The 227,433-nt window shown below is 73.1% G+C and carries 205 protein-coding genes, 1 tRNA gene, 1 other RNA gene, 7 pseudogenes and 1 riboswitch (2 of these 215 cut by a window edge); of the genes and pseudogenes, 98 read left to right on the top strand and 116 right to left on the bottom strand.

Annotated features, from left to right (window positions below; all coding sequences use genetic code 11):
* The 4 genes from argJ to PV410_RS04140 all read right to left on the bottom strand — a co-directional run.
* Positions 1-347 carry the start of a bifunctional glutamate N-acetyltransferase/amino-acid acetyltransferase ArgJ gene (gene argJ, locus PV410_RS04155; protein ID WP_500322354.1) on the bottom strand. It extends 805 nt beyond the left edge of the window, so only the first 347 of its 1,152 coding nucleotides appear in the window; it begins with the start codon at positions 345-347; the stop codon falls past the left edge of the window.
* Complete coding sequence (locus tag PV410_RS04150; protein WP_499510867.1) at positions 344-532, bottom strand: hypothetical protein; 189 nt, start codon at positions 530-532, stop codon at positions 344-346. Before PV410_RS04150 ends, argJ begins: the two co-directional genes overlap by 4 nt.
* The gene (gene argC / locus PV410_RS04145) at positions 529-1,557 is read right to left on the bottom strand and encodes an N-acetyl-gamma-glutamyl-phosphate reductase (protein ID WP_500322353.1); all 1,029 of its coding nucleotides are present in this window, start codon (positions 1,555-1,557) and stop codon (positions 529-531) included. Before argC ends, PV410_RS04150 begins: the two co-directional genes overlap by 4 nt.
* A gap of 494 nt (positions 1,558-2,051) precedes the next feature.
* A complete protein-coding gene (locus tag PV410_RS04140; RefSeq protein ID WP_500322352.1) occupies positions 2,052-2,657 on the bottom strand; it encodes a class I SAM-dependent methyltransferase in 606 nt (201 codons plus the stop codon).
* A gap of 150 nt (positions 2,658-2,807) precedes the next feature.
* Between PV410_RS04140 and PV410_RS04135 the strand changes: the two are divergent.
* Positions 2,808-3,023 (top strand): annotated as a pseudogene (locus tag PV410_RS04135) (hypothetical protein); the annotation flags it as partial.
* A gap of 239 nt (positions 3,024-3,262) precedes the next feature.
* Here PV410_RS04135 and PV410_RS04130 read toward each other — a convergent pair.
* On the bottom strand, positions 3,263-4,015 hold the full coding sequence (locus PV410_RS04130) for a LysR family transcriptional regulator substrate-binding protein (protein ID WP_500322351.1): 753 nt from the start codon (positions 4,013-4,015) through the stop codon (positions 3,263-3,265).
* Positions 4,016-4,074: 59 nt separating this feature from the next.
* Between PV410_RS04130 and PV410_RS04125 the strand changes: the two genes are divergently transcribed.
* From PV410_RS04125 to PV410_RS04110, 4 genes are all read left to right on the top strand, one after another.
* Positions 4,075-4,470 carry a DUF5997 family protein gene (locus tag PV410_RS04125; protein ID WP_500322350.1) on the top strand — a complete coding sequence of 132 codons (396 nt, stop codon included), beginning with the start codon at positions 4,075-4,077 and terminating at the stop codon, positions 4,468-4,470.
* A 593-nt stretch (positions 4,471-5,063) separates the two neighbouring features.
* Positions 5,064-6,524: an aldehyde dehydrogenase family protein gene (locus PV410_RS04120; protein WP_500322349.1), complete on the top strand. Its 1,461-nt coding sequence runs from the start codon at positions 5,064-5,066 to the stop codon at positions 6,522-6,524.
* 32 nt (positions 6,525-6,556) lie between these two features.
* A complete protein-coding gene (locus PV410_RS04115; RefSeq protein ID WP_500322348.1) occupies positions 6,557-7,300 on the top strand; it encodes a nucleotidyltransferase domain-containing protein in 744 nt (247 codons plus the stop codon).
* A 95-nt stretch (positions 7,301-7,395) separates the two neighbouring features.
* Positions 7,396-7,599 carry a DUF1918 domain-containing protein gene (locus PV410_RS04110; RefSeq protein WP_499510881.1) on the top strand — a complete coding sequence of 68 codons (204 nt, stop codon included), beginning with the start codon at positions 7,396-7,398 and terminating at the stop codon, positions 7,597-7,599.
* Positions 7,600-7,681: 82 nt separating this feature from the next.
* Here PV410_RS04110 and PV410_RS04105 read toward each other — a convergent pair whose 3' ends face one another.
* Positions 7,682-8,995: a glycoside hydrolase family 10-like protein gene (locus PV410_RS04105; RefSeq protein ID WP_500322346.1), complete on the bottom strand. Its 1,314-nt coding sequence runs from the start codon at positions 8,993-8,995 to the stop codon at positions 7,682-7,684.
* Here PV410_RS04105 and sucB point away from each other — a divergent pair.
* From sucB to PV410_RS04090, 3 genes and pseudogenes are all read left to right on the top strand, one after another.
* Positions 8,889-9,824 (top strand): annotated as a pseudogene (sucB, locus tag PV410_RS04100) (2-oxoglutarate dehydrogenase, E2 component, dihydrolipoamide succinyltransferase); the annotation flags it as partial. The gene PV410_RS04105 and the pseudogene sucB sit on opposite strands and share 107 nt — an antisense overlap.
* 401 nt (positions 9,825-10,225) lie before the next feature.
* Entirely contained in the window at positions 10,226-11,197 is a 972-nt protein-coding gene (locus PV410_RS04095) for a helix-turn-helix transcriptional regulator (protein WP_500322345.1), read from the top strand.
* Positions 11,198-11,285: 88 nt separating this feature from the next.
* The gene (locus tag PV410_RS04090; RefSeq protein ID WP_500322344.1) at positions 11,286-11,801 is read left to right on the top strand and encodes a DUF4240 domain-containing protein; all 516 of its coding nucleotides are present in this window, start codon (positions 11,286-11,288) and stop codon (positions 11,799-11,801) included.
* 61 nt (positions 11,802-11,862) lie between these two features.
* On the opposite strand, the gene PV410_RS04085 is transcribed toward PV410_RS04090, so the two are convergent.
* On the bottom strand, positions 11,863-12,348 hold the full coding sequence (locus PV410_RS04085; protein ID WP_500322342.1) for a GNAT family N-acetyltransferase: 486 nt from the start codon (positions 12,346-12,348) through the stop codon (positions 11,863-11,865).
* A 50-nt stretch (positions 12,349-12,398) separates the two neighbouring features.
* Here PV410_RS04085 and PV410_RS04080 point away from each other — a divergent pair, with 50 nt between their 5' ends.
* Both PV410_RS04080 and PV410_RS04075 read left to right on the top strand, forming a co-directional pair.
* Positions 12,399-13,301, top strand: coding sequence for a TIGR01777 family oxidoreductase (locus PV410_RS04080; RefSeq protein ID WP_500322341.1), 903 nt, complete (start codon positions 12,399-12,401; stop codon positions 13,299-13,301).
* A gap of 154 nt (positions 13,302-13,455) precedes the next feature.
* Positions 13,456-14,697, top strand: a complete 1,242-nt coding sequence (locus PV410_RS04075) for an NAD(P)/FAD-dependent oxidoreductase (RefSeq protein WP_500322339.1) — start codon at positions 13,456-13,458, stop codon at positions 14,695-14,697.
* 615 nt (positions 14,698-15,312) lie between these two features.
* Here the strand turns inward: PV410_RS04075 and PV410_RS04070 are convergent.
* The gene (locus PV410_RS04070; RefSeq protein WP_500322338.1) at positions 15,313-16,836 is read right to left on the bottom strand and encodes an NsdA family TPR-like regulatory protein; all 1,524 of its coding nucleotides are present in this window, start codon (positions 16,834-16,836) and stop codon (positions 15,313-15,315) included.
* Positions 16,837-17,199: 363 nt separating this feature from the next.
* On the opposite strand from PV410_RS04070, the gene lipB reads away from it, so the two are divergent.
* The 4 genes from lipB (at position 17,200) to PV410_RS04050 (ending at position 20,252) form a co-directional block, all read left to right on the top strand.
* Positions 17,200-18,006 carry a lipoyl(octanoyl) transferase LipB gene (gene lipB, locus PV410_RS04065; protein WP_500322337.1) on the top strand — a complete coding sequence of 269 codons (807 nt, stop codon included), beginning with the start codon at positions 17,200-17,202 and terminating at the stop codon, positions 18,004-18,006.
* A gap of 39 nt (positions 18,007-18,045) precedes the next feature.
* Complete coding sequence (gene lipA, locus PV410_RS04060; protein WP_500322335.1) at positions 18,046-19,020, top strand: lipoyl synthase; 975 nt, start codon at positions 18,046-18,048, stop codon at positions 19,018-19,020.
* Positions 19,021-19,258: 238 nt separating this feature from the next.
* Positions 19,259-19,492: an SCO2195 family GlnR-regulated protein gene (locus tag PV410_RS04055; RefSeq protein WP_499516811.1), complete on the top strand. Its 234-nt coding sequence runs from the start codon at positions 19,259-19,261 to the stop codon at positions 19,490-19,492.
* Between the two features lie 79 nt (positions 19,493-19,571).
* Complete coding sequence (locus tag PV410_RS04050) at positions 19,572-20,252, top strand: DUF4191 domain-containing protein (protein ID WP_500322334.1); 681 nt, start codon at positions 19,572-19,574, stop codon at positions 20,250-20,252.
* 94 nt (positions 20,253-20,346) lie between these two features.
* On the opposite strand, the gene PV410_RS04045 is transcribed toward PV410_RS04050, so the two are convergent.
* Positions 20,347-20,814 carry an RDD family protein gene (locus PV410_RS04045; RefSeq protein ID WP_500322333.1) on the bottom strand — a complete coding sequence of 156 codons (468 nt, stop codon included), beginning with the start codon at positions 20,812-20,814 and terminating at the stop codon, positions 20,347-20,349.
* Positions 20,815-21,013: 199 nt separating this feature from the next.
* Here PV410_RS04045 and glnA point away from each other — a divergent pair, with 199 nt between their 5' ends.
* Together glnA and PV410_RS04035 are read left to right on the top strand one after the other, a co-directional pair.
* Positions 21,014-22,426: a type I glutamate--ammonia ligase gene (gene glnA, locus PV410_RS04040; RefSeq protein ID WP_499511463.1), complete on the top strand. Its 1,413-nt coding sequence runs from the start codon at positions 21,014-21,016 to the stop codon at positions 22,424-22,426.
* Positions 22,427-23,129: 703 nt separating this feature from the next.
* Positions 23,130-23,588, top strand: coding sequence for an SRPBCC family protein (locus tag PV410_RS04035; protein ID WP_500322332.1), 459 nt, complete (start codon positions 23,130-23,132; stop codon positions 23,586-23,588).
* Between the two features lie 14 nt (positions 23,589-23,602).
* Here the strand turns inward: PV410_RS04035 and PV410_RS04030 are convergent, their stop codons facing one another.
* The 9 genes from PV410_RS04030 to PV410_RS03990 all read right to left on the bottom strand — a co-directional run bounded on the left by PV410_RS04030 (position 23,603) and on the right by PV410_RS03990 (position 32,200).
* Complete coding sequence (locus PV410_RS04030) at positions 23,603-24,394, bottom strand: SAM-dependent methyltransferase (RefSeq protein ID WP_500322403.1); 792 nt, start codon at positions 24,392-24,394, stop codon at positions 23,603-23,605.
* Positions 24,395-24,529: 135 nt separating this feature from the next.
* Positions 24,530-25,228, bottom strand: a complete 699-nt coding sequence (locus tag PV410_RS04025; protein ID WP_500322331.1) for a (2Fe-2S)-binding protein — start codon at positions 25,226-25,228, stop codon at positions 24,530-24,532.
* A complete protein-coding gene (locus PV410_RS04020) occupies positions 25,225-25,896 on the bottom strand; it encodes a GntR family transcriptional regulator (protein WP_500322329.1) in 672 nt (223 codons plus the stop codon). The genes PV410_RS04025 and PV410_RS04020 overlap by 4 nt, the downstream gene beginning before the upstream one ends.
* A gap of 58 nt (positions 25,897-25,954) precedes the next feature.
* On the bottom strand, positions 25,955-26,956 hold the full coding sequence (locus PV410_RS04015) for a proline racemase family protein (RefSeq protein WP_500322327.1): 1,002 nt from the start codon (positions 26,954-26,956) through the stop codon (positions 25,955-25,957).
* A 62-nt stretch (positions 26,957-27,018) separates the two neighbouring features.
* Positions 27,019-27,918 (bottom strand): dihydrodipicolinate synthase family protein, encoded by a 900-nt coding sequence (locus tag PV410_RS04010; protein WP_500322326.1) that lies wholly within the window; start codon positions 27,916-27,918, stop codon positions 27,019-27,021.
* Positions 27,915-29,249 carry an FAD-dependent oxidoreductase gene (locus tag PV410_RS04005; protein ID WP_500322325.1) on the bottom strand — a complete coding sequence of 445 codons (1,335 nt, stop codon included), beginning with the start codon at positions 29,247-29,249 and terminating at the stop codon, positions 27,915-27,917. Before PV410_RS04005 ends, PV410_RS04010 begins: the two co-directional genes overlap by 4 nt.
* A gap of 349 nt (positions 29,250-29,598) precedes the next feature.
* Complete coding sequence (locus tag PV410_RS04000) at positions 29,599-29,907, bottom strand: (2Fe-2S)-binding protein (protein WP_500322324.1); 309 nt, start codon at positions 29,905-29,907, stop codon at positions 29,599-29,601.
* Entirely contained in the window at positions 29,904-31,079 is a 1,176-nt protein-coding gene (locus PV410_RS03995; RefSeq protein ID WP_500322323.1) for an NAD(P)/FAD-dependent oxidoreductase, read from the bottom strand. The genes PV410_RS04000 and PV410_RS03995 overlap by 4 nt, the downstream gene beginning before the upstream one ends.
* Positions 31,080-31,105: 26 nt before the next feature.
* The gene (locus tag PV410_RS03990) at positions 31,106-32,200 is read right to left on the bottom strand and encodes a magnesium and cobalt transport protein CorA (RefSeq protein WP_500322322.1); all 1,095 of its coding nucleotides are present in this window, start codon (positions 32,198-32,200) and stop codon (positions 31,106-31,108) included.
* A gap of 477 nt (positions 32,201-32,677) precedes the next feature.
* Here PV410_RS03990 and PV410_RS03985 point away from each other — a divergent pair, with 477 nt between their 5' ends.
* Positions 32,678-33,514 carry an undecaprenyl-diphosphate phosphatase gene (locus PV410_RS03985; RefSeq protein ID WP_500322321.1) on the top strand — a complete coding sequence of 279 codons (837 nt, stop codon included), beginning with the start codon at positions 32,678-32,680 and terminating at the stop codon, positions 33,512-33,514.
* Here the strand turns inward: PV410_RS03985 and PV410_RS03980 are convergent.
* Both PV410_RS03980 and PV410_RS03975 read right to left on the bottom strand, forming a co-directional pair.
* A complete protein-coding gene (locus PV410_RS03980; RefSeq protein ID WP_500322320.1) occupies positions 33,501-34,088 on the bottom strand; it encodes a TIGR03086 family metal-binding protein in 588 nt (195 codons plus the stop codon). The two genes, PV410_RS03985 and PV410_RS03980, sit on opposite strands and share 14 nt — an antisense overlap.
* 80 nt (positions 34,089-34,168) lie before the next feature.
* Entirely contained in the window at positions 34,169-35,179 is a 1,011-nt protein-coding gene (locus tag PV410_RS03975; protein WP_500322319.1) for an NADPH:quinone reductase, read from the bottom strand.
* 71 nt (positions 35,180-35,250) lie between these two features.
* Here PV410_RS03975 and PV410_RS03970 point away from each other — a divergent pair, with 71 nt between their 5' ends.
* Positions 35,251-35,871 (top strand): hypothetical protein, encoded by a 621-nt coding sequence (locus PV410_RS03970; RefSeq protein ID WP_500322317.1) that lies wholly within the window; start codon positions 35,251-35,253, stop codon positions 35,869-35,871.
* A 6-nt stretch (positions 35,872-35,877) separates the two neighbouring features.
* On the opposite strand, the gene PV410_RS03965 is transcribed toward PV410_RS03970, so the two are convergent.
* The 3 genes from PV410_RS03965 to PV410_RS03955 are packed head-to-tail and all read right to left on the bottom strand — an operon-like array spanning position 35,878 to position 37,584.
* The gene (locus PV410_RS03965; RefSeq protein WP_499511481.1) at positions 35,878-36,279 is read right to left on the bottom strand and encodes a hypothetical protein; all 402 of its coding nucleotides are present in this window, start codon (positions 36,277-36,279) and stop codon (positions 35,878-35,880) included.
* A gap of 58 nt (positions 36,280-36,337) precedes the next feature.
* Positions 36,338-37,207, bottom strand: a complete 870-nt coding sequence (locus tag PV410_RS03960; protein WP_500322316.1) for a Gfo/Idh/MocA family protein — start codon at positions 37,205-37,207, stop codon at positions 36,338-36,340.
* Between the two features lie 2 nt (positions 37,208-37,209).
* Positions 37,210-37,584, bottom strand: coding sequence for a 5-carboxymethyl-2-hydroxymuconate Delta-isomerase (locus PV410_RS03955; protein WP_499511483.1), 375 nt, complete (start codon positions 37,582-37,584; stop codon positions 37,210-37,212).
* 218 nt (positions 37,585-37,802) lie between these two features.
* Between PV410_RS03955 and glnII the strand changes: the two genes are divergently transcribed.
* Complete coding sequence (gene glnII, locus PV410_RS03950; RefSeq protein ID WP_500322314.1) at positions 37,803-38,822, top strand: glutamine synthetase; 1,020 nt, start codon at positions 37,803-37,805, stop codon at positions 38,820-38,822.
* Between the two features lie 66 nt (positions 38,823-38,888).
* Here the strand turns inward: glnII and PV410_RS03945 are convergent, their stop codons facing one another.
* Together PV410_RS03945 and PV410_RS03940 are read right to left on the bottom strand one after the other, a co-directional pair.
* The gene (locus tag PV410_RS03945) at positions 38,889-39,413 is read right to left on the bottom strand and encodes a DUF1203 domain-containing protein (RefSeq protein ID WP_500322313.1); all 525 of its coding nucleotides are present in this window, start codon (positions 39,411-39,413) and stop codon (positions 38,889-38,891) included.
* Positions 39,414-39,436: 23 nt separating this feature from the next.
* Positions 39,437-40,600 (bottom strand): hypothetical protein, encoded by a 1,164-nt coding sequence (locus PV410_RS03940; RefSeq protein WP_500322312.1) that lies wholly within the window; start codon positions 40,598-40,600, stop codon positions 39,437-39,439.
* A 119-nt stretch (positions 40,601-40,719) separates the two neighbouring features.
* On the opposite strand from PV410_RS03940, the gene PV410_RS03935 reads away from it, so the two are divergent.
* Complete coding sequence (locus tag PV410_RS03935; protein ID WP_500322310.1) at positions 40,720-42,690, top strand: hypothetical protein; 1,971 nt, start codon at positions 40,720-40,722, stop codon at positions 42,688-42,690.
* Here PV410_RS03935 and PV410_RS03930 read toward each other — a convergent pair.
* The 3 genes and pseudogenes from PV410_RS03930 to PV410_RS03920 all read right to left on the bottom strand — a co-directional run bounded on the left by PV410_RS03930 (position 42,674) and on the right by PV410_RS03920 (position 43,919).
* Positions 42,674-43,114, bottom strand: a complete 441-nt coding sequence (locus PV410_RS03930; RefSeq protein ID WP_500322308.1) for a DUF6114 domain-containing protein — start codon at positions 43,112-43,114, stop codon at positions 42,674-42,676. The genes PV410_RS03935 and PV410_RS03930 overlap by 17 nt on opposite strands.
* Positions 43,114-43,677: pseudogene (locus tag PV410_RS03925) on the bottom strand (DUF6230 family protein); the annotation flags it as partial. The gene PV410_RS03930 and the pseudogene PV410_RS03925, both read right to left, overlap by 1 nt.
* Entirely contained in the window at positions 43,668-43,919 is a 252-nt protein-coding gene (locus PV410_RS03920; protein ID WP_500322407.1) for a hypothetical protein, read from the bottom strand. The pseudogene PV410_RS03925 and the gene PV410_RS03920, both read right to left, overlap by 10 nt.
* On the opposite strand from PV410_RS03920, the gene PV410_RS03915 reads away from it, so the two are divergent.
* Positions 43,918-44,169, top strand: coding sequence for a hypothetical protein (locus tag PV410_RS03915; RefSeq protein WP_500322406.1), 252 nt, complete (start codon positions 43,918-43,920; stop codon positions 44,167-44,169). The two genes, PV410_RS03920 and PV410_RS03915, sit on opposite strands and share 2 nt — an antisense overlap.
* Positions 44,166-44,672, top strand: a complete 507-nt coding sequence (locus tag PV410_RS03910) for a GNAT family N-acetyltransferase (protein WP_500322307.1) — start codon at positions 44,166-44,168, stop codon at positions 44,670-44,672. Before PV410_RS03915 ends, PV410_RS03910 begins: the two co-directional genes overlap by 4 nt.
* Positions 44,673-44,715: 43 nt before the next feature.
* On the opposite strand, the pseudogene PV410_RS03905 reads toward PV410_RS03910, so the two are convergent.
* Both PV410_RS03905 and pulA read right to left on the bottom strand, forming a co-directional pair.
* Positions 44,716-44,976: pseudogene (locus tag PV410_RS03905) on the bottom strand (TNT domain-containing protein); the annotation flags it as partial.
* A 236-nt stretch (positions 44,977-45,212) separates the two neighbouring features.
* Complete coding sequence (gene pulA / locus PV410_RS03900) at positions 45,213-50,642, bottom strand: pullulanase-type alpha-1,6-glucosidase (protein WP_500322306.1); 5,430 nt, start codon at positions 50,640-50,642, stop codon at positions 45,213-45,215.
* A gap of 327 nt (positions 50,643-50,969) precedes the next feature.
* Between pulA and PV410_RS03895 the strand changes: the two genes are divergently transcribed.
* Positions 50,970-52,427 carry a hypothetical protein gene (locus PV410_RS03895; protein ID WP_500322304.1) on the top strand — a complete coding sequence of 486 codons (1,458 nt, stop codon included), beginning with the start codon at positions 50,970-50,972 and terminating at the stop codon, positions 52,425-52,427.
* Positions 52,428-52,741: 314 nt separating this feature from the next.
* On the opposite strand, the gene PV410_RS03890 is transcribed toward PV410_RS03895, so the two are convergent.
* From PV410_RS03890 to PV410_RS03870, 5 genes are all read right to left on the bottom strand, one after another.
* Positions 52,742-53,779, bottom strand: a complete 1,038-nt coding sequence (locus PV410_RS03890) for a LacI family DNA-binding transcriptional regulator (protein ID WP_500322303.1) — start codon at positions 53,777-53,779, stop codon at positions 52,742-52,744.
* Between the two features lie 31 nt (positions 53,780-53,810).
* The gene (locus PV410_RS03885; protein ID WP_500322302.1) at positions 53,811-55,442 is read right to left on the bottom strand and encodes a glycoside hydrolase family 13 protein; all 1,632 of its coding nucleotides are present in this window, start codon (positions 55,440-55,442) and stop codon (positions 53,811-53,813) included.
* Between the two features lie 92 nt (positions 55,443-55,534).
* Positions 55,535-56,455 (bottom strand): sugar ABC transporter permease, encoded by a 921-nt coding sequence (locus PV410_RS03880; RefSeq protein ID WP_500322301.1) that lies wholly within the window; start codon positions 56,453-56,455, stop codon positions 55,535-55,537.
* 53 nt (positions 56,456-56,508) lie between these two features.
* On the bottom strand, positions 56,509-57,510 hold the full coding sequence (locus PV410_RS03875; protein ID WP_499511501.1) for a carbohydrate ABC transporter permease: 1,002 nt from the start codon (positions 57,508-57,510) through the stop codon (positions 56,509-56,511).
* A gap of 137 nt (positions 57,511-57,647) precedes the next feature.
* The gene (locus tag PV410_RS03870; RefSeq protein WP_500322300.1) at positions 57,648-58,922 is read right to left on the bottom strand and encodes an extracellular solute-binding protein; all 1,275 of its coding nucleotides are present in this window, start codon (positions 58,920-58,922) and stop codon (positions 57,648-57,650) included.
* Between the two features lie 325 nt (positions 58,923-59,247).
* On the opposite strand from PV410_RS03870, the gene PV410_RS03865 reads away from it, so the two are divergent.
* Genes PV410_RS03865 through PV410_RS03855 form a run of 3 tightly spaced genes read left to right on the top strand, consistent with a single transcriptional unit; the run spans position 59,248 to position 62,900 of the window.
* Positions 59,248-60,906 (top strand): glycoside hydrolase family 13 protein, encoded by a 1,659-nt coding sequence (locus PV410_RS03865; RefSeq protein ID WP_500322299.1) that lies wholly within the window; start codon positions 59,248-59,250, stop codon positions 60,904-60,906.
* 25 nt (positions 60,907-60,931) lie between these two features.
* On the top strand, positions 60,932-62,020 hold the full coding sequence (locus PV410_RS03860; protein ID WP_500322298.1) for a LacI family DNA-binding transcriptional regulator: 1,089 nt from the start codon (positions 60,932-60,934) through the stop codon (positions 62,018-62,020).
* Between the two features lie 37 nt (positions 62,021-62,057).
* Positions 62,058-62,900 (top strand): phosphatase PAP2 family protein, encoded by an 843-nt coding sequence (locus PV410_RS03855; protein ID WP_500322296.1) that lies wholly within the window; start codon positions 62,058-62,060, stop codon positions 62,898-62,900.
* An 18-nt stretch (positions 62,901-62,918) separates the two neighbouring features.
* On the opposite strand, the gene PV410_RS03850 is transcribed toward PV410_RS03855, so the two are convergent.
* The gene (locus PV410_RS03850) at positions 62,919-65,879 is read right to left on the bottom strand and encodes a bifunctional [glutamine synthetase] adenylyltransferase/[glutamine synthetase]-adenylyl-L-tyrosine phosphorylase (RefSeq protein ID WP_500322295.1); all 2,961 of its coding nucleotides are present in this window, start codon (positions 65,877-65,879) and stop codon (positions 62,919-62,921) included.
* A gap of 230 nt (positions 65,880-66,109) precedes the next feature.
* On the opposite strand from PV410_RS03850, the gene PV410_RS03845 reads away from it, so the two are divergent.
* From PV410_RS03845 to PV410_RS03830, 4 genes are all read left to right on the top strand, one after another.
* A complete protein-coding gene (locus tag PV410_RS03845) occupies positions 66,110-68,374 on the top strand; it encodes an N-acetylmuramoyl-L-alanine amidase (RefSeq protein WP_500322294.1) in 2,265 nt (754 codons plus the stop codon).
* A gap of 190 nt (positions 68,375-68,564) precedes the next feature.
* Complete coding sequence (locus tag PV410_RS03840) at positions 68,565-69,464, top strand: alkaline phosphatase family protein (protein WP_500322293.1); 900 nt, start codon at positions 68,565-68,567, stop codon at positions 69,462-69,464.
* 5 nt (positions 69,465-69,469) lie between these two features.
* Complete coding sequence (locus PV410_RS03835) at positions 69,470-70,735, top strand: MFS transporter (protein ID WP_500322292.1); 1,266 nt, start codon at positions 69,470-69,472, stop codon at positions 70,733-70,735.
* A gap of 20 nt (positions 70,736-70,755) precedes the next feature.
* Entirely contained in the window at positions 70,756-71,775 is a 1,020-nt protein-coding gene (locus PV410_RS03830) for a TolB family protein (RefSeq protein ID WP_500322290.1), read from the top strand.
* 27 nt (positions 71,776-71,802) lie between these two features.
* Here PV410_RS03830 and PV410_RS03825 read toward each other — a convergent pair whose 3' ends face one another.
* Both PV410_RS03825 and PV410_RS03820 read right to left on the bottom strand, forming a co-directional pair.
* Complete coding sequence (locus PV410_RS03825; protein WP_499511511.1) at positions 71,803-72,225, bottom strand: TOBE domain-containing protein; 423 nt, start codon at positions 72,223-72,225, stop codon at positions 71,803-71,805.
* Positions 72,226-72,319: 94 nt separating this feature from the next.
* Complete coding sequence (locus PV410_RS03820; protein WP_500322289.1) at positions 72,320-72,745, bottom strand: ATP-binding protein; 426 nt, start codon at positions 72,743-72,745, stop codon at positions 72,320-72,322.
* 180 nt (positions 72,746-72,925) lie between these two features.
* On the opposite strand from PV410_RS03820, the gene PV410_RS03815 reads away from it, so the two are divergent.
* Entirely contained in the window at positions 72,926-73,693 is a 768-nt protein-coding gene (locus PV410_RS03815; RefSeq protein ID WP_500322288.1) for an IclR family transcriptional regulator, read from the top strand.
* 71 nt (positions 73,694-73,764) lie between these two features.
* A complete protein-coding gene (gene glpK / locus PV410_RS03810; protein WP_500322286.1) occupies positions 73,765-75,273 on the top strand; it encodes a glycerol kinase GlpK in 1,509 nt (502 codons plus the stop codon).
* Here glpK and PV410_RS03805 read toward each other — a convergent pair.
* Complete coding sequence (locus PV410_RS03805) at positions 75,257-76,138, bottom strand: PhzF family phenazine biosynthesis isomerase (protein WP_500322284.1); 882 nt, start codon at positions 76,136-76,138, stop codon at positions 75,257-75,259. The genes glpK and PV410_RS03805 overlap by 17 nt on opposite strands.
* A gap of 95 nt (positions 76,139-76,233) precedes the next feature.
* On the opposite strand from PV410_RS03805, the gene PV410_RS03800 reads away from it, so the two are divergent.
* A complete protein-coding gene (locus PV410_RS03800; protein WP_500322282.1) occupies positions 76,234-77,148 on the top strand; it encodes a LysR family transcriptional regulator in 915 nt (304 codons plus the stop codon).
* 59 nt (positions 77,149-77,207) lie between these two features.
* On the opposite strand, the gene PV410_RS03795 is transcribed toward PV410_RS03800, so the two are convergent.
* From PV410_RS03795 to PV410_RS03780, 4 genes are all read right to left on the bottom strand, one after another.
* Positions 77,208-77,603, bottom strand: coding sequence for a GNAT family N-acetyltransferase (locus PV410_RS03795; RefSeq protein WP_500322281.1), 396 nt, complete (start codon positions 77,601-77,603; stop codon positions 77,208-77,210).
* Between the two features lie 268 nt (positions 77,604-77,871).
* Positions 77,872-78,117 (bottom strand): hypothetical protein, encoded by a 246-nt coding sequence (locus tag PV410_RS03790; protein WP_499511519.1) that lies wholly within the window; start codon positions 78,115-78,117, stop codon positions 77,872-77,874.
* A gap of 160 nt (positions 78,118-78,277) precedes the next feature.
* Positions 78,278-78,649, bottom strand: a complete 372-nt coding sequence (locus PV410_RS03785) for an ankyrin repeat domain-containing protein (protein WP_500322280.1) — start codon at positions 78,647-78,649, stop codon at positions 78,278-78,280.
* A 274-nt stretch (positions 78,650-78,923) separates the two neighbouring features.
* Complete coding sequence (locus PV410_RS03780; RefSeq protein WP_500322279.1) at positions 78,924-79,205, bottom strand: hypothetical protein; 282 nt, start codon at positions 79,203-79,205, stop codon at positions 78,924-78,926.
* A 214-nt stretch (positions 79,206-79,419) separates the two neighbouring features.
* Here PV410_RS03780 and PV410_RS03775 point away from each other — a divergent pair, with 214 nt between their 5' ends.
* Complete coding sequence (locus tag PV410_RS03775) at positions 79,420-79,803, top strand: hypothetical protein (protein WP_500322278.1); 384 nt, start codon at positions 79,420-79,422, stop codon at positions 79,801-79,803.
* 999 nt (positions 79,804-80,802) lie between these two features.
* On the opposite strand, the gene PV410_RS03770 is transcribed toward PV410_RS03775, so the two are convergent.
* Positions 80,803-81,252 (bottom strand): hypothetical protein, encoded by a 450-nt coding sequence (locus PV410_RS03770; RefSeq protein WP_500322276.1) that lies wholly within the window; start codon positions 81,250-81,252, stop codon positions 80,803-80,805.
* Positions 81,253-82,042: 790 nt separating this feature from the next.
* Here PV410_RS03770 and PV410_RS03765 point away from each other — a divergent pair.
* Positions 82,043-82,399, top strand: a pseudogene (locus PV410_RS03765) (site-specific integrase); the annotation flags it as partial.
* 80 nt (positions 82,400-82,479) lie between these two features.
* On the opposite strand, the gene glnA2 reads toward PV410_RS03765, so the two are convergent.
* Positions 82,480-83,841 carry a gamma-glutamylpolyamine synthetase GlnA2 gene (gene glnA2 / locus PV410_RS03760; RefSeq protein ID WP_500322275.1) on the bottom strand — a complete coding sequence of 454 codons (1,362 nt, stop codon included), beginning with the start codon at positions 83,839-83,841 and terminating at the stop codon, positions 82,480-82,482.
* A gap of 271 nt (positions 83,842-84,112) precedes the next feature.
* Here glnA2 and PV410_RS03755 point away from each other — a divergent pair, with 271 nt between their 5' ends.
* The gene (locus tag PV410_RS03755; RefSeq protein WP_500322274.1) at positions 84,113-85,870 is read left to right on the top strand and encodes an NAD+ synthase; all 1,758 of its coding nucleotides are present in this window, start codon (positions 84,113-84,115) and stop codon (positions 85,868-85,870) included.
* A gap of 208 nt (positions 85,871-86,078) precedes the next feature.
* On the opposite strand, the gene PV410_RS03750 is transcribed toward PV410_RS03755, so the two are convergent.
* The 4 genes from PV410_RS03750 to PV410_RS03735 all read right to left on the bottom strand — a co-directional run bounded on the left by PV410_RS03750 (position 86,079) and on the right by PV410_RS03735 (position 90,828).
* Entirely contained in the window at positions 86,079-87,299 is a 1,221-nt protein-coding gene (locus PV410_RS03750) for an MFS transporter (RefSeq protein WP_500322273.1), read from the bottom strand.
* 94 nt (positions 87,300-87,393) lie between these two features.
* Positions 87,394-88,314, bottom strand: coding sequence for an endonuclease/exonuclease/phosphatase family protein (locus PV410_RS03745; protein ID WP_500322401.1), 921 nt, complete (start codon positions 88,312-88,314; stop codon positions 87,394-87,396).
* A gap of 268 nt (positions 88,315-88,582) precedes the next feature.
* A complete protein-coding gene (locus PV410_RS03740; protein ID WP_500322271.1) occupies positions 88,583-89,227 on the bottom strand; it encodes a TetR/AcrR family transcriptional regulator in 645 nt (214 codons plus the stop codon).
* Positions 89,224-90,828 (bottom strand): DHA2 family efflux MFS transporter permease subunit, encoded by a 1,605-nt coding sequence (locus PV410_RS03735; protein WP_500322270.1) that lies wholly within the window; start codon positions 90,826-90,828, stop codon positions 89,224-89,226. The genes PV410_RS03740 and PV410_RS03735 overlap by 4 nt, the downstream gene beginning before the upstream one ends.
* Positions 90,829-90,998: 170 nt before the next feature.
* Between PV410_RS03735 and panB the strand changes: the two genes are divergently transcribed.
* The 7 genes from panB to PV410_RS03700 all read left to right on the top strand — a co-directional run bounded on the left by panB (position 90,999) and on the right by PV410_RS03700 (position 96,958).
* Positions 90,999-91,880 (top strand): 3-methyl-2-oxobutanoate hydroxymethyltransferase, encoded by an 882-nt coding sequence (gene panB / locus PV410_RS03730; protein ID WP_431961130.1) that lies wholly within the window; start codon positions 90,999-91,001, stop codon positions 91,878-91,880.
* Between the two features lie 201 nt (positions 91,881-92,081).
* Positions 92,082-92,627: a hypothetical protein gene (locus PV410_RS03725; protein WP_500322269.1), complete on the top strand. Its 546-nt coding sequence runs from the start codon at positions 92,082-92,084 to the stop codon at positions 92,625-92,627.
* A complete protein-coding gene (locus PV410_RS03720) occupies positions 92,627-93,220 on the top strand; it encodes a sigma-70 family RNA polymerase sigma factor (protein ID WP_089221762.1) in 594 nt (197 codons plus the stop codon). The genes PV410_RS03725 and PV410_RS03720 overlap by 1 nt, the downstream gene beginning before the upstream one ends.
* Positions 93,217-93,930, top strand: a complete 714-nt coding sequence (locus tag PV410_RS03715; RefSeq protein WP_500322268.1) for an anti-sigma factor family protein — start codon at positions 93,217-93,219, stop codon at positions 93,928-93,930. The genes PV410_RS03720 and PV410_RS03715 overlap by 4 nt, the downstream gene beginning before the upstream one ends.
* 163 nt (positions 93,931-94,093) lie before the next feature.
* Positions 94,094-95,074 (top strand): ATP-binding cassette domain-containing protein, encoded by a 981-nt coding sequence (locus tag PV410_RS03710; RefSeq protein ID WP_500322266.1) that lies wholly within the window; start codon positions 94,094-94,096, stop codon positions 95,072-95,074.
* Positions 95,071-95,892, top strand: coding sequence for an ABC transporter permease (locus tag PV410_RS03705; RefSeq protein ID WP_500322265.1), 822 nt, complete (start codon positions 95,071-95,073; stop codon positions 95,890-95,892). The genes PV410_RS03710 and PV410_RS03705 overlap by 4 nt, the downstream gene beginning before the upstream one ends.
* A 10-nt stretch (positions 95,893-95,902) precedes the next feature.
* Positions 95,903-96,958: a PHP domain-containing protein gene (locus PV410_RS03700; protein WP_500322263.1), complete on the top strand. Its 1,056-nt coding sequence runs from the start codon at positions 95,903-95,905 to the stop codon at positions 96,956-96,958.
* On the opposite strand, the gene PV410_RS03695 is transcribed toward PV410_RS03700, so the two are convergent.
* From PV410_RS03695 to ligD, 3 genes are all read right to left on the bottom strand, one after another.
* Entirely contained in the window at positions 96,949-98,499 is a 1,551-nt protein-coding gene (locus PV410_RS03695; protein ID WP_500322261.1) for a M48 family metallopeptidase, read from the bottom strand. The two genes, PV410_RS03700 and PV410_RS03695, sit on opposite strands and share 10 nt — an antisense overlap.
* Positions 98,500-98,632: 133 nt before the next feature.
* A complete protein-coding gene (locus PV410_RS03690; protein ID WP_500322260.1) occupies positions 98,633-99,508 on the bottom strand; it encodes an ATP-dependent DNA ligase in 876 nt (291 codons plus the stop codon).
* Between the two features lie 13 nt (positions 99,509-99,521).
* On the bottom strand, positions 99,522-100,421 hold the full coding sequence (ligD, locus tag PV410_RS03685) for a non-homologous end-joining DNA ligase (protein WP_500322259.1): 900 nt from the start codon (positions 100,419-100,421) through the stop codon (positions 99,522-99,524).
* A gap of 41 nt (positions 100,422-100,462) precedes the next feature.
* On the opposite strand from ligD, the gene ku reads away from it, so the two are divergent.
* Positions 100,463-101,362 carry a non-homologous end joining protein Ku gene (gene ku, locus PV410_RS03680; RefSeq protein WP_500322258.1) on the top strand — a complete coding sequence of 300 codons (900 nt, stop codon included), beginning with the start codon at positions 100,463-100,465 and terminating at the stop codon, positions 101,360-101,362.
* A 7-nt stretch (positions 101,363-101,369) separates the two neighbouring features.
* On the opposite strand, the gene PV410_RS03675 is transcribed toward ku, so the two are convergent.
* Together PV410_RS03675 and PV410_RS03670 are read right to left on the bottom strand one after the other, a co-directional pair.
* Positions 101,370-104,717, bottom strand: a complete 3,348-nt coding sequence (locus PV410_RS03675) for an ATP-binding protein (protein WP_500322257.1) — start codon at positions 104,715-104,717, stop codon at positions 101,370-101,372.
* Positions 104,718-104,908: 191 nt separating this feature from the next.
* Entirely contained in the window at positions 104,909-105,427 is a 519-nt protein-coding gene (locus PV410_RS03670; protein WP_500322256.1) for a hypothetical protein, read from the bottom strand.
* Positions 105,428-105,695: 268 nt separating this feature from the next.
* Between PV410_RS03670 and PV410_RS03665 the strand changes: the two genes are divergently transcribed.
* Positions 105,696-106,487 carry a site-2 protease family protein gene (locus PV410_RS03665; protein WP_500322255.1) on the top strand — a complete coding sequence of 264 codons (792 nt, stop codon included), beginning with the start codon at positions 105,696-105,698 and terminating at the stop codon, positions 106,485-106,487.
* Here PV410_RS03665 and PV410_RS03660 read toward each other — a convergent pair.
* Both PV410_RS03660 and npdG read right to left on the bottom strand, forming a co-directional pair.
* Positions 106,477-106,671, bottom strand: coding sequence for a hypothetical protein (locus PV410_RS03660; RefSeq protein ID WP_499511543.1), 195 nt, complete (start codon positions 106,669-106,671; stop codon positions 106,477-106,479). The two genes, PV410_RS03665 and PV410_RS03660, sit on opposite strands and share 11 nt — an antisense overlap.
* 62 nt (positions 106,672-106,733) lie before the next feature.
* Positions 106,734-107,450 carry an NADPH-dependent F420 reductase gene (gene npdG / locus PV410_RS03655; protein ID WP_500322253.1) on the bottom strand — a complete coding sequence of 239 codons (717 nt, stop codon included), beginning with the start codon at positions 107,448-107,450 and terminating at the stop codon, positions 106,734-106,736.
* 276 nt (positions 107,451-107,726) lie between these two features.
* On the opposite strand from npdG, the gene PV410_RS03650 reads away from it, so the two are divergent.
* The 4 genes from PV410_RS03650 (at position 107,727) to PV410_RS03635 (ending at position 111,399) form a co-directional block, all read left to right on the top strand.
* A complete protein-coding gene (locus PV410_RS03650; protein ID WP_500322252.1) occupies positions 107,727-108,410 on the top strand; it encodes a FadR/GntR family transcriptional regulator in 684 nt (227 codons plus the stop codon).
* A gap of 66 nt (positions 108,411-108,476) precedes the next feature.
* On the top strand, positions 108,477-109,070 hold the full coding sequence (locus tag PV410_RS03645) for a hypothetical protein (protein ID WP_500322250.1): 594 nt from the start codon (positions 108,477-108,479) through the stop codon (positions 109,068-109,070).
* A gap of 10 nt (positions 109,071-109,080) precedes the next feature.
* Positions 109,081-110,040, top strand: a complete 960-nt coding sequence (locus PV410_RS03640) for a dihydrodipicolinate synthase family protein (protein WP_500322249.1) — start codon at positions 109,081-109,083, stop codon at positions 110,038-110,040.
* A gap of 84 nt (positions 110,041-110,124) precedes the next feature.
* Entirely contained in the window at positions 110,125-111,399 is a 1,275-nt protein-coding gene (locus tag PV410_RS03635; protein ID WP_500322247.1) for an MFS transporter, read from the top strand.
* Positions 111,400-111,420: 21 nt separating this feature from the next.
* Here the strand turns inward: PV410_RS03635 and PV410_RS03630 are convergent, their stop codons facing one another.
* From PV410_RS03630 to PV410_RS03615, 4 genes are all read right to left on the bottom strand, one after another.
* The gene (locus tag PV410_RS03630; protein WP_500322245.1) at positions 111,421-113,118 is read right to left on the bottom strand and encodes a carbohydrate binding domain-containing protein; all 1,698 of its coding nucleotides are present in this window, start codon (positions 113,116-113,118) and stop codon (positions 111,421-111,423) included.
* 170 nt (positions 113,119-113,288) lie between these two features.
* The gene (locus tag PV410_RS03625; protein WP_500322244.1) at positions 113,289-113,939 is read right to left on the bottom strand and encodes an SCO2207 family protein; all 651 of its coding nucleotides are present in this window, start codon (positions 113,937-113,939) and stop codon (positions 113,289-113,291) included.
* A gap of 121 nt (positions 113,940-114,060) precedes the next feature.
* The gene (locus PV410_RS03620) at positions 114,061-115,059 is read right to left on the bottom strand and encodes a CapA family protein (RefSeq protein WP_500322243.1); all 999 of its coding nucleotides are present in this window, start codon (positions 115,057-115,059) and stop codon (positions 114,061-114,063) included.
* A 34-nt stretch (positions 115,060-115,093) separates the two neighbouring features.
* A complete protein-coding gene (locus PV410_RS03615; RefSeq protein WP_499511552.1) occupies positions 115,094-115,327 on the bottom strand; it encodes a hypothetical protein in 234 nt (77 codons plus the stop codon).
* Between the two features lie 64 nt (positions 115,328-115,391).
* Here PV410_RS03615 and map point away from each other — a divergent pair, with 64 nt between their 5' ends.
* The 4 genes from map to efeU all read left to right on the top strand — a co-directional run bounded on the left by map (position 115,392) and on the right by efeU (position 119,641).
* On the top strand, positions 115,392-116,240 hold the full coding sequence (gene map, locus PV410_RS03610) for a type I methionyl aminopeptidase (RefSeq protein WP_500322242.1): 849 nt from the start codon (positions 115,392-115,394) through the stop codon (positions 116,238-116,240).
* A 124-nt stretch (positions 116,241-116,364) separates the two neighbouring features.
* A complete protein-coding gene (gene efeO, locus PV410_RS03605) occupies positions 116,365-117,501 on the top strand; it encodes an iron uptake system protein EfeO (RefSeq protein ID WP_500322241.1) in 1,137 nt (378 codons plus the stop codon).
* Between the two features lie 18 nt (positions 117,502-117,519).
* On the top strand, positions 117,520-118,773 hold the full coding sequence (efeB, locus tag PV410_RS03600) for an iron uptake transporter deferrochelatase/peroxidase subunit (RefSeq protein ID WP_500322240.1): 1,254 nt from the start codon (positions 117,520-117,522) through the stop codon (positions 118,771-118,773).
* A gap of 16 nt (positions 118,774-118,789) precedes the next feature.
* Positions 118,790-119,641, top strand: coding sequence for an iron uptake transporter permease EfeU (gene efeU, locus PV410_RS03595; protein ID WP_500322239.1), 852 nt, complete (start codon positions 118,790-118,792; stop codon positions 119,639-119,641).
* Positions 119,642-119,683: 42 nt separating this feature from the next.
* Here efeU and PV410_RS03590 read toward each other — a convergent pair whose 3' ends face one another.
* Positions 119,684-120,430 (bottom strand): bifunctional DNA primase/polymerase, encoded by a 747-nt coding sequence (locus tag PV410_RS03590; protein ID WP_500322238.1) that lies wholly within the window; start codon positions 120,428-120,430, stop codon positions 119,684-119,686.
* 388 nt (positions 120,431-120,818) lie between these two features.
* Between PV410_RS03590 and PV410_RS03585 the strand changes: the two genes are divergently transcribed.
* Positions 120,819-121,490 carry a biliverdin-producing heme oxygenase gene (locus PV410_RS03585; protein WP_500322237.1) on the top strand — a complete coding sequence of 224 codons (672 nt, stop codon included), beginning with the start codon at positions 120,819-120,821 and terminating at the stop codon, positions 121,488-121,490.
* Between the two features lie 329 nt (positions 121,491-121,819).
* Here the strand turns inward: PV410_RS03585 and PV410_RS03580 are convergent, their stop codons facing one another.
* From PV410_RS03580 to PV410_RS03565, 4 genes are all read right to left on the bottom strand, one after another.
* Positions 121,820-123,202 carry a serine hydrolase domain-containing protein gene (locus PV410_RS03580; protein ID WP_500322236.1) on the bottom strand — a complete coding sequence of 461 codons (1,383 nt, stop codon included), beginning with the start codon at positions 123,200-123,202 and terminating at the stop codon, positions 121,820-121,822.
* A 173-nt stretch (positions 123,203-123,375) separates the two neighbouring features.
* Positions 123,376-124,467, bottom strand: a complete 1,092-nt coding sequence (locus tag PV410_RS03575) for a YeiH family protein (RefSeq protein WP_500322235.1) — start codon at positions 124,465-124,467, stop codon at positions 123,376-123,378.
* Positions 124,468-124,493: 26 nt separating this feature from the next.
* The gene (locus PV410_RS03570) at positions 124,494-125,057 is read right to left on the bottom strand and encodes a cysteine dioxygenase family protein (RefSeq protein WP_500322234.1); all 564 of its coding nucleotides are present in this window, start codon (positions 125,055-125,057) and stop codon (positions 124,494-124,496) included.
* An 86-nt stretch (positions 125,058-125,143) separates the two neighbouring features.
* Positions 125,144-126,049, bottom strand: coding sequence for a LysR family transcriptional regulator (locus PV410_RS03565; protein WP_500322233.1), 906 nt, complete (start codon positions 126,047-126,049; stop codon positions 125,144-125,146).
* Positions 126,050-126,210: 161 nt separating this feature from the next.
* Between PV410_RS03565 and ddaH the strand changes: the two genes are divergently transcribed.
* Together ddaH and PV410_RS03555 are read left to right on the top strand one after the other, a co-directional pair.
* A complete protein-coding gene (gene ddaH, locus PV410_RS03560) occupies positions 126,211-127,026 on the top strand; it encodes a dimethylargininase (RefSeq protein ID WP_500322231.1) in 816 nt (271 codons plus the stop codon).
* A gap of 28 nt (positions 127,027-127,054) precedes the next feature.
* Positions 127,055-128,587, top strand: coding sequence for a phytoene desaturase family protein (locus PV410_RS03555; protein WP_500322400.1), 1,533 nt, complete (start codon positions 127,055-127,057; stop codon positions 128,585-128,587).
* A gap of 80 nt (positions 128,588-128,667) precedes the next feature.
* Here the strand turns inward: PV410_RS03555 and PV410_RS03550 are convergent, their stop codons facing one another.
* Positions 128,668-129,660 (bottom strand): small ribosomal subunit Rsm22 family protein, encoded by a 993-nt coding sequence (locus PV410_RS03550; protein WP_500322229.1) that lies wholly within the window; start codon positions 129,658-129,660, stop codon positions 128,668-128,670.
* Between the two features lie 86 nt (positions 129,661-129,746).
* On the opposite strand from PV410_RS03550, the gene PV410_RS03545 reads away from it, so the two are divergent.
* The 3 genes from PV410_RS03545 to PV410_RS03535 all read left to right on the top strand — a co-directional run bounded on the left by PV410_RS03545 (position 129,747) and on the right by PV410_RS03535 (position 131,601).
* Positions 129,747-129,986 (top strand): hypothetical protein, encoded by a 240-nt coding sequence (locus PV410_RS03545; RefSeq protein ID WP_500322228.1) that lies wholly within the window; start codon positions 129,747-129,749, stop codon positions 129,984-129,986.
* Between the two features lie 66 nt (positions 129,987-130,052).
* Entirely contained in the window at positions 130,053-131,324 is a 1,272-nt protein-coding gene (locus PV410_RS03540) for an MFS transporter (RefSeq protein WP_500322226.1), read from the top strand.
* Positions 131,325-131,382: 58 nt separating this feature from the next.
* Complete coding sequence (locus PV410_RS03535; RefSeq protein ID WP_499511567.1) at positions 131,383-131,601, top strand: TrfB-related DNA-binding protein; 219 nt, start codon at positions 131,383-131,385, stop codon at positions 131,599-131,601.
* Positions 131,602-131,962: 361 nt separating this feature from the next.
* Here PV410_RS03535 and metG read toward each other — a convergent pair whose 3' ends face one another.
* The 5 genes from metG to PV410_RS03510 all read right to left on the bottom strand — a co-directional run bounded on the left by metG (position 131,963) and on the right by PV410_RS03510 (position 138,780).
* Positions 131,963-133,552, bottom strand: coding sequence for a methionine--tRNA ligase (metG, locus tag PV410_RS03530; protein ID WP_500322224.1), 1,590 nt, complete (start codon positions 133,550-133,552; stop codon positions 131,963-131,965).
* Between the two features lie 252 nt (positions 133,553-133,804).
* Positions 133,805-135,952 carry a SpoIIE family protein phosphatase gene (locus PV410_RS03525; RefSeq protein ID WP_500322223.1) on the bottom strand — a complete coding sequence of 716 codons (2,148 nt, stop codon included), beginning with the start codon at positions 135,950-135,952 and terminating at the stop codon, positions 133,805-133,807.
* 245 nt (positions 135,953-136,197) lie between these two features.
* Complete coding sequence (locus PV410_RS03520) at positions 136,198-137,286, bottom strand: serine hydrolase domain-containing protein (protein ID WP_500322222.1); 1,089 nt, start codon at positions 137,284-137,286, stop codon at positions 136,198-136,200.
* On the bottom strand, positions 137,252-137,449 hold the full coding sequence (locus PV410_RS03515; RefSeq protein WP_499511571.1) for a hypothetical protein: 198 nt from the start codon (positions 137,447-137,449) through the stop codon (positions 137,252-137,254). The genes PV410_RS03520 and PV410_RS03515 overlap by 35 nt, the downstream gene beginning before the upstream one ends.
* A gap of 38 nt (positions 137,450-137,487) precedes the next feature.
* Positions 137,488-138,780: a multidrug effflux MFS transporter gene (locus tag PV410_RS03510; protein WP_500322221.1), complete on the bottom strand. Its 1,293-nt coding sequence runs from the start codon at positions 138,778-138,780 to the stop codon at positions 137,488-137,490.
* Between the two features lie 81 nt (positions 138,781-138,861).
* Here PV410_RS03510 and PV410_RS03505 point away from each other — a divergent pair, with 81 nt between their 5' ends.
* Complete coding sequence (locus PV410_RS03505) at positions 138,862-139,872, top strand: Gfo/Idh/MocA family protein (RefSeq protein WP_500322220.1); 1,011 nt, start codon at positions 138,862-138,864, stop codon at positions 139,870-139,872.
* A gap of 5 nt (positions 139,873-139,877) precedes the next feature.
* On the opposite strand, the gene PV410_RS03500 is transcribed toward PV410_RS03505, so the two are convergent.
* Both PV410_RS03500 and PV410_RS03495 read right to left on the bottom strand, forming a co-directional pair.
* Positions 139,878-141,521: an alkaline phosphatase D family protein gene (locus PV410_RS03500; RefSeq protein ID WP_500322218.1), complete on the bottom strand. Its 1,644-nt coding sequence runs from the start codon at positions 141,519-141,521 to the stop codon at positions 139,878-139,880.
* Between the two features lie 637 nt (positions 141,522-142,158).
* Entirely contained in the window at positions 142,159-142,473 is a 315-nt protein-coding gene (locus PV410_RS03495; protein ID WP_500322217.1) for a 4a-hydroxytetrahydrobiopterin dehydratase, read from the bottom strand.
* Positions 142,474-142,507: 34 nt separating this feature from the next.
* On the opposite strand from PV410_RS03495, the gene PV410_RS03490 reads away from it, so the two are divergent.
* From PV410_RS03490 to PV410_RS03475, 4 genes are all read left to right on the top strand, one after another.
* On the top strand, positions 142,508-143,284 hold the full coding sequence (locus PV410_RS03490; RefSeq protein WP_500322216.1) for an SDR family oxidoreductase: 777 nt from the start codon (positions 142,508-142,510) through the stop codon (positions 143,282-143,284).
* Between the two features lie 113 nt (positions 143,285-143,397).
* Positions 143,398-144,051, top strand: coding sequence for a hypothetical protein (locus PV410_RS03485; RefSeq protein ID WP_500322214.1), 654 nt, complete (start codon positions 143,398-143,400; stop codon positions 144,049-144,051).
* Positions 144,048-146,165, top strand: coding sequence for a bifunctional polysaccharide deacetylase/glycosyltransferase family 2 protein (locus tag PV410_RS03480; protein WP_500322213.1), 2,118 nt, complete (start codon positions 144,048-144,050; stop codon positions 146,163-146,165). The genes PV410_RS03485 and PV410_RS03480 overlap by 4 nt, the downstream gene beginning before the upstream one ends.
* Before the next feature lie 29 nt (positions 146,166-146,194).
* Positions 146,195-147,394: an acyltransferase family protein gene (locus PV410_RS03475; protein WP_500322211.1), complete on the top strand. Its 1,200-nt coding sequence runs from the start codon at positions 146,195-146,197 to the stop codon at positions 147,392-147,394.
* A gap of 1 nt (position 147,395) precedes the next feature.
* On the opposite strand, the gene PV410_RS03470 is transcribed toward PV410_RS03475, so the two are convergent.
* The 4 genes from PV410_RS03470 to PV410_RS03455 all read right to left on the bottom strand — a co-directional run bounded on the left by PV410_RS03470 (position 147,396) and on the right by PV410_RS03455 (position 151,338).
* Positions 147,396-147,944, bottom strand: coding sequence for a hypothetical protein (locus PV410_RS03470; protein WP_500322210.1), 549 nt, complete (start codon positions 147,942-147,944; stop codon positions 147,396-147,398).
* Between the two features lie 104 nt (positions 147,945-148,048).
* Positions 148,049-149,278 carry a patatin-like phospholipase family protein gene (locus PV410_RS03465; RefSeq protein WP_500322209.1) on the bottom strand — a complete coding sequence of 410 codons (1,230 nt, stop codon included), beginning with the start codon at positions 149,276-149,278 and terminating at the stop codon, positions 148,049-148,051.
* On the bottom strand, positions 149,271-149,582 hold the full coding sequence (locus tag PV410_RS03460; protein WP_500322208.1) for a hypothetical protein: 312 nt from the start codon (positions 149,580-149,582) through the stop codon (positions 149,271-149,273). The genes PV410_RS03465 and PV410_RS03460 overlap by 8 nt, the downstream gene beginning before the upstream one ends.
* Before the next feature lie 118 nt (positions 149,583-149,700).
* Complete coding sequence (locus PV410_RS03455) at positions 149,701-151,338, bottom strand: Hsp70 family protein (RefSeq protein ID WP_500322207.1); 1,638 nt, start codon at positions 151,336-151,338, stop codon at positions 149,701-149,703.
* Between the two features lie 150 nt (positions 151,339-151,488).
* Between PV410_RS03455 and PV410_RS03450 the strand changes: the two genes are divergently transcribed.
* Entirely contained in the window at positions 151,489-153,312 is a 1,824-nt protein-coding gene (locus PV410_RS03450) for a helix-turn-helix domain-containing protein (RefSeq protein ID WP_500322206.1), read from the top strand.
* Between the two features lie 2 nt (positions 153,313-153,314).
* Here the strand turns inward: PV410_RS03450 and rnpB are convergent.
* Positions 153,315-153,714: RNase P RNA component class A (gene rnpB, locus PV410_RS03445), an RNA gene on the bottom strand.
* Positions 153,715-153,743: 29 nt separating this feature from the next.
* Positions 153,744-155,189, bottom strand: coding sequence for an RNB domain-containing ribonuclease (locus PV410_RS03440; protein ID WP_500322205.1), 1,446 nt, complete (start codon positions 155,187-155,189; stop codon positions 153,744-153,746).
* 65 nt (positions 155,190-155,254) lie between these two features.
* Between PV410_RS03440 and yaaA the strand changes: the two genes are divergently transcribed.
* Together yaaA and eda are read left to right on the top strand one after the other, a co-directional pair.
* Positions 155,255-156,037: a peroxide stress protein YaaA gene (gene yaaA / locus PV410_RS03435; RefSeq protein ID WP_500322203.1), complete on the top strand. Its 783-nt coding sequence runs from the start codon at positions 155,255-155,257 to the stop codon at positions 156,035-156,037.
* 613 nt (positions 156,038-156,650) lie between these two features.
* On the top strand, positions 156,651-157,298 hold the full coding sequence (gene eda, locus PV410_RS03430; protein WP_500322202.1) for a bifunctional 4-hydroxy-2-oxoglutarate aldolase/2-dehydro-3-deoxy-phosphogluconate aldolase: 648 nt from the start codon (positions 156,651-156,653) through the stop codon (positions 157,296-157,298).
* On the opposite strand, the gene PV410_RS03425 is transcribed toward eda, so the two are convergent.
* Genes PV410_RS03425 through PV410_RS03415 form a run of 3 tightly spaced genes read right to left on the bottom strand, consistent with a single transcriptional unit; the run spans position 157,284 to position 160,050 of the window.
* On the bottom strand, positions 157,284-158,447 hold the full coding sequence (locus PV410_RS03425; RefSeq protein ID WP_500322201.1) for a bifunctional RNase H/acid phosphatase: 1,164 nt from the start codon (positions 158,445-158,447) through the stop codon (positions 157,284-157,286). The genes eda and PV410_RS03425 overlap by 15 nt on opposite strands.
* The gene (locus tag PV410_RS03420) at positions 158,447-159,190 is read right to left on the bottom strand and encodes a zinc ribbon domain-containing protein (RefSeq protein ID WP_500322399.1); all 744 of its coding nucleotides are present in this window, start codon (positions 159,188-159,190) and stop codon (positions 158,447-158,449) included. The genes PV410_RS03425 and PV410_RS03420 overlap by 1 nt, the downstream gene beginning before the upstream one ends.
* Entirely contained in the window at positions 159,187-160,050 is an 864-nt protein-coding gene (locus PV410_RS03415; RefSeq protein WP_500322200.1) for a Nif3-like dinuclear metal center hexameric protein, read from the bottom strand. Before PV410_RS03415 ends, PV410_RS03420 begins: the two co-directional genes overlap by 4 nt.
* A gap of 180 nt (positions 160,051-160,230) precedes the next feature.
* On the opposite strand from PV410_RS03415, the gene PV410_RS03410 reads away from it, so the two are divergent.
* Together PV410_RS03410 and PV410_RS03405 are read left to right on the top strand one after the other, a co-directional pair.
* Complete coding sequence (locus tag PV410_RS03410) at positions 160,231-161,361, top strand: hypothetical protein (protein ID WP_500322199.1); 1,131 nt, start codon at positions 160,231-160,233, stop codon at positions 161,359-161,361.
* Between the two features lie 59 nt (positions 161,362-161,420).
* Complete coding sequence (locus PV410_RS03405; RefSeq protein ID WP_500322198.1) at positions 161,421-161,600, top strand: hypothetical protein; 180 nt, start codon at positions 161,421-161,423, stop codon at positions 161,598-161,600.
* A 26-nt stretch (positions 161,601-161,626) separates the two neighbouring features.
* Here the strand turns inward: PV410_RS03405 and PV410_RS03400 are convergent, their stop codons facing one another.
* The 3 genes from PV410_RS03400 to PV410_RS03390 are packed head-to-tail and all read right to left on the bottom strand — an operon-like array spanning position 161,627 to position 164,533.
* A complete protein-coding gene (locus tag PV410_RS03400; RefSeq protein WP_500322197.1) occupies positions 161,627-162,565 on the bottom strand; it encodes a 3-oxoacyl-ACP reductase in 939 nt (312 codons plus the stop codon).
* Positions 162,566-162,584: 19 nt separating this feature from the next.
* Entirely contained in the window at positions 162,585-163,661 is a 1,077-nt protein-coding gene (locus PV410_RS03395) for a Zn-dependent alcohol dehydrogenase (protein ID WP_500322196.1), read from the bottom strand.
* A 26-nt stretch (positions 163,662-163,687) separates the two neighbouring features.
* Positions 163,688-164,533, bottom strand: coding sequence for a MaoC/PaaZ C-terminal domain-containing protein (locus PV410_RS03390; protein ID WP_500322194.1), 846 nt, complete (start codon positions 164,531-164,533; stop codon positions 163,688-163,690).
* 244 nt (positions 164,534-164,777) lie between these two features.
* On the opposite strand from PV410_RS03390, the gene PV410_RS03385 reads away from it, so the two are divergent.
* The 8 genes from PV410_RS03385 (at position 164,778) to PV410_RS03350 (ending at position 172,133) form a co-directional block, all read left to right on the top strand.
* Positions 164,778-165,710 (top strand): ABC transporter ATP-binding protein, encoded by a 933-nt coding sequence (locus tag PV410_RS03385; RefSeq protein WP_500322398.1) that lies wholly within the window; start codon positions 164,778-164,780, stop codon positions 165,708-165,710.
* On the top strand, positions 165,710-166,441 hold the full coding sequence (locus tag PV410_RS03380) for an ABC transporter permease (RefSeq protein WP_500322192.1): 732 nt from the start codon (positions 165,710-165,712) through the stop codon (positions 166,439-166,441). The genes PV410_RS03385 and PV410_RS03380 overlap by 1 nt, the downstream gene beginning before the upstream one ends.
* A 38-nt stretch (positions 166,442-166,479) precedes the next feature.
* The gene (locus PV410_RS03375) at positions 166,480-167,673 is read left to right on the top strand and encodes a sensor histidine kinase (protein WP_500322396.1); all 1,194 of its coding nucleotides are present in this window, start codon (positions 166,480-166,482) and stop codon (positions 167,671-167,673) included.
* Positions 167,670-168,284, top strand: coding sequence for a response regulator (locus PV410_RS03370; RefSeq protein ID WP_500322191.1), 615 nt, complete (start codon positions 167,670-167,672; stop codon positions 168,282-168,284). The genes PV410_RS03375 and PV410_RS03370 overlap by 4 nt, the downstream gene beginning before the upstream one ends.
* 158 nt (positions 168,285-168,442) lie before the next feature.
* Positions 168,443-169,114, top strand: a complete 672-nt coding sequence (locus PV410_RS03365) for a class I SAM-dependent methyltransferase (RefSeq protein WP_500322189.1) — start codon at positions 168,443-168,445, stop codon at positions 169,112-169,114.
* Between the two features lie 22 nt (positions 169,115-169,136).
* On the top strand, positions 169,137-170,015 hold the full coding sequence (locus PV410_RS03360; protein ID WP_500322187.1) for an N-acetylmuramoyl-L-alanine amidase: 879 nt from the start codon (positions 169,137-169,139) through the stop codon (positions 170,013-170,015).
* A 129-nt stretch (positions 170,016-170,144) separates the two neighbouring features.
* Complete coding sequence (locus tag PV410_RS03355) at positions 170,145-170,987, top strand: DUF5336 domain-containing protein (RefSeq protein ID WP_500322185.1); 843 nt, start codon at positions 170,145-170,147, stop codon at positions 170,985-170,987.
* A 132-nt stretch (positions 170,988-171,119) separates the two neighbouring features.
* Positions 171,120-172,133: an LLM class F420-dependent oxidoreductase gene (locus PV410_RS03350; RefSeq protein WP_500322184.1), complete on the top strand. Its 1,014-nt coding sequence runs from the start codon at positions 171,120-171,122 to the stop codon at positions 172,131-172,133.
* On the opposite strand, the gene PV410_RS03345 is transcribed toward PV410_RS03350, so the two are convergent.
* Complete coding sequence (locus tag PV410_RS03345; RefSeq protein ID WP_500322182.1) at positions 172,120-172,656, bottom strand: hypothetical protein; 537 nt, start codon at positions 172,654-172,656, stop codon at positions 172,120-172,122. The two genes, PV410_RS03350 and PV410_RS03345, sit on opposite strands and share 14 nt — an antisense overlap.
* A 143-nt stretch (positions 172,657-172,799) precedes the next feature.
* Between PV410_RS03345 and PV410_RS03340 the strand changes: the two genes are divergently transcribed.
* Positions 172,800-173,087 (top strand): hypothetical protein, encoded by a 288-nt coding sequence (locus tag PV410_RS03340; RefSeq protein WP_499511603.1) that lies wholly within the window; start codon positions 172,800-172,802, stop codon positions 173,085-173,087.
* Positions 173,088-173,094: 7 nt separating this feature from the next.
* Here PV410_RS03340 and PV410_RS03335 read toward each other — a convergent pair whose 3' ends face one another.
* Genes PV410_RS03335 through PV410_RS03325 form a run of 3 tightly spaced genes read right to left on the bottom strand, consistent with a single transcriptional unit; the run spans position 173,095 to position 176,251 of the window.
* Entirely contained in the window at positions 173,095-174,198 is a 1,104-nt protein-coding gene (locus PV410_RS03335) for a prenyltransferase/squalene oxidase repeat-containing protein (RefSeq protein ID WP_500322180.1), read from the bottom strand.
* On the bottom strand, positions 174,195-174,932 hold the full coding sequence (locus PV410_RS03330) for a class I SAM-dependent methyltransferase (protein ID WP_499511605.1): 738 nt from the start codon (positions 174,930-174,932) through the stop codon (positions 174,195-174,197). Before PV410_RS03330 ends, PV410_RS03335 begins: the two co-directional genes overlap by 4 nt.
* Complete coding sequence (locus PV410_RS03325; protein ID WP_500322179.1) at positions 174,926-176,251, bottom strand: glycosyltransferase family 4 protein; 1,326 nt, start codon at positions 176,249-176,251, stop codon at positions 174,926-174,928. The genes PV410_RS03330 and PV410_RS03325 overlap by 7 nt, the downstream gene beginning before the upstream one ends.
* A gap of 344 nt (positions 176,252-176,595) precedes the next feature.
* Here PV410_RS03325 and PV410_RS03320 point away from each other — a divergent pair, with 344 nt between their 5' ends.
* A complete protein-coding gene (locus PV410_RS03320; RefSeq protein WP_500322178.1) occupies positions 176,596-177,219 on the top strand; it encodes a TetR family transcriptional regulator in 624 nt (207 codons plus the stop codon).
* A 14-nt stretch (positions 177,220-177,233) separates the two neighbouring features.
* On the opposite strand, the gene PV410_RS03315 is transcribed toward PV410_RS03320, so the two are convergent.
* Both PV410_RS03315 and PV410_RS03310 read right to left on the bottom strand, forming a co-directional pair.
* Positions 177,234-177,467: a ferredoxin gene (locus PV410_RS03315; protein ID WP_500322177.1), complete on the bottom strand. Its 234-nt coding sequence runs from the start codon at positions 177,465-177,467 to the stop codon at positions 177,234-177,236.
* A 4-nt stretch (positions 177,468-177,471) separates the two neighbouring features.
* Positions 177,472-178,935 carry an aldehyde dehydrogenase gene (locus PV410_RS03310; protein WP_500322176.1) on the bottom strand — a complete coding sequence of 488 codons (1,464 nt, stop codon included), beginning with the start codon at positions 178,933-178,935 and terminating at the stop codon, positions 177,472-177,474.
* 115 nt (positions 178,936-179,050) lie between these two features.
* Here PV410_RS03310 and PV410_RS03305 point away from each other — a divergent pair, with 115 nt between their 5' ends.
* From PV410_RS03305 to PV410_RS03280, 6 genes are all read left to right on the top strand, one after another.
* Positions 179,051-180,055 carry a Strvi_7410 family MBL fold metallo-hydrolase gene (locus PV410_RS03305; RefSeq protein WP_500322175.1) on the top strand — a complete coding sequence of 335 codons (1,005 nt, stop codon included), beginning with the start codon at positions 179,051-179,053 and terminating at the stop codon, positions 180,053-180,055.
* 101 nt (positions 180,056-180,156) lie between these two features.
* A riboswitch (cobalamin riboswitch) is annotated at positions 180,157-180,232 on the top strand.
* Between the two features lie 110 nt (positions 180,233-180,342).
* The gene (locus tag PV410_RS03300) at positions 180,343-181,479 is read left to right on the top strand and encodes an SCO2321 family membrane protein (RefSeq protein WP_500322174.1); all 1,137 of its coding nucleotides are present in this window, start codon (positions 180,343-180,345) and stop codon (positions 181,477-181,479) included.
* Positions 181,476-182,105: an SCO2322 family protein gene (locus PV410_RS03295; RefSeq protein ID WP_500322173.1), complete on the top strand. Its 630-nt coding sequence runs from the start codon at positions 181,476-181,478 to the stop codon at positions 182,103-182,105. Before PV410_RS03300 ends, PV410_RS03295 begins: the two co-directional genes overlap by 4 nt.
* 785 nt (positions 182,106-182,890) lie before the next feature.
* Positions 182,891-184,000, top strand: a complete 1,110-nt coding sequence (locus PV410_RS03290; protein WP_500322395.1) for a CbiQ family ECF transporter T component — start codon at positions 182,891-182,893, stop codon at positions 183,998-184,000.
* On the top strand, positions 183,997-185,610 hold the full coding sequence (locus PV410_RS03285) for an ABC transporter ATP-binding protein (RefSeq protein ID WP_500322172.1): 1,614 nt from the start codon (positions 183,997-183,999) through the stop codon (positions 185,608-185,610). The genes PV410_RS03290 and PV410_RS03285 overlap by 4 nt, the downstream gene beginning before the upstream one ends.
* Positions 185,562-186,482 carry an ECF transporter S component gene (locus PV410_RS03280; protein ID WP_500322394.1) on the top strand — a complete coding sequence of 307 codons (921 nt, stop codon included), beginning with the start codon at positions 185,562-185,564 and terminating at the stop codon, positions 186,480-186,482. Before PV410_RS03285 ends, PV410_RS03280 begins: the two co-directional genes overlap by 49 nt.
* A 285-nt stretch (positions 186,483-186,767) precedes the next feature.
* On the opposite strand, the gene PV410_RS03275 is transcribed toward PV410_RS03280, so the two are convergent.
* A complete protein-coding gene (locus tag PV410_RS03275; protein ID WP_500322171.1) occupies positions 186,768-187,937 on the bottom strand; it encodes a steroid 3-ketoacyl-CoA thiolase in 1,170 nt (389 codons plus the stop codon).
* A 341-nt stretch (positions 187,938-188,278) separates the two neighbouring features.
* On the opposite strand from PV410_RS03275, the gene PV410_RS03270 reads away from it, so the two are divergent.
* Both PV410_RS03270 and PV410_RS03265 read left to right on the top strand, forming a co-directional pair.
* A complete protein-coding gene (locus tag PV410_RS03270) occupies positions 188,279-189,532 on the top strand; it encodes a cytochrome P450 (protein ID WP_500322170.1) in 1,254 nt (417 codons plus the stop codon).
* Between the two features lie 64 nt (positions 189,533-189,596).
* A tRNA-Val gene (locus tag PV410_RS03265) sits at positions 189,597-189,671 on the top strand.
* A 67-nt stretch (positions 189,672-189,738) separates the two neighbouring features.
* Here the strand turns inward: PV410_RS03265 and PV410_RS03260 are convergent.
* The 4 genes and pseudogenes from PV410_RS03260 to PV410_RS03245 all read right to left on the bottom strand — a co-directional run.
* A pseudogene (locus PV410_RS03260) lies at positions 189,739-189,909 on the bottom strand (site-specific integrase); the annotation flags it as partial.
* A gap of 44 nt (positions 189,910-189,953) precedes the next feature.
* Entirely contained in the window at positions 189,954-191,615 is a 1,662-nt protein-coding gene (locus tag PV410_RS03255) for a beta-propeller fold lactonase family protein (RefSeq protein WP_500322169.1), read from the bottom strand.
* Between the two features lie 815 nt (positions 191,616-192,430).
* Positions 192,431-192,832: an HD domain-containing protein gene (locus PV410_RS03250; RefSeq protein WP_500322168.1), complete on the bottom strand. Its 402-nt coding sequence runs from the start codon at positions 192,830-192,832 to the stop codon at positions 192,431-192,433.
* 197 nt (positions 192,833-193,029) lie between these two features.
* A complete protein-coding gene (locus PV410_RS03245; RefSeq protein ID WP_500322167.1) occupies positions 193,030-193,620 on the bottom strand; it encodes an Imm21 family immunity protein in 591 nt (196 codons plus the stop codon).
* A 1,236-nt stretch (positions 193,621-194,856) separates the two neighbouring features.
* Here PV410_RS03245 and PV410_RS03240 point away from each other — a divergent pair.
* Positions 194,857-195,063 (top strand): annotated as a pseudogene (locus PV410_RS03240) (Imm51 family immunity protein); the annotation flags it as partial.
* Positions 195,064-195,288: 225 nt separating this feature from the next.
* Here PV410_RS03240 and PV410_RS03235 read toward each other — a convergent pair.
* The 3 genes from PV410_RS03235 to PV410_RS03225 form a co-directional block, all read right to left on the bottom strand.
* The gene (locus PV410_RS03235; RefSeq protein WP_500322166.1) at positions 195,289-195,762 is read right to left on the bottom strand and encodes a VOC family protein; all 474 of its coding nucleotides are present in this window, start codon (positions 195,760-195,762) and stop codon (positions 195,289-195,291) included.
* Between the two features lie 258 nt (positions 195,763-196,020).
* On the bottom strand, positions 196,021-196,341 hold the full coding sequence (locus tag PV410_RS03230; protein ID WP_500322165.1) for a hypothetical protein: 321 nt from the start codon (positions 196,339-196,341) through the stop codon (positions 196,021-196,023).
* A 258-nt stretch (positions 196,342-196,599) separates the two neighbouring features.
* On the bottom strand, positions 196,600-197,388 hold the full coding sequence (locus tag PV410_RS03225) for an aminoglycoside phosphotransferase (protein ID WP_500322164.1): 789 nt from the start codon (positions 197,386-197,388) through the stop codon (positions 196,600-196,602).
* Positions 197,389-197,693: 305 nt separating this feature from the next.
* On the opposite strand from PV410_RS03225, the gene PV410_RS03220 reads away from it, so the two are divergent.
* Positions 197,694-198,707 (top strand): DUF1259 domain-containing protein, encoded by a 1,014-nt coding sequence (locus PV410_RS03220; RefSeq protein WP_500322163.1) that lies wholly within the window; start codon positions 197,694-197,696, stop codon positions 198,705-198,707.
* A 132-nt stretch (positions 198,708-198,839) separates the two neighbouring features.
* Positions 198,840-199,160 (top strand): hypothetical protein, encoded by a 321-nt coding sequence (locus PV410_RS03215; RefSeq protein ID WP_500322162.1) that lies wholly within the window; start codon positions 198,840-198,842, stop codon positions 199,158-199,160.
* Positions 199,161-199,236: 76 nt separating this feature from the next.
* Here PV410_RS03215 and PV410_RS03210 read toward each other — a convergent pair whose 3' ends face one another.
* From PV410_RS03210 to PV410_RS03190, 5 genes are all read right to left on the bottom strand, one after another.
* On the bottom strand, positions 199,237-200,433 hold the full coding sequence (locus PV410_RS03210; RefSeq protein ID WP_500322160.1) for an NAD(P)/FAD-dependent oxidoreductase: 1,197 nt from the start codon (positions 200,431-200,433) through the stop codon (positions 199,237-199,239).
* Positions 200,434-200,531: 98 nt separating this feature from the next.
* On the bottom strand, positions 200,532-201,485 hold the full coding sequence (gene sigJ / locus PV410_RS03205; protein ID WP_500322159.1) for an RNA polymerase sigma factor SigJ: 954 nt from the start codon (positions 201,483-201,485) through the stop codon (positions 200,532-200,534).
* Between the two features lie 33 nt (positions 201,486-201,518).
* Positions 201,519-201,923: a RidA family protein gene (locus tag PV410_RS03200; RefSeq protein ID WP_500322158.1), complete on the bottom strand. Its 405-nt coding sequence runs from the start codon at positions 201,921-201,923 to the stop codon at positions 201,519-201,521.
* Positions 201,924-202,109: 186 nt separating this feature from the next.
* Positions 202,110-202,397, bottom strand: coding sequence for a hypothetical protein (locus PV410_RS03195; protein WP_500322157.1), 288 nt, complete (start codon positions 202,395-202,397; stop codon positions 202,110-202,112).
* 693 nt (positions 202,398-203,090) lie between these two features.
* A complete protein-coding gene (locus PV410_RS03190; protein WP_500322155.1) occupies positions 203,091-205,265 on the bottom strand; it encodes a phosphocholine-specific phospholipase C in 2,175 nt (724 codons plus the stop codon).
* A gap of 281 nt (positions 205,266-205,546) precedes the next feature.
* Here PV410_RS03190 and PV410_RS03185 point away from each other — a divergent pair, with 281 nt between their 5' ends.
* Complete coding sequence (locus PV410_RS03185; RefSeq protein WP_500322154.1) at positions 205,547-206,062, top strand: VOC family protein; 516 nt, start codon at positions 205,547-205,549, stop codon at positions 206,060-206,062.
* A gap of 163 nt (positions 206,063-206,225) precedes the next feature.
* Here PV410_RS03185 and PV410_RS03180 read toward each other — a convergent pair whose 3' ends face one another.
* The 3 genes from PV410_RS03180 to PV410_RS03170 form a co-directional block, all read right to left on the bottom strand.
* Complete coding sequence (locus PV410_RS03180; RefSeq protein ID WP_500322152.1) at positions 206,226-207,296, bottom strand: COG1470 family protein; 1,071 nt, start codon at positions 207,294-207,296, stop codon at positions 206,226-206,228.
* 71 nt (positions 207,297-207,367) lie between these two features.
* On the bottom strand, positions 207,368-209,293 hold the full coding sequence (locus PV410_RS03175; RefSeq protein WP_500322151.1) for a purple acid phosphatase family protein: 1,926 nt from the start codon (positions 209,291-209,293) through the stop codon (positions 207,368-207,370).
* A gap of 130 nt (positions 209,294-209,423) precedes the next feature.
* Positions 209,424-210,632, bottom strand: a complete 1,209-nt coding sequence (locus tag PV410_RS03170) for a HupE/UreJ family protein (RefSeq protein ID WP_500322149.1) — start codon at positions 210,630-210,632, stop codon at positions 209,424-209,426.
* A gap of 173 nt (positions 210,633-210,805) precedes the next feature.
* Here PV410_RS03170 and PV410_RS03165 point away from each other — a divergent pair, with 173 nt between their 5' ends.
* From PV410_RS03165 to PV410_RS03140, 6 genes are all read left to right on the top strand, one after another.
* Positions 210,806-211,483 carry a type 1 periplasmic-binding domain-containing protein gene (locus tag PV410_RS03165; protein ID WP_500322147.1) on the top strand — a complete coding sequence of 226 codons (678 nt, stop codon included), beginning with the start codon at positions 210,806-210,808 and terminating at the stop codon, positions 211,481-211,483.
* Between the two features lie 8 nt (positions 211,484-211,491).
* Positions 211,492-211,998 carry a hypothetical protein gene (locus PV410_RS03160; RefSeq protein WP_500322145.1) on the top strand — a complete coding sequence of 169 codons (507 nt, stop codon included), beginning with the start codon at positions 211,492-211,494 and terminating at the stop codon, positions 211,996-211,998.
* Between the two features lie 264 nt (positions 211,999-212,262).
* Positions 212,263-212,787: a toxin-antitoxin system HicB family antitoxin gene (locus PV410_RS03155; protein WP_500322143.1), complete on the top strand. Its 525-nt coding sequence runs from the start codon at positions 212,263-212,265 to the stop codon at positions 212,785-212,787.
* 92 nt (positions 212,788-212,879) lie between these two features.
* On the top strand, positions 212,880-213,722 hold the full coding sequence (locus PV410_RS03150) for a DUF4097 family beta strand repeat-containing protein (RefSeq protein WP_499511657.1): 843 nt from the start codon (positions 212,880-212,882) through the stop codon (positions 213,720-213,722).
* A 60-nt stretch (positions 213,723-213,782) separates the two neighbouring features.
* Positions 213,783-214,787 (top strand): ATP-binding cassette domain-containing protein, encoded by a 1,005-nt coding sequence (locus tag PV410_RS03145; protein WP_500322141.1) that lies wholly within the window; start codon positions 213,783-213,785, stop codon positions 214,785-214,787.
* Complete coding sequence (locus PV410_RS03140; protein WP_500322139.1) at positions 214,784-215,578, top strand: ABC transporter permease; 795 nt, start codon at positions 214,784-214,786, stop codon at positions 215,576-215,578. The genes PV410_RS03145 and PV410_RS03140 overlap by 4 nt, the downstream gene beginning before the upstream one ends.
* A gap of 72 nt (positions 215,579-215,650) precedes the next feature.
* On the opposite strand, the gene PV410_RS03135 is transcribed toward PV410_RS03140, so the two are convergent.
* The 9 genes from PV410_RS03135 to PV410_RS03095 all read right to left on the bottom strand — a co-directional run bounded on the left by PV410_RS03135 (position 215,651) and on the right by PV410_RS03095 (position 225,823).
* A complete protein-coding gene (locus tag PV410_RS03135) occupies positions 215,651-217,312 on the bottom strand; it encodes an alkaline phosphatase D family protein (protein WP_500322137.1) in 1,662 nt (553 codons plus the stop codon).
* 113 nt (positions 217,313-217,425) lie between these two features.
* Positions 217,426-218,097: an HNH endonuclease family protein gene (locus tag PV410_RS03130; protein WP_500322135.1), complete on the bottom strand. Its 672-nt coding sequence runs from the start codon at positions 218,095-218,097 to the stop codon at positions 217,426-217,428.
* 182 nt (positions 218,098-218,279) lie between these two features.
* Positions 218,280-218,681: a DUF742 domain-containing protein gene (locus PV410_RS03125; RefSeq protein WP_500322134.1), complete on the bottom strand. Its 402-nt coding sequence runs from the start codon at positions 218,679-218,681 to the stop codon at positions 218,280-218,282.
* On the bottom strand, positions 218,678-219,127 hold the full coding sequence (locus tag PV410_RS03120) for a roadblock/LC7 domain-containing protein (protein ID WP_500322132.1): 450 nt from the start codon (positions 219,125-219,127) through the stop codon (positions 218,678-218,680). The genes PV410_RS03125 and PV410_RS03120 overlap by 4 nt, the downstream gene beginning before the upstream one ends.
* Positions 219,124-221,454 carry a sensor histidine kinase gene (locus tag PV410_RS03115; RefSeq protein ID WP_500322131.1) on the bottom strand — a complete coding sequence of 777 codons (2,331 nt, stop codon included), beginning with the start codon at positions 221,452-221,454 and terminating at the stop codon, positions 219,124-219,126. The genes PV410_RS03120 and PV410_RS03115 overlap by 4 nt, the downstream gene beginning before the upstream one ends.
* Before the next feature lie 248 nt (positions 221,455-221,702).
* Positions 221,703-222,461, bottom strand: a complete 759-nt coding sequence (locus PV410_RS03110; protein ID WP_500322393.1) for a Mut7-C RNAse domain-containing protein — start codon at positions 222,459-222,461, stop codon at positions 221,703-221,705.
* Positions 222,462-223,315: 854 nt separating this feature from the next.
* Positions 223,316-223,978, bottom strand: coding sequence for an HAD-IA family hydrolase (locus PV410_RS03105; RefSeq protein ID WP_500322130.1), 663 nt, complete (start codon positions 223,976-223,978; stop codon positions 223,316-223,318).
* A gap of 178 nt (positions 223,979-224,156) precedes the next feature.
* Positions 224,157-224,780 carry a hypothetical protein gene (locus tag PV410_RS03100; RefSeq protein WP_500322128.1) on the bottom strand — a complete coding sequence of 208 codons (624 nt, stop codon included), beginning with the start codon at positions 224,778-224,780 and terminating at the stop codon, positions 224,157-224,159.
* Positions 224,781-224,839: 59 nt separating this feature from the next.
* Positions 224,840-225,823 (bottom strand): peptidoglycan-binding domain-containing protein, encoded by a 984-nt coding sequence (locus tag PV410_RS03095; protein WP_500322126.1) that lies wholly within the window; start codon positions 225,821-225,823, stop codon positions 224,840-224,842.
* A 187-nt stretch (positions 225,824-226,010) separates the two neighbouring features.
* Between PV410_RS03095 and PV410_RS03090 the strand changes: the two genes are divergently transcribed.
* On the top strand, positions 226,011-227,433 hold the 5' portion of the coding sequence (locus PV410_RS03090; protein WP_500322124.1) for an MDR family MFS transporter. 623 nt of this gene lie beyond the right edge of the window; 1,423 of the gene's 2,046 nt are visible here — the first part of the coding sequence; it begins with the start codon at positions 226,011-226,013; the stop codon falls past the right edge of the window.

The following is a 227,433-nucleotide window of genomic DNA, read 5'->3' as shown; positions in this document are numbered from 1 at the left end:
AGCCGGACGCCGATCAGCCCGGTGGAGCAGACGGCGACCTCCCCCGCGCTCTGCCCGAGGGCGTCGGCGACCGCCTCGGCGGTGGCGTGGGTGTCCTGGAAGCCCAGGGGGCCCGTACAGGCGTTGGCGCCACCGGAGTTGAGGACGACGGCGGAGACCTGACCGCCCTTGAGGACCTGCTCCGACCACAGGACGGGGGCGGCCTTGACGCGGTTGGAGGTGAAGACGCCGGCCGCGGCGAGCCGCGGACCGTTGTTCACCACGAGGGCGAGGTCCGGGTTGCCGTTCTCCTTGATCCCGGCGGCGATACCCGCCGCCGTGAATCCCTGTGCTGCCGTGACGCTCACTGTGTCGTCTCCTTGTCCGCTTCTGGGCCGACGCACCGCAGGGGCGCGGCCTTCGCCGTGATGTCGGTGTACGGCCCGGTCACCGGGGCCGTGCCGGGCGCGTCGGCCCCCGCGCCGCAGGGCGCGGCCCGGGTGAGCAGCTCGGCGACGGCGCGGCGGGCGCGGGCGGCGGGGCGGGGGGTCATGGTGCGACCCCCGCGGTGCTCAGGCCCAGTCCCTCGGGGAGGCCGAGCGCGATGTTCATGCTCTGCACCGCGCCGCCGGCGGTCCCCTTGGTGAGGTTGTCGATGGCGCTGACGACGACGACCCGGCCGGCGGCCTCGTCGTACGCGACCTGGATCAGCGCGGCGTTCGAGCCGTACACGGCGGCGGTGGCGGGCCACTGGCCCTCCGGCAGCAGGTGCGCGAACGGTTCGTCGGCCAGCGCCTTCTCGTAGGCGCCCCGTACGGCGTCGGCGGTGGTGCCGGGCCTGGCCTTGGCGCTGCAGGTGGCGAGGATGCCGCGGGGCATCGGCGCCAGCGTCGGGGTGAAGGAGACGCAGACCCGCTCCCCGGCCACCCCGGAGAGGTTCTGGATCATCTCGGGGGTGTGCCGGTGCGTACCGCCGACGCCGTACGGGGTCATGTTGCCCATGACCTCGCTGCCCAGCAGGTGCGGCTTGGCGGCCTTGCCCGCACCGGAGGTGCCGGACGCGGCGACGACGACGGCCTCGGGCTCCACCAGGCCCGCCGCGTACGCGGGGAAGAGCGCGAGCGTGACCGCGGTGGGGTAGCAACCGGGCACCGCGATGCGCCTGGAGCCCGCCAGCGCGGCGCGCGCACCCGGCAGCTCCGGAAGGCCATACGGCCACGTGCCCGCGTGCGGGGAGCCGTAGAACCGCTCCCAGTCCGCGGCGTCCTCGAGCCGGAAGTCGGCGCCGCAGTCGACGACGAGGGCCGTGTCACCGAGCTGCTCGGCGACGGCGGCCGACTGCCCGTGCGGCAGCGCGAGGAAGACGACGTCGTGTCCGGCCAGCGCCTCCACGTCGGTCGCCTCCAGGACGCGGTCGGCCAGCGGCAGCAGATGCGGCTGCAGGCCGCCGAGGCGCTGCCCGGCGTTGGTGTTCCCGGTGAGCGCGCCGATCTCGATCTCGGGGTGGTTCAGCAACAGGCGCAGGATCTCCCCGCCCGCGTACCCGCTCGCTCCCGCCACCGCTGCCCGGAATGCCATGGACCCTCCTCGTCGATGGCATGACTATACGGCGCCCGGAAGTTTTATGCAAAGCTTTTCGGCCCGTTCCGGCCCCGCCGCCTATGACGAGGCTCTGCGCATGGCCCCTCAGGACGATAGTTGGCCCTCGCTCCGGACTCGCCACTACCACGTGAACATGCCGAGACGACCGGTATGGCTTCGTGCGGCCAAGTCGGGTCGGCGGGACACCGGCCACAGGCGTTCGCCCCAGACCGTGTCCTGTGCGGTGAGGATCAGAGGACCGCCCGCCGCGACCGCTCGGTAAGGCTCGGCCCCGGGTACGCAGACGGTCACCAACCACGGCAAGTCACCCTCCGGACCGGCCACCACCACCGGTGCCGTGAAAGCGCCACTGACCGCCTGGCGCGCTCAGTACGGATGGACGACCTTCAGCGCCACAGCCCGCCCGGCAAGCAAACGGCCCAAGAACACGCGACCCATACCGCCTGCACCAAGACGGCTTCCGGGATCTTTCAGCGCCGGTGGACGCTGACCGCGTAGCCGCCGCCCTCATAAGGGTCGGCGTCCCAGGTGGCGAAGCGGTCGACGAAGGCGAGGCTCGCCGCAGCGCAATAGGTGTCGTACTCCGGCAGCGTGATGCTTGGCGGCACCGGCAGGTGGGCCTCATCCAAGCCGAATCCGGAGACGAACAGACCCCCCGGGCGCAGCACCGCGGCCAGTCGGCTGACGGCCGCCGCCTCGGTACCTGTGGCGAGAAGCGGGAAAATGTTGCCGGCGGCGACCACGAGGTCGAAGCCCGCAGCGGCATGAACATCGGCCGGGGCAAAATCGGTCAGGTCGGCCCGGATCCACGTCAGGTCCGGCGCTTCCCTGCGGGCCACCGCCAGCATGGACTCATCGAGATCCACCCCGACACAGTCGTACCCGAGCTCCGCGAGCCGGATCATGACCCGTCCGGTACCGCACCCGGCGTCCAGCACCCGCGCTCCCACGGGCACGAGCGCGGCGCAGAATCGCGCCTCACCATGCATGTCCTTGCCGCCGTCGGCCACAACCGCCAGACGCGCGGCGTAGTCCTCTCCGGAGCTCCCACCAGTCAGCTCTTCCCAGCGATTCATGACGGCAAGGCTAGTCAAGCGGAACGATCACTCTGCCATCGCCCTCGGATGCCAGGGAAAGCCGGCGCCGAGTTCCCGGCCCGAACCCTGTCCGACCTCTGCGCGCCACGCGCTTGGCCCTGCGTCCGAGGTGACAAGACCTGGGCGAAGTCAACCCAGTCCACCGTCGACGAACATCGCGCCCTCGGCGTCTTCGCTGCCAACCCGGACACGGTGTTGGAGATCGGCCCTGGGTCCGGACGGTACCTGGAGAAGACGCTGAGAGAGTGTTCACCAGGCCGCTACGAGATCTACGAGACGGCAGCTCCCTGGGCCGCCTACCTGGTGGACGCGTTCAGCGTGGTCGCCCAGCCGACCGCAGAATCCCCGCGGCGCACCCCGTACGGGGCCGACCTGGCTCTCGGGGTGGGGCTGGTCGGCGGCCCCGGCACCGGCAACGGCCTCGTCGCATCGCGGCCACTGCTGATGGATGTCAGATCCGCCAACTGTCGTTCGTCGTCACAGCCGCCCTGGGGCCGGTGGGGCGCCCCGGAGTCCGGCGAGTCTCGGCACCCCGGTCGGCGTCCGGACCTCCGGCCGGTGGCGGCCGCGTGCCCTCACCGCGTCTACGAGCGGCGGCGGGGCTTGCCGCGCTTCGCGGGGCGGGGGGTCTTGGCGGACGTACGGCCGGACGACCTGCCCGCCGCCGGCTTGCGGCGCGCCGCCCCCTCCTCGGGGCGCTGCTTCTTCGGCTGCGGCTGGGCCTGGGTGCGGCCGCGGGTGCTGTTGACGGTGCGGCCGCGCACGATGCCGATGAAGTCCTCGACCCGGTCGGTCGTGGTGTCCTCGCGCCACGACAGGGCCACCCGCGACTGCGGGGCGTCGACCACCGTGCGGTAGGTGAGGTCGCGGCGGTGGTGCAGGCGCGCCAGCGACTGCGGCACGACCAGCACCCCCACGCCCGCCGCGACGAGCTCGACGGCGTCCGCGGTCGTGGCCGGGCGCTCGATCGCGGGCCGCCCGGGGGGTTGCTCCCACTCCAGGGTGTCGTCGAGGGGGTGGAACACCACGTCGTCGGCCAGGTCCGCCAGCGACACCTCCTCGGCGGCCGCCACGAGGTGGTCCTTGGGGACGACGACGACCGTCGTCTCCGTGTAGAGGGGGATGGCGCTGAGGTCCGTCCGGTCGATCGGCAGCCGTACGAAGCCCGCGTCCGCGTCGAGGCCGCGGAGCATCCCGGGGACCTCGGCGGCCGTGACCATGACGAGCTCGAGCGGGACGTCCGGCAGCCGTTCCTGCCAGATCCGCACCCATTTGGCGGGGGTCACGCCCGGGACGTAGGCGAGGCGGAACGAGGGGGGAGCTTCCGAGCCGGTCATCCGGCCAGGCTACCCCGGCGCCGGTCGGGGACCGCTCCCGCGATCGATATCCTTGAGGCATGACGTCGCACCAATCCGCCCAGACCATGAAGCCCGCCACGGCGGCGAAGAAGCTGGGTGTGTACCTCGAGGCCACCCCCGCCGAGTTCCGGGAGGGCGTCGTGTCGCGCGACGAGCTGAACGCACTGCAGGCCGACCCGCCCGAGTGGCTCCGGGAGCTGCGCCGCAACGGCCCGCACCCGCGCCCGGTGGTGGCGGCGAAGCTGGGCATCTCCAACTCCGGCCTCGCCCGCGGCGGGGTCACCGAGGCGCTCACCACGGAGCAGATCGAGGCCCTGAAGCAGGAAGAGCCCGAGTGGCTGCAGAAGGAGCGCGCCACCCAGGCCGAGGTCCGCAAGGAGGCCGCACGCCTCAAGGAGCGCGACGCGGAGCGCGCCGGCGGCGCCGACGCCTGACGTCCCCCTCTCGCCTCCGTACGCCGCCCCGCGCCCACCGCGCGGGGCGGCGTCGTTCCGGCTCGCCACCCGGACCCGCCGGCGGCTTGGGCACCGCTGGGGGTACCCGCGCCGTCTGCCAGGCGGCCGACCGGCGCAGCCGCCGGTCGCCCCCGCGCGCGGCTACTTGCCGGCCCCGTTCCCCCTCGTCGTCATCGCCTGGGCGACCGATGATCCCGAGTCCGTCAGCTTCACGGTGCAGCGCCGCTTCGCGCTCTCCCCGGCGCGCCGCGCCGTGAGCGCTCGCCGGGCGGCGGCCACCTCCTCGCAGGTGCCGTCTCTCCCGACGGCGGGTTGACGACGCGCCGAGGACCGATCTTCGGGAGCCGCGGCCCGAGCGCCGTCCCGGCCTTCCGGCGGACCGGGCGCAGGCCACCGTCGCCTCGCGGAGCGAAGGCCGGACCCCGGCGCGGGCTGGCTCCCGCCACCTCCACAAAGCGCGTTCCGGTCCGTTGACAGCGCCGTGGGCGCGTCGCAGACTCGGTGCTCAAACGTTCAATGAACGATAGTTCACTGTGCGAACGAGGGCGTTCGCGTGCCAGACAGGGGCTGCCATGACCATCACCCGCGAACTGCTGATCGGCGGCAAGGACGTCCCGGCCGTCTCCGGACGCACGGCCGAGGACGTGAGCCCCTTCACCGGGGAGGTGTACGCGACCGTGGCCGCCGGGGGTGCGGAGGACATCACCCGGGCGGTGGACGCGGCCGAGGCCGCGTTCCCGGAGTGGGCGGCGCTCAGCCCGTTCGCACGGCGCAAGATCTTCCTGACCGCGGCCGACCTGCTGGAGGCCCGCACCGAGCAGGCCGCCGAGATCATGGCGCACGAGGCCGGCGGCACGCGCCCCTGGGCGTACTTCAACGTCGGGCTGGCCGCCAACATCCTGCGCGAGGTGGCCGCCGCCATCACCGCGCCGCGCGGTGAGGTGCTCAGCGCGCAGGAGGAGGGCGTCCTCGGCATGGCGGTGCGCGAGCCGGTCGGCGTCGTGGGCGCCTTCGCTCCGTGGAACGCCCCGGTCATCCTGGGTGTCCGCGCGGTCGCCGCGCCGCTGGCGGCGGGCAACACGGTGGTGGTGAAGCCGAGCGAGGACGCCCCGGTGGCCTGCGGCCTGTTCGTCGCGGACGTGCTGCGCGAGGCCGGGCTGCCCGACGGCGTGCTGAACGTGGTGACCAACGCCCGTGAGGACGCGGCGGAGGTCGCCGAGGCCCTCATCGCCGACCCGAGGGTCCGCATCGTCAACTTCACCGGGTCGACCGAGGTCGGGCGGATCATCGGCACCCATGCCGCGCGCCACCTCAAGCCCGCCGTGCTGGAGCTCGGCGGCAAGAACGCGATCGTCGTGCTGGACGACGCCGACGTGGACTACGCCGTCGACGCCGCCGTCTTCGGCGTCTTCCTCAACTCCGGGCAGATCTGCATGTCCGGCGACCGGATCCTCGTCCACGAGAGCCTCGCCGAGGAGTTCACGGCCAAGTTCGCCGCCAAGGTCGGCACGCTGCCCTCGGGCGACCCCTCGCACCCGCACACCGTGATCGGCCCGCTGGTGAGCTCCGCCTCCGCGCGGCGCGTCGCGGAGCTGGTGCGGGACGCGGTCGCCAAGGGCGCCACCGTGCTGACCGGCGGCGGTGAGCCGGACGGCGCGGTGCACCCGGCCACCGTGCTGCGGGACGTGCCCAAGGACGCGGAGGTCTACTACGGGGAGGCCTTCGGCCCCGTCGTCACCGTGGCCTCCTTCGCCGACGACGACGAGGCCGTGGCCCTGGCCAACGACACCGACCACGGTCTGACCGCGGGCGTCATCACGGAGAACGGCACCCACGGGCTCGCCGTCGCCCGCCGGCTGCGCACCGGCATCGTGCACGTCAACGACCAGTCCGTGGCGGACGAACCGCAGGCGCCGTTCGGCGGCTTCAAGGCCTCCGGCTACGGCCGCTTCGGCGGCCGCTGGGGCCTGGAGGCGTTCTCCAACACCCGCTGGGTCACCCTGGCCACGCAGCAGGCGCACTACCCGTTCTGAACCCCGTGGTGAGCGGGGCGTAGGGTCCGACCATGGACGATCCGGTCGGCGCGGCCCGCGCCCTGCTCGCAGAACGCTTCCCCGACGCCCTGGCGGGCTTCCTGGGCGGGTCCACGGCCCGCGGTGAGGGGACGGCGACGTCCGACCTGGACGTGGTCGTCGTCCTCGATCCGCCCGCCGGGTGCCACGCGGAATCGTTCACCTGGGGCTCCTGGCCGGTCGAGCTCTTCGTGCACACCACCGAGTCGCTGCCTGCCTTCATGGGGTGGGACCGCGACCGCGGCAGCGGCACGATGGCGTTCATGTGCGCGCGGGGCGTCGTCCTGCTCGACCGCGACGGCACCGTCGCCCGGCTGCGCGACACGGCGGAGCGCATCCTCGCCGCCGGGCCGCCCGCCGTCCCGGACGCCGAGCGCGACCACCGGCGCTACGCCGTCACCGACCTGCGCGACGACCTCCTCGGCGCCCGGGACGAGGAGGAACTCCTCGCCGTGGCCGCTGCCCTGCTGGACCGCGCCGCCGAGCTGCTGCTTGCTACGCGCGGCCACTGGCGCGGTGGCGGCAAGTGGCTGCCGCGCCGGCTGCGCGAGGCCGAGCCCGAGCTCGCGGGGCTCCTGCTCGGCGGTTACCGGGATCTCGTCCGCGGCGGCCCGCGCGAGCCCTTCGCCGCGGCGGTCGACGCGGTGCTGCACGCCTGCGGCGGCCCGCTGTGGGCGGGTTACCGGCGCACCCCCGACCCGCGCATGCTGGCGGAACTCGGCCTGCGGCCGGACTGAGCCCCGGGCGGCGTTCCAGAGGGTGCGGAGCGGACGCCCGAACCTAGACTGGAGGGGCAAGGCTGCGGACCGCCGAGTTCTCAGGAGGTCTACCGATGCACGCGAACAAGGGTGACCGGGTCAGGCAGCACGGGCGGGTAGTCGGCCAGCACGACAAGGTGGCCGAGATCGTCGAGGTCATGGGGCAGGAGGGCGAGCCGCCGTACCGCGTCCGGTACGACGACGGGCACGAGTGCATCCTGTCCCCAGGACCGGACTCGACGGTGGAGCACGGGCGGGGCGCGACCCCGACCCGCTGAACCGTTCCGCACCGGATCGTGCCGGACCGCGGCCGTCGCACCATGCGGCCGCGGTCCCGCTCGACGGCTCCCGCGCCCCCGGTCAGGGGCGGGGCGTGCGGACCCGCGTCGTGTAGTGGTCGGCGACGACCCGGGACATCGCGCCGATGGGGTCGGCGGCGACCTCCTTGGCGGAGAAGAAGACGTTGCCGAGCACCTGGGGATGGTTCCGGTCCAGTTCGAGGTGGCGGGAGAGTTCGGCCGGGTCCTGCCAGGCCTTGGCCTCGCCCGCGGCGCCCGCGCGGTACAGGGCCTCGCCGATGTAGAGCTGGACGCGGGTGCCGTCGACGACCTGGGCCCACCAGGGCACGAGCGTGGCGTAGTCGGCGACGTCGAAGCCGATGTGCCAGTACACCTGCGGGACGATGTAGTCGATCCAGCCCTTGCGGACCCAGCCGCGCGTGTCGGCGTAGAGGTCGTCGTACGTCTGGACCCCGCCGCGGGTGTCGGAGCCGCGCGGGTCCGTGCGGCGGTTGCGCCAGACGGCGAAGGGGCTGACGCCGAAGCGGGTGGCGGGGCGGAGCGCCCGGATGCGGGCGGCGGTCTCGCTGACGAGCAGGTCGATGTTGTCGCGCCGCCAGGACGCGAGGTCGTCGAAGCCCTCCCCGTACCGGGCGAAGGCGTCGTCGTCGTCGAAGTGCCGGCCGGCGACCGGATAGGGGTAGAAGTAGTCGTCCCAGTGCACCCCGTCGACGGGGTAGCGGCGGACGGCATCGAGCATGGCGTCCTGCACGAAGCGCCGCACCTGGGGGATCCCCGGGTTGTAGTAGAGCTTGCCGCCGTAGGCGACGAGCCAGTCGGGGTTGACCCGGGCCGGGTGGTCCGGGGAGAGCCGTTCCGGGTCGTCGTGGGTGGCGACGCGGAACGGGTTGAACCAGGCGTGCAGTTCCAGCCCGCGCGCGTGCGCCTCCGCCACGGCCGTGCCGAGCGGGTCCCAGCCGGGGTCCCGCCCCTGGACACCGGTCAGGAACTCCGACCAGGGCTCGTACGGGGATGGCCACAGCGCGTCGGCGGTCGGCCGGACCTGCATGACGACCGCGTTGAGGCGCCGCTCGACGGCGAGGTCGAGGAAGCCGACGAGTTCGTCGTGCTGCTGACGGGCCGACAGCCCGCGGGCCGAGGGCCAGTCGCGGTTGGCGACCGTCGCCAGCCACATGCCGCGGAACTGCCCCGTCGCGCCGGCTCCGCCCGTCACGGCCCCGGCCGGGCCCGTCGCCGCCGCGGCCGCCCCGGCCGCCCCCTCGGCGACCGCGCCGACCGACGAGGGCGCGTACGTGACCCCGCTGGTGCGCAAGCTCGCCGCCGAGAACGGCGTGGACCTCGCCTCGGTCAAGGGCACCGGTGTCGGTGGCCGCATCCGCAAGCAGGACGTCCTGGCCGCCGCCGAGGCAGCCAAGGCCGCCGCTGCCGCGCCGACCGCCCCGGCCCCGGCCGCGGGCGTCACGGTGCCGGCCGCCGCCGCCGCGCTGCGCGGGCAGACCGTCAAGATGACCCGCATCCGCAAGGTCATCGCCGAGAACATGATGAAGGCCCTGCACAGCCAGGCGCAGCTGTCGACCGTGGTCGAGGTGGACGTCACCAAGATCATGAAGCTGCGGGCCCGGGCCAAGGAGTCCTTCCTGGCCCGCGAGGGCGTCAAGCTCTCGCCGATGCCGTTCTTCGTGAAGGCCGCCGCCGAGGCGCTGAAGGCCCACCCGGTCATCAACGCCAAGATCAACGACGACGGCACCGTCACCTACCACGACGCCGAGAACGTCGGCATCGCGGTGGACTCGGAGCAGGGCCTGATGGTCCCGGTCATCAAGGGCGCCGGCGACCTGAGCCTGGCCGGCATCGCCAAGAAGACCGCCGAGCTGGCCGGCAAGGTCCGCAACAAGAAGATCAGCCCGGACGACCTGTCCGGCGGCACGTTCACGATCAGCAACACCGGCTCGCGCGGTGCGCTGTTCGACACGATCATCGTGAACTACCCGCAGGTCGCCGAGCTCGGCATCGGCGCCACCGTGCGCCGCCCGATCGTGATCAACCACCCGGACCTGGGTGAGACCATCGCGATCCGCGACGTGGCGTACCTGACCCTGTCGTACGACCACCAGCTGGTCGACGGCGCGGACGCCGCCCGCTACCTGAACGACGTCAAGGCCCGTCTCGAGGCCGGCGAGTTCGAGGGCGACCTCGGTCTGTAACCGACCGGAGTCCTCGCGGGACCGTACGACGGCCGAGGCCCCAGCCCCCTCCGGGCTGGGGCCTCGGCCGTTCTCCGGCAACTCCCCCGCCCGTTGAACGGTCCGGGCCCGGCGTACGTACGGAAGGGGGCAGGGCCCGGGGAGCCGGATGCCGCCGAACGCGCCCTGCAGCGACGGCGGATCGGCGAGGCCGACCACCGCCGGGCGGTGACCGCGGGTCACCGTCCCCTGCTCCCGCCGGGGCGCCACCGTCCCCACCGGCCCGGCCGCCCTGGCGGGTTGCACGCTGCGGTGACCTTCCCCCCGCGCTGACGCGCACGCAGCGGGCTCCGGCGGGGCCGGTCCGGACCTCCCGGACCGGCCCCGTCCCGGTGCCCACGGCGACCGCATAGCCTCGGGGCATGCGTGCGGCACGACTGATCCACCTCGTCCTCCTGCTCCAGTCCCGCGAGTCGATGACGGCCACCGAACTCGCCAAGGCCCTGGAGGTGTCCGAGCGCACCGTCGGCCGGGACGTACTGGCCCTGTCGGAGGCGGGGGTGCCGGTCTACGCCGAACGGGGACGCGCCGGCGGCTACCGGCTGGTCGACGGCTACCGCACCCGGCTGACCGGGCTGGCCCGCGCGGAGGCGGAGGCGCTCTTCCTGTCCGGGGTGCCCGCCGCGCTGCGGGCCATGGGCCTGCACGACGCCGGTTCCTCGGCCCGCCTGAAGGTCTCGGCCGCCCTGCTGCCCGAACTGCGGGACGCGCCGCGCGCGGCGGCACAGCGCTTCCACCTGGACGCGCCGGGCTGGTGGCAGGAACCGCAGACGCCGCGGCTGCTGCCGGCGCTCGCCGAGGCGGTGTGGGGGGACCGGCGGCTGCGGGCCCGATACCGGCGCGGGGAGGCGGAGATGGAGGTGGAGCGCGCGCTGGATCCGTACGGCCTCGTGCTCAAGGGGGGCGTCTGGTACGCGGTGGCGCGTTGCGGCGCGGACGTCCGGGTCTACCGGGTGGACCGGTTCACCGCGGCGGAGCCGACGGAGGATCGTTTCAGCAGGGACCCGGACTTCGACCTCCCCGCGTTCTGGGACGCCCGGGCCGCCGAGTTCGCCCGCTCGGTGCTCCGCGACGAGGTCGTCCTGCGCCTGACGCCCGACGGCGCCCGCCGCCTGCCGTACGCCGCCGACCGCACCGCGGCCCGCGAGGCCCTCGCGGCCGCCGCGCCGCCGGACGCACGGGGGCGGGTGACCGTCACGCTCCCCGTCGAGAGCCAGGACGTCGCCTACGAACAACTCCTCTCCCTCGGCCCCGACGCCGAGGTGCTCGGCCCGCCGGCCCTGCGCGAGCGGCTGGCCGACGCGGTCCGCGCCATGGCCGCCGTCTACGCCTGAGGGCCGTGCGGTGCGGCCCGCGACACGGGGCCGCGTCTGCCGTGTTCCGCGTGCGTCGGAGGGCCGCAGCCAGGATGCTGGAGCGGTGATGGACGAGACGGAGTTCTGGGAGATCGTCGACAGCACGCGTGAGGCAGCGGGGGGCGACCCGGAGGAGCACGCCGACCTCCTGGTGGAACGGCTGACCCAGCTCGACCCGGAGTCCGTCGTCGACTTCGCGCGGCACTTCGAGAGCCGTTTCAACCGGGCCTACCGCTGGGACGTGTGGGGCGCCGCCGACCTCATGCTGGGCGGCGCCGGCGACGACGCTTTCGACTTCTTCCGGTGCTGGCTCATCGGCCAGGGCCGGCACGTCTTCGAGGGTGCCGTCCACGACCCCGACAGCCTCGCGGAGATGACCGACTCCTTCGACCCCGAGGTCGACGGCGACGCGGAGGACCTCGGCTACGCGGCGGACGAGGCGTACGAGCAGCTCACCGGGGTCCGGCTGCCGGACCTGGACCTGCCGCCGCAGCCCGCCGAGCCGGAGGGCGTCTACATCGACTTCGAGAACACGGCCGCGGTGGCGGAACGATTCCCCCGGCTCTGGGAACGCTTCGGCTGAGCCGGACCGCGTCGGCCGGGCGCCCGGCGTCCCGCGCCGCCGGGCCGTACCGGGTGACCCGTCAGACCCGGCGCCCCATGCACACGTCGTCCACGTAGACGCCGTCCAGCAGGAACTCCCCCCGCAGGACGCCCTCCACGGTGAACCCGGCCGCCTCGTACAGCCGCCGGGCCGGGGTGTTGTGGCCCAGCACCCGCAGCGTGACGCGCACCGCGCCCTGCCGGCGGGCCTCCGCCACGGCCGCCAGGACGAGTTCCAGCCCCACCCCGCGGCCCCGCGCCCAGGTGTCGACCGCCAGGCCCTGGATCTGGCGCACGTGGGCGTTGGAGGCCAGCGGCGTCGGCGGCGCCACCCCGACGAAGCCGGCGACGCGGCCGTCGGCCTCCGCCACCAGGAACGCGTCCGGGCCCCAGCGCTCGCTGAAGAAGTCCTCGTTCTCCTCCCGGGGCGGCCGCACCGCGTGCAGGGTCGACCAGGTCGCCCGCTCCAGACGGACGAGCGCGGGGTCGTCGGAGAGCTGGGCCGGGCGCACGCGGAGGTCGGACATGCGGGTCACCTTCCCACACCACGGGGGCCGTTCCGCGCGACGATGTCCCCATGCGCATCGCCATCACCGGTTCGTCCGGCCTCATCGGCTCCGCCCTGGTCCGCTCCCTGCGCTCCGACCGGCACGAGGTCGTACGCCTCGTCAGGCGCGAGCCGTCCGGGCCGGACGAAGTGCGCTGGGACCCATGGGAAGGCACGATCGACACCGCGGGACTCGCGGGCGTGGAGGCCGTCGTCCACCTCGCCGGCGCCGGGGTCGGCGACCACCGCTGGACGGACGATTACAAGCGGACCATCCGCGAAAGCCGCGTGCGGGGCACCGACACCCTCGCGCGGGCCCTCGCCTCCCTGGACACCCCACCGCGGGTGCTCGTCAGCGGCTCCGGCATCACCGCGTACGGCGACACCGGCGACCGCCGCGTCGACGAGGGCGCCCCGCTGGGCACCGGTTTCCTCCCCTCCGTCTGCCGCGACTGGGAGGCCGCCGCCGGCCCGGCCCGCGACGCCGGCGTCCGCACGGCGTTCGCCCGCACCGGTCTGGTCGTCTCCGGCAGGGGCGGGGCGTGGGGCCGGCTCTTCCCGCTCTTCAAGGCGGGCCTGGGCGGCCGGCTCGGCGACGGCCGCCAGTACTGGAGCTTCATCTCCCTGCACGACCAGATCGCGGCGCTGCGCCACATCGTCGACACCGGGTCCGTCTCCGGGCCGGTCAACCTGTGCGCGCCCGAAGCGCTGACCAACGCCGAGGTGACCCGGGCGATGGGACGGGTGCTGGGCCGGCCCACGGTGTTCGCGGTCCCCGGACCCGTACTGCGCACGGTCGTCGGGGAGTTCGCCACCGAGATCCTCGGCAGCACCCGTGCGGTGCCGCGGGTGCTGCTCGACTCCGGGTTCACCCACACCCACCCCGGGATCGACGAGGCGATCCGCGCCGCACTGGCCGAAGAAAGGCACTGAATGCCACCCACAGCCATTTTCCGGCATCAGTTGGCGCGTGAGTGGGCATGACGGTTCCAGCGCCAGCTGACGCGAGCGGGGAAACGTGCCGACCTCGGGGAGGGGCATCGTGCTCTCTACAGCACGCTCTACGGGTTCACCTACGGACGTGTGCGTGATCGGAGCCGGCCTCGCCGGGCTCTCCGCGGCACATCACCTCACCGGTGCGGGGCTCACCGTCACCGTGCTGGAGGCCGAGGACCGGGTCGGTGGCCGCATGGCGACCGAGAAGGTCGACGGCTTCCTCCTCGACAGGGGTCCACAACTGCTCAGCACCTCCTACCCGGAGCTGCGCCGCACCGCGGTCCTGCGGGGCCTGCAGCTGCGGCCGCTCTCCCCCGGCGTCCTGGTACGGGCCGCCGGCCGCGGCTACCGCGTCGGCGACCCGCGCGGCGCACTCGCCGCCGCGCGGGCGCCCATCGGCTCGCCCCTGGACAAGGCCCGGCTGCGGGCGGCCCTCAACCGCCTGGCCGACGCCCCCGTCGAGCGCCTCCTGGACCGTCCCGAGACCACGGCCGCCGCCGCCCTCGCCTCGCGCGGCTTCGCACCCCGCACGGTCGACGGGTACCTGCGGCCGCTGCTGTCCGCGCTGCTCTGCGACCCGGACCTCACGACGTCCAGCCGGGTCGCCGACCTGGTCCTGCGCGGCTTCGCGCTCGGCCGTACGTGCCTGCCGGCGGGCGGCGCCGTGACGGTGCCGCAGGCCCTGGTGGCCGCGCTGCCGCCCGGGACGGTCTGCACCGGGGTGCGGGCGGTCGCCGCGGCCACCAACGGCGTCCGCACCGCGGGCGGGGACGAGATCCCGTGCCGGGCCGTGGTCGTCGCCACCGGGGCCCGCGCGGCGGCCGGACTGCTGCCGGGGCTGCGGGTCCCCGCCTTCCACGGCGTCACCGTCCTGCACCACGCCGCGCCCGCGGCACCGCTGAAGCAGCCCGCGCTCGTCCTCGACGCGGACCGGCGCGGGCCGGTCTCCCACACGTTTCCGGCCAGCCTCGTCGACCCCTCCCGCGCCCCCGTGGGCCGCGCCCTGGTCACCTCCGTACTGCTCGGCCGCGCCGCCGCCCCCGTCCCGGACGACATCGCCGTCCGGACCCACCTCGCGGAGCTCTACGGCACGTCCACGGCGGCGTGGGAGCTGCTCGCCGTCCACCACGACGCCGAGGCGCTCCCCGCGATGACGGCCCCGCACGACCTGCGCCGCCCGGTGCGGATCCTGCAGGGCCTCTACGTCTGCGGCGACCACCGGGACACCAGCACCGTCCAGGGCGCCCTGCTCTCCGGCCGCCGCGCGGCCCAGCGCCTCCTCCGCGACGTCGGCCTCCCCCCGGCGCCCCCCGCCGAACCCCTGGCCGCCTGACCGCCACCCGGGGGAGGGCGTGGGTCGGACCGCGCGGTCTGATGGGACGCGCTGCGCGGCCTCAGCCGGGCGCCGAACGGGCGGCATGCCCTGCGCCGCCCGAAGCCGGTCCGACGTGCGCGGCCTGCCCTGACGCCGGCCCGTCAGGGTCGCGGGCACACCGCCGGTCGTGGACGCGCGGACGGGGCGGAGTCGCGGTGGAGCGCCGAGGCGGCAGAGCGGCGGCCGCGCACCGGCGCGGTCCCTCTCGCCACCGTCGCGTACCTGCCGGATCGGCGGCCCGGCACCCCCGGGGGCTCCCTCTCCACACGAGACACCCGGCGCGGCGCAGTGGCGCCCGCCGGCCCCCGGCTCTCCGGCCCCATGGGCGCGCCGCCCTCCGGCCGCGGCGCCGTCCGGTGCACCCGGCAGCCTGGGCCGGGGCACCTGAGGCCAGCGGGCTCCCCCCGCTGGTCCACGGACCGCACCGGGCCGGTACAGGACCCCCTGCGACCGCCGGAGCCTGTACCCCACGCGCCGGCGCGGCACCACGGCGGAACCCTGCGAACCGCGCCGGGGCGGGAACCCGTCAGGGCCGGACCTCGACGGCGGCACCCCCCGCGCCGCCGACCGGTGTCACCCCGCCGGGACGCCCAGCGCGGCGGCGCGGTCGTGGAAGGCGCGGACGGGGGCGGCGTCGCGGTGGGTTTCGAGGCGGCGGCTGAAGTCGCGGACGTACTCGACGGCACGGAGCGAGCGCATCTCGACCGCGGCCTGCATGGCCTCCGCGCCGAGGGCGCAGGCGGCGTCGACCTCGCCGAGGCCGAGGCGCGCGGCGGCCAGCACCGTGCGGCAGAAGACGCGGCTGCGCGCGTACGCGTGGCCGCGCAGTTGCAGCGAGCGTTCGGCATGCTGCGAGGCCGCGCGGTACTGGCCGAGGTCGCGGTGGCAGTGGCCGAACTCGTCCGCGAGCTGGGCCTCGTCGAAGAAGCGCGCCCAGGACGGGACGTCGTCGCCGTTCCTGACCGCCTCCAGGGCGCGTTCGGCCCGCACCAGTGCCGCCGTGCAGGCGCGGACCTCGCCGAGCAGTCCGTGACCGCGTGCCTCGGCGGCGTGGAAGAGCGCCTGTACGACCGGTGGGGCACCGCCGGCGGCGCCCTGCTGGGCGACCCGCGCCAGCTGGACGGCCTCGCGGCCGTGCCCGAGGTAGACCGCTTGGCGGCTCATCGTGACGAGGACGTACCCCCCGTAGACCCGGTCCCCGGCGGCCTGCGCGAGCCGCAGCGCCTGCACGAAGTACCGCTGGGCGAGCCCGTGCGCGCCGATGTCGTACGAGGTCCACCCCGCGAGCCGGGTGAGGTCGGCGACCGCCGCGAACAGGCGGCGCCCCATGGTCTCCCCGTAGGTGCCGCGCAGCATGGGTTCGGCCTCGTGCTCCAGGTAACGGACGAGGGCCTGCCGCGCGTGGCCGCCGCCGTAGGCGTTGTCGAGGGTGCGGAAGAGCTCACCGACGGAGCGCAGGGCGGCGATGTCCCCCACGCCGACCCGCTGACCGGTGCCCCCGAAGACCGCGGGCGCGGCGACCACGACCGGTGCGGGCGCCCCGCGTGACCCGCCCCCCGCGCGCTGGGCCGGCAGCCGCGCCGCCCCCGGACCGCCGCCGTGGCCGGGACCTGGACCGGAGGGGCCGGTGCCCGGCTCGGGGCCGCGCCCCACCCGGTCGTCCGCCCTGCCGATCAGCCAGTCACGGCTGGGGACGACCAGTCCCGCGGGGGTGAACGCGATCTTGCGGAGGTCGGCCTGGTTCCCGGTGTCCTTCCGCCACAGCCCGGAGATGATCTCCACGGCCTCCTCCGGGGAGGAGGCGTACTCCAGTCCCGCGTAGACCGGGGCGACGGCGTCGAGGCCGAGGTCGTGGGCGGACAGCCGCCGGCCGAGCCGCCGGGTGAAGACCTCGGCGATGAGTGCGGGCGTCGTGCCCCGGGGCTGCTGGCCGCGCAGCCACCGGGTGACGGAGGTCTTGTCGTACCGCAGATCCAGACCGTGCTCGATGCCGAGCTGGTCCACCCGACGGGCGAGCCCGGCGTTGGAGAACCCGGCTTCGGCGATCAGGGCGGCCAGTTGACGGTTCGGGGGGCGCTGCGAGGAACGGTCGGACATCAGTGGTGCGGTCCCCTGCCTTCCGGGCGTGCGGGCGTGCGAGTTGCGGAGTTGCGGGTGTCCGGCTGCGCGGGTGCGCGGCGCCGCGGGCGTCCGGAGCGGTGTCCACCGCCCGCGGCCCCCGGAGCCATCCGCAGAACGGCGCGAATGTAACGTTCTGTATCGACTCACTCACCACCCGAGCGCCTCGCATTCGCTGTATCGGGTGAATCTGCACCCACATATCGGCAGAACGCTTCCTTTGCCCTTCGTCGGGTGCTAAGCCCCCGGCCCCGTGCGGGACACCACCTGACCGGACGTACAGTTGCTGGGGCGCTCTTGACTCGTGGAGGGGCGCCGCAAAGGACCACAAAGGGAGCGGCCGTGAGTGACCTGCGCTTCGTCCACCTGGGCTTCGGCGAGGACGCGGTGGAGTACCTGGAGGCGTGGGAGGAGCAGCGGCGCGTGCACGCCGCGCGCTTCGCCGACGAGATCCCCGACACGTGCCTGCTGCTGGAGCACCCGCCCGTCTACACCGCGGGCCGCCGCACCGAGGACAGCGAGCGTCCGCTGGACGGCACCCCCGTGGTGGACGTCGACCGCGGCGGCAAGATCACCTGGCACGGGCCGGGCCAGCTGGTCGGCTACCCCATCCTGAAGCTGCCGCGCCCGGTGGACGTGGTCGCGCACGTGCGCCGCCTGGAGGAGGCGCTGATCAACGCGTGCGCCGAGTTCGGCCTGGAGACCACCCGGGTGGAGGGCCGCAGCGGCGTGTGGGTGCTGGGCGACCCGATCGAGGACCGGCCGCCGGTGATCCCGGGGCTGACCCTGGACTTCGACCCCCGGCTGCAGGACGACGAGTTCGACCCCCGCCTCTCGGGCCCCGAGTACGCCCCGTCCAACGCCGGCCAGCGCCGCGAGGACCGCAAGCTCGCCGCCATCGGCATCCGCGTCGCGAAGGGCGTGACGATGCACGGCTTCGCGATCAACTGCAACCCCGACAACACCTGGTTCGACCGGATCGTGCCGTGCGGCATCCGGGACGCCGGGGTGGCCTCGCTCAGCAACGAGCTGGGTCGCGAGGTCGCCGTCGCCGAGGTCCTCCCGGTGGTCGAGAAGCACCTGCGGCTGGTCCTGGAGTCGGCCGAGCCGCTCCCCCGGGCCGTCCAGGAATCCACAGGCGTACGCTGATGTTCACCAAGGAAATGAAGCCGCGAGAGGGAGTCGGACGTGTCCGCTGTCGCACCTGAAGGCCGCAAGATGCTGCGTCTGGAGGTCCGCAACAGCCAGACCCCCATCGAGCGCAAGCCCGAGTGGATCAAGACCCGGGCCAAGATGGGTCCCGCGTACACCGAGCTGCACGGCCTGGTGAAGCGCGAAGGTCTGCACACGGTGTGCCAGGAGGCGGGCTGCCCCAACATCTTCGAGTGCTGGGAGGACCGCGAGGCCACCTTCCTCATCGGCGGCGACCAGTGCACCCGGCGCTGCGACTTCTGCCAGATCGACACCGGCAAGCCGCAGGCCCTCGACCGTGACGAGCCGCGCCGCGTCGGCGAGTCCGTCGTCACCATGGACCTGAACTACGCCACGATCACCGGCGTCGCCCGCGACGACCTGGAGGACGGCGGCGCCTGGCTGTACGCCGAGACCGTGCGGCAGATCCACGCCATGACCGCCGAGCGGGCCGACGGCCGCACCAAGGTCGAGCTGCTGATCCCCGACTTCAACGCGGTGCCCGAGCAGCTCGCCGAGGTCTTCGGCGCCCGCCCCGAGGTGCTGGCCCACAACGTGGAGACCGTGCCGCGGATCTTCAAGCGCATCCGCCCCGGCTTCCGCTACGAGCGGTCGCTGGAGGTCATCACCAAGGCGCGCGAGGCGGGCCTGGTGACCAAGTCCAACCTCATCCTCGGCATGGGCGAGGAGCGCGCCGAGGTCAGCCAGGCGCTGCAGGACCTGCACGACGCGGGCTGCGAGCTGATCACCATCACCCAGTACCTGCGTCCGAGCCTGCGGCACCACCCGGTGGAGCGCTGGGTGAAGCCCCAGGAGTTCGTGGAGCTGAAGGAGGAGGCCGAGGAGATCGGCTTCGCCGGTGTCATGTCGGGCCCGCTCGTGCGCTCCTCGTACCGGGCCGGCCGGCTCTTCCAGCAGGCCGTCGAGCGCCGCGGCGAGCGCGGCGAGGTCGTCGCCGCACAGGCGGTCTGATCACGCTGCGGTGACCTCCGGATCACCGCCGGAACGTGCGGTTCGTCACGTCAGGGGCTCCCCCGGGGGCCCCTGACGCGTCCCTGACGTGCCGTACGTCCGCGGAGGACGGCGCAAAGCCACCGCCGGGGTTTCACGACGGTTTGACCGACCGGTCACGGACTGGTAACACAATGTGGTGACTCTGGATGAGCGGAACATCCACCCGCGTCTGAGCCGTCCTGAGGGGGACACCACCATGCAGGCCGAGGCCGCACACCTCCACCGCCAGAGCACCACCATCCCCGGCGCCGCCGCCGGCGCGCTGCGCGCCGTGGAGTACTTCCTGTTCCGCGGCGCGGAGGAGACGGCCCGCCGCAACGCCTGGTCCGCCGTCCTGGAGGACCGCAAGCGCGCCAAGGACCGCCGCGACGCCCAGCACGTGATGGACGCCCTGGTCTCCTCGCGCGCCCCGCGCGGCGACGTCCTCTAGACCCCGGCAGAGCCTCCGGGCGAAAACCGGACCCCCTCCGGTGGGGCCCGGGACGCGCGGGCCACGTATCCTGTGCGGCATGGCGAGGGAAACATCCGAGAGCAACCCTGGGCGCCTCAAGCAGATCGCCCAGACCTACAAGATGACCAGGCGGGTCGACTCCAAGGTCGGTCTCGTCCTTGCGGCTGTGGGAATCGTCACCTTCGGTGTCATCCTCGCCATCGGCTTCTTGATCGGTCACGAGATCTACGCGGGCATCCTGGGCTTCCTGCTGGCCCTGCTGGCGATGGCGGTCATCTTCGGGCGGCGTGCCGAGAAGGCCGCGTTCGGCCAGCTCGACGGACAGCCCGGCGCAGCGGCGGCGGTGCTGGACAACGTCGGCCGCGGCTGGTCGGTGACGCCCGCGGTGGCGATGACACGTAGCCAGGACGTCGTGCACCGCGCGGTCGGCAAGGCCGGCATCGTCCTGGTCGGCGAGGGCAACCCGAACCGGGTGAAGGGCCTGCTGGCCTCCGAGAAGAAGAAGATGGCGCGCATCGTCGTCGACGTCCCGGTCACCGACTTCGTCGTGGGCAACGACGAGGGCCAGGTGCCGCTGAAGAAGATCCGCACCACCCTGCTGAAGCTGCCGCGGGTCCTGCCCGGCCCCAAGGTCACCGAGGTCAACGACCGGCTGCGGGCACTGGGCGACCTGATGAGCAACATGCCGGTGCCGAAGGGCCCGCTCCCCAAGGGGATGCGGATGCCGAAGGGCCGCTGATCGCATACGAAACGGAACGCGGAGTGCCCCGGACGAATCGATTCGTCCGGGGCACTTCGCGTGGTGTGCGCCGCGGTCACATCCGCAGCCGCGGTCACATCCGGATCTGGACCGCCTTCACGGCCCGGTCGTGCATGCCGCGGGTGTCGCGGTCCCAGACCACCGCCGGGATGACCAGCAGGAGCAGCAGCGTCCGCAGCGCCGCGGCGCCCATGCCCAGCCGCCCGCCGTCCTGCCGGACCACGCGCAGCCGCAGCAGGCGCTTGCCCGGGGTGGTGCCGATGGTGCCCAGCAGCAGCACGCTCATGAGGCCGAAGACCACCGTGGTCCACGGATTGGCCGCGGCCGCGTCACGGTGCGCGATCAGCCCGTATGCGATCACCGCGCACAGGCCCCAGTCGATGAAGAGGGCCCCGATGCGCCGCCCGACCGGGGCGATCGAGCCGGGGCCCTCCTCGGGCAGCCCGAGGCGCTGCCCGCGGTAGCCGAAGTCGACGCCCATCCGCTCCGCGGCGGCCTTCGGGCCCTCGATCCACGATCCGATGACATCCCTGTTGTCCACGGCTCCACGGTAACCCCCCGCCCCGGGGCGCCCGCGTCCGACCCGGCACCCGTGCGGCGGCTCGGTTAACCTGCAAGAAACAAATGGGTCACGAGAGGGAAATGCCCGATCTCTATGGTCGGCACCAACGTGCGCCACCGCACTGGTCGCACCCATGAGCTGCAATCCGGCCTCCCGGGCCGGGCCAAGGAGGAGTTGGATGTCGTTCCAAAACGCCGACGAGGTGAAGAAGTTCATCTCGGACAACGACGTCAAGTTCGTGGACGTCCGGTTCTGCGACCTGCCCGGTGTGATGCAGCACTTCACGGTCCCGGTCGAGTCCTTCGACCCGGACGAGCAGCTGATGTTCGACGGCTCCTCGATCCGCGGCTTCCAGGCCATCCACGAGTCCGACATGGCGCTGATCGCGGACCTGTCCACGGCCAAGCTGGACCCGTTCCGCAAGGACTCCACGCTCAACGTCAACTTCTTCATCCACGACCCGATCACCGGCGAGCAGTACAGCCGTGACCCGCGGAACGTGGCGAAGAAGGCCGAGGCCTACCTCGCCTCCTCCGGCATCGCCGACACCGCGTACTTCGGCCCCGAGGCCGAGTTCTACGTCTTCGACAGCGCCCGCTTCGAGACCAGCGCGAACCAGTCCTTCTACCACATCGACTCCGAGGCCGGCGCCTGGAACAGCGGTGCGGAGCAGGACAACCGCGGCTACAAGGTCAAGTACAAGGGCGGCTACTTCCCGGTCCCGCCGGTCGACCACTTCGCCGACCTGCGCGCCGAGATCACCCTGGAGCTGATCAAGTCCGGCCTGCAGGTCGAGCGCCAGCACCACGAGGTGGGCACCGCCGGCCAGGCCGAGATCAACTACAAGTTCAACACGCTGCTCGCCGCGGCCGACGACCTGATGCTCTTCAAGTACATCGTGAAGAACGTCGCCTGGCGTGCCGGCAAGACCGCGACCTTCATGCCCAAGCCGATCTTCGGTGACAACGGCTCCGGCATGCACGTCCACCAGTCGCTGTGGACCAACGGCGCCCCGCTGTTCTACGACGAGCAGGGCTACGCGGGCCTGTCCGACACCGCCCGCTACTACATCGGCGGCATCCTCAAGCACGCCCCGGCGCTGCTGGCCTTCACCAACCCCACGGTGAACTCCTACCACCGCCTGGTCCCCGGCTTCGAGGCCCCGGTCAACCTGGTCTACTCGCAGCGCAACCGCTCCGCGGCCATCCGCATCCCGATCACGGGTGCGAACCCCAAGGCCAAGCGCATCGAGTTCCGCGCCCCGGACTCCTCCGGCAACCCGTACCTGGCCTTCTCGGCGCTGCTGCTGGCCGGCCTCGACGGCATCAAGAACAAGATCGAGCCGGCCGAGCCCGTCGACAAGGACCTGTACGAGCTCGCCCCCGAGGAGCACGCGGGCGTCCCGCAGGTCCCGACCTCGCTGTCGGCGGTCCTGGAGTCCCTCGAGGCCGACCACGAGTTCCTCCTCCAGGGCGGGGTGTTCACCTCCGACCTGATCGAGACCTGGATCGACTACAAGCGGACCAACGAGATCGCGCCGATCGCGCTGCGCCCGCACCCGCACGAGTTCGAGCTCTACTTCGACATCTAAGAACGCCGCAGGTCACAGCACCTGCATCCCCTCCGGGGCCGTACCGGGGCCGTCGCCTGCGTCCTTCCTCATCCGGAAGACGCGGTCGACGGCCCCGTGCGTTCGGCGCCGGGCGGTGCCGGATCCCACGGCGCCGGTGAGGTTCGGGGCCGGTTGGTGGCACCGACGCCTGTCGGGTCGGTAGGTGCGTCCGCCGCTCGAATTCCTCGTCGAGCAGCGCGACGATCTGCCGAAGCTCACGGCGGGCACGCAAAGGCAGGGCCTCCAGGATCGCTTCGACGTTGTCCCGGCCGGCCAAGCGCTCATAAGGCACCGGTCAACTGACCGTGCTCTGACCAAAATTGCCTTCGGCCGAGCCTTCCTTGAACACCCTCTTCCTGGTCATGCGAACGGCGACATTCCCTTGCTCTCCAGGTGAGCGAGCACCGCGTCAAGGCATGCATCCGCCGTGGCCATGTCCGCGCGGAAGAACGAGTCCTCGCCGAGCGGTCCACCGCTGACGAGCCTTGAACACGGTCGCGACTCCGCGCTCGGCCAGCCACGCCATCAGTTCGAACATGTCCCTACGCGCCCCTCCGGGAGGATCCTCCCACCCCAGAGCCGGCTGACGGCTTTCCCGTTCCCGGGTGCCGAATGAGGCGCGTACGGGGCTGCGCGGTGGGAGGATCACCGTGCCGCGCGCCGTGTCGAGGAGGGGTCCGGGATGCCGTCCGCCGAACTGAAGCACACCTTCCGGATAGCCGCGCCGCCGGAGGAGGTCTTCGCGCACCTGGCGGAGCCGTCGCACTACATCGGCCTGTCGCCGCTCCTCGTCGACGTCCGCGACGTGCGCCGGAGCGGCGGGACCGTGCGCTACACGGCCGTGGAGCGGTTCCGCTTCCTCGGCCTGCTGCGGCACGACAACGTCATCGACGTCACGCTCGTCGCCGTCCCGGACCGCCTGCCGCACTCCGCCGAGATCTCCGGCGAGGTGCGCAGCCCCGCGCGGGTCCGCATGGGCTACCGCTTCGCCATCGACCGCGACGGGGCCGGCAGCCTCGTCACCGACACCCTGCACCTGCGCACGCCCCCCGGCCTGCTGCGCTTCGCGGCCTCCCAGGCGGGGGCGGTCCAGCAGGCCAGGGCCCGGGTCCTCGCCGCGCGTCTGGACCGGCCCGCCTGAGGGGCGGGGTCCCGCTAGCCGCGGCGGGCCACGCCGCCGTAGAAGCCGATCTCGGCGGAGCGGGGCGGGACCGGGGCGTCGGGGCGCCAGAAGGGGACCTGGACAAGGCCCGGGTCCTCCAGCTGGAGACCGTCGAAGAACCGCTCGACCTCGGAGCGGGAGCGGAGGTTCAAGGTGGCGGTGGCTTTGTTGTAGACCGCCTGGGCGTCGCTGCGGTCGGCGAAGTCGCCGGTGGCGTGCGAGAGCACCACGTAGCTGCCGGCCGGGAGCGCGTCGCGCAGGGTGGCGACGATCTCCGCGGGCTTCTCCGCGTCGGTGAGGAAGTGGAGGACGGCGACGAGGAGCAGGGCGACGGGTTCGTCGAAGTCGATGACCCGGCGGACGTCGGGGTGCTCCAGGACGGCCCGCGGGTCGCGCAGGTCGGCGAGCACGACGCTGGTGGCGCCCGAGCGGCTGAGCAGGGCGTTGGCGTGCGTGTTCACGATCGGGTCGTTGTCGACGTACGCGATGCGGACGTCCGGCGCCACCTCTTGGGCGATCTCGTGCACGTTGGGGGAGGTGGGCAGGCCGGTGCCGATGTCGAGGACCTGGCGGACGCCGCTGCCGACCACGTGCCGGACGGCCCGGCGCATGAAGGCCCGGTTGGCGCGGACGCCGATCCTCACCTCGGGCGCGACGGCGGCGAGCGCGTCGGCGGCCGTGCGGTCCACCTCGTAGTTGTCCTTGCCGCCCAGCAGGTAGTCGTAGATCCGCGCGGGGTGCGGCCTGCCGGTGTCGATCTCCTCGGCGCGGAAGCCGTTCTCCATCACGCTGCGCTCCTCTCGGCGGCCGTCCGGGCCCTGACCCGGCACCGCTGACGACAGCTTTTCACATCATCAACTTCTCTGCCCACGTAGATAGTTCCTGGTCGAGGGGCCGAACGAAGGGCACCCTTCCCGCCCTCAGCGCAGCACGCAGTCCCCGCACAGCCCGCCGCCGGGCACGCGGTAGTACAGGCAGCAGCTGCGGCGTGCGTAGGCGGGCGCGCCGGTCCCGGTGAGCCGAAGGTCGCCGGCGTCGCGCAGCAGCGGGTCCGCCGTCAGTTCCTCCGTCAGCGCGACGGCGCGGGCGGCCGCGTCGGGGCGCGCGCCCTCCCCCAGGCACCAGGAGTGCAGCACCCGCAGGGTGCCGGCGAGGGCCGAGGCGGCGTTGCCCCACAGCAGTCCGGGCGCGACGCCCGACACCGCGTGCACGGCCGCGCAGAGGGGCACGAGGTGGCCGTGGAGGACGTCCTCGCGCAGCCGCCCCGCGGGCACGTCCGGGGCGTCGTCCGGCAGCCACAGCTCGTCCGGCGTGGACCGGCCGGGGTGCCACCACAGGCGTCCGCCGGACAGGTCGGGCATGCGGCCGGTGAGCGCCGCCGGTCCGAGTGCGACGGACCACAGCCGTGCGGCCAGCCCCTGGTGGGCCAGCGAGGCGGCGACGCGCCGCTCGGAGGTGCGCAGGCGCCGCCCGACCTCCGCCACACGGCCGGTGAGCTCGGGCGACGGCCGCCCGGCGTACACCTGCGCCAGCGGCACGAAACCCTCGGCCCGCGGCTCCCCCGGCCCGGTGCGCACGGTGAAGAACGGTCCCGGTCCCACGGCGCCTGCGCCGGTCATCGCGCCCACAGGCCCCTGACGTGCCCGAGGTGCCGGGTCATGACGGCCTGTACGGTCGCGCCGTCGCGGGCCAGAAGGGCGTCCAGCAGCTCCAGGTGCTCCTCGGCGGAGGCCCGCAGCAGGCCGCGCTCGGCGAGCGCCGTGAGGCCGTACAGCCGGGAGCGCTTGCGCAGGTCGCCGACGACCTCGACCAGGTGCTCGTTGCCGGCGAGCGCGAGCAGCCCGAGGTGGAAGCGGCGGTCGGCCTCCACGTAGGCGATGAGGTCGCCGGCCGCGGCGGCGGTGACGATCTCCTCGGCGGCCGGGCGCAGCGCCTCCAGCGCCGTGGCGTCGGCGGTGGAGGCGAGGCCGGTGACGGTCGGGACCTCGATGAGCGAGCGGATGTGGGTGTACTCGTCGAGCTGCCGCTCGGACACCGCGGTCACCCGGAAGCCCTTGTTGGGCACCGGGTCGAGCAGCCCCTCCTTGGCCAGGTCCAGCAGCGCCTCGCGGACGGGCGTGGCGGAGATGCCGAAGCGGGCCGCCAGCGCGGGCACCGAGTGCACCTCGCCGGGGCGGAGCTCCCCCGCGACCAGCGCCGCGCGCAGGGCGTCCGCGACGAGTTCGCGGTAACTGCCGGTGCGCTGCCCGCCGAGGGCGGGCAGGGCGGGCCCGTCGTGCGCTGCCATGCGGTGGCTCCTCCTCGGCGACGTGGCATGTATGCGCCCAGTATCGGTGCCCGGGCGGCTAGAGGACGAATCCGGCGGGGAACGGGTCGGCCGGGTCCAGCAGGTACTGGGCGGTGCCGGTGATCCAGGCGCGGCCCGTGACGGACGGCAGCACGGCGGGCAGACCGGCCACCTCGGCGGTGCCGGTGAGCCGGCCGGTGAAGTGCGTGCCGATGAAGGACTCGTTCACGAAGTCCTGGTGCAGGGGCAGTTCGCCGCGGGCGTGCAGCTGGGCCATGCGCGCGCTCGTGCCGGTGCCGCAGGGTGAACGGTCGAACCAGCCCGGGTGGATGGCCATGGCGTGCCGTGAACGGACGGCCGTGGAGCCGGGCGCCAGCAACTGGACGTGCTTGCAGCCGCGGATGGTGGGGTCCTCCGGGTGGACGGGCGGGTCCTCCGCGTTGATCGCGTCCATCAGCGCGAGGCCCGCGGCGAGGATGTCGTCCTTGCGGGAGCGGTCGAAGGGCAGGCCGAAGGCGTCCAGGGGCAGGATCGCGTAGAAGTTCCCGCCGTAGGCGAGGTCGTACGTGACCGTGCGGCCGTCGGCGAGGACGGCCTTGCGGTCCAGCGCGACGCAGAACGAGGGGACGTTGCGCAGGGTCACGGCGGTCGCCGCACCGCCCTCGACGGCGACCTCCGCGACGACCAGGCCCGCCGGGGTGTCGAGGCGGACCGTGGTGACGGGCTCGGTCACCGGCACGATGCCGGTCTCGACGAGGACGGTCGCCACGCCGATCGTGCCGTGCCCGCACATCGGGAGGTAGCCGGAGACCTCGATGTAGATCACGCCGTAGTCGGCGTCCGGACGGGTCGGCGGCTGCAGGATCGCCCCGCTCATCGCGGCGTGGCCGCGCGGCTCGTCCATCAGCAGGTGCCGTATGTGGTCGAGGTGGTCGCGGAAGTGGAGGCGGCGTTCGTTCATGGTGGCGCCAGGGACGGTGCCGATGCCGCCGGTGACGACGCGGGTGGGCATGCCCTCGGTGTGGGAGTCCACCGCGTGCAGGACGAGTTTGCTGCGCATGGGGGTGTGTCCTCCTCGTGGGTCGGGGGGCCGGAGCCCGGTCAGGCGAGGCCGGAGCCCGGTCAGGCGAGGCCGGCGGCGATCGCGGCCTCGGTGGCGGCCCTGACCTCCTTCTCCTGCTCCGGCAGCAGCGGCGTGCGCGGCGGGCGGCAGGGGCCCCCGTACCGGCCGGTGAGGTCCATCGACACCTTGATGGCCTGGACGAACTCCGTCCGGGAGTCCCAGCGCAGCAGCGGGTGCAGCGCCCGGTAGAGCGGCAGCGCGGTCGCGGTGTCCCCGGCGACCGCGGCGCGGAAGAGCTCGCCGCAGGCGCGGGGCAGCGCGTTGGGGTAGCCCGCCACCCAGCCCTTGGCGCCCGCGGTGGCCAGTTCGAGCAGGACGTCGTCCGCGCCCACCACGAGGTCGAGTTCCGGGGCGAGCTCGGCCAGCTCCCAGGCGCGGCGCACGTCGCCGCTGAACTCCTTCACGGCCTGGATGTGACCCGCGCCGTGCAGCTCCGCGAGCAGGCGCGGGGTCAGGTCGACCTTGGTGTCGTAGGGGTTGTTGTACGCGACGACCGGCAGCCCCGCCCGCGCGACCTCGGCGTAGTGGGCGTGCACGGAACGCTCGTCCGCACGGTAGGCGTTGGGCGGCAGCAGCATCACGGCCGAGCAGCCGGCGTCGGCGGCGTGCTCGGCCCAGTGGCGCGCCTCGCCCGAGCCGTACGCGGCGACGCCCGGTACGACGCGCTCGCCGCCGATCGCGGCGACGGCCGTCTCCACGACCCGCGCGCGCTCGGCGGGGGTCAGGACCTGGTACTCGCCGAGGGAGCCGTTGGGCACGACGCCGTCGCAGCCGTTCGCCACCAGCCAGGCGCAGTGGGCCGCGTAGGCCTCGTGGTCGACGGACAGGTCACCTGCGCGCAGCGGCAGGGCGGTGGCGACGAGCACGCCGCGCCACGGGCGGTCGGGGGTGGTGTTCATGGCCGTTCCCTCTCTTCCTCTTCTTCTGCCCCGCCGGCCAGCAGGCCGAGCGGCACGGGCCGGGCGAGGGACCGCCCGGGGTCGGTGAAGGGGCAACCGGCGACGGCGGCGACACCGGGGCCGCAGACGCGGCCCTGGCACCAGCCCATCCCGGCGCGGGTCAGCAGCTTGACGGTGCGCAGGTCGCCGGCGCCGAGGTCGCGGACGGCCTCGCGGACGGCGGCGGCGGGCACCTCCTCGCAGCGGCACAGCAGGGTGTCGTCGGTGACGGTGGACTCCGCCCAGTCGCCGGGGAGCCGGTAGACGGCGTCGAGCACGGCGGCAAACCTCCGCAGCCGCCCGCGGCGGCGGGCGGCCGCGACCCAGGCGGCGGGGTGGGGCTCGGTGCCGCGCAGCCGGGCGGCGGCGGAACGGCCGGCGATCTCTCCCTCGGCCAGGGCGAGCTCCGCGCCGCCGACGCCGGTCACCTCGCCCGCGGCCCAGACGCCGGGGGTGGGGGTGCGCTGTTCCGCGTCCACCTCGAAGGAGTCCGCCAGGTCGGTGTGCGGCAACAGCCCGTGGCCGACGGCGAGGGCATCGCAGGCGACGCGGCACCGTGTGCCGTCGGGCCCGGCGAGGGTGACCGCCTCGACGCGGTCCTCGCCGTGGGCGGCGACGACCGTGTGCCGCCAGCGCACGCGGATCCCGTGCCGGGCGAGCCGGACGGCGTAGGCGGCACCCTCCACGGCCTTGCCGAGGGGTACGGCGGTGGCGTGCCGCAGCAGGTCACGCGGGTCGGCGGCCTCGGCGAGCGCCGCGACGCGCGCCCCGGCCGCCGCGAGGCCCGCCGCGACCGGCAGCAGCAGCGGCCCCGTCCCGGCGACGACGACCGTACGGCCGGGGAGCACCAGGCCGCCCTTGAGCATGGCCTGCGCGCCGCCCGCCGTGACGACCCCGGGCAGCGTCCAGCCGGGGAACGGCAGCACCTTCTCGTAGCCCCCGGTCGCGAGGACCACCGCGTCCGCCCGGATCGCGCCCGCCTCGAGCGTGTGGAGGGTGAACCCCGGCTCCATGCACCAGACCTGGCGCTGCGGCAGGTGGGTGACGCGGCCCGTGGCGAGGTGGGCCTCCAGTCGCCCGTACAGCCCCCGCCAGGTGCGCCACGCGTGGTGCAGGGCCCGGGTCCTGCGCGCCCGGAGTCCCGGCGCGGGCTGCCGGTAGAACTGCCCGCCCGCCTGGGGCGCGGCGTCGACCAGGGCGACCCGTACGCCCGCGTCCGCAGCCGCCAGCGCCGCCGCGATCCCCGCGGGCCCGGCCCCCACGACGGCCAGCTCGTACCTGTCCCCGGTCACGCCCGCCTCCCCCGCGGGCCCGGTGCGGGGCGCCCCCCGCGGACCACCCCCTGAGGCGCGGACAAGCCCCGCACGGGCCCCGGCCGTCCCCCTCCGTTGGCTCCGGCACCGTCCGGCGAGTCCGGGACGGACGTCCCGGCCGTGGCCGGCGACGTCGCCGCGGTCACCGACGGACCGGGCCGGGCCGCGGCGGGACCCGCCGTCCCTTCCCGCGGATTCCGCTGCCCGCGCGCCTTCGCCGGCGCCCGCCACCGCGCCGAACCGCCGCACCGCGCCGGGCGGGCACCGCCCACGGCAGCTCCCCGTCGCCCGCCCCGGCCACGGCGCACCGCGGCCCCGACGCGGGCGCTCACGGCAGCTCCCCCGTGCCCACCTGCGGGGTGACGACGTCGCCGGGGTGGGCGACGGTGACGCAGGCGCGCTGCCCCGGGCGGCCGTTGACCGTGAGGAGGCAGTCGAAGCAGACGCCGATGCCGCAGAAGACGCCGCGCGGGGCGCCGTCGACGCGGGTGGTGCGCCAGGACAGGACGCCGGCCGACCAGAGGGCGGCGGCGACGGACTGGCCGGGGTGGGCGGGGATGTCGCGCCCCTCGAAGGTGAAGGTGAAGCCCGGGCCCGGTGCGGCGCGGGCCAGGCGCAGGGGGCTGCGACGGCTCACGGGGTGGCCTCCTCGGCGGGGAAGCGGTCGGGGCGGAAGGGGGTGAGGTCGAGCTCGGGGCGGGCCCCGGTGAGGCACTGCGCGATCAAGTGGCCGGTGGCCGGGGCGAGTCCGATGCCGGCGCCCTCGTGGCCGCAGGCGTGGTGGAGCCCGGGGACGCGGGGGTCGGGGCCGATCGCGGGGAGGTGGTCCGGCAGGTAGGGCCGGAAGCCGGTGTAGGCGCGCAGCGTCGCGACGTCCCGGAGCACCGGGAACAGGGCGAGGGCCTGGGCGGCGAGGCGGCGGGCGACGGGCAGGGAGAAGGTGCGGTCGAAGCCGACGCGTTCGCGGCTGGCGCCGATGAGGACGGGGCCGCCGGCGGTGGCCTCGACGACGGCGGAGGTCTGCAGGGCGGCGGAGTCGCTGGCGACGTCGGCGACGTAGTCGGCCGCGTACACCTTGTGGCGGACGGTGCGCGCCGGCAGGGGCTCGGTGACCAGGACGAAGCCCCGTCGCGGCAGTACGGGCAGCCGCACCCCGGCGAGGGCGGCCACCTCGCCGCCCCAGGTGCCCGCGGCGTTGACGACGCCCGGGGCGTGGATGTCGCCCCGGTCGGTACGGACCCCGCGCACGGCGCCGTCCGGCGCGCGGAGCACCGCCGTCACCGTGGTGCCGAGACGCGCCTGCGCCCCAAGGTCGCGGGCGGCGCGGACGAGGCGGGCGGCGGCGAGCGCGGGCTGCACCTGGGCGTCCTGGGGGTAGTGCACACCCCCGGCGAGTCCGTCCGCCAGGTGGGGTTCGAGCTCGCGCAGCCCGTCCGCCGGGACGGGCACCGCCTGGACGCCGCTGCGCCGCTGGGCGGCGGCGAAGTCCTCCAGTGCGCGCAGTCCGTCCGCGCCGGACGCCACGACGAGCCCGCCCTTGGCCTCGTACTCGGCGGTCACGCCCAGGTGGTGACGCTCCGTCAGTTCCTGCCACAGCCGGGCGGAGAGCAGGGCGAGTGCGAGCTCCGGCCCCGGCTCCTTGTCGGAGACCAGCAGATTGCCCTCGCCGGCCCCGGTGGTGCCGCCGGCCACCGGCCCGCGGTCCACGAGGACCGTGCGGAGCCCAGCCGCCGCGGCCTGGAGGGCGCAGGCCGCGCCCACCATCCCGGCGCCGACGACCACGACATCGCAGCTCGTCGGCTTGCTCACGCCGGTAATATGTCACACAGCACTGCTCACAACCAGCCGTTGCGCCGGAATCCGCGGTGGATGACGAAGCAGGCGACGGCCATCACGCCCACGGCGAGCGGATAGCCGTAGGTCCAGCGCAGTTCCGGCATGTGCTCGAAGTTCATGCCGTACAGGCCGCAGATCATGGTGGGGACGGCGAGGATGGCGACCCAGGCGCTGATCTTGCGCATGTCCTCGTTCTGGGCCATGGACACCTGCGCGATGTTGGCCTGGAGGATCGAGTTGAGCAGGTCGTCGAAGGAGGTGACCTGCTCGGTGGCGCGGGCGAGGTGGTCGGCGGCGTCGCGGAAGTAGGTCCGCAGGTCGGCCTCGATGCCGGGCAGGGGCTCCTCTGCGAGCCGCTGGAGGGGGCGGCCGAGCGGTGCCACGGCCCGCTTGAGCTCCAGCAGTTCGCGCTTGAGCTGGTAGATCCGGCCGGCGTCGGTGCCGCGGCCGCGGTGGTCGGAGAAGACGTCGGTCTCGACCTGCTCGATGTCCGCGTGGACCGCGGAGGTGACGGCGAGGTACTGGTCGACGACGTGGTCGGTTATCGCGTGCAGGACGGCGGCCGGCCCCTTGGCGAGCTGGTCGGGGACCGTCTCCAGGCCCTCCCGGAGCGGGCCGAGCGAGCCGTGGCCCCCGTGGCGCACCGTGATGACGAAGTCGGATCCGGTGAAGACCATGACGTCGCCGGTCTCCACCACCTCGCTGGTGGCGGTGAGCCGGTCGTGCTCGACGTAGCGGGCCGTCTTGAGGACGGTGAACAGGGTGTCCCCGTACTGCTCCAGCTTGGGCCGCTGCTGGGCGTGCACGGCGTCCTCGACGGAGAGCGGGTGGAGCCCGAACAGCTCCGCGACACCGGCGAACTCCGCTTCCGACGGCTCGTGGAGCCCGATCCACACGAAGCCCCGGCCGGACTTGCGGACCCGGGCGATCGCCTCGTACGCGGCGCAGTCGTCCTGGCGCAGTCCGTCCATGTAGACCACGCAGTTCACCACCGAACTGCCCAGCGGGGAACGCGCCGGGTGGCTGAGGTCCACACGCCGTTGGCGTACGTGGGTGAGGCGGACGGCTTTGCGGAGATTGCTGATCATCGACATGAAAGGCTCCTACGCAGGCATGCGGCCGCCAGTATTGCCCACGACCGGGCCTGTTCGAGCCCTCCGTCACACCGTCCTTGCACCGCGCGGGCCTTGGGGTGCGGCGGCGCGGACGCCGCTGCCTCCTTCGCATGGCGGGGGTGTCGCGCCGGCCGCCACGTCGCCGGCGATCGCCCCCGCGCCGGGGTCGCATCGCCTTGCGTGCTTCCGCACATTTTCCTGACAGAAATAACCTTCGCCACCATTTCTCACCGGATGCCGCTGATATGACATGCGCGACAGACCGCCGGACCGTGCTCCCGCGCGACCGCCCTGTTCGCGAGGTGGCCGCCTGCCGGGGCGTCCGGTCGGGGGTGCGGTCGGGGGTGCGGTCGGGGCGGACCTGGTTCGCGGGGGGCGCGAGACTTCTCTTACACTCCGTAGGGCTCCGGCCGGTGCAGGCCCGGGCATGCCACGTCCTCCGCAGAGATGGGTCCCATGAGCGCCATCAGTATCGGTCAGGCAGCTGTGCTCGGCGTCGTGGAGGGGGTCACCGAGTTCCTCCCGATCTCGTCCACCGGCCACCTGAAGATCACCGAGGGCCTGATGGGCATCCCGGTGGACGACAAGGCCGTCGTCGCCTTCTCCGCGGTCATCCAGTCCGGCGCCATCGCGGCCGTGCTGGTCTACTTCTTCAAGGACATCGTCCGGATCTGCAAGGCGTGGTTCACCGGCATCGTCAACCGCGAGGAGCGGTACCACCACGACTACAAGTTCGGCTGGTGGGTGATCTTCGCGACGATCCCGATCGTCGTCGTCGGCCTGGCGGCCAAGCACCTCATCGAGGGGCCGCTGGCCTCGCTGTGGGTGGTCGCGGGCTCGCTGATCGTCGGCAGCGGCGTGATGTGGGCGGCCGACCAGATGGGCCGCCACAAGCGCGGCGAGGACGACACCACGTTCAAGGACGCCATGCTCGTCGGCTCCTCGCAGATCCTCGCCCTGCTCTTCCCCGGCTTCTCCCGCTCCGGCGCGACGATGTCCACCGCGCTCATCCTCGACCTGGACCGGGTCGCCGCGACGCGACTCTCCTTCTTCCTGGGCATCCCCGCGCTGACCGGTGCCGGTCTGTACGAACTGAAGGACGCGCTCGGCGCCGGGGTGGACACGGCGCCGCTCGTCGTCGGGACGGCCGTCTCCTTCGTCGTCGCCTACGCGTCGATCGCCTGGCTGCTGAAGTTCGTGGCCAAGCACTCGTTCAACGCGTTCATCATCTACCGGCTCGTGATCGGCGTCCTCCTCTTCGGCCTGCTGGGCACGGGGGTCATCGCCGCGTAGGCGTACGGCCTGACAGGGCCAGGGCCCGCTCGAAGGCGGTGGCCGCGGCGGGGTCGGCCAGCGTGACGGGCGCGGCGAACCCTTCGTACCGGCGGTAGACCTCGGCGTACCGGTCCACGACCGCCAGCACGAACGCGCCGAGGGCCTCGCCGCAGCGGTACTCCTGGCCGGTGGCACGGGCCACGTCCCAGCCGTGGACGGCGAGCTCCTTGACGATCATCGAGGCGACCTCGGCGGCCGGCATCGACCCATGGCCCAGGTCGACCTCCCCCTCCCAGGCCTCCGGCGCCGCCCACGCCGCCACGGCCCGGTCCAGCTGCTCCGCGTACGCCCCGGCCCAGTCGGAGCCGGCGGTGAAGTCGCGGGCCGTGAGCTCCTCGGGCAGCGGCTTGCGCAGCGCGCGGTGCTTCAGGCCGTGCGAGGTGTAGAGGATCCAGTGGTTCAGCAGCGTGCGGGTGTCCCACTCCCCGCAGGGCGTCGGCGCGGAGAGCCGGGCGGGGTCGCCGCCCACCCCGCGGGCGACGCGGGCGGCCTCGCCCGCGGCTTCGATCAGGTACGCGTGCAGTTCGGTCATGCGGCCATGCTGCGCGCAGGGGCCGCGGCCGGTCTTGAACAAACCCGACAGCCCGGGCGGCCGCCCGCCGCCCCCGCGGCCTACACGTCCACGACGACCTTGCCGACGACGCCCTCCTCCACCGCCGCGTGGGCGTCGGCGGTGCGCTCCAGCGGGAAGCGGTGCAGCGGCAGCCCCGACTCCTCGCCGGACCGCAGGGCGCCGTCCCGCAGGGCCTCGGTGACGGCCGCGACCGCCTGGCGCTTCGCGACGTCCGGCATGGTGTAGACGAGCACGCCGTGCCAGCGCAGATTGCGCGCGAAGGTCTCCCTGACGGGCAGCGTGAACTCGGCGCCCCCGTTGTCCGCGTAGTAGGCGACGACGCTGTTCGGCGCCAGCACCGCCAGGTCGAGCCCGCTGTTCACCGCCACGGCGACCTCCACGACGACGTCCACGCCCTCCGGGGCGGCGCGGCGGATCTCCGCGGCCGGGTCGGGGGCCGTGTAGTCCACGACGTGGTGCGCCCCCGCGGCACGGGCGAGCTCCGCCTTGTAGGGGTTGCTGACCGTGGCCACGACGAACGCCCCCGCCCAGCGCGCGAGCTGGATCGCCGCGTGGCCGACCGCGCCCGCACCACCCGCGACCAGGACGTTCCGGCCGCCGAGGACACCCGGGGCGAGCCGGGCCGGGCCGCCTTCCGCCACCGTCAGCGCGCGGTGCGCGGTCATCGCCGGGATCCCGAGGCTCGCGCCGGTGTCGAAGGACGCGGTCGCGGGCAGCGGCACGGCGTGTGCCTCCGGGAGCGTCACGTACTCCTGGGCGGTGCCGTCCGCCCGCTGCCAGGCGGCTTCCCACAGCCACACCCGCTCACCGGTCCGTCCGGGGTCGACGCCGTCCCCGACCGCGTCGACCACCCCGGCGCCGTCCTGGTTCGGCACCTGCTCCGTGACCGTGGCGGGTGGACCGCCGCGCCGCGACTTCCAGTCCGTCGGGTTGACCCCCGACACCTCGACCCGTACCCGTACCTCGCCCGGACCCGGCTGCGGCAGCGGCCGCTCGGTCAGGCGCAGCACTTCGGGGCCGCCGCCTTCCGTGTACACGATGGCCTTCATGATCCGTACAAGGCGGCACCGAGGCGCATTCTTCCCGCCGCACAGGTGTCCGGTCCGGGTAGGGTCCGCCCGTGTCCGCCGCGCCCGCCGATCCGCCGTCCCTGGAGGCGGCGTTCCCAGCCCCGCTCGCGCCGGACGTGCGCGCCGTCGCAGCCCTGCTCCCACCGCCCCCGGCCTACGACCCCCACTGGGAGGTCCACGGCGATGTGCGGCTGCCGGTGCGCCTCCACCGCCGCGAACCGGACCCGGACGTGCCGGCCGTCCTCACCCCCCGGCAGCGCCTCGTCCTGCACTGTCTGTACGCGCTGCACCACGACGGGTACGTACGGCAACGCCACGCGGCGCACGTGGCCGGGGTGGCCGAGCCCTGGGCGGTGCCGTTCGTGGTGCGGCTCACCGGCGAGTACGTGCCGGAGATCGTCGCCGACCTCCACGCACGGCTCACCGGGGCCCTGGCGCCGGGGAGCGAGGCACGCCGGGTGTACGGGCGGTTCGCCGCGGAGCACCCTGAGTTCCTCGCCCTCACCGAGCGCCGCGCGGTGAGCTACTGGAGCGCGTACCACCGGTGGCGGTTCCCCGCGTTCACCGACCATCCCGCCGCCGCCGTGCTCGAGTTGCTGCGGGCCGCGGCCTTGGAGACCACGGGCCACGCGTGGCCACGACGGATGCGGGCGGGGCGGGGCGCGCGCTGAGGGGCGTTACGCGCGCGCCGCCCGTTCGCACAGGACGGCCGCGCCGGACGGTTCCGGCGGCGGATCGGGGAGACCCACCGCGGCCGCGCCCGGCGACCGGTGCGGCGAGCGGGGGACGAAGGCTCCGCTGGTGCCGCCGCGACCGCGGTGGACCAGGACGCCGGAGACCGGATCGGGGACGGCGTCGAGCGCCGCGCGAGTGCCGGGCAGGGCGCGCCATGCGAGCCAGTGCTCCTCTTCTCGGAAGCACAACTCGAAGACGACGCCCCACCCGTACGAGTGCCATTCCCACGCCAGTGCACGGTTGGTGACCGCCGACTCCACGAGCGTCGGCGCATACGCGTCACGCCATGCCGCGGCGGATGTGCTGGCGTTGAGGACTTCGATGGACCACCAGTCCGCTGCCATACCCAAAACGATAGGCACTTCGCAAGTCGCCCGCCAGGGTCCTGCCCCTGACGGCGCGTCACGCAGGGTCGGCCGAGGCCAGCAACTCCGTCACGCGCGCCGCGAAGCGGGCGTCGCAGGGGTGGGGGACGCCGGTGCGCACGGCCGTGAGCAGGGCGTCGATGGCGTTGCCGAAGGCGGGCACGGGACCGTCGGCGCGGCCGGGGAGCGAGACCACCCCGGAGGTGCCGCGCAGCTCGACGGTCATGCCGGCGGCCGCCGGCGGGGCCGTGAGGCTGAGCGCCGCCGTGCTGGAGGCGCCGCTGTCGTGCCGCAGCACCAGGTGCGCGGTGTCGCCGGGCCCCTGGACGGCGGTGAGCGCGGTGACGTCCCCGAGGACCGGGAGGAGCACGGACAGCGCGTGCGGCCCGACGTCCCACAACGCGCCCTTCTCGCGCCGCCAGGGGGATGCGGCGAAGGGGCTGTCGCCGGAGGTGAACACCGAGCCGAACCACTCCGCACGAGCGGTGAACCAGCCGTCCACGGCGGCCTGCTCGTCGATCCAGGCGGAACTCGTGGCGTCGAAGCGGAGGGTGAAGAAGACCACCGACGCGACCCCGGCGGCCTCGGCGGCGTCGGCGACACGGCGGGCGTCGGCGACGGTCGTCGCGACCGGCTTGTCGAGCAGCAGGTGCCGGCCGGCCTCGGCGGCACGCGCGGCCAGCGGGGCCTGCACGTCCGGGGGCAGGGCGATGGCGACCGCGTCCACGTCGCCGATGAGCTCGTCCACGTCGGCGTAGGCACGGGTGCCGAGGGTCGCGGCGAGCGCGGCCGCCGCCTCGGGGCGGCGGCCCCAGATCCCGGTGAACTCGACCTCGGGGTGGGCGACGAGGGCGGGGCCGTGGGCGATCTCCGCCCAGGGGCCGGTGCCGAGCAGTCCGATGCGCATGGTCACCGCTCCCCCGCCGGCTCGGTGTGGCTGCGGTACCAGGTGCGGTCGAGGTCGACGACGTCGACGGCGGTCTGCACGCTCAGCCCCGGCGTCGGCGCGAGGTGCTCCCGCACCAGCTCCAGGACGGCCTCGCTCAGCTGCGTCTTGGCCTCGGGCGTGCGCCCGGACAGGACGGCGGCCTGGACGAGCACCAGCGCGTGCTCGGGGGCGCCGTCGGCGAGGACGTACTCGTCGGACCGGCGGAAGCGGGTCTTGCACGCCTCCACCCTGGTGTCGATGGTCTTGGCGACCAGCGGGTGCAACGCGGTCGCGAAGCCGCGCCGGTCGAAGGCGTCCGCGAGGTTGCCGGTGTAGTCCACGGTGATGTGAGGCATGGCACACACCCTACGTCCCTGGTCACGGCGGTCCACGGGGGCCCGTCCCCAGGGCGGTGGAGGGCCTTCCGCAGGCCCTGCCGGGGTGTCCGGCAGGCGGGACGGCAGCGCGTTCACACCGGGTTAACACACGGGCAATGGATGCGAAATCGCAGGTTGTGAGGCTGCAGCGGCAACACCACCCACCCGCAAGGCCCCCGCCAACAAGGATGACGCCCGTGAGCTACAAGGCCGAGTACATCTGGATCGACGGTACCGAGCCGACCGCGAAGCTGCGCTCGAAGACCAAGATCCTCGCCGACGGCGCGGAGCCCGGTGTCTGGGGCTTCGACGGCTCCAGCACCAACCAGGCCGAGGGCCACAGCTCGGACCGCGTGCTCAAGCCCGTCGCCACGTACCCGGACCCGATCCGCGGCGGCGACGACCTGCTGGTGCTGTGCGAGGTCTTCAACATCGACGACACCCCGCACCCCTCCAACACCCGTGCCCTGCTGCGCCCGGTCGCCGAGCAGTTCGCGGGCCAGGAGTCGCTGTTCGGCATCGAGCAGGAGTACACCTTCTTCCAGGGCTCGCGCCCGCTGGGCTTCCCCGAGGCCGGCTTCCCGGCCCCGCAGGGCGGCTACTACTGCGGCGTCGGCGCCGACGAGATCTTCGGCCGCGAGATCGTCGAGCAGCACCTCGACAACTGCCTCGCCGCGGGCCTGGGCATCTCCGGCATCAACGCCGAGGTCATGCCCGGCCAGTGGGAGTTCCAGGTCGGCCCGCTCAGCCCCCTGGAGGTCGCCGACCAGCTGTGGGTCGCGCGCTGGCTGCTCTACCGCACCGCCGAGGAGTTCGGCGTCTCGGCCACCCTGCACCCCAAGCCGGCCCCGGGCGACTGGAACGGCGCGGGCGCGCACACCAACTTCTCCACCAAGGCCATGCGCGAGGGCTACGACGCGATCATCGAGGCCTGCGAGGCCCTCGGCCGCGACGACAAGCCGATGGAGCACATCAAGAATTACGGCTCCGGCGTCGAGGCCCGCCTGACCGGCGCCCACGAGACCGCCCCCTGGAGCGAGTACAGCTACGGCGTCTCCGACCGCGGCGCCTCGGTCCGCATCCCCTGGCAGGTCGAGGTCGACAAGAAGGGCTACATCGAGGACCGCCGGCCCAACGCCAACGTCGACCCCTACGTCGTCACCCGCCTCATCGTCGACACCTGCTGCTCCGCGCTGGAGAAGGCCGACCTCGTCTGACGCTCCGCACCATCCCCGAGGGCGCCCGTCCACACGCCGGGCGCCCTCGGCGCGTCCACCGCACCGTCACGGCACGCGGACGGCCTCGAAGAGGAAGCAGCCGTACTCCACGGCCCGTACGTGCACCAGGGCGACCCGCGGATCGGCGAACCGGGCCGCCAGGACGGCGTCGGCGGCGCCCGCGGAGACCTCGTCCGCGGTCAGCCGGACCAGCCGACCGCCGAGGATGCGGCCCCGGGCGTCGTAGCACCGGAAGACCCGCCGCTCGGCGTGCAGGGCCGCGGGGTAGCCGGGGGCGTCCGGCGGGCCGGGGCAGTCCTCCGCGGCGGCGTGCACGAAGACCGGGCCGGTCTCGTCGTACGGGCCGGGGTCGGCCCCGGTCGCGGCGGCCCAGCGGCGCAGCGGCGCGTAGGCGGCCAGCGCGATCCGCTCCCCCGGTGCGCTGTGCCGCAGGCAGCAGCGGAGCGGGGCGCCGCCCTCCGGGTCCGGCTCGGGGCGGGGGACGAGACCGGCGTCGTCGCCGTCCCGCAACTCCTCGGCGACGGCCGGGTCGAGGGCCCGGACCTCGTACGCGATGCGATGGGTATCCATGCCCCCAGCGTCGCCCGGTCCGGTCAGGAGGTCCGGCGGGATTCGGACGTCGTGCTCAGGGCACGCCACGCGGCACGGTCGCCGGGCAGCCCGAGCCGGGCGAGGAGGGCACCCCGGTTGCCGCCGCGCGGATCCCACAGGGTGTCGTGCGCGGCCAGGGCCCCGGCGTAGGCACGCTGGGCCGCGGTGGCGCTGTGGGGTGCCGGCCAGCCGTCGGGGAAGAACCGGGGCAGATAGGGGCCGATGTCCGGGTCGGGGTGGCGCCACGGGAGCAGCGGCAGGACGGCGAGGGCCGCGGGCAGCAGCCGCTCGGGGTCGGTGACGCGCCGGCACAGTGCGGCGGCGACGGTGAAGCGGGGCCGGCCGGTGAAGGTGGCGGGCTTGCGGCCGAACGCCGCGTCGAGCGCGGCCGGATCACGCAGGGCGTCCAGCAGCACCGTGTGCGCGTCCTCGTCGCCGCCGAGGGCGGGGGCGAGTGCGGCGCAGACCCGCACGGCCGGTTCGGGGTCGGCGAGCAGGGCCCGGGGCGCCTCGCCCAACTCCCCCAGGTGGACGGCGAGGGCGGCGCGCTCGTCCGTCCCGGCCGTGGCCGCGGCCGCGGTGAGGACCCGGACGACCTCGTCCCTGCGGCCGGCGAGCGCCGGGTGCGCGGCCGTGCGCGCCACGCAGGCGGCCGCGGCGGTCCGCACCTGCGGGTCGGGGTCGGTCAGGTGGACGGCCGCTGCCGCGTGGACGGCGGGCAGGGCGTCGTACACCCCCACGGCCGCACGGACGACCGCCAGGTCGGCCATCTCGTCGTCCCAGAGGGCCTGCTGCTCCTCCTCGTCCGCGTTCGCCCAGGCCTCCTGCCAGGCGTCGGCCGCCGCCCCGTCCGCGGGGAACGCCCGCGCCCGCCACTCCTGCGCCTCCGCCGGGTCGGGCGCCGCCTGCGCCGCGTACCGCAGGAAGGCCAGCAGAGCCTGCCTGGGTGCGGCCGGGCGCTCCCCGGCGAGCAGCTCCGCGACCTGGCGGACGGCCGGCGGTGTGGCGGGCCAGGGTGTGCCCTGGTGCACGATCGCCCCGTTGAGGTGCTCCAGGGCGGCCCGGACGTCCGCCTCCCGGCCGGTGCGCAGGGCGGCCAGATGCCGCGGGGTGTCCGTGGCGGCGCCGTAGGCGTGGAACAGCCGTGCCCAGTCCGTCTCGTGCATGCGGCCATCATGGCGCGGGGCACCGACAACGCCTGCTCGCAGGCCGGTTGGGCGCTCCGGCACCGGGGCGGCGCGCGGTGGCGGGGTGACCATCCCAGGATTCACTCGTTCTACGGAACGTGAACGCCCAGCACGCGACCGCCACCCGTCCCCGGCACGGCGCAGCCGTCATCGTGGACGTCGAGGAGGCGGAGGCCGCACTCGTCGAGAACTACCCGCACCTGGTCCGGCTGGCCTACCTGACGTTGCCGCCGTCGCTCGGCCGGCACCGGAGGGTGCTGACCGCCCACACCCTGACGCAGGGCGTGCTGCCGCGCTCGCCGTGCGAGCCGGACCCCGCCGTGGTGGACGTGCCCGGGCCGCGGGGGACCGTGGACCCGGCGTACGCCCTGGTGCGGCAGGAAGTGCTGGACACGGCACTGGCGTTCGGCCGCGAGCGGGGCTGGCGGGGCCGGCTGCGCAGGACGGTGGTGGGCGGTCCGGCGCCGTACGTCTGGGGCCTGCGGCTGCACACCAAGGCGACCGGGACGGACGAGGCGGAGCTGGACCGGGCGCTGTCCGGGCTGAGCGCGGCCGGGCGGGCGGCCTACGCGCTGCTGGAGCTGGAGCGGCCCCGGCACGCGGACGGCCGCGAGGTGCGCAGGCTGCTGGTGGCCGCCGGCGTGGCCGACCCGCGGGGCGCCCTGAAGGCCGCCAAGGCGGTGCCGGAGGGACTGCTGCTGGGCGGCACCGGGTTCGACCCGTGCACGGTGCAGGCCCGGCCGACGGATCTGCTGCGCAGGCGGCAGCACGTGCGCGTGGGCCTCATCGCGGCGGGCGCGGTCGCCGTGACCGCGACCCTGGTCGCGGTACTGGCCGGCGGGCAGGACCCGTACGCGGCGGGCGGGTCGCCGGGGGGCGCGTACGGGACCGCGGATCTGCTGGACCCGGCGAAACTGGTGCGGGTGCAGGACACCGCGTGGACCCGCGCCTCCCGGGTGGACTTCACGGCCTGGCCGGCCCGCGGCGGGCGCGCCGGCGACCGGGCGCTGCTGGGCCGGGCGATGGCGGTGTGGGCGCACCCCTCCGGCAACGTCGCCGTGTCGGCCACCAAGGGCACCGCCGAGGGACTGCCCGCGCAGCAGCCGCAGTTGCTGTACGCGGGGGACGTGGACGGCGCCACCGTGGTGCTGATGTACGACGGCCTGCGCCTGGTGCGCTACGCCGAGCCGCGCGACGGCGGGGGCTCGGCGGCCCTGGACTTCGCCCGGGTGGACGGCGCGGGCGTGACCACGGCGGCCGTGGTGCTGGGCCGTACGGACGGCAACACCCGGTTCCTGACCGCCCCCTGGGTCACCGAGGCGGCCTCCCGCGACCTGCGGGACCCGGGGCGCGCCCCGGCGAAGCTGGACCGCACGGCGGACGGGGTGACCGAGCCGGTGCGGATGCCCGGCGCGGACAGCCGTCCCGGGGTGTGCGGGGACACCTGGCCCGCGCTGCAGTTCCGGGCCGCCGGCGGCCTCGGCGTGGACCGGCCGTTCCTCCTCACCGACCTCGGCGACCTCGTGCCGGCGCACCTGACGTACCAGCCCGCCGCGGACGCCACGCCGCTGGAGGCGACCGGCCCCACGGGGCTGGCGAACGTGGCCCGGACGGCCTGCAACCTTCCCTCCATGAGCGGCCTGGGCACCCGGTCGGTCAACATCTGGCGGTACGCGACGCAGCGGCTGCCGGAGGGCAACGGGCAGGCGTCGTGGGTCTGCGCCCGCGCCGACACCTGGCGCGGCACGGACGGCCGGGCGCTGGCGCTGTTCCTGCCCCCGGTCTCCGAACCGGGCACCCCGGGCGCACCGGTGGGCCAGAGCGGCCGGGACAGCGGGGCGTGCGGCCGGGCGGTGCCGCAGGTGCTGGCCGGAGCGCTGTGGAAGTCCACCGCCGGCCACTGGTACCTGCTGGCGGCGGGCAGCCGTGACGTGACGCGGATCAAGGCCACGGGCGGCGTGACCGGCGCCTCGAAGGGCCCGACGATGGCGGTGCGCGCCGAACAGGGCGCCCGGGCCGAGCTGTCGGCGGTGCTCGACTCGGGCGCGGCGCTCACGACGCTGCGCTGAGCCCGCCCTCCCCCGCCCCGGTGGCCTGCTCCGCGCCAGGAGCGGCCGCCGGGGCGCCGCGCGGGGAGCGGGCGCGGCGCGGTGCTCCCCCGTCGGGGTGCCAGCCGAAGGCGAGGCAGCTGCCGGCGACGCCGAGCAGCAGGCCGACGAAGAAGCCGCCGAGGTTCGAGGTGATCCAGCTGCCGAGGGCCAGCAGGACACCGACGACCGAGTAGAAGAGCCGCTGGGCCGGGTTGAGCAGGATCAGCAGCCCGCAGATCACCATCAGCCCGGGCAGGAGGTAGCCGGCCAGTCCCTGCGCGCCGATGTGCAGGACGACGGGCAGCGCGGCCTTCTCGGTCACCAGGATCTCGGCGCCGCCGAGGGTCAGCAGGCCCCCTCCCCAGAACGGGCGGCGGCCGCGCCACCGGCGGAAGCCGGCCATCAGCAGCCCTCGCCGCTGAACTTCAGTTTCAGGCCGGGCAGTTTGAACACCGCGGCCGTCGTGGCGTAGTTGGTCTGCCGCAGGTTGTCGATGGTCACGGTGTCGGACTGCTGGCTGAAGACGCCGATCGGGCCCTGGACGCCGGCCTTGTCGAGGGTGCTGGCGTCGTTGCCGATCTCGATGCCGTCGAAGGCGGCGTCGCCGGACAGCTCGGTGGAGTCGGTGGTCAGCCCGCGGGCGGCGACCTTCTCCGCGCCGCCGCCCGCTGTGATGACGAGGTTGGTGCCACCGAGGTCGACGCTCTGGCAGAGGTCGGTGAGCGTCGCCTTCTTGATCGCGGAGACGACGACCAGGACCTGGCCGCCGGTGTCGCCGGTGTTCGGGCTGCCCTCGGCCATCGAGTCGAGGCCGCCGAACTGCGCGAAGCCCTCGCCCTTGAGTTCGGTGGCGGTGACGGTGAAGGGCATCCCGGAGATCGCGAACTGCACGCCGAGCGCGCCCTGCGCGGTGAGGACCATGAGCGTGGCGCCGATCGCGGCGGCGGGTACGGCCATCACAGCTCGGTGGCGGCGACCTCCGGCGGAGCCCCGACGGCACCGGCGGCGCCGTCCGCGGCGGTGAAGAAGCGCCGGAACCGGGCGAGCAGCACATCGCGCTCCTCGCGCCCGGCCTCCCCCACGGCGTCGATCTCGACCACGGCCATGGTCGCGAAGGCGGGCGCCCCGGCGAGGATGCCGAGCAGCGCGCCGAGGGCGTCCCGGATGCCGGCGGACCAGTCGCCGGCGGCCTCGAAGGCGGCCTCCATGGAGGCGATGACCAGGCCGCTGCTCCTGCTGCTGTTCGCCGGCGGCACGGCGGCCGGCTACGCCGCGGTCGGCGCCTTCTCGCTCCTGGCGGTCCTCACCCACCCCGACGCCATGGACTGGGGCTCGGCCTTCGCCTGGCTGTACGTGCTGGGCATGCTCGGGCTCGTCGGCATGGGCCTGGTGGGTCTCGCCCTCGCGGGACCGGCCGAGCGATGGCCCGGAAACGGTTCCCTGACAATGGAGGCATGAACGACCTCTCCTTCCGCCTCGCACTGCCCGACGACGCCGCCCTCCTCGTCCGCCTCCGGGACGACGCGGCCCGCTGGATGCAGGAGCACGGCATCGACCAGTGGAAGCCCGGCGAGATGGACGAGGGCCACTTCCGCACGCGCATGGCGGCGGGCGAGGTCTGGCTCACCGAACGCGAGGGCCGGGTGATCGGCGCCTGGGAGCTGTGGTGGGACGACGAGCACGCCTGGGGGGTGCGCCCGCCGGACGCGGGCTACGTCCACCGCCTCATGGTGGACCGGACGACCGCCCCGCGCGGTACCGGCCGGGCCATGCTCGACCGGGCGGAGCGCCGCATCACCGAGTCCGGCCGCCCGTACGCGCGGCTGGACTGCGTGGCGGCCAACCCGCAGCTGCGGGCGTACTACGAGGGCGCGGGCTACACCGTCGTCGGCGAGCAGCCCCACAAGCGAAGCGGCAAGGGCAGCCCGTACGCGGTGACCCTGCTGGAGAAGAAGCTGTAGGCGCACGGAACGCGGCGGACCGGCCCGCCCGGATGAGTCCGCCGTTGTTGATGTGGTTGAGCACGCTGTCGTTCAGCGGCAGCACGTACTGGAGCCCGTTGCCCGGCTGCCCGTAGAAGGGCGCCACGACTCCCGCGGAGACCGCGAACGGCCTGACCACCTTGTACAGGTGGCAGTTGAAGGGGTAGCCCGGGTCGAAGGTGTTGGGGTTGGACGGCGCGATGGAGCGCTGGGAGTACGGCGGGCCCGCGGGCGCGAGGAACCGTCCGCCCTCGCCGCCGAAGCGGTCGATCTTCTGCCCCACGGCGAGGTTGATGACCGACACGGGGCCGCCCGGGAGGAAGCCGTTGGCGTTCTGCCCGTCGAGGCGCCGATGGCCACCCACTTCGCCCGTACGCAGCACCGCCCGGCCGGGACCCGCGGAGAGCGGGCCGCCGACCGGGCGGTCACGGAACGTGTCGCTACTTCCGGACGAACACCGCGACGGTGCGGCCGCCCGCGGAGAGCGGGCCGCCGACCGGGCGGTCACGGAACGTGTCGCTACTTCCGGACGAACACCGCGACGGTGCGGCCCGGCACGGTGAAGGTGCCGGACGCGACGTCGTAGGAGGCCCGCTTCACCACGGCGTCGGAGCCCGCGGCCTGCACCGGGTGGAGGGCGTAGCCCTTCCCCGACAGGGCGCCGACGCGCTGGTCCTGGGCCTTCGGGGTCGCGTTGAAGACCACCACCAGCCGGCCCAGCTGCAGGGTGATGACGCCGGGGGTCTCCTGCTCGCCCGAGAGCGGGAAGGACAGCTGCTCCTGGACCTGCGCCGCCGTGGTCAGCCCGAAGGCCGGCTCGGTGGAGCGGATCCGCAGCAGGTCCTGGTACGCGGCCGAGGCCGCGGTGGTCTGCGCGCAGCCGACCCGGAGCGTGTCCGCGGTCAGCAGCGGCTTCGCGAAGGACCACTTGGACTCGTTGTCGGCCTTGGGGGGCAGGCCGCGGCCGAAACCGTTGCCCGAGGAGCAGTCCCAGTGGATGGCGTTGAACCAGTCGCCGGAGTCGTACGAGTTGCGGTCCAGGGACTTGGAGCGCAGCAGGTCCGAGCCCGCCTGGTAGAGCGCCGGCCCCTGGGAGAGGGCCGGGACGGCCTCGGCGACGACCTGCATGCGTGCCCGGTCGGCGGGCGAGGTGCCCTGGGGCAGCTTGAAGGCGAGCGCGTCGTACAGGGCCTCGTTGTCGTGGGCGTCGGCGTAGGCGAGGGCGTCGCCGGGGGCGTCCGCGTATCCGGCGGGTGAGCCGTTGTAGTCGACCTCGGCGCCGCTGACCTCCTTGCCACTGCTGTCGGTGAAGGAGAAGGACTTCAGGTTGCCGGTGAGGCCGACCTTGATGAGGTCGTGGTAGTGCAGCAGGCGGGCCCGCTGCTCGGCCTCGCTGCCGTTGGCGGCGGAGCCGTTGGGCTCGTTGAACAGACCCGAGGCGAAGCCCTGGACGCCGGGGTCGGAGTCGAAGGGGCCGCCGCCGCGGACCGCGTCGCGGGCCCGGTCGGAGAAGGTGGCGACTCCGGTGCCGGCCATGTTCTTCTGGGTGGCCTGCACGAAGCGGGCGTCGTCGGCGACCTCGCCGAAGTTCCAGCCCTCGCCGTAGAGGATGATCTTCTTGCCGTCGACGCCGTCCTTCGCGGGGGTCAGCGCGTCCAGCGCCTTGCGGACGGCGAGGATGTTCGCCTTGGGGTGGTGGCCCATCAGGTCGAAGCGGAAGCCGTCGACCTTGTACTCCTTGGCCCAGGTGACGATCGAGTCGACGACCAGCTTGCCCATCATCGCGTTCTCGGTCGCGGTGTTCGAGCAGCAGGTGGAGTTGGCGACGGTGCCGTCGTCCAGCAGGCGCTGGTAGTAGCCGGGGACGATCCGGTCGAGGACGGACTTGTCGTCCTGGCCGCTCGCGGCGGTGTGGTTGTAGACCACGTCCATGACGACCCGCAGGCCCGCCTGGTTGAGCCCCTGCACCATCTTCCGGAACTCGACGGTGCGCTCCGTGCCGTCCGGGTCGGTGGCGTAGGAGCCCTCGGGGACGGTGTAGTGGAAGGGGTCGTAGCCCCAGTTGTAGGCGTCCTTCGCGGCGACCGCGGCCACGCACTCCTGCTGCTTGTCGGAGTCGGCCGGGTAGGCGCCCAGGTCGCAGTCGACGGTGGCCTGGTCGGCGCTCTTCTCCGCGACGGTGGCGAAGTCGAAGGCCGGCAGCAGGTGGACGTAGGAGACCCCGGACTTCGCCAGCGCCTTCAGGTGCGTCATCCCCGCGGAGCCCGTGTCGGTGAAGGCGGTGTACTTGCCCTTGTCCTTCGCGGGGACGGTGGCGTCCGCGACGGAGAAGTCCCGGATGTGCAGTTCCTGGATCTGCGCGTTGTTCAGGCCCACGGCCTTGGGCTTGGCCAGGTGCGACCAGCCGCCCGGAGCGAGCGCCTTGTCGTCGAGGTCGACGACCAGGCTCTGCTTCGAGTCGGCGGTCAGGGCGACCGAGTAGGGGTCGGTCACGGTGTTGGTGACGACCTTCTGGACGCTGGGCGCCCAGACCTTCACGGCGTAGCGGTACGGCTTGCCGGTCCAGCTCCGCTCACCGGTCACGCTCCACACGCCGGTGGAGCCGTCGCGCCGCATCGGGACGGTGCGCCCGTCCAGGTCCAGGGCGACGGACTGGGCGGTCGGGGCCCATACGGAGAGGGTGGGCCTGCCGTGGGAGAAGACCGGGCCGAGCGCGGCCTTGGTCGCCTTCGCGGCGTACAGGTCGTCCAGGACGCCCTGGATCTGGACGCCGGTGGCGGACAGCAAGGCGCCGTTGGCGAGGTACTGGGTTGCGATGATCTGCCCGGTGAGGGCGGTGCGGACCCGGTCGCGGTCGCGCGGGTCGATGGTGAAGGCCGCGTAGTCCTTCAGATGCGGGAAGCGGGCCTTCTGGGCGTCGGTCAGGCCGCCCGCGACGCGCTGCAGGCGCAGCCAGTGGCCCTCGCCGGTCAGAGCGCCGTCCTTGATCGCCAGGCCGCCGTCCGGGGCGTGGACGAGCTGGTGACTGGCGGCGGTGTCGCCGGTCTTCCACGCGACGGTGTCGGCGTCGATCCACTGGGCCTTGGCCGAGGACAGGTCGAGGTCGGCGGAGGAGCCGGACGTGGAGGGCAGGAGGTACTTCTCGGTTCCGTTCAGGAGCCACACCTCGTGTCCGTAGGTGGCGAGGTCGAGCGACTGGTCGGCGGGCAGGTCCTTGGTGTCGCCCTTGTGCAGGATGTAGCTGAGCGACGTGGCGCCCGCGGCGAGCGGCACCTCGAAGACGGCGCCGTAGGCGTCGGTCCGCACCGGCTGCAACGGGGCGGTCCAGTCGGTCGGGTTCGCGGCGCCGGTCCAGGTGTGCAGGCCCCAGCCCGCGTAGTCCCCGTCCGCCCGGTGGTAGTGGAGGACGGCCTTCGTCCTGTCCTGCCCCGGCTCGGTGCCGGACGGGGCCTGGGTGGCGACGGCCTCCTTGCCCTGCTCGACCCAGATCTCGCCGTTCTTGGTGACGTCGATGAACCGGTCGGCGCCGACGTCCTTGTTGCCGTCCTTGTCGATGACGAGGTAACCGACGCTGGACGCGCCCGGCTTGAGCTTCACATAGGCGAAGGCGCCATAGGCGTCGCGGCCGATGAAGTCGTGCCCGGCGGGCCAGGTGGTGCCCTCGCCGTCGGCGATGTCGCCCCAGGCGTACAGGCGCCAGTCGGTGTAATTGTTGTCGGCCCGCTTGTAGTGGACGATCGCGTAGTCGCGGCTGCTCGCCACCGGGGGCTGCGGCGGAACCGGGGTGCCGCTGGTGGTCTCGGCGGTAGCGGCGGCGGTCCGGCCGGCGGAATCGATCACGACGGCCTTGTACCGCAGCGCGGTGCCGGGCGTCACCTCGTCACCGACCGTCTGGGTGACCTTGTACGGCGCGTGGTCCGCGGAGCCGAGGACCTTCCACGGGCCGTTGCCGGTCTGCGCGGCGAAGACCACGCGGTTGAGCTGCCCGCCGTCGACGTCGGCGGAGAGCTCGACGGTGCCGGTGGCACCCGCGGCGGGGGCCTTCAGGGTGAGGGACGGCCGGTCGGCGGGGGCGCCGAGCGGCCTGCCCGCCTTGTAGACCACGGTGGACAGCGCCGGGACGGTCACGCCGATCTTCCGGTCGGCGCCGCTGGTGACGGAGCCCCCGGTGCCGTAGAGGGCGGTGAAGGCGGTGTTCGCGGAGCCCGTGGGGACGTCGGCGGTCCGCGCCTCGGTCGCGTTGTTGACGGCGACGACGTACTCGGTGCGGGTCTTCGCGTCGGTGCGGGAGAAGGCGTAGATCCCGGCGCCGTCGGCGACGTGGCGCTCGGTCTGGACGCCGTCGGCGAGCGCCGGGTGGGCCTTGCGGAGCGCGGCCAGCTTCGCGATCGCCTGGTAGAGGGGTGCGCCGGTGTCGTAGGCGTCGCTCGCGTGGGTGCGGTCGGTGCCCAGCTGGTCGTCGTCGAGGTAGTCGGCGACCTTGGACGCGAACATCGTCTGGCGGGCGTCCTTGTCGCCGCCGGCGCCGGTGAAGCCCTGCTCGTCGCCGTAGTAGACGACCGGGTTGCCGCGCGAAAGGAACATCAGCTCGTTGGCGAGCCGGTCCCGCCGCACGAGTTCGGCGTCGTCGGCCTTCGGGTTGTCCTGCTTCAGGAACGTGCCGATGCGGCCCATGTCGTGGTTGCCGAGGAAGGTGACCTGCTCGTACGCGTTGGCCTTGTCCGTCGTGTACCGGTGGTCGTCACCGAAGACCCCGGCCAGCTTCGCCGCGGAGCCGCCCTGGGAGGCGTACTGACGGGCGGCGTCCTGGAAGGGGAAGTCGAGCGTCGAGTCGAGGCGGCCCTGCGTGACGTACGGGGAGGTGACGGCGGTGTCGGCGGAGTAGACCTCGCCGAACATGAAGAAGTCCTTGCGGCCGTGCTCGGCCGCGTAGGCGTCCAGCGCCGTGGCCCACTGGGTCCAGAACGGCAGGTCGACGTGCTTGACGGTGTCGATGCGGAAGCCGTCGACGGCGAAGTCGCGGACCCACTTCTCGTAGATCTCCTCCATGCCCCTCACGACCTCGGGACGCTCGGTCCACAGGTCGTCCAGACCGGAGAAGTCGCCCTGGTCGGAGCTCTCGCCGGCGAAGGTGGAGTCGCCCCGGTTGTGGTACATCGTCGGGTCGTTCAGCCAGGCCGGGACCTTGCTGTTCGCGGTGACGACGGGGGTGCGGGGGAAGGAGTCGCGGTCGACGGCGGGGAAGCCCTTGCCGCCCTTCGCGTAGTCGGCGTCGTCGAACGGCACGCCGTCCTTCGTCAGGTAGGGGAACGCGCCCTTGGAGAGGTAGCCGTAGGACTTCTCGTCGTAGTCGACGACGTCGGCGGTGTGGTTGGTGATGACGTCGAAGAAGACCTTCATGCCCTTGGCGTGGGCCTTGGATATCAGCGCCTTGAGGTCGGCGTTGCTGCCGAAGTGCGGGTCGACCTGGGTGAAGTCGGTGATCCAGTAGCCGTGGTAGCCGGCCGACGCGTTCTCACCGGTCCCCTGCACGGGCCGGTTCTTGAAGATCGGCGCCATCCATATCGCGGTGGTGCCGAGGCCCTTGATGTAGTCGAGCCGCTGGGTGAGCCCCTTGAGGTCGCCGCCCTGGTAGAAGCCCTTGTCGGTGGGGTCGTAGCCGGTGCTGAGCCGGGTGCCGGTCAGACCGCCCCTGTCGTTGGACGCGTCGCCGTTGGCGAAACGGTCCGGCAGTACGAAGTAGAACTGCTCCCGTGTGAGGTCGTGACGCCCGGGTTGCGCGGCCAGCGCCGCGTCGGAGGGCGGCGGGGGCGGGGCGGCCGCCGAGGCGGCGGGGGCCGATGCGGGGACGGCGAAGGCGGCGGCGAGGGCCGCCACCGCGACGGCTGCGGCTCCGCGTTTGCGCGCGCGTGAACGCGCGGACGCGGGCAGCCCGGTGTGCTGGGCCACGGGGTGTTCTCCTTGCGGAATCCGTGTGCGGACGGTTGTACCTCTGGGAGCCCACGCGCCATGAGCCGTGGCCCGGCGGCAGTGCCGGACCGTGAGCGGGACCGTACCTCTTACGCGCGGCTTACAGCAAGATGTCGCAAGGATTTCCAACGTGACATCCTCCGCGTCGACGGAGTGCGGATGACGCCCCGTCACATCCCGGTCCGCCGCGGCCGGTCGCCGAACACTATGAACGCAAAGGCCACGGCTCTGGACCCCCACCGCCTCCGTCCCCAAGCATCGGGGCCCGCGCAACGAAGCGCCGGACGACGACGGAAGGACGAGACGATGGTCACCGGGCACTCCCCCCACCGCCCCCGGTCCGGATCCGCACGACACCGCATCTCCGTGACGATCGCGGGCGTCGCCGCCCTCCTCGCCACCGCCCTGGCCGGGCCCGTACCGGCGTCCGCGGCCGACGGACCCGCCCCCGCCGACTGCCCGGCGGAGCTGGCGGCGGAGGCCACCTGCTACCGGGGCCAGGACGCGAACGGCGCCTTCTACGCCATGGCGGTCCCGCGCGACTGGAACGGCTCGCTGGTCGTCCACGCCCACGGCGGCCCCGACCTCGGCGACACCTCCGACCCCGAGCGCAGCACCGGGGACCTGGTGCGCTGGTCGGTCATGGTGAAGGAGGGCTATGCCTGGGCGGGTTCGTCCTACCGCCGCGGTGGCTACGGCACGCGGATGGCGGCGAAGGACACCGAGACGGTGCGGCGGCTGTTCGTGGAGCGCTTCGGCGCGCCGCGCCTGACCTTCGTCCACGGCCAGTCCTGGGGCGGCGACGTGGCGGCCAAGGTCGCCGAGGTCTACGGCACCGGCCGGCATGCGCCCTACGACGGCGCCCTGCTGACCAGCGGCGTCCTGGGCGGCGGTTCACGCGGCTACGACTACCGGGTGGACCTGCGCGTGGTCTACCAGTACTACTGCCGCAACCACCCCAGGCCCACCGAGCCCCCGTACCCGCTGTGGATGGGGCTGCGCGCCGACTCGACGATGACCACCACCGGACTGCGCTCGCGCCTGCAGGAGTGCACCGGCTACGCCTCGCCCCCGCAGGAGCGCACCGCCCTGCAGCAGCGCAACCTCGACGACATCCTGGCGGTGACCGGGATCCCGGAGCGGACGCTGGAGTCGCACCTTCGGTTCGCGACCTTCACCTTCCGTGACATCGTGCACAACCGGCTCGGCGGCCGGAACCCGTTCGGCAACGGCACCGTCCGCTACACCGGCTCTCACGACGACGCGGCGCTCAACGCGGGCGTGGAGCGCTTCACCGCCGACCCCACGGCCCGCCGGGACCTGTCCTACGACAGCGACGTCACCGGCGCCGTGTCGATCCCCGTGCTCACCGTCCACGCCATCGACGACCCGACCGCCTTCGTCGAGCACGAGGCGGCCTACCGGGCCTCCCTGGAGGGCGCCCACCGCGGGCGGCTGCTGGTACAGAACTTCACGCGGGAGAGCGAGCACAGCGAGCTGAGCGACGCGGAGTACGCCGCCGCGATGCGGTCACTGGCGACCTGGGCGCGGACCGGCCGCAAGCCCACGCCGGCCTCGGTGGCGGCCTCCTGCCCGGCGTTCGACGCCACCTACGGCACGGGGTGCTCCTTCGAACCGGGGTACGTCCCGCGCCCCTACGCCTCCCGCGTGTACCCCCGCCCGGGGGCACGGCACTGGCCGTCGCTGTCCGCCGCCCAGGAGCGCGCGTGGAGCCGTCTGGACGGCGTGGGCATCGCACCCTGACCCCCTCCCACCTGCGGTCCCGCCCTTCCGAAAGGTCCCTGCAGAATCTTGCAGAAAGTTTCTGCAGGGGCCTTCCGTCCTGGCCGGAGCGGCTGTTACGTTCCTCTTCAGCCCGGTTCGGCCGGCCGGGGGTCCGCCCCTGACGGCGGGTCCCACGCGCCCGGCCGGCTGGACCGGTCGCCCCCGAGACGGAGGCGGGCCCAGGACCGACGAAGCCACCCCGCTGCGCCCCGCCCGGGGCAGGTCCAGGGCCCGCCTCAACACCCGCCGCGCATCAGGAACGGCCGGGGACGATCAGAGACGATGAGGGACGATCAGGAACGCCGGCCGGCGCCGGGCACCTGGCCCGTGGAGCCGCGGACGACCAGCTCCGTCTGGAAGACGAACTCCGCGCGCTGCACCGGGTTGCCGCCGATCTCCTCCAGCAGCGCGTTCACCGCGGCCGCGCCCATCGCCTCGACCGGCTGGCGGACCGTGGTCAGCGGCGGGTCGGTGAAGGCGATCAGCGGCGAGTCGTCGTAGCCGACGACCGACACGTCCCCGGGGACGGTCAGCCCCCGCTCCCGCACCGCGCGCACCGCGCCGAGCGCCATCAGGTCGCTGCCGCAGACGATGCCCGTGCAGCCCTTGTCCAGCAGCGCCCCGGCGGCCGCGTGGCCGCCCTCCACGGAGAAGAGGGTGTGCTGGACGTACTCCGCGGCCTGCTCCTCGCCGAGCCCGAGCAGGCTGCCCAGCGACTCGACGAAGCCCTCGACCTTGCGGTGCACCGGCACGAAGCGGTTGGGCCCGACGGCCAGGCCGATCCGCTGGTGGCCGAGCTCCACCAGGTGCTGGACGGCGATGCGCGCCGAGGCGCGCTCGTCCGGCGAGATGTACGGCCCGGCGATCGCCGGGTTGAAGCCGTTGACCAGCACGTAGGGCACGCCCTGGCCGAGCAGGCGGGCGTAGCGCTCGGGGTCGGCGGTGACGTCCGCGTGCAGCCCGGACAGGAAGACGATGCCGCGCACCCCGCGCTCCACGAGCGCCTCCACCAGTTCGTCCTCGGTGGAGCCGCCGGGGTGCTGGGTGCACAGCACCGCGGTGTAGCCGTAGCCGGTCAGGTTCTGCTCGATGACCTGGGCGAAGGCGGGGAAGATCGGGTTGTTGAGCTCGGGGGTGATCAGCCCGATCTGGCCGGCGCTGCGCTGGCGCAGCCGCACCGGACGCTCGTAGCCGAGCACGTCCAGTGCGGCCAGCACCTTCTGCCGGGTGGCGGGGGCGACCCCCGCCTTCCCGTTCAGCACGCGGCTGGCGGTGGCCTCGCTGACCCCCGCCTGGGCCGCGATGTCGGCAAGTCGAGCGGTGGTGTTCACAGTCCCCGACCCTATGCGACCGCGCCGCACGTCAAACGGCCCACCAGACGGTCGTGTCGGCCGGGAGGACGACCCCGTCCGCCGTGACCTCCACGGGGGAACTGGCCAGCAGCACCTGGCCCGGCGCGGGCAGCGTCACCGGAGTGCCGGTGGTGTTGACGGTGCACGCGAAGCCGGGCCGGCGGAAGGACAGCACGCCCTGCGGGGCGTCCTGCCACTGGACCGACTCGCCCGCGCCGAGGCCGTCCCGCTCGCGGCGCAGCCGCAGGGCGGAGCGGTACAGCTCCAGGGTGGAGTCCGGGTCGCCGGTCTGTACGGCGACGCTGAGCCCCGCCCACTCCGCGGGCTGCGGCAGCCAGCTGCCACCGCTGCCGAAGCCGTGGCTGGGGCCCTCGGCGGTCCACGGGATCGGCACCCGGCAGCCGTCGCGGAAGCCGTCCTGGCCGGCGGCGCGGAAGAACGCCGGGTCCTGACGGGCCTCGTCGGGCAGGTCGGTGACCTCGGGCAGGCCCAGTTCCTCGCCCTGGTAGACGTACGCGGAGCCGGGCAGGGCCAGCATCAGCAGGGAGGCGGCGCGGGCGCGGCGCAGGTCGTAGCCCTTCCCGTCGGGGGACAGCCGGGTCGCGTGGCGGACCACGTCGTGGTTGGACAGGACCCAGGTGGTGGGCGCGGCGACCGGGCGCATGGCGTCGAGCGAGCGGTCGATGACCTCGCGCAGCTCGACGGCGTCCCACTTCGTGCCGAGGTACTGGAAGTTGAAGGCCTGGTGCAGTTCGTCGGCGCGGACGTAGTTGGCGGTGCGCTCGACGGTGGGGGTCCAGGCCTCGGCGACGGCGATGCGCTCGCCGTCGTACTCGTCGAGGATGCGCCGCCACGAGCGGTAGACCTCGTGGACGCCGTCCTGGTCGAAGAAGGGCAGGACATCGTTGCCAAGGAGCTTGAGCTGCTCGTGGGCGCCGATGTCGGGCAGGCCGTCGGCCTTGACCAGGCCGTGCGCGACGTCGATGCGGAAGCCGTCGACGCCCATGTCGAGCCAGAAGCGCAGGATCGAGCGGAACTCGTCCTGGACGGCCGGGTGCTCCCAGTTGAAGTCGGGCTGCTCGGGCGCGAACAGGTGCAGGAACCACTCGCCGTCGGCGGCACGGGTCCAGGCCGGCCCCCCGAAGATGGACTCCCAGTCGTTGGGGGGCAGTTCGCCGTTCTCGCCCTTGCCGGGGCGGAAGTGGTAGCGCGCCCGCAGCGGGGAGCCGGGGCCCTCGCGCAGCGCCTGCTTGAACCACTCGTGCTGGTCGGAGGAGTGGTTGGGCACCAGGTCGACGATGATCCGCAGACCCAGCCGGTGGGCGTCGCGGATCAGGCCGTCGGCGTCGTGGAGGGTGCCGAACATCGGGTCGATGGCCCGGTAGTCGGCGACGTCGTAACCGGCGTCGGCCTGCGGCGAGGCGTAGAAGGGGCTCAGCCAGACGGCGTCGACGCCGAGGTCGCGCAGGTACGGGAGCCGCTCGCGGACGCCGGGGATGTCGCCCATGCCGTCGCCGTTCCCGTCGGCGAAGCTGCGGGGGTAGACCTGGTAGATGACCGCGTCTCTCCACCAGTCCGTGGTGGCCACGGGCTGGTCGCAGGAGTGGGGGTGACGGGTGGAGTCCGCCAGGTACTGGGTCATGGTGATCCCTTGGAAAAGTGGTTGCTCGTGCGGCGAGGGGGCGAGGCCGGGGCACCCGGCCGGTGGGCCGGGTGCCCCGGGTCGGACGACGGTCAGGACTTGGCCGCGCCGGCGGTGAGGCCGGTGACCAGGTGCCGCTGGACGACGTAGAAGAAGGCCGACGCGGGGACGGCGATGAGCACGGACGTGGCGGCCATCAGGTCCCACTGGTTGTCGTGCTCGCTGATGAAGGTGGTCAGCCCGACGGCGAGGGTGTACTTGTCGTCGCCGAGCATGAAGACCGAGGCGTAGGCGACCTCTCCCCACGCCGTGAGGAAGGTGTAGAAGGCCGCCACCGCCAGGCCCGGACGGGCCAGCGGCAGGACCAGCCGGTAGAAGGTGCCGAAGGGGGTGAGGCCGTCGACCCGGCCGGCTTCGTCGATCTCCTGCGGGATGGTGTCGAAGTAGCCCTTGAGCAGCCACGCGCAGTAGGGCACGGCGGTGGTGCAGTAGACCAGGATGAGCGCCCAGTACGTGTCCAGCAGACCCAGGTCGGCCAGGATGTTGTACAGCGGCACCATGAGGATGGCGACCGGGAACATCTGGGTCACCAGGAAGATCCACATCAGCTGCCGGTGGCCGGGGAAGCGCATCCGGGAGACCGCGTAGCCGGAGCTGGCGGCGATGAACACGCCCAGCACGCAGGTGCCGAGGGCGACGATCATGGAGTTCAGGAACCACTGCAGGAAGTTCGTGTCGCCGAGGACCTTGGTGTAGTTCTCGAAGCTGAACTTGCCGGCGATGTCGGCCGGGTGCAGGAAGTCGGTCTTGTCGGGGCCGAAGGAGACCCAGGCGATCCACAGCACGGGGAAAGCCGCGATGAGGCTCGCGGTGATCAGCACGCCGTGGATCAGCACGGACGCGCCCCGGCTGCGCTCGCCGCGGCCGGTGCGCCGGCGTACGGCCGCGCGGGCGGGGGCGGCGGTCGCGCCCTGGCCGGCCCCCGTGGCGGGGAGGTCTGCGGTGGTGCTCATGGGGGTGGCTGCCCTCTCTTGCGTCATGACGATGTCCTGGCCGGGGGCGGCCGTCAGGCGGCCGCGTTCTCGGAGCGGGCGAGCCAGCGCCGGTACACGGAGGCGAAGACGATGAGCATGGACAGGATGATCACGCCGTAGGCGGCGGACCCGGCGTAGTCACGCGGGTCCTGTCCGAAGCCGAGCCGGTAGGCCCAGGTCACCAGGATCTGGGCGTCCTGTCCCGCGCTCGCGCCGAACAGCAGGAAGATGACGACGAACTGGTTGAAGGTCCAGATGATGCCGAGCAGGATCACCGTGCTGCTCACCGAGCGCAGGCCCGGGAGCGTCACGAAGCGGAACCGCTGCCAGGGGGTGGCGCCGTCCATCTCGGCCGCTTCGTACAGCTCGGAGGGGATCGACTGCAGGCCGCCGAGGAGCGAGACCATCATGAAGGGGACGCCGACCCAGGTGTTGACCATGATCGCCGCGGTCTTCTGCCAGAAGGGGTCGCTCAGCCAGGCGGGCGTCGGCAGGTGCAGCGAGTGCAGGACCGTGTTCAGGATGCCGCCGTCGTCGGCGAGGATCAGCCGCCACGAGAAAACGGTGACGAAGGTGGGCACGGCCCAGGGCAGGATCAGGACCAGCCGGTAGAAGGTGCGGCCGCGGATCTTGCGGTTCAGCAGCATGGCGAGGCCGAGGCCGAGGCCGTAGTGCAGGGTGACGCAGACGGCCGTCCACACGATGGTCCAGGTGAAGTGCGGCCAGAACTGGTGGTCCGCCCCGGAGAGGATCTCCGTGTAGTTCTTCAAGCCCACCCAGGAGAAGGAGTCCGGGATGTGGTTGACGCCGATCGTCCGGCCGACGTTCTGGCTGTTGGCGTCGGTCAGCGACAGGTAGATGCCGCGGACCAGGGGGTAGAGCACCAGCAGGCCGATGACGGCGACCACCGGCGCCACCATGGCCCAGGCATACCAGTTGCGGTTGTACGACTGCCGGATGCGGCTGAGCGGACCGGGGCGCGGCGCCTCGCCACGCTTGGTCTTCCGGGTCCCGCCCTGGACGGCGACGGTCATCTTCGGCACCTTTTCGAGAGGTTCGCTAAGGGTGGTACGGCCGCCCCGCACGGCCGGGGGGCATGCGTGCGGACGCGGGCGGGCCGCCCGGTCCGCCCCCCGCTCGGGGGAGGCGGACCGGACGGCTCATGGCTGCCTTACTGGAAGTCCTTGACGAGCTTCTTGTAGGCGTCGGCGGTCGCGTCCAGCCCCTGCTGGGTGCCGGTCTTGCCCTGCAGGACGTTCGTCAGACCGGTGTTGAAGTCGGCGAACAGGGAGCTGTACTCCGGCAGCTCCGGACGCGGGCGGGCGACGTTGGCCAGGATGTCCTGGAACTCGGCGACGCCGGGAGCGGCCTTGACCTCGGCGGTGTAGGCGGAGGTGCGGGTCGGCAGGGTGCCGTTCTTCAGCGCGATCTTGGCCTGGGTCTCACCCGAGGTCATCCAGCCGACGAACTTCTGGGCGGCTTCCTGGTGGGCCTTGTCCGAGCCGGCGTAGACGGCCAGGTTGTGGCCGCCGGTGGGGGCGCCGGCCTTGCCGGTGGAGCCGGCCGGGACGGAGGAGATGCCCAGGTTGGCCTTGTCGGAGAAGGCCGCGCCCTTGTAGATGTTGGTCAGCTCCCAGGGGCCCTGGACGATCATGGCGACCTTGCCGTTGACGAACGCGTCCTGCATGTGGGCGTAGCTGTCGGCGGTCACGTCGAGCTTGTGGACACCCGGGGCGGCGAGCACGGACTTGCTCGTGTCGACGGCCTTGACGGCCTCGGGCGAGTTGATCGTGATCTTCTTCGCCGCGGCGTCGACCATGTCGGTGCCCTCGCCGAAGAGGAAGGGCAGCTCGTAGTAGGAGTCGGCGCGGAGCCAGAAGCCGTCGACCTTGTCCTTGGCCTTGACGGCCTTGGCGACCGCCTTCAGCTCGTCCCAGGTGGCGGGGGCCTTGTCGAAGCCGGCCTTCTTCAGCAGCTCCTTGTTCCACATGAGCGCGAGGGTGTCGGTGACGATCGGGGCACCGTAGGTCTTGCCCTCGTACTGCGCCTGCTTGAGCAGGGACGGGTTGATGTCACCCTGGTCGGCCAGCGCCGGGGTGCCGTCCAGCGGCGCGAGGAACTGGGACTTGGCCCAGGAGGCGGTCCAGCCGACCTCGGCGCGGACGACGTCCGGGGCGCCCTTGCTGCCGGCGGCCGTCTGGAACTTGTTCTGGGCCTGGTCGAACGGCACGTTGACGTAGGTGACCTTGATCTTCGGGTTCGCCTTCTCGAAGTCCGCGATCAGGGCCTTGTAGGTCGGCGCCTCGTTCGTCGCGTTCGAGGTGTCCCACCAGGTGATGGTGACCGGACCGCCGGCCTTGTCACTGCCGCCGTCGTCGCCGCCGCAAGCCGTCGCCGCAAGCCCGAGCGCCGCAACCAGCGCGGTGGCCGCTATGCCACGCCGCATGTGATCTCCTCCAGGATGAAAGCCCGTGATGGTGCGGGGCGCGTCGCCGCGTCCCCCCTGCCGACTGCGCCTTTGCGGCCGCCGGGCTGTCGAGGAACGTAACAGGGATGAAAGCCCGACGAAAGACCTTGCTGCAAAGACTTGCAAGATCTTCCGATCGTTACATCTGCGTGTCCTCACAGTTGCCGATGGGAGACGTGACGTGGGACGCTCGCGCTCCTGGAAGCCGTTACGCGATCTTCCGCAAATTCTTGAAAGGCATTGCCGATCACGCGGTGGATCGGAATCATCGGCAGGGAACGGCGCCGACTCCCGAGGGACCGACATGACCCAAGAGCTCGCCCCCGTCATCCACGACGCGACCGACGAGACCCCGGCCGCCCCCGAGGGGGGCACACCCGGCTGGTGGCGCAGCGCCGTCATCTACCAGGTGTACGTACGTTCCTTCGCCGACGGCGACGGTGACGGCGTGGGCGACCTGCCCGGCATCCGGGCCCGGCTGCCGTACCTGGCGGAACTGGGCGCCGACGCGGTCTGGCTGACCCCCTTCTACGCCTCGCCCCAGGCGGACGGCGGCTACGACGTCGCCGACTACCGCACCGTCGACCCCCTCTTCGGCTCCCTCGCGGATGCCGACGCGCTCCTCCGCACCGCCCACGAGCTGGGCCTGCGGGTGATCGTCGACATCGTCCCGAACCACACCTCCGACCGGCACGCGTGGTTCCGGGCGGCGCTCACGGACCGGCGCGGGGGGCCGGCCCGTGAGCGCTACCACTTCCGCCCCGGCAAGGGCGAGCACGGCGAACTGCCGCCCAACGACTGGGAGTCGGTCTTCGGCGGCCCCGCGTGGACCCGGGTCGCGGACGGCGACTGGTACCTCCACCTCTTCGCGCCCGAGCAGCCCGACCTCAACTGGGAGCACCCCGAGGTCCGCGAGGAGTTCGACGCCATCCTCCGCTTCTGGCTGGACCTGGGCGTGGACGGCTTCCGCATCGACGTCGCCCACGGCATGGTCAAGGCGCCGGGGCTGCCCGACATCGGCCACAAGGAGCAGGTCAAGATGATCGGCTCCCAGGTGCTCCCCTTCTTCGACCAGGACGGGGTGCACGAGATCCACCGCGCCTGGCGCCGGCTGCTCGACTCCTACTCCCCCGGCCCCGGGCCGCAGGAACTGCCGTCCGAGCGCATCGGCGTCGCCGAGGCCTGGGCGCCCGACGCCGGGCGCATGGCGCTGTACGTCCGTCCCGACGAGCTGCACCAGGCCTTCAACTTCCACTTCCTGCAGTGCCCCTGGGAGGCCGGGGCGATGCGCGCGGTGATCGAGGAGTCCCTCGCCGCCACCGTCTCCGTGGGCGCCCCCACCACCTGGGTGCTCTCCAACCACGACGTGGTCCGGCACGTCACCCGCTACGGAGGCGGTGCGGCCGGGCTGCGCCGGGCCCGCGCCGCGGCCCTGCTGATGCTCGCGCTGCCCGGTTCCGTGTACGTCTACCAGGGCGAGGAACTGGGTCTGCCCGAGGTCACCGACCTGCCGGACGAGGTCCGCCAGGACCCCTCCTTCTTCCGGGACAACGGCCAGGACGGGCTGCGCGACGGCTGCCGGGTGCCCATCCCGTGGACCGCCGACGGCCCCAGCCACGGCTTCGGGCCGGCCGGCAGCTGGCTGCCGCAGCCCGCGGGCTGGGGCGGACTGAGCGTCCAGGCGCAGACCGGCGACCCCGACTCCACCCTGGAGCTGTACCGCTCGGCCCTGCGGCTGCGCCGTGAACTGCCCGGCCTCGGCGACGGGCCGATGCGCTGGCTGGACGCTCCCGAGGGGGTGCTGGCCTTCTCCCGTCCCGGCCTGGTGTGCACCGTCAACGCCCGTTCGGCCCCGGTCCAACTCCCCGTGCCGGGGCGGCCGGTGCTCTCCTCCGAGCCCGTGGCGTTCACCGGCGGATCCGTCCGTCTTCCGGCTGATTCGTGCATCTGGTGGGCGATCTGAGATGCGACCGGTACAGTCCAATCCTGTGACCGCAAGGCTTGCCGACATCGCAGCCCAGGCGGGGGTGAGCGAAGCGACCGTCAGCCGTGTCCTCAACGGCAAGCCCGGGGTCTCCGCCGCCACCCGCCAATCCGTGCTGGCCGCCCTCGACCTGCTGGGGTACGAACGGCCGGTGCGGCTGCGGCAGCGCAGCGCGGGCCTCGTCGGGCTCATCACCCCGGAGCTGGAGAACCCGATCTTCCCGGCCTTCGCCCAGGTCATCGGGCAGGCCCTGACCCGGCAGGGGTACACCCCGGTGCTGGCCACCCAGACCCCGGGCGGCTCGACCGAGGACGAACTCGTCGAGATGCTCGTCGAGCGCGGTGTCGCCGGGATCATCTTCGTCTCCGGACTGCACGCCGACTCCACCGCCGACGTGGAGCGCTACGACCGGCTGCACGGCCAGGGCGTACCGTTCGTCCTGATCAACGGCTTCTCCGGCAAGATCAAGGCGCCGTTCGTCTCGCCCGACGACCGCGGTGCCATGCGTCTGGCCGTCACCCATCTGGCGGCGCTCGGCCACGAGCGGATCGGCCTCGCCGTCGGTCCCAAGCGGTTCGTCCCCGTGCAGCGCAAGATAGAGGGCTTCCTGCGCAGCATGGAGGAGGTGCTCGGCATAGCCGCCGACGAGGCGGCCGGGCGCATCCAGCACTCGCTGTTCACCCTCGAGGGTGGTCAAGCTGCCGCCTCCGGCCTGATCGAGTCCGGCTGCACGGCCGTGGTGTGCGCCTCCGACATGATGGCGCTCGGCGCCGTCCGCGCCGCCCGGCAGCAGGGGCTGTCCGTCCCCGGGGACGTCTCCGTCGTCGGCTTCGACGACTCCCCGCTCATCGCCTTCACCGATCCGCCGCTCACGACCATCCGGCAGCCGGTCACGGCCATGGGCCAGGCCGCGGTGCGCGCGCTGCTGGAGGAGGTCGGCGGTACCCCGGCACCGCACAGCGAGTTCGTTTTCCTGCCCGAACTGGTCGTCCGCGGTTCGACGGCATCAGGTCCCAAGGCCGGGGCAGCCGTACCCGTACAGCAGTCGACCGGGAGGCGTACGCGGGATGCACGCAATCCCACCGGGGGTTGATCGGACGGCACCGGACCGCATGGCAGACTATCGCCCCATGGGGGAATCGACCGCGAAGACCATGGCCCACCGCAGTGACGCCGTACCACCGCGCTCCATCGATTCCCGTGACGCCGATGGAGCGACGACGGGCAACAGACTGCTGGCGCCACGCCGGCCCCGGCTGTGGTTCGAGATCCTGCTGATCGCCGTCAGCTACTGGATCTACTCACTGGTGCGCAACGCCGTGCCCGAGCAGCAGGACGACGCCATGCGGAACGCGGGCCACGTCTGGGGCCTGGAACGGTCCCTCGGGCTCGCCTTCGAACACGCGGTCAATCATGCCGTGAACTCGGTAACGTGGCTCATCGTCGCGATGAACTATTACTACGCGACGCTCCACTTCATCGTCACCCTCGCCGTGCTCGTCTGGCTGTTCCGCCGGCACCCCGGGCGCTACGCGCCGACCCGGCTGGTCCTCTTCGTGACGACCGGCATCGCGCTGCTCGGCTACTACTTCTTCCCCCTGGCGCCGCCCCGGCTGATGGAGGGCGGCGGCTTCATCGACACCGTGAAGATCCACCACACCTGGGGGTCGATGGCGTCGGGCGACCTGGCGCACGTCTCCAACCAGTACGCGGCCATGCCGTCGATGCACATCGGCTGGTCGCTGTGGTGCGGCATCACCGTCGCCATGCTCGCGCGGCGGGCCTGGGTGCGGGTGCTGGGCGTGCTCTACCCGGTGGTCACGCTGCTCGTCATCGTCTCCACCGCCAACCACTTCTGGCTCGACGCCGCCGGCGGCACCCTCTGCCTCGGCGTCGGCTTCGCCGCCTCCTGGGCGGTCTACGGCGGCCTCGCCTACCGGTTGCCGCGCCAGGTGCGCGTCGCCACGGCGTAGGCGGGCGGCGGGCGCGGACTACGTGGCGTAGAAGAGGCGCTCGACCACCGCGCGGGCCCGGCGCGTGGCCCGGCGGTACTCCTCGACCATGTCGCCCACGTGCCCCGGCTCGTAGCCGAGGTACCGGCCCACCGCGGCGAGTTCCTTGCCGTCACCGGGGAAGGTGTCCCCGGCCCGGGCCCGGACGAGCATGACGGCGTTGCGCATCCGGCTCGCCAGGATCCAGGCGGCGTCCAGGACTTCCGCGTCCTCGGCGAGGACCAGTCCCGCCGCCGCGGCCGCGGCCAGCGCCGGCCGGGTACGGGTGGTCCGCAGGCCGGGGAACTGCGCGCCGTGCTGGAGCTGCAGCAGCTGCACGGTCCACTCGACGTCGCTGAGCCCGCCCCGCCCCAGCTTGGCGTGGGTCGTCGGGTCGGCGCCGCGCGGCAGCCGCTCGGACTCCATACGGGCCTTGAGCCGGCGGATCTCGCGGACCGCCTCCTCCGGCAGCCCCTCGGCCGGGTAGCGCAGCGGGTCGACGAGGCCGATGAAGCGGGCTCCCAGGTCCTCGTCGCCCGCGACCGGTTCGGCGCGCAGCAGGGCGTGGCTCTCCCAGACCAGCGACCAGCGCCGGTAGTAGGCGGCGTACGAGCCGAGCGTGCGCACCAGCGGTCCGCTCTTGCCCTCGGGGCGCAGGTCGGCGTCGATGAGCAGCGGCGGGTCGGTGGTGGGGATCTGCAGCAGCCTGCGCAGCTCGTTGGCGACCTTGAGCGCGGCCTTGGCGGCCCGGTGCTCGTCGGTGCCCTCGTACGGCTCGTGGACGAACAGGACGTCGGCGTCGGAGCCGTAGCCCAGTTCGTGGCCGCCGAAGCGGCCCATCCCGATGACGGCGAACCGGGTCGGCAGGGGCTCCCCCTCGGCCACCTCGACGGCGTTGACCGCGGCCTGCAGGGCCCCGGTGACGGCGGCGGCGTTGAGGTCGGTGAGGGCGGTGCCGATGGCGTCGGGGTCGTCGCGGTGGACCCCGACGAGGTCCGCGGCCGCGGTGCGGAACAGCTCGCGGCGGCGGACTCCGCGTACCGCGGCGACGGCCTGCTCGGCGGAGTCCGCGCGGTGGACCGCGGCCAGCACCTCCTGGTCCAGCGCACCACGCGTGCGGGGCTGGAGCCCCTCGTCGTCGGCGAGCAGGGCGACCGCCTCGGGGGCCCGCATGAGCAGGTCGGGGGCGAGCCGCCCGGAGGACAGCACGCGCGCGAGGTTGACGGCGGCGGCGCCCTCGTCCCGCAGCAGCCGCAGGTACCAGGGGGTGCGGCCCAGGGCGTCGCTGACCTTGCGGAAATTGAGCAGACCCGCGTCGGGGTCCGCGGAGTCGGCGAACCAGCCGAGCAGCACCGGCAGCAGGGTCCGCTGGATGGCGGCCTTGCGGCTGACCCCCGAGGCCAGCGCCTCCAGGTGGCGCAGGGCCGCGGTGGGGTCGGCGTAGCCGAGCGCCTCCAGACGCTGCTTGGCCGCGTCCGGGGTCAGGCCCACCTCGCCGGGGGCGAGCTGGGCGACCGCGTCGAGCAGCGGCCGGTAGAAGAGCTTCTCGTGGAGGCGGCGCACCTCCCGCGCGTGCCGCCGCCACTCCCGCTGCAGCTCCGCCACCGGGTCCGCCCGGAAGCCCAGGGAGCGGCCGAGCCGCCGCAGGTCGGCCACGTCCTCGGGCACCAGGTGGGTGCGGCGCAGCTTGTGGAGCTGGATGCGGTGCTCCATCGTCCGCAGGAAGCGGTACGAGGTGTCGAGCGCCGCCGCGTCCGCCCGCCCCACGTAGCCGCCGGCGGCGAGCTGGGACAGCGCGGTCAAGGTGGTGCCGCTGCGCAGCGACGGGTCGGTGCGGCCGTGCACGAGCTGGAGCAGCTGCACCGCGAACTCCACGTCCCGCAGGCCGCCGGGGCCCAGCTTCAGCTCCCGGTCGAGGTGCGCGACGGGGATGTTCTCCACGACCCGGCGCCGCATCTCCTGCACGTCCTGGACGAAGTGCTCGCGTTCCGCGGCCTGCCACACCATGGGCGACAGCGCCTCGACGTACTCCTGCCCGAGCGCCGGGTCGCCGGCCACCGGCCGGGCCTTGAGCAGCGCCTGGAACTCCCACGTCTTGGCCCAGCGCTTGTAGTAGGCCAGATGGCTGGACAGGGTGCGCACCAGCGGGCCGCGCCGGCCCTCGGGGCGCAGGTTGGCGTCGACCTGCCAGATGCTGCCCTCGACGGTGGTGTCGGAGCAGATCCGCATCATGCGCGAGGCCAGCCGCGTGGCGGCCTGCAGCGCCTTGGCCTCCTCGGCGTCGGGGCGGGCCTCGGCCACGAAGATGACGTCGACGTCGGAGATGTAGTTGAGCTCGTGGCCGCCGCACTTGCCCATGCCGATCACCGCCAGCCGGCACAGCGCGGCATCGCCCGGCGCCTCCTCCTCGGCCATGGCCAGGGCCGCACGCAGCGTCGCGGTGGCGAGGTCGGCGAGCTCCGCGGCGGTCTGCACCAGGTCGCTGGTGCCGCACACGTCGCGGGCGGCGATGCCCAGCATGCAGCGCCGGTAGGCGACGCGCAGCGACTCGGGGTCGTCGGCCCCGGCCAGCCCCCGTTCGAACTCCGTGGTCCCCGGGTGCAGGTCGGCGTGCTCGTAGGTGACCAGGGCGTGCCAGTCGCGCGGATGCCGGGTGAGGTGGTCGGCCAGGGCCACGGAGGCGCCCAGCACCCCGAGCAGCCGGTCGCGCAGCGGCTTGGCCGTGGTGAGCGTGTCGAGGAGGGTGCGCCGCTCCCCGGGATCGAGGGCCTCGAGGAGCCGTACAAGGGAGGCGAGCGCCTGGTCGGGGTCGGCCGTGGCGCCCAGCGCGTCGAGCAGGACCGGGTCGCTGCGCACCGGGGCGAGCTGCTCGCCGCCCAGCAGCGCCTCGGCGGCCACGGCGTCACTGAAGCCGTGCCGCAGCAGCCGCCCGAACCTGGTGTCCCGTCGCCCTTCCAGCACGCCGCCTGCCTTTCCCGGTGCTCCCGGCTGGGCTGATCCGCCCTAGAGAGAGTATCCGCCCTGCCCCGGCTCTGTTACCTGGCGTTATGGCCGGTTTCGGGGTGATCGTCCGGCGGTGTGAGCGCGGTCTGGTCCTTCTGGTATAAAGCGCTTGCTGTTTCAGAGGTTTAAGAAATCAACCAACGGTACCCACGGCTACCCAGGAGTGGGACGGGGCGGGGATAGAGAACATGCGGCGAATACGTCTGCGCGGGCGTGCGTGGCTCGCGGTCGGGGCGGTCGTACTCGGAGGGGCCGGTGTCATCACCGCCGCGTCCGTGGCCAGCGGTCCGGAGGGGACCGCCCCGTCGGCCGACGCGAAGGGGCCGGTGCACACCAAGGTGGACGCGCTGGCGCTCAAGGGCACCGGCGGTGAGCGGGAGCTGCCGCAGCAACGCACGGGTGCGTTCGGCACGCTCGGCGTGACCTGGGACGATCCGAAGGCGGAGCTGGACGGCACGGTGCAGCTGCGGGTCCGGGCGCAGAAGACCGGTACGTGGTCCGACTGGTTCGGGATCGAGACGCACAACGACGACGCTCCGGACGCCGGCGACGAGTCCGCGGGACGCGGTGGCACCCCTCCGCTGTGGGTGGGGTGGTCCGACGGCGTGCAGGTCCGCGTCCGGTCCGGCAAGGGCGCGGCCGGCATCCCGAAGGGCCTGAAGCTCGCCCTGGTCGGCGAGAGCGACAAGAAGAGCAGCGTCGACGTGGCGATGGCGCCCGCCGCCTTCGCCGCCGACGCCGAGGACTCCGCGTCGCCGACTGCGGACCCCACGGCGACCTCGACGCCGTCCGAGACGACCGCACCGGCCACGACGGAGCCGCCGACCACCGAGCCGAGCGCCACGGAAAGCTCCGCCCCGGCCGGCAGCGCCCCGGCGACCAGCAGCCCGCCCACGACGAGCTCGCCGACGGCCTCCGCGTCCACGCCTCCCACCTCGACGGTGCCCAAGCCGCCCATCGTCACCCGCGCGGGTTGGGGCGCCGACGAGAGCATCCGCGAGCAGACGGAGCCCTCGTACGCGCCGCAGGTGTCAGTCGTCTTCGTGCACCACACGGCTACGTACAACGCGACGAAGCACAGCGGTGACTACAGCTGCAGCGACTCGCCGAGCATCATCCGGCAGATCTACGCGTACCACGTCAGCCAGACCTGGCGGGACATCGGCTACAACTTCCTCGTCGACAAGTGCGGCACGATCTACGAGGGCCGCTACGGCGGCGTGGACCGTGCCGTGGTGGGCGCCCAGACCGAGGGCTACAACACGGGCACGGCGGGCATCGCGGTCATCGGTTACTTCCAGACCGACAAGTACGTCTCCACGGCCACGCCGATGACCTCGCAAATGCTGGGTTCGGTCACCGCGCTCGCCACCTGGAAGCTCGGCCTCGCCGGGATCAACCCCAACCCCGGCACCAAGAGCCAGACCGTCAACGGCAAGGCGTTCTACCCGATCTCGGGTCACCGCGACGGGTTCGCCACCGAGTGCCCCGGCACCAATCTGTACGCCAAGGTGCCCACGATTCGCTCCTACTCCTCCTCCGTCGCCGCGCCGACGCTGAACGGCGTCAGCGGCGCCACGCTCTCCGGGTCCTCGTACTACACCAAGGGCACGGCGACGGTGGCCTGGAAGGAGAGCACGCCGACAGCCGTCCTGAAGCGGTTCGAGGTGCTGGTGGACGGCAAGGTCGCGGCCACCGCCAAGGCCACCGCCACCTCCGCGCCGATCACGGTCGCCGCGGGCAAGCACACCGTGACCGTGCGGGCGGTGCACATGAGCAACAAGACGGCGACGTCGGCGAGCTCGTACAGCGTGGTCGGCGACACGACCAAGCCGACGTTCACCACCGCCCCCTCGGTGAAGATCCGCAACGCCACCGTCTCCAGCACCTCCGTGCCGGTCTCGGTGAGCTGGAAGGCCGCCGACAACGGCGCCCTCAAGAGCGTCGCGGCGACCGCCCCGACCACGGCCACCTTCGGTCCGACCACCACGTCGTGGAGCACCACGGGCAAGGTGAACACCGCGGTCACCTACGGCCTGAAGGCCACCGATGCGGCCGGGAACTACACCACCGCCTCGGTGAGCCGCACGGCGGCGATCCTGCAGGAGACCTCGGCGACGAAGTCCGGGACCTGGTCGGCGAAGAGCAGCACCAGCTACCTCGGCGGGAAGTCCTACACCTCGTCCTCGAAGAACGCCAGCCTGACCTGGACGTTCACCGGCCGCTCGGTCGGCTGGGTGGTCTCTCGCGCCTCGACCTCCGGTCAGGCGTACGTCTACGTCGACGGGGTCAAGGCGGCCACGGTGGACCTGAAGTCCTCCACCACCGCCTACCGGCAGACGATCTGGTCCAAGTCCTGGACGACCAGCGCCAAGCACACGCTGAGGGTCGTCGTCGTCGGTACCTCCGGCCGCCCCGCGATCACCACGGACGGCATCACGTACGTCAAGTGACGTCCTGACAGCAAGGGCCCGGGGAACGCGAGTTGCGTTCCCCGGGCCCTTTTACCTGGGCTTGACCTCAAGATCCAGAACGTACGCACCGTTCCCCGGACCTTCACTTCCGCGGCGCTTCGGACGTCCGCGACCGCCTCCTAACCTGGCGCGGCGCCACTCCCCGTCCCCCCCTTCACGGAGGTCCGCCGTGTCCGGCTGGTCCCTGCCCCGTCCCCGTCGCACCGTCACCGCCCTCGCTTCCACCCTCGGCGTCGCCGCCGCCTCCCTCGGCCTGTGGGCCGGACTCGGCGGCGCCGAGACCGCCCACGCGGCCGGCAGCGTGCCGAACCCCGACCACGTGGTCGTGGTGATGCTCGAGAACCACGCCTACAGCCAGGTCATCGGCAGCTCCAGCGCGCCGTACCTCAACAACACGCTCAAGGCCGGCGGCGCCAGCCTGACGCAGTCGTACGGCGTCACGCACCCGAGCCAGCCCAACTACCTGCAGATCTTCTCGGGCGGCAACCAGGGCCTCACCGACGACGGCTGCTACACCCCCGGCTTCAGCTCCAAGCCCAACCTCGCCTCCGAGCTGATCGCCGCCGGCAAGAGCTGGGCCAGCTACAACGAGACGCTGCCCAGCCAGGGTTCCACCACCTGCAGCAGCGGCGACTACGCCCGCAAGCACAACCCGTGGTTCGCGTTCAGCAACGTCCCGACGTCGACGGCGAAGACCTTCGCCCAGTTCCCGACGGACTTCACCACCCTGCCGAAGGTCTCCTTCGTCACGCCGAACCTGTGCAGCGACATGCACGACTGCTCGGTCTCCACCGGTGACACCTGGCTGAAGAACAAGCTGGGCGCCTACGCGACCTGGGCGAAGACCCACAACAGCCTGCTCGTCGTCACCTTCGACGAGGACAACCGGCTGAGCGGCAACCGCATCCCGACCGTGTTCTACGGCCAGCCGGTCAAGGCCGGTTCGTCGTCCGCCACGACGTACAACCACTACAACGTGCTCCGCACGCTGGAGGACCTGGCGGGTCTCACCACGCACGCGGGCAACGCCGCCTCCGCCTCGGACATCACCGGCATCTGGGCGAGCTGAGGCCGGTGTACGTCGCGGACAGCCGCGGCGGAGCCGGCACCGGGATCCGGGACGCCTCGCGTCCCGGACCCCGGGCCACCGCCGTCGCCCCCACCGTCCTCGTCCTGGGCACCGTCAGCCTCATCACCGACGTCTCGTCGGAGATGGTCACCGCCGTGCTCCCCCTCTACCTGGTCGCCGGACTCGGGCTCTCCCCGCTCGGCTTCGGCCTGCTCGACGGCGTCTACAACGGCTTCAGCGCCCTCGTGCGGCTGGCCGGCGGCCACCTCGCCGACCGGGGCGGCGGCCGGCACAAGGCCGTCGCGGCCGTCGGCTACGGCCTGTCGGCGCTGTGCAAGCCCGCACTGCTCCTCGTCCACAGCCTGCCCCTGATCGGTGCCGTCCTCGCGGTCGACCGCACCGGCAAGGGACTGCGCACCGCACCGCGGGACGCGCTGATCTCGCTGACCTCCACGCCCGGGACGCGCGGGCGGGCCTTCGGCGTGCACCGCGCCATGGACACCGCCGGGGCGCTGCTGGGACCGCTGGTGGCGTTCCTCATCCTGCGGCAGGCCGCCGAGGGGTACGACGCCGTCTTCACGGTGAGCTTCTGCGTGGCCGCCGTGGGGGTGCTGGTGCTGCTGCTCTTCGTGCCGGGCCGCCTCCGCGGCGGGGCCCCGGCCACCACGGCCGCCCCCGCCCCCGCCGAAGCGCCCGCGCCCTCGCTGCGGGCGTCCGTGGCGCTGCTGCGCCGCCGGGACGTGCGGCGGCTCACGGTCTGCGCGACGCTGCTGGGCCTGTCGACGGTGAGCGACTCCTTCGTCTACCTGCTGCTCCAGCACCGGCTCGGGGTCCCCGACCGCTGGTTCGCGCTGCTCCCCCTGGGCACCGCGGCGGCCTTCCTGCTGCTCGCGATGCCGCTGGGCAGGCTGGCCGACCGTGTGGGGCGCTGGCGGATGTTCCTGGCGGGACACCTCGCGCTGCTCGCCGCGTACGGGCTGATGCTCGCGCACGGCCCCGCGTACGCCGTCCTGCTGCTGCACGGCGCCTTCTACGCCGCCACGGACGGTGTGCTGATGGCCGCCGCCTCCACCGCCGTCCCCGACGAGCTGCGCGGCGCCGGGCTCGCCCTCGTCCAGACCGGGCAGGCCATGGCCCGCTTCGTCGCCTCCCTGGCCTTCGGCGCGGCCTGGACCGCCTGGGGCGACCGCACGGCGCTCACCGCCGCCGCGCTGGCGCTGACGGCGTGCGCGGTCTGCGCCGTGTACCTGCGTCCGGCGCCGAGCACGTGACCCCCGAGGAAAGGCCCCTCATGAACACCCGCAGCCGTCTGTTCGTGCTGCTCGCCGCCGTGGCGGCGCTGGCCGCCGTCGCCGCCGTGTCCGTGCTGCGCGCCGCCGACCGGGCGGCGGAGAAGGGCCGCCCGCAGGCGGGCGGCCCCGCGGTCACGGCGGGGGCGGTGACGCTGGCGCCGGACGCGCCCCGCATGGTGTTCCGCAACATGGCGTGGGGCCCGCACCGGGACGAGCTCGCCACAGTCCCGGCCGGCCGCCCCGGGGCCGCGCGCACCGCCTCGGACGTGAAGTGCCTGCGCTTCTACGCGGCCGCGGGCACCGGCATCTGCCTGCAGTCCGTCAAGGGCGCCGTCCAGGACGGCTACCGCGCCGTCGTGCTCGACGCCCGCCTGTACGAGCTGCGCCGCTTCCCCCTCGCGGGCATCCCCACCCGGGCCCGGGTCTCCCCCAGCGGGCGCATGGTCGCCTGGACGGTGTTCGTCGGGGGCGACTCCTACGCGGGCACGAACTTCTCCACCCGTACCTCCGTCCTGGACACCCGTACCTGGAGCCTCGTCGAGAACCTCGAGGACTTCCGGATCACCAGGGAGGGCCGGCCGTACCACGCCGCAGACGTCAACTTCTGGGGCGTGACGTTCTCCGACGACGCCCACTTCTACGCCACCCTGGGCACCGGCGGCCGCACCTACCTCGTCCGCGGCGACGTCGCGGCCCGCTCCGTCCGCACGCTGCGCAGCAACGTCGAGTGCCCCTCGCTCTCGCCCGACGGTACCCGGCTGGTGTTCAAGAAGCGCGTCGAGGGCCTGTCCCCCGACGCGCCCTGGCGGCTGTACGTCCTGGACCTGGCCACCCTGCGCGAGACCCCGCTCGCGGAGCGGCGGAGCGTCGACGACCAGGTCGTCTGGCGGGACGACCACACGGTCGTCTACGCCCTCGCCGGGGACTTCGGCGCGGACCTGTGGACGGTGCCCGCCGACGGCACCGGCACGGCCCGCCGCATGATGACGGCGGCGCTGGCCCCCGCGTACCTCGGCTAGGGCTCGCCGCGGGGCCCCCTCGTCCGCTCAGGTCGCCAGTGACACGTCGGTCGCCTTGACCAGCGCGACGACCGCGGCGCCCTCGGCGACGCCCAGCTCGTCGAGGGCCTCCCGGGTGATCACGGCGGTCAGCTCGCGGCCGCCCGCGAAGCCGATCCGGACGGTCGCCATGGCCTCGCCCGGCGTCACGGCGGTGACGGTCCCGGGGACCCGGTTGCGGATGCTGATGCCCTGCACCGGGGCCGTGGCGAGGGAGACCTCCGTCGCCTTGATCAGCACGGTCACCCCGCCGCCCGGGATGATGCCGAGCTCCCGCACGGCCTCGGCGGTCACGGCCGCCGTGAAGTCCGGTCCCCCGCCGTCGAGGCGCACCGTGACCACGGCCATCACCTCGCCCGGGACCACCGAGGCGACCTTGCCGTCGATCTGGTTGCGAATGCTCAGTGCCATGAGCGGCACCGTAAGCCCGCCCCCGGCGCGCCGCGCGGAACGACCCGCCGCCCGCCCCGGGCCCGGGCGGCGGTCCGGTCCCGCCGGCGGCGGCTCAGGCGGTGACCAGGTCCGCCCAGCGGGTGAAACCGGCGCAGTCGGCACGGATGCCGTGCCGTGTGGAGAGGGCGCCCACGATGCCGAGGCCCCGGCCGTGCTCGTCCGGGTCGGTGGATCCCCCCGGCATGCATGGTCGGGCCGACGGGCCCGAGTCGGTCACCTCGATGTGCAGGGCGCTGCGCCCCTCGACCTCGGTCCAGCAGATGCGCAGGGACGCGGGGCCGTCGGCGTGCACGATCGCGTTCGTGGTCAGCTCCGATATCACCAGCAGCGCGTCCTCGGCCACCTCCGCGCGCAGCTCCCACTCCGCCAGCACGCCCCGTACCCTCCGGCGCACGACGGACAGGGCGCCGGGGATGTGCGACAGCGCGCAGACGTGCACGTCCTCGCGCTGCGGCATCGTCTCGGGCTGTGCCGCCATGGTGTCCTCCTCCCGGGGAGTCCTGCCGGGTGGACTCCCGGACCTGCACGAAAGCTTCCGAGACAGGACATCCCGGGTCAATGAATCGGGGTCGTCATTATCGAACGCTGCCCTCAGAGGCCGAACGACCTGCGGAAACGCGCTGATGCCCATCGTGGTCGCCGGGGATAGCATCGACGTATGGCCGGCCCGCTCCAGTCCATCGAACGGGCGGCGGCGATCCTCAGGCTCCTGGCCGGCGGTCCCCGCCGGCTCGGGCTGGGCGAAGTGGCCGGCTCGCTCGGGCTGGCGAAGGGCACCGCCCACGGCATCCTGCGCACCCTCCAGCACGTGGACTTCGTCGAGCAGGACCCGGCGACCGGGAAGTACCAGCTCGGAGCGGCCCTGCTGCACCTGGGCACCAGCTACCTGGACGTCAACGAACTACGGTCCCGGTCGATCAACTGGGCCGACGCGCTGGCCGCCCGCAGCGGCGAGGCGGTACGCCTCGGCACCCCGCTGGAGGGCCAGGTGCTCGTCGTCCACCACGTCTTCCGGCCCGACGACAGCCTGCAGACGCTCGACGTCGGAGCCCTGCTGCCGCTGCACGCCTCCTCGCTCGGCAAGGTCCTGCTGGCGTACGGGGCGGCACCGCTGGAGCCGCTGCTGAAGGAGGAACTGGAGGCGTACACCCGGCACACCCTGGTGGTCCCGGAGGACCTGACCCGGGCCCTCGCCGACGTCCGCGAGCAGGGCTGGGCGCCGGAGGTGCAGGAGATGTCGATGGGCGAGGCCGGGGTCTCGGCGCCGATCCGCGGGTCGGGCGGCCTCGTCGTGGGCGCGATCGGCCTGTCCGGCCCGGTCGAGCGGATCTGCGACAGCAAGGGCCGCCCGCTGGCGTCCCTGGTCACGCTGCTCCGCGAGGCCGCGCGGGCGATCTCCAGAGACCTGGGCGCCGCCCGCTGGTGAGGCCCGCCCGGGCACCGGACACCCCGAGCACAGCGAACGCGTCGGAAAGCATCGGAAAGCAGGCCCCGATCATGGTTGAACGGTATGTGATGTCCATCGACCAGGGCACCACCTCCACCCGATGCATCCTGTTCGACCACCGGGGGCGCCTGGTGTCGGTGGCCCAGCGCGAGCACCAGCAGCACTTCCCCAGGCCCGGCTGGGTCGAGCACGACGCCCTGGAGATCTGGCGCAACCTCGAGCGCATCGTGCCGCAGGCGTTGTCCTCCGCCGAGATCGCGGCGGAGGAGGTCGCCGCGATCGGCATCGCCAACCAGCGGGAGACGACCGTGCTGTGGGACCGGAGCACGGGCGTACCGCTGGGCCGGGCGATCGTCTGGCAGGACACCCGCACCGCGCCGCTCGTCGAGCGGCTGCGCAAGGACCCCGGCGACGACTTCTTCCTGGAGCGCTGCTGCCTGCCGCCCTCCACCTACTTCTCCGCGCCGCGGATCCGCTGGCTCTTCGACGAGGTGCGCGGGCTGGAGCAGCGCGCCCGCGACGGCGAGGTGCTGTTCGGGACGATGGAGACCTGGCTGATCTGGAACCTGACGGGCGGGGTCGACGGTGGTCTGCACATCACCGACGCCACCAACGCCAGCCGCACCATGCTGATGAACATCCACTCGCTGACCTGGGACCAGGACCTGCTGGACTTCTTCGGCGTCCCCCGCGCGATGCTCCCGGAGATCCACGCCTCCGCCGAGAACTACGGCGCGGCCCGGACGGTCCTGCCCGGGGTCCGCATCACCGCCGCCCTCGGCGACCAGCAGGCCGCGCTCTTCGGCCAGACCTGCTTCTCCCCCGGCGAGGCGAAGTGCACCTACGGGACCGGCAGTTTCCTGCTGCTCAACACCGGGACCACGATGATCAGGTCGCGGCACGGGCTGCTCTCCACCGTCGCGTACAAGATCGACGACCAGCCGACGGTCTACGCCCTGGAGGGCTCGATCGCCGTCACCGGCTCGCTGGTGCAGTGGTTCCGCGACCGCCTCGGGCTGATCAGCAGCGCCCCGGAGATCGAGACCCTCGCCCTCACCGTCGCGGACAACGGCGGCTGCTACATCGTGCCCGCCTTCTCCGGTCTCTTCGCCCCGCACTGGCGCAGCGACGCCCGAGGCGTCATCGTCGGCCTCACCTCGTACATCACCAAGGGGCACCTCGCCCGGGCCGTCCTGGAGGCCACCGGCTGGCAGACCCGCGAGGTCGTCGACGCCATGAACGCCGACTCCTCACTCGGGCTGAAGGAGCTCAAGGTCGACGGCGGCATGACCGCGGACAACCTGCTGATGCAGTTCATCGCCGACGTCCTCGACGTCCCCGTGGTCCGCCCCATGGTCGCCGAGACCGTGTCCCTGGGCGCCGCCTACGCCGCCGGTCTCGCCTCGGGCTACTGGCCGGACCTGAAGGTGCTGCGGAACAACTGGCACCGCGCCGGGCAGTGGCTGCCCGACATGGACCCGGGGCACCGCGACGCCGAGTACGAGAACTGGCAGCGCGCCGTCGAGCGCTCCATCGGGTGGATCAGACAGCCCCCGTGACCGCCGGCGGGCCCAGGCGCACCGCCCGGCCGGTCACCCGGACGCGCGGGTCCCGTGGGTCGACGCCCACGAGCAGCTCGCTCGGGCGGCCCATGTCCTCGCCCTGCCGCACGACCACCCGGGCCGCCTCCGGCACCAGGTCCAGCTCGCGCAGGTAACCGCCGAACGCCGCCGCGGCCGCGCCGGTCGCCGGGTCCTCGACGACCCCGCCCACCGGGAAGGGGTCGCGGGCGTGGAAGCGGTCCGCGGCCTCCCGCCACACCAGGTGCACCGTGGTCCACCCGTGGCGGCGCATCACGCCGGCCAGGGCGTCGAAGTCGTACGCCAGGTCCGCCAGCCGGGCCCGCTCCGCGGCGGCCAGCACCAGGTGGTGGACCCCTCCGAAGGCCACGTGCGGCGGCAGCGCGGGGTCCAGCTCGCCCCGCTCCCAGCCCAGCGCGGCGAGCGCCGCGTCCAGCTCGGCGTCCTCGGCCGGGCGTGAGCGGGTCGGCACGCTGGTGAGCGTGGCGTGCAGCGTCCCCTCGTCACCGGCCGTCAGCACGGGAATCTCCCCAGCCGGGGTGTCGAAGACCAGCTCACCGGGGCCGATGCGCTCCGCCAGCGCGACGGCGGTCGCGACGGTCGCGTGGCCGCGGAAGTCGACCTCGGCGAGGGGGCTGAAGTAGCGCAGGGTGAACCGCCGGCGGGCGGGGTCCGCGGCCGTGACGAACGCCGTCTCGGAGTAGCCGACCTCGGCGGCGAGGGCGAGCATCCGTTCCTCGTCGAGGTCCGACGCGTCGAGGACGACGCCGGCCGGATTGCCGCCCGCAGGGTCGGAACTGAAGGCGGTGTAGCGCAGCACGTCGGTGCGGGTCCCAGGTGTCATGCCGTCCACGCTGTCACACCGGGTTCCATTGACAGAAACGATGGTTCTTCATCACCACGATTGATGGGACCGATCGCAGCGGTTACGGTCGAGCCGTGGACACCCGACTGCTCACCACCTTCCTCACCCTGGCGAGGACGGGGAACTTCACCGGCGCGGCCGCCGAACTGCACCTGTCGCAGTCCACCGTGACGGCGCAGATCAAGTCCCTGGAGAAGGAGCTGGGCGTACGGCTCTTCGACCGCATGCCGCGCGGCGCACAGCTCACCGGGGCCGGACGGCGCCTGATGACGGAGGCCGAGGGCGTCCTCGAAGCGGAGACGCGCCTGCGCGGCACGGCGGCCGGGGACGCCCGGTCGGGCGGGACCGTCGTCCTCGGCGCCGGGGACACGCTCTGCTCGACGCACGTGCCCCGGATCGTCGCCGCCCTGCGGCGCACCCACCCCGGCATCGACGTCCACCTCCACCCGGCGGGCAGCGACGCGGCCGTGGAGGGACTGCGGGCCGGGCGGCTCGACGTCGCCCTGCTGCTGGAGGACCAGGTCGCCCTTGCCGACATGACCGCACGCCCGCTCGCCGCCGAACCGCTGGTCCTCATCGCCGCCCCCGGCCACCCGCTGGCCGCGCTCGACCGGCCCGTCACCTGGGCGGAACTCGCCAGGGAGACCTTCTTCCTCCACGAGGAGGGCTGCTCCTACAGCGACCGCGTCGCGCGCGAACTCCTCGGCGTCCGCGACGCCCGGCCGCGGCTGACCCGGTTCGGCAGCAGCGAGGCCGCCCGCACCTGCGTGGCCGCGGGCCTCGGGCTCGGCGTCCTCCCCCGCGCCACCGTCCGCACCGCCCTGCGCGAGGGCACCCTGACCGCCGTCCCCGGGCCCGGCCTCCCCGACGTGCCCGTCCAGCTCGTCCGCCGGCGCGGCCGCTGGACCTCCCCGGCGGTCCAGGCCGTCCTCGACGCGCTGACGGACCACTTCGCGCGGCACGGAAACGGGGGCTCGGCGGTCGAGTAGGCCACCGCCCCGGCAGCGTGCGGGTACGGCCGTGGTCACGCCCGGGCGGAGCAGTCGTGTCAGCGTTCGAGGTTCCGCTCGAACCAGTGGTGCGCGTACGGCTCGGTGCTGAACGCCTCGACCTCCACGAATCCCGCAGTCTCGTAGAGGCGCCTGGCCTCCGCGAGCGTGCGGTTCGTCTCCAGTCGCAGCGTCCGCATCCCGCGGAGGACCGCCTCGTCGGCGAGACGCCCGAGGATGCGGCGGCCCAAGCCGAGGCCGCGAACGTCCGGGGATGCCCACATCCGCTTCACCTCCGCGATCCGCGTCTCGGGGTGAAGCTTGAGCGCCCCGCACCCCACCGGGGAGCCCTGCGCGCTCGCCACCAGGAGCAATCCGTCCGGCAGCGTCATCTCCTCGTCGCTCGCGGAGAGGCTCTGGGCGGGGTCGAAGCCCGTGTCGAACCGCCGTCCCAACTCCTCGACCGAGCTGGCCTACACGGGCTCCGGCTACGGCATGTTCCGGGCACGCTCGACCTCCGTCGGAGATTGGGAGAAGTTCTTGATCTCCTGACCGACCGACTGGTCATGACCACGGGTCAGGGCCGGGCGAGCTGAGACACGACCGCACGGAAGTCGGGCAGGGGGCGAGGCGTTTCGCCCCCTGCCCGGCTGCGGCGCTCGCGGCACGCCTGTGTCATCAGTGGCCGCCGGTAGCCCGGCGGGCGCCGCCGACGCGCTGTGGTCAGGAACTCTCGACGAAGCGGACGGACCAGGCGTAGCCGCTCAGGCAGTCGTGTGGGACTCGTCGGACTTCTCTGACCTGGCAACCATCGTGGGCGTACTTGCGGGCGAACCGGTCCAGGCGCTGCGCCTCGGTGAGATCCTCCATGGACAGCGGTGCTCCGACGACGAGGTCTTCGTGGATGACCTCTTCCTGCGCGCCACCGTCCGAGCAGGAAGAGCAATGATGCGTTTTGGGTAGGGCCATGGCATCAGTGTCCTCCTCACGCGGCTGCCCCGACGTACACAGCGCGATGGCCGCGCACCGTGCCGTGCGCGGCCCGACCGCGCTACCCCCGTACGGAGCGACGGCGGTGAGCTTCCCGGATGGGTCCCTGCGGATGGGCCAGTGACGGCCCGGGTTACCTCTATGAGATCTCGGATGGCAGTCCAGCGCCGTGGAGCCGCGCCCACGCGCGCAGCAGCCCCTCTGCCAGCCAGTGGCCGTTCATCGAAGCAATGTCCTCGGCCGTGCGGCCCTCCACATCACGAACGGTGAAGTCCACGTCGGCGATGAGCAGGTAAGCGACGCAGTCAACGTATGCCCGACCCCTACGCTCGGACCAGGCCCGTTCGATCTCGGCTGCAACAGCGTGGTGCAGGAGCGTCATACCCCGATGATCGGGGCGATTGCGATCGAAGAGCTTGGTCTCGACACTCGTGCGGAGGCTGTCGAGGTGCCCACGCCGCGCCGCGTCGATGGCCATGCGCCAAATGCGGTCACTTTGTTCGGCGTTCACAGTCCCTCCCAGGTGCGGGCCGCTCGTACTGTACCGAGCGGGCCGTGGGACGACGCCGGGCCGGATCGCATCGTCCTTGGGAGATTCTTGCGGAGCTCGAAGGCCGTGAACCTCGGAGCGGTACTCCTCCCACTCCTGCTTCAGGTCACCTGGCCACGCAGCTCTGTGGCCTGCGGTTAGCGGTCGATGGTGGAGTGGGTTTCCCGGCACCCAACCTGATCCGCGGCCGTTCGTGGCGGTTTGTCGCGCAGTTGGACACTCAGCCCGCATCCCTCTACAGGCCGCGTAGCGCCTCATAGAGATCGCCGTAGGCTGTCCAACAGTCGATGCTGCCGTCGTCGTACAGGCTGCCCATGTACCAGTCGTCATCATCGACAGGCTTCACGATGCACAGGCTGTGGAACCCGAGAACGATCTCCGGGTGCAGCACATCGTGGGCGTCGGAGGCGACCCACTTCACTGCCCGGTGTGGGTCCAGGACAACTGCCTCTTGGTCGCCGGACACGTCGCGGATCCGCTGAAGCGTCCAACCCGGGGGTAGCTGTGCGTCTGCCATCCACGGATGATCTCACGCGCCAGGTGTGCAACAGAGCTGTACGAGCGCTGATGCCCCTCTCGACGGTCGCTGAGGACTGCCAGGCACATCGGATAGTTACTCAAGCCCCATCAAGGATGGCTAGGGTCGTCGTGGTTGCCGTACGTCGCTGCTGTCGCCCCCCGATCTTGCGTACAGCTCATGTTCCCGATACAACCGCCTGGAAGGGGGAGCGATGCTGGGAGATCTACTCGGTGGGCTGCTAGGAGGTCTGGCCGGAGACCGCATCATCAAGAGGCGAGGCGAGCGGCTGGCCAAGGACGGAAAGGTCGAATGCGGCCTCCGCGTCCTGTCCGGCACCCACTACCGGGCGTCAAGCCGTTGGATGCACAGCACCGCGCAGCTGTCACCTGGGCTTATCACCATGGGCGGGATTATCGTCCGGATCACAGAACTCAATGCGATGAACCCAAGGCGGCCCACCGGCAAGGAAGTCTGGTCAGTGAGTCCCCAGACGGCCATCGTGCGTGTGGTCACTCCGACAGGGGCGGTCTTTGAGTGGGCTGTACTGGCCGAGCGACTGCCGTGGGCGCTGGAACAGGTACGCGTCGAGACCTGAGCACAAGCGCCTCCAGCGGGTCAGGATTCGAGCGACGCCGAGACAACACGCTTTCCAACTGTGGTGGTGGGGTCGTGGGGTGTGTACGGAGGCGTTCACCTGCGTTCATGGGCGGCTGGCTGTCGATGTGGAGATGGCTGGAAGTCTCGACTGAACGGCCGTGAACGGGGCTGAATGAGAGGGAAACCGAGCCGGTCGCCATGGTCCTAGAGCTGACCTTCCCACCATGGCACGTCCAGGCTGTCAGCCGGGATGACCTTGGCCCTTGCCAGAATCTTTCTGTCGAGGGCCCGCACGAGGGCACGCAACTCACGCGCACTCTTCCTGGGCAGCGCGTGAAGCACAGTTTCGAGGTGCTCACGGAAGCCGGCGCCGTAACACCCGCACTCATGGACGCCGCAGTCGGGACCTGAGAGGGGGTCTACAAGTTGCCTGAGGGGCCCATCGGCATAAGCCTGCCAGTGCCAGAACGCTTCTTCTGTAGCTTCGGGCCAAAAGCGGGTCCGCTCTAGCCGACGTAGATCAGCTGTGCAAGATCCTGAAAGGCGATCAATGAACGGGTAGCGTCGCCGCCTCCAGCGGCGGATAGGGAGGTCGCCCCGCAGGGCTGACGGGCGCCTACGCGGCATTGCCCCTTCGGTTGTCGGTCATGGGGGCAAGCTACAGAACCACGCGTCAGACGGCCACCGCATATCCGGTGGCCGGAGCCCTGAGCTTGGGAATCACGAGAGGCATCGGATTCCCCCTGACCGGCCCCAACGGGCTGCCTGCGCCGCCGCATCGGCACTTGTCGACGACCTTGATTGACCGCGGTTCACCCGCACTCGAACGTCCAATCTTGCCGTTATCTACCGTCGTTGATGTCAGCGTTGGATGTCAAAGAACCCGCCGAACAATAAGACCCGACCGGGGCTACGGATTCCCCCTCCACCCCTATCCCGGCCTCAAGGTGCGGGTGTGCACCGTCCAGGATGCCGTTCTCGGCGAGCGCCGCGCGGACTACTGACGTATCCAGCAGTACAAGCCGTGTCCCTGAGCGACGGCTCGCTTCGCGAGGGCCGCCAACTGCTGGAGGAAGTCGACAAGATGTTCTGTGTCGGGGGGAGTCGTGAAGCGGGCCGAGCGGGACCAGCCGTAGGCAACGTCGCCTAGAAACGCTTGATCGATGGTTGCGAGTGCGTCACGGAAGGCGTCAGTGAGCGACACGCTGACAACCTCACCGCCCCCCACCGTTGCGACCACGTGGCCGTGCCGAGAGTCGGACTTGATCACGCCTGCGGGTCGTCCTGTGATGACAAACTCGACAGTCAGCAGATCGGTAGTCGGGTCAATGCCCTTCACCACGAGTCCGTCGTACCCGCTACCGCTAGGCTCGCCATCCACACGCACGACCGCTCGGCCCGCATCTTGATCGTCGGCAGCGGTGTAATAACCGAAAAGCGTTCCCATGCACCGGATCATGACACGCGCCGGCAAGAGTTGGACGACGTCACGCCAGTCCAGCAACCATGGCCCGTGGACATCAATCACAAAATGGTGCGCATCGATCTTGAAAACCGTCGTGGCATCGATGTCACCGTGGGTTCAAATCCCACACTCTCCGCAGTAGGCCGACGAAGGCGCTAGACAGAAGGGGTGCCCCGAGACACGGGGGTGCCCCTTCTTCGTGCTCGATGGCACCGCGGTTCCCCGCGGTTTCCCGTGCGATCGGGCACGCCTGGGGCACGGGCTGGGATGGAGTGCACGTCGGCCGCATAGGCTGTTGCCCGATGAGGTCGCCCGCACGGTAAAGGACGGGACCCGGGGTGCGGACAGGGTCGTCTGCCTCATCCATCTATGGTCGCGGTGGACAACCAGTTTGGAACGCTAAGGCTGCGGACCCTGCCTCACCTGGGCGGACGCTGCCTGCAGCAAAGCGACCCCGTCACCGCTGTTCGCCGCGGGTCCCCGTTCGGCACCGCCTCACCTGGCACGGCATTGGCACGCCCGATCCCGGAACGCCGACCAGTCGCCTGGGGGTGGTGATGGTTGGTCGTGGGCGCGGAGGTTGCTGTACATCGCTGCTGTACAGCGTCCGTTTACGGTGACGCGTGCACCGGGGACGCTGAGCTGCGAGGGCATCGAGCTGAGCTTCCCGCCGGATCTGGCGGCAGTCAGTCGGAATCAGAGAGCCAAGGTCGGGCGTCCTCAAGTGCAGCTTCCGTGAGGGCGGGAGACAGTTCTGCGGACGCCCAGACCGCTGTTCTTCTCGCTGCCAGGTGGCGGGGCGGTCCGCCGTACCGACTTCAACACCCGAGCCTGCAAGCCTGCACTCGCCGCTGCCGGGCTGATCCCCAACCCTGTGGACGGCGGCCGGTACGAGTCTGCGCGCGAGCACGGCATGCACGCGCTGCGGCACTTCTACGCCTCCGTGCTCCTGGACGCAGGCGAGAACGTCAAAGCCCTGAGCAGCTACCTGGGTCACACCGAGGCGGGGTTCACGCTTCGCGTCTACACGCACTTGATGCCGAGCAGCAAGGGACGGACACGCCGGGCCGTCGACAGACTCTACGAAGCTGCGCACCCGGCGCCAGACGGCCCACAGACCGCCCAGAGCGAAAGAGACGACTCCGGGCCGGCAGCATCGCGCTGCCGGCCCGGATCAGGTCGTACCGAGAAGACCCCGCTGGCCTGCGGCTACAGGTTCGGGAGGTTCTTGCGGAGCTCGAAGGCCGTGACCTCGGAGCGGTACTCCTCCCACTCCTGCTTCTTGTTGCGCAGGAAGAAGTCGAAGACGTGCTCCCCGAGCGTCTCGGCGACCAGTTCGCTGCGCTCCATGAGGGAGATGGCCTCGCCGAGGTTCTGCGGGAGGGGCTGGATGCCGAGGGCGCGGCGCTCGCCGTCGGAGAGGGCCCATACGTCGTCGTCGGCGCCGGGCGGGAGCTCGTAGCCCTCCTCGATGCCCTTGAGGCCGGCGGCCAGCAGGACGGCGTAGGTGAGGTACGGGTTGGCACCGGAGTCGATGGAGCGGACCTCGACCCGGGTGGAGCCGGTCTTGCCGGGCTTGTACATCGGGACGCGGATGAGCGCGGACCGGTTGTTGTGGCCCCAGCAGATGTACGACGGGGCCTCGCCGCCGGCGCCCGCGGTGCGGTTGGCGCCGCCCCAGATGCGCTTGTACGAGTTGACCCACTGGTTGGTCACCGCGGAGATCTCGTCGGCGTGCCGCAGCAGGCCCGCGATGAAGGAGCGGCCGACCTTCGACAGCTGGTACTCGGCGCCGGACTCGTGGAAGGCGTTGCGGTCGCCCTCGAAGAGGGACAGGTGCGTGTGCATGCCGGAGCCGGGGTGCTGGCTGAAGGGCTTGGGCATGAACGTGGCGTTCACGCCCTGCTCCAGCGCGACCTGCTTCATGACCAGGCGGAAGGTCATGATGTTGTCGGCGGTGGACAGCGCGTCCGCGTAGCGCAGGTCGATCTCCTGCTGGCCGGGGGCACCCTCGTGGTGGGAGAACTCCACCGAGATGCCCATCGACTCCAGCATCGTGATGGCCTGGCGGCGGAAGTCCTGGCCCACGTTCTGCGGGGTGTGGTCGAAGTAGCCGGAGTTGTCGGCGGGCAGCGGCACGCTGCCGTCCAGCGGCAGGTTCTTCAGCAGGAAGAACTCGATCTCGGGGTGCGTGTAGAAGGTGAACCCGAGGTCGGAGGCCTTGGCCAGGGACCGCTTGAGGACGAAGCGGGGGTCGGCGTACGACGGGGAGCCGTCCGGCATGAGGATGTCGCAGAACATCCGGGCGGTGCCGGGCGCCTCGGCGCGCCACGGGAGGATCTGGAAGGTGCCGGGATCGGGCTTGGCGATCATGTCCGACTCGTACACCCGCGCGAAGCCCTCGATCGCCGACCCGTCGAAGCCGATGCCCTCGTCGAAGGCCTGCTCCAGCTCGGCAGGCGCCACGGCGACCGACTTGAGGTAGCCCAGCACGTCGGTGAACCACAGCCGCACGAATCGGATGTCGCGTTCTTCGAGGGTACGGAGCACGAACTCCTGCTGCTTATCCATAGCTATCCAACCTCACAGGTCATGGGGGCCTGTTGTCCGTGCCGGCTCGAGCGAGGGCCAGACCAGTATCACGTCACGGGGTTACCGGTCTGTTTCGGCGGCGGCCGGGACCGCCGGACACCCCTCGCCACCATTGTGATGCACCCTTGCGATCTTGACACAGGGGGCCGACCCCGGAAAGGCCCGTCCGCCACGGCTTCCCGGGCCGAGTGCGCGACCCCACAGGCGTCGCCCACGACATCGCGTCGGTTTGACGATTACACTGGGCGGCGTGCCTCAACTTCGCCTCGCCCTGAATCAGATCGACTCCACCGTCGGCGACCTCGCCGGGAACGCGGAGTCGGTCGTGCGCTGGACCCGGCACGCGGCCGAACAGGGAGCCCACCTCGTGGCCTTCCCGGAGATGGCGCTGACCGGGTACCCCGTGGAGGACCTCGCCCTGCGCTCCTCCTTCGTCGAAGCCAGCCGTGTCGCCCTGGAGGCCCTCGCCGAGCGCCTGGCGGCCGAGGGCTCCGGAGAGCTGCCGGTGGTCCTCGGCTACCTCGACCGCAGCGAGAAGGCCCAGCCCCGCTACGGCCAGCCCGCGGGCTCACCGCGCAACGCCGCCGCCGTGCTGCACGGCGGGAAGGTCGTGCTGAAGTTCGCCAAGCACCACCTGCCGAACTACGGCGTCTTCGACGAGTTCCGCTACTTCGTGCCCGGCGACACCCTCCCGGTGATCCGGGTGCACGGGGTCGACGTCGCCCTCGCCATCTGCGAGGACCTGTGGCAGGACGGCGGCCGGGTGCCCGCCACCCGCACCGCCGGCGCCGGTCTGCTGCTCTCCGTCAACGCCTCCCCCTACGAGGTCGCCAAGGACGACACCCGCCTGGACCTGGTGCGCAAGCGCGCCCAGGAGGCCGGCTGCACCCTCGCCTACCTCGCCATGATCGGCGGGCAGGACGAGCTCGTCTTCGACGGCGACTCGATCGTCGTCTCCGAGGACGGTGAGGTGATCGCACGCGCCCCGCAGTTCGAGGAGGGTTGCGTCCTGGTCGACCTCGACCTGCCCGCCGCGGACGCCACCAAGGTGCCGGGCGGCATCGCCGACGACGGCCTGGAGATCGAGCACATCACCCTCTCCGCCGAGCCGCTCCCCGCGTACGAGCCCGAGGTGCACGGCGGCGAGGCCCCGCGGCTGGGCGACGACGAGGAGGTCTACACCGCGCTGGTCGTCGGCCTGCGGGCGTACGTCGCCAAGAACGGCTTCCGCTCCGTGCTGATCGGCCTCTCCGGCGGCATCGACTCCGCCCTGGTCGCGGCCATCGCCTGCGACGCGGTCGGGGCGGCCAACGTCTACGGCGTCTCCATGCCGTCGCGGTACTCCTCCGACCACTCCAAGGACGACGCCGCCGAACTGGCCCGGCGGACCGGGCTCAACTTCCGCACCGTGCCGATTGCCCCGATGTTCGACGCCTACATGGGCTCCCTGGGGCTGACCGGACTGGCGGAGGAGAACCTGCAGTCCCGGCTGCGCGGCACGATGCTCATGGCCATCTCCAACCAGGAGGGGCACATCGTCCTCGCCCCGGGCAACAAGAGCGAGCTCGCGGTCGGCTACTCCACGCTGTACGGCGACTCGGTCGGCGCGTACGGGCCCATCAAGGACGTCTACAAGACGACCGTCTTCCGCCTCGCGCAGTGGCGCAACCAGGCCGCGGCGGAGCGGGGCCAGACCCCGCCCATCCCCGAGAACTCCATCTCCAAGCCGCCCAGCGCGGAGCTGCGACCGGGCCAGGTCGACACGGACTCCCTGCCGGACTACGACGTCCTGGACCGGGTGCTGGCGATGTACGTCGACCAGGACAAGGGGCGCGATGCGATCGTCGCCGCCGGGTTCGACGGGGAGCTCGTGGCGAAGGTGCTGCGGATGGTGGACACGGCGGAGTACAAGCGGAGGCAGTATCCGCCGGGGACGAAGATCTCCGCGAAGGGGTTCGGGAAGGATCGGAGGCTCCCCATCACGAACCGCTGGCGCGAGCACGCGTAGCGAGTGCCCGGGGGTTGTGGTTGCGGCCCGGTGGTTGTGTGCGGGCGGCTGCGCCGGGCTGCCCGGTGGTTGTGTGCAGGTTGTTTGCGCCTGCGGCGGGCTGTCCCCCGCCCGCCCTCCCTCCCCCGGCCGAAGGCTGGGGGAGGGAGGGCGGGGGAGAAACCCCAACCGCAACCACAACGGCGCCGCACACGAGGCACGGGCCAGGTCAGCGCACGCGCTCCCGCACCGCGGGCGGCTGCCCGGACACGACGACCCGGGACAAAGAGGACCCCGCATCGGAGCCCGCGCGCCGCTCCCACAGGCCCGCGACCGTCGCGATCGCGAGCCCCGTGACCGCCAGCACCGCGCCCGCCACCGCCGGGGCGGTGTAGCCGAGGCCGTGCGCGAGGACGACCCCGCCGAGCCAGGCACCGCCCGCGTTGGCCAGGTTGAACGCGGCCTGGTTCGCGGAGGAGGCCAGCGCGGGGGCGTGCCGGGCCTTCTCCATGACGAGCATCATCATGGGCGACCCCGTCGCGAACGCCGCGATCCCGAGCAGGACGACCGTGAGCGCCGCGCTCCAGCGGGCGTGCGCGGCGACCGTGAACAGCAGCAGGACGACCGCGAGCGCGCCGAGCCCGCCGAGCAGCGCGGGCCGCAGGGCGCGGTCGGCGAGGCGGCCGCCGAGGAGGTTGCCGATCGTCGCGCCGACGCCGAAGAGGGCGAGCACCAGCGTGACGCTGCTCTCCCCGAACCCGGCGACCTGCGTGAGCATCGGCGTGACGTAGCTGTAGACCGCGAAGACCGCGGCGAAACCGAAGATCGTGGTGCCCAGCGCCAGCCAGACCTGCCCGCTGCGGAAGGCCGACAGTTCCCGGCGCAGGCCGCCGCCCGGGGCGAGGGGGATGCGGGGCACGAGAAGGGCGATGCCGGCGATGGCGGCGAGGCCGATGATGCCGACGGCGAGGAAGGTGGCGCGCCAGCCGAGGTGCTGGCCGAGGAGGGTCGCGGCGGGGACGCCGACGATGTTCGCGACGGTGAGCCCGGCGATCATCAGGGAGACGGCGCGGGCCTTGCGCGCGGGGTCGACCATGCCCGCGGCGACGACCGCGCCGACGCCGAAGAAGGCGCCGTGCGGGAGTCCGGACAGCACGCGCCCGGCGAGCAGCCAGCCGAAGCCCGGGGCGAGGGCGGAGAGCGTGTTGCCGACGGTGAACAGGGCCATGAGGGACAGGAGGAGGGCCTTGCGCGGCATCCGCGTGGTGACCGCGGCCAGGAGCGGGGCGCCGATGACGACCCCGAGGGCGTAGCCGGAGACGAGGTAGCCGGCGGTCGGGATGGAGGTCTGCAGGTCGTCCGCGACGTCGGGCAGCAGGCCCATGATCACGAACTCCGTCGTACCGATGCCGAATGCGCTGATCGCCAGTGCGAGCAGGGCGAGAGGCATGACAGGCCTTTCCGGGGCAGGGTCGGGAGCAGTTATTAGTTTAACTGCGGAACAAAGTCTGCCCGGCCCGTTCTTCCCGTGGGCGAAGAACTCGTTACGGGAGTGCTACCTTCGCCGCCACCGGGCGGTGGTCGCTGCCCGTCGCGGGCAGCACCCAGGAGGCGGTCGGCTCCAGGCCCCTGACGAGGATCTGGTCGATGCGGGCGGTCGGGAAGCCGGCCGGCCAGCTGAAGCCGAAGCCGTCGCCCGCGGCGCCCTGCGTGGACCGCATCTGGGAGGTGATGTTGGCGAGCGCGCGGTCGTTCATCGTGCCGTTGAGGTCGCCCATGAGGATGACGTCGGGCAGCTTCTCGTCCGCGACGGCCTCGCCGAGCGCGTCGGCGCTGCGGTCGCGCTCGCCGGCGGTGAAGCCCGCGTTGAACTTGACCCGCACCGAGGGCAGGTGCGCGACGTAGACCGCGACCTTCCCGTGCGGCGTGGTGGCGGTGGCGCGCAGGGCGCGGGTCCAGCCGAGCCGGATGTCCACCGGCCGCACCTGGCCGAGGGGGTACCTGCTCCACAGCCCGACGGTGCCCAGCACGGCGCTGTACGGGTAGCGGGCCTTGAGCCCGGACTTGTAGACGGAGACCTTCCCGGCGGGGATCTCCTCCAGCGCGACGAGGTCGGCACCGGAGCCGATGAGGTCCTGCGCGGTGCGGGCGGGGTCGGGGTTGTCGGCGTTGACGTTGTGGGTCAGCACGGTGAGGTCGCCCCCACCGGCGTCCTTGTCCGTGAGGAGCCCGCCGAAGAAGTGCAGCCACACCACGATCGGCAGCAGGACGGCGATCAGCGCGGTCGCCGAGCGCCGCAGCACGCCGACCACCAGCAGCACCGGGAGCGCGAGCCCGAGCCAGGGCAGGAAGGTCTCCAGCAGGCTGCCCAGGTTGCCGATCCGGTTGGGCACCGCGCCGTGAAAGGCCATCACCACGGCGATGGCGAGGGCCAGTACGGCCGTGACGATCCCCCGCCGCCACATGCGGTCGCCGAAGGACCAGAACCGCCGGAAGCGTCCGAAACGTCCGTTCGCACCCGAACCCTGCGGCCTGGTACCGCCGTCGGTGGTCACGTCCGCGTCGTACGCCTGAGCCATGGGGGGAGTCCTCACTGTCTTGCCAGGTGCTCAGTCGACCATAGGCGATCGACGCCCGGAGGACGGGACTCGCCGGGCGACAGGTTCCCCCGCCGCCCGGCGAAAGGGCACCCTGTGACAGAATCAGGACATTCCCCCTTGTTCCCCCAGGCGTTCAGCGCCCGGCGCGGACGCCCTGCAGCACCGAGTCGACGATCAGCTCCGACAGCCCCTCCGGCAGTGCCGCGTCCGGCCGCAGCATCGAACGCGACAGCATGGGGCCGATGAAGAGGTCCCCGAGGAGTTCCGGGTCGATGTCGTCGCGGAGTTCGCCGCTGCGGATGCCCCGGCCCAGGACCTCGCGGACCTGGGCGCGCCGGGCCGCGATGACGGTGTCGTGGTAGGCGGCCCACAGTTCCGGCTCGTTCTGCACCTGGGCGAGGACGTTGCGCAGCAGGGCGGAGGAGCGCTTGACCAGGGCCCTGCGCCGTATGAATTCGACGCAGGTGACCAGGTCGTCGCGGACCGAGCGGCCGGCGAGCCGCGGGGTCTGCTCGTCGACGGACTTCATGACGTCGAGCATCAGCGCGTTCTTGCCCGCCCAGCGCCGGTAGACGGTGGCCTTGCCGACGCCGGCGGCGCGGGCGATGCGCTCCATCGACAGCTCCCCGATCGTGGCGCCCTCCTCCAGCATGCTGAGGACGGCCTCGATGATCGCGGTGTCGGCGGCGGCGCTGCGCGGACGGCCGCGCGGGAGGCGCCCGGCGGGCCCGGGGACCGTGTCGCCGCCGGGTTCCGTCACCGCCCGGGTGCCGGTCACCGCTCCGCCCCCACCGGGCTGACCTCGCGTTCCTCTCCGCCAGCGGGACGCCCCCCGGCGGTCTTGCCGGGCAGGAAGACCACGACGACGAGCATGCCGAGCAGCGCGACACCGCTCGCGACGTAGGCGGTGACGTGCATGGCGTCGAGGAAGGCGTCGGTGGCCGGGGCGAGCAGCGCCTTGCCCGCGGGACCCATGCTCTCGGCCACGGCGCGCGTGGCCTCGATGGACTCGCCGGCCCGGTGCTGCACGTCGGCGGGGAGGCCCGTCAGGTGGTCCGCGATGCCGTCACGGTAGACCGTCGACATCAGCGAGCCCAGCACCGCAACGCCGAGCGCGCCGCCGACCTGCCGGAAGGTGTTGTTGACGGCGGAGCCGGAGCCGGCCTTCTCGCGCGGCAGGGAGGACATGATGGCGACGGTCGCGGGCGGCATCACGTGGGCCATGGCCGTGCCCATGAGGAAGAACAGCACCTCCAGCTGCCAGATCGGGGTGTCGGCGTCGAGCAGCTGGAAGCCGAGGAAGCTGAGCGCTATCAGCGCGAGCCCGGCGGCGCAGGTGAGGCGGGCGCCGATCCGGTCGACGACCAGCCGGGCACGGGGCGCGAAGACGAGCTGGGCGACGGCGAGCGGGAGCAGCAGCAGGCCGGAGTCCAGGGCGCTGTAGCCGCGCACGCTCTGGGTGTAGAAGACCATGAAGAAGGTCACGCCCATGAGCGCGAAGAAGACCAGGCCGATCGCGGAGACCGAGGCCGAGAAGGTCGGGTTGCGGAAGTAGGAGACGTCGAAGGCGGGGTGGCTGCTGCGGGCCTCGTGCCAGACGAAGGCGCCGAGGACCACGAGGCCGCCGATGATGGCCGCCAGGGGCGTGGGGGCGGTGAAGTCGGCGAGCTGGCCGCCCTTGATGATGCCGTACACCAGCAGCACCAGGCCGACGATGGACAGCAGCACGCCGACGGGGTCGAGGCGGCCCGGCCGTGGGTCGCGGGAGTCGGGGACGATGAGCACCATCGCGACCAGGGCGACGGCGATGATCGGCACGTTCACCAGGAAGACCGAGCCCCACCAGAAGTGGTCGAGGAGCAGTCCGCCGGTGACCGGGCCGATGGCTATCGCCAGGCCCACCGCACCGGTCCAGATGCCGATCGCCTTGGGCTGCTCCTCGCGCTCGAAGACGTTGATGATGATGGCGAGCGTCGCGGGCATCACGAAGGCGCCGCCGAAGCCCATGACCGCGCGGAAGGTGATCAGCTCGCCGGAGGACCCGGCGAAGGCCGAGAGCACCGATCCGACGCCGAAGACGGCCATGCCGAACAGGAGCACCTTCTTGCGGCCGAGGCGGTCGCCGAGCAGGCCCGCGGTGAACAGCAGACCGGCGAAGACCAGTGTGTAGGAGTTGATCGCCCACTCCAGCTGGCTCTGGGTGGCACCCAGGCCGGTCGGGGCGGGCTCGGCGATGGTCTTCATCGCGACGTTGAGGATCGAGTTGTCCAGGACCACCACGAGGAGGCTGAACAGCAGGACGGTCAGGATCCCCCAGCGGCGGCGGTGGACCGCCTCCGGGACGCTGGGGCTCTGCGGCTGGGCTGTGTCGGCGGGCATGCCGTCAACGTAGACCCGATTTCCGATACGGGACCGTCTCGTATTGTAAAACCTCGGCAAAAGGGGCAGTGACGGACGCCCCCCTTTGCGCGGACGGCGGCGCGTGTCAGCATGGAATCGGTCCGGGGACGCCGTCAGGGCGCCTCGAGATGACACAAGGAGCAGTTGCAATGACGCATGCCGTTCCGGCTGCCCAGACGCCCGCCCAGCCCGCTCCCGACAGCAGCAAGGCGCTGTACGGCGGCAAGGGGACACGGCGGATCACCGTCCGGGACATCGCCGCCGCCAAGGAGCGCGGCGAGAAGTGGCCCATGCTCACCGCCTACGACGCCATGACCGCCTCGGTCTTCGACGAGGCCGGCATCCCCGTGCTGCTGGTCGGCGACTCGATGGGCAACTGTCACCTCGGCTACGAGAGCACCGTCCCGGTCACGCTGGACGAGATGACGATGCTGTCCGCGGCCGTGGTGCGCGGCACCAAGCGCGCGATGGTCATCGGCGACCTGCCGTTCGGCTCGTACCAGGAGGGTCCGACGCAGGCGCTGCGCAGCGCGACCCGGCTGGTCAAGGAGGCCGGGGTGGGCGCCGTGAAGCTGGAGGGCGGCGAGCGCTCCGCCCAGCAGATCGACCTGCTCGTCCAGGCCGGCATCCCCGTGATGGCCCACATCGGCCTCACCCCGCAGTCGGTCAACGCCTTCGGTGGCTACCCGGTCCAGGGCCGCGGCGAGGAGGCCGCCCAGCAGCTGCTGCGCGACGCCAAGGCCGTGCAGAACGCCGGCGCCTTCGCAGTCGTGCTGGAGCTGGTCCCGGCCGAGCTGGCCGCGGAGGTCACCCGGATCCTGCACATCCCGACGGTCGGCATCGGCGCGGGCGTGGAGTGCGACGCCCAGGTGCTGGTCTGGACGGACTTCGCCGGGATGACCGGCGGCCGGGTGCCGCGCTTCGTCAAGCAGTACGCGGCGCTGCGCGAGACCCTCGGCGGTGCGGCCAAGGCCTTCGCCGAGGACGTCGTGGGCGGTGCCTACCCGGCTCCGGAGCACAGCTTCCACTGACCCTCGGACGACCTGTCGCGGCGCCACGCGCGACTTCCCCCTGAGGCGGTGCGACCCACCGCCGGCTTCCGCCCCGGGCACCCCCTCCCCGGGGCGGAAGTTTTTTCTGAGGACGTTGAGTACACCGGCCCTCACCCCCGTATGAGTGGGCAACCGCCCACCAGGGGCGGAGCACCGACGAGAAGTGCCGGGGGCCGTGGCATGAACGTTCCGAAGTTGCGCCGATCGGTGGGGGCGGGGGCATTCGCCTCCGCCGCGCTGATCGTCGCCACCGCCTGCAACGCGGGCGTCGACAATGCCAGTCCCCCGGTGGGCGCGATCCAGGCGTCGCAGCCCGCACCGGCGCCCGGCCTCCGGACCGTCGACAACGCCCAGCTCGGCAAGCTGGTCACCGACGAGAAGGGCTGGGTGCTGTACCGCTTCGAGCAGGACAAGCCCAACCCGCCGACCTCGAACTGCACCGGCGAGTGCGCGACCCAGTGGCTGCCGGCCGCCGCGGTCTCGGACACCCAGGTGCAGGGCGTGGACCAGAACCTGGTCGGCAGCGTGAAGCGCCCCGACGGCACGATGCAGCTCACGCTCAACGGAATGCCGCTCTACCACTTCGCGGGCGACAAGAACCCGGGCGACACCAAGGGCCAGGGCGCGAACCGCACCTGGTACGCGGCCACCCCGGACGGCGAGAAGGCCGGGGCGCCCGCGCAGCCGAAGAGCGCCTCCTCCGAGAACGGGTCAGACGGGTACTGATGGGACAGCAGGCATTGAGAGGACTCGACCCCCAGCGATCAGTAGGGCAGGATGCGCTCGTGGCCGACCATCGCTCAGGTGGGGTCCCCGAAGAGGACCTCATGCGGGCGCTCTACCGCGAACACGCGGGTGCGCTCTTCGCATACGTTCTTCGGCTGGTCGGCGGTGACCGCTACCTGGCCGAGGACGTCGTGCAGGAGACCCTGCTGCGCGCGTGGAAGAGCGCGTCCCGGCTCGACCCGGGCGCCCGTTCCCTGCGGCCCTGGTTGGTGACGGTCGCCCGGCGGATCGTGATCGACGGCCACCGCAGCCGTCAGGCACGGCCCCCGGAGGCCTCCCCGGCCGCCCTCGACCAACTCCCGGCCGAGGACGAACTCGAACGCTCCCTGAGGCTGATGACGATCTCCGACGCACTGGATGATCTCACCGAGGCCCACCGCCAGGTGCTGATCGAAACGTACTTCAAGGGCCGGACGGTCAACGAGGCCGCGGCGGCGCTGGGGGTACCGCCCGGCACCGTGCGCTCACGCGTCTTCTACGCCCTCCGCTCCCTGAAAATCGCTCTTGAGGAAAGGGGTGTGACCACCTCGTGACGGTCTACGGTTACGGCTCCGGGGCAGGTACCCCCCACGACCCGCACGTCGACGTCGGGGCGTACGTCCTCGGCGTGCTCGACGACGCCGACATGGCGCGCTTCGAGGAACATCTCGCCATCTGCCACCAGTGCGGACAGCAGCTCGACGAGCTGAGCGGCCTCGTGCCGGTACTCGCCGAACTCGCTCCCGCCGGCGCCGGAGTGCCCCTCCCGCCCAGTGGCGACAAGGTGCTCGGACGTCTGCTCGGCAAGGTGTCGGACGACCGCAAGACCCGCGCCCGGCGCAGGATGTTCGCGCTCGCCGCCTCGGTGGCGCTGATCGTGGCGGGCCCCACCGTCGCGGTGCTCGCCTCCGGCGGCGGCTCCGACGACGCCCAGGCCAGGGTCTACGCGGAGCAGTTCAAGGGCACCGACAACTCCACGGGCGTCAAGGCGACGGTCGGTGTCAACGAGAAGAAGTGGGGCAGCGAGGTCGGCCTCACCCTCGCCGGGGTCCAGGGCCCGCTGACCTGCCGCCTGGTCGTCGTCGGCAAGGACGGCTCCCAGCAGACGGTCGGCACCTGGAGCGTCCCGACGGCCGGCTACGGCACCTCCGACCAGCCCAACCCGCTCACGCTGGACGGGTCGGCGGGGATGCAGCCGGACTCCATCTCACGGTTCGACGTCGTCACGTCCCAGGGGCAGCGGCTGGTGTCGGTCACCACGTAGGCACTGAAGGGCCGATGCCCGAGGGGGGACGCGAGGTGCGCGTCCCCCCTCGGGCGTTCTCCGGTGGCGTCGCGTCGGCGGCCGGGGGCGCGTCGGCACCGTGTCGGTGAGGCTGTCAGCGATATGTCGGCGCCGTGTCGGTGAGGCGCGCGACCGTGGCGGCATGACACAACGAGATGCCAAGAGCGCGGACGCCGCCGTCAGGGTGCGGGGGCTCGTGAAGCGCTACGGGGAGACGAAGGCCCTCGACGGGGTGGACCTGGACGTGCGGCAGGGGACCGTGCTCGGCGTGCTGGGGCCGAACGGCGCCGGGAAGACGACGTTGGTGCGGATCCTGTCCACGCTGATCCGGCCGGACGCCGGCACGGCGATGGTGGCCGGTTACGACGTGGTGGCGCAGCCCCGGCAGCTGCGCCGGGTGATCGGGCTGACCGGGCAGTACGCGTCGGTCGACGAGTCCCTGTCGGGCCGCGAGAACCTCTACATGATCGGCAGGCTGCTGGACCTGTCCCGGCGGGACGCGCGGAGCAGGGCGGACGAGCTGCTGGAGCGGTTCTCGCTGACGGACGCCGCCCGCAAGCCCGCCAAGGAGTACTCCGGCGGCATGCGCCGCCGCCTGGACCTGGCGGCGTCGATGATCGGCCGCCCGGCGGTGCTGTACCTGGACGAGCCGACCACCGGCCTGGACCCCCGCACCCGCAACGAGGTGTGGGACGAGGTGCAGAACATGGTCGCGGACGGCTCGACCGTGCTGCTGACCACGCAGTACATGGAGGAGGCCGAGAAGCTCGCGCACGAGCTGACGGTCATCGACCGCGGCCGGGTGATCGCCGGCGGCCGGGTCGAGGAACTGAAGGCGAAGGTCGGCGGCCGGACCCTGCAGGTGAGGCCGGTGGACCCCGGGGAGCTGGACGCGATGGCGACGGCGCTCGGCACGGGGACGCAGGCCGTGCCGGACCACGCGGGCGGGGTGCTCAACGTGCCCATCCTCAGCGACGAGCAGCTGACGGACGTCGTGGCCGCGCTCGGCGCGCACGGCTTCGCCATCGCCGGCATCGACACCCATCTGCCCAGCCTGGACGAGGTGTTCCTGGCCGTCACGCGCGGCAGCGGCACCCGGGACCGAGAGGAGCTCGCGGCATGACCGCCGTCACCGTCCCCGCGGGGAACACCAAGGCCGCCACCGCCGATCCGCGGATCGGGCTGCGCGCCAACCTCCGGCACATCGGCGCCCTCGTGCGGCGCAACGTCCTGCAGATCCGGCAGGACCCGGAGTCGATGTTCGACGCGCTGCTGATGCCGATCGTCTTCACGCTGCTGTTCGTGTACGTCTTCGGCGGCGCGCTCGAGGGCAGCCAGGAGAAGTACGTCAACTACATGGTGCCCGGCCTGATGGCCATGATGGGCATGAACATCGCCATGGCCGTCGGCACGGGCGTCAACTCGGACTTCAAGACCGGGGTGATGGACCGCTTCCGCACGATGCCCATCGCCCGCTCCTCCGTGCTGATCGCGAAGATCGTGGTGGAGATCGGCCGGGCGCTGGTCGCCACGGTGATCCTCCTCGTGATGGGCTTCATCCTCGGACTGCACGTGGACAACGGTGTGTTCGGGCTGGTGGGCGCGGTGGTGCTGTCGCTGACCTTCGGGGCCTCGCTGATGTGGGTCTTCATCCTCCTGGGTCTGGTCGCCCGGACCCCCCAGTCCGTCCAGGGACTCGCCATGATCGTCGTCCTGCCGCTGCAGTTCGGGAGCTCGATCTTCGCCAAGCCCACGACCATGCCGGGCTGGCTGGAGGCCTTCACCCGCTACAACCCGCTGTCCAACCTCGCCGACGCCTCCCGCAACCTGATCAACGGCGGTGCGGTCGCGCACTCGGCGATGATGACGCTGATGTGGGCCGTGGGCATCACGGTGATCAGTGCGCCGCTGGCGGTGGCGAGGTTCCGCAACAAGACCTGATCCTGGAGGCATGGACCCCGTCGAGGCGCTGGACCGGATCGCCTTCCTGCTGGAGCGGGACGGCGCCCCGACGTACCGGGTCCGTGCCTTCCGCGGGGCCTCCGCCGCGGTCTCCGCGATGCCGCCGGAGGAACTCCGGCGGCGCGCGGAACGGCCGGGTGGCCTGGAGGAGGTCAAGGGGCTCGGCCCGAAGACCGCCGCCGTCGTCCGGGAGGCGCTCGCGGGCCACCGGCCCGCCTACCTGACCCGGCTGGCGGAGGGAGCCGCGGACGCGGTCAACCGGCCGGAGGGCGACGCGGGGCGGCGGATGCGGGCCGCGCTGCGCGGCGACTGCCATCTGCACTCGGACTGGTCCGACGGCGGCAGCCCGATCGAGACGATGGCCCGCACCGCGATGGAGCTGGGCCACGAGTGGGCGGCGCTCACCGACCACTCCCCGCGGCTGACCGTCGCCCGGGGGCTCACCGCCGAGCGGCTGCGCGCCCAGCTGGAGGTGGTGGCCGAGGTCGGCGCCCGTCTCCCCGGCTCCTTCCGGCTGCTGACCGGCATCGAATGCGACATCCTCGCGGACGGCGCCCTCGACCAGAACGCGGAGCTGCTGGACCGGCTGGACGTCGTCGTCGCGTCCGTCCACTCCAAGCTGCGGATGGACCGGGACGAGATGACCCGGCGGATGATCTCCGCGATCAGCAATCCGCTGGTGGACGTGCTGGGGCACTGCACGGGACGGCTGGTGGCCGGCAAGCTGCGCCCGGAGTCGGAGTTCGACGCGGACCTGGTCTTCGCCGCCTGCGAGCGCTTCGGGGTGGCCGTGGAGATCAACAGCCGCCCGGACCGGCTCGACCCGCCGCGGCGGCTGCTGCGCAAGGCCGTGGAGGCCGGGGTCCTCTTCAGCATCGACAGCGATGCCCACGCCCCCGGCCAGCTGGACTGGCAGATCCACGGCTGTGCCCGCGCCGAGGAGTGCGGCGTCCCTCCGCAGCGGGTGGTGAACACCTGGGACGCGGACACCCTGCTGCGCTGGACCCGCACCCGTGAGGTGCCGGCCGCAACGTCTCAGGTCTGAGCCGGTGCCCGGTCCACGGGCAGCCCGAGGAGTTCCCGCAGGCCCGAGCTGTCCGGTTCCGCTCCGTCCTGCGGGGACACGGCCGCGTCCACGGCACGGTCCAGGGCGGCGTGGACGCCCTCGTCGAACTCCAGGTGCCTGCCGCGTTCCCAGTCCAGTTCCCAGCGGGCCCGGCCGTCCTCGACCAGGGCCGCCAGCGCCAGGGAGTACAGCCCGTCCGCGGCATCGGCGCGGGCACGCGCCCGCAGGGAGTCGTCGAGGAGCATGTGGCCCCCGTGGCCGGGGCGCGGCATGCAGTCGACGACCTCCGGCCAGCGCCCGGCGTCGAGGGCGTCCAGCAGCATCCCGAGGTCCGCGGGGGTGCGCAGGACGGCGCGGGCGGCCCGGAGCACCGGCGTCGTCTCGGCGCCGAGCTCCGCCGTCCCCACCTCGGCGGCCAGGTCCCGCCAGGGCAGCTGCCGCAGCCCGGCGGCCCCGGGGAGCGCCAGCACGGTGCGGGCACCGGTTGCCACGGGATCCCCGAGCAGGCCGGCGCCCGCCGGTGACGGCTCGCCGGGGACGGTCCCGGCGGCGTCCTCGGGCAGCGCCTCGATCGCCGCGACCCGCTCGCGCATCGGGGGGTGCGAGTCGTAGGGCGAGGTCTTCTCCCGGGGCGGGTCGGCGATCAGCCGCCGCTCCTCCTCCCGCCAGGTGCCGCTGTCCAGGAACGCGCCGAAGCCGGGGTGCACCTCCTCGGCCGGAGGGAGCAGACCGAGCGCGGTACCGATGCCGGCGTACTCCCGGACGTAGCGGGTGTGCGCGGCGTCGAGCAGGGGGATGCGCCGCAGGGCGGCGGCGGTGGTGTCCCGTCCGGCGATCCGCGCGGCGGCGCGGTCCGCGGCCAGTTCCCCGAGGCGTGCCTGGGCCTGCGTCGTCCGCAGGCAGAAGCGGGCGTAGCCGGCGAACATCGAGCCCATCGCGTGGCCGATGCCGTTGCCGTCCTCGGCGTAGCGCTCCAGGACCCGCATCAGGCCCGCGCGGTTGCGGGCGGCCAGCCCCGCCAGGAGGGTGTCGCGCCGGGCGAAGTGGCCGAGTTCGTGGGCGATGACCGCGTCGATCTGGCGTTCCGTCAGCCCCGTCAGGTACGGGATGCCGAGCACCATCCGCCGGCGCCCGGCGACCAGGCCGAGCACCCAGGAGCTCTGCCAGACGGCCGCCATCGGCTCCGCCACGAGCCAGAGCTCGACGGGGGCCACCGTCTCCATGGCCTCGGCCACCCGGCGCACACGCGCCCACAGCTCCGGTTGCTCGTCCGCGGTCACCCGCACCCCGGCCGGCCGGTGACGGTTGACGCCGCGGACGGAGGCGAACAGGCCCGACACCAGCGGTGAGGCGAAGGCGACGCTGATGCCCAGGAACAGGAAGGTCACGTAGCCCTGTCGCAGCGCGACGTCGGTGAGGACGACGTCCGCGGCGACGATCGACGCGAGCAGGCCGACGGCCATGACGTAGAAGCCGAGCAGCAGCACGAGCAGCCGGACGGCCTGGAGGAACGCACGCATGCCGGAAGGGGTCTCCTGGGAGCCGAAGGGGGAGTCGCCCCGCGACGGCCGAGCGGCGACGCGCCATGGTATTCCCGCACCGACCACTGCTCAACGGCCTTTCCGGGGTGGGGTGGTGCGCTCCTCCCCGCGGTCAGGCGTCGGGCCGCAGGCGGAGCACCGTGGTGAGGGCGTGGCGGCCCTCGCCCTGGAGGATCTCGACGGGGAGCGGTGCGGGGAGGGGGCGGTAGGGGGTGCCGTCGTCGAGGGTCGCGCCGGGCGGGGGCGGCGGGGGGGCGAGGAGCGCGGCGAGCTGGGTGCGGAGGGGGGCGTCCAGGGGCGCGGTGGCGAAGGGGCCGTCGCCGAGGTCGAGGACGAGGGCGCGGGGGGCGCGGGGGGTGCCGGTGAAGCCGATGGCCTCGGCGTCCTGCGGGACGGCGTGGCGGAGCTTGAGCCAGTCGCGGCGGTCGGGGCGGTAGCGCTGACCGCGGCCCTTGACGACGAGGCCCTCGATGCCGGCCGGGGCGAGCGAGGCGTACCAGTGGACGGCCTCGTCGCGGTCGGTCGTCATGGGCACGGCCTGCAGCGGCGGCCCGAGCGGTTCCAGCAGCGCGACGAGGGCCGCGCGGCGTTCGTGGTACGGCCGGCCGCGCAGGTCGGTACCGGCGGTGGCGAGCAGGTCGAAGGCCGCGTAGTTGGCGGGGAGGTCGGTACGGCGGCGCGACCCGCGCAGGGCGCGGCGCTGGAGGGCGCCGAAGTCGACGCGGCCGTCCCGCCAGATGACGACCTCGCCGTCGAGGACGGTGCCGGCTGGCAGGGCCCCGGCGGCTTCCGCGATCTCGGGGAAGGTGGGGGTCACGAGCCGGCCGGAACGGGTCTGCAGGCGTACGGGGTCGGTGAGCACGACCATGCGGTGGCCGTCGAACTTCGGCTCGTAGGCGCAGCCGCCGGGGAGGGCGTCGGCCGCGGGTACGGTGTCGACGCGGCGGGCGAGGGCGACGCGCACGGGGAGCGGGAGGGGATCGGTCACGAGGGGGCGCCCGTCACGGCAGGGTGCCGCGGCCGGCGGGGTCGTCCAGGGCGGCCAGCGGGTCGCCGTGGTCGGCGGTGCGCTGCAGGACCTCCTCCGGGGTGAAGGCGAGGTCCTCCGCCTTCCGGCAGGAGGCGACCTCGTCCCAGGTGAGGGGCGCGGCGACGCCGGGGCGGTCGCGCAGCCGCAGGGTGTAGGGGCAGGCGGTGGTCTTCGCGGAGGCGTTCTGGGACCAGTCGATGAAGACCTTCCCGGCGCGCAGGCTGCGCGTCATGGAGAACACGACGAGGCCGGGGTGCTCGTCGCGCATGCGGGCGGCGAGTGCCTTGGCGTAGCCCGTGGCGGCTGCCTCGGTGGCGGGTCGCAGCGGCGCGTAGAGGTGGAGCCCCTTGCTGCCGGAGGTCACGGGGAAGGAGACGAGCCCGTCGTCCTCCATCATCTGCCGCAGGCGTTCGGCGACCCGGCAGCACAGGACGAGGTCGGCGCCCTCGCCGGGGTCGAGGTCGAGGACGAGGCGGTCGTGGGCGTCGCGTCCGCCCGCCACGGTCCACTGCGGGACGTGCACCTCCCAGGCGCCGAGGTTGGCCATGGTGACCAGGGCCGGGGTGGAGTCGACGACGATGTGCGGCTCGTCGGCCTCCCCGGCGGTGGTCACCCAGTCGGGCGTGCCACTGGGCGGGCGTTTGGCGAACCAGCGCTGGGCGTGCGGGCCCTCGGGGGCGCGGACGAAGGAGGCGAGGCGACCGGCGGCGTGCGGCACCAGCACCGGGGCGACACGGGCGTAGTACTGCAGCAGCTGTGCCTTGGTGTGACCGGTGACCGGGAAGACGACCTTGTCCAGGTGGGTGAGGACCACACGGCGGCCGTCCACCTCGACCGTCTGCCGGTCGGGCGAGGCTGACGGGGCGGGCATAGTCTGGAAAGTCCCCGGAAAGGGACGAAAGTATGCGATCCATGTGGAAAGGTGCGATCGGCTTCGGGCTGGTCTCCATTCCGGTCAAGCTCTACGCGGCCACCGAGGAGCACGGCGTCTCCCTGCACCAGGTGCACGCCGAGGACGGCGGCCGCATCCGCATGAAGCGGTACTGCGAGAAGGAGGGCAAGGAGGTCCCCTACGCGGAGATCGCCAAGGGGTACGAGGACGAGACCGGCCGCACGGTGGTGCTCACCGACGAGGACCTGGCCGCCCTCCCCCTGCCCAGCAAGAAGCTGATCGACGTGCTCGCCTTCGTCGACGCCGACGAGATCGACCCGCTGTCCCTGTCGCGGGCCTACTACGTCGGCGCGGAGACCGCCGCCGCCAAGCCGTACGTCCTGCTCCGCGAGGCCCTGAGCAGCAGCGGCAAGGCCGCCGTCACCAAGATCGCGCTGCGCACCCGCGAGTCCTTGGCGCTGCTGCGCGTCCACCAGGACGTGCTGGTCCTGCACACGATGTACTGGCCCGACGAGCTCCGCGCCGCGGAGGGGCTGGCGCCGCCGGAGAAGGTCACCGTGCGGCCGCAGGAGCTGAAGATGGCGCAGAGCCTGATGGACACCCTTTCCGAGGACTTCGACCTGGAGTCGATGCACGACGAGTACCAGCACGCGCTGGACGAGCTCGTCGCCGCCCGGCTGGAGGGCGAACCCGTCCCCGAGATGGCCGAGGTCGCCGCCGCCCCCGACAACGTGGTGGACCTGATGGCCGCGCTCCAGGCCAGCATCGACGCCCGCGGCGGGGAGAAGGCCGGAGCGAAGAAGACCGCCTCCGGCAAGGCCCCGGCGAAGAAGGCGGCCGCCGGGAAGGCCCCCGCGAAGAAGGCGGCGGCCAAGAAGACCGCGGCGAAGAAGACGACGCCCCGCAAGAAGGCGGGTTGAGGACGCGTCAGACGGGCTCGCGCAGCAGCTCGACCGCCTCGGGGAAGGTGAGCCCCCGGCCCTCGCGGTAGGCCGCCGCGAAGTCCTCCTCGCCCAGGTGCCCGCGCAGCCGCACCGCGTCCTCGTCCATGCTCGTCCGCTCCCACGGGGTGCAGGCGGTCTGCCGCAGCGCGTCGTGCGCGCCCAGCACCACCGCGGCGCGGCGCGCGGGGCCGCGGACGTCGTCGCCGCTGCGCAGCCCGGCGATCCCGGTGAAGAGCGCGACGCCCGGCGGGAAGAGCAGCACGCCCATGCGCGGCCCGATGACCGGGCTGAGCGGATGCCCCTCCATGTAGGCGACGGACTCCGCGAGATGGCGCAGCCCCCCGTACGGGTCGCCCGCCATGCCGGTGAGCCAGCCGCGGATGGCGGCGAGCAGTCCGACGATGAACGAGGGCATGCCGCGCGGCGGGTCGGCCTGCATGGCGTCGAGCAGCGCGAAGGCCTCGTCCAGTTCACCGCGCCGGGCGAGCAGGGCGATGAGCAGCACCCTGCCGTAGTAGCCCGCGTCGTCGCCCACCGGCCGGAAGGACGCGGCCTCGGCGACTCCCGCGCGGATCAGCCGTTCCCCCTCCTCCAGGTCGCCGGCGTTGGCGAGGGCGTCGCCGAGGCGGACCATCATGATCGGCACGTGCTGGTACGCGCCGAGCTTGCGGGCGAGTTCGATGGCCAGGCGGCAGCTGTCCGCGGCACGCGCCCAGTCGCCGGCGTTGGCGCTCGCCTCGGCCTCCGCCGCCAGCGCCTCGGCCATGCCCCAGTCGTCGCCGACCCGGCCGAACAGCTCCCTGGCCTCGCGGATGTCGTCCATGGAGGCGTCGAGCCGGCCCTCCACGTCGTTCATCACCTTGGCGCGGAACTGCAGCGCGAACGCCAGCTCCCACACCCGGCCGTGCAGCCGGCAGCTCTCCACCGTGCCGTCGATGAGCTCGGGCATGCGGTCGAAGCGACCGGTCAGCATCGCGCCGAGCACGCGGAACAGCCCGGGACGCATGCTGGCCTGCGGCAGCTCCGGCGGGTAGGCCTCGATGATCGCCTCGCCCAGCCCGACCAGCCTCGGATCGTTCCACACGTCGTGCTCGCCCATGTACGCCAGCACCTCGCCGGTGCGCACCCAGCGCCGCGCCTCGGTGAGTTGCCGCGGCGTCATCGGCAGCGGGTCCTCCAGCGGCCCGCGGTCCAGCGGCGGGAGCCGCAGCGGCTCGGCGAAGGCGTCCACCGGGCTCATCGCGGCCACCACGGCCGGCCAGTGGCCGATCTCGCTGCGATAGTTGCGCATCTCCCAGAACCAGCTGCAGGCCAGCACCAGGCAGAGCGCCTCCTGCTCGTCCCCGGTGTCCACCGCCCGGCGGATCGCCGCCCGCAGGTTCTCGTGCTCGCGCTCCAGCCGGTCCAGCCAGAGCAGTTGGCGCGGCCCGCGCAGCTCGGGGTCGGCGGTGCGCACGTACTCGCGGAAGTACGTGGTGTGGCGGCGCCCCACGGTGTCGCGCTCACCGGCCTCGTCGAGGCGTTCGGCCGCGTACTCGCCGATCGTCTCCAGCATCCGGTAGCGCGCGCCGTCCTCGGCGAGGTCGGCGACGACCAGCGACTTGTCGACGAGCGAGGCCAGGACGGAGGCGACGTCACGGGCGTCCACGTCGCCGCCGTCCTCGCCGCACACCGCCTCGGCGGCGGCCAGGTCCCAGCCGCCGGCGAACACGGCGAAGCGTCGCAGCACGGTCCGTTCGGCCTCGCTGAGCAGGCCCCAGCTCCAGTCGACGACCGCGCGCAGCGTCTGCTGCCGGGGCAGCACGGTGCGGCTGCCCGCGGTGAGGATGCGGAAGCGGTCGTCGAGCCGGTCCGCGAGCTGGCGGGGCGTCATCATCCGGAGCCGGGCCGCGGCCAGTTCGATGGCGAGCGGCAGTCCGTCGAGCCTGCGGCACAGCTCAGCGCAGGCCTCCGGGTCCTCGTCCGGGGTGAAGCCGGGGCGGGCCGCCGCGCCGCGGTCGGCGAGCAGCCGCAGGGCGGGGGTCTGCGGCAGCGGGTCCAGCGGCCGGATCAGCTCGCCGGGCACGCCGAGCGGTTCGCGGCTGGTGGCCAGCACCGCCACACCGGGGCAGTGCGCGAGCAGCCGCTCCGCGAGCTCCGCGGCGGCGCCGATCACGTGCTCGCAGTTGTCCAGGACCAGCAGCATGCGGCGCTCCGCGCAGTACTCGGTGAGCTGCAGCAGCGGGTCCTTGGCCGCGGCCCCCTTCGCCTCTGCGGCCAGCGCCGCCTCGGTCGCCGAGGCCGCGTGCAGCAGCGTCTCGCGCAGGCCCAGCGCGTTCACCACGGCGACGGCCACGGTGCGCGGGTCCTCCACGGGAGCCAGTTCCGCGAACCAGACGCCGTCCGGCCAGCGCCCGGCGACCAGGTCGCCGGCCTCCTGCGACAGGCGGGTCTTGCCGGTGCCGCCGGGGCCCGTGACGGTGACCAGCCGCGCCACCGCCAGATCCGCGGCGATCGCGGACAGGTCCGCCTCGCGGCCGACGAAACTGGTCAGCCGGGCGCGCGCGTTGCCGAGCCGCGCCGGGCTCCCTGAGGGTGGCGCCGATGCGGCGTCCCTGGCGGGGGCGGGGACGGAAGGATTCAGCAGCTCGGCGTGGAGGGCGCGCAGCTCCGGGCCCGGATCGGTGCCCAGCGTGTCGGCGAGCTCGCGCCGCACCTCCTCGTACGCCACCAGCGCGTCGGCGCCCCGGCCCGCCTCGCGCAGCGCACGCAGCCGCAGCACCTGCACCGCCTCGTTCAGCGGATGGGCCACCGCCAGCTCCACCGCCTCCGGCAGCACCTGCTCGGCGCGGCCGAGCGCCACCTCGGCGGTGATCCGCAGCCGCCGGGCGTCCAGCCGCAACGCGTCGTAGCGGGGCGCGACGGACCCACGGTCCGGAAGGTCGGCGAGCACCGGGCCGCGCCACAGCGCCAACGCGGAGTCCAGCGCCTCGGCGGCCTTGGCGGCGTCGCCGTCGGCGAGCGCCCGGCCGCCGTCCTCCACGAGCCGCTCGAAGCGGTACAGGTCCACGGCGTCCGGCGCGGCGACCAGGCGGTAGCCGCCGTCCACCGAGCCCACGGCCTCATGACCCACGGCCCGGCGCAACCGGGCGACCAGGGCCTGCAACGCCCCGGTCGCGTCGGCGGGTGGTTCGCCCTCCCACACCTCGTCGATCAGCGCCTCGGTGGTCCGCACCCGCCCGGGGCGCAGCGCCAGCGCGGCGAGCAGCGCCCTCAGCCGCGTACCGGCCAGCGGCACGACGGTGCCGTCGCCGCGGTGAGCCTGGGTCGTCCCGAGAATGCCGTAACGCACGCCCCCATTCTGTCCGAGCGGCGACCGAGTCCGCCCCCGGGTTGTGATTGCGGCCCGTTGTCGTGTGCGGGTTGTTTGCGCCTGCGGGCGGCTGCGCCGGGCTGCCCGGCGGTTGTGTGCGGCTTGGTTGCGCCTGCGGCGGGGGAGAAACCCCAACCGCAACCACAACGGCGCCGCAGACGAAGAACCGGTCACATACCTTCGCACGCGTCCGCCCGGAACTCCCCCATCGACGTCGTGGCGTTGCCATCCCCGTCGGTGCCCGGCTCCCCCATGCCCTTGAACCAGCGGACCTGACCGGGCTCGAGCCCGGCGAACTGTGCCGCCGTGAACCTCACGTGCGCCGTCGACCAAGAGGCGTCCCGGGTCCAGCCGTACAGGCTGTACGTACGGTGCGGTGGGAAGGGGGCGGACGCCGGCACCTCTGCGCTCCAGCCCCTGCCGCCGCTCTCCAGCGACCACACCGTGAACCCCGTGGCCGGCTTGCCGCGGCTCCACCTGCCGAGGCGAGCCGAGGCGTCATCCGCGTCGGAGTCGTACAGCGTGGCCCCGTCGATGTGGTCGTGGCAGACCACTATCACACCCAACGGCCTGCCGTCCTCGCTCACGGCGATACCGGTGGTACCCGCCACCGGCACGGTGCACCCGGTCAGCGTGCCGCACACGGCGATGCCGAGCAGCGCCGGCACGGCGAACCTCTTCCACGTCATGGCTCCCCCGTCCTGACCCCGTCCTCGGGCCCCCCGGCCCCGGACGACTTCAGGGTGCGCCCACCGTGACCCCAGCGGCGACGGAGCGGGTGCGATCGATGACGTATCGCAACGCGGTCGCGACCCGGGCGTCGCCGACGGGCCGCAGGAACGTCCGGCGTCGCCGGGGCGTTATCCCGCCGTGGGTGTGCCCGGCGGCGGCCGGATGGCATGATCGGGCGGCCAGCACCACGACCGATGCCGCACCGCCTCCGCAGGAGCCCGCACGATGACCACCGCAGCAACCCGCAGTGAACGGCAGATCAGCCCGATCTTCCTGGGCCTGGCCGCGATCATGGCCGTGTCGGGCTGGGCGGTGTGGACGGACTTCTCCACCAGCACCGGCTTCGCCGTGTTCCTGTTCGTCGTGTCCGGCTGGATCGTCTCCCTGTGCCTGCACGAGTACGCGCACGCCCGTACCGCGCTGCACGGCGGCGACATCTCGATAGGGGCCAAGGGCTACCTGACCCTGAACCCGCTGAAGTACACGCACGCGCTGCTGAGCATCGTGCTGCCGGTGATCTTCGTGATCCTGGGTGGCATCGGCCTGCCCGGCGGCGCCGTCTTCATCGAGCGGGGCAGGATCCGCGGCCGCTGGAAGCACAGCCTCATCTCGGCCGCGGGCCCGCTGACCAACGTGCTGTTCGCGATCGCCCTGATGCTGCCCTTCACCTTCGGCGTCGTCTCTCTGGACCAGGCCCACGCGCCCTTCGCGTCCGCGCTGGCGTTCCTGGCGATGCTGCAGGTCACGGCGGCGATCCTGAACCTGCTGCCGGTGCCGGGCCTGGACGGCTACGGCGTGATCGAGCCCTGGCTGTCGTACCGGACGCGGCGCCAGCTGGAGCCGTTCGGGCAGTTCGGACTGCTGGCCGTCTTCGGTGTGCTGTGGATCCCCGAGGTCAACTCCGCGTTCTTCGGCTTCGTCGACTCGGTGATGGCGCTCTTCGGGATCCCGGACTGGCTGTCGAGCCTGGGCTACGCCTTCTTCCAGTTCTGGAAGGGCGACCCGTTCAGCCAGTGATCCGCTGCTCGGCGGACTCCCGCTCGGCCTTCGCCTTGCGCAGGTAGTACCAGCACATGTTGCTGGTGAGACCCGCGATCAGGATCCAGAAGACACCGAGCCAGCTGCCCTCCACGAAGGACACGACGGCGGCGGCCACGGCGAGCGCGCACAGGACGAGCGCGTAGAGGGCGAGGCGGGGCATGGGGGGCGGCTCCTGTCGGGTCGGTCGCGAACCCGCCCATTGTCCCCCATGCCCCCGCGGGCCTAGACGTCGGTCAGGCGCAGACCGGCGTGGGCCTTGTAGCGGCGGTTGACCGAGATCAGGTTGGCGACCAGCGCCTCCACCTGGTGCGCGTTCCGCAGCCGGCCGGCGAAGACGCCGCGGATGCCGGGGATGCGCGCGGCCAGGGCCTGGACCAGGTCGGTGTCGGCACGGCTGTCGCCCAGCACGAGGACGTCGGTGTCGATCGAGTCGATCTCCGGGTCCTCGAGCGTCACCGCGGACAGGTGGTGGAAGGCGGCGGTGACGCGGGACTCCGGCAGCAGCGCGGCGGCCTGCTCGGCGGCGCTGCCCTCCTCCGGCTTCAGGGCGTAGGCGCCCTGCTTGTCGAAGCCCAGCGGGTTGACGCAGTCGACGACGAGCTTGCCGGCGAGTTCGCCGCGCAGCGCCTGGAGGGTCTCGCCGTGGCCCTCCCACGGCACGGCGACGATGACGACGTCGCTGCGGCGGGCGGTCTCCGCGTTGTCGGCGCCCTGCACCCCGAGGCCGAGCCGGTCGGCCGTGGCCTGGGCGCGGTCCGCGGCGCGCGAGCCGATGACCACCTGCTGGCCGGCCTTGGCGAGCCGGTACGCCAGGCCGCGGCCCTGGGGGCCGGTGCCGCCGAGGACGCCGACGACGAGGCCGGACACGTCCGGCAGCTCCCAGGGGTCCTTCGCCGGGGCCTTGGGGGCGGGGGTCTCATTGCCACTGTCAACAGTCATACCGCGATCCTGCCAGGTGGGGGCGGTGCATGGCCCGCGCAGGCGTTGTGACGCGTCCCGCTCCGCCCCGCGTCGCGGCCGCTCCGCGGTGCGTGAGAGCCCCCGTACACGCCGGTATTGGCTCGGGGGACGACGGATGTGAGGTATGACATCGGTGTTGCCTCCCGATGCGCGGCCGCGGGGTGGACGCTGGACGTCCCTTGTCCCGTGCGGGCCGCACGGGACAGCTGACGGAACGTCAAAAGTGCACGACAGCACAGGGAAAGGCGGCCGCCCGTGACCAGAACCGTCGGCAGGAGCCGCGGCCCGAGGCTCCAGGACCGCATCATCGAGCTGATCCACGAGCAGCGGCTCGCCCCCGGCGCCACCCTGCCGACCGAGCCGCAGTTGATGGACCTGCTCGGTGCGAGCCGCAACAGCGTGCGCGAGGCGGTGCGCGCGCTGCAGGCGCTCGGCATCGTGGAGATCCGGCACGGCACGGGGACGTTCGTCGGAGAGGCGCCGCTGCGGGTGCTGATGCCCTCGCTCACCTTCCACCTGCGGTCCCGGGTGCGCGCCCTCGCCGACCTCGTCGCGGTGCGCGAGCTGCTCGAGGTCGGCCTGATAGGCGAGGTCGCCGGGACGATACCGGCGCAGCGGCTGGACGAACTCGACGCGCTCGCCGGCCGGATGGTCGACGACCCCGACGCGGACCGGGCCTTCCACGCGCTGCTCTACGCCTCCTGCGGCAACGAGCTCGTGCTGCAGCTCGTCGACCTGTTCCGGAGCGCCTACCACGAGGTCGGCGCCGCCCTGGCGCCCGCCGACGACCCGGTCGAGCGCGTCGTCGCCAACCACCGCGCCGTCGTCGGCGCGCTGCGCACCGGGGACGCGGGCGCGGCCAGGGCCGCCATGCGGCGGCACTTCACGGACGTACGGGAGCGGGTGTCCAGGGCCCTGCCCGCGGGCGGCGCGGACTGACCCCGTTCGGGTGAGCACGGCGCGAAGCGGGGCCGGGCCGGTGCGTGGTCCGCGAGGATGCGGTGCATGGATGCCGTACGGGTCGAGGTCGTCCGTGAACTGCTGTCCGGGAGCGAGTGGCCGGAGCTGACCCGGTCCTTCGCCGGCTCCCTGCGCGGGTCCGTCCGCCGGGGGCCCGCGGGCGGGCTGCTGCTGGTCGGCAGCGGGGAGTACGAGCCCTGGCACATGGCGGCCCATCTGGACGACGAGGCCGCCTGGAGCGGGCTGCCGGAGCTGTCGCCGACGCTGGTGCGGCACCGCGTGCCGCCGGGCGCGCCTGCGCACCTCGCGGTCGGGACGGCCCGCCTGGAGGCGGCGCGCAGGGGCGAGACGGTGCTGGTGGTCACCCCCGAGCGGGCCGAGGCCGGGCTGCTGGAGCGCGTGGAGGACGCGCGGCGCTCCGGCGCGACGGTGCTGGCGATGGACGCGGGCGACCCGGAGCTGCGCGGGCTGGCGCACGAGGCGCTGACCGTGCCGCCGGAGCCCTCCGAGGTCGGCATGGACGTGCTGCAGCACCTGGTCAGCGCGGCGGCCGGACGCCGGGTGCGGCTGCGGGACCGGCTGCCCCGACTCGCGCGGCTCGCCGAGCAGTTGGTGTCGCCACCGCCCGCGAGCTGGTAGGAAGCGGTCCATGACCGCAACCGGGACCGATCCGCTCCGCCCGCTGCGCGGGGTCGTACCACCTCTGTGCACCCCGCTCACGGAGACGGGAGACGTGGACACCGAGGGCCTGCGCGCCCTGGTCGGGCATGTGCTCTCCGCCGGAGTGCACGGGGTCTTCGCCCTGGGGTCCAGCGGCGAGACGGCCTTCCTCACCGACGCCCAGCGGCGCACCGCGCTCACCGCGGTCGTGGAGGCCGTCGGGGGCCGGGTGCCCGTGCTCGCCGGCGTCGTCGACATGACCACCCGGCGTGTCCTGGAGCACGCGCGGGCCGCCGTCGCTGCGGGCGCCGACGCCCTGGTGGCGACCGCGCCCTTCTACGCGGCGACGCATCCGGTGGAGATCGCCGACCACTTCCGGCGGGTGCGGGACGGGGCGGGCGGGCTGCCCCTGTTCGCGTACGACATCCCCTCGGCGGTGCACACCAAGCTGCCCGCCGCGACCGTGCTGGCCCTCGCGGAGGAGGGCACCCTGGCCGGCCTGAAGGACAGCAGCGGCGCCGACGGCCCCATGCGCCGGCTGCTCACCGAGTTGCGCCGCCGCGGCCTGGACTCCCACTTCGCGCTGCTCACCGGGTCCGAACTCGCGGTGGACGGCGCCCTCCTGGCGGGCGCGCACGGCGTCGTCCCCGGCCTCGGCAACGTGGATCCGCACGGCTACGTACGGCTCCACGCGCACGCCGTCGCGGGACGCTGGCGCGAGGCCGCGGCGGAGCAGGACCGGCTCGCGCGGCTCTACGCCATCGTGGACACGGGGGCGGACTCCGCCGCGATGGGCGCGAGTTCCTCGGCGCTGGGTGCCTTCAAGGCGGCGCTGCGGCTGCGCGGCGTCATCGGCTGCGCGGCCACGGCGCCCCCGCAGGTCCCGCTGGACGACACCGCCGTCGCGGTGGTCCGGCAGCGGCTGGCGGCCGCGGGGCTGATGCGCTGACCGGGCCGCCGGTGCCCCGCCCGTGCCCGGCGGAGGGAGAAACCCGGTTGCGCCGGGAGGCCAGCGCGCGGAGCATGCGTCCTCGTGTCCAGACTCCTTCCCGACCTCGCACCGTGGCGGACCTCGCGCGACTTCCGCCTGATGTGGTGCGCGGGCCTGATCACGACCTTCGGCAGCTTCCTGACCTTCGTGGCCGTCCCGGTCCAGGTCAAGGAGCTGACCGGCTCCACCCTCGCGGTCGGCGCCCTCGGCGCCGTCGAACTGGTGCCGCTCATCGTCTGCGGCCTCTACGGCGGGGCGCTCGCGGACGCCCTGGACCGGCGCAAGCTCATCCTGTGGACGGAGGCGGCCCTCGGGGTGCTGTCGGCCGTGCTGCTGGTCAACGCCCTGCTGCCGCGGCCGGTGCTCTGGCCGTTGTACGTGGTCGCCGCGCTGACCAGCGCGCTGGGCGGGCTCCAGCGGCCGGCCCTGGACGCGATCGTGCAGCGCATCGTCCCGCACGGGCAACTGACCGCCGCCGCCTCGCTGAACGCGCTGCGCTGGCAGATCGGCGCGATCGCGGCGCCCTCCCTGGCGGGTGTGCTGATCGCGTACGCGGGCCTGCGGTGGGCGTACGCCGTCGACGCCCTCACCTTCGCCCTCTCGGTCGTCCTCGGCCTCGGGCTGCGGCCCTCACCGCCCTCGCACGACGCGAAGCGCCCCTCGCTGCGCTCGATCGCGGAGGGGGCGCGCTACGCCTGGAGCCGTAAGGAACTGCTGGGCACCTACGTGGTGGACATCGCGGCGACCGGTCTGGCGTTCCCGATCGCCGTGTTCCCCTTCATGGCGGACGACCTGGGCGCGCCCTGGTCGCTGGGCCTGATGTACGCGGCCCTGCCGGCGGGTGCGCTGCTGATGAGCCTCACCGGCGGCTGGTCCTCCCGGGTGCACCGGCACGGGCGGGCGATCGTGCTGGCCGCGGCAGGCTTCGGTCTGTGCATGGCGGCGGCGGGCTGGTCCCGCAACGTATGGCTGGTGCTGGCCTTCCTGGCGCTGGCGGGTGCGTTCGACATGGTCAGCGGGGTGTTCCGGGCCACGATCTGGAACCAGACCATCCCCGACGCGCTGCGCGGCCGGCTGGCCGGCATCGAACTGCTCTCCTTCACCATCGGCCCCCAGTTCGGCCAGGTGCGGGCCGGTGGCTCGGCCGCGCTGCTGGGCCTGCGCACCTCGGTGTGGACCGGCGGGCTGGCGTGCGTGGCGGCGGTCGGGGCGCTGGCCGCCTGCCTGCCGACGCTGATGGCGTACGACGCCCGGACCAACGAGCACGCCGTGGGCATGCGGAAGGCGGCGGAGGACACGGTGTCCTCCGCCGCCTGACCCGTGGGGGGCGGGGTCCGATCAGCCGGTGAAGCCGGCGGTGATCGAGGTGAACTGCCAGGTGCTCTGGCTGATGCCGGAGCAGTTGCTGGTCACGCCGCCGCCGGGGCACGGGCGGTCCCGGTTGACGGCCCAGTAGGCGAGCCGGGCGATGTGGTGGGAGTTGGCCCAGTCCCGGATCTGGGTCCAGATGGCCGGGGTGGTGTTCTCCTGCTGGTCGCTCAGCCCGTTCATGCCGGAGATGCCGAGGTGGGCGTAGGCGGTGGCATCGTCCCAGCCGAAGGTGGACTTCAGCTTGGCCTTCAGGCCCTCGGCGGCGTTCACGGTGTTGCCGTACATGTCGGCGCCGCCGCCGAAGTCGAACGGCATGATGGTGAAGACGTCGATGTTGGCGCCGAGCGCGTTGGCCCGCTCGACGAGGCGGTTGCCCCAGTAGCTCGGGCCTGTCGTCGACGTGCCGAAGGTGACGATCGTCCGGATGCCGGGGTTGTTCTGCTTGACGATCTTGAGCGCGTTCAGGACGCGGTCCTGGACGACCTCGCTCTCGAACTCGTCGGTGTTCTCGATGTCGACGTCGATCGCCTTGAGGGCGTAGGCGTCGATCACCTTCTGGTAGGCGCCGGCGAGCGCCTCGGGCGTGGAGCAGTTGGGGCCGAGCTTGTTGCCGCTCCAGCCGCCGATGGACGGGACGATGTCACCGCCCGCGGCGCGGATCGCGTTGATGGTGGACTGGTCGGTGCCGCCGGTCAGCGGCCGGGAGCCGTCCCAGGCGGGGTTGCAGCCGCCGGAGGAGAGGATGAAGGCCATCGTGAACCACTTGATGCCGGTGGCGCTCATCACCGTGGACGGGCTCGGCGGGTCGCCCCAGCCGAGGTAGAGGTAGGGCGCGGCCTGCTTGAAGCCGGTGCCCCCGCCGCCGCCCGCGTTGGTGGTGACGGTCACGGCGTTGGAGGCGGCCGAGGTGTTGCCCGCGGCGTCGCGCGCCTTGACGGTGAAGGTGTACGAGGTGCTCGCGGCCAGGCCGGTGACGGTGGCGGAGGTGCCGGTCACGGTGGTGGCCAGGGTGCTGCCGCGGTAGACGTCGTAGCTGGTGACGCCGGTGTTGTCGGTGGCGGCGTTCCAGGACAGCGAGACGCTGGAGGAGGTCTTGCCGGTGGAGGTCAGGCCGCTGGGCGCGGTGGGCGCCTGGGTGTCACCGCCGCCCCCGCCGCCGGGGCCGTCGAGGCTGATGTCGTCGGCGTTGTAGGTGCCCTGGGCGTACCAGCCGTGCACGTAGATCTGGACGCTGGTCTGCGAGGCGCCGGTGGTGAAGGGGACGGTCAGCTGGGTGTAGGAGGCGGCGGACGGGGTCCAGGTGGACGCGCCGCCGGTCACCCCGAGGTAGACGTACGCGCCGCGCACCCAACCGGTCAGCGAGTACGCGGTGTTGGGCTGTACGGAGACGGTCTGGGTGCACTGGGCGGTGTCGCTGCTGCTGACGGCGCCGGCGAGTGCCTTGGTGCCGCTGTGCACGGGGCTGCCGACGACCGATCCGCCGGAGCAGGACCAGCCGGAGAGGCTGCCGCTCTCGAAGCCCGGGTTGGCGACGAGGTTGGCGGCGTGGGCGGTGCCGGGCAGGGCGATCAGACTGCCCGCGGCGGCGAGGAAGGCGGCGGTGACGCCGGCCAGGATGCGGGATCTGCGCGATCCGGTACGGGGGACATGACGACGGAAGAGCACGTGACCTCCCAGTGGGGGGCGGCGGGGGGCTGCGCTGTGCGAGTGGTCTGGACCGTTGGTCTGGACCTGTCACGCGGATTGAAGCGAAGTGTCGTGCTCCCGTCAAGAGGTCCGGACCACTGCCGCTTCCTGGTACGGCAGTGGCCCGGACCGGCCGCGGGGTCCCCCGGTCAGCCGACGCGTTCGATGCGCGCCTTCCTGATCAGGAACTTGCCGGGCTCCCGGACCTGTTCGAAGGCCGCGTTGTTCAGCAGCGCACAACTCCCCGAGGTCGAGGTCACCGACACCGTGGTCGACTTGTTGTTGTCCAGGTTGGTCACCTTGAGCTTGGTGCCCAGCGGGAACTGGTTGCTGGAGGCGGCGGGCGCGCCGCTCTCGCCGGAGAGGGTGACCGTCGAGCCCGCGCAGACGACCTGGCCGACGGCGCCGCCGGCCGGCGGCGCGGCCTGACCCTGGTTCTGGCCCTGGTTCTGCCCCTGGTTCTGGCCCTGCTGGTTCTGGCCCTGACCCTTTCCGGCCGGGGCGGCGGGCGCCGCGGGCGCCGCCTGCGCGGCACCGCATCCGGAGGCCTCCCGCTGCACGTTGATCTGCTTGATCACCGCCTCGCGGTTGGCGATCCGGGCCGCCGACTGGGAGTCGGGATCGGCGCGTTGGGCCGCGATGAAGCTCTCGTTGTTGCGCAGCGCCTGGTCGAGCCCGTCGCACACCACCGACGCATGACCCATGCTCATGGTCACCACGGCGAAGCCGCCGGCCAGGGTGGCCGCGCCGGTCATGAGCGCGATCTTCTGCTTGGTGCTCATCGTGCGTTTCCTGGACATGGGGGCCCCTTTCCTCCGACCGGCCGTCGGTCGGATCCGGTCCACGTGCCCTTGGAAACGGAGCGTCGTTGGTCTGGACCTCAATCCGTTCGGAATCTCGGACAGGAGGGGGCCGTCTGTGCTACGGGTCGGTAGCTTCGCCGTCCCAGCGGACCACCAGCCGCCCGCCCTCCTCTGTGACCCGGTGCCCGAACCCGGCGCAGGCGCGCCGGAACCGCCGGGCGATCCAGGCCCGTTCACCGCGGTCGGCCAGCCGGGTGAAGCAGAAGTCGAGGGCGATCGGCACCGCCTCCAGCCGGACGGGGCGGTGGCCGGCGGGGTCGAAGGTGACGAGGAAGAACAGGCCGCGGTCGTTGCGCAGCCGCGGATCGGTCGCGTAGTCGTCGACGAAGTCGCCGAGGTCGTAGAGCACCCCGTCCGTCACACCGTGGAAGACGTGCGCGGAACTGCCCGCGACGAGTGTGGCGCCCGCCGTGCGCAGGGCCCCGGCGGCGTCCCGGATGTAGCGGGCCGGGCCGGTGGTCATGTTGGGCCCCCAGTGCGGGGTGGCGAGCACCGCCGCCGTCCGCGCGCCCAGGCTCGCGACGCCGTCGGTGAGCCAGCGCGGGACGCCCTGGCGCAGGTCCGCGTAGGCCACCCCGGGGCGGTCCGGTCCCGCGGCGTACTCCGCCGGATGGTCGGTGACGCCGACGACGCCCAGGCTCGGGCGGCCCGCCGCGCCCCCGGGGCCGCCCAGCACCGCCGGGGCGCGCGCCGCACTCTCGTCCGGTCCGGCCCCGACGGCGGCGATCCCCGCGGCGGCCAGGTGCTCCAGCGTGTCCAGCAACGCCGTCCGGCCGTAGTCCAGGGCGTGGTTGTTGGCCAGGTTGACGCAGCTCACGCCCAGGTGCGTCAGGGCGCGCACGGCGACGGGCGGGGCACGGAAGAAGAAGGGCTTGAAGGGGTCGGGCCAGGGCTCACCGCGGTCGGAGATCGCGCACTCCAGGTTGAGGACGAAGAGGTCCGCCTCCCGCGCGACGGCCACGACCTCCTCGGAGAACAGCGCCTCCGGAGGGGCCTCGGCCAGCCGCGCGGCCACCATGCGGCCGAGCATGGTGTCGCCGGCCAGCCCGAGCTTCACCCTTCCATCGTGCACCCGTCGGCCCCCGGCGGGCTCACTCCTCCCCGCCCTCCCGTGAGCGGTCCTTCCACCGCGGGTCGTTCTCCCACTGCAGGTTCCGCTCGGCGGCCGTCTCCATCGCCCGCTCCGCGTCCGCGCGGCTCGGGTACGGCCCCATCCGGTCCTTGGCGGGGCACTCCGGCCCCTCCTCGACCTTGTGGTGCTCGATGCAGTAGAACCACTCGCCGGGCTTCCCCGCGGGCTTGCGGACTCGCCTGAACAACGCCATCGTCCCTCCTCGTACGACGTCCTGCCGCCATGCTGCCCGACCGGCCGCCGATACACTCGCTGACATGTCTGTCCTGGTTCCCGGCAAGCTCTCCCCCACCCGTCCCGTGCCCGCCTCGATCCCGCGTCCGGAGTACGTGGGCAGGCCCGCGCCGCGGCCGTACGACGGCCCGGAGGTGCAGTCGGCGGAGACGATCGAGAAGATGCGGATCGCCTCGCGGATCGCCGCGCGGGCCATGGAGGAGGCGGCGAAGGCGATCGCGCCGGGTGTCACCACCGACGAACTGGACCGGATCGCGCACGAGTACATGTGCGACCACCAGGCCTACCCCTCGGACCTCGGGTACCGGGGTTTCCCCAAGTCCCTGTGCTCCTCCATCAACGAGGTCATCTGCCACGGCATCCCCGACTCCACGGGGCTGCGCGACGGCGACATCGTCAACCTGGACGTCACCGCCTACATCCACGGAGTGCACGGGGACACCAACGCCACGTATCTCGTCGGCGAAGTCGCCGAGGAATCAAGGCTGTTGGTGGAGCGCACCCGGGAATCCCTGAATCGCGCCATCAAGTCGGTGAAGCCCGGACGGCAGATCAATGTGATCGGCCGGGTCATCGAGTCCTACGCCAAACGGTTCGATTACGGTGTCGTGCGCGACTTCACGGGCCACGGCATCAACACCGCCTTCCACTCCGGCCTGATCGTCCCGCATTACGACGACCCGCGTGCGACCACGACCATGAAGCCGGGCATGACCTTCACCATCGAGCCGATGCTGACCCTGGGCACCCACGAGTACGAGATCTGGGACGACGGCTGGACGGTCGTCACCAAGGACCGCAAGCGCACCGCGCAGTTTGAACACACCCTTGTGGTGACGGACACAGGCGCGGAGATCCTGACGCTGCCTTGACCTCCTCATGGGGATTCCTTTACCGAAATGCGGCCGTGTCGCGATAGGCCTCGGATAGGTTAGGCAAGCCTTTCACAGGAGAGGCTTGCCTAAGTCATAGCTTCCCGAGCCGCCTGGAGACCGCATGTCCGCCGTCCGCATGTCCGCAGTAGCCGCCGCCGGCATAGTGGTCGCCGTCACCGCCGTCACCGGGTGCGCGGAGAAGGCGGACGGCAAGGCGTCCGACGCCGTCACGGTGACCGCGACGGACACCAAGTGCGAGGTCTCCAGGACGACTTTCCCGGCCGGGCACGTGCAGCTGGCCGTCGAGAACAAGGGCTCCAAGGTCACCGAGGTCTACGTCTACACGGCCAGCGACCAGATCGTGACCGAGCGGGAGAACATCGGCCCCGGCACCAAGGCCACCATCACCGCCGAGATCAAGGCCGGTACGTACCAGATCGCCTGCAAGCCCGGCATGAAGGGCGACGGCATCCGCCAGAAGATCACCGTCACCGGCAAGGGCGCCGCCAAGAGCGACCCGCGGCTGGACGCCGCCGTGGCCGCGTACCGCAAGTACGCCCAGGAGCAGGCCGACCAGACGATCCCGGTGGTCCAGCAGTTCGCCGACGCCGTGAAGGCGGGCGACGTGGAGAAGGCCAAGTCGCTCTTCGCGCCCTCCCGGGTCGGCTGGGAGCGCACCGAGCCGGTCGCCGAGTCCTTCGGCGACATCGACCCGCTGACCGACACCCGCGAGGACGGCCTGGAGGACGGCCAGAAGTGGACCGGCTGGCACCGGCTGGAGAAGTCCCTGTGGCAGGACAAGAAGGCCGGGGCCGAGGAGGGCGCCCTCGCCGACCAGCTCGTCACCGACCTGAAGGACTGGCAGACCCGCGTCGGCAAGGCCGACATCACCGCCACCAGCATGGCCAACGGCGCCAAGGAGCTGCTGGACGAGGTCGCCACCGGCAAGATCACCGGTGAGGAGGACCGCTACTCCCACACCGACCTGTCGGACTTCCAGGCCAACGTCGAGGGCGCGATGAAGGCCTACGAACTGCTGAAGCCGGTCGCCGCCGAGAACGACGCGGCGCTCACCGCCGACCTCGACAAGCAGTTCCCGGCCCTGACGGCGCTGCTCGACAAGTACCGCAAGGGCGGCAGCACCACGGAGTTCGTCTCCTACGACACCGTCGGCAAGGACCAGCGCAAGGAGCTCTCGGACGCGGTCAACGCGCTCGCCGAGCCCCTGTCGAAGCTCGCCTCGGCTGTCGCCAAGTAACCCCGGGGGCTGTGGACCATGTCCGATGAGAGTGTCACGTCGCGTCGTAAGGTGCTCGGCTGGACCGGTGCGGGTGTCGTCGTCGCGGCCGCCGCGGCCGGCGGCGCCGTGGCCGCGGTCCGCTCCGGGGACGACGTGCAGCCCGCGGGCGCCGCGGGCAGCGCGATCGCCTTCCACGGGGAGAACCAGGCCGGCATCACGACCCCGGTGCAGGACCGGCTCCACTTCGCGTCCTTCGACGTCAAGACCGAGGACCGCGGGGAACTGGTCGCGCTCCTGAAGGAATGGACCGACGCCGCCCGGAAGATGACGCAGGGCCGGCCGGTCGGCGAGGGCGCGGTCGGAGGCCTCGCCGAGGCCCCGCCGGACGACACCGGTGAGGCGCTGGGCCTGCAGCCCTCCCGGCTCACCCTCACCATCGGCTTCGGCCCCTCACTGTTCACGACGAAGGACGGCGCGGACCGCTTCGGGCTGAAGGCGCACCGCCCCGGGGCGCTGGTGGACCTGCCCAAGTTCCCCGGTGACGCCCTCGACCCGAACCGCAGCGGCGGCGACCTGTGCGTCCAGGCCTGCGCGGACGACCCGCAGGTGGCCGTGCACGCCATCCGCAACCTGGCCCGGATCGGCTTCGGCAAGGTCGCGATGCGCTGGTCGCAACTCGGCTTCGGCAAGACCTCCTCGACCACTCCCGAGGAGCAGACCCCGCGCAACCTGATGGGCTTCAAGGACGGCACGCACAACGTCGCGGGTTCCGACAGGGCCACCCAGGACGAGCACGTGTGGGTGTCCGCCAAGGACGGCCCGTCCTGGATGGCCGGCGGCTCGTACCTCGTCGCCCGCCGCATCCGGATGCACATCGAGACCTGGGACCGCACCCCGCTGCAGGAGCAGGAGCAGATCTTCGGCCGGACGAAGGGCGAGGGCGCTCCGATCGGCAGGCAGCGCGAGCACGACGCCCCGGACTTCAAGGCGATGCTCCCGGACGCGCACGTCCGGCTGGCGCACCCGGACAACAGCGGTCTGACGATCCTGCGCCGCGGCTACTCCTTCACCGACGGCACCGACGGCCTGGGCCGCCTGGACGCCGGGCTGTTCTTCATCGCGTACCAGCGCGACGTCCGGGACGGCTTCGTGCCGCTGCAGATGCGGCTCGCGAAGCTCGACTCCCTCAACGAGTACATCCAGCACGTGGGTTCGGCCGTCTACGCCGTACCGCCGGGCGTCCGGGACAAGGACGACTGGTGGGGCCGCGAGCTCTTCCAGAACGACTGAGAGGAAGTGACCGGCGGTGTTCGCCAACTACCTGATCGGGCTCCGTGAGGGCCTGGAGGCCAGCCTGGTGGTCTGCATCCTGGTCGCGTACCTGGTGAAGACCGACCGCAAGGACAAGCTGCCGCCGGTCTGGCTCGGCGTCGGCACCGCGGTCCTGGTGAGCATGGCCTTCGGCGCCGCCCTGCAGTTCGGCTCCTCCGAGCTGACCTTCGAGGCGCAGGAGGCGCTGGGCGGTTCGCTGTCGATCGTCGCGGTCGGCCTGGTGACCTGGATGGTCTTCTGGATGCGGCGCACCGCGCGGCACCTGAAGGCCGAACTCCACGGCAAGCTGGACGCCGCGATCGCCATGGGCACCGGGGCACTGGTGATCACCTCCTTCCTCGCCGTGGGGCGTGAGGGGCTGGAGACCTCCCTGTTCATCTGGACCGCCGTGCAGGCCACCGACGACGGCGTGCGCCCGCTGGTGGGCGCGGTGCTGGGCCTGCTGACCTCGGTGGTGCTGGGCTGGCTGTTCTACCGGGGCGCGCTGCGCATCAACCTGGCCAAGTTCTTCACCTGGACCGGCGCCATGCTGGTGGTGGTCGCGGCGGGCGTGCTCGCGTACGGCTTCCACGACCTGCAGGAGGCCGGCTGGCTGCCGGGGCTGGGGACCGAGGCCTTCGACGTCAGCGACCAGATCCCGCCGGACTCGTGGTACGGGACGCTGCTCAAGGGCGTGTTCAACTTCCAGCCGGACCCGACCTGGCTGCAGGTGGCGGTCTGGGCGCTGTACCTCGCGCCCACGATGTTCCTCTTCCTGCGCCCCGGCAGGGTCAGCGCGCCGGCCGTCAGGCCGTCCGCAGCGGTTCCGGTCGGTGACGAGGGCTGAGGCCGCCGGGCTCCCGACCGCTTCACGGCCCCCGGGCCGGGGTCAGTGCAGCCAGCCGGCCGTCTCGGGCTCGGGCTCGACCTGGGCGCAGGCGTCGGTCAGCACCCCGAGCAGCGGCAGCGGGTCGGGCAGCACCTGCTCGGGGCCGTGGCCGGCGACCCACGCGACGGTGGCGCCGGAGGGCAGACGCGAGGGCGGGAGCAGCACGTAGCTGGCGCGGTGGTGCCAGCGCAGGCCCGGGTGCTCGTCGAGGGTCTCGGGATGGCAGTCCAGCTCGCACGGCCACCACTCGTCCTCGTCGGCCGTGGCACGGGTGGCGGTGAAGAACAGCATGCGCCCGTCGGAGACCGCGACGGGCCCGGCCGCGGAACCCTCGGCGGCCAGCCGCTCCAGGGCGATCCGGCCCGCCTCGGCGGGTACGTCCAGGACGTCGTGGGCGATGCCGGTGGCGGTGATGAAGTTGGCCAGGGGGTGCGCGCGCAGCCAGCGCCTGACCTGCTCCGCGTCCGTGGTGGCCTGGGTCTGCCAGGCGAAGGAGACGGGGTGCGTGCCCGGGGTGGGGCAGCCGATCCGGTCGCAGGAACAGCGGTAACCGGACACGGGCGACGGGTGGGCGGCCGGCGCCAGCGGCAGGCCGGCGTCCGCGGCTTCCAGGAGGAGCTCGTCCCGGCGCAGGTCGTCCCCGTTCCGGCCACCGGCGGCCGCGCGGACCGCGGCCCCGTCCACTCCGGCACCGCGCTCCCCCGCCTTGCGGCGCAGCCAGTCGGACAACCTGCCCTTGGTGACCATCGAGCCCCTTTCCTCGCCCCGTGAACCCTTGCTCCACCCTACGTAACGAGGGAAAGGCCGTAAGCGGAATCCACGGATGGTGGAAACCATCCTGCTCCCCGTCCGCATTCCGGCCGCGCGCGGGGTCCCCCTGCAGGGCGTCCCCCGTCCCGGGCGGATCCGGGCACGTTTCCCTTGTCCCCGCTTGTCCCCGCTGCCCGCGGCACCCGGGGCGACGACCGGCACCGGCCTCCCCTCCGTGACCACCGTCACCCGCGGGACGACGCGCCGTCCGCCCCGGAGGGCGGATCCGCGCTAACCTGGTTTCCCGACAGGTTGTCGGCAACCCATGGACTTAGGGTCCCCTAAGTTGCGACGATTCCTGCAGGCCCGACGCAGGAGGATTCCCTTGACGCCAGCCCACGGCTCCGCGACCGCACCGTTCTCGGCCGTCATCCGCTCCGCCAGCCACGACCGGCACACCGAGGCCGAGACCTCGACGTTCATCGGCGACCTGCTCGGCGGCCGCCTGGGGGTCGCAGCGTACGCGCGCTACACCGAGCAGCTCTGGTTCGTCTACCGGGCGCTGGAGGACACCGCCGCGCAACTGGCCGGCGACCCCGTGGCCGGGCCCTTCCTGCGTCCGGAGCTGATGCGCGTCGCCGCCCTGGAACGCGACCTGGACCACCTGCTCGCCCCCGGCTGGCGCGACAGCGCCGGCGCGCTGCCCGAGACCCTCGCGTACGCCCGCCGCGTCACCGAGACCGCCCGCGCGTGGCCGGCGGGCTACGTCGCCCACCACTACACCCGCTACCTCGGCGACCTCTCGGGCGGCCAGGTCATCCGCGGCATCGCGGAGAAGACCTGGGGCTTCTCCCGCAAGGGCGACGGCGTGCGCTTCTACGTCTTCGACGCGATCGGCAACCCCGCGGCGTTCAAGCGCGAGTACCGGAGCCTGCTGGACGCCCTGCCGGTCGACGACCTCGAGAAGCAGCGCGTCGTGGAGGAGTGCCGGCGGGCCTTCGCCCACAACTCGGCGGTCTTCGCCGCGCTGGGCCGCGAGTTCCCGCTGACCGCCTGATCCCCTGACCCCCTGACCCGCGACGACCCGGCTGGTCCCCGCCGTTCGGGCACCCGTACCGCGCAGGCCGCGTCGTCAAAGTCCTGCCTGCCCCGCGGCGCTCCCCCAGCTGGCGCTGGGAGGTGCCCCCAGGCACGGCACTCCCCCCAGCCTTCGGCTAGGGGGAGTTGTCGAATCGTCCGAGTAGCCCACTACGAGGGCGACTCTCCGCCTTGCGATGCACCGCACTTGGGGGTACCTCCCAGCGGAGCCGGGGGAGCCGCTGGGCCCGCCCTCCGGGCGGTGGGGCACCCCCAGCGGAGCTGGGGGAGCTCATGTGGGGACGCGGCCTAGCCGAGGGGGGAGGTCCAGCCCGAGGGGTCGACTCCGCCCGGGACCGGGGCCGCCGGGTCGTAGGGGGTGCGGGTGAAGACGAAGGAGCCGAGGTCGAGATGGCCGACGGTGCCGTCGGGGGCGCGCACCGCGCGCAGGGTCTCGCCGTCGTAGTAGCCGTCCAGGCCGGTCCAGGTGCCGTCCGGTTCCGCGCGGAAGCGGGCGCCGCGGGCGGTGCCGGACAGGGCGGTGAGTTCCAGGTCGCGGCCGGTGCGCAGGCGCAGGACGTGCGGGGCGGTGCCCCAGTACCAGGGGCCGGTGAGGGCGAGCAGCTCCGGGTCGGGGTCGGAGTCGGGCCGCCAGGGCTCCGGGATGCGGGGCTCGCGCTCGGCGACGATGCGCAGCAGGTCGGCGGCGATCGTCGTGGTCGGGGCGCCGGTGGTGGAGTTGGCGAGGACGACCGCGCCGAGTCCCTCCTCCGTGTCGCACCACAGCCCGGCCACGAAGCCGGGCATCGATCCGCCGTGCCCCACCAGAACCCGGCCGTCCGGGGTCTTCATCAGCTGCACGCCGAGGCCCTGGTCACCGCCCGGCGCGGCCGGCCGGCGCATCTGCTCCAGCGTCGCGGGCACCAGGACGCGCTCGTCGCCCGCGGCGAGGAAGGCGGCCCAGCGGCACAGGTCGTCGGCGGTCGACCACAGTTCGCCCGCGGGGGCCATCAGGCCGGTGTCCTGCACGGCCTCGGCCATCATCAGCTCGGCGTACGGGTGGACGGCCCAGCCGCCGGCGTGCGGGGCCTGCGGGCGGCGCGTCGTACGGGTCATCCCCAGCGGTTCCAGGACCTCGGCGGTCAGCACCTCGTCCCAGGGCCGGCCGTCGTGGAGCGCCTCGACGACGGCGCCGAGCAGGGCGTACCCGGGGTTGGAGTAGTGGTGGCGTTCGCCGGCGGGGTGCAGCCGCGGCGTCCCGCCGAGGAGGTCGGCCGTCTCCGGCCGCAGCGCGCCGGGCGTGCGCTCCCACCAGGGGCCGGGGGTCTCCGCGGCCAGTCCGGCGGTGTGGGTGAGGAGTTGGCGCACGGTGACCCCGTCGGCGGGGGTGCCGCCGATGTGCTTCTCGACGGGGTCGTCCAGCCCGAGGCGTCCCGCGTCGCGCAGCCGCATCACCAGGACGGCCACGAAGGTCTTGGTGAGGGAGCCGATCCGGTACTGGGTGTCCCCGTCCGGGGCATGCCCGTCCACGCAGGAGCGCGCTCCGGTCCACACGGCCTCGCCGTCCCGGACGACGGCCCCCACGAGGGAGGGGGTGCGGCTGCTGGACTGGGCGACCGCGACGCGGTGCAGCAGGGCCCGGCGGGTGTCCGGGAGCAGGGCGTCGTCGGGGTCGGTCTGCGGTGTCGGCATGCGCTCACCTTAGAGGCGGGCCCGGGCGGGGTGCCGGGCGCATGGCACCGGCTTTGCCGTCGGCGGCCTCATGGCCACCGTCCCTGCCGGGAAGACGGGTGTCGGCTCCGCCCTGGACGGCACCATCCAGCAGGCCGGTACCGCGCTCGTCGTCGGGCCGCCGGCCGGGGTCGTCAACTGGTGAGGAGCACACCGGCGTAGGAGACGGTGGCGATGAGGGTCCAGGAGATCAGGCCGACGGCGGCCACACGCGGCCCGGTTCGCGCCAGGGCGCGCAGGTGCACCATGCTGCCGAGCCCCACCATGGCCATGGCCAGCAGCAGTTGCTGCAGTTGCTGTGCTCCGTCGAGCACGCCGGCCGGCAGGACTCCGGTGCTGCGCACGGCGATCATGACGAGGAAGCCCACGACGAACAGGGGCAGCAGCGGGGTCCGCCGCGCGGAGGCGGCGGCGTCCGGCCCCGCGGCACCCGACATGGCGTGCCGCCGGCGCAGGGCGTAGGCGACGGCTGCGACCAGGGGTGCCAGGAGCGCGACGCGCATCAGCTTGACGAGCACCGCCTCACCGAGTGCCGCCGGGCCCGCGGTCTGGGCCGTCGCGACGACCTGTCCGACGTCGTGCACGCCGGCTCCGGCCCAGCGGCCGAACTGCACGTCGTCCAGGCCGAGCGGGTGGTGCAGCAGCGGCAGCACGCCGATGGCGAGGGTGCCGCAGAGCGTGACCAGGGCGACGGACGCGGCCACGTCCTCCTCGTCACTGCCGCTGACCTGGCTCACCGCGCCGATGGCGGAGGCACCGCAGATGGAGTAGCCGGTGGCGATGAGCAGCGGCTGGTCGCCGCGCAGGCCCATGCGGCGGCCGAGCCAGAGGGTGCCCCAGAAGGTGGCGGCCACGACGCACACCACCATGCCGGCCGTGGCCCAGCCGAGGCCGACCACGTCGTCGAGGCCCAGCTGCAGTCCCAGGATCACGATGCCGATGCGCATCAGCCGTTTCCCGGCGAAGGTGAGCCCCGGCCGGGCCCGGCCGCGCAGGGTCGCGCGCAGGCCCGGCAGGTTCGCGGCGGCGATGCCGAGGAGGACGGCGGTGGTGGGCACCGGCACGGCGGGCAGCAGCCGGTGCAGTGCGGTCGCCAGGACGGCGCCGAGGGCGGTGACCAGCAGGCCGGGCAGCACGGTCGCGACGGCCCGGCGGCGGCCCGCGCCGCCTCCGGCGGGGGACGCGGCGGGGCGGGCGGTCGGCGCCGCCCCACGGGGGACGGGCACGGGGGTGCGCGTCGCGGTGCGGAGGTTCACCGTTCGCCGACCGGCAGCCGGTAGACCCGCCGCACGCTGGAGCCCAGGCGGGAGATGTCGGCACCGTAGATGTGCAGCGAGATGGCCTTGCCGGTCCCGCCATTCCACACCTGGTGGATGTCGCCGGGCGGCGCGAAGCCGCAGACCTCGCCTTGGGCGTTGACGACGTCCTGGGTCGGGACGAGGCGGGAGCCGGTGCCGTCGGGGACCAGCCGGTAGCGGCGCTCGTGCTCCTGGCCCTGGTGCACCCCCGTGACGCACCAGGAGACGTGGTCGTGGATGGACGTCCGTTGCCCCGGCAGCCAGACCAGGGCGACGATCGAGAAGCTGCCGTCCTCCTCGGCGTGCAGGATGTGCTGCCGGTAGCGGTCCGGGTCGCCCTCGCGGTGCCGCTCGGCCAGCAGGTCGGCGGCGCCGAGGTGCGGCGCGAGCCGCTCGCCCACCAGGTGGGCCGTCGGGCCGGGCGGCAGGCCGCGGCCGACCGTCTCGCGCACCTCGTCGACGAGGCGGGCCAGCCGGGCGGTGGGCGCGGAGAGCGCCGGAACGGTCGCGGAGGTCATGTCCGCAGCGTCCGTGCGTACGGGCCCGCGCGTCCACTGACAGTTCCTTCACCCCGCTTTGCCCCTCCTTATGGATGGGGTGCGGGTCAGCAGCCGCTGCGCCGCTCGGCGACCGCCTTGAGCGCGTCGAGCACCAGGGCCGCGGCCGGGATCCGCAGATGGTCGCGCGGCACGTACGCCGCGACCCGGCGGCGGGAGACGGGGTCCAGCGGCCGGCCGGTGACCCGGTCCAGCCGCATGAAGGACAGCACCAGCCCGGGCATCATCGCGACCCCCAGCCCCTCCGCGACCAGCGACTGGACCACGAGGTTGTCGTCGGTGGCGAAGGCGATGTCGGGGGCGAAGCCCAGCTCGGCGCACTCGTGGAGGAAGTTGACCCGGCAGCGCATGCAGCCGGCGATCCAGCGTTCGTCGGCCAGGTCGCCGAGCCTGACCGAGCGGGACCTGGCCAGCCGGTGCCCGGCCGGCATCAGGACCATGAGCTGGTCCTCCAGCAGCGGGATCTCGACCAGGTCGTCCGGCACTGCCTCGTGCAGCCCCGGGTAGGTGAAGGCGAGGGTGATGTCGCACTCGCCGCGGGTGACCCGCTCCAGCGAGTCGGGCGGTTCGTCCCCCAGCAGCTCGACCCGTATCCCGGGGTGCTCGGCCGCGAGCAGGGCCAGCGCCTCGGGGATCAAGGTGGCGTTGGCGCTGGGGAAGGCGCACAGCCTCACCCGGCCGGTCTCCAGCCGGGTCACCGCGCCTATCTGCTCCCAGGCCACGGTGATGCTGTCGAGGATCGTCTCGGCGTGCCGCGCCAGCGCCTCACCCGCCTCGGTCAGCCGCATGCGCCGCCCGACGCGGACGAAGAGCGCGGTGCCCACCGAGCGCTCCAGGGCCTTCATCTGCTGGGTGACCGCGGGCTGGGTGTAGCCCAGCGCCACCGCAGCGGCCGAGTAGGAGCCGGCCGTGACCACGGTGTGGAAGGTCTTGATGTGCCTGGAATCGAACACCCCCGAATCATAAGGGGAACTTTGGACAACCCGGCAGACGGCCTCCTCGTGCTTCTGGGAGGGCTCCGCCGGGGGGTGTTTGCGTCCGCAATCCGGTGCGGGGTGTCCGCTGTGGGTCCACCATGTCACTACGGCCTCAACCACACCGCGAGGAGCCTTCATTGAGCGCAGCGCGCACCGCCTCGTACCGCCGGTATCTGATGTGTCCTCCCACGTACTTCCGCGTCACGTACTCCATCAACCCCTGGATGGACCCCACGAAGCCGGTCGACCCCGCGCTCGCCCTGCTCCAGTGGGAGGACCTCCGTGACCGCTACCGCTCGCTGGGGCACACCGTCGAGATCCTGCAGCCGCTGCCGGGCCTGCCGGACATGGTCTTCGCCGCCAACGGCGCCACCGTGGTCGACGGCCGGGTCTTCGGAGCCCGCTTCGCCAACGCCGAGCGGGCCGCGGAGGCGCCCGCGCACCGCGAGTGGTTCCTGAACCGCGGTTACGGAGAGGTGCACGACCCGCACCACGTCAACGAGGGCGAGGGGGACTTCGCCGTCACCGACAGCTGGCTGCTGGCCGGGAAGGGCTTCCGCAGCAGCCCGCTGTCGCACGCCGAGCTCCAGGAGTTCTTCGGCCGCCCCGTCATCGGCCTGGAGCTCACCGACCCGCACTTCTACCACCTCGACACGGCGCTGTGCGTGCTCGCCGGCGACGAGATCATGTACTACCCGGACGCCTTCTCCCCCGGCAGCCGCGCGGTGCTGCGCCGGCTCTTCCCCGACGCGCTGACCGCCACCCGCCAGGACGCCACGGCCTTCGGGCTCAACTGCGTCAGCGACGGCCTGAACGTCCTGGTCCCTTCCGGGGCCACCGGGCTGCTGCGGCGGCTGCGCGAGCGCGGCTTCGAGCCGGTGCCGGTGGACATGTCCGAACTGCACAAGGCCGGGGGCAGCGTGAAGTGCTGCACCATGGAGCTGCGCGACTGAGCGTGATACGAAAGGGCCCATGTCGCAGCTGCCCCTTCACCCCTCGTACGACGTCGTGATCGTCGGCGGCGGCCACAACGGCCTGGTCGCCGCCGCGTACCTCGCCCGCGCGGGCCGCTCCGTGCTCCTGCTGGAGCGGCTCCCGGGCACCGGCGGCGCCGCCGTCTCCACGCGGGCGTTCACCGGTCTGGACGCACGGCTGTCCCGGTACTCGTACCTGGTGAGCCTGCTGCCCCGGAAGATCGTCGACGACCTGGGGCTGCGCTTCGCCGTCCGGCGCCGCCGCATCTCCTCCTACACCCCGTACGGCGACGGCGGGCTCCTCGTCGACGCCGAGTCGCCGTCCGCGACCCGCGAGAGCTTTGTCCGGCTGACCGGCTCCGACCGCGACTTCGAGGCCTGGCAGCGCTTCTACGGCATGACGCAGCGGGTCGCCGAGCGCGTCTTCCCGACGCTGACCGCGCCGCTGCCGTCCCGGGCCGAGCTGGAGCGGACCGTGGACGACCCGGAGGCCTGGTCGGCGCTGTTCGAGCGGCCGCTGGGCGAGACCGTCGAGGCCGCCTTCGAGGACGACCTGGTGCGCGGCGTGGTGCTGACCGACGCCCTGATCGGCACCTTCACCCACGCGCACGACCCCTCCCTGCTGCAGAACCGCTGCTTCCTCTACCACGTCATCGGCGGCGGCACGGGTGACTGGGACGTGCCCGTCGGCGGCATGGGCGCCCTCACCGACGCCCTGGCGGACGCGGCCCGGTCGGCCGGGGCGGAGATCCTGACCGGCACCGAGGTCACGGCCGTCGCAACCGACGGCACGCGGGCCGAGGTGTCGTTCGAGGGCGGCAGCGTGGGCGCGGGGCACGTGCTGGTCAACGCCTCCCCGTACGCGCTGGCCGGACTGCTGGGCGAGGCGGCCCCGCAGAAGCCCGAAGGCGCGCAGCTCAAGGTGAACATGCTGCTGCGGCGGCTGCCGCGGCTGCGCGACACCGCGGTCGACCCGCGCGACGCCTTCGCCGGCACCTTCCACGTCGCCGAGTCGTACACCCAGCTGGACCGGGCCTACCGCGAGGCGGCCGAGGGCGCGGTGCCCACGGCGCCGCCGTCCGAGATCTACTGCCACTCGCTGACGGACCCGTCGATCCTCGCCCCCGACCTGGCCGCCCAAGGCGTGCACACCCTCACCCTCTTCGGGCTGCACGCCCCGGCGCGGCTCTTCGCCGACGACCCCGCGCAGGCCAAGGAGACCCTCCTCAAGGCGACCTTGGCGCAGCTGGACGCGGTGCTCGCGGAACCGCTGGCGGAGTGCCTGGCGGTGGACGCGGACGGGCGGCCCTGCATCGAGGCGAAGTCCCCGCTCGACCTGGAGCGGGAGGTCGGCCTGCCCGGCGGGCACATCTTCCACCGCGACCTGGCGTTCCCCTACGCGGAGTCGGGCGGCGGCGCCTGGGGCGTGGGGACCGCGCACGCGAACGTGCTGCTGTGCGGGGCGGGCGCGGTGCGCGGCGGCGGGGTCAGCGGCGTCCCGGGCCACAACGCGGCCATGGCGGTGCTGGGCGACCGGTGAGCGCGCGGCAGGGTGCGGCCCTGCGCCCCGCGCGGTGCCGCACGCCGTCGGCGGCAGGCCGTCGCCCCGCGGACCCGGGGCTACTCCGGTTCCGCCGCAGGAGGCGGCCACGCGTCGCCCCAGGCGACGTCGCGGGCGGCACGGTACAGCGCGCCGTGCCGCTTGCTGACGGTGTCGCGGCGCAGGCCGTCCTCGACCGTGCACAGGTCGATGAGGACCTGTCCCTTGCGGATCTGCGGATGCCGCACCACACGGTCCGGTGAGCCGTCGCCCGCCGCGGGGAAGCGGGCGGCCGCGACGTAGCTGAACTTCTCGTCCTCGTACGGCAGGGAGCCCCCCTTGACCTGCCGGTGCAGCGAGGTGCGGGCGACCCGGGCCGCGAAGTGGCACCAGTCCGGGGCCTGCACCGGGCAGGTGCCGTCGTGGGGGCAGGGGGCGAGGACGTGGAAGCCGGCCGCGATGAGCCGCTCGCGCGCCGCGAGGACCCGGGCGTAACCGTCCGGGGTGCCCGGTTCGACGACGAGCACGGCGCCGGCCGCGGCGCGCGCCGCCTCGTCGACGACCGCGTCGCGGTCGGTCTCCGTGAGCTCGCCGATGACGTACGACAACGTGATCAGGTCCGCCTCGGGCAGCCGTGCCCCGGTGCCGAGCGGCGCCTTGTGCCAGCGCGCGTCCCGCACGGCGGTGTGCTCCGCCCCGGCGGCCAGCTCCCGGCCGAGCGAGAGCGCCGCGTCCGACCAGTCGAGGACGGTGCTGGTGTGCGTCCCGTCCTCCCAGGCGTCGGCGACCGCCCAGGTCGCGGCGCCGGTCCCGCCGCCCACGTCCAGGTGGCTCGCCGGGGCCCACTCCCCCGCACGGGCCCGGAACTCCGCCAGCGCCGCGCCGACCGCGGCGTGGGTGGCCGGCATGCGGTACGCCGCGTAGGCGGCGACGTCGGAGCGGTCGCGGAGGATCGGAGTGCTGCTGGGCGTACGCCCCCGGTAGGTGGCGATCAGCCGGTCGACGGCCTGGGTGGCACGGCCGGGCGGGAGCCCGTCGAGGAGACCGGCGAGGGCGGCTTGCAGAGAGGACACAAGGGTCAAGGGTAAGGGTCGCCCGGAGCGGGCCGGCGCGGTCGCCGTCAGGGTGCACCGGTACCCGGTTCGCAGGAGGTCGCGCGGTGTTCGTGGAGATCGTCCTCACGGCCCTACCCCTCGACCGCGACGAGGTCGAGGAGGCGCTCGCAGCCGCGTTCGAGGCCGACGGCGAGATCACGGGCGCCGGGACCGGCATGGGCAGCTGCCACCTCGACCTGGAGGTCGACGACGACGTGGACAGGGACGGCGCTCTGCGCAGGATCCACCGCACCCTCCGGGAACTCGGCGCGAGTGACCACGCCCAGGTGATCGTCCGCGACTGACACCGGCGCTGGGCCGTGTGACGACATGGCCTAGGCTCCGCCGTCATGGCCTCGCCGGATGAGCAAGTGACGGACGCACGACGTGACTTCGGCCGCCTGTGGGGCGCCTACGCGGTGAGCGCGGCGGGGAGCGCGGTCGGCTCCGGGGCCCTGCCGCTGGTGGCCGTCCTGGCGCTGGACGTCACGACCTTCCAGGTCTCCCTCCTCGCGGCGCTGTCGGCGCTCGCGGGCGCCGCCATCACCCTCCCCCTGGGCGGCCGCATCGAACACCGCCGTAAACGGCCGGTCATGATCACCGCAGATCTGCTCCGCTGGCTCGTGCTGCTCAGCGTCCCGGTCGCGGCGGCCCTCGGCGTGCTCACCTTCGCGCAGTTGTGCCTGGTGGGCATCGTCCAGGCGGCCGCGGCCATCGTGTTCGGCGCGGCAAGCACCGCGCACCTCAAGGGCCTCGTCCCGCCGGGGGACCGTCTCCGGGCGGCCTCGCGGCTGGAGACCACCGACTGGCTCAGCCTGAGCGCGGGGCCGCCGGTCGGCGGACTGCTCGTCACCGCCTTCGGGGCGACGATCACCCTGGCCGTGGACGCGGTCTCCTTCCTGCTGTCCGCGCTGGGCGTCCGCCGGATCCGCGGCCCCGAACCGGAGCCCCCGGCCCGGGCCGGGTCGCACGGCCGCGGCCGGGACCTGGTGGCCGGCTGGACCTACGTCCTGGGGCACCGCGGACTGCGGCCGCTCTTCTGGAACGCCATGCTCTTCGGCGGGTCCATCATGATGAGCAACCCGCTGCTGGCCGTCCTGATGCTCCGCGAACTCCACTTCACCCCGTGGCAGTACGGCCTGGCGCTGGGGCTGCCGTGCCTCGGCGGTGTCCTGGGCTCCCGCCTCACCGCCCCGCTGACCGGCAGGCTCGGCCCGCACCGGGTGCTGCTGCTGTTCGGGGTGCTGCGCACCCCCTGGCTCCTGCTGCTCGCCTGGGCGCCGCCCGGTCCCCTCGGGCCCGTCGTCCTGGTCACCGCCGACACCTTCCTGCTGCTGGCCGCCGGGGTCTTCAACCCGTCGTTCATCACGTACCGCATGGCCGCCACGGACGACGGCGTCATGACCCGGGTGGTGACCGCGTGGTCGGTGAGCTCCAAGACGGCCCAGCCCCTGTCCATGCTGGCCGGCGGCGCCATCGCCGCCGTGGGGGGCGTGCGCGTGGCGATCGTCGTCGCGGGCGTGCTGTGCCTGGCCAGCGCCCTGCTCCTGCCCTGGCGTGCCCTGCCGTCCACGGCGACCGGCCCCGGCCGGGCGGACGGACGGGAGGAGTCCGAGCCCTCGGGGAAACCCGCCACGACCTGAACCGGGGGCAGACAACAGGGGGTTGACAGCGACAACCCCGGGTTGTCACCCTGTGGGCATGGCAGACACCAGGGACCTCTCCGCGCACGAGCCTGCCCTCCGCCGCATCAAGGAGGTGCGGGCGCAGGCCATCCACCATGCCCGTCTCGCCCAGCAGTTCGCCGCCGAGCGGCGCGAGTTGATGCAGGACCTGATCGGCCAGGGCGTGTCGCAGGCCGACATCGCACGGGAGCTCGGGGTGACGCGGCAGGCGATCCAGAAGATGCTGGCGGGTTAGGCCGTGGCGTCACATGCCCTCCCCCAACCTGCGGCCGGGGGAGTTGTCGAATCGTCCGAGTAGCCCACTACGAGGACGACTCTCCGCCTTGCGATGCACCGCACCTGGGGGCACCTCCCAGCGGAGCCGGGGGAGCTCATGTGACGACACGACCTAGGCGCGCTTGCCCGGGCCCGGCGTTCACACCCTGGTGCCGCGGCCCGTCCTACGGCGCGCCCCCACGCAGCGAGGGCGCGGCAGCGGCCACCGCATCCGCGGGCGGCGACGGGACGGGCACCACGGGAGCGGCCACCCGCTCCGGAGCCCGGACACGCGCCGCCCACGGCCCGCGAGCCGCCTCCACACCGAAGGCCCTCCGCGGTCAGCCCGTCGCCCGTGCCGCCGGGGCCGCGGCCGGGGCGGCTTTCGCCGTGCCGGACTGGGGGAACAGCGGTGCGGGGGACGGGAGGCGGCCGTCGTCCCCGGCCGTGCAGCGCTGCGCGATCAGGGCCGCGGCACCCGGCAGGAAGGGCTCCAGCTCACCGGCGAGTGCACGGCAGGCTTGCACGAGGGCGGCCAGCACCGCGTCCAGGCGGCGGCCGGCGGAGGCGTTGCGGTGCCGGCGTTCGGCGCGGGCCAGCTCCCAGGGCCGGGTCTCGTCGATGCAGCGGTTGGCCTCGTCGACGATCCGCCAGACGGCGGCCGTGGCACGCCGGAAGTCCACGTCGTGCAGCGCCGCCGCGACGGCGTCGGGCGTTTCCCGACATGCCGTCAGCAAGGCCTCCGTGCCCGGCTCTCCGGGCCCGCCCGCCTCCGGGACGACGCCGTCACGGAACCGGTGGACCATCGTCACCACCCGGTGCACCAGGTTGCCGAGCCCGCCGGCGAGGTCCGCGTCGGCGCGGGCGACCAGCCGTTCGCGCGTGAAGTCGGCGTCTCCGACCCGCGGCACCTCGCGCAGCAGCCACCAGCGCACCGCGTCGGTGCCGTGCTCGGCGGTCAGTTCCTCCGGGTCGACGGTGGTGCCCGCCGACTTGCTGATCTTCCGCCCCTCCACCGTCAGGTAGTCGTGGACGAGGATGTCCGTCGGCAGCGGCAGCCCCGCCGACAGCAGCATCGCGGGCCAGTAGACGGCGTGGAAGCGCAGCACGCCCTTGCCCACCAGGTGCACGCGCCGCCCGTCGCCCGCCCACCACCGGCCGTACGCCGCGTCGCGCTCCCCGTCGGGGCCGCCGTAGCCGAGGCTGGTGACGTAGTTGCCGAGCGCGTCCCACCAGACGTAGATCACCTGCCCGGGGTCGCCGGGCACCGGGATGCCCCAGCCGCGGGCCCGGGTCTGGGACCGGGAGACGGAGAAGTCGCGCAGCCCGCGCGCAAGCAGGGCGAGCACCTCGTTGCGCCGCGCGGCCGGCTCGATGCGCAGCCGCCCGTCCTCGATCAGCCCGCGCAGCTCGTCGGTGTACCGGGACAACCGGAAGAACCAGTTCTCCTCCGCGACCGTCTGCGGCTCGGTGCCGTGCTCGGCGCAGCGGCCGCCCACCAGGTCGTCCGGCGTGTAGAACTGCTCGCAGCCCACGCAGTACAGGCCCTCGTAGTGCTCGCGGTAGAGGTCGCCCGCGTCGGCGCAGCGGCGCCAGAGCCGCTCCACGCCCGTGCGGTGGCGGGGGTCGCGGCTGGTGCGGATGAAGTCGTCCAGGGAGAGCGCGAGCGGGCCGTCCAGGGCCGCGAAGGCGGCCGCGTTGCGGTCCACGAGGTCCTGGACGGGGATGCCCTCGGCCTCGGCGGCCAGCACGTTCTTCAGCGAGTTGTCGTCGGTGCCGCTGAGGTAGCGCACCGGTTCCCCGCGTCGGCGGTGGTGCCGTGCCAGCACGTCCGCCTGCACCAGTTCGAGCGCGAAGCCGAGGTGGGGGCGGGCGTTGACGTACGGGATGGTGGTGGTGACGTAGAAATGGGAAGCCTGGGGCGCGGTCATCGGAACCTCCGGGAAGGACGGTGGCGGGGCTCCGACGCGCAAAAGGATCGAGGCCCCGGTGGGGGCCTCGGAAGACGCGGACGCGTCCGGTGTCAGCGGCCCCGGGCGGGGGCCATCATCTGCCGGTGGTACGGGTTCGCGATCATGCCCCGATGCTAGCAGCCGGGGCGCCCGGTTCGCGGAACCATTTCGCGAGGAAGGCGATGCGCAAGGGCCGCCCGGCGTGGGGCGGGACGACTCCCTGAGGGGTCGTCACACCGCGGGCCCGGCCGGCCGTCCCGTCACGTGGGTGAGCAGCAGGGCGATGTCGTCGTTGCGCGGGCCGGACCGCTGGGCGTGCCCGAGGAGGCTGTCGGCCAGGGCGTCCATCGAGGCGTCCGGGCCGGCCCGGGCGAGGTGCGCCGCGAGGTCGGCGGCGGACACGTCGATGTCGACGCCCGGGGTCTCCACCAGACCGTCGGTGTACAGCGCGAGCACCGCGCCGGGCGGCAGCGCGATCTCCGTCGTCGGGTAGCAGGCGTCGGGGTCGACGCCCAGCAGCGGGCCGGGCGGCAGCGGCAGCACCTCCGTGGTGCCGTCCGGGTGCCGCAGCACCGGCGGCGGGTGTCCGGCGGTGGCCACGCAGGCGGTGTGCCGTTCCAGGTCCAGCTGGGCGTAGAGGCAGCTGGCGAGCAGGCCGGGGTCGAGGTCGACGAGCAGCCGGTTGGAGCGGGCCAGCACCTCGCTGGGGGAGGCGCCCGCGGTGGCGCGGACGGCGGTGCGGACCTCCCCCATGAGCGCGGCGGCGTTCACGTTGTGACCCTGGACGTCGCCGATCGTCACGGCGCAGGTGGTCGTGTCGAGCCGGATCACGTCGTAGAAGTCGCCGCCGATGTCGATGCCGCGGGTGGCCGGCATGTAGCGGGCGGCCACCTCCAGGCCGGGGACGTCCGGCAGGGCGCGGGGCAGCAGCCGTGCCTGCAGGCTGATGGCGAGGTTGTGCTCGGCGTCGTACAGCCGCGCCCGGTCCAGGGCCTGCGCGACCAGGCCGGCGATCGAGATGAGGACGCTGCGCTCGCCGGAGGAGAAGGGGTGCGGGCGGTCGTAGGCCAGGGCCATGGAGCCGACGGGCCGGCCCGAGGTGATCAGGGGCAGGAAGGCCCAGGCGGCCTTGCGGTCCCGGACGACCGTGCCGGGGTAGATCCGCAGGAACTCGTCGACGTTGGCGAAGAAGCTCGGGACCCCGGTCTTGAGGACGCGCACGGCCGGGTTGTCGACGTCCATCGGCTGGGCGTCGACGGACTCCATGAAGTCCTCGTGGTAGCCCCGGTGCCCGATGATCCGCAGTCGTCCCTCCTCGGTGGTCAGCAGGGCCACGGCCTGCACGCCGAAGACGGACAGCATCTGCTCGACGACCAGGTCGATGACGTCCTGCGTGCCGACGGCCTCGGTGAGCGTGGCCGACATGTGCAGCAGGTGGTACAGGGCGATGGCCCGGTCCGGTGTGGGGCCCGCGGGCAGCTGCGCCGCGGGGGTGTCCGCGGCCTCGGGCGTGGGGGCGGGCGTGACGCGGAGGCTCACGCCGGTGCCGTCCGGGTAGAGCTCGAAGGTGAGCCAGCGGTCCGGTGGGCGCAATGCCGTGGCCGAGCCGGGCCGGCGGCTGATCATCGCGCTGCGGAAGCGGTCCTCGAAGACCGGGTCGTCCAGCCAGGACAGCAGCTCCCAGGGCTCGGTGCCCAGGAGGTCGGGCACCTCCGCCCCGAGCAGGGCGGCGGCGGTCTCCGTGACGAAGGTGATCCGGCCGTCCAGGTCCAGGGCCAAGGAGCCCTCCGGGAGCCGTTCCGCGAGGTCGGCGGCGGCCAGGGCCTCGGCCGGGCTGTGGGTGCGGGTGCGGAGCGCGGGCAGCACCCGCGGCTCGGCGGGGGGCAGCACCGGCTCGCCGTCCTCGGCGGCCCTGCGCAGGAGGCGGCCCATGCGGTCGCAGGCCCCGCGGTACGCCTCCCGGGCCCGCCGGGGGATCCGCCCAGGATGCCCGCCCGGCCACACCAGACACAGCGCGCCCCAGATGGTGGAGCCGCTGGTGATCGGGGCCGCGGCGAGCGGGAAGTCGTACGGCAGGACCAGGGCGAGCCGGGGGTACAGCCGGGCGGTGTCCTCGTGGCCGCACAGCAGCACCATGCGTCGTTCGCGCACCGCGTCGGCGATGGGGCTGGAGGCGCCGGACGCCACCCGGCCCCAGATCGTATCGATCTTGCGCGAGACGCCGACGACCACCGCCAGCCGCAGCAGGTCCTGCTCGGGGGTCATCAGGTAGACCAGGCCCATGGAGGCGCCCGTGTCGCGCACCACCTGGCTCAGCGGGGAGTCCAGCAGCGCCGGACCGGTGTCCGCGGCGACGAGACCGGCGAGGTCCGGCGGCATGCCCTCACCGCCCCCCGTCCGGTGCCGGGTCCGGTCGCGTCCTGACCTCGGGGACCATCGACTCCTGCGCCTCCGTTCCGCCGTGGGGGCCGGCCGGCCGACGCGGCGGCCGCCCGGGATCGCCACCCCACGTCAGCTGCCAAACTACCCGATGAACCGCATGCGGCACCTTTCGGGCGGCTGCCCCCGCCGCCCCGCCGTGCCCGGTACGTCCCTGCGGCCCCACGGGACTCACGCCACCGGGCTCACGCCACGCCGAGCGCCTTCGCGAACCGCGTGCCCGCGGCCGCCCGGGGCACGCTGCCGTCCCGCCAGGTACGGCACGGGTGCACGGAGTTGGCGAGCAGCACCAGGAAGCCGTCGGTGGCGGGGTCGATCACCAGGCTGGTGCCGGTGAACCCGGTGTGGCCCGCCGCCCCGCGCCCCGCGAGGGCGCCCATGAACCAGGGCCGGTCCAGCTCGAAGCCGGGGTAGGGGCCGCCGCCGTCCAGCAGCGCACGGCAGAACAGGGCGAGGTCCCAGGCGGTGGAGAACAGCCCCGCGTGGCCGGCCACACCACCCATGACGTGGGCGTTCTCGTCGTGGACCGTCCCGCGGAGCGGGCCGCGGTCCAGCCGCGCCCAGGGCCTGCGCTGGTCCTCGGTGGCGGCGATCCGCGGGGCCCAGGAGGCGGGCGGGTTGTAGCGGGTGTCGTACATCCCGAGCGGGTCGGTCACGTCCTCCCGTACGAGGGCGTCGAGGGCCTCTCCGGTGGTCCGCTCCAGGACGTGCTGCAGTGCGATGAGGTTGAGGTCGGAGTAGATCCGCTCGGTGCCGGGCGCGACGACCGGGGCCTCCTCCCAGAGCAGCTTCGCCCGGGCCTCGGCGTCGGGGTGGTCGTGGAACGGCAGTTCGGGACGGAGTCCGGAGGTGTGGTCGAGGAGTTGTCCCACGGTGATGCGCTGCTTGCCCGCGGCGGCGAACTCGGGCACGTAGGCCGCGACCTCCCGGCCGAGTTCCAGCCGGCCCACCGCGACGACGGCGGTGAAGAGTTTGGTCAGCGAGGCCAGGTCGAAGACCGTGTCCGGCCGCATCGGGACCCATCGCTCGCGGCTCAGCTCCACTCCGCGGTCGGCGCCCTCGTCGTAGGACGCGTAGCGCACCGCCCAGCCCACGGCCTCGTGGAGTGCGACCGTCCCGCCGCGGCCCGCCAGGACCACCGCCCCCGCGCACCACGGGTGCACGGAGGGGGGCACGGGTTCGAGATATGGGGTGATGTCCTCGACGAGCAGACTCAGTTCGTCGCCGCGCAGCTGCGCCTCACGGGAGGTACCTCTCGACAGCTGCGGGGCCATGCTCCTCCAGCAACTTGCGGGCCTTCTCGATGAGGGCCGGCGTCGGCTCACGGCCGGAGGCCATGACCAGGTCCTCCGGATCGATCATGTGTTCGGACCCGGTGTGCAGACAACTGTCCGCAGTCTTCCAGGCCCACCTGCTCTCGTCGATCGGCTCGGACATCGCTGCCTCCTGACTCGGCGCGGCAATGACGGCAGGTGTCACCGTGCATCCACAGTACGCCGCCACGGTCGGCACAGCCCGGCGAAGCAGACCCAGGCCGCCAGGACGCTTCCCAGCTGTACCAGGGCCATCGGCACCGCCGTGTGCTCGCCCGCGATCCCGACGAGCGGCGAGGCGACGGCGCCCACCAGGAAGGAGGTCGTGCCGAGCAGCGCGGAGGCCGAGCCGGCGGCGTGCCGGGTGCGCATCAGCGCGAGCGCGTTGGCGTTGGGCAGGACCAGGCTCATCGCCGCCATCAGCACGAAGAACCCCGCAGCCACCGGCACCAGCCCCACCGGCCCGAGCCACCCCGCGGTCAGCGCCAGCAGCACGGCCGCGGCCACCGTGATCACCGCCAGCCCCACCCCGGTGACCTTGTCCATGCTGACCCGCCCGACCAGGATCTTGCCGTTGACCTGGCCCAGCGCCACCAGGCCGACGGAGTTGAGGCCGAAGAGCAGGCTGTAGGTCTGCGGCGAGGCGCCGTAGATCTCCTGGACGACGAACGAGGACGCCGAGACGTAGGCGAACAGCGCGGCGAAGGTGAAGCCGCCGGTGAGCATGTAGCCGGTGAAGGCCCGGTCGGCCAGCAGCCCGCGCATCGCCCCCAGCGTGGCGCCGAACCCGCCGCCGTGCCGGTCCGCGGGACGCAGCGTCTCGGGCAGGCAGCGCCACACCACGAGGGTGAGCAGCACGCCCACCACGGTCAGCACGACGAAGACCCCGCGCCAGTCGGTGATCCGCAGCACCTGCCCGCCGATGAGCGGCGCGACGATCGGCGCGACCCCGGAGATCAGCATCAGGGTGGAGAAGAAGCGCGCCATCGCGACACCGTCGTACAGGTCGCGGACGATCGCGCGGGCGATCACGATGCCCGCCGCGCCGGTGAGGCCCTGCAGCAGCCGGAAGCCGATCAGCAGTTCCGTGGTGGGCGCGAAGGCGCAGACGGCGGTGGCGAGGACGTAGAGCGCCATTCCGGCCAGCAGCGGGCGGCGGCGCCCCCAGCGGTCGCTCATGGGGCCGACGATCATCTGCCCGAGGGCGAGGCCGAGCAGGCACGCGGTGAGCGTGAGCTGCACCGTGACCGCCGGGCTGCGCAGGTCCTCGGTGACCTGCGGCAGGGCCGGCAGGTACATGTCCATGGAGAGCGCGGGAAGCGCGCTGAGCGCGCCGAGCAGGAACGTCACCATCAGGCTGGTGCGAGCTCCTGGGACGTCTCCGGCGCGTCGTACCGGGATGGACGGCCCCGGTGTGGATATCTGGTCGGGCGGGGTCGCGCCGGCTTCCGGCATGGGTCTCTCTCCGTGGTGTGTGAATCGTTCTCTATGCTCTCAGCAATCACGAGGTGGTCGAGGCCAGGTGGGGGCAGATTCATGACGGAATCGGTCGGTTCCGGTAGGAAAGTGCGCTGGGGCATCCTGGCCACCGGCGGCATCGCAGCGTCCTTCGCCGAGGACCTGCGGGAGATGAAGGACGACGCGGAGATCGTCGCGGTCGGCTCGCGCAGCCTCGCCTCCGCGCGCGCCTTCGCGGACCGCTTCGACATCCCGCGCGCGTACGGCAGCTGGACCGAACTCGCCGACGACGACGGCGTCGACGTGGTGTACGTCGCCACCCCGCACTCGGCGCACCGCGTCGCGGCCGGGCTGTGCCTGCGGGCCGGACGGTCGGTGCTGTGCGAGAAGCCGTTCACCGTCAACGCGGTCGAGGCGCGCGAGCTGGCCGACCTCGCCAAAGCCCGCGGGCTCTTCCTGATGGAGGCCATGTGGACCTACTGCAACCCCGTGGTACGGCGGCTGACCGAACTGGTCGCGGACGGGGCGGTCGGCGAGGTCCGCAGTGTGCACGCGGACTTCGGCCTCGCCGGTCCCTTCGAGCCCGGCCACCGGCTGCTCGACCCGGCCCTCGGCGGCGGCGCCCTGCTGGACCTGGGCGTCTACCCGGTGTCCTTCGCCCACCTGCTGCTCGGTGAGCCCGACGAGGTCCAGGCCTGGGCCCACCTGACCGAGCACGGTGTGGACGACAACACCGGCATGCTGCTCGGGTACGACAGCGGCGCCATGGCGGTGCTCAGCTGCTCCCTCACCGCCGACACCGCCCAGACCGCGGTGGTCACCGGCTCCGCGGGACGGATCGAGGTTCCGGCCGGCTTCTTCCACCCGGACCGCTTCGTGCTGCACCGTGAGGGCCGCGAGCCGCAGGAGTTCGGCGCCCCGGACGACGGACTGCGCGGGCTGCAGCACGAGGCGGCCGAGGTCATGCGCTGCCTGCGCGCGGGCGAGCGGGAGTCCCCGCTCGTACCGCTGGAGGGCAGCCTCGCCGTCATGCGGACGCTCGACACGGTCCGGGACCGCATCGGCGTTCGCTACCCCGGTGAGGACTGAGCCCCTCAGGTCTCCCGCAGACCGGGGTCCCCGGCCTCGGTCACGAAGGACGCCGCGGTGGTCAGGTCGGCGCCAGGGGTGGTCACGGAGTCGACGGTCTTGAAGTCGGCCCGCGCCTCCTCGGCGTCCAGCCGGACGGTCACGTAGCCGCGGCGCCCGTCGTAGAACCGCAGGTGCGGGTTGGCGGCCAGGAGCGACGACCAGTTGGACGGGCGCGGGGAGCCGTTGCGGCCGCTGCTGATCGAGCTGGTGACCAGCTCCGTGCCGACGGTGCGCGAGGTGGGGTCGTCCCAGTCGGCCTTGATGTCCATCGCGTAGTGGACGTGCACGTCGCCGGTGAGCACCAGCAGGTTCTCGATGCCGGCGGCTCCCGCCCCGGCCAGCACGCGGTCCCGGGAGGCCGGGTAGCCGTCCCAGGCGTCCATGCTGAGCGGGGAGGCGGCGGCGGCGTTCCTCCGCCGGGAGAACACCACCTGCTGCGGGATCACGTTCCAGACGGCGTGCGAGCGGGCGAAGCCGTCCAGCAGCCAGCGCTCCTGGGTCGCCCCGGTCATCGTGCGCGCCGGGTCCTGCGACTGCGGCCCGGGGTCGTGCCAGCGGCCCCGGTACGCCTGGTCGGTGCGGTACTGGCGGGTGTCGAGGATGTCGAACTGCGCGAGCCGTCCGTAGTGGAAGCGGCGGTAGAGCGTCATGTCCGGGCCCCGGGGGAACTGCGGGAGGCGCAGCGGCTGGTTCTCCCAGTAGGCCCGGTAGGCGGCGGCGCGGCGGACCAGGAACGCGTCGGCGGAGCCGCCGTGCTCGTCGCTGCCGCCCGCGTAGTTGTTCTCGGTCTCGTGGTCGTCCCAGGTCACGAACCAGGGGAAGGCGGCGTGCGCGGCCTGCAGGTCGGGGTCGGACTTGTAGAGGGCGTAGCGCAGGCGGTAGTCCTCCAGCGTCACCGTCTCCTTGGCGAACCACTCCGGCAGGGTGCGGTCGGTGAGGGCGCGGGCGCCGCCGGTGGCGCTGACGGCGTACTCGTAGAGGTAGTCGCCCAGGTGGAAGACGGCGTCGACGTCCTCGTTCGCGAGGTGACCGAACGCGGTGAAGTACCCGTCGTGGTAGGCCTGGCAGCTCACCGCGGCCAGCCGCATCTCGTACGGGAGGGCGCCCGGCGCGGGGGCGGTGCGGGTACGGCCCGGGGGGCTGATCCAGGGGCCCACGCGGAAGCGGTAGTAGTACACCCGGTCCGGCTGGAGGCCCTGGACGTCGACGTGCACGGTGTGGCCGAACTCCGGGTGCGCCAGGGCGGTACCGCGGCGGACGACCCGCGCGAACCGGTCGTCCCGCGCGATCTCCCACCGGACGGGCACGCGGGCCTCGGGCAGTCCGTCGCCCGGCGCCGGCTCGTACGGGCGCGGCGCGAGCCGGGTCCACAGCACCACGCCCGAAGGCGTGGGGTCGCCCGACGCGACACCCAGCGTGAACGGGTCCCCGGCCAGCGCCCCGGGCGGCGCCTCGGCCCCCTGCGCGGCACCGGCGACGGGCAGGTTCGTGCTGAACGCGAGGGCCGCGGCGGCCCCCGTGACGGTCAGGAAGCGGCGGCGGTCGAGCAGCGCCGCCGCGGCGCGCAGCGTGCGGTCATGGCGGCTGCGGGCCTGCGGGTGCGTCACGTGTCCCTCCCTGGCGGTGGGTTGCGTGGCCCCGGTCGCGCACACGGACTCCCGGAACCCCCCGTTCGGCCCACGGTGCCCCTGTCCGTTGTTGACGCCGCGTCAGCTCCGCGACCCGGAACGGCCACCCTAACCGGGACATCTCGCCCCCGCGACGCGAAGCCCCCCGTCCGGGAAGCTCCCGGACGGCAGAGGGTGTGCAGCCGGGGGCGCCCCGCCCCCGCCCCGGCAGCCCATCAAGATCACCCCGACCGGGGACACGGCACGCACGGGTCGCATCCCCGCCAACGGGGTGACGGCCCGTCAAGGCCTGTGGCTGTCACTAACCGGGCGCACGCGCGCCGATACGGCCCCCTGTCACACCCGGGCCCGGACCCGAGCCGCCCGCCGCCACCGCCCCGCCTCGCGCCGGCAACACCACCCACCGGCCCGCACGCCACGAAGCGTCTGCGCTCGGCTTGACCGGCCGTCATCAGGGCATCCACCAGGACACCACGTGGGCGCACACCCGCCGATACGGCCCCCTGTCACACCCGGGCCCGGGCCCTCGCACCGCCGCCACCGCCCCGCCTCGCGCCGGCAACACCACCCACCGGCCCGCACGCCGCGGGGCGCTCGCGCCCGCGCGGGCCTGCCGCTACGCGGCCCCGTGGGCCGGGGCGATGGCCTCGATGCGTTGGGCCAGACCGAAGTCCCGCTCCGTGAGCCGGCCGCCCGCCGCGTGCGTGGTGACGGAGACGGCGACCGACTGGTAACCCAGCGTCAGGTCGCTGTGGTGGTTCAGCTCGTCCTGGATCTGGGCGATGTGCATCACGAAGACCGCCGCCGGGATGTGCGGCAGCCGGTACGTGCGCAGCAGGCTCGCGCCGTCCTCGGAGAGGGACCAGCCGGGCAGCTCGGCGAGGCGGTCCTCGATCTCCTTGTGCGACAGGGGGTCGGCGTAGGGTGACATGGTTTCATCGTGGCACCGCATACCCTGCGGAGCCATGACTGAGATCGCGGGAAATGGAACGGGCACCGCGCACCGGGTCGCAGTGGTCACCGGGGCCGGGTCGGGCATCGGGCGGGCGGTGGCACGCGAACTGGCGTCCTCGGGCTGGGCCGTGGCCCTGGCCGGCCGGCGGGAGGAGGCGCTGCGCGGGACCGCCGACGGGCTGCCGGACGCGGCGGTGGCGGTCATCCCGACGGACGTCACCCGCCCGGAGGCGGTGGACGCGCTGTTCGCCGCCGTGGGCGCCCGCTTCGGCCGGGTCGACCTGCTGTTCAACAACGCGGGGATGGGGGCGCCCGCCGTGCCGGTGGACGAGCTGACGTTCGAGCAGTGGCGTGCCGTCGTCGACGTCAACCTCACCGGCGCGTTCCTGTGCGCGCAGGCCGCCTTCCGGACGATGCGCGCGCAGCGGCCGCAGGGCGGCCGGATCATCAACAACGGGTCGATCTCCGCGCACGCGCCGCGGCCGCTGAGCGTGGCGTACACGGCGACCAAGCACGCCGTCACCGGGCTGACGAAGTCCCTGGCACTGGACGGCCGTCCGTACCGGATCGCCTGCGGGCAGATCGACATCGGCAACGCGGCCACGGAGATGACGGAGCGGATGGCGGCCGGCACCCTGCAGGCGGACGGGCGGCTGATGACCGAGCCCCGGATGGACGTCGCCGACGTGGCCCGCACCGTCGCGCACATGGCCGCGCTGCCGCTGGAGTCGAACGTGCAGTTCGCGACGGTGATGGCGACGACGATGCCGTACATCGGCCGCGGCTGACGCCGCAGCGGGGGCCACAGCCACCCGCGGCCGAATTCGACCACTTCACCCACGGAAATGGTCAAGTCCGAAATACGTCCCATAGGACTGCTTGCGTCGCGTTACGTTGCGGCATGCTCTCCAAGCACCACCGCGACGTATGGTCAGAAACGCCCGCAGACGATGTCGGGTCCGAGGCCGGGCCCCCCGAGCCGGAGACCGAGCTGATAGCGCTGCCCGGCCCCGTGTTCGTCGATTCCAGCGGGAGACGGGCCCGTGCAGTACGCAGGGCCGGCTGGCTGGTCGGCGCGGCATGCTCCGTCTACACGGCGGCGCTGGCACTCAGCCTCTCCGGCGCGACGCCGATCGCGCCGAAGACGCTGCTGCCGCTGCCGGGGGTGCCGAGCACAGCGCCGGACGACGCGGGCTCCTCGGGGACGGGGGAACTCGACGTACCGGCCGACCAGGCCGCAGCACCCCCGGTGACGGCGGGCTTCCTCCGGGCGGGGGCGGCGGCCGCGCCGTCCCCGTCCGGGACGGCCGGCTCCCCGTCCTCCCCCAGCCCCAGCACCTCCCCGACCAAGCGCCCGGCCAAGGGCGGCGGCGCCCCCGCCACCCCGCGGGCGACGGCGGGCAGCCCGACCACCGGAGCGACCCCGACCACCGGGGCGACGGCGACCGAACCGGCGCCGTCCGGCTCCCCGTCGGGGCAGCCCAGCGGTTCCGCCTCCCCCGCCCCGGGCGCCTCCGACGGCCCCGTCGACCAGCAGCCGCAGGGCGGCCAGTGACCGCCCTGCGCCCCCGCCTCGTCATACCCCTGCTCGCCCTCGTGGTGCTCGTCTGTGTCCTGCTGCTCGGCGGCTACGTACGCGGCGACTTCGAGGCCGACCACCGGGTCCACCCGCCGGTCTCGGCGGACAAGGTGCCGGAGGCGGTGCTGGAGGGCGGCCCGGTCGTCGACACCACCGGTGACAGGCCCCGCTCGTACCGCACCCCGGACCGCACCATCGCCCTCACCTTCGACGACGGACCCGACCCGGTCTGGACGCCGGAGGTGCTGGACGTGCTCAAGCGGCAACACGTACGCGCCACCTTCTTCGTGACCGGCGGCATGGCCGCCCGGCACCCCGCGCTGATCCGGCGGATGGTCGCCGAGGGCCACGAGATCGGCGTGCACACCTTCTCCCACCCCGACCTGGTGTACCAGTCGCCGGGGCGGATCGACCGGGAGCTGTCCCAGACCCAGCTGGCGCTCGCGGGGGCCGCCGGCATCCACGCCTCCCTCTTCCGCCCGCCGTACTCCTCGACCGCCGACGCGCTGGACGACCTGTCCTGGCCGGTCGTCCAGCGGGTCGGCAAGCAGGGCTACGTGGCCGCCTTCATCGACCGCGACGCCGAGGACTGGCGACGGCCCGGTGTGCGGGCGATCGTCGACGCCTCCGTGCCGGCGAAGCCGGGCGAGGGCGCGATCGTGCTCATGCACGACGCCGGCGGCGACCGCTCGCAGACCGTGGCGGCGCTGGACCGGCTGGTCCCGCTGCTCAAGGAGCGCGGCTACCGCTTCGCCACGGTGGGCGAGGCGGTCGGCGCCACGTCCACCAACGACAAGGTCAGCGGCTCGGAGCTGTGGAAGGGACGGGTCTTCGTCGCCGCGGTGGAGGTCTCCGAGGCAGCGGTGCCGGCGCTCGCCGTCCTCCTCGCCGGGGTGGGCCTGCTGGTGCTGGCCCGGTTCGCCGCGATGCTGGTGCTGGCGCGCCGGCACGCGCGGCAGCGCCGGGCGCCCGGCTTCCGCTGGGGGCCGGCGGTCACCGAACCGGTGAGCGTCATCGTCCCCGCGTACAACGAGAAGGAGTGCATCACCCACACGGTGAACTCCCTCGCCACGAGCGACCATCCCGTGGAGATCGTGGTCGTGGACGACGGCTCGACCGACGGCACCGCCGACATCGTCGAGGCCCTTGACCTGCCCGGCGTCACCCTCGTGCGGCAGCCCAACAGCGGCAAGCCCGCGGCGCTCAACAACGGTGTGGCGCACGCCCGGCACGACCTGATCGTGATGATGGACGGCGACACGGTCTTCGAGCCGGCCACCGTCCGCGAACTGGTGCAGCCCTTCGGCGACCCGCGGGTCGGCGCGGTCGCGGGCAACGCCAAGGTCGGCAACCGCACCCGGATGATCGGGCGCTGGCAGCACATCGAGTACGTGATGGGCTTCAACCTCGACCGGCGCATGTACGACCTGCTGCGCTGCATGCCCACCATCCCCGGCGCGTGCGGCGCCTTCCGGCGGGACGCGCTGCGCGACGTCGGCGGCATGAGCGACGAGACCCTCGCCGAGGACACGGACGTCACGATGGCGCTGCACCGGGCCGGCTGGCACGTGGTGTACGCCGAGCGCGCCCGCGCCTGGACCGAGGCGCCGTCCTCGGTACGGCAGTTGTGGAAGCAGCGCTACCGCTGGAGCTACGGCACCATGCAGGCGATGTGGAAGCACCGCGGCGCCGTGCTGGACCGCGGGCACTCCGGCCGCTTCGGCCGGGTCGGGCTGCCGCTCGTCGTCCTCTTCCAGGTGCTCGCCCCGCTGCTGGCCCCGCTCATCGACGTGTTCGCGATCTACGGGCTGGTCTTCATGGACCCGTTTCGCACCGCGCTCGCGTGGGCGGGCGTGCTCGCCGTGCAGGCCGCGTGCGCGGCGTACGCCTTCCGGCTGGACGGCGAACCGCTGCGGGACCTGTGGCCGCTGCCCCTCCAGCAGGTGCTGTACCGGCAGTTGATGTACCTCGTGCTGCTGCAGTCCTGCGTGACGGCCGTCAACGGCGGCCGGCTGGGCTGGCACAAACTGCGGCGCACCGGCGAGGTCGGCGCGCCGACCGTCGGCAGCGGCACCGCCGGCCGCGTCTGAACACCCGTACCCTCCCGAGGAGTTGCCCCATGTCCGATGCACGTGAGGCGGGAGCCCCGGCGGCCCCGCCCCGGCCCGCGGACGGCGCCGGGACGCGCATACCGGGGCCGCGCAGCTCCACCCCCGCCGCCCCCGCCCCCTCCACCGGGGGCGGGGGCGGCGGCCGGGACCGCTACCTCGACCTGCTGCGCGCCCTCGCCCTGGTACGGGTGGTCGTCTACCACACCTTCGGCTGGGCCTGGCTGACCCTGCTCCTCCCGTCCATCGGCATCATGTTCGCCCTGGCCGGGTCGCTGGCCGCGCACTCGCTGCAGCGTCCCGCGCTGTCCGTGGTGCGCGGCCGGCTGCGGCGGCTGCTGGTGCCCTTCTGGCTGTTCGCCGCCGCCGTGACCGTCCTGATGCTGCTCCACGGCTGGCGGCCGCACTCCTGGCACCGGATGCTGCTGTGGATCCTGCCGCTGGCCGACCCGCCCGGCACCGCCTGGGCCGAGCAGATCATCGCCCCGCTCTGGTACATCCGCACCTACCTGTGGCTCGTCCTGCTCTCCCCCTGGCTGCTCAAGGCCTTCCGGGCCGCGCCGCGCTCGTGCCTGGCCGCCTGCGGCGCCCTGGTCGTCCTCGCCCAGTACGACCGGCTGCCGCTCGCCGAGCCGGCCCTCACGCCGGTGGTCGACCTCGTCACCTTCGCCGCCTGCTGGCTGCTCGGGTTCGCGCACCGCGACGGCCTGCTGGACGCCCTGCAGGCCCGCACCGTGGTCGCCTCGGCCGCGTTCTGCCTCGCCGCGGGCGGCTGGTTCGCATACACCCACCCCACCGACGAGGGCATCGACCTCGGTGAGATCCCGCTGGCCCAGGCGCTGTGGTCGGCCGGTTTCGTCCTCCTGCTGCTGCGCTTCCGCCCGCGCCGGACGGGCCGCCTGCCCGTCGCCGACGGCGCCGTCGGACTGCTCAACGCCCGTGCCGTCACCGTCTACCTGTGGCACGAGGTCGCGCTCTTCGCCAGCGTCCCGCTGATCGACCTGATGTGGGACGTGCCCTTCTTCGAGGCCCATCTCCCGCTCGACGCGACCTGGTTCCAGTTCCTCGTCGTCTGGCCGCTCATCGGCGCCGCCGTCCTGCTGGTCGGCTGGACCGAGGACGTCGCCTCACGACGCCGGCCGCGCCTGTGGCCGACGGGCGGTCGCAAGCGCGGCCAGCGGGCCCGCGGCCGCGCCGCCGGGGCCCGCTGAGTCACCGCGGCGCCCGGTCCCGGCGGCCCACCAGCAGGACCCCGCCCGCGATACCGCCGAGCAGCCAGACGAGGAGCATCGGCATCGTCCGGCCGAGCACGAACAGGACCGGGAAGGCGACGAGCACCGCCGTGAGGACGGCCGCCGCCGCCCGCCGGACGGTGCCGCCCTCCGCCCATTCGAGGCGGAGCACGCCGGAGCGCCGCCAGAAGGTCCACAGCCCCACCCCTGCGCCGAGGATGGCGAACACGGCGAAGGGGAAGGGCAGCCGGGGCAGCCGTTCCGGCGCCGCCGGGTCCCGGACCAGCACGAGCAGACCGGTCACCAGGACCACCGGCCCGGCCAGGGCGAACACCCCGGCCACGCAGCGGACGAACCCGATGCCGACGGCCGGTGGCCGGCCCCCGCCAAAGGGCGCGGACCGCGAGGACATCGTGTGGAAGCGACGCGCCGCACCCCGGAAGTCCGTCACGAGGACCCACCCGAAGCCGGTCGCCCCGAGCCCCCAGACCACCGAGAACAACGCGCCGCCGCCTCCGCCGCCCGCCATGTGGGCTCCCCCCTGCCACGCCACTGCCACAGCGAGGGTGGCAGGTCCGCGGGCCCGTGGGCATGGCCCGTTCCCGGCAGTGTGCGCGCGCGAACGGCGCCGCCTCACGGACCGCCGCGGAGCCGGCGGCCCTTGTCGATGACGCGCTGGACCGCGTCGGCCATGAACTCCTCGGCCGCGCGCACCTCGTGCGCCGCGCCGAGCAGGCCGGCGGTCCTGGCGAGCATTCGCTCGGTGTCCTCGTAGCCGCGGGAGCGCAGCCGCTCGAAGGTGGCGGGCGAGAAGTCCAGCAGTCCGCTGGGGGTGCCCAGGGTGCCCTCGGGGGTGAGCGGGCGGGACGGGCGGACGCGCAGCAGGGTCAGCCCGGGGTGCTCGATCTGCCGCACGGTCTCGCCCGGGGCGAGCTGGACGACGATGACGATGTCGCAGTGGTCGAGGTCGGCCAGGGCGCGGATGGGCGTGTTGTCCCGGCCGAGCATGCCGTCGCGGTAGTACTCCCCCGCGACCTGGCGCGGCGCGAACAGGAACGGAAGCGCGGCGCTGCCCAGCACGGCCTCCTTGATCTCCGCGTGCTCCAGGCCGTTGAGGTGGAGGATCCGCGAGCGGCTGCCGAGGAGTCCGGCCAGCCATTCGGCGGCCATCTGTCCGGCCCGCAGGTGCGGCAGCGGGTTCGGGGCCAGGACGGGGTACGCCGCGACCCGCATGGTGACGGCCGCCGGGCGCCGCAGCGCGGCCGCGTCGACGGCGCGGTCGGCGAGCCGCTCAAGGTCGCCGTGCGCGCCGAGGAGGCGGACGACCCGGGGCGCGAGGTTGCCGAACCTCTGCAGCAGGGACTCGGAGACGGCCCCGTCCGCGACGGCCCGGGTGCCGAACGGGGCGTCGCCCATGCGGGAGGTGAAGTCGCGCCACAGCTCCGCCAGGCGCGCCGCCCCCTCCCGCAGGCTCGGCGCACCGGCCAGCGCGACCCCGTTGAGGGCCCCGATGCTGGTCCCGGCGATGGCGGTGATCCGCGCGCCGTGGTGGGCCAGGCACTCGACCGCGCCCACCTGGTAGGCGCCCTTGGCGGCGCCTCCCGCCAGTACCAGCCCGAACCGGTGCGAGGCCGTCCCCTGTGCGGTCTCCCACCGGTCCGGGGCCGGTACCGCCCCCGTGCCCGGGCCCGCCGCCGCGCCGTACTCCGGCAGCGGCCCGGAACCGATGCCCGCGGCACGCCGCCGCAGGTCCCCGAAGCGGTCCGGCACGGGACTGCCCCCGTCGTGGGGCCCGATGCCCGGACCGGGTCCGGCGGGCCCCACGCCCCCCACCCCCCGGACCTCCCCCTGGTGCTCAGGCATCGGGCCCTCCCCCTTCCCCCGTCCCCCGTCGCTTCTCGGTCTCGGTGCGCAGCGCGGCGCGTGCCTGGCGGGCGGCGTCGGCCTGCTCGTGGATGACGCCGCGGACGAACTCCTCGTGGGTCACCGCGGGTACGTGGCCGCAGTCGCGGCGGGCGTCCTCGACGGCCACGCGGGCCGGGTCGTCCGGACGGCGCGCGGGCGGCCGGGTGGACAGGTCCAGCGCGCGGGCGACGGCGTAGCCGATCGGCCGGTGCGGCGGCCGCAGCCGCGCGGACAGGCCGACGCCCGCGACCTCCGCGACCATCCGCCGCTCGTCGGGGTCCGGAATGTCGGCGAGGATCCGCTCCAGCCAAGGGCCGCCCCACGGTCTCCCCGATGTCGACGGCGAGCCGGCCGATCTCCTCGCAGCCGTCCTCGTCCACCTAGCGGGGCTCGGCCTTGACGGTGCGGTAGACCCGCAGCTCGATCTCGGTCTGGTCCTCCCGGGTGGGCAGGATGGTGAACGGGAAGGCGTCCTTCACCCGCACGCTGTCCAGCCGCCGCACGGCCACGGCGAAGCGGCCCACGCAGAGGATGTCGCCGTCGTCGTCGCGGAACATCCGCATCGGCGAGTCGACGCTCTCCTCGAACAGCTTCGAGGTCTCGAAGCCGTAGGTGTACTTGGCCTGCCGGGACAGGAACACCCGCGGGTTGTACGCGAAGTGGGTCGCCCCCTCCAGCACCGCCAGCGCCGGGTCCGGCGGCACCAGGATGCGGTGCCGGGAGCCGAAGTGCCGGTGCATACGCTCCCGCAGCCACTGGGACTTGGCGAACCCGCCGACCAGCACCAGGGTCTCCGACCCCGTGGCGCCCGCGCCCGCGGCCTCCCCGCTGGTGCGGCGGATGGCGGCCAGCTGCTCCTCGACCTTGTCCAGGATCCCCTCGACCACGCTGTCCAGGAGGACCTCCACCTCCTCCGGCGCCAGCACCATCCGCTGCGGGCGGCCGCCCGCCTCCTCCGCCAGCCGGGCCCGGCTGCCCTCGTCCAGCAACTGCCAGACGGTGACGGGCAGGTCGATCCGGACGGTGTCCATGATGTGCGGGGTGCCGTCCTCGTCCCACTCGACCTCCGCGGTGGTCTTGGCCCGCTCCCACTGCTCGGACAGCTCCAGCAGGTCCCCCGAGTGCTCCCGCTCCAGCCGCCTCAGCAGCTCGGGCCCCAGCCGCTTGCCCAGGGCCTGCTCACGGAAGGCCTGGTTGACGTACTCCGAGCCGAGCCGGCCGCCGGTGGCCACGCCGATCTCGCGGAGCGCGATGAGCTCGGCCGCGTCGCTGGAGGTCTCGTACGCCGTGACGTCCACGGTGCCGCCGCCGCAGTCGACCACCATGAAGCGGAAGCCGTCCACGTTGAGCTGCAGCCGGTCGCGCATGCCGGTCCCGTCGGTCAGGTCGGCCATCCGCAGGTAGCAGTAGAGCGCCGCGGCCTCCGGCTCGATGGACGGCAGCAGCCGCTCCGGGTCGTCGGGGAAGCCGGCGTCCACCGCCGCGTGCCGCATCGCGGCCCGGTCCTCGTCGTCCCAGATCGCCGGGACGGTGATGCACCAGCGGATCTCCCGCTCGGCGTAGCCCGCGTCCTTGATCTGGGCGACCGCCAGTTCCCTGATCTCCCGCAGGTAGGCCGTGATCAGCTCGCGCACCCGGCCGCGGTCGCCGAGGTCGACGATGCCGCCGGTGGTCGGCATGTCCACCGGGGCGCCGTCGTCCTTGAGCGCCATCTTGAACGCGTAGGCGTAGCCCAGGCCGTCCGTCCGGCCGCCGTCGGAGGCCTCCGACCACTGCTTGCGCGCCTTGTGGCCCCAGGCCACCGTGGTGCCGTCCGCGTCGACGAGCAGCGCGGTCAGGTTCTTCGGGTAGTCCACGCGGTGCTCGGGGAACCGGCTGTAGAAGGTGATCCGCCGGGACTGCGGATCGTCGTTCAGCGGGGTCACCACGGCCCAGGCGAAGCCGGTGCCGTGCGTGCCGAAGTCGACGGCGGCCACCACCTTCGGCCTGCCCGCCCACGACGTGTCGAAGCCGCTCATCGGTCAACTCCCCCCGGTCTTGGGGCGTCCGTACCCGCCCCGCACCTGACAGGCTGTCCCCATTCCGCAGTTATCCGGAGGGCCCGGGTGTTGCCAGGGCATATTTGGCAACACCCGGGCAGGCACCGGGCGACGGGAACGGAGGGGCCCTTGGAGGCGGAACAGAACGGCTTCGGGCAGGAGTTGCGCCGCAGGCGCCAGGCGGCCGGCAAGTCGCTGGGCGAACTGGCGGAGCGCGTGCCGTGCAGCCGCAGCTTCCTGAGCCGGGTCGAGAACGGCATGCGCCGCCCGACGTACGAACTGGCCGAGAGGTGCGACCACTTCCTCGAGGCCGGGGGCGAACTGCTCAGCCTCGCCCCGCGGCCGCGGCCCGCCCGCGAGCCCCGCGGCGGCAAGGAGCGCGACGGGGTCCGCGGTCCGGTCCGTACGGCGTCCAAGCTGGTCGACCGCGCCGCGCCCGTGCCGCCCGACGCCCCCGCCCTGGCCTCCGGGTACGGCGAGGAGTTCGACCGGCTCGTGCGGCGCGGCGACCTGCGGCACGCCGCGGGCCGCATGCGCGAGGCGGACCGCTGCTACCGGGAGGCGCACCGGCTGGCCGAGGGCCGGCCGCGCGCCCAGGCCCTGGCCGTGGTGCGGATCTGCCGCCGCTGGTCGGACCCGGGCCAGGTCGACCGGGAGCTGCTGCACCTGATCGGCGACAGTCTGGCCGCCCTGCGCGACGACCCCGGTCCCGAGGCCGGCGCGCTGCGCCTGCAGCTCAACGCGCACCGGGCGAAGAAGCTCTCCATGGCGGTCAGCGCGGACACCGCCGTGCCCCAGGCCGGCCCGGACAGCGGCGCGGCCCTGGCCCGGCACACGCTGGGCGGCCTGGAACGCGCGGACGCCGCGGACGCCGCGGAAGCCTCCGGCGTCGGCGAGGAAGTGCGCTGCGAGGTGCTGACCGAGTGCCGCTGGGGCCTGTACGACTTCGCGCCGGCCGCCGCCTCCCTGGCGCTGTCGGAGCGGCTGCGCGACGCCGCCGTACGCCACGGCTCGGCGCACTTCCGGGGCGAGGCGCTGATGGGGCTGGCCGTGGACCAGCTGCGCATGGGCCGGGTGTACCCGGCGCTGTCCACGGCCCAGGAGCACCGCAGGCACGCCGCCGCGAGCCGCAGTGAACTGGCCCGCTGGCAGCAGCGCACCCTCGACACCACGCTCGACCTGTGGCGCGGCCGGTTCGCGGCCGCGGCGGACTGGATCCTGCGGGAGTCCGCCGAGTACGCCGACCGGCTCGCCGCCGACCTGGACGTGCCGGCCGGCAACTTCCGGCAGACCCGGATGGGCCAGGCGTACTGGCTGCTGCGCGAGCAGGGCCGGATGCACGAACTGTTCGCGGGCGGCCTCGCCGACGACGTGCAGGAGCACGGCTACTTCCCGGTCTGGCGGGCGGGGCTCGTCCTCGCCCTGTGCGAGACCGGCGCCCGGGACCAGGCCGCCGACCTGCTGCAGGCCTTCGCCGACGACACCGACGGCTTCCGCGCCCTGCCGCCGCACGGCTGGGCGGTGCCCACGCTCGCCCTGCTCGCCGAGGCCTGCGCCGCGATCGGCGACCAGGCCGAGCTGCGGCCCCTGGTGGCCCGGCTGCGCGAACGGCTGGCCCCGCACAACGGCACCGGCATCGCCCTGGCCGGCTGGCCCACGGTGCTGGTCGCGCCCACGGCCCAGGCGTGCGGTGTGCTCGCCCTGACCGCCGGGGAACCGGACGCCGCCCTCGCGCACTTCCGCCTGGCGGCCACCCCGGCCCGCACCTCCGCCCCGCAGCTCGCCCGGCTCCGCCTGTGGCAGGCCCGAGCCCTGCGCGCCTGCGGCCGCCCGGACGCCGCCGCGGAGGCCCCGCGCCTGCTGCGCTCGGCCCGCGCGGTCGCGGAGGAGTACGGGATGGCACGGCTGGCCGCGGAGTGCGCGGCGCCGCCGGAGGAGGCCGGCGGCGGGTGAGGCAGACGAGTCGAGCTGTACGCCGGGTTCTGTCCCCGGTCGGCCTCGCGGCCGGCCGGGCGACGGCCATCCATCTAGGACCGGCGTTGCCGCCGGCCTCGTGCGGTCTACCCGCGGACTCGGGCGGGCAGCCCTCGATCGTCCGCGCAGGGCCGTCTCACGACGGCCCCTTTTGACCTTGCTCCGGGTGGGGTTTACCTAGCTGCCCAGGTCACCCTGGGCACTGGTGGTCTCTTACACCACCGTTTCACCCTTACCGGGAGCCTTGCGGCCCCGGCGGTCTGTTTTCTGTGGCACTGTCCCGCGGGTCACCCCGGGTGGGCGTTACCCACCACCCTGCCCTGTGGAGCCCGGACGTTCCTCGGCAGGACCAGGTCCTGACGCGGCCGCCCGCTCGGCTCGTCTGCCGTGGCGACCATGCTACCGGCCGATCACGCCGGGGTGAAAAGCACGGTGTGGCGGCCGGGGTCGGCCTGCGTCAGACGGACCGGGAGCGGCTCGCCGAGCGGGAGGGGTGCGGCGCCGCCGCGGACGCGGGCGACGACGGCCGGGGCACGCAGGTGGACCGTGCCGGAGGTCGGGTCGGAGTCCTTGATGTCGATGACGTAGGCGTCGAAAACCTCGCCGACGCGGTCCTTGAGCAGGGCCGCCTCGACGAGGTCGAGGGAGGCGCTCTCGATGGTGGCCGCGAAGTGCGATCCGCCGCGCATGTCGCGGGGCAGGTCCCGGAACGCGGCCGCGACCCACTCCGGCGGCTCCTGGCCGGCCACCGCGGCCAGGCAGAACTCGGCGGCGTAGCGGTCGACGAGGCGCCGCAGGGGCGCGGTGCAGTGCGTGTACGCCTCGGCGACGGCGGCGTGCACGGCCGGCTCGGCGGGGTGGCCGGGCCAGAAGGGCGTGTAGTCGGCGCCGCGGAACAGGCTCGTCGCCTCGTGCAGGAACGCAGCGTGGGTGGTGCGCTCCGGGTCCAGGGTGCGGACGAGTTCGGCGTACGAGGTCATGTGCGGCCAGTCGATGCGCAGCGCCGCGGCCACCCTGCGCAGCCTGGCCACCTCCCCGTGCGGGGCGAGCGGGAGCGTACGAAGGATGCCGGTGCCGGAGCGGAGCATGACGCCGGCGGCGACCATGCCCGTGAGCAGGGAGATCTGGGCGTTCCAGGCGTCGACGGGGCGCGGCGCCCGGTACCGCAGGGCGTAGCCGCCGTCGAGCTCCACGACCTCCTGCTCGGGCACGTTCAGGGAGATGCCGCCGCGGGCCCTCTCCTGCTCCTCGCGCAGCCGGCCGACGGTGCGGAGCAGCGCCACGGGCTCCTCGGCGGTGCCGGCGTCGATCGCGTGCTGCACGCCCGCGTAGTCCAGCCGGGCGCGGCTGCGGACGAGCGCCCGGCGGACGTCGACGTCGGTGACCGCGCCGTCCGTGTCGAGGTCGATCCGCCACAGCACGGCGGGCCGGTCCTGCCCGGCCAGCAGGCTGGCCGCCCCCTCGCCGAGCACCGGCGGGTGCAGGGGCACCCGGACGTCGGGGAAGTACAGGGTCTGCACGCGCCGGTGCGCCTCGGCGTCCAGCGCGCCGCCGGGCGTGACGAAGGCGGCGGCGTCGGCGATCGCGTACGACACCCGGTAGCCGCGGCCGCCCTCGCGCACGGCGAGGTGCATCGCCTGGTCCAGGTCGAGCGACCCGGGCGGGTCGACGGTGAAGAACGGCACGTCGGTGGCGTCGTACGCGGGCAGCCGGGGATCGCGCGCCGCCTCCTCGGCCTCCCCGAGCACGTTCGCCGGGAAGTCCCGCCGCACGTGCAGGTCCGCGCGGAGCGCGTCCAGCGCGGACCTCAACCGGACTCCGTCGGCGGTGGTGACGCGCAGGGGACGACGAGGCATGGAGCGAGCCTAAGTCGGGCGGTCGTAGGCTGCACTGCACCGGGGAAACGTGAAGGAGAACAACAGTGCTCGTCCTGCTACCGCCGTCCGAGGGCAAGGCCACCGACGGCACCGGCCCCGCCGTCGACCTGGGCTCCCTCTCCCTGCCCGGGCTCACCACGGCCCGCGCGACGGTGCTGGACGAGCTCGTCGGGCTCTGCGCGGGCGGCGACGAGGACAAGGCCGCGGACGTGCTCGGGCTCAGCTCCGGACTGCGCGGCGAGATCGCCCGCAACGCGGGGCTGCGCGAGGCGCGGACCCGGCCCGCGGGCGAGATCTACACCGGCGTGCTCTACGACGCCCTCGGCCTGGACACCCTGGACGCCGCCGCCCGGCGCCGGGCCGCCCGCTCGCTGCTGGTCTTCTCCGGGCTGTGGGGCGCGGTCGGCGTCCGGGACGCGATCCCCGCGTATCGCTGCTCGATGGGCGTGAAGCTGCCGGCGCTCGGGTCGCTCGCCACGTACTGGCGCACGCACCTCACCGAGGCCCTCCCGGACGCCGCGGAGGCCGCGGGCGGGGGCCTGCTCCTGGACCTGCGGTCCTCGGCGTACGGGGCGGCGTGGAAACCGGCCCCGCGCAGCGCGCTCGCGGGGCGCACGGCGACGGTGCGGGTGGTGCAGGCCGAGACGCGGAAGGTCGTCAGCCACTTCAACAAGGCGACCAAGGGGCGGATCGTGCGGGCCCTCCTGGAGTCCGGGGCGCGCCCCGGGAACCCCGACGCGCTCGTCGCGGCCCTGCGCGACCTGGGCTTCACGGTGGAAGTGCCTGCGCCCGGCCGCCTCGACGTGTTGGTGACGGACGTCCACTGAGTTCTTGTGCGGGTGGGTTGTGGTTGCGGCTCGCTGTTGTGTGCGGGTCGTTTGCGCCTGCGGCGGGCATCCCCCGCCCTCCCGCCCGATTGCCCGGCGCGGTCAGTGCGGGCCTCGCACCGTGTGCCTGGGTCGGGGCCGCGCCGGCGCACGTCCTCAGCGCTCGCGGTTTACCCCCACATCGTTCGGCGCCGCGCGTACCGCTCGTCGGTTCCGGGCGCACCCCGCCACACCCCCTCCCGTTGTGTGGGCGCATGACGGCCGGTGGGGGTTCAGAAGGGCACTTGTGGCAACCCCGGACCGCCTTCTCACCCCTACCGGCCGTTAGTCGCCTAGACAACCGGAGGGGTGTGGCGGGGTGCGCCCATGGGGGTCCCCCCGACCGAAGGCTGGGGGGCGTGCCCCGGCGCGGCACCGGCCCCACAACGACCGCGCGAGGCGGTCACTGACCGCGCCGGGCAATCGCGCGGGAGGGCGGGGGACGCCCGCCGCAGGCGCAACGGAGCCGCACACAACAACAGGCCGCAACACAACAACAGGCCGCAAGGGGCACCCCGTTGCGCAGGCTGCAACGCGCGTTGCGGGCGCCGCACGGGGGCGGCACGATGCCACGGTGCTGAACCTCGCCCCCGCCGCCCCCGTGATCCCCGTCCTCACGCTGGACGACCCCGCCGACGCGGCCCCGCTCGTCCGGGCGCTGGTCCGCGGGGGGTTGACCGCGGTGGAGTTCACGCTGCGGACGCCCACCGCGCTGGAGGCGATCGCCGCGGCGGCCCGCGAGGTGCCCGAGGCAGTCGTGGGGGCCGGGACCGTGGTGCGGGCGGAGCAGGTGGGGGCGGCGGCGCGGGCCGGGGCGCGGTTCCTGGTGAGCCCGGGGTGGACGCCGGGCCTGCTGGACACGATGACCGCGTCCGGGCTGCCGTTCCTGCCCGGCGTGTCGACCGCCTCCGAGGTGGTCGCCCTGGCCGAACGCGGCGTGACGGAGCTGAAGTTCTTCCCCGCGGAGGCGGCCGGCGGCACGGCGTACCTCAGGGCGCTGGCCGCCCCGCTGCCGGACGTCCGGTTCTGCCCGACCGGCGGCATCGACGCGGAGCGCGCACCGGCGTATCTGGCGCTGCCCAACGTCGCCTGCGTGGGCGGTAGTTGGATGGTCCCGCAGGACGCCCTGCGGGACCGCGACTGGGACCGGGTGGAGCGGCTCGCCCGCGAGGCGGCCGCGCTGCGGGCAACGGCGCGGCCCGCGCCGTCAGCGCAGGTGTGACGTGTCGTTGAGCAGCCGCAGCGACGCGTTCCCGTCCCCGTAGTACGCCACCACCGACAGCGCCGCCGGCGACAGCTCCATCCGGAACAGCGACTCCGGCGGGGCGCCCAGGGCGAGGCGGACCAGGGTCTTGATCGGGGTGACGTGGGTGACCAGCAGGACCGTGCGGCCGGGGTGACGGGCGAGGAGCTTGTCCCGGGAGAGGGAGACCCGGCGGGCGACGGCGGCGAAGCTCTCCCCGCCGGGCGGGGCGGCCTTGGCCGAGCCGAGCCAGGCGTCGAGTTCGTCCGGGTAGCGCTCCTTCGCCTCGGCGAAGGTGAGCCCCTCCCAGGCGCCGAAGTCGGTCTCGCGCAGCCCTTCGTCGACGCGTACGTCGAGGCCGAGCCGGTCCGCGACGGCCTGCGCGGTCTGCCGGCAGCGCGCCAGCGGCGAGGTGACGACGGCCTGGACGGTGCCGCGGGCGGCGAGGGTGTCGGCGGCGCGCCGGGCCTGCCAGAGGCCCTTCTCCGAGAGTTCCGGGTCGTCGCCGCCGCTGCCGGAGAAGCGCTTGTCCGCGGTGAGCGGGGTCTCGCCGTGCCGCAGCAGGACGAAGGTGGTGGGCGTGCCGAGGTCGGCCGCCGCCGCCCAGCCGACGGGCGGGGCCTTGGGTGCCTCGTTCACGGCCTCGTCCACCGGTTCGGGCTCGGTGGCGGCGGTGACCAGCGCGGCGGCGGAGCGGCCGGGCTCCCACTGCTCGCCGCGCTTGCCGGCGTCCATCGCCTCGTTGGCGAGCCGGTCGGCGTGCTTGTTCTTCTCGCGCGGGATCCACTCGTAGCTGACCTGCTCCGCCGGCAGGACGGTCTTCGCCTCGGCGGCCAGCGGCCGCATGTCCGGGTGCTTGATCTTCCAGCGGCCGGACATCTGCTCGACGACCAGCTTGGAGTCCATCCGCACCCGTACCCGGGCCTGCGGGTCGATCGCGCGCGCCGCGCGCAGCCCGGCGATCAGGCCCCGGTACTCGGCGACGTTGTTGGTGTGCCGGCCGATGAACTCGGCGGCCTCGGCGAGCACTTCACCCGTGGCGCCGTCGCAGACGACGGCGCCGTACCCGGCCGGTCCCGGGTTGCCCCGGGACCCACCGTCGGCCTCCACCACCAACGTACGGGCCATTACAGGCCCGACTCGGGGGTGCGGACGAGGATGCGGCGGCAGTTCTCGCAGCGCACGACCTCGTCGGCGGCGGCCGCCCGCACCTCGTTGAGCTCGGTGATGTTCAGCTCCAGCCGGCAGCCCTCACAGCGCTTCTGGTAGAGCCGGGCGGCGCCGACGCCGCCGGACTGGCCGCGCAGCTTGTCGTAGAGCTTCAGCAGGTCGGCGGGGACCGAACCGGCGATGATCTCGCGCTCCTTGGTGACCGTGGAGCCCTCGGCGTCGATCTCCTGCAGCACCACGTTGCGGCGCTCCGTGGACTCGCCGGCCTTGGCCTGCACGGACTCCAGGCGCCCGGTCAGCTCCTGGACCCGCTCCTGCAGGCCCTCGCGGCGCTCCATGACCTCCAGGACGACGTCCTCGAGGTCGCTCTGCCGCTTGGCGAGCGAGGCGATCTCGCGCTGCAGGTTCTCCAGGTCCTTGGGGGAGGAGACCGCGCCGGAGTCCAGCCGCTCCTGGTCGCGGACGGCGCGCTTGCGCACCTGGTCCACGTCCTGCTCGGCCTTGGTCTGCTCGCGGGCGGTGTCGCTCTCCTCGGTCTGGGCGGCGACCAGCAGGTCGCGCAGCTGGGTCACGTCGGAGTTCAGGCGCTCGATCTCCGCGTGCTCGGGAAGGTTGATGCGCTTGTGGTCCAGCTGCGCGAGGCGCGCGTCGAGGGCCTGGACCTCAAGCAGTCGGATCTGGTCTGCGGGCGCGGCTTTCAGCGGGGGGCTCCTGAGGTCGTGGGTTCGTCAAGGGGAAGTGCCGGGGCGTGGGCCGTCCACGGGTCGGTGACGGCGCGCGAAACGGACGTTCGCAGTGCCCAGCCGTGCCGTTCGCAGACCTCGTCGAGCCGGCGCGCGGCCTGCTCGCACCAGGGCCATTCGGTGGCCCAGTGGGCGGCGTCGACGAGCGCGGGCGGACCCGCCTGCTGCGCCTCGGACGCCGGGTGGTGGCGCAGGTCGGCGGTGAGGTAGACGTCCACCCCGGCCCTGCGCACATCGTCGAAGAGGCTGTCGCCGGAGCCGCCGCACACCGCCACGGTGCGGACCTGCCGCTCCGGGTCGCCCGCGACGCGCAGTCCGGTCGCGGTGGCCGGCAGGCCGGCCGCCGCACGGCGCGCGAACTCCGCCAGCGTCATCGACTCGGGCAGTTCGCCGATCCGGCCGAGGCCGCGGCGGCCGGCCAGGTCGGCGGGGTCGGGCACGAGGGGTCCGGTGACCCGCAGGCCGACGGCCTCGGCGAGGGCGTCGGAGACCCCGGGGTCGGCCCGGTCGGCGTTGGTGTGCGCCACGTGCAGCGCGACGTCGTTCTTGATCAGGGTGTGCACGACGCGGCCCTTGAAGCCGGTCGCCGCGACCGTCGTCGTCCCGCGCAGGTAGAGCGGGTGGTGCGTGACCAGCAGGTCGGCGCCGGTGGCGATCGCCTCCTCGACGACCTCCCGGACCGGGTCGACGGCGAACAGGACCCGGCCGACCTCCGCGTCCGGGTCCCCGCAGACGAGACCGACGGCATCCCACTGCTCGGCCCATGCCGGAGGCCAGAGGGCTTCGAGGGCGGCGATGACGTCGGACAGTTTCGGCACGGGTCGAGGTTACCGCGCCGGTGGCGGGCGGCCGGAATCCCGGGCTGGTCATGAGCACACCGAGCATCCGAAGTCCGACGGAACGGGACGAGAGCCACCCTTATGTGTGAAGACCACCAACTCGTGTCGGACGCCCGGGCGTGCGAAAACTAGCGTCGTGGCCCGGAGGTGAGCCACACCATGACAGCCTGCGCCACCGAGACCACCACCGTGCGACGGGCCGGGTTCACGATCGCCGCGGACGGCTCCTACGCCGCCTGCCTGGCCCAGGCACCCGACGGGGGTGACGGCTGGTACCCCGAGCGCTGGACGCTCGGCGGGCCCGAGCCGTACACCGTGCCCCTGCCCGGCAACCAGCCCGAGGAACAGTGCTCCGAGGTCCTGCCGTTGCCCGACGGCCGCGTGCTCATCCGCCGCCGGGTCGCCGACCGGTACGACCTCGCCCTGCTCTACCCGACCGGTCCCGGGACCGGCGAACTGCTCGTCGGCTCGCTGCCGGGCGGGGACGCGGAGGCGCGGCTGCTGCCCCCGGTCGCCTCCGGCGAGGCGTACGCGCTCACCTACGACCCGGTGCGCGAGGTGTCGGCGGTGTGGCTGGTGCACGACGACCGGGACCTGCGGCCGCGCCGGCTGGCGGAGGTCCCGGGCCGCTGCGGGGGCGGCGCGTGGCTGGACCGGGCGGGCCGGCTGCTCGCGCTGGACCGCGAGGCGGAGGGGACGGTCAAGACGGTCGCCGTCGACCTGGAGCGGGCCGGGGCGGTCAGCCCGCTGCTGCAGATCACCGAGGGGAGCAACGACCGGTTGCTGCTCGCGGAGCCGGACAGCGGGCTGCTGATAGTGCGCACCGACGCCACCGGCGAGGACCGCATCGGCTGGGGCGTCCTGGGCAGCCGCCGGCCCCTGCGGTTCGCCGAGTGCCTGCGTGTCCCGGACGCGGTGCTCACCCCGTTCGCGGCGCAGCCCGGCCAGGTGCTGATGCCCGAGGCGTGCGCGGTGGCGCTGCGCGCGGACGGCCCGCACGGCACGTCGCTGGCGGTCTGGCGGCCCGGGGAACGCCGTACCACCTGGCTGTCGGCGCCGGAGGGCTGGCTGCCCGGGGCCGGCCTGTGGTCGGACCGCGGGGTGCTGCGCCTGCCGTACGCCTGCACGCACTGCCCGTGCGGCACGGTGGAGTACCAGGCGCCGCCCGCGGTGCCCGTGCCGCCCCCGCCGGGGAGCGCGGCGGAGGGCGCTCCCGCGGACGTCCCGGAGGCGGCCACGACCAGCCCTGTGCTCCCGTTGCAGAAGGCGCCGCTGGCCACAGGATCTTGAATCGGTAAACTCCTGCGGCGTTCCGCGCACCTTGCACGCTAGTCACGGGGAGTTTCCTCATGTCCGATGCCCGACACGACGCCGCCGCCGAGGCCCGCCTCGAGGACGGTTCCGCCGAGGGCCAGCACGCCGGCCGCCACCGCGGTACGGCTTCCGCCCAAGACGACAGCGCCCAGGTGGTCCAGGCGCCGCACGGCCGCCACCGCCGCCCCTCCGGGCCCCCCGCCATGGAGGTCTGACGGGCCCGGAGCCCGGAAGGCCCGGTTCAGCCCCCGTGGCGCAGGGCCAGGACGTCGGTGGCGGCGAAGGTGTCACCGGGGTCACGGCCCGCCCAGTACGGGGTGAGCAGGTCGTCCAGCTCGTCGTGGGTGAACGCCTCCTTGGCGGTGTCGAACCTCGCCGCGACGCGGGGGCGGTCCATCACCGCCACCATCCCGCCGTGCACGACGAACAGCTGACCGGTGATCCGGTCGGCCGCCGGTGACGCCAAGTAGCCGACGAGCGGGGCGACATGCTCCACCCCCAGCGGGTCCGGCCCGTCCCCGGGCCGCCCGAGGCCCGCGAAGACGTCCTCGGTCATCCGCGTGCGCGCCCGGGGGCAGATGGCGTTGACGCGTACGCCGTACCTGCCGAGGGCGGCGGCCGTCGACGAGGTGAGGCCGACGATGCCGCCCTTGGCTGCCGCGTAGTTGGGCTGGCCGGCCGAGCCGGCGAGGAACGCCTCGGACGAGGTGTTGACGACCCGGCCGTAGACCGGGGTGTCCGTGGTCTTGGCGCGCTCGCGCCAGTGGGCGGCGGCGAACCGGGTGGTGGCGAAGTGGCCCTTGAGGTGGACCCGGACGACGGAGTCCCACTCGTCCTCGGTCATCGAGAAGACCATGCGGTCCCGCAGGATCCCCGCGTTGTTGACCAGGATGTCGAGGGCCCCGTACGTGCCGACCGCCAGCCCGACCAGGTCCTGCGCCTGCCCGAAGTCGGCGACGTCCCCGTGGTGCGGCACCGCGTGGCCGCCGGCGGCGGCGATCTCGGCGACGACCTCGTCCGCGGGGGTCGCCGACGCCGCGCCGGAGCCGTCGCGGCCGGGCTGCCCGTAGTCGTTGACGACCACGTTGGCGCCCAGCCGCGCCAGTTCCAGCGCCTCCGCACGGCCCAGGCCGCGTCCGGCCCCCGTCACGATCGCCGTCCTGCCGTCCAGCACGCCCATGCCTTCTCCAGCCCTGGTGTCAGACCGCGATGCAGGTGCGCAGCGCCTCACCGCTGCGCATCTGGTCGACGGCCTCGTTGATCCGGTCGAGCCGTACGCGGTGGGTGATGAGCCCCTCCAGGTCCACGCGTCCGGCGCGCCAGAGGCGGATGACGCGGTCGTAGGACCGCAGGACGTCGCCGCCGCCGTAGAGGGAGGGCAGGATGCGCTTCTCGTCGAAGAAGAGCTCGAACATGTTGATCTGCAGGAGGTCGTCCATCGCCCCGGCGCCGACGACGCAGAGCGTCCCGCCGCGGCGGGTGGTCTCGTAGGCCGTGCGGGCCGTGGCGCTGCGGCCGACGACCTCGAAGACGTAGTCGAAGCCCTCGCCGCCGGTGATCTTGGCCTTGGCGTCGGCCAGTTCCTCCGGGGCGACCGCGTCGGTGGCGCCGAAGCGCAGGGCCGCGTCGCGGCGGGACTCCACGGGGTCGACGGCGATGATCTCCGAGGCGCCGGAGGCGCGGGCCCCCTGGATGACGCTGATGCCGACGCCGCCGCAGCCGATGACGGCGACGGACGAGCCGGGGGTGACCCGCGCGGTGTTCAGCGCGGCGCCGATGCCGGTCGTGACGCCGCAGCCGATGAGGGCGGCGATCTCGTACGGCAGGTCGTCGGGGATGGGCACGGCGCAGGAGGCGGAGACCACGACCTCCTCGGCGAAGGTGCCGGTGCCCGCGAAGCCGAAGACGTCCCCGGCGGGGCGGCGGAAGTTGGGCGTACCGGCGTTCATGAAGCCGGCCAGGCACAGGTGGGACTGGCCGCGCCGGCAGGCCGGGCAGGCGCCGCAGGCCGGGAGCCAGCAGACCAGGACCCGGTCGCCGGCCGTGAGGCCCTCGACGCCCTCGCCGGTCTCGACGATCTCCCCGGCGCCCTCGTGGCCGGGGACGAAGGGCGCCGGCTGCGGCAGGACGCCGCTCATGGCGGACAGGTCGGAGTGGCACAGCCCGGTCGCCCGCAGCCGGATGCGCACCTTGCCCAGGCCGAAGCCCACCGTCTCGATGTCGTCGACGACCTCGAGCTTGTCCTGGCCGATCTCCTGCAGGAGCGCTGCACGCATGGGTGTTCCCCTCTCCCCTCCGGGGCCTACGAGTACTCGACGACGGTGTCGGCGAGGACCGGCGCGTCGTCCCGTTCGACGGCGGTCGCCGACGCCAGGACGCGGCCCTGTTCGGACCACATCCGGATGCGCAGGGTCTCGCCGGGGAGGAAGACCCCGGCGAAGCGGGTGGAGCAGGACCGTACGCGGCCCGCGTCGTCGCCGAGCAGGGTGTCGACGACGGCCTTGAGCGTGATGCCGTAGGAGCACAGGCCGTGCAGGATGGGCCGGTCGAAGCCGGCGTGCTTGGCGAACTCGGGGTCGGCGTGCAGCGGGTTCCAGTCGCCGGAGAGCCGGTAGAGCAGCGCCTGGTCCTCCCGGGTGGCACGCAGGACGGTGCGGTCGGGGGCCCGTCCGGGCGGCGCGGTGCGGGCGGAGGGGCCGCGGTCGCCGCCGAAGCCGCCCTCGCCGCGGACGAAGATCTGCGCGTCGGAGGTCCACAGCGGCCCCTGCTCGTCGGTGACCTCGCGGCGCAGCACGATGACGGCGGCCTTGCCCTTGTCGTACACGTCGGCGACGCGCGAGGTCTGCAGCGCCCGGCCGCGGACGGGGACCGGGCGGTGCACCTCGATGCGCTGCGCGCCGTGCAGGACGGCGGCGAGGTCGATCTCGATGCCGGGAAGGGACAGCCCGCCCCGGGCGTCCCCGGCGGCGACCGAGCCGCCGGCGACGGTGGCGAAGCTGGGCAGGACCTGCAGGCCGGGGCCCTCGAGGGCGTAGTTGAGGGTGTTCGCGCCGAGGCCCAGGTGGTAGAGGATGACGTCCCTGTGGTCCCAGACGAGTTCGGCGCTGCGGGGTTCGGCCGAGGTGGCGGCGACGACGTCGATCGGCATGTCCGGCGGCTCCTTCGCTGCGCGGTGGGCCCTGGCGCGGCCGTCCGCACCGTCGGCCCCGCCAGGGCGTCTACTAGAACGCGTTCTAGCCAGCCCATGTATAACGCATCGCCCGGCCGCTGGGAATAGCTGACGCGTCGTCAGAACTGCCGCCGGTAGTGACATTTGTCCTGCCCGGGTCCGTACATTCCCCACTGACCCGGCGGGGGGCGGCCGCCCTAGTGTCGGTGACATGACGACGACAGTGAATTTCACCAGGGCCGTCAAGACGTTCGGCGCGGTACGCGCGGTGGACGGCGTCGACCTGGAGATCCGGCGGGGGGAGTCCGTCGCCCTGCTCGGCCGCAACGGCGCGGGCAAGTCCACCACGATCAGCCTGCTGCTCGGGCTCAACGAACCCGACAGCGGCGAGGTCAGGCTCTTCGGCACCACCCCGCACACGGCGGTCCGCGCGGGCCGGATCGGCGCGATGCTGCAGGACGGCCGGCCGATCCCCCGGGTGACCGTACGGGAGCTGCTCACCTTCGTGGCGCGCACCTACCCACGCCCCATGCCCGTGGCCGAGGCCCTGGAGCTGGCCGGCCTCACCGAGGTCGCCGGCCGCCGCGCCGACCGGCTCTCCGGCGGCCAGGCGCAGCGGGTCCGCTTCGCCGTGGCCCTGGCCGGCAACCCCGAGCTCATCGTGCTGGACGAGCCCACCGCCGCCCTCGACGTCGAGGCCCGGCGCGCCTTCTGGGACTCGATGCGGGCGTACGCGGCCCGCGGCAACACCGTGCTGTTCTCCACCCACTACCTGGAGGAGGCGGACGAGAACGCCGACCGCATCGTGGTCATCGACCGCGGCCGTGTCGTCGCCGACGACAGCGGCGAGCGCATCAAGCGGGCCGTCGGCGGCAACCTCGTCTCCTTCGACCTGGCCGGGACCCCCACCGAGGGCCTGCGGCAACTGCCCGGGGTGGTGACCGTGGAGGTCCGCGGCGACCGCGCCCTGCTGCGCTCCGCGGACTCCGACGCCACCGTCGTCGCCCTCGCCGACCGCGGCATGGTCCGCGGCCTGACGGTGACCGCCGCCAGCCTGGAGGACGCGTTCCTCTCCCTGACCTCGCAGTCCTCCGCCGAGGACGCCACCCCCGCCACCGCCACGGACACCGCCGCCCTCACCGAGGAGAAGGTCTGATGCTGCTCGCCTACGTCTCGCTGGAGATCCGCCGCACCCTGCGCGACGCCGGATTCGTGATCTTCGGCGTCGGCATGCCCGTCATGATGTACCTGCTCTTCACCAACCTCGGGGTCAGCGGCTCGGAGGAGGACAAGTCCATCGCGCTGGCCTCCATGATCGGCATGGCCGCGTACGGCGCGCTGGGCTCGGCGGTGTCCACCGGGTCCAGCGTCGCGGAGGACAAGGGCCTCGGCTGGCTGCGCCAGCTGCGGATCACCCCCATGTCCCCGCTGCTGGTCGTCACCGGCCGCTGCATCAGCGGCTCGGTCACCGTGCTGCCCGCCATCCTGGCCGTCCTGCTGGCCGGCGGGCTCGTCAACGGCGTCGAACTGGAGCCCTGGCAGTGGGCGGCGGTCGGCGGGCTGCTGTGGATCGGCACCGCCCCCTTCACCCTGCTCGGCCTCGGCAACGGCTACCGGCTGTCCGGGCAGACCACCGGCGTGGTGAACATGGCCTGCAACCTGGGCCTGTCCGTCGTCGGCGGACTGTGGATCCCCTCGTCCGTCTTCCCCGGCTGGCTGCGGGCGGTCTCCGAGTGGACCCCGTCCCACCGCTTCGGGCAGCTCGGCTGGAGCATCGCCGACGGCGCGGTCCCGCGGGCGGGTACCGTCGCCGTGCTCGCCGCGTGGACGGCCCTGTTCGGCGCGTACGCCGTGTACGCCTACCGCCGCTCGGCACGCACCCCGTGAAGACCACCGGCACCGTGGAGAAGGAGGAGACGACGGCCATGGCGACGACGGAATCCCGGCCCCCGCTGCCGGCACGCATCTGGCGCGAGTGGCGGCACCTGCGGGTGACCCGGTCCGCCTCCACGGAGATCGAGGACCTCAAGCCCCCGACCCGCTTCACCTTCCTGCCCTGGCTGCTGATGGGCGTGGGCGCCCTGTCCCACCTCCTGCAGGGCAAGGCCGCCAACCCCTGGCTCGGCGGCCTCGGCCTGCTGGCCTTCAACTCCCTCTACATCGGGGTCGTCTTCACCGCCCTCAACCCGCGCGCCGCGGCCGGGAAGGCGCCCCGGCTGTACCTGCTCGCGCTGGCCGCCGTCACCTACGCCCTTGCCATCGGCTACGGCGGCAGCTGGCTGGTGTTCTTCCCGCTGCTGTCGCTGGCCGTGGGGATCGTGGTGCGCGGCCGGCGGATGGGTCCCGTCCTCGTCGCCCTCGCGGTGTCCGCCGGGATCGTCTCCGGGCTGCGCAGCGGCGACATCTGGGACGGCGTGTCCATCGGGTACGGCAGCCTCATCTCCGGCCTGGTGACCGCGGCCATGCTCACCCTCTTCGACGCGGTGACCCAGCTGCGCGCCACCCGCCAGGAGCTGGCCCGCAACGCCGTCGCCGAGGAGCGGCTGCGCTTCTCCCGCGACCTGCACGACCTGCTGGGGCACACCCTCTCCGTGGTCGTCGTCAAGGCCGAGGCCGCCCGCCGGCTCGCCCCGCGCGACCTGGACGCCGCCCTCGCCCAGGTCGCCGACATCGAGGCGGTGGGGCGCCAGGCCCTCACCGAGATCCGCGAGGCCGTCACCGGCTACCGCGAGGGCAGCCTCTCCACCGAGCTGGACCGCGCCCGCTCGGCCCTGACGGCGGCCGGGATCGAGGCCGTCGTCAAGGAGTCCGGCCCGCCGCTGCCCTCGCAGACCGAGGCCCTCCTCGGCTGGGTGGTGCGGGAGGGGGTGACCAACGTCGTACGGCACAGCGGGGCCACCACCTGCGTCATCGAGCTCGCCGGCGCCGACGGTCAGGTACGCCTGCGGATCACCGACGACGGCCGCGGCGTAGGCTCGGCCCCCGGGTCGGGCTCCGGCCTGAAGGGGCTCACGGAGCGGCTGGCCGCGGCCGGCGGTTCCCTCGGCACCGGCCCCGCGCCCCGCGGCGGGTTCCGGGTCGTCGCCGAACTGCCGGTGGAGGAGGAACAGGCCGTATGAGCAGCCCCATCAAGGTCCTGCTGGCCGAGGACCAGGGCATGATGCGCGGGGCGCTCTCCCTGCTGCTGAACCTGGAGGACGACATCGAGGTCGTCGCGGAGGTCGCCGCGGGGGACGAGATCGTCACCACGGCGCTGGAGGCCCGGCCCGACGTCGCCCTGCTCGACATCGAGCTCCCCGGGCGCAGCGGGCTCGACGCGGCGGCGGAACTGCGCGAGCGGCTGCCGCAGTGCAAGGTGCTCATCCTCACGACCTTCGGCCGCCCCGGGTACCTGCGCCGCGCCATGGAGGCCGGGGCGTCCGGCTTCCTGGTCAAGGACGGCCCCGTCGAGGAACTCGCCGCCGCGATCCGGCGCGTCCTCGCCGGGCACCGCGTCATCGACCCCGCCCTGGCCGCGGCCGCCCTCAGCACGGGGCCCAGCCCGCTGACGCCGCGCGAGCAGGACGTGCTCAACGCGGCGGCGGACGGGGCGACGGTGGCGGACATCGCGGCGCGGGTGCATCTGTCGGAGTCGACGGTGCGCAACTACCTGTCCTCCGCCATCGGGAAGACGGGCACCCGGAACCGTACGGAGGCGGTGCGCACGGCCCGCCACAACGGGTGGCTCTGACCCTCTGCCCGGGGTGCGTTCTGTGGGGCCCGGTTGTCGTGTGCGGGCTGCCTGCGCCTGCGGCGGGCATCCCCCGCCCGCAACACACAACGGCGCCGCACACAACAACGGGCCGCGGGGGTCACCCCCCGCATCGGGGACCGCACGCGTGGGGGACGATGGGGGGCATGAGCACGCCACCCCCCGCAGACGTCCCCGCGGACGCACTGGCCGCCTTCGAGGCCGCGAAGGGCTTCATGCCCACCCACGAGGGCCTCGCCCTCCACGCGGCCGCCGCCGACGCCGCCACCCGCCTCCCGGGCCTGCCCCTGCTGGAGGTCGGGACGTACTGCGGCCGCTCCACGATCCTGCTGGCCGCCGCCGCACGCGAGGCCAAGACCGTCGCCGTCACCGTCGACCACCACCGCGGCAGCGAGGAGCAGCAGCCCGGCTGGGAGTACCACGACACGGCGCTCGTCGACCCCGAGGTCGGCCTGATGGACACCCTCCCCACCTTCCGGCGCACCCTGCACGCCGCCGGGCTGGAGGAGCACGTGGTCGCGGTCGTGGGCCGCTCCCCGCAGGTCGCGACGGTGTGGGGGAAGCCGCTCGCCCTGGTCTTCATCGACGGCGGGCACACCGACGAGCACGCCGGCAACGACTACGAGGGCTGGGCGCCGCACCTCGCGCAGGACGGCCTGCTGGTGATCCACGACGTGTTCGCGGACCCGGCCGACGGCGGCCAGGCGCCTTGGCGGATCTACCGGCGCGCGCTGGAGTCGGGCGCGTTCGAGGAGCTCTCGGTGACCGGTTCCCTGCACGTACTGCGGCGTACGGGCCCGGGAATCTGAGCCTGCGGATAGCATCGCTGACGTGTTCAAGACCAAGACACGCATCGCCGTGGCCGTGACCGCGCTGGTGCCGACGTGTGCGGCGGCCTGGCTCGTATGGACCGCGTCGGGCGATCCGGCAGCCGGCAAGAACGCCGACCTCTCGCTGAACGCGCAGCCGCTGCCGCCTTCGGCCGCGGCGTCGCAGCAGCCGTCGGCGCCGAAGGCCCTGTCCGTCGCCAAGCCGCTCGCCGGGAAGGTCGTCGTCCTCGATCCGGGGCACAACACGAGCAACAGCCGCCACACCCGCGAGATCAACCGCCTGGTCAACATCGGCACCGGCCGCAAGGCGTGCGACACCACGGGCACCGCGACCAACTCGGGGTACTCCGAGGCCTCGTACACGCTGGACGTGTCCCGGCGCGTGAGGGCGCTGCTCGCGGCGCGCGGCGCCACGGTGAAGCTGACGCAGGACGGGAACCGCGCGTACGGCCCGTGCATCGACGAGCGCGCCCGGATCGGCAACAAGGCGAAGGCCGACGCCGTCGTGTCGGTGCACGGCGACGGGTCGGCGGCCGGCAACCGCGGCTTCCACGTCATCCTCCCGGCCTCGGTGCACCGCGGCATCGCCGACACCCGCAAGATCGTCGCGCCCTCCAAGCGGCTGGGCACCGCCGTGAAGAACCACTTCGCGACGGCGTCCGGCACCAAGCCGTCCAACTACGTGGGCCGCGGTACGGGCCTGGTCGTCCGCAGCGATCTGGGCGGGCTCAACCTCAGCACCGTGCCCAAGGTGCTGATCGAGTGCGGCAACATGCGCGACCCGAAGGACGCGGCGCTGATGAAGAGCGCCAGCTGGCGGCAGAAGGCGGCCAAGGGCATCGCGGACGGCATCACGGCGTATTTGCAGGGCAGGCAGTGATCGACCGGTGTCCATCGGGTCCCGATCCTGTCACCGGGACCCTGCCGGGCTCAGCCGCGGACGCGCGTCCTCATACGATGGGGAACAGCCCTGCGACAGCGATGACGAGACGACTGACAAGGACCCCCCGTGAATAACCGCTCCCTCACCCGAGGAGACGGCGCGGTGATCGGCGCGGCGCTGCTGCTGCTGATCGCCTCGTTCCTGAACTTCTACGCCGCGAAGAACTGCGACGCGGACGGGTGCGCCGTCAGCGCCTGGAAGAGCGAGCTGTTCCCGCTGCTGCCCTCGGTGCACCTGCTGGGCCTGGTCACCGCCGGCCTGTTCGTGGCCTCGCGTTTCCAGCCCGAGGGGCGCAAGGTGCTCGGCATCGGCCTGGCCCAGTGGGGCGCGGTGCTGTCCGTGGCCGCCGCCTGGGACGCCCTGTGGTCGCTCTTCAACGGCAACGAGGCCTTCGAGCTGGGCGCCGGCGCCTACCTCTCCTTCGTCGCCGCCGCCGCTCTCGCCGCCGCCATGCTGCTCACCCTGCAGGGCCTGCCCGCGCTGAAGGCGCCGCTGCTGCCCGCTCCCAAGCCGCAGCAGCCCCAGCAGGCGCAGCCGTACGGCGGCCAGCAGGGCCAGCCGTACCCGGGCGTGCAGCAGGGCGGCTACGGGTACCCGGGGCAGACCGGTGGGCACGGCGCGCCGGCCGACCCGTCGTTCGGCGGCGGGCAGTACGGCTACCCGCAGGCACAGCAGCAGCCCCAGCAGCAGCCGCAGGCCCAGCCTTCGGCGGAGTTCACGGCCTTCTGGTTCGCGGTGCCCGTGGCGCGGCCGCTGTACGCGGAGGACGGTTCGGGCCGGCAGATCGCCGAACTGACCCCCGGCACCTGGTACCTGGCGGTGGACCAGAGCGGCACCGCCCTGGTCGCGCAGACCCAGGACGGCCGGCGCGGCGTCCTGCAGGACGCCGGCGGCATCCAGCGCGGCTGATCCCCCCGCTCCTCGCGCACCAGCCGTGCCCCGGGCCGTCCGGTCCGGGGCACGGCTGTTCCCCTTCCGGGGCGGGGGAGGTTGCCGTACCGTACGGCTGACATACCGTCAGATGCGGCAGGAGGCCTGCGCATGCGGCTCGGTCTGGCCCTCGGCTACTGGGGGCGCGGCCCCTCCCCCGACCACCTGGCCCTGGCGCAGGAGGCCGAGCGGCTCGGCTACGACTCGGTGTGGACGGCCGAGGCCTGGGGCTCGGACGTGTTCACCCCGCTCACCTGGATCGCCGCGCACACCAGCCGGATCCGGCTCGGCACGGGCATCGCCCAGATGGCGGCCCGCTCCCCCACCGCCACCGCGATGCACGCGCTGACCTTGGACCACCTCTCCGGCGGCCGGGTCATGCTGGGTCTCGGCCTGTCGGGACCGCAGGTGGTGGAGGGCTGGTACGGCAGGCCGTTCCCGCGCAGTCCGCTGACCGCGACCCGGGAGTACGTGGACGTCGTGCGGCAGGTGCTGCGCCGCGAGGGCCCGGTGGCGCTGGACGGGCGCTTCCATCCGCTGCCGTACGCGGGGCCGGACGCGACCGGCCTCGGCAGGCCGCTCAAGCCGATCACGCATCCGCTCCGGGCCGGCCTGCCGATCCTGCTGGGCGCCGAGGGCCCGAAGAACATCGCCCAGACCACCCGCATCGCCGACGGCTGGCTGCCGCTGTACTGGTCGCCGTTCCGCACGGACGTGTACGAGGCGTCGCTGGCGGACGCGCCGAAGGAGTTCATGATCGCCCCGATGGCGCGCGCCCGGCTGTGCGACGACCCGGCGGAGGGGCTGCTGCCGGTGAAGGCGATGCTCGGCTTCTACATCGGCGGGATGGGCGCCGCCTCCCGCAACTTCCACGCCGACCTGATGGCCAGGATGGGGTACGAGGAGGAGGCCCGGCGTATCCAGGAGCTGTTCCTGGCCGGGCGGCGCGAGGAGGCGGTGGCGGCGGTGCCGGACGCCTTCGCGGACGAGATCTCGCTCGTCGGCCCGCGCGGGAGGATCGCGGAGCGGCTGGAGGTGTGGCGGTCGGGCCCGGTGACCGACCTGCTGGTCACCGCGCCCGACCCGGCCACCCTGCGGGTGCTGGCCGAGCTCATCCGCCGCTGAGCTGGGACAGCGAGGGCACCTTGTCGGTGACCTTGGCGCCGGCGTCCTCGCCGGCCGACTTGACGCCGCTGATGGTGTCCTGGAAGGTGCCCACGATGTCGTCCGTGCCCTGGCCGCTGCGCAGCTTGGCCGGCAGGTCCTTGAGCGAGTCGATGCCCGCCGTCAGCGGGGCCACCAGCTTGGAGAGGGTCGGGTCGCCCTTGGCGTTCTCCGAGGCGGCCTTGAGCCGGTTGTAGGCGAAGGCCCCGGCGAGGCCGGCCTTCACCAGGGTGAGCTTGCGGCCGTCGGCGTCCTTCTTGAACTTGCCCTCGCGGTAGGGCTTGACGATCCACTGGTAGGTCGCCCCGGCGGCCAGTCCGGCGTTCGCGACGAAGCGGGTCTTGGCGAGCTTCTGCTTCTGCACGGAGGAGGTAGGGCTCGCGGTGCCGCCGCTCGCGCTCCCGTCGGAGTCGCCGCCGCAGGCGGGGACCACGAGGAGGACGCCGGAGAGCAGGAGGGCGGTCAGGGCGCGGCGCAAGGGCATGACGGTTACTCCCGGGGGATGCGGTGCGTGATCGCATCCTCGCCCGGGCCCCGGCGACCGGCCACCGCACAGGGCCGTACGGGGCGTCAGGCGCGCGCCGGCCCGCCACGTTTCAGTCCGCCGATCGGGGCAAGACGGCAGGTATGTCCAGACGTTATCGCGGCAATCTGGCGGCCACCATCATCATGGTGGCCGCGGACGTGGCGGCATTCATCCTGATCCTTTGGATCGTGCTGTGGGTCCTCGACGCCAACCGGGCGAACGACCTCGTGGAGTGGATCCACGACATGGCGTCCTGGCTCGGTGGCTGGGCCCACGACATCTTCTCCACCCAATCCGCATGGGCGCGCACCCTGCTGAACTACGGTCTGCCGGCGGCGGTCTACCTGATCGTCGGGCACGCCGTGGCGGGTCGCGTCAACCGGGCCTGACGCCCGCTCACCGGCCGGCGCAGCACCCCGCCGCCTCGGGCACCAGCCCGAGCGGCAGCCGTTCGCCCCCGAAGACCGCCGTCGTCGCCTCGTCCCCTCCCAGGGCGGCGACGGCGAGCAGCAGGGCCCCGGCCGTCCACGTGGTGCGTTCGCGGGGCCACACCGCGGGTCCGGTGCCGGCCTGCGCGTCGCCCTCGAAGACGTACCCGGTCCAGTACATGCCGTCCTCGGCGCGCAGGTGCCGGATCGCGGCCAGGATCTCCACCGCGCGGTCGGACTCGCCCATCGCCCACAGGGCGAGGGCGAGTTCCGCGCTCTCCCCGCCGGTCACCCAGGGGTTGGGCACCACGCAGCGGACCCCGAGGCCGGGCACGACGAACTCGTCCCAGCGTGCCAGGACGCGCTCCCGGGCGGCCTCGCCGCGCAGCACCCCGCCCAGGACCGGGTAGTACCAGTCCATCGAGTAGCGGTCCTTGTCCAGGAACCGCTCGGGGTGGTGGGCGATGGCGTGCCCGAGGGCACCGGCGGCCAGCTCCCAGTCGGGCTGCGGGTCCTCGCGGTGCTCGGCGACGGCCAGCGCGCAGCGCAGCGCCTGGTACATCGACGAGCAGCCGGTCAGCAGCGCCTCCTGCGGGAACGTCCCGTCCTGCTCGCGCTTCCAGGCGATCTGCCCGCCGGGCAGCTGGAGTTCCAGGACGTACTCGACGGCCGCGTACAGCACCGGCCACATGCTCTCCACGAAGGCGTCGTCGCCGGTGGACAGGTAGTGGTGCCACACGCCGACGGCGACGTAGGCGCAGAAGTTGCTCTCCCGGCCCAGGTCGGTGGGCTCGCCCTCGGCGCCGTCGGCGTAGCCGTAGGCGGCGTACCAGGAGCCGTCCGGGTTCTGCCGTCGGGCGAGCCAGGCGTAGGCGGCCTCGGCGTGCTCGTGCTCGCCTGCGGCGTCCAGCGCCATGGCGGCCTCGACGTGGTCCCAGGGGTCGAGGTGGCCGCCCTCGAACCACGGTATGGCGCCGTCCGGCCGCTGGACGGCGAGGATCCCGGCGACGGTCTGCGCGGCCTGCTCGGAGGTCAGGACGCCGGGCAGGACGAGGTGTTCGGTCCGCCTCACGCGTCGACGCCCGCCTTCGGGTTGTGCGGCTTGGTGGCGTAGGCGACGAAGCTCTTGCCGATCAGCGGGTTGAGCGTGTTCTCGGCGAGCCGGGTGGCCAGCGGCTTCTTCATGATGTCCCAGACCAGCAGCTTGTGGTACAGCTTCACCGGCAGGGCCTTGTCGTTGTCCACGCCGACGGCGCACTTGATCCACCAGTACGGGGAGTGCAGCGCGTGCGCGTGGTGGGTGCCGTACGGGCGCAGGCCCGCCTCACGGATCTTGCCCAGCAGCTCGTCGGCCCGGTAGATGCGGATGTGGCCGCCCTCGACCTCGTGGTACGCGTCGGACAGCGCCCAGCAGATCTTCTCCGGCCCGTAGCGCGGCACGGTGATCGCGATCAGCCCGCCCGGCTTGAGGACGCGCACCATCTCGGCGAGCACGCCCTTGTCGTCCGGGATGTGCTCCATGACCTCGGAGATGATGACGCGGTCGAAGCTGTCGTCGGGGAACGGCAGGCTGAGCGCGTCGCCCTCCATGGCCGTGGCGGTCGCACCGGCCGGGGCCTCCCCGGCCTCCTTCATGGCGGCGAACCACTTGGCGACCTCGCGGATCTCGTCGCCGTTCCGGTCCAGGGCGACCACGTTCGCACCGCGCCGGTAGCACTCGAAGGCGTGGCGGCCCGCGCCGCAGCCCAGGTCGAGCACGCGGTCACCCGGAGCGAGCGGGAAGCGGGAGAAGTCGACGGTCAGCACGTGGAGTCTGCTTTCGTCCGGGACGGTGACTGGACAGTGGGCCGCGGCCCCCCGGCGGCCTCGATCGCCGCGCGGTAGTGCTCGGCGGTGCCGATGGCGGCCCGCTCCCAGGTGAAGCGGGCCAGTACGCGTTCCCGGCCGGCCCGGCCGAGACGGCGGCGCAGCTCGGAGTCGCGCAGCAGCCGGCCCAGCGCCGCGGCCAGCGCGCCCGGGTCCCCCGGCGGCACGGCGAGGCAGGTCTCCCCGTCGGGCCCGGCCACCTCGGGGATGGCACCGCCGGTGGTCGCGACCAGCGGCGTCCCGGTGGCCATGGCCTCGGCGGCCGGCAGCGAGAACCCCTCGTACAGCGACGGCACGCACGCCACCTGGGCGCTGCGCACCAGGCGGACCAGCTCCGCGTCGCTGATGCCCTTGACGAAGTCGACGGCACCGCCCAGCCCGTACCGCTCGATGGCGGCGGCCACCGGGCCGTCGTCGGCCCGCTTGCCGACGACGACGAGGTGCGCGTCGGGGTGCTCGGTGCGCAGCTTGGCGAGGGCCTCCACGAGGTGGACCAGGCCCTTGAGGGGCACGTCGGCGCTGGACGTGGTGACGATCCGGCCCGGCACCTCGGGCACGGACGGGTCGGGCGAGAACAGCCCGGTGTCGGCGCCGATGTGCACGACGTGCACGCGGTCCTCGCGCACCCCGAGGTGGTCGACGATCTCCTGGCGGGAGCTGCCGGAGACGGTCAGCACGGACGGCAGCCGGCGCGAGACCCGCTTCTGCATCCGGGTGAAGCCGTACCAGCGGCGCACCGACGCCCGGCGCTTCCACCCCTGCGCGACGTCGAGTTCGAGCTGCCGGTCGACGGTGACGGGGTGGTGGATGGTCGTCACCAGCGGCGCGCCGAGGGAACGGGGGCCGCCCAGGAGGCCGTAGCCGAGCGTCTGGTTGTCGTGGATGACGTCGAAGGCCCCGCGCCGGGCGGCCAGGTGACGGCGGGCCCGCAGGCTGAACGTCAGCGGCTCGGGGAAGCCGCCGGTCCACATCGTGCCGACCTCCAGCGCGTCCACCCAGTCGCGGTACTCGCCGCGCTTCGGGGTGCGGAACGGGTCCGGCTGGCGGTAGAGGTCCATGCTGGGCAGCTCGGTGAGGCGTACCCCGTCACCGACCGCGTCGAGCACGGGGTAGGGCTGGGCGCCGATCACCTCGACGCTGTGCCCGAGCCGGGCGAGTTCCCTGGACAGATGGCGTACGTAGACGCCCTGACCCCCGCAGAACGGGTTCCCCTTGTAGGTGAGCAGCGCGATCCGGAGCGGCCTGGCCTCTGCGGTCACTCACGGCCCCCTTCTCACTGCACTTCAGCGGGAGCGTAGCCGCCCGTGCCTTGCTAGAACAAGTTTCAGATTCGGTTACTCAGGAGTTGGCCCGAGAGCACGAAGATACCTGTAGCCGTGCGGGGTGCCCTGGTCGGTCCGGGTGATTCCCGCCACGCCGTGCCTGCGGCCGCGCCCGGTGTTCGTGTGCGGCTCCGTTGCGCCTGCGGCGGGCGGGGGATGCCCGCCGCAGGCGCGAACAACCCGCACACAACCACCGGGCCGCAAGGGGCACCCCCCGCAGAAGGGCACCGCAGTACGCTGGGGGCCGGTTCCGCACGGCGCACAGATTCGGATTGGGACAGATGACCGCAGCTCCTCAGCCGACGCCGTCCCCCGTGCCGCTGACCGAGCGTCAGGAGGCCCGCCGCCGCCGCATCCTGCGCACCAGCGCCGAGCTCGCCGTGCGGGGCGGATTCGACGCCGTCCAGATGCGCGAGGTCGCCGAGCAGTCGAACGTCGCACTGGGCACCCTCTACCGCTACTTCCCGTCCAAGATCCATCTGCTCGTCGCCACGATGCGGGACCAGCTGGAGCACCTCCACGAGGCGCTGCGCAAGCGCCCGCCCTCGGCGGCCGAGCCCGCGGACCGCGTGGCGGAGACGCTGATGCGCGCCTTCCGCGCGATGCAGCGCGAACCGCACCTCGCGGACGCCATGGTGCGGGCGCTGACCTTCGCCGACCGTTCCGTCAGCCCGGAGGTGGACGCCGTGTCGCGGCTGACGACCGCGATCGTCCTGGACGCGATGCGGCTGGACGGGCCGCCCGGGCCCGAGCTGCTCTCCGCGGTCCGCGTCATCGAGCACACCTGGCACTCGGCCCTGGTGACCTGGCTGTCGGGACGCGCCTCGATCGCCCAGGTGAAGATCGACATCGAGACGGTGTGCCGGCTGATCGACCTCACCGATCCGCGTCGCGCGAAGCCCTGACTCCTCCGGCCCGGTCACTCCTCGGGCGGGAAGACCGCCTCGCCGGAGCCGGCCAGCGTGATGCTGATCGCCTCCACCGGGCAGCCCTCCGCCGCCGCGAGCAGCGCCTCGGCGGCATCGGTGTCCGGGGCCGCCGGGTGGGACTGGCGGGCGGAGTCGAGGGTGAAGCCGCCCGGCGCGGAGTTCACGCACATGCCCGAGCCGATGCACACCCCCCGGTCGACCTCGATGTGCCACCGGTCCCCCACGGGGTCAGCCCTCCCAGCCGGCGGGCAGGTGGATCATCTTGTGCTCCAGGTACTCGCCCAGCCCCTCGGGGCCGAACTCGCGCCCGAGCCCGGAGTTCTTGTAGCCGCCGAAGGGTCCGAGCATGTCGAGGCTGAAGGTGTTGACGTTGAAGGTGCCGGTGCGCACCCGGCGGGCGACGTCGATGCCGTGCTCGACGTCGGCGGTCCACACGCTGCCGGACAGGCCGTAGTCGGAGTCGTTGGCGATGCGGACGGCCTCGGCCTCGTCCTCGTACGGCAGCAGGCAGATGACCGGGCCGAAGATCTCCTCGCGGGCGATCCGCATGGAGTTGGTGACGTCGCCGAAGAGGGTGGGCTCGACGTACCAGCCGGTGGGCTGCGCCTGCGGGCGGCCGCCGCCGGTGAGGACCTTGGCGCCCTCCTGCTGGCCGAGGGCGATGTAGTCCAGGGAGCGCTGCTGCTGGCGGCGGGCGACCAGCGGCCCGACCTGGGTGGCGGGGTCGAGGGGGTCGCCGACGACGAGCGCGGAGGCGGCGGCCGCCAGGCGCTCGGCGGTCTCGTCGTAGCGGGAGCGGGGCGCGAGGATCCGGGTCTGCGCGACGCAGGCCTGTCCGTTGTTCATCCAGGCGGCCGAGACGATGCCGGGGACGGCGGTGTCCAGGTCGGCGTCGGGCAGGACCAGTGCGGCGGACTTGCCGCCGAGTTCCAGCGTCACGCGGGTGAGGTTGCGGGAGGCGACCTCCATGACGCGCTTGCCGGCGGCGACCGAGCCGGTGAAGGAGACCTTGTCGACGCCGGGGTGGCCGACCAGGTACTCGCTGACCTCGCGGTCGGCGGGCAGGATCGACAACACACCCTCGGGCAGCCCCGCCTCGGCGGCGATCTCGCCGAGCAGGTACGCGTCCAGCGGTGACTCCGGCGAGGGCTTGAGGACCACCGCGCACCCGGCGAGCAGCGCGGGGGCGAGCTTGGCGGCGGCGGTGAACTGCGGGACGTTCCACGGGACGACGGCGGCGACGACGCCAGCCGGCTCGCGACGCACGAGGAGCGGCCCGAGCACGCCGGCCCGTCGTTCCTCCCAGGTGAAACCGCGTGCGACGGTGATCGCGGCGTCCCACACCATCATCGCGCCCAGCGCCTGCGCGAGCACACTCCAGGAGTAGGGCGAGCCGTTCTGGGAGCTGATGACGCGGGCGATCTCGTCGTGGCGCACGGCGATGGCGTCCTTGATGCGCGTGACGACCGCGATGCGCTCGTCGAGGGTCGTACGTGGCCACGGGCCCTCGTCGAAGGCCCTGCGGGCGGCGGCGACGGCGCGGTCGACGTCCTCGCGGGAGGCGTGCGGCACCCGCGCGAAGACCTGCTCGGTGTGGGGCGAGACCACCTCGATGGTGCCGGTGCCGAGCGGGTCCACCAACTCCCCGCCGATGAAGAGCTGTCCGTGTTCGACGATCCCGTTCCCGTCCATGCCTGTCCCGTCCCGCCTTTGGCTGATGCCTCGTCAGAAAGTGACTCTGCTTCAGAACTGATACCAGTTCTAGTTATGGTGGGCAATGCATGCGACGGAGCGGAGAGGGGCCCTCATGGAGCACGGCGACGGCATCTGGAGCATCCCGGTCCCGATCCCCGACAACCCCCTGGGGCACACGCTCGTCTACGTCGTCGACACCGACCGCGGCACCGTCCTGGTCGACACCGGCTGGGACGACCCCGCCTCCTACGACGCCCTCGCCCACGGCCTCACCGCGCTCGGCACCCGTGTCGCCGACGTCCACGGCGTCCTGGTCACCCACCACCACCCCGACCACCACGGCCTGTCCGGCCAGGTCCGTGAGGCCTCCGGCGCCTGGATCGCCATGCACCCCGCCGACACCGCCGTCGTCCGCCGCGCCCGCGGCGCCGCACCGGGCCTGTGGCTGGACTACCTCGCCGTCAAACTCGCCGCCGCCGGCGCCCCCGAGGAGCACCTCGCCCCGCTGCGGGCGGTGCGCGCCGAGCGCCGCGCCGCGAACGTACCCGGCCTGCGGCCCGCCCTGCCCGACCGCGACATCGTCCCCGGCGAGCGGGTCCCGCTGGCCGGCCGCGCCATCCGCGCGGTGTGGACCCCCGGCCACACCCCCGGTCACGTCTGCCTCTTCGAGGAGGACGGCCGCCGCCTCTTCTCCGGCGACCACCTGCTGCCCGGGATCTCCCCGCACATCGGCCTGTACGAGGACCCCGACGAGGCGACCGCCGGCGACCCCCTGGGCGACTACCTCGACTCCCTGGAACGCGTCGCCCGGCTCGACCCCGCCGAGGTGCTGCCCGCCCACAAGCACCCCTTCACCGACGCCGGCGCCCGCGTGCGCGAGCTGCTGGACCACCACGCCGACCGCCTCGCCTCGCTCCGCGCCCTGATCGCCGAGGCCCCGCGCACCCCGTGGCAACTGGCCGAGGCCATGCAGTGGAACCGCCCCTGGGAGCAGATCCCCTTCCCCTCCCGGAACATCGCCGTCGCCGAGGCCGAGGCGCACCTGCGCCGCCTGGTCAAGCTCGGGCACGCCGAACCTGTACCCGGGTCGGATCCGGTCGCGTACACCGCGGTGTGAGGCCGCCGGTGTGAGCCAGACCGCACACGGCCGGGCACGGCCCGGCGCGCGGTCCCGGCTAAGGTGTGGTCGACACACCAAGTCCAATCACGTCCGAGCGGGGGAAGCCGGTGCGAATCCGGCGCTGACCCGCAACCGTGAGCCGTCCCCGCCCGGGGAGGGCCCAGCCGGAGCACCCGCGCGGACGGGAGCGGCTCTTCCGTCGAGGTACACGGAGCCGGAGCCCGGTGCCGTGACCGCGCGCCCGCATCCGGCTGCGCGACCGCTCACCCGAAAGGCACCACCCGATGCACCTGCGCCGCACCGCCGCGGCCGCCCTGGCCGCCTTCAGCACGCTCCTCATAGCCGCGTCGCCGTCACCGTCGCCCGCGGCGGCGCCCGCCGCGCTGTACGGGGAGGGCGACCCGACGTACGACGGCGTGTGGCGTCAGTCGTACGCGCTGCTGGCGCTCCATGCGGCCGACACGGACCCGGCCGGTGACGCGGTGGAGTGGCTCGCCAAGCAGCAGTGCGCGGACGGCGGCTTCGCCTCGTACCGTCCCGACCCGACGGCGCCCTGCGACCCGAAGACCGAGGACACCAACGCCACCGCCATCGCGGTCCAGGCGCTCGCCGTCCACGGCCAGGACTTCGCCGTCGAGCGCGCCGCCGAGTGGCTCGCCAAGGTGCAGAACCGCGACGGCGGCTGGTCCTACAACCCCGGCGGCGCCTCCGACGCCGACTCCACCGGCGTCGTCATCGGCGGCCTCAAGGCCGCCGGCACCGACGTCAAGTCCGTGACCACCGACGGCCGCTCGCCCTACGACGCGCTGCGCTCCCTCCAGGTGGCCTGCGGCAAGAAGGACGGCGGCGCGTTCGCCTACCAGCCCGACCCCAAGTCCGGCGCCCTCGCGGCCAACGCCAAGGCCACCGCCGACGCCGTGCGCGGCGCCGAGGGCGCGGGCTTCGTCGTCGAGGCCCCCGACCGGGACGTCCCCGTGCGTGCCGAGTGCGGCGGCAGCGCCTCCGATGCGGGCGCCGCCTGGCTCGCCGGTGGTCTCACCGCCGGCGGCAGCCACGTCGACGCGGTCACCCCGGGCTCCGACCAGAAGACCCCCGACTTCGGCACCACCGCCGACGCCGTCGTCGCCCTCGCCGCCGGCGGCCACCTCGACGCCGCCAAGGGCGCGTACAACTGGCTCGCCGCCAACTCCGCCGCCTGGTCCAAGGACAACCCCACCGCCCTCGCGCAACTCGCCCTCGCCGCGTACGCCACCGGGAACCCCCTGCGCGACCACATCACGCAGCTCAGCGCCCTCGGTCCGGTCGCGGAACAGAAGCCCGACTCCTCCGGCGGCAGTTCGGTGTGGTGGATCGTCGGCGCCTGCCTGGTCGCGGGCATCGGCATCGGGGTGCTGCTCGCCGGCCGGAAGCACCGGCTGTGAGGCGGCCGCCCCTCACGGCGGCGGCACTCCTCCTGGCCCTGGTGGCCGCCCTCGTCGCGACGCCCGCGCACGCGGCCACCTACCGGTACTGGTCCTTCTGGCAGCGTGACGCGGCCACCGACGCCTGGGCGTACGCCCGGACCGGCCCCGCCCTCAGCCGCCCCGGCGACGGTGCCGTCGAGGGCTGGCGCTTCGGCGTCAGCCCCGACGCCGACTCGGCCGCGCGCCCCCGCGGCGCCGCCCGGTTCGCCGACGTCTGCGACGGCACCCCGGCCCGCCCCGGCACCAAGCGCGTCGCCCTGCTGCTCGACTTCGGCACCGCCGCCGGCGCCCCGGCCGCCCGCACCGCCTGCGCCCGCGTCCCCGCCGACGCCACCTCCGCCGACGCCCTGGCCGCCGTCGCGCCCCCGCTGCGCTACAACTCCGCGGGCCTCGTCTGCGCCATCGCCGGCTACCCCGCCACGGGCTGCGGCGAGCAGGTCACCGACGACGCCGCGGCCCCCGCGCCCGCGCCCGCGCCCTCCTCCGGTCCCGCGCTCGGCACGTACGGCGCCGCCGCCGTCGTCCTCGTCGTCGCCGCGGCCGCCACCTGGCAGGTCCGGCGGCGCCGGAGCGACCGCCCGTGACCACCGCCACGCCCCTGCGGTGGACCAGCGGCGCGCCGGTCTCCGGACCGCGTGCCCTGCGGGCCCTCGCCCTGCTTGCGCGGCTGCGCCCGCACAACCGCGACGACCTGACCGGCCCGGCCGCCCGGCCCCGGCGGACGGACCTCCCCTCTGCCGACACCCCCGCCGAACCGCGCACGGGCGATGCGACCACCGCGCAGGCCGAGGTATCGGGCGCCCCCGCCCCACTGCGTCCGCGCACCCGGGAGGACCTGGCAGGCCCGACGGCGCCGGAGCGACCGCCCGTGACCACCGCCACGCCCTCCCCGCGGCCCGGCGCCGCCGCCCTCCCCTCGCGCGCCGCCAGGGCCGCGACGCAGGGCGAGGATCCGCGGTGCCGACGCCACCGCGCCGGCACCGCCGGACCCGCGGACGGTCCGACCGGCACGCCGGCCACGGCAACGCGGACCCAGCGGGACGACACCCCCCTGGGCAGCGCCGACACTCCCCTCCACAAGACCGGCGAACCACGCACGGCCACCGCACCCCACGCGCGGGCCGCGACGCAGCGCCACGGCCAGTCGGCCGCCCCGGCCATCCGCCCCGGCGGCGCGGCAGCACGGCTCCTGGGGGACATCGCCCCCGGGGGCGGCGCCGGCGAACCGCCCACGGGCCACGCAACCGCCCTGCCTGGCGCGGCAACCCGCCCCCGACAGGTCCTCACACCGCCCGCCGGGGGCGACCACCGCACCCTCCCCCGCAGCGCGGAAGGCGGCGGCTCCGCCCGCTTGCGCGCGCTGCTCCGGCTGCCGGACCGCACCAAGGACGCGGGCACGGAGGGCGGACGGGCGGGACGGAGGCGCGGGCCGCACGCGGGGGCGTGGTGGCTGTGGGCGCTGGGGCTCGCCACGGCCGCGTCGCGGACGACGAATCCGGCGCTGCTCGCGCTGCTCGCCGCCGTCGCCGGATACGTCGTGGCCGTGTGCCGGGTGCCGGACGCGCCCTGGTCGCGGTCGTACGCCGCGTTCCTCCGGCTGGGTCTGGTGGTCATCGCCATCCGGCTCGCCTTCGCCGTCGTCCTGGGGTCGCCGATCCCGGGCACGCACACCGTGGTGTCCCTCCCCGAAGTGCCGCTGCCCGACTGGGCGCGGGGCGTCCGTCTCGGCGGGCGGGTCACCGCCGAGGGGCTGTGGTTCGCCTTCCGGGAGGGCATGAAGCTGGCCACGCTCCTGGCGTGCCTCGGCGCCGCCAACGCCCTGGCCAACCCCGCGCGGCTGCTGAAGTCGCTGCCCGGCGCCCTGTACGAGGCGGGCGTCGCCGTGGTCGTCGCGATGACGTTCGCGCCGCACCTGGTCGCCGACGTCCGGCGGCTGCGGACGGCCCGGAGGCTGCGGGGCCGCGCGGACAAGGGCGTACGGGCGCTGCTCCAGGTCGGCCTGCCCGTGCTGGAGGGCGCGCTGGAGCGTTCCGTCGCCCTCGCGGCCGCCATGGACGCCCGCGGTTACGGCCGTACGGCCGAGGTGCCGCCCGCCGTGCGCCGGGCGACCGCCGCGCTGACCCTCGGCGGGCTGCTCGGGCTGTGCGCCGGCACCTACGCGCTGCTGGCCGCCGCGGGTGCCGCGTACGGCCTGCCCCTGCTGCTGGCCGGTCTGGCCGCCGCCGCCGCGGGGCTGCGGCTCGGCGGGCGCCGTTCCGTCCGCACCCGCTACCGTCCCGACCGCTGGGACGCGACCGCGTGGCTGATCACCGCCTCGGGCGTGGCCGTCGCCGCGCTGACGATCTGGGCCGCCGGGGCCTCCCCCGCCGACCTGGATCCGCCCGTGGTGCCGCTGACCGCGCCGTCGCTGCCGCTGTGGCCCGCGGCCGCCGTCCTGCTGGGGCTGCTGCCCGCGCACCTGAAGGGAGCCCGCCCGTGATCCGCTTCGAGCAGGTCTCCGTCACGTACGCGGGCGCCGCGGCGCCCGCCGTCGCCGGTGTCGAGCTGACCGTCCCCGAGGGGGAACTCTGCCTGGTCGTCGGGCCCTCCGGCACCGGCAAGTCCACCCTCCTTGGCGCCGTCTCCGGGCTGGTGCCGCACTTCACCGGCGGCGTCCTCACCGGCCGGGTCACCGTCGCCGGGCACGACACGCGCCGCAACAAACCGCGCGAACTGGCCCATCTGGTGGGCACCGTGGGCCAGGACCCGCTCGCGCACTTCGTCACCGACACCGTCGAGGACGAACTCGCCTACGGCATGGAGTCGATCGGCCTCGCCCCCGACGTGATGCGCCGCCGTGTCGAGGAGACCCTCGACCTGCTGGGTCTGGCCGACCTGCGCGACCACCCGATCAGCACCCTCTCCGGCGGGCAGCAGCAGCGCGTCGCCATCGGTTCCGTCCTCACCGTCCACCCGCGGGTGCTGGTGCTGGACGAGCCGACGTCCGCGCTCGACCCCGCCGCGGCCGAGGAGGTGCTCGCCGTGCTGCAGCGGCTCGTCCACGACCTGGGGACGACCGTGCTGATGGCCGAGCACCGCCTGGAGCGGGTCGTGCAGTACGCCGACCAGGTCGTCCTCCTCCCGGGCGGGGGCGCCGCCCCGGTCTCCGGTCCGCCGGCCGAGGTCATGGCGCTCTCGCCGGTGCGTCCGCCGGTCGTCGCGCTCGGCCGGCTCGCGGGCTGGTCCCCGCTGCCGCTGTCGGTGCGCGACGCCCGCCGCGCCGCCGCCCCGCTGCGCGAACGCCTCGACGGCCGCACCCCGCCCGCGCCGCCCGCGCCCGCCGCGGGCGAGCCCGTCGCGGCCGTGGCGGGACTCACCGTGCGCCGCGGACGGCTGGAGGCGCTGCGCGGGGTCGACCTGACCGTACGGCCCGGCGAGACCGTGGCCCTCATGGGCCGCAACGGCGCGGGCAAGTCCACCCTGCTGTCCACCCTCGCCGGGATGCGGCCCCCCACCTCGGGAAGCGTGACCGTCGGCGGGCTGGAGCCGTCGCGCACCAGGCCCGCGGAGCTGATCCGCCGCGTGGGCCTGGTCCCGCAGGACCCCCGGGACCTGCTGTACGCCGACACCGTCGCCGCCGAGTGCGCCGCCGCCGACACCGACGCCCGCGCCACCCCCGGCACCTGCCGCGCCCTCGTCGGCGAACTGCTGCCCGGGGTCGCCGACGGCACCCACCCGCGCGACCTGTCCGAGGGCCAGCGCCTCGCGCTCGCCCTCGCCGTCGTACTGACCGCCCGGCCCCCGCTGATCCTGCTCGACGAGCCGACCCGCGGCCTGGACTACGCCGCCAAGGCCCGTCTCGCCGCGCACCTGCGCGCCCTGGCGGCGGACGGCCACGCCGTCGTCCTCGCCACCCACGACGTCGAACTCGCCGCCGAACTCGCCCACCGCGTCGTCGTCCTCGCCGACGGCGACCTCGTCGCGGACGGCCCCACCCCCGACGTCGTCGTCTCCTCGCCCGCCTTCGCCCCGCAGGTGGCCAAGGTGCTCAGCCCGCTGCCCTGGCTGACGGTCGGCCAGGTCGAGGCGGCCCTGGCGGGCACGGCGTGACCGCGCGTCCACCGCGCGCGGTCCGGCTGGGCCGCCGGGCCGTCGTCGCGCTGACGCTTGTCTCGGTGATCGGCGTCGCCGCCTTCGGCTGGCCGCTGCTCGCCGAGCCGGGCTCGGGGCTGGCCCACAGCGAGGACGCACCCTGGCTGTTCGCGCTGCTGCTGCCGCTGCTGCTCGCCGTCGTCATGGCGACGATCGCGGACGACGAGGAGGGCCTGAGCGCCAAGTCCGTCGCCATGCTGGGGGTGCTGGCCGCCGCGGGAGCGGCGCTGCGTCCGCTCGGCGGCGGCACGGCGGGCATCGAGCCCATGTTCTTCCTCGTCGTGCTGTCCGGCCGGGTGCTCGGCCCCGGCTTCGGCTTCGCGCTGGGGGCGTTGACGATGTTCGCGTCGGCCCTGCTCACGGGTGGGGTCGGGCCGTGGATGCCGTTCCAGATGCTCTCGATGGGCTGGGTGGCGCTCGGCGCGGGCCTGCTCCCGGGCGCCGGCGGGCTGCGCGGCCGGGGCGAGCTCGTCCTCCTCGCCGGCTACGGGGCGGTGTCCTCGATCGCCTACGGAACGATCATGAACCTGCAGGGCTGGCCGTACCTCGGCGGCATGTCCTCCGGGGTCTCCTTCGTGCCGGGCGGTCCGCTCCCCGACAACCTCGCCCGCTTCGCCGCGTACTGCCTGGCCACCTCGCTCGGCTGGGACGTCCCGCGCGCCGTGCTGACCGCCGTCCTGGTCCTCACCCTGGGCCCGTTCGTGCTGCGCGCCCTGCGCCGGGCCACCCGGCGCGCCGCGTTCGGCGCACCGGTGGCCTTCGTGGACGTACACGGTGGCGGGGACGGGAGCGGAGACGGCGCGTCGCGCGTGCCGCCTCAGGCACGCTGACGGGCCGGCGCCGCGAACCAGCGCGCGCGACGCGGGGCGCCGAGCGCAGGAACGCGCCGAAGCCGTCGGTGTCGCCGGGGTCGGCCGGCGCCGCCCGCACGCCGTGCGCCGCGAGGTCGGCGCGGCAGCTCCCGCTGTTGCCGATCGGCACGTCGCGGGTCCCGCTCGCGGTGTGCGGCCGCACCGGCACGGCCGGCCGCCCGTCGCAGCTGCCGTCGGCCCGGTCCCTGGCCCGGCGCAGCGCCCCGGCGCAAGGCCCCGGTGCGCTGCCCGCGTCCCGCCGGCTCAGATCCGCTGGATGATCGTGCCCGTCGCGAGCGCCCCGCCCGCGCACATCACGATCAGCGCGAACTCCTTGTCCGCGCGCTCCAGTTCGTGCAGCGCGGTGGCGATCAGACGGGCCCCGGTGGCGCCCACGGGGTGGCCGAGGGCGATCGCGCCACCGTTGACGTTGACCTTCTCCAGGTCCTGGTCGAAGACCTGGGCCCAGGACAGCACCACCGAGGCGAAGGCCTCGTTGATCTCGACGAGGTCGATGTCGTCCAGCGTCATGCCGGCCTTGCCGAGGACCGCGCGCGTCGCATCGATCGGTCCGTCCAGGTGGTAGTGCGTGTCAGCGCCGACCAGCGCCTGCGCCACGATCCGGGCCCGCGGGCGCAGCTTCAGCGCCCGCGCCATCCGCTTGGACGCCCACATCACGGCCGCCGCGCCGTCGGAGATCTGCGAGGAGTTCCCCGCGGTGTGCACAGCCGTCGGCATGATCGCCTTCAGCTCGGCCAGCGCCTCCATGCTGGTGTCGCGCAGCCCCTCGTCACGGTCGACCAGCCGCCACATGCCCTGGCCGGCGAGCTGCTCCTCCTCCGTCGTGGGCACCTGCACGGCGAAGGTCTCCCGCTTGAAGCGCTCCTCGGCCCAGGCCCGCCCGGCCCGCTCCTGCGAGATCAGCCCGAGCCGGTCGACGTGCTCCCGGGTCAGCCCGCGGCGCCGCGCGATGCGCTCGGCCGCCTCGAACTGGTTGGGCAGGTCCACGTTCCACTCGTCCGGGAAGGGCTTGCCGGGCCCGTGCTTGGAGCCGCTGCCGAGCGGCACCCGCGACATGGCCTCGACGCCGCAGCCGATGCCGATGTCGATCACCCCGGCCGCGATCATGTTGGCGACCATGTGGTTGGCCTGCTGCGAGGAACCGCACTGGCAGTCCACGGTCGTCGCGGCCGTCTCGTACGGCAGCCCGCAGGCCAGCCAGGCGGTGCGCGCCGGGTTCATCGACTGCTCCCCGGCGTGAGTGACCGTACCGCCGACGATCTGCTCCACGGCGTCGGGCTGGATGCCGGTGCGGCCGAGCAGTTCGCGGTACGTCTCACCGAGCAGGTAGGCGGGGTGCAGATTGGCGAGCGCGCCGCCGCGCTTGCCGATGGGGGTGCGTACAGCTTCGACGATGACGGGTTCAGCGGCCATGTACCTCGTCCTCTCCTCGGCCGCGGGGCGTCCCGGCGCCCACGGCAGAACTAGTACGCGTTCTAGTTCCGCCCAGCAGTCTGATTACCGGCGGTACGCGGGCGCAAGGGTCGTGCACCAAGCCGGCCGATCCGCACCGTCACGGGCCTTGCGACTTGCAGGGGCCGGAGCTACCGTCCACAGGCACATCTGATGGAGCGTCAGCAAGCGGTGCGCGGGGACGTCCGCGGGCCGCCGCCCAGGGAAGCCCCGGAGACCACCACGGAGACATCCGGACCAACCGGATCACGACCCGGACCACGACCCGGACCACGCCGGACCACCCGGACCAGGAGCCGCCGATGTCCGCCACGCCGCCGCCCCCCTCCTGCCCCGCCCTCCCCGACGGCTTCGACTTCACCGACCCGGACGTCAACCAGGAGCGCATACCCCTCCCGGAGTTCGCCGCCCTCCGGCGCACCGCACCCGTCTCCTGGATCCCCCAGCCCCACGGCATCGCGGGCTTCGGGGACGACGGCTACTGGGCCGTCACCCGCCACGCCGACGTCAAGACGGTCTCCACCACCCCCGAGACCTTCTCCTCCCGCACCAACACCGCGATCATCCGCTTCAACGAGCACATGCAGCGGGACCGCATCGACGCCCAGCAGCTGATCATCCTCAACATGGACCCGCCCGAGCACACCCGCCTGCGGCAGATCGTCCAGCGCGGCTTCACCCCCCGCGCCATCCGCGCCCTCGAGGACGCCCTGCGCCGGCGCGCCGAACGCATCGTCGCCGGCGCCGCCGCCCACGGCAGCGGCGACTTCGTCACCGACGTCGCCTGCGAACTGCCCCTCCAGGCCATCGCCGAACTCATCGGCGTCCCCCAGGAGGACCGCGGCAAGATCTTCGAGTGGTCCAACAACATGATCGGCTACGACGACCCCGAGCTCGCCATCACCGAGGAGATCGGCACCGAGTCCTCCATCGAGCTCATCTCCTACGCGATGAACATGGCCGACGAACGCAAGGCCTGCCCCGCCCACGACATCGTCACCAAGCTCGTCGCCGCCGAGGACGAGGGCAACCTCACCACCGACGAGTTCGGCTTCTTCGTCCTCGTCCTGGCCGTCGCCGGCAACGAGACCACGCGCAACGCCATCACCCACGGCATGCACGCCTTCCTCACCCACCCCGACCAGTGGGACCTCTTCCGCGCCGAGCGCCCCCGCACCGCCGCCGACGAGATCGTCCGCTGGGCCACGCCGGTCACCTCCTTCCAGCGCACCGCCGCCCACGACACGGAGCTGGGCGGAGCCAAGATCCGCGAGGGCGACCGCGTCGGCATCTTCTACGCCTCCGCCAACCACGACCCCGAGGTCTTCACCGCCCCCGACACCTTCGACGTCACCCGCGACCCCAACCCCCACCTCGGCTTCGGCGGCGGCGGCCCCCACTTCTGCCTCGGCGCCAGCCTCGCCCGCCTCGAGATCGACCTCATCTTCAACGCCATCGCCGACACCCTCCCCGCCATCCGCCTCGCCGGCGCCCCCCGCCGCCTCCGCTCCCCCTGGCTCAACGGCGTGAAGGAACTCCGTGTGACCTACACCTGACCCCGAGCGTGCGTTTGCTGGTCACGGGGTATGGCAGGGTAAGGTGTGCTTTCGCGTGTCCAGCGGGCGTGTAGCTCAGCGGTAGAGCGCTGCCCTTACAAGGCAGATGTCGGCGGTTCGAAACCGTCCACGCCCACCAGTAAAAGACCCCCAGCCGGTCATGGCTGGGGGTCCTTGACATCCAGATCTGACATCAACGGCCACGCTCACTCGCAGCCGGGACGCCTCCGCAGCAGCCGGCCCATGTGGCTCACGGCCTCACGCTGGGTGTCCTGCACGACGTGTGTGTAGACGTTCATCGTGACGGCGATCTGGGAGTGGCCCAGGATCTCCATCACCACGCGGGGCGCGACGCCGGCCGCGGTCAGCAGCGCGGTGATGCCGGCGAGGTGGACGCGCCGGGTGCCGTGCTCGATGGAGATCAGGGTGTACAGGCGCTTGAGTGAGACGGTGTCGAGGTGCAGGAAACCGGCGGCGATGATGCCGTGGGCCTGGTGGGTGAGGAACTGGCGCCAGGTCGGGCCGGAGCGTTGCGGGGCAGGGTCGATTCAGGCGGCATGAAGGATTTCCCAGCCTGTGGATGGGGCGATCGGGTAGCCGAGGCAGGCGAGTTCGCCTTGTGTTCGGCGGTGGCCCCAGCTGCTGTTTTCGCGGGCCAAGGGCAGGATGAGCCGCTTGACGGCCGGGGTGACGGATGGGCGGCCGGGGCGACGGTGCTGGGCGAAGGTCCATCTGCGTGCGGCAAGTTGCCCATGCCGGCGCAGCAGTGCGGTAGGGGTGACTGCGAAGGCCGCGCGCCATCGCCCGCGTGGGACCCACCGCGACAGCACGGCCGGCCGGATCCGCTCGCCACGGTGACGGAGGTGGGGTTGCCGTTCACGGTCGCGGTGAACGTACCGGCGGCGTACGTGTGGCTGGTCTGCCCGCTCCCGGTGGCGTCCAGGGCGACGGTGACCGTGGAGCTGCCGTCCCCGAAGTCCACCACCGCTGTCCCGCTCGGAGTGCCCCCGGAAATGCTGAACGTCACCGATTGCTCGCACTTCGGCGACGTGGGTGAGGTCGTCACCGTCAATGGCGAAATCGCCGTCACGTTCGCCGAATTGGCGTTGGTGACGTAGACGTTGCTGTTCTGCGCCGCCGCCACGTAGAACGGGAACGCGCCGGCGGGGACGGTGGCCAGAACCGCGTTCGTGGCACTGTCGATCACGGTCACGTTGTTCGAATTTGAGTTGCCGACGTAGACCTTGCCGGTCGGCGCCACCGCTATCCCGAACGGGCCCCCGCCGGCGGGGACGGTGGCCAGGACGGTGTTCGTGGCACTGTCGATCACCGTCACGTTGTTCGAGACGGTGTTGGTGACGTAGACGTTGCCGTTCGGCGCCACCGCGACCACCCCCGGGACCGTGCCGGCGGGGACGGTGGCCAGGACGGTGTTCGTGGCGCTGCTGATCACCGTCACGTTGTTCGAGGTCTGGTTGGCGATGTAGACGTTGCCGTTCGCCGCCACCGCCGCCGCGCCAGGGAACCCGCCGGAGGGGAGGGTGGTCAGGACGGTGTTCGTGGCGCTGTCGATCACCGTCACGGTGCCCGCGTTTCGGTTGGCGACGTAGACGTTGCCGTTCGGCGCCACCGCCACCGCGTCCGGGACCGCGCCGACGGGTACGGTGGCCAGGACCGTGTTATTGGTACTGTCGATCACCGTCACGTTGTTCGACGTCGAGTTGGCGACGTAGACCCTGCCGTTGGGCGCCACCGCCAACGCGAACGGGCCCCCGCCGGTGGGGACAGTGGCCAGGACCGTGTTATTGGTGCTGTCGATCACTGTTACGTTGTTCGAGCTTTGGTTGGTGACGTAGACGTTGCCGTTCGCCGCCACCGCCACCATGGCCGGGCTCGAGCCGACGGGGACGGTGGCCAGGACGGTGTTCGTGGTGCTGCTGATCACCGTCACATTGCTCGAATTGGCGTTGCCGACGTAGACGTTGCCGTTCGGCGCCACCGCCACCGGGATCGGGCTCGTGCCCGCCGGGATCGTCACCGTGGAGAACGCCGCGCTCAACGGCGCGGCCACACGCCCTTGCACAGCGGGCACCTCAGATCCGCCCGCGGGGTTCAAGCGATTGTGGGGCAAGTCTTTCTGTGTTGCTGCGAAGGCGTGAGGAGCAGCGGTCGGCAGGAGGGCGAGGGAAAGGGCTGCCAGGATGACGCTCAACCGGGTGAGCCATTGGTGCCGTGCGCTACGGCGTAAGTCTGCGAAGACGCCGCTGGATATGAGCGCAGGGGAGATGAGGGACATTGTTTCTCCAGGCCGGTCGGCTCTTGGGAGCCGTCATGATGAATTGCGACGGCTGAGCAGCAATAAGAGCCCAGCCGTCCGTCAATGCACATCCTTTGGGCCGCCACGGTGCTCTGCCAGCCGGAATGCGCTGAACGTGACCGCTTCCCGGGACTTCTCTCATGAGCTCAGCAATGTTTCTGTTGCGCTTCACGCAGCGTCATCGTGGACGTCTTATGGGCGCAGATAGCGCCGCGACGGCCAGGAGCAGCCCAGCCTGATACCCAGCGGCGTTCGACCGGGGAGCTGATCTCAGTCGTGGTCTCATTCCCATGCGTTCAGCCCCGTCCAGACGAGTCCCGCCTCCGGCCGGAACCTGCACGAACGAGCCAACGTGAACAGAGGGGAATGATCCCGTACCGACCTGTGATGGCATACGCAGACTTGGAAAGCGTGCACGTGAGTCATTCGGTCGAGCGACGGCAGCGACGGCAGCGCTGAGGCAACGGGGGCGAACGACGGCAGCTCTCACCAACCCGCCGCAGCGGTCCCGAAAGCCTGCCGGCGCGAGCTACAGGGGGTGTGCCCGCATCTTGTAGGCGCTGGCTTGGTCGTGGCTGACATCACCAGATGACTGTGACGATGGGGGTGGCGCTGTCCCGGTGGCCTGACCCGCCAAATGACACGGCCAGCTCCGCCGACAACCCGCGCTGCTCCGCTTCATAGACGGCGCCCGAGTGATGGGCGACCAGGCGCACGAGCCGATCGGGGGCGCCCAGAGCTTCGAGGCGCCGTGCGCCATCGATCGGGTGAAAGCCGGTGTCTCGCAGCCCCGGGGCGTAGCCAATGTCATGGAGCCAGGCGGCAGCCACGAGGAGATCACGCTCATCCGCCGGCACCGCCGCAGACACTTCACGGGCACGCGCTGCAACGGCCTGCGTATGCAGCCATCGGTCCCCAAGCGGCGGCAACAACGACTCGGCCAACTCGGCCGTTCCCTGGGGCGTGTCCAGCGCAAAAGGCATGGACCGCACGGTAGCTGAGCACCGCGAGGAGTCGACAGTCCCGCAACCCTCACGGGTTGATCAAGGTGGACCGAACCGCATGCACGGTTCCTGCAACCCTTCTCATCCTCCTTTGGTCCTGCACGGGCTTACACCGCGGAGACCCACGTCAACGCCGCCACTGCCCTTGGCGACCAGGACCAATCTCGACCACCTGTTTAGCCATCCGCGGGAAGAAGCTGTACCAAGCCGACCCAGTTGTCCTCGTCCGCCTCGGTGTGAACGGCGCGGACCCTCCAGCGGCCGGCGGGCAGCAGGACCGGCGCCTGCGCGGGCATGCCACCACCGGGATATTCCACGTTCAGCTCGGCGCCAGCCGCGGCGGAGTCAAAGAGCACGGCCGGGCCGTCCGACACCCACGTGCCACATTCTTCCCACGGGGTGTCGGGGTCTCGAAGGACAGTCTCCGCTGCGGCCTTCAATGTGGCTGCAGAGTCGGCGGCGAGCCAGCGTAGGAAGGCCCGATGCTCGAGCAAATAGCAGCTCATAGCTGGCTCGTCCGCCAGTACCAATGCCTGCGTGCCGTTCTCACCAATGGTGATCACGCCTGCGAGGTCGTCCACGGCACATGCCCGGTCGTAGTCGTCTGGAGCGGTCGCGTCTCCAGTAAGTACGCCGGTCTCGGTGGCGCCGCGCCACGCAGGCAGCGCAGAGACGGGAACGACAATCAAGGGGCCGCCCAACGACTCAACCCAGACTGGAGAGGGGGGAGACAGGTCGGCACCTCCGGCAGTCGAAGGGGTGCTCATGCCCACAGTGTGCCGCAGCCCACCGACAGCGCTGTCGCGGGCACCGTGACCAACTATGCCTCAACGCCAAAGTGGTCATGTGATCCCCGCAAGCCAGGCAAGACACGAGCAACGGCTACGCAGCGCGGTAAGACTTTCCCTACTTCATCAAGGCGGCTCGCTCCGCTCGCCGCGCGCGGCCCCGGCTCGCCGCCGGGCCCGACGCTCTTGTCTCCGCCCCGCTCCGGGCCCGGCTACGCCGGCCGCGCGGCTGTAGCGAGCACACCCGAGCGGTGGACGGTAGCCGCCGGTGGCTGGGCCCGGTCGGCTCCACGGCTTTGGGCAGCCACCATGGGGCGAGCCTCGAAGATCGGGGCCCACATCGGGCTATTGCGGGCAGGTCCAGAGACTGCCCGCTTCGCGACCAGCGTACGGGCCCCGATCTCTCGCCCCACGGCAACTCCAGCCCAAAGCCGCTCCCGCCGACCTCATCGGGCCCGTGTGCGATCGTCACGCCTCCAGGTACGTTGAGCCGTCAGCCGAGGGGGAACGCTCGCGAGGGAGCGCCCCGCAACGCGTGGCTGCGGGGCGCCGATCCACTTTCACAACGGGCCCTGGTGGGGTTTAGTCGACCGTCTGCCCGTCGTACATACCGCCCCTGCAGGTCGGGAGCACGGGCGTCGACCGATCGATCGTTCCGCCGCCGTCCGTGCACTCACCCGGGGTGACGCTGGCCGGGGTTACGCTGGCCGGGGTGACGCTGCCGGCGGTGGCGGTGGCGGCGCCTGTGAGGCCGAGTCCGGCGAGGGCTGCCGTGGCGAAGACTGTGGCGAGGATTCGTCGAATGCGCATTTGGTTCGCCTTTCACAGATTGCCTCGGTTGGGGCACTAGCCAGCTTGATCTTCACCCATATGGGTGGCACGTCATGTTGGGCCATTCGAGTGACAGTGTTGTCGGGTGCGGGGTCGGTGACGCGACCCGTCAGAGCGGATGGAAGCCCGTGCCACATCCGTGCCAGAAAGAGCGGATCCCAGCGGTCAAGAGCAGTCAAGCGCGACGCCTCGCGATTAATCACCAGAGGCCGTTTGCGCTGGTCAGCGTCAACCCCCTCCGTGACGGCCCGGTGATTCCCAAGCTCAGAGCGCGGTTTCTATTCGCGGAGTGAGACGCAGCCGTGACACTCCCGCGCCCTGAAGCTGGCGCCCGACTTTTTGCAGTGGAGCGCGGACACCTGTCAGGCTCCGCCCCTGGATCCGATGAGGCTGTTTGAGCCTGCCCCTGGTGAGTACTCGCTCTTGCTCGACGCCGGAGCCGCGACTGTAGGCGGCGTAGTCGATGAGCTCGGTCATGAGCCCAACGGGTACTTCTGGGAAGGTGTGGCTCGGTGGCTCGTCAGTACCGAGGCGCCGGCGCTCGAAGGGCGTTTCGACTACGACTCGGAGGCGGGCCTGTTCTGCGCCCGCGGTACGGATGCCCGCGCTCCGGCGCCTCCACACGCTCGCGGAAGCGGTTGCTGCAGCAGAAGTCAGCGTTCCCGGCCCTATCTCGTGGGGGTAAGGATTTCCCGCAGTACGAGATCAGTCGAGCAGACCGCAACGGACGTCCCGCCCATGGATCGCATCGAGAGGGTCACCAGCGCGGATGCCGTGCCACTGTCGTGCCGGAGCGGGCGGCGGGAAATCCACAGGTCAGGCCGGTGTGGCGGCGTCCTGGGTGGTGGAGTCCGCGAACGCCTCGGGACCCTGCTCCGCCGCTGCCGGGTCCATCCACATGACCTGCCAGCCATGGCCGTCGAGGTCGAAGAAGCTGCGTGAGTACATGAAGCCGTGGTCCTCGGCGGCATCCGCCTCGGAGCCGCCCGCCGCGAGGGCGGCGGCGCTGACCGTGTCGACCTCATCGCGGGACGACACGCTGAAGCAGTACAACGCCAGCGTGTGCGTGGTGGGGTCGGCCATCGGCAGTTTCGCGAACTCCGCGAACTTCCCGCGGCTGAGCAGCATGACGAAGGCCTGCTCGCCGACCAGCATGCAGGCTGCGGACTCGTCGGTGAACTGCGGGTTGAAGCCGAACCCGAGCTTGGCGAAGAACGCCTTGCTGAGTTCGAGGTCCGCTACGGGGAGGTTCACGAACAGCATGCGGCCGGGGTGTGCGGGATTCGTCATGGTGGGTCTCCAGTCGGGGGCTCGATGGCGTACGTACTGAGAGACCGGCCTGGCCGGCGGAACTCATCGGTGTACCTTCGCCGGCTGCCCGAACAGCAGACGCGGCCGCTTGGACACCTTCGCCCATCAGCTACTGGAACGGCCGGGGCTCCCCCTACCTGCCAACGCCCGACACCGGCTGACGACCGCCCGGAGCATGCCCGGTGGGCGTGCGGTGAGAACCGCACCGGCGGCCGTCAGCTCTCGTGCGCATGGGGATCAGATGACGGTCAGCGTCAGGACCGCCGTGTACGTGCCGGGGGGCGTGGAGGTCGGTGCGTCGAAGTCGAGCCCGGCCCCGGCATCAGCGGTGCCGGGGCCGATGCCGGTGGCCAGTGTCCGGGACTCCTTGAGCCCGTTGCCGTCGCCGGGTACGACCGGGGCGCCCGGCGTGATGGACGGGACATTGCCACGGTCGGCGATCGCGGGGGCCCAGGTCAGGCTGCTCCCGTCGATGGTGCTTCCGGCCGGGCCGGTGAAGTCGCCGACCTGGCCGGAGACCGTCCAGCCGATGTTGCCGGCGCGCGCGGATCGCCGCAACCCGGGGCGACAGCCCGGTGAAGGACGGACAGTGAACGCACCAATGCCGAGGGCCGCGCTGATCGGGGTTGCTGACGGCGTGCCGCGAAGTCGGGCATGGCAGGTGACCGATCCGCCCGACCCGTGCGGCGGGTGGAGGAACGGACCCTCATGCCGCCGGCGAGGTGGCCGGGACATGCCGCGGTCACATCAACGCGGCTGCTGGCGGCGGGGGTTCACATCGGTTCCTGGGCACTGCGCACGGCAACCGCGGCTCGGTCAGCCGCATCGGTGCCGGTGCCACGCCGCGGCCGCGGTCTGCATCGTGGCCGTCCACTCGTTCGGGGAGTCGCCGGCGATCTCGTCCCAGAGCCGGTGCTGCGCTCGCGCGAACGCGTCGCGCCCGGGTGCCGGGGCGGCGGGGAACGCGGGGTGCTCGGCCGACAACTGCTCGGCCTGCTCGGGAGAGTGGCCAGAGGCGATGAGCCAGATGGCCCACAGGGCGGGGTCGATCCACCCGGCGCCTCGGGCGGCCCAGGCCCAGTCGACGAGCCGGGCCCGTCCGGCGATGAGGACGTGGTGCGGGTTCCAGTCGGTGTGGAGCAGCCGGTCCCCGGTGAACAGCCCGGCGTCGTCGCCGGCGTGGGCCCGCAAGCGGTCCGGCATGGTCCTGAGCGGCAGGTCGGGCAGCGGCAGGGCCGCGAGGGTGCGCATCGCATCGGCGACGAGAGCCAGGTGGGCTGAGCCGGGGGCGTAGTCGGCGTGGGGACCGTCGAGGTCCTCGAAGCCGAGGAGGTCCCAGCCCGCCCACCGGGTGTGCCAGAGGAGGGCCGGAGCCAGCGGCGTGACGTGCGGGGCGATGGCCGCTTCGCGTTCCTGCGTCCAGGCCCGTGGATGCCCGAGCCTCAGTCCCTTGACGAAGACGGCGCCCGTCGCCGTATGGATACGGGCCGCGACTTCCGAATTGAGGCCCGTCGGGACCGACTCGGCTTCCAGCACGGGCCCGGTGTGCTCCTCGATGAGGGCCAAGGCGTCGGCGGGGACCTCGGTGAAGCGGTGCCTCGGCATGGTCGGAGGGTCCCAGAACGGGCCGGAGGGGGGCCACGTCGTGCACACGGCACGGCTTCCCTCGGTAACGGTCCGTGGCAGGGTTCGCTGGCCCGGGCCCGCTGTACTGCGCCGGCCGGCCGAGCATGCGGAGCGTCGTGGCGCAGTTGGGGGGCCGCCAGGCGTGGCCGGGGCGGGCGTACGGGCTCCGTCGGCGGGCCTGCTCACCCGTTTGCCGACGGGCGCTTCACCCACCTGGCCGCAGTGCTGGCGGTGCTGGGGTCTGTCCGTGGCTCGTCGTGCTTCCATCCCGTCAGGAGGCACACATGATGCGTGAGGACCGACAGCAGGACACCCACCCGCAGGCGGGTGCGTCACGGCGGCATCTGCTCGCCGCGGCCACTCTGGCGCCGATGCTGGGCGGGGCGATCTCCGCGTGCGCGCCAACCGGAACGTCGAAACAGCACAACCACCCGTCGGTCATGCCCGTGCGCACCGCTCTGACGGACTGGAAGGACGTGTCCGTCGCGCTCGGGCGGACGGGCGACATCAGGCGCGAGTTCATGTACCACACGGGTCTGCCGCGCCGGGACCTCAAGGTGGTCTCGCAGGGCGTCACCGTCAAACCGGGGCTCGCCCTGGGCTCGCACGTGTCCTTCGTCCGCTACGCCGACGGGAACACGCTGCTGATGGGCGACGTGGTGGTCACCGAGAAGGAGATGCAGTCGTTCGCCGACGTGCTGCACGAGCGCAAGATCGAGCAGACGGCGATCCACAAGCACCTGCTCTCGCAGGACCCGGAGATCTGGTGGGTCCACGTCCACGCGCACGGCAAGGACCCCGTGGCCATCGCCACGGGACTGCGTGCGGCGCTCGACCGGACCGGCGCCCCGCCGCCGGGGCGGCCGGACCACACCGTGCCGCGCAAGCTCGACATGGACGTCGCCACCATCGACAAGGTGATGGGCATCAAGGGCGGCATCGACGACGGGGTCTACAAGAACACCTTCGTGCGCCGGGAGACCATCACCGACGCCGGTATGGTCCTGCCGCCGGGCCTCGGATCCACCAGTGCGATCAACTACCAGCCGCTGGGCAACGGCCGCGCCGCGGTCAGCGGCGACTGCGCCATGATCGCCAGCGAGGTCCAGGACGTCCTGGCGGCCCTCAGGCGTGCCGGGTGCCAACTCGTGGAGCTGCACAACCACGGGCTGACGGACGAACCGCGGCTCTTCTTCGTCCACTTCTGGGCCGTCGGTGACGCGGTCAAGCTCGCCAAGGGGATCCGGAAGGCGTTGGACGCCACCAACGTCAAGGGGATGGCGGTGGAGATCGGCTGACGCCCGGCCGGCAGCGGGTACGGGAGGCCCGACCGCCGCTCCGCGCGGGAAGTCCGTTGCGGCTGCGGCGGTCGGCTCCGCCCGCCTTCGTTGTACCGTCTCCACGGACGATCACGGGGAGGGGCGACGGGGATGACCAGACGGTGGTACACCGCCCTGGGCGTGAATCTGCTGCTGGGGATCCCGGGAGTGGTGCCGATGTGGATGCTCTGGTACCTCGCCGCGAACTGGCCGCTCGCCGACCTGGGTCTGACCGTGCGGGAGCCGACGGAGAACGACGGCATCCTGCCCGGGCTGCTGCTCTTCGGGCCCGTCGTGCTCCTCTACGCCGTGCTCTGGTGGGTGGCCAACCGGCCCCTCGCCGTCCGGACGGCGCTGTCCGCACGCACCTACTGGCTGCTCAGCGTCCTGGGCACGTTGCTGCCGACGGCGGCGCTGATCGCCAACTCCTGATCCGCCGGCCGCACGCAGCCCCGCAGTCCCGCCGCGGGGCGGCTCCCCCGCGGCGGGACGGCGCGTGCGGTGCGGGTCAGGCAGGCGTCCGGACCGCGGGTCCGGACGGGGCGGGCCGGGGGATGACGCGGCGACGGCGGGTGGGGAGGCCCATCGTCGGGTTGGCGACGCCCCAGGCGGCGCCCTTGCAGACCAGTTCCTTGTAGAGGGCGGCGAGCCGTCCGGTCAGGGCCGCGCTGACCGCACGGTCGTCGGCGGTGACGTACTGGATCAGGCCCTCCTTGCGGCCGAGCGAGATGCACTGGTTGAAGTACCGCAGTGGGGTGTTGGGGAGCTTGCCGCCGGTCAGGCGGGCCGCGATGGCGTCGGCGGCCTGCCAGGCGGTGGGGATGCCCGAGGCGCACGACATCCGCAGCGGCTTGTCGCCGGGGCCCATCGCCAGGGCGGCGTCGCCGATGGCGTAGACGTCCGGGTGGGAGACCGAGCGCATGGTGCCGTCGACCACGATCCGGCCGGTGCCGGTCGTCTCCAGGGTGGTGGCCCCGGCGATCGGGTGGACGGCGAAGCCGGTGGTCCACACGGTGACCGCGGCCGGGATGGAGGTGCCGTCGGCGGTGGTGACGTGGTCGGCCGCCACGGCGGTGACGGTGGTGTGCTCGTGCACGGTGATGCCGAGCCGGTCGACGACCTTGCGCAGGTGCCGGGCGCCCTTGCCGGAGAGCCAGTCGCCGAGGCCGCCGTGGGCGGCGAGGGCGACGGCGAGGTCCGGGCGGGCCTCGGCGATCTCGGTCGCGGCCTCCAGGCCGGTGAGGCCGCCGCCGACCACGAGCACGGGCCGTCCGGCGTCCAGGGCGGCCAGGCGCTCGCGCACCCGCAGTGCCCCGGGGCGGCCGGCGATCTCGTGGGCGTGCTCGGCGGCGCCGGGGACGCCCTGGTCCTTCCAGCCGCTGCCGAGGGCGTAGACGAGGGTGTCGTAGGTCAGTTCCCCGGCGCCGTCCGCGCCGTGGACGGCGACGGTCCTGCGGTCGGGGTCGATGCCGGTGACCTTCGCCGCCTTCAGTTCGACGCCGGTGCCCGCGAACATCTCGCCGAGGGGCCGGGTGGTGAGGTCCTGGCCGGTCGCGAGCTGGTGCATCCGGACGCGCTCGACGAAGTCGGGCTCCGCGTTGACGAGGGTGATGGCGACGTCCTCGCGGTGCAGCCGCCTGGCGAGGCGCCCGGCGGCGCTGGCTCCGGTGTATCCGGCTCCGAGGACGACGATGCGGTGCTGCATGTCCTGGCTCCTGTCTTCTCTCCAGCGGGTTCGCCCCTTGAACCGGGCGGGCCGCCGTTTCCTGACAGGAACGCGATGTGAAGCACGTCACACCGGGGTCAGAAGGCGTGGAGCAGAGGTTCCCCGTGGTCGCCGGCCGCCCATCGCCCGGTCGCGCGCCGGAGCTTGTCGGGGTTGACCTGGTTGCGTACGGCGGCGATGCCCTCGGCGGTGACCTCCAGGCACATGACGCCGACGACCCGGCCGTCGACGACCGCCACGAGGGCGGGGCCGCCGTTGGCGGTCGTCGCGTGGATCTCGGCCGAGCCGCCGACCAGGGCACGCTTGGCCGTGCCGGGCTTGAACAGGCCCCGCAGGAACTTCGCGACGGCGAGCGCTCCTTCGAACGCCTTCGCGCGGGCCGGGACCTTCCCGCCGCCGTCGCCGACCGCGACGACGTCCTGGGTGAGCAGCCGCACGAGCGGCTCGGTCCGGCCGCTGGTGGCGGCCGCAAGGAACTCCTCGACGACCCGCCGGGTGGCCGCCTCGTCGACCTCGGTACCGGCCTTGCGGGCCTTGCCGTCCGCGATGTGCTTCCTGGCGCGGTGGTGGATCTGCTGGCTGGCGGCCTCGGTGATGTCGAGGATCCCGGCGATCTCGCGGTGCGGGTAGTCGAAGGCCTCCCGCAGCACGTACACCGCGCGCTCGTTGGGGCTGAGGCGCTCCAGCAGGACGAGGACCGCGTACGAGACGGATTCGCGCTGTTCGGCGGTGTCGGCCGGGCCGAGCATCGGGTCACCGGCGAGCAGCGGTTCGGGGAGCCACTGGCCCACGTAGGTCTCGCGCCGGGCCCGGGCCGAGGTCAGCTGGTTGAGGCACAGGTTGGTGAGCACCTTGGTCAGCCACGCCTCGGGGACGTCGATGCGGTCGACGTCGACGGCCTGCCAGCGCAGGAAGGTCTCCTGCACGGCGTCCTCGGCCTCGCTCGCGGAGCCGAGGAGCCGGTAGGCGACGGCCTCCAGGCGCGGCCTGGAGGCCTCGAACCGGTCCACGTCGTGCAGGGTCAGGGCCATGGCCCGGATCCTAGCCCCGCGTCCGGTGTCCGGTCAGTGGGTGATGTCGAGGCGGACGACCGCGCCGATCTCCACGAGCTGGTCGGGCAGGGCCAGGTCGGACACGCCCATGACGGTGCTGGTGGGGCGGTGGTCGCCGCAGTAGGCGGCGTACAGGCGGGCGGCGGTGTCGAAGTGGTCGCGCAGGCCCCTGACCAGGACGGTAGTCTCGACGATCTGGTCGCGGCCGGCGCCGAAGTGCTCCAGCACGCGGTCGAGGTTGTCGAGGGTCGTGCTCATCTGGAGCTCGAAGTCGCCGGTCCCGATGAAGGTTCCGGCGCTGTCGTGGGACAACTGCCCCGAGATGTAGAGCGTGTCGCCGGCCTGTACGGCCTGGCTGTACCCGTAGAGCGATTCCCACGGCATGCCGAAGTTGAATTCCCTGGACCGGACGGTCACGGTGCTCTCCTCGTCGTCGACTGGACCGGCCCCACGTGGACGGGGGCCGACAGCTGAGACCGGAGCCGTCGTGGGGGTGTGACAGGAGCGGGGCGAGGGCGGCCCGCCGGCCGGAAGTCCCGCGGCGGTTCGCCACGGGACTTCCGGCCGGTCGGGGTGTGCCGCGGTCGGTGGGGCGGGGAGCCCTCAGCGGAACGGGAAGTACCCGCCGAAGCCGCCGACGGGGACGGCCACGGGGACGACGACGACGGGGACGAAACCGCCGTAGAAGTTGTTGCCGTAGAACCCGTTGCCGCGGAAGCCGCCGATGCCGCCGAAGCCACCGCCGCCCTGGACGTAGCTGGTCGGGGCCGTCTGGAGGGCTGAGGTCGTGATCTGTGGTGCCGCGTCGGCGGTGCCCGCCGCGACGACGGCGAGCAACGGTGCCGCCAGCGCTGCGGCGACAGTCCGGCGGACGGTGATGTTTGCACGCATGTCAATCTCCTTCGTACGTGAAGATTGGTGGACAACGGCCGTGCCATTTCCGACCGTCGTCGAACCGGCTTCGTGTGCCTGGAGCCGGTAGGACGAGGGCCACGTGACCCACGCGTTCTCGCTCACCGGGCAGGGACGCCGTGATGCAAGGCGGCAAACGCCGAGGACATGACCGTGACACGGGTGGGGCCCGTAGTCAAAAGAAAGCGCCGCGGCGCAGCGCCGCGGCGGGCGCTTCTTCGCAGGTCAGGGGCTATGCGAGGGCGCTGTGGGAAATCTTCCGGGCGCCGGGGGCGGGCGTTCACCCACCGGCGGCCCTTGGCCAGGACCCGGGGGTCACGGTCACCCTCCGTCGCCGGCGGTCCGGACCGCGCCCGGCCGCGTCACACGATCGCCGGGTCCGCCTCCTCGCGCAGCGTCCAGGAGGGGCCGCCCGGGAGGGCCGTACCCGCTTCTCCGGTCCCGCGCAACGGGAGGACGTCCACCGGGGCCGGCCCCGGCGCCGCCGACGTGGGGGCCCGGCTGGACCTCGACGCGCCGACGGGCACGCCACCCGGCACCTACACGGCTGTCCTGACGCTCACCGTCATCTGACCGCGGCCGGGACGCCGGGCACGGACGCGGCCGCGGCCGGGCACGGGCGACGGCGGTCGCCCGTCCCCGGCCGTTCAGGTCAGGTCAGGTCAGGTCAGGTCAGCCGGTGACGCTGGCCCGGCCGGTCTCCAGGTGGCCGGTGAAGCGCTGCGACCAGGTGCGGTCGCAGTCGGCCGTGACGGTGACGTCGTACCAGCCGTCGCTGACCTCCAGCGGGTTGACCGTCCACGCCTCCTTGCCGTGCGGGGCGACCCGCACCTTCGTGGGGGCGCCGTGGATGTAGTGGTTGTGCGTGACGGTGAACGTCACCGGCTTGCGGCCGTCGTTGCGCAGCCACAGCTTGAGCTTCGGGTGGGCGGTCGCCCTGCCGTCGTGGTAGCGGGCCTCGACGACGAGGTCCTTGCCGGCGCCGGCGGTGTCGCCGGTGAAGCGGCGCAGGAACCGGTTGGGGCCCGTGACCGTCAGGTCGTAGGCGGTGTCGCCGGCGGTGGAGCCGACGGGGCCGGTGCCGGTGACCCGCGCGCCCGCGGGGACGGTGTACTGGCCGGGGAACGCGGCCGGGTACGCGGCCAGCGAGGGGAACCCGCCGAGGTTGTTGTGGACGGAGAAGTGGCTCGCCTTGGTGGCGAAGGGGGCCTCGTTGCCGAGCTCCAGCTCGACCGCGCCGTCGGCGAAGCCGGTCAGGTTGGCGCTGGGCTGGTACGGCAGCGGGCGGGCCCGCTTGGTGCCCTTCTCCTGCGTGGGCATCGCGTTGTCGCCGGGCAGCGGGGTGTACCGGGTCTCGGGGACGAGCGGACCGGTGTCGGGCAGGTGGGGCAGCCCGTAGACGGGGGAGGCGAAGTCGAGGGCGCTGGTGAGGTCGCCGCACACCTCGCGCCGCCAGTCGCTGATGTTGGGGCAGATGGCAGGCGTGCCGAGGCCGGTGGTCCACTTCTCCAGGAACTGGATGACCGAGGTGTGGTCGGAGACCTCCGAGGTCACCCAGCCGCCGCGGGTCCAGGGCGAGATGAGCAGCAGCGGCACGCGGAAGCCGAGGCCGACCGGGAGGGGCTCGGTGACGCCGTACTGGCCCATGGTGCCGGAGACGAACTCGTCGGCCTCCCCGGGGGCGGGGACGGGCGGCGGGACGTGGTCGAACTGGCCGTCGTTCTCGTCGTAGTTGACGATCACCAGCGTCGAGTCGAAGACGTCCGGGTCGGCGTGGAGGGCCTCCAGGACGCCGCGCAGGAAGTACCCGCCGTTGCTGGGCGCGGTGACCGGGTGCTCGGAGAAGAACTGGTTGTTGACGACCCAGCTGACCTGCGGCAGCGTGCCGCCCAGCACGTCCGCGCGGATCGCGGCGCTGATGTTGTCGGCGTTGCCCGCGAGGCCGGTGACCGGCTCGGGGACGTCCTTGACGCCGTTGTCGTAATAGACGTTGCCGGGGGCGGCCTGACCTCCCTGGGTGGGGTCGAGCCTGGCGAAGGTGCCGAAGTACTCCAGCCCGTTGTCGCCGTAGTCGTCGGCGCACTGGTAGACGCGCCAGCTGACGCCGGCCTCCTGGAGCGTCTCGGCGTAGGACTCCCAGGGCAGGAACCTGCCACGCTCGTCGCCGCCGTCGTTGGCGGTGAAGTCGCCGTGCTTCTTGTCGGCGTTGATGGTGCCGCCCCACAGGTAGGTGCGGTTCGGGCCGGTCGCGCTGAGCACGGAGCAGTGGTAGGCGTCGCCGACGGTGTAGGTGTCGGCGAGGGCGTAGTGGAAGGGCAGGTCCTTGCGGTCCAGGTAGCCGAGGGTGGTGGGACCGCCCTTGGCGTAGTACCAGCCGTTCATGAGGCCGCCGTACCAGGCGCCGTGCTGGTCGGTCCAGCCATGGCTGGTGCCGCCGTAGTTGGCGGCGCCGAGCTCGGCGCTCGGCGGGGTCGGGCCGCTCCAGGACTTCGCGCCGCTCAGCCGCCACGGGTACTGGGTCTCGGCGCCCTCCGTCGGCGTCTTGGGCTGCTGCCACACGGAGCCGCCGCCGGGCAGCTGGATCGTCGCGCGGTCGCCGAAGCCGCGTACGCCCCTGAGGGCACCGAAGTAGTGGTCGAAACTGCGGTTCTCCTGCATGATCACGACGACGTGCTTGATGTCGCGGATGTCGCCGTGCGCGTGGCCGTGGCCGTGGCCGCGCGGGACGGGCCCGGCCTGGGCGGGGGTCGCGGCGGCGCTCACGCCGGGCAGCGTGGCGCCGATGGCGGCCGCGCCGGCGACGGTCGCGGCGGTGCCGAGGAAGTCTCTCCGGGACACTGAGGACATGGCTCAAAACCTCCGGTTGGGAGATACAACTACCTGGAGACCTTGATCCTGCGTCCTTGCCCACAGGTGTCGGGAACCGGGCGCGGACATGGACGGGCCGAGGCGCCCGCCCCCCTGCCGCTCGGCCTGCCGGAAGCCGGGACCCCTTCCCGAATCCTTGACGTGTCAAATAAATGCCTCTATGTTTGCTTGACACGTCAAGCGATGATGGGAGCAGGGCGGGCCCAATACCGTCGCCCCGGGGCCCGTCCGCGCCGCCCCCAGGATGAGGAGTCACGACCATGGCACAGCCGCACGGCGAGGAGCTGCAGGCGATCCTGGAGCGCCAGGCGGAACTGAGGGACCGTTATCTCCTCCCGGCCGAGGAACGCCCGGCACCCACCACCCAGGGGGTCCACCACGCCGCGTTCATCGCCCGGGACGTCGAGGAGACCATCCTCTTCTACCGGGACGTACTGGGGCTTCCGCTGGTGGACCTGATCGAGAACCGCGACTACCGCGGATCGACCCACTTCTTCTTCGACATGGGCGGCGAGAACATGCTCGCCTTCTTCGACTTCCCGGGCCACCCCCACCCCGACTACGCGGAGACGGTGGGCGGCGGCCACCACGTCGCCCTCGCGGTCACGCAGGAGGCCTACGACATGGTCAAGGCCCGCCTCGACGAGCGGGGCCTGCCGTACGCGTCCTTCCCCACCGAGGTCGCGGACAGCATGTTCCTGGCCGACCCCAACGGGCTCAGGATCGAGCTCATCACGGAGCGGAAGGGCTACGCGCTCGGGGAGTACATCCTCTGACGCGGCGGGCCCCTCCCGCACGGGTGCCGGGCGTCGACCGAACGGGCGGAAGACCACCCGGCGGCCGTCGGCCCGGCTCCGGCGCGTCTTCGGGTCCTGGCGGCGGGGCGGGAGGCCTCATGGCCCCGGGGCCCCGCCGTCCTCGCGGACTGACGGCCCGGGGTCAGCCCTTCTGCGTCTCCTTGTCGCGGAGCGCCTTCTCCACGGCGTCCCGGACGCGGGTGTCCTCGCGCTGCTTGCGCCGCGTGCGGCCGCGGCGGGTGAGGACGATCGCGGCGGCGACGGCCGCGGCGAGGAGGACGATCAGCAGGACCAGCACCCAGGGCACGGCCCAGCCGTGGGCGGTGGCCTCGACCGGGTCCAGCGGGGTGATCGAGCCCGACGCGTCGGTGAGCATCGGGGTGAGGGTGGCGGTCGCGGTGAGGCGGACGGCGGGTGCGACGCCGTGGACGGGCACCTTCACCTTCCAGCTCTCGCCGGGGAGCAGCTCCGGCGGCGCGGGGATGTCGCCGGCCTTCGCCCGCAGCCATCCGAACGGGCCGGCCACCGAGACGGACTGGCGGGCCGACAGCATCGCGTTGCCGGTGTTGTGGATCGTGTACGTGACGGTGGCGTCGCCCGAGGCGAAGGGGCCGGCCGGGCCGTCGTAGTCGAGGTGGAGGTCCTCGACGGCGAGCTTCGGCTTGAGCTCCCCGCTGACCCGCAGCTTGACCCGGATGCCCAGGCGCCGGTCCACGTTGATGCCCTGGGCCTCGTCGGACTGCTTGAGCGAGGTCAGGATGCCGCCCACGTAGTCGCCGGGGGTGGCGTTGTCCGGAACGGTGACGGTGAAGGGGATCTCGGCGGTCTTGCCGGGCTTGATCTCGACGCTGTCGCGGTCGGCGTGGACCCAGGCGCCGATCCCGACGGACTTCTTGTCCTTGGTGAGCAGGTCGAGCTGCCCGGTGTCGGTGGTGTAGCCGTCGGCGGCGTAGAGCGCGAGCCGCAGCGCGGAGGTGCTGCGGTTGGCCACGACCATGGCGTCCTTGACCTGTCCGCCGGGGTTCGCGGTGTAGCTGTAGCTGGACCGGTCGTTGCCGAACCCGTTCGCGGCCGTCCTGACCGTCCAGGTGACGTCGCCGTCGGCCGCACGGGCGGGGCCGGCGTGGAGGCCCACGAGGGCGAGGGCCGCGAGCAGGACCAGGACGGCGGTGCGGGCGAGGGGCGTCGTGCGGCGCGGTGCGGACGGGTGCATGTCGGGGTTCTCCTGGAGCGGGAGGCGGGGCAGGCACCGACGGTGCCTGCCCCGCCGTCAAACGGGTACGGTCAGCTGCTCAGCGCAGTGATCGTGAGGGTGGCGCGGTAGCCGCCCTTCTCGACGCTGTCCGGGATCTTCAGATCCAGGTCGGCGCCGAGCTTGGCGGAACCCCGCGGGTGGCCCTGCTCGGCGGAGCCGAGGCCACGCGAGACGGACAGGCCCTGGCCGTGGTCGTCGTAACCGGAGGCCACCGGGTCACCGGCCGCGGCACCGGCGCCGCCGTCCAGGACGTACGGCGTCCAGCCGAGGTAGGAGCCGGAGAACGTCTTGTCGGCGTCCTTGAAGTCGCCCACGTTGGCCGAGATCGACCACGGGGCGAGCGAACGGCGGCTGTCGGAGACGAGGATCGGGTTGATCTTGCCGCCCGCGACGAAGTGGTCGCCGTTCTGCTCCTTGGCGGTACCGAGGTCCACCAGGCCGTTGTAGCCGTCGATCGTCCAGCCGAACTCACCCGGAGCCGGGTTGGGGACGTTGACCTGCAGGTCCTGCTTGTCCCCGTGGTACGGGTGCACCGTGACGTCGTCGACGTGCGAACCGACCGGCTGGTCGGCGCCGTTGGCGGCGCTGCGGACGTTCTCGACGACGAGCTTGTCGTTGCGCACCTGGACCTTGACGTAGGTGCGGACGTGCTCCTGGTTCTGGACCGAGTTGTACCAGTAGTTGTCCGGGTTCAGCGGGTCGGCGCCGTTGCCCGCGCCGCTGGTGCCGCTGCTGTCCGGCTTGGTGATGTCGTAGTACTTCGAGCCCGAGGCGGAGTTGGCCGTCACGTAGAGGACGCCGCCGGGACCCGGGTACACGTCGGAGGCACCAGGCTGCTCGGCCGGGTTCTCCTTCTCACCGTTCTTGATCAGGTAGCTGCGGGAGTAGCTGTGGTCGTGGCCCTGCAGGACCAGGTCCACGCCGAGCTTGGAGAACGTGGTCGGGAAGTCCTGACGACGCTGCTTGTTGTCGCCGTCCTTGGCGTGCGAGGCCGGCGAGTAGATCGCGTGGTGGTAGACGAGGACCTTCCACTTGGCCTCGTTGCCGTGCTTGTTGATGACGTCGGTCACGTAGTTGACGTGCGCCGCGTCACCGCCGCCGTTGGCGGAGTTGTAGCTGTTGCTGTTCAGGTCGATGAACAGCACGTCCTTGTAGATGTACCAGTAGTCACCGCCCGACTTGGTGCCCGCGGGGTTCCCGTTGTCGTAGTACGGGGCCGAGCGGTCGGTGTTCGGGGTGGTGAAGTGCTGCTCGTAGGCCTTGCCGCCGACGTCGTGGTTGCCGATGGTGGCGGCCCACGGGTACTGGCGCAGTCCGTCGGGGGCGAGGAAGGAGTTCCACTGGGACTCGGTGTTGGCCGTCTCGACCTGGTCACCGCCCGACACCAGGATCTCGGCGTTCGGGTTGGCCCGCAGCGAGACGTCGACCGTGTCCTGCCAGCCGGCCTGGTCGGCGGCCAGGTTGCCGGACGCGCCGATCTGCGGGTCGCCGTAGAACAGGAAGTCGTACTCGCCCTCGAAGTCCTGCGTCTTGAAGGAGTACGTGGAGGACCAGTTGCCCTCGCTGCCGACGCGGTAGGAGTACTGGGTGTTCTCCTTCAGGCCGGTGATCGTCGCGTGGCGGTTGTAGCCGCCGCTGGAGGCGATGTTCGCCGCGCCGATGGCGTCGAAGGTGGCGGCACCGGCCGGGAACTGGCCGTCGGCCACCTGCGCGGTCGGCGCGAGCTGGATCTGCTGCGCCGTGTCGGCGGAGGAGTACCAGGTCACGGTGCGCTGGGCCTCGTTGGCGCCGACACCGAGGACGATGCCGCTGAGGGTGGCGGTGTCGGCGGCGGACGCCGAGGTGACCAGCCCGTTGCCAAGGGCAACCGTCAGGCCGAGGAACGCCGCGGTGGCCCCGGTGGCCACACGGCGCCGCGCGGACCCGGAGGTCCGCGAGGAGTTGCTCGATCTCATTTTTGTCTTTTCCTTCTGTGCACGAATCGTGTGCATCGAGTGGAGACCCCCACGCTCACCTCGGCAGGTAAAGCGAACATAAATGCGAGCCCCGAGATAGTTGAACTTCACACGTGTCCTGGACGTAGTCTCAGAATCCGGACACTCGTTGCACGAACCACACCAGCCCCATGACGGACACCCCCGCGGAAATCGCGCCCGTGGTCCAGAGCCCGGCCCGCGCCGACCGGCGGCGCAGCACCAGCAGCAGCGGGAAGACGACGGCAATGATGGCCAGCTGGACGGCCTCGATGCCGACGTTGAACACCAGCAGGGACCACAGCAGGGTCCACGACCACGCCTCGTCGATCCCCAGCGCGCCCGCGAAGCCGAGGCCGTGCACCAGGCCGAAGCAGAACACCACGCCGAGGCGGGTCCATCCGGCCCGGTCCAGGCTGAAATGCCCCTGCCCGGCGGCCTCGAGGTCGGTCGCGTGGTCACCGCGCCGCCAGATCCGCCACAGGTACCAGCCGGCGACCACGGCGATCGACAGCGCGATGACGGGCTCGACGATGCGCGCGGGCACGTCGACCACGCCCAGCGCGGCGAGCATGAACGTCACCGAGTGCGCCAGGGTGAAGCTGGTGGCCGCCAGCACGATCTCGCGCGGCCGCCGCGATCCGGCGATCAGGGCGAGCAGGAACAGGATGTGGTCGATCCCGGTCAGCAGGTGCTCGGCGCCGAGGCGGAAGAACTCCCAGAACCGCTCGTACCAGGACTGGCCGATGGAGAAGGACGGGTGCTCGGCGTCGAGCGCGGCACTGCCGGAACTGCCGTCGACCGCGTACGTGACGATCGTCTTGGTGCCCTTGACGTAGCCCTCGGAATCGGGGAACAGCCCGCTGCGCACCTCGCGGTCCTCGCCCTGCGGGCAGTTCCAGTCCAGGCGGAGGGTGGCGTACGGCACGCCCTCCCGGCGGCCCATCGTGAAGCCTCCGGCCTGGGCGGGGGTGCAGGCCTTGCCGTCGGAACTCACCGTGAAACGCCCGGTGGCGTACGCGACGGCCGACGTCGCGTGCGCCTCCAGCGCCGCGGCCTGGGCGGTGGCGTCGCCGGCGTCGAACGCGGCGGTCCCTTCGCGGAAGAGGGTGTCGTCGTGCTGGTAGTCGGCGGCGGACACGACGAAGAGGTCGTACTCGAGCTGCAGCGTGGTCCGTATGCGGCCTCCGTCGGCCGGGGCGACGTCCACGTACACGGTCGAGGTGAAGCCGTGCGCGAGCGCGGACTGCTGCCCGAGACCCAGGAAGGCGATCACCGCCGCGGTGATCCCGACGAGGGTGCGGCGGACGCGATGTGACATGTGGCTCCTTCAGGTTGCCACTGCACCGTGCACGTCACGGGTGAACCGGAACCGGCCGGTCGGCGAATCGTGAGAAAACAAGTTCGACAACGGCGCCCCCCCGGATGAGACGACGGGAACGGGATTGCAGGATGGGGGCGGCACCACCTGTCACCACCCGGAGGTCGATCGCCTTGCGCCCCCCGCTTCGCGCCGCTGCCACCCTGGCCGCGGCCGCCGCGCTGCTCACCGGATGCGGCTCCGGCGACGACTGGTCACACCCGCACCCCAGCCCCAGCGCCGTCGGCACCCCGGGCCCCGGGTTCGTCGACCGCGCCGCCCCGCCCGCCCCCGAGGCCACGGCCACCCCGCGCCCCGGCTCCTGGTCCGGGGTCCACCCCTCGGAGGGCTACCGCGTCGTCCTGCTGACCGCGGGCGACGACCGCCCCGCCAAGGCGCTGGCGACCGCGGTCAAGGAGTGGGCCGAGGCCGAGCACGTCGACCTCAGGACGGTCGTCACCGACCACCCCGCCGACCTCCTGTCCGACGTCACCCGGGCCCTCGACATGCATCCGGACCTCATCGTCAGCGCCGGCAACGACCTGATCGACCCCCTCGCCACGGTCACCCCGAACCACCTCTCCCAGCAGTTCCTCGTGGTGGGCGCGGAGTTGGCCGAGCCCACCGCCAACGTCACCGCCGTCGACTGGTCCGGCGCGTCGTTCCGCGGTGAGGGTCTGGGCATGTCCTCGACGTACGACCCCGCCACCTTCACCCCCGCCCGCTGCGCCGCGGCCGTCCGCGCCGGCGTCGCGGCCATCCTGGGCGGTGTGACCGGGATCGTCCTCTGGCTCGACGAGCACGAGGGATAGCGCCCCCGGTGCCCATCCCCTGGCGATCCGCCGACGAGGCCCTGGCCCGGATCCTGCGCCGCCACGGCGCCGCGCCCGGCGCGGTCCACGACGTCGACGCGGCCTGGCAGTCGTTCGCCGAGTTCCTCGCCATCGAGGTCGAGGGCGTCGAGGAGGCCGACGGCGACGGCTTCATCGCCGCATGGGGCCGGTGGGACTGGAACGACGACCTGCCCGCGCTCTCGTTCGGGCGGCTGCTCGCGGTCCACGACACCGGCGGCAACCGCAACGACCCCCACCGGCAACCCGGGTACTGGGAGGTTGAGCTGCAGCTCTGCTGCGCCGAGGATCCGGCGTGGGCCGAACTGGACGACCTGGGCCTCCAGGACACCGGATTCGACCACCACGCCATCGGCGCGCCCAGGACCGCCGCGCTCGCGGAGACGCTCCGCCTGATCCGGTCCTACCCGCAGTTGGCCGCCATGTGGCGGGCCACGCCTGTGCGCAGCACCGTCACCCTGGAGCGCGCGGGCTGATCGCGGGGCGGGCGTACCGGCGGGGTCAGCTCTTGGCGCCACCTGGCACTACCTGGTGGCACCATCTGGCGCCACGTAGCACCATCTGGCGCCACGTAGCACCATCCAGCGCCATCCATGGCACATCGCGCACATGTGGCGTCATCATGGCTCAGGCCACCGTCATCACGTTTCACCAGGTCAGAGCGGCTACACCACAGGGTGGGCACCATGCGGCACCCTTCAGGCTTGCGCATGGCGCCATAGTGGTGCCACTATGACGTCATGGACCTCACCCCGTATGTCGACACCCTCCGCCGTGAACTCGCGGTGGCCGCCGAAGCCGGCGGGGAGGATGCCCGCGAGCTGGCCGAGCGGCTCACCGCTCCGCTGGAGTCGGCGACCCGCCTGACCATGCTCAACGTGCTCTCCGCCGCGATGGACGAGATCACCCGAGAACTCGCCCCCGGCTCGGTCGACGTACGGCTGCGCGGGCTGGACCCCGACTTCGTGGTGACGCTGCCGCCCACCGGCGGCGGCCCCGCGGACCGGGTGGACGCGCCCGTCGAACCGCTCAAGGCCCCGGCCCCCGCCCCGGCCGAGGGCGACGAGGGAGGCACCGCACGCGTCAACCTGCGCCTGCCGGCGCACCTCAAGGCCCGCGCCGAGGAGGCCGCCAACCGCGAGGGCCTGTCGGTCAACGCGTGGCTGGTACGGGCCGTGTCGGCCGCGGTCGACGGCGGCCCGCAGCAGCGTACGACGGAGAAGACCCGCACCATCGGACAGAGCTTCACGGGCTGGGTGCGCTAGCCGGGCCCGCCCGCACCCGCACCCGCTCCACGTCACCCACACCACGTCCCACCAGCGGGGACGACCCCAAGACCCAAGAGGACGGGACAGCCATGCCTTCTTTCGACACCCCCGAACCGATCTCCGTCACCGCCCACGTCGGCGCCGGTTCCATCCGGTTCGCCGCGGGCGACCGCCCCGACACCGTCGTCGAGGTGCTGCCCCGCGACCCGAAGCGGGACAAGGACGTCCGGGCGGCCGGCCAGACCGAGGTCACCTACGCGAACGGCGCCCTCACCGTCAGGACCAAGGAGCGCTACCTCATCGGGCCCAGCGGCGCCGTCGACGTGACGGTCGAACTGCCCACGGGCTCGCGCGTCAACGTGACCGGTTCCTGGACCCAGGTGCTCGGCGAGGGCCGGCTCGGCGAGGTCCGGGTGAAGACCTCGTCCAACGACGTCCGCTTCGACACGACCGGCCCGCTGCAGCTGACCGCCTCCCACGGCTCGATCACCGTCGACCGGATCGAGGGCACGGCCGAGATCACCACCAGTTCCGGCAGCCTGCGCGTCGGCACCCTCGACGGTCCCGCCGTCCTGAAGAACTCGCACGGCACCACGACCGTCGGCGCCGCGCTCGGCGAACTGCGGGTGCGCGGAGCCCACGGCAACGTCGACGTCGAGCGTGCCGAGAGCTCGGTCACGGCCACCGTCGCCCACGGCAACCTGCGCGTCGCCGAGGTCGCCCGCGGCACCGTCCAGCTGGAGACCTCCTACGGCGCCATCGAGGTCGGCGTCCGCGAGGGCACCGCCGCCTGGCTCGACGTCAGCTCCGAGCGCGGGCAGGTCCGCAACACGCTCACCGCGTCCGGGACCCCGGAGGCGACCGAGGACACCGTCGAGGTCCACGCCCGGACCCGCTGGGGCAACATCGACATCCGCCGTGCCCGGGTCTGAGCACCACGACCCCGACCCGCGCCGGCCCCCACCCACTTCAGCCTTCGAATGGAGGGCCCCATGCCTTCATCTGTCATGCCCACGCCCAGGCAAGGTGACCGTCACGCCTCACCCGCCGCCATCTCCGCCATCGGTCTGCGCAAGTCCTACGGCGACAAGACCGTGCTCGACGGCATCGACCTGCGCATCCCGGCCGGATCCGTGTTCGCGTTGCTGGGTCCGAACGGGGCGGGGAAGACCACCGCGGTGAAGATCCTGTCCACGCTCATCGCCGCCGACGGCGGGCAGGCCCAGGTCGCCGGCCACGACCTGGCCGGCGATCCGCAGGCGGTGCGTGCCGCGATCGGGGTCACCGGGCAGTTCTCCGCCGTCGACGGGCTGATCACCGGCGAGGAGAACATGCTGCTGATGGCGGACCTGCACCACCTGTCCAAGGCCGAGGGACGGCGGGTGGCCGCCGCGCTGCTGGAACGCTTCGACCTCACCGAGGCCGCCGGCAAGCCAGCCGCCACCTACTCCGGCGGCATGAAACGCCGCCTGGACATCGCCATGACCCTGGTCGGCAACCCCCGCATCATCTTCCTGGACGAACCCACCACCGGCCTGGACCCCCGCTCCCGCCACACCATGTGGCAGATCATCCGCGAACTCGTCACCGGCGGCGTCACCGTCTTCCTCACCACCCAGTACCTGGAGGAGGCCGACGAACTCGCCGACCGGATCGCCGTCCTCCACAACGGCACCATCGCCGCCGAAGGCACCCCCGACGAACTCAAACGCCTCATCCCCGGCGGCCACATCCGGCTGCGCTTCACCGACCCCACCGCCTACCACCACGCCGCCACCGCCCTGCCCGGCGCGGCCCGCGACGACGACGCCCTGACCCTGCAACTGCCCAGCGACGGCAGCCAACGCGACCTGCGCACCCTCCTGGACCGGCTCGACGCCGCCGCCGTCCACGCCGACGAGCTGACCGTCCACACCCCCGACCTCGACGACGTCTTCTTCGCCCTCACCGGCGACACCGCCACCGTCCCCCACCAGCCCACGGAGGCCCTGCGATGAGCACATCGACCCACGCCCTGCGCGACTGCTCCACCATGCTGCGCCGCAACCTCCTGCACGCCCGCCGCTACCCCTCCCTGACCCTCAACCTCCTCCTCACCCCGATCATGCTGCTCCTGCTGTTCGTCTACGTCTTCGGCGACACCATGAGCGCCGGCATCGCGGGCGGCACCCCCGACCGCTCCGCCTACATCGCCTACCTCGTCCCCGGCCTGCTCCTGATGACCATCGGCAGCACCACCATCGGCACCGCCGTCTCGGTCTCCAACGACATGACCGAAGGCATCATCGCCCGCTTCCGCACCATGGCCATCCACCGCGGCTCCGTGATCGTCGGACACGTCATCGGCAGCGTCCTGCAATCCGTCCTCAGCGTCGTCCTCGTCGCCGCCGTCGCCGTCGCCATCGGCTTCCGCTCCACCCACGCCACCCCCCTGGAATGGCTCGCCGCCCTGGCCCTGCTCGTCGGCTTCGCCACCGCACTGACCTGGATCGCCGTCGGCATGGGCCTGGTCAGCCCCAATGCCGAGGCCGCCAGCAACAACGCCACCCCCCTGATCCTGCTCCCCCTGCTGTCCAGCGCCTTCGTGCCCCTGCACTCCATGCCCGGCTGGTTCCGGCCCATCGCCCAGTACCAGCCCTTCACCCCCGCCATCGAGACCCTCCGTGGCCTCCTCCTGGGCACCGGCATCGGCGACAACGGGTGGATCGCCGCCGCCTGGTGCGCCGGCCTCACCGTCCTCGGCTACCGCTGGTCCACCGCGAGGTTCAACAGCACCAGCACCTTCTGATCCGGTGCACGCACCACGGCGGAGGGCCCCGCGCGCCGCGCGGGGCCCTCTGCTCGGATTACGCGTCCCTGCTCAGTCCGTCGTGAGGTGGGTGTCCATCACCGTCACCAACTCCGCCCGCCGTGCCGTCCCCTTGGGGGCCCGGGTCTGGTCCAGCCGGAGCGCGGCGGCGCGGCCGCGCAGGGACAGGGTCATGAGCTGGTTGCCGAACCATGGGCCGCCCGTCTTGCGCCAGCGCAACGACGGGGTGCCGGCGCGGCCGTGACGGGCGAGGGCGCGGCCGATGAGCCGGGCGGGGCCCGTCCAGGCGAAGCGGAAGGCGAGGCGCATGAAGCCGGGGATCGTGTTGTGGACCGGCGAACAGGTCAGTTGCAGCAGACGGGAGCGCAGCGGCGTGCCGGGCCGGTGGGCCTCGGCGGTGTAGGCGTGGTGGACGTCGCCGGACAGGACGCAGATCGTGGCGGGGGCCTCGGGGGCGTCGGCGGCGTCGGTGAGGAGCCCGGCGAGGGCGTCGAAGGAGTCGGGGAAGGCCGACCAGTGTTCGAGGTCGCCGGCCTGGCGCAGGCGTTCGCCGCGGTGCGTCCAGCGGTGGCCGCGGCTGCCGCCGCAGAGGGCGGAGCTCCACGCCTCCGCGTCGTGGACGGCGTGCGGGAGGAGCCAGGGCAGGGAGGTGCCGATGAGCAGGTGGTCGAAGCTGCCGTCGGGGCGGACGTTCTGGCGCAGCCAGTCGAGTTCCGCCGGGTCGAGCATGGCGCGGTCGTGCTCGTCCAGGACGCGGGCGGCGCGTGAGTCGACCATGAGCAGGCGGGTGCGTCCGAGGTCGCGGCGGTAACTCCAGCGGGTGTGCGCCGGGTCGGCCTCCACGCGTGCGGCGAAGGCGCGCAGGGTCTCCGTGCCGTCCTCGGCGGCGCGCACCGCGGCGAGGAGCTTGTCGGCGGCGAGTTCGGCGGGGGTGAGGTTGCCGAGGTGCTGGTGGACCCAGTACGAGGTGAGGCCGCTGGTGACGCGCTCGTGCCACCAGGCCGTCTCCCGCATGGTGTTGCGCCACGTGTGGGAGGTGTTCCAGTCGTCTATGACGTCGTGGTCGTCGAAGATCATGCAGCTGGGCACCGTGGACAGCAGCCAGCGGATGTCCGGGTCGAGCCAGGACTCGTAGTAAAGGTGGGTGTATTCCTCGTAGTCGGCGACCTGGTCCCAGGGCGGCTCGTCCAGGTCGCGGCGCCGGGCGAGCCAGCGGCGGGTGGCCGCGGAGGTCTCGTCGGCGTAGATCTGGTCGCCGAGCAGCAGCAGGAGGTCGGGGCGGGGCGCGTCGCCGGAGCCGATGTGGTGGGCGAGGGTGTCCAGCGCGTCGGGGCCGATGGGGTCGGGTTCGTCCGGGGGCGGCGCGGCCCAGCGGCAGGAGCCGAAGGCGACGCGCAGCGGCTGTCCGTCCTCCCCGCCGTCCCCGTCGTGCCCGGCGGTGTGGATGGTGCTGGGCGGGTACGGGGAGCCGGGCAGCGGCCAGACCTGCTGCCCGTCGAGGAGGACGCGGTAGGGCGTGGAGGTGCCGGGGCGCAGCCCCGTCACGGTGACGATCGCGTAGTGGTGGCCCGCGATCTGCCAGGTGCGCTCGCTGCCGGTGGCCCCGTCCTCGCAGGCGACGGTCGCCGTGGCGGGGCGGTCCGCCTCGACCCACACGGTGGCCGTGTCCTCGTCCACGTATCTCAGCAGCGGGCCCAGGCGCAGTTCTGCCATGGCGGTCGGCCTTCCCTCCGTCGTCGTGAGTTGTGGACGTCGGAGGGAAGGCGTGAGTTCCCGGCCCCGCCCGGGCCGCGGTCCCGGCGGCCGGGCGGGGCCGGGACGCACCGTCAGCAGCCGCTGAGGACGCTGCTGAGCTTGCTCTTCTCGGCGGAGTCGACCGCCAGGTTGTAGTAGTACTTCACCTGGACCCAGGCGCGCACGTAGGTGCAGGCGTACGCGGTGCGGGACGGCATCCACGTGGCCGGGTCCTGGTCGCCCTTGGCCTGGTTCACGTTGTCGGTGACGGCGATGAGCTGCGGGCGGGTGAGGTCGTTGGCGAAGGCCTGCCGCTGGGAGGTGGTCCAGGCGGAGGCGCCGGAGTCCCAGGCCTCGGCGAGGGGCACGAGGTGGTCGATGTCGAGGTCGGACGCGGCGGTCCAGGTGGCGCCGTCGTAGACGGAGTACCAGCTGCCGCTGGTGGCGGCGCAGGAGGAGTCGGTGACCACGCCGCTGCCGTCGCGCTTGAGCACCGTCTCACGGGTGTTGCAGGCGCCGCTGATGGTGATCCAGTGGGGGAACAGGTCGCGGTTGTATCCGGTGCGGTTCTCGGTGGCGACCCTGAGCGAGGCCAGGTAGGTACGGGCGGTGGCGGCGCTGACGGGGGTGGGGAGCGCCGCCTGGGCGGTGGGGCCGTTCAGGGTCGCGAAGCCGGCGAACAGGCTGGTGAGCGCCACGAGGAGACCCAGGCGTCGACGCGCGTAGACACTGCGCCGCGCGAGAGCACTGCGTATCCGGGACATAGGGAACTCCCTTGGGTGTGGGGGTGTTTGGCCGCTGGAACCGTCGGCCATCCTTCTGCTGGGACGTTTCTGCCGGACGAGCGGCAGGTAACAGGTTGGCGACATGGACACGTCATGTCTAGAGGTCGGACCGCACCGGATCCGCGCCTCCTCCCCCGCGGGCCGGCGCGGGGGACCCGCCCTCACAGGGCGCGCAGCCCGCGGATCACCTCGCGCAGCAGATCCGCGTCGGGCCGCCCGGCGGCGGCCGGCGGCGGGTCCACCCGGGCGAGCCCGGCGTCGACCAGGTCACCGAGCACGACGCGCACCACGGTGACCGGGAGGTCGGCGTCGGCCGCCAGCTCCACCAGGGGCAGCGGCCCCTGACGGCGCAGCAGCTCCAGCAGGGAGGCGCGCGCGTGGTCGACCAGCCCGTGCGCCCGCGGGCCCGTGGGCTCGTCCAGGGCCCGGACCCGGTCCATCAGCGTGAAGGAGCGCTCCGTGTCGGGGCGAGTACGGCCCCCGGTCACGGTGTACGGACGGACGATCGGGCCGGACTCCTCGTCGTACCAGCGGTCCTCGCCGCCCTCGGCGCGCCGGGTCACTCCTCGCCCGGATCGTCCGCCGCGCGGGCGGGAGTGGCCAGGTGCCGTCCGGTGCGCTTGACGAGCAGGCCCATCTCGTAGGCCAGTTGCCCGACATCCGCGCCCGAGGCGCACAGGACCGCCAGGCAACTGCCCTCGCCGGCCGGGGTGACGAACAGGTAGGCGTCGTCCAGCATCACCATGACCTGGCGGACCCCGCCCACCGCGAACGACCGGCCGGCCGACTTGGCCAGGCCGTTGAAACCGGAGCACACCGCGGCCAGATGGTCGACGTCCTTGCCGGTCAGCCCCTTGGATGAGGCCGTCGCCAGCCCGTCCCCGGACAGCAGCACGGCCTGGCGCACGTGATCCGTGCGGTCCACCAGGTCGTCCAGCAGCCAGTCCAGACCCTCGGCGGCCCCGGCGTCCTCGGGATGTGCCGTGCCGGACGGCTCGGCGTCAGTCATGTCCCTGCCCCTCCTTCTCCCGCACCGTCGCGTCCCCGGTTCAGCCCTCGCTGGAAGGCCCCGAAGATCGCCCCCATCTGCTCCGGCGACAGGCCGGCGCCGGTGACCTCGCGCCCGGCCTCCGGATCGTCCGCCCCGGCGCGCAACTGCGGGGCCAGGTTCGCCTGGCGCACCCGTGTGGGCAGCGCCGCCGCCGCGCCGGTCCCGGGAGCCGTGGGCACGGCCGGGACCGGCCCGGGCACCGCCCGCGTGGCCGGCTCACGCCTGCGCCGCGGCAGCGGGCCGGACGGCTCCGCCACGGCCCCGTCGCCCGGCGCGCTCCCCGCGGTCACCGCCCGGGCCCCGGCGGCGGTCGCCACGGGCTCCGGCCCGGACTCCGTACCCGCCCCGGCGGTGACGGGCGCCAGCACCGGCCCCGGCAGGAAGACCACCGCCGTGGTGCCGCCGAACGGGGAGCGGGTGAGCGTCACTTCGACGCCGTGCCGGTGGGCGAGGCGGCCGACGACGTACAGGCCGAGCCGTTCGCTGCGCGCCGGGTCGAAGTCCTCCGCGTGCCGGAGCGTGGCGTTGGCCTGTTCGAGCTCGTCGGCGTCCATGCCGAGGCCGCGGTCGTCGATCTCCAGGGCGAAGCCGTGCGCGGCCTCGCCGACCCGCATGGTCACCTGGGTGCGCGGTGGGGAGAACACCGTGGCGTTCTCGACCAGTTCGGCGATGAGGTGGATCAGGTCGACCACGGCCTCGCCGACCACGCCGACCTCCGGCATGGGCGGCACCACCACGCGCGCGTACTCCTCGACCTCCCCGACCGCCGCGCCGACGACGTCGACGATCGGCACCGGCTTGCGCCAGACGCGTCCCGGCGCGGCCCCGGAGAGGATGATCAGGCCCTCGGCGTGGCGGCGCATGCGGGTGGTGAGGTGGTCGATGCGGAACAGCTCGGCGAGCGCGTCGGGGTCGGAGGTGCGCCGTTCGAGGGTGTCGACGAGCTTCAGCTGGCGGTGCACCAGCGCCTGGTTGCGGCGGGCGATGTTGAGGAACAGCGCCGACATCGCGCGCCGCAGGTCGGCCTGCCGGACGGCCGCCTCGACCGCGGCCCGGCGCGCCGCGTTCAGCGCGCGGCCGACCTGCCCGATCTCGTCCGGGCCCGCGCTGTCGGAGCCGTCGTCCTCCGGCCGCCCGAAGGCGAGCGGCGGCGCCTCGGCGGCCACGTCGACCTGCTCGCCCGCGCCCAGCCGCCGGGTCACCTCGGGGAGCTGGCGCACCGCCAGGGTGTCGGCGGCGTCCCGCAGTTCCTCCAGCCGCCGGGTGATCCGGCGCCCGGTGCGGACGGAGAACCAGAGGGACAGTCCCACGCCGAGCAGTCCCGCGCCGCCCGCGGCACCCGCGTACAGCAGCTCCCGCCGGGCGAAGTCCCGGCCGCGGGCGGCGGCGTTCTTCGCCGCGTCGGTGCACAGCAGCATGTACCTGCGGACGGCGTCGTCCATGGTCCGCCGCCACGACGCGCTCACCAGCACCTTGCCGGTGCCGGTCGCGCCGGCCCGGAGCAGGGCGTCCTCGCCCTCGACCAGGGACCGGTAGAGCGGCCCGCGCTCGAACTCCCGGAAGAGGGCGCGCGAGTCGGCGGGAAGGGGCGGTACGTAGGTGCGCTGGAAGACCCGGCGGTCCTCGATCGTGGCGGCCAGCCGGCGGAACCGGTCGGTGGTGAAGCCGCCCGCGACCCGTCCTCCGGTCACCAGCGCGTCCTCGTGGGAGACGAACTCGCGCACCCGGACGAGCCCGGCGACGTTCTGCGCCTCGCGGGCCAGCTGCCCGTTCTGCAGGGCGGTCAGGCCGGTCTGCACCTCGAAGGTGGGCAGGACGACGTCGGTGTAGCGGTCCACGGCGCGCGCCCAGTCGATCCGCCCGGCGATGACGTCGCGGCGCAGCGCGGGCAGCCGGTCCACGGCGGCGAGCGCCCGGGTGAGCACCCGGCTCTGGCCGGCGCTGAGGTCACCGCGCTCGCCCCGGTCGCCGATCGCCGCGCGCATCGCGGCGATCACCTCGTCGGTGTGCCGCTGCTGCCCGGTGAGGTCGGCCAGCGCGCTCCGGCTGCTCCCGGAGGCCAGGTACGCGGCGGACAGCCGCCGTTCGACCTGGATCTGGCCGACGGCGGTGTCGACCGGGGTCCCGTAGTGGACGTAGACGGCCTGCAGCCGGATGAGGTCGCGCAGTTCGCCCGTCACCGAGACCACGGCGAAGGTCCACAGTGAGACGAGGACGACGACGGGGATCAGCACCAGGGCGAGGATCCGGGTGCGGATTGTGCGGCTGCCGGGACGGCGACGCATGCACTCTCCAGGCTGCTCGGACGGTGGACAGCCGGATCCCGCCGCGCGGGACACGCTACGCGCCCGTACGACTACGTTCCGCTCGGCGGAACCGGTTGCGCAGTACCGTAGCGACGGCCTCTACCGGTGAGTAGCCGATGGGACGAATCGTGAAGTGCAAGCGCTGTGCCATGGCTCACAGTTGCCGCGGCTTGTGGGCCTTCGGGGCACTTGTCCCCACCGCGGGACGCCGGAGCCGCCCGCGACCCTCAGGAACCCCCGGCCCCCGACGGCACGGCGGAGCCGCCGCCGAACTCGCCCACCGCGTCCCGGACGATCGCGTCCAGCCGGGCGTGGTGCGCGCCGCGCCAGTACGGGCGCTCGCAGACGACGCACTGCGCGAACACGTCGTAGCTGCGCCGGGTGCCGTGCTCCAGCTTCTCCCACACGGTGTCCTTGTCGGCCTCCCGCAGCGGCCCGTTGCACGCCGTGCAGCGCGTCCAGGGCTCCAGGACGGGGGCGAACCGGCCGAGCACGTCGCGCAGTTGCTCGTCGGGCTGGTCGCTGTAGACGTAGGCGCCCGCCCACAGTTCCCGGCGGCGCAGCAGGCCGCGGTCCCGCGAGAGCATCACCCGCCGTTCGGCGGCCGACCGGGCGGCCAGGGCGGGGTCGCCGATGTCCTCGCTCTCGTACGCGGCGTCGACCCCCAGCAGCCGCAACCGCCGGGCGAGCGTGCCCAGGTGCACGTCGAGCAGGAAGCGCAGCGGCGCCCCCGGCACGGACTGCGGCCGCCTGACGGGCTCGACCTCGACGTGCACGCCGGCGACCGGGACGTACGAGACGGGGACCTCGCGGCCGTCCGCCAGCAGCCGGCCGACCTCGGTCAGCGGGACGCCGAGCGACTCCACGACGTGTCCCAGCGTGGACACCCCGTCGGTGACGACGGTGGTCCGCCCCTCCCGTCGTGGCGCCGCGGCGAAGAGCCGCAGCGCGGAGGCGAAGCTGATGCCGATCTCGGGTCCGTTCACACCGCTCACCCGGCCAGGATGTCACCTCGGCGGCGCAGGGCACACGGGGATTTCCCCGGGCGGGTCACACCGCGCCGTGCTCGACGGGGCTCTGGGCGCGGTCCGGCACCGCCTGCCGGGTGGCCACCTTGCGGCCGTCCTCACCGAGCCCCTCGCGCAGGGTGCGGGCCATGTCCGCCATTCAGCGGAACTCGCCCGTGGCCAGGAAGCGTTCGCCCGCGGCCTGCGGCGAGGCCATCGCGCGGATGTGGACGTCCACGAGGTCGCGCACGTCCAGACGGCGCCGGGCAGCACGGGGGTCCGTTACGGGTGCGGCCTGCTGCGGGTGCGGGTTGTGTGCGCCTGGGCGGGCATCCCCCGCCCACCCTCCCTCCCCCCAGCCTTCGGCCGGGGGGACCCCCATGGGCGCACCCCGCCACACACCCTCCTGCCGGCTTGGACGACTAACGGCCGGATGGGGTGAGGAGGCGGTCCGGGGTTGCCGCAGGTGCCTTACTGACCCCCCACCGGCCGTCATGCGCCCACACAAGGGGAGGGGGTGTGGCGGGGTGCGCCCGGAAGCGACGAGCGGGGAACCCGGCGCCGAATACTGCAGGGGTAAACCGCGAGCGCTGAGGACGTGCGCCGGCGCGGCCCCGACCCAGGCACACGATGCGCAGGCCCGCACTGACCGCGCCGGATGGGGGTCCCCCCGGCCGAAGGCTGGGGGAGGGAGGGCGGGCGGGGGGACGCCCGCCGCAGGCGCAAACAACCCGCACACAAACAACCACCGGGCAGCCCGGCGCAGCCGCCCGCAACCACAACGCACCCGCACACGACCACCGGGCCGCAAGGGGCACCCCGGGTCGGAGGCGCTAGCCGATACGGAGCAGGAACGTCCCGTCGGCGGCGGCCTCGACGCGGACCTGGGCGAGGGTGTCGACGTGGACCGTGGGCTCGTGGGCCGCGGCGCGGGGGCCGACACCGACCACCCGCATGCCGGCGGCCTTCGCGGCCGCAATGCCGACCTCGGAGTCCTCGAAGACCACGCAGTCCTCAGGGCCGAAGCCCAGTTCGGCGGCGCCCTTGAGGAAGCCCTCCGGGTCCGGCTTGCTGGCGCTGACGCGCTCCGCGGTGACCATGACGGCGGGCATCGGGAGGCGGGCGGCCTCCATGCGGGCCCGGGCGAGGGCCTCGTCCGCGGAGGTCACCAGCGCGTGCGGGCGGCCCTGCAGCGCGGCCATGAAGGCCGGGGCGCCCTCGACCGGGACCACGCCGTCGACGTCGGCGGTCTCCTCGGCGAGCATGCGGGCGTTGTCGGCGTGGTTCTCCGCCATCGGGCGGTCCGGGAGCAGCACCGCCATCGTGGCGTAGCCCTGGCGGCCGTGGACGACCTTCATCACGGCGTCGCCGTCGAGCCCGTGGGTCGCGGCCCACCGGCGCCAGCAGCGTTCGACCACGGCGTCGGAGTTGACCAGCGTGCCGTCCATGTCCAGCAGCAGGGCGCGGGCGGGGACGACGGTGGACGGCGACAGCATGGAACTCCCTCGGACGGACAAATCAAGTGGCCCGCCCGCCGGTCAGGGGAAACGGGCGGAGCCACTTTGTTCCTACACGATACAAAACCGTGCGGCGGTTCCGCCAGGGGGGTGCCCGAACGCGGCCGCCGCCGGGGCCGGCCCCGCCTCACGCCCCGCCTCACGGGCCCCGCGGACCTCAGGACGCGTCGCCCGCCCCGTCCACGTACTGCAGCAGTCCGTAGGTGAAGCCGGCGGTCCGGCGGCCGGCCCCCGGCAGGGCCTGGGGGTCGGTGAACTCCAGCCGCCAGCGGGTCGGGGCGTCGCCCTCCAGGGGCCGTGCGGGCGGGAACGCCCGGGCCACCTCGTCGACGGTGCAGGACCACGGCGCGAGGTCGTCGAGGCCCGACAGCTGCGGCCCCTGCTCCCCCGGGGCGCGGACCAGCCACTCGTTCCAGACCGCCCCGCCGCCCGGGGCGCACAGCACCTCGAACCGCAGGGTGGGCCACAGCGGGACCGGCCACAGCAGCGCCGGGCAGGTCAGGTCGCCCACCTTCCGCCGGAGCACCGCCTCGGGCGGCCCGAGCACCGCGCGGTAGCGGCGCTCGCCGCGCGGGAAGCCCTTGGCGTGTCCCCAGGCCTGCCAGCGGCGGTTCGCCTCCCGCATCTCGGTACGGCTCGCCCCGAGCGTGCGCAGCGCCTCCTCCACCAGTTCGGGCCGGTGGTCGGCCATGCGCCGCAGCAGGACGAGCTGGAAGCCCCTGGGGCCGAAGTCGTCGATCGCCACGCCCCCATCCTGCCGGAGCGCCCCGGGGCCGGACATGGCGGCGCCCGCCGCGGGACCTGGTCCCGGGGCGGGCGCTCACGGACGACGGAAGCCGGTCAGCCCCAGCCGTTCCCGTTCCCGTTGCCGTCGGAGTCCGGGTCCGGTGTCGCGCCGGTCTTCGCCTCCAGGGCCGCCCGGGTGTTGGGCCCGTAGACGCCCTGCGGATCGCCCTTGACCCCGTAGAAGAACTGGAAGCGGGCCACGGCGTCGCCGACCTTCCGGTCGAATTCGCCGTTCGCGGGGCCGTAGTAGAGCCGCACCGCCTTGAGACGGTTCTGGAGGTCCACGACGGCGGGTCCGCTGTCACCGCGCTGCAGCGTCGCGGGCGCGGGCGGCGGCGCTGCGGAGCTGGGCGCCTGGGAGACCTGGCCGCTGGCGGACGCCGTCGGCTGCGACGTGGCGGCGCTGGGCGTCGGGGCACCGGTCGTGGCCGAGGCCGAGGCGCTCGCGGACGCGAGCGTGGAGGGGGTGGCGCTGGGCGAGGCCGAGCGCGAGGCGGAGGCCGAGGGCCGCGCGGAGGACGGCAGTTCGACCGCCGGTTCGGAGGCGCCCTGGTCGGGGGCCGCCTCCGTACGGTCCGGCAGGCCGGTCAGCTGGGCGGTGAGGAAGACCGCGCCGACGGCGAGGCCGACCGCCCCGATGCCCGCGCCGGCGACGAGCGCACCGCGGCGGCGGCGATGGGCCCCGGCACGGCGCCTGCTCACGGCACGGGACGGGTAGGGCACCAGTTCACGGGACGCGGCGGCGACCGGCACCGGCAGCCGGTCCGAGGAGACCGTGCCGAGGTCGATGACGTCGGTGTCCTCCTCCGGCTCCGCGGCCCCCGCGGCCTCCTCCGGTGGCACCGGCGCCATGGGCGCGGTCGGCGGGTCCGCGTCCTGCGGTGGGAAGGCCTTGGCGGCCCCCGCCGCCACGGCGGCCGGGACGGCCTCCTCCGCGTCCGCGTACTCCTCCGGTCCCGGCACGTACGGCCGTACCCGGAGGGACTCGTACTCGTGCTCCTCCTGCGAAGCCGGTGATGCCGGCTTGTCAGACGCCACCGGCGCCCCCTCCCCATCCCCTGACAGTCGCAGTGATTATGCAGACCGCGCATGCCCGGTGCCCAGGCGCCTCCGTTCCCGACGGTCGTACAAACGGAGCCAATCTTGTGGAAAGGGTGTGAATATTTATAAGGAAGTGACGTGAACGCGGTACCGGAGCCCCGGTGCCCGAGCGGAACGAGTCCGTATGGCGCAGGACGACACCACTTCCCCCGCAGGGCGGGCCATGGCGGACGGCCCGGCGGAAGTGACCGACAAGCGGTCCGTCCACGTCGCGATCGGCGCGCTCGCGCTCGGTCTGCTGCTCGCCGCCCTCGACCAGACCATCGTCTCCACCGCGCTGCCGACGATCGTCAGCGACCTGGGCGGGCTGAAGCACCTCTCCTGGGTGGTCACCGCCTACCTGCTGGCCTCCACCGCCGCCACCCCGCTGTGGGGCAAGCTCGGCGACATGTACGGACGGAAGAAGCTCTTCCAGTCCGTCATCGTGATCTTCCTGATCGGCTCGGCGCTGTGCGGCCTCTCCCGGAGCATGGGCGAGCTCATCGCCTTCCGCGCGCTGCAGGGCCTGGGCGGCGGCGGACTGATCGTGCTGTCGATGGCGATCGTGGGCGACATCGTGCCGCCGCGCGACCGGGGGCGCTATCAGGGCGTGTTCGGGGCGGTGTTCGGCGCGAGCAGCGTGCTCGGGCCGCTGCTGGGCGGGCTGTTCGTGGACACCCTCAGCTGGCGCTGGGTGTTCTACGTCAACCTGCCGCTGGGCATCGTCGCGCTCGCCGTGATCGCGACCGTGCTCCACATCCCGGTGCGGCGGACCACGCACCGCATCGACTACGGGGGCATGGTGCTGGTGGCGGCCGCGGCGACCTGCCTGGTGCTGATGACCTCACTGGGCGGTACGACCTGGGCCTGGGGCTCCTGGCAGGTGGTCGGGCTCGCGGTGCTCGGCGTGCTGCTGGTCGCGGCCTTCGTCCTGGTCGAGCGGCGGGCCGAGGAACCGGTGCTGCCGTTGCGGCTGTTCCGCATCCGCACCTTCTGGATGTGCTCGGTGATCTCCTTCGTCGTCGGCTTCGCCATGTTCGGCTCGCTGACCTTCCTGCCGACCTTCCTCCAGGTCGTGCACGGCTACTCGCCGACCTGGTCCGGCGTGCACATGATCCCGATGGTGGTGGGCATGCTGGTGGCCTCCACCGCCTCCGGCCAGGTCGTCTCCCGCACCGGCCACTACAAGGTCTTCCCGATCGCCGGGACCGCCGTCACGATCGTCGGGCTGGTCCTGCTGCACCGGCTGGACGAGACCACACCGGTCTGGGCGCTGAGCCTGTTCCTGCTCGTCTTCGGCCTCGGGCTCGGCCTGGTCATGCAGGTGCTGATCCTCGTCGTGCAGAACGCCGTCGGCTACGCCGACCTGGGCGCGGCCACCTCCGGCGCCACCTTCTTCCGCTCCATCGGGGCGGCCTTCGGCGTCTCCACCTTCGGCACCATCTTCTCCACCAACCTCGCCCGCGAGGTCACCGCCGCCCTCGCCGGGCTCACCCTGCCGCCCGGCTTCGACCCGGCGATGATCCAGTCCGATCCGCGCGGCGTGCGGCAGCTCCCGCCGTCCCTGC

The sequence above is a fragment of the Streptomyces sp. PA03-5A genome (assembly GCF_033792725.1).
GTDB lineage: Bacteria > Actinomycetota > Actinomycetes > Streptomycetales > Streptomycetaceae > Actinacidiphila.
This window is presented reverse-complemented; position numbering and strand designations above follow the sequence as displayed.

Coding starts and splice junctions, on each gene's coding strand:
- PV410_RS03960 (WP_500322316.1), bottom strand. CDS start 37,207: ATGCGCATCGGACTGCTCGGCACCGGCCCCTGGGCGGAGATCGCCCAC.
- PV410_RS03870 (WP_500322300.1), bottom strand. CDS start 58,922: ATGCGGCGTGGCATAGCGGCCACCGCGCTGGTTGCGGCGCTCGGGCTT.
- PV410_RS03895 (WP_500322304.1), top strand. CDS start 50,970: ATGGTCACCGGGCACTCCCCCCACCGCCCCCGGTCCGGATCCGCACGA.
- PV410_RS03425 (WP_500322201.1), bottom strand. CDS start 158,447: ATGGCCCGTACGTTGGTGGTGGAGGCCGACGGTGGGTCCCGGGGCAAC.
- PV410_RS03625 (WP_500322244.1), bottom strand. CDS start 113,939: ATGTCCAGGAAACGCACGATGAGCACCAAGCAGAAGATCGCGCTCATG.
- PV410_RS03640 (WP_500322249.1), top strand. CDS start 109,081: ATGACCGCAACCGGGACCGATCCGCTCCGCCCGCTGCGCGGGGTCGTA.
- PV410_RS03930 (WP_500322308.1), bottom strand. CDS start 43,114: ATGGCCGGCTTCCGCCGGTGGCGCGGCCGCCGCCCGTTCTGGGGAGGG.
- PV410_RS03135 (WP_500322137.1), bottom strand. CDS start 217,312: ATGGCAGAACTGCGCCTGGGCCCGCTGCTGAGATACGTGGACGAGGAC.
- PV410_RS03665 (WP_500322255.1), top strand. CDS start 105,696: ATGACCACCGCAGCAACCCGCAGTGAACGGCAGATCAGCCCGATCTTC.
- PV410_RS04070 (WP_500322338.1), bottom strand. CDS start 16,836: ATGTCCGACCGTTCCTCGCAGCGCCCCCCGAACCGTCAACTGGCCGCC.
- PV410_RS03340 (WP_499511603.1), top strand. CDS start 172,800: ATGTCCAGACGTTATCGCGGCAATCTGGCGGCCACCATCATCATGGTG.
- PV410_RS03490 (WP_500322216.1), top strand. CDS start 142,508: ATGACTGAGATCGCGGGAAATGGAACGGGCACCGCGCACCGGGTCGCA.
- PV410_RS03485 (WP_500322214.1), top strand. CDS start 143,398: ATGCTCTCCAAGCACCACCGCGACGTATGGTCAGAAACGCCCGCAGAC.
- npdG (WP_500322253.1), bottom strand. CDS start 107,450: ATGACTGTTGACAGTGGCAATGAGACCCCCGCCCCCAAGGCCCCGGCG.
- PV410_RS03975 (WP_500322319.1), bottom strand. CDS start 35,179: ATGAAGGCCATCGTGTACACGGAAGGCGGCGGCCCCGAAGTGCTGCGC.
- PV410_RS03505 (WP_500322220.1), top strand. CDS start 138,862: ATGACGGAATCGGTCGGTTCCGGTAGGAAAGTGCGCTGGGGCATCCTG.
- PV410_RS03815 (WP_500322288.1), top strand. CDS start 72,926: ATGGCCGGCCCGCTCCAGTCCATCGAACGGGCGGCGGCGATCCTCAGG.
- PV410_RS04130 (WP_500322351.1), bottom strand. CDS start 4,015: ATGACCGGCTCGGAAGCTCCCCCCTCGTTCCGCCTCGCCTACGTCCCG.
- metG (WP_500322224.1), bottom strand. CDS start 133,552: ATGACCGCGCCCCAGGCTTCCCATTTCTACGTCACCACCACCATCCCG.
- PV410_RS03535 (WP_499511567.1), top strand. CDS start 131,383: ATGGCAGACACCAGGGACCTCTCCGCGCACGAGCCTGCCCTCCGCCGC.
- PV410_RS03115 (WP_500322131.1), bottom strand. CDS start 221,454: ATGCGTCGCCGTCCCGGCAGCCGCACAATCCGCACCCGGATCCTCGCC.
- PV410_RS03140 (WP_500322139.1), top strand. CDS start 214,784: ATGAGCACATCGACCCACGCCCTGCGCGACTGCTCCACCATGCTGCGC.
- PV410_RS03915 (WP_500322406.1), top strand. CDS start 43,918: ATGGAGGCGATGACCAGGCCGCTGCTCCTGCTGCTGTTCGCCGGCGGC.
- PV410_RS03245 (WP_500322167.1), bottom strand. CDS start 193,620: ATGAGCACCCCTTCGACTGCCGGAGGTGCCGACCTGTCTCCCCCCTCT.
- PV410_RS03225 (WP_500322164.1), bottom strand. CDS start 197,388: ATGCCGAGGCACCGCTTCACCGAGGTCCCCGCCGACGCCTTGGCCCTC.
- PV410_RS03365 (WP_500322189.1), top strand. CDS start 168,443: ATGGGGGGCATGAGCACGCCACCCCCCGCAGACGTCCCCGCGGACGCA.
- PV410_RS03920 (WP_500322407.1), bottom strand. CDS start 43,919: ATGGAGGCCGCCTTCGAGGCCGCCGGCGACTGGTCCGCCGGCATCCGG.
- PV410_RS03695 (WP_500322261.1), bottom strand. CDS start 98,499: ATGCGTGCGTTCCTCCAGGCCGTCCGGCTGCTCGTGCTGCTGCTCGGC.
- PV410_RS03705 (WP_500322265.1), top strand. CDS start 95,071: ATGACCGCCGTCACCGTCCCCGCGGGGAACACCAAGGCCGCCACCGCC.
- map (WP_500322242.1), top strand. CDS start 115,392: ATGTCTGTCCTGGTTCCCGGCAAGCTCTCCCCCACCCGTCCCGTGCCC.
- PV410_RS03395 (WP_500322196.1), bottom strand. CDS start 163,661: ATGCGTGCAGCGCTCCTGCAGGAGATCGGCCAGGACAAGCTCGAGGTC.
- PV410_RS03390 (WP_500322194.1), bottom strand. CDS start 164,533: ATGCCGATCGACGTCGTCGCCGCCACCTCGGCCGAACCCCGCAGCGCC.
- PV410_RS03735 (WP_500322270.1), bottom strand. CDS start 90,828: ATGCCCGCCGACACAGCCCAGCCGCAGAGCCCCAGCGTCCCGGAGGCG.
- PV410_RS03375 (WP_500322396.1), top strand. CDS start 166,480: ATGGCGACGACGGAATCCCGGCCCCCGCTGCCGGCACGCATCTGGCGC.
- PV410_RS03250 (WP_500322168.1), bottom strand. CDS start 192,832: ATGCCTTTTGCGCTGGACACGCCCCAGGGAACGGCCGAGTTGGCCGAG.
- PV410_RS03520 (WP_500322222.1), bottom strand. CDS start 137,286: ATGGCCCCGCAGCTGTCGAGAGGTACCTCCCGTGAGGCGCAGCTGCGC.
- PV410_RS03150 (WP_499511657.1), top strand. CDS start 212,880: ATGCCTTCTTTCGACACCCCCGAACCGATCTCCGTCACCGCCCACGTC.
- PV410_RS03190 (WP_500322155.1), bottom strand. CDS start 205,265: ATGTCCTCAGTGTCCCGGAGAGACTTCCTCGGCACCGCCGCGACCGTC.
- PV410_RS03980 (WP_500322320.1), bottom strand. CDS start 34,088: ATGACCGAACTGCACGCGTACCTGATCGAAGCCGCGGGCGAGGCCGCC.
- efeB (WP_500322240.1), top strand. CDS start 117,520: ATGTCCGATGAGAGTGTCACGTCGCGTCGTAAGGTGCTCGGCTGGACC.
- PV410_RS03145 (WP_500322141.1), top strand. CDS start 213,783: ATGCCTTCATCTGTCATGCCCACGCCCAGGCAAGGTGACCGTCACGCC.
- PV410_RS03855 (WP_500322296.1), top strand. CDS start 62,058: ATGGGGGAATCGACCGCGAAGACCATGGCCCACCGCAGTGACGCCGTA.
- PV410_RS04010 (WP_500322326.1), bottom strand. CDS start 27,918: ATGAACACCACCCCCGACCGCCCGTGGCGCGGCGTGCTCGTCGCCACC.
- PV410_RS03965 (WP_499511481.1), bottom strand. CDS start 36,279: ATGGCAGCGGACTGGTGGTCCATCGAAGTCCTCAACGCCAGCACATCC.
- PV410_RS03805 (WP_500322284.1), bottom strand. CDS start 76,138: ATGACACCTGGGACCCGCACCGACGTGCTGCGCTACACCGCCTTCAGT.
- PV410_RS03865 (WP_500322299.1), top strand. CDS start 59,248: ATGACCCAAGAGCTCGCCCCCGTCATCCACGACGCGACCGACGAGACC.
- PV410_RS03645 (WP_500322250.1), top strand. CDS start 108,477: ATGGATGCCGTACGGGTCGAGGTCGTCCGTGAACTGCTGTCCGGGAGC.
- PV410_RS03210 (WP_500322160.1), bottom strand. CDS start 200,433: ATGCAGCACCGCATCGTCGTCCTCGGAGCCGGATACACCGGAGCCAGC.
- PV410_RS03985 (WP_500322321.1), top strand. CDS start 32,678: ATGAGCGCCATCAGTATCGGTCAGGCAGCTGTGCTCGGCGTCGTGGAG.
- PV410_RS03725 (WP_500322269.1), top strand. CDS start 92,082: ATGAACGTTCCGAAGTTGCGCCGATCGGTGGGGGCGGGGGCATTCGCC.
- PV410_RS03155 (WP_500322143.1), top strand. CDS start 212,263: ATGGACCTCACCCCGTATGTCGACACCCTCCGCCGTGAACTCGCGGTG.
- PV410_RS03945 (WP_500322313.1), bottom strand. CDS start 39,413: ATGGATACCCATCGCATCGCGTACGAGGTCCGGGCCCTCGACCCGGCC.
- PV410_RS04085 (WP_500322342.1), bottom strand. CDS start 12,348: ATGTCCGACCTCCGCGTGCGCCCGGCCCAGCTCTCCGACGACCCCGCG.
- PV410_RS03525 (WP_500322223.1), bottom strand. CDS start 135,952: ATGCCGCCGGACCTCGCCGGTCTCGTCGCCGCGGACACCGGTCCGGCG.
- PV410_RS03320 (WP_500322178.1), top strand. CDS start 176,596: ATGACCGCAGCTCCTCAGCCGACGCCGTCCCCCGTGCCGCTGACCGAG.
- PV410_RS03215 (WP_500322162.1), top strand. CDS start 198,840: ATGACCAGACGGTGGTACACCGCCCTGGGCGTGAATCTGCTGCTGGGG.
- PV410_RS03880 (WP_500322301.1), bottom strand. CDS start 56,455: ATGAGCACCACCGCAGACCTCCCCGCCACGGGGGCCGGCCAGGGCGCG.
- PV410_RS03105 (WP_500322130.1), bottom strand. CDS start 223,978: ATGCTGTCGCCGTCCACCGTCGTCCCCGCCCGCGCCCTGCTGCTGGAC.
- PV410_RS03910 (WP_500322307.1), top strand. CDS start 44,166: ATGAACGACCTCTCCTTCCGCCTCGCACTGCCCGACGACGCCGCCCTC.
- PV410_RS04050 (WP_500322334.1), top strand. CDS start 19,572: ATGGCGAGGGAAACATCCGAGAGCAACCCTGGGCGCCTCAAGCAGATC.
- PV410_RS03410 (WP_500322199.1), top strand. CDS start 160,231: ATGACAGCCTGCGCCACCGAGACCACCACCGTGCGACGGGCCGGGTTC.
- sigJ (WP_500322159.1), bottom strand. CDS start 201,485: ATGGCCCTGACCCTGCACGACGTGGACCGGTTCGAGGCCTCCAGGCCG.
- PV410_RS03175 (WP_500322151.1), bottom strand. CDS start 209,293: ATGAGATCGAGCAACTCCTCGCGGACCTCCGGGTCCGCGCGGCGCCGT.
- PV410_RS03495 (WP_500322217.1), bottom strand. CDS start 142,473: ATGTCACCCTACGCCGACCCCCTGTCGCACAAGGAGATCGAGGACCGC.
- PV410_RS03220 (WP_500322163.1), top strand. CDS start 197,694: ATGATGCGTGAGGACCGACAGCAGGACACCCACCCGCAGGCGGGTGCG.
- PV410_RS03710 (WP_500322266.1), top strand. CDS start 94,094: ATGACACAACGAGATGCCAAGAGCGCGGACGCCGCCGTCAGGGTGCGG.
- PV410_RS03180 (WP_500322152.1), bottom strand. CDS start 207,296: ATGCACCCGTCCGCACCGCGCCGCACGACGCCCCTCGCCCGCACCGCC.
- PV410_RS03400 (WP_500322197.1), bottom strand. CDS start 162,565: ATGGGCGTGCTGGACGGCAGGACGGCGATCGTGACGGGGGCCGGACGC.
- PV410_RS03300 (WP_500322174.1), top strand. CDS start 180,343: ATGCACCTGCGCCGCACCGCCGCGGCCGCCCTGGCCGCCTTCAGCACG.
- PV410_RS03405 (WP_500322198.1), top strand. CDS start 161,421: ATGTCCGATGCCCGACACGACGCCGCCGCCGAGGCCCGCCTCGAGGAC.
- PV410_RS03745 (WP_500322401.1), bottom strand. CDS start 88,314: ATGTGGCGGCGGGGGATCGTCACGGCCGTACTGGCCCTCGCCATCGCC.
- PV410_RS03775 (WP_500322278.1), top strand. CDS start 79,420: ATGCTGGGAGATCTACTCGGTGGGCTGCTAGGAGGTCTGGCCGGAGAC.
- PV410_RS03750 (WP_500322273.1), bottom strand. CDS start 87,299: ATGCCTCTCGCCCTGCTCGCACTGGCGATCAGCGCATTCGGCATCGGT.
- PV410_RS04015 (WP_500322327.1), bottom strand. CDS start 26,956: ATGCGCAGCAAACTCGTCCTGCACGCGGTGGACTCCCACACCGAGGGC.
- PV410_RS03195 (WP_500322157.1), bottom strand. CDS start 202,397: ATGCGTGCAAACATCACCGTCCGCCGGACTGTCGCCGCAGCGCTGGCG.
- PV410_RS04125 (WP_500322350.1), top strand. CDS start 4,075: ATGACGTCGCACCAATCCGCCCAGACCATGAAGCCCGCCACGGCGGCG.
- PV410_RS04140 (WP_500322352.1), bottom strand. CDS start 2,657: ATGAATCGCTGGGAAGAGCTGACTGGTGGGAGCTCCGGAGAGGACTAC.
- PV410_RS03380 (WP_500322192.1), top strand. CDS start 165,710: ATGCTGCTCGCCTACGTCTCGCTGGAGATCCGCCGCACCCTGCGCGAC.
- PV410_RS03440 (WP_500322205.1), bottom strand. CDS start 155,189: ATGCCTCGTCGTCCCCTGCGCGTCACCACCGCCGACGGAGTCCGGTTG.
- PV410_RS03670 (WP_500322256.1), bottom strand. CDS start 105,427: ATGACGTGGAAGAGGTTCGCCGTGCCGGCGCTGCTCGGCATCGCCGTG.
- PV410_RS03310 (WP_500322176.1), bottom strand. CDS start 178,935: ATGGACGGGAACGGGATCGTCGAACACGGACAGCTCTTCATCGGCGGG.
- PV410_RS03885 (WP_500322302.1), bottom strand. CDS start 55,442: ATGACCCAGTACCTGGCGGACTCCACCCGTCACCCCCACTCCTGCGAC.
- PV410_RS03955 (WP_499511483.1), bottom strand. CDS start 37,584: ATGCCTCACATCACCGTGGACTACACCGGCAACCTCGCGGACGCCTTC.
- PV410_RS03825 (WP_499511511.1), bottom strand. CDS start 72,225: ATGGCACTGAGCATTCGCAACCAGATCGACGGCAAGGTCGCCTCGGTG.
- PV410_RS03830 (WP_500322290.1), top strand. CDS start 70,756: ATGAACACCCGCAGCCGTCTGTTCGTGCTGCTCGCCGCCGTGGCGGCG.
- PV410_RS04035 (WP_500322332.1), top strand. CDS start 23,130: ATGCCGTCCGCCGAACTGAAGCACACCTTCCGGATAGCCGCGCCGCCG.
- PV410_RS03455 (WP_500322207.1), bottom strand. CDS start 151,338: ATGAGCGGCTTCGACACGTCGTGGGCGGGCAGGCCGAAGGTGGTGGCC.
- PV410_RS03580 (WP_500322236.1), bottom strand. CDS start 123,202: ATGCCGACACCGCAGACCGACCCCGACGACGCCCTGCTCCCGGACACC.
- PV410_RS03845 (WP_500322294.1), top strand. CDS start 66,110: ATGCGGCGAATACGTCTGCGCGGGCGTGCGTGGCTCGCGGTCGGGGCG.
- PV410_RS03770 (WP_500322276.1), bottom strand. CDS start 81,252: ATGGGAACGCTTTTCGGTTATTACACCGCTGCCGACGATCAAGATGCG.
- PV410_RS03875 (WP_499511501.1), bottom strand. CDS start 57,510: ATGACCGTCGCCGTCCAGGGCGGGACCCGGAAGACCAAGCGTGGCGAG.
- PV410_RS03700 (WP_500322263.1), top strand. CDS start 95,903: ATGGACCCCGTCGAGGCGCTGGACCGGATCGCCTTCCTGCTGGAGCGG.
- PV410_RS03350 (WP_500322184.1), top strand. CDS start 171,120: ATGCGGCTCGGTCTGGCCCTCGGCTACTGGGGGCGCGGCCCCTCCCCC.
- PV410_RS03820 (WP_500322289.1), bottom strand. CDS start 72,745: ATGGCGGCACAGCCCGAGACGATGCCGCAGCGCGAGGACGTGCACGTC.
- PV410_RS04080 (WP_500322341.1), top strand. CDS start 12,399: ATGCGCATCGCCATCACCGGTTCGTCCGGCCTCATCGGCTCCGCCCTG.
- PV410_RS03185 (WP_500322154.1), top strand. CDS start 205,547: ATGGCACAGCCGCACGGCGAGGAGCTGCAGGCGATCCTGGAGCGCCAG.
- PV410_RS03570 (WP_500322234.1), bottom strand. CDS start 125,057: ATGACCTCCGCGACCGTTCCGGCGCTCTCCGCGCCCACCGCCCGGCTG.
- PV410_RS03660 (WP_499511543.1), bottom strand. CDS start 106,671: ATGCCCCGCCTCGCCCTCTACGCGCTCGTCCTGTGCGCGCTCGCCGTG.
- PV410_RS03720 (WP_089221762.1), top strand. CDS start 92,627: ATGGGACAGCAGGCATTGAGAGGACTCGACCCCCAGCGATCAGTAGGG.
- PV410_RS04020 (WP_500322329.1), bottom strand. CDS start 25,896: ATGGCAGCGCACGACGGGCCCGCCCTGCCCGCCCTCGGCGGGCAGCGC.
- PV410_RS03170 (WP_500322149.1), bottom strand. CDS start 210,632: ATGTCACATCGCGTCCGCCGCACCCTCGTCGGGATCACCGCGGCGGTG.
- PV410_RS03100 (WP_500322128.1), bottom strand. CDS start 224,780: ATGTCCGGCCCCGGGGCGCTCCGGCAGGATGGGGGCGTGGCGATCGAC.
- PV410_RS03130 (WP_500322135.1), bottom strand. CDS start 218,097: ATGTCCCGGATACGCAGTGCTCTCGCGCGGCGCAGTGTCTACGCGCGT.
- PV410_RS03470 (WP_500322210.1), bottom strand. CDS start 147,944: ATGGCGGGCGGCGGAGGCGGCGGCGCGTTGTTCTCGGTGGTCTGGGGG.
- PV410_RS03615 (WP_499511552.1), bottom strand. CDS start 115,327: ATGGCGTTGTTCAGGCGAGTCCGCAAGCCCGCGGGGAAGCCCGGCGAG.
- PV410_RS03590 (WP_500322238.1), bottom strand. CDS start 120,430: ATGGTCACCAAGGGCAGGTTGTCCGACTGGCTGCGCCGCAAGGCGGGG.
- glnA2 (WP_500322275.1), bottom strand. CDS start 83,841: ATGGATAAGCAGCAGGAGTTCGTGCTCCGTACCCTCGAAGAACGCGAC.
- PV410_RS03370 (WP_500322191.1), top strand. CDS start 167,670: ATGAGCAGCCCCATCAAGGTCCTGCTGGCCGAGGACCAGGGCATGATG.
- glnA (WP_499511463.1), top strand. CDS start 21,014: ATGTCGTTCCAAAACGCCGACGAGGTGAAGAAGTTCATCTCGGACAAC.
- PV410_RS03515 (WP_499511571.1), bottom strand. CDS start 137,449: ATGTCCGAGCCGATCGACGAGAGCAGGTGGGCCTGGAAGACTGCGGAC.
- PV410_RS04090 (WP_500322344.1), top strand. CDS start 11,286: ATGGACGAGACGGAGTTCTGGGAGATCGTCGACAGCACGCGTGAGGCA.
- PV410_RS04110 (WP_499510881.1), top strand. CDS start 7,396: ATGCACGCGAACAAGGGTGACCGGGTCAGGCAGCACGGGCGGGTAGTC.
- PV410_RS03270 (WP_500322170.1), top strand. CDS start 188,279: ATGTCCGCCACGCCGCCGCCCCCCTCCTGCCCCGCCCTCCCCGACGGC.
- PV410_RS03790 (WP_499511519.1), bottom strand. CDS start 78,117: ATGGCCCTACCCAAAACGCATCATTGCTCTTCCTGCTCGGACGGTGGC.
- efeO (WP_500322241.1), top strand. CDS start 116,365: ATGTCCGCCGTCCGCATGTCCGCAGTAGCCGCCGCCGGCATAGTGGTC.
- PV410_RS04025 (WP_500322331.1), bottom strand. CDS start 25,228: ATGACCGGCGCAGGCGCCGTGGGACCGGGACCGTTCTTCACCGTGCGC.
- PV410_RS04150 (WP_499510867.1), bottom strand. CDS start 532: ATGACCCCCCGCCCCGCCGCCCGCGCCCGCCGCGCCGTCGCCGAGCTG.
- PV410_RS03305 (WP_500322175.1), top strand. CDS start 179,051: ATGGAGCACGGCGACGGCATCTGGAGCATCCCGGTCCCGATCCCCGAC.
- PV410_RS03475 (WP_500322211.1), top strand. CDS start 146,195: ATGTCCGATGCACGTGAGGCGGGAGCCCCGGCGGCCCCGCCCCGGCCC.
- PV410_RS04030 (WP_500322403.1), bottom strand. CDS start 24,394: ATGGAGAACGGCTTCCGCGCCGAGGAGATCGACACCGGCAGGCCGCAC.
- PV410_RS03510 (WP_500322221.1), bottom strand. CDS start 138,780: ATGCCGGAAGCCGGCGCGACCCCGCCCGACCAGATATCCACACCGGGG.
- PV410_RS03120 (WP_500322132.1), bottom strand. CDS start 219,127: ATGACTGACGCCGAGCCGTCCGGCACGGCACATCCCGAGGACGCCGGG.
- PV410_RS04120 (WP_500322349.1), top strand. CDS start 5,064: ATGACCATCACCCGCGAACTGCTGATCGGCGGCAAGGACGTCCCGGCC.
- PV410_RS04055 (WP_499516811.1), top strand. CDS start 19,259: ATGCAGGCCGAGGCCGCACACCTCCACCGCCAGAGCACCACCATCCCC.
- argC (WP_500322353.1), bottom strand. CDS start 1,557: ATGGCATTCCGGGCAGCGGTGGCGGGAGCGAGCGGGTACGCGGGCGGG.
- PV410_RS03780 (WP_500322279.1), bottom strand. CDS start 79,205: ATGGCAGACGCACAGCTACCCCCGGGTTGGACGCTTCAGCGGATCCGC.
- PV410_RS03940 (WP_500322312.1), bottom strand. CDS start 40,600: ATGCACGAGACGGACTGGGCACGGCTGTTCCACGCCTACGGCGCCGCC.
- ligD (WP_500322259.1), bottom strand. CDS start 100,421: ATGCCCGCCCCGTCAGCCTCGCCCGACCGGCAGACGGTCGAGGTGGAC.
- glpK (WP_500322286.1), top strand. CDS start 73,765: ATGGTTGAACGGTATGTGATGTCCATCGACCAGGGCACCACCTCCACC.
- PV410_RS03465 (WP_500322209.1), bottom strand. CDS start 149,278: ATGCCTGAGCACCAGGGGGAGGTCCGGGGGGTGGGGGGCGTGGGGCCC.
- PV410_RS03235 (WP_500322166.1), bottom strand. CDS start 195,762: ATGACGAATCCCGCACACCCCGGCCGCATGCTGTTCGTGAACCTCCCC.
- PV410_RS04115 (WP_500322348.1), top strand. CDS start 6,557: ATGGACGATCCGGTCGGCGCGGCCCGCGCCCTGCTCGCAGAACGCTTC.
- PV410_RS04105 (WP_500322346.1), bottom strand. CDS start 8,995: ATGCGGCCACCGACACCGGTGCCCTTGACCGAGGCGAGGTCCACGCCG.
- PV410_RS03460 (WP_500322208.1), bottom strand. CDS start 149,582: ATGGTCGCGGAGGTCGCGGGCGTCGGCCTGTCCGCGCGGCTGCGGCCG.
- PV410_RS03990 (WP_500322322.1), bottom strand. CDS start 32,200: ATGTCGATGATCAGCAATCTCCGCAAAGCCGTCCGCCTCACCCACGTA.
- ku (WP_500322258.1), top strand. CDS start 100,463: ATGTGGAAAGGTGCGATCGGCTTCGGGCTGGTCTCCATTCCGGTCAAG.
- panB (WP_431961130.1), top strand. CDS start 90,999: ATGACGCATGCCGTTCCGGCTGCCCAGACGCCCGCCCAGCCCGCTCCC.
- PV410_RS03345 (WP_500322182.1), bottom strand. CDS start 172,656: ATGCCCTTGCGCCGCGCCCTGACCGCCCTCCTGCTCTCCGGCGTCCTC.
- PV410_RS04095 (WP_500322345.1), top strand. CDS start 10,226: ATGCGTGCGGCACGACTGATCCACCTCGTCCTCCTGCTCCAGTCCCGC.
- PV410_RS03275 (WP_500322171.1), bottom strand. CDS start 187,937: ATGGCCGCTGAACCCGTCATCGTCGAAGCTGTACGCACCCCCATCGGC.